Raw genomic sequence first — 230,686 nt, 5'->3', positions numbered from 1 at the left:
ACAGATCATTAAAGCTTTAATTGTTGATGACGAACGATACAGTCGAGATGAACTTAAGCATTTATTAAAAAGCTTTCCTTCTATTCAAATTGTAGGTGAGGCAGAATCTGGTGACGCCTCTATTATGAAGACTATTCAATTACAGCCTGATGTTGTTTTTCTTGATGTCGAAATGCCAGTAATGAATGGGATGGAAGCTGCAAAATCGTTAATGGAATTAAAGAAAAATCCATTAATCATTTTCACAACTGCTTATCCACAATTTGCTGCAGAGGCTTTTCGCTATGAAGCAATCGATTACTTGCTCAAGCCATATGATGAGGAACTGCTTCATAAAACGATTCATCGCATTGAAAAAAAATTACGTTCTCAAAGAAATATTAAAATTACTAAATCAACGGGAAAGCTTGCTGTGGAGGAGAATGGGGAAATCTTCTATATTGAACCAAAATATATCTTATATATGTATAGAGATGATAAAGTTACAAAAATAATTACAAAATCTGGAGAATTCGAAGCAAAGACTCCTTTAAAAGACCTTGAGAATCGACTTAATCCTTATTCCTTTTTTCGAATCCATAAAAGTTACCTTGTAAACCTTGACTATGTTACTCGACTTACCCCTTGGTTTAATGGCGCCTATCAGCTTGAAATAGAAGGAAGACATGAATTGCTATCCGTCAGCAGGAATTATGTTAAGTCTTTACGAGTTCGTCTAGAAATTTAATATGATCTTAGGCGTCGGCCTCCGCTGCTTTTTTTATATCGTTACATAATTTCCTAGTTAATCTAATTCTTAAATGCGTTTTAATCTTTTCTAGCTACATGTTAACCTGTTATTTCTACATCTTGATCACAAAATGTTCTTTATTACTGAAATTCTTTTATAATTTTTGTAAACGCATTCATTTTTTATTATAAGGAGGGAATCTTTTGATTACTTTTTTAGCCTGTATTGCCCTTTTAATTGTCGGATACTTTACTTACGGCAAGTTTGTTGAAAAAGTATTCGTGGTTAATGAAGGAAGACCAACGCCTGCTTTCACACATGAAGATGGTGTAGACTACCTGCCTATGAATACAAAGAAAAATTCCTTAATCCAGCTTTTAAATATCGCAGGTGTTGGACCGATTTTCGGACCGATTATGGGAGCTCTTTACGGACCTGTAGCGTTCCTATGGATCGTGCTTGGCTGTATTTTCGCTGGGGCTGTCCATGATTACTTAACAGGAATGATTTCTATTCGAAACCGTGGGGCTCATCTTCCTGAGCTAGCTGGTAAGTTTCTTGGAAAGGTGATGAAGCATGTCGTCAATGCCTTTGCCATTCTTCTTCTTTTATTAGTTGGTACAGTATTCGTAACAGCGCCAGCTGACTTACTTTATAATTTAATGAACGGTAAGGTTGGTTTAGGACTTATTATCGCTGCTATTTTTATTTACTACATTTTAGCAACACTTCTTCCTATCGATAAAATTATCGGAAGATTCTATCCATTCTTCGGTGCATTACTTTTAATAAGTGCTGTTGGTGTCGGTGGTGGCTTAGTGATTACCGGAGCACCAATTCCAGAACTTTCATTACAGAATTTCCATCCAGATAACGCACCCATTTTCCCATTATTATTCTTAACTATTTCTTGTGGAGCACTGTCAGGATTCCATGCTACACAAACACCGATCATCTCTCGAACAACGCAAAATGAAAAACAAGGACGTAAAATTTTCTACGGCATGATGATTGCTGAAGGAATTATTGCGATGATTTGGGCTGCTGCGGCTATGAGCCTTTTTAATGGTTATAGTGGGCTTAATGATATGCTTACAAATATTGGAACTGCAGGAATTGTTGGTGAAGCTTCAAAGTTGATGCTTGGCGCCATTGGCGGAACATTAGCCGTACTTGGAGTTATCATTCTGCCAATAACGTCCGGCGATACTGCGTTCAGAAGTGCACGTATGATTATTGCTGATTATATGAACTTTTCTCAAAAGAAAATCTCGAGCCGTCTATGGATTGCTCTTCCACTATTCGCTATTTCAATCGCTCTAACGAAGGTTGATTTCACGATCCTTTGGAGATATTTCTCTTGGGCTAACCAATCAACGGCTGTCATAGCATTATGGGTCGGTGCAATGTATCTTTTCATCGCAAAGAAAAATTATTGGATTGCCATGATACCTGGTATTTTCATGACAATGGCAACAATGACTTATATCTTAAATGCAAAAATAGGATTTGGTTTATCGTTAAACACGTCATACATTGGAGCAACCATCATCACAGCAGTCATTATCCTCCTATTCTATATCGCTGCTAAAAAGGCGAGAATGAATAATCTCACTCTCGAAGATGACGTCTCTGGATGGAAAAAGGTAGCGTAATGGGCTGCTGTAGTCCTAATTACCGAAAAATTGTTAATGAAGACGAGGATAAGGTGAATGAAAAAGGGAAAGAGTCAATCCCCCTTCTCGCTAAAATGATTTGTGCTGTCATCATAATCGGAGGTCTATTGATAGCATTCCTTATTTAGAATGGTGCACGTGAATCGTGCACTTTTTTAATGATTAGCTTCTTTCAACAAAACCCTTCCCAAAACGACAAAAAGCTTATGTTTATTTTCTCATTGTGGACATATATTTGTACAAAGCCCGATTTATCAAAATGATGTCTTTGTCAATGATTCGAAACAACGAGAACTTTCAGAGCGGGAGGGTTTTATTTGCGAAAAAAGAGAAGAAGGAGATGGAAATTCAAAAAGGGGCCTTTGCCATTCAAATATGTATTTCTAATTACATTAATGATCTTTTCAATATTAACCATTTTCAGTTTAATCATTATTAACAGGAACTTAGAGCCATACTTGATGGATATTGCCAAAACAAAAGCGACGCAATTTGCTGCCCAAGCAATCAATGATGCTATCGAAAAAAAGATCACCGAAAGTATTGATATTAATGAACTAATTGTAAAACATGAAAATGCCGGTGAACCAAGCTACAGTTTTAATCAAAAAATGGTCAATAAAGTCATTTCAGAGACAACAATAAGAGTGCAAAAATATTTAGATTTAGTTGAAGCTGGAGAAGTAGATAAATTAGATAATTTTAAAAATGATATTCATATTGACCCTGAAAAAACTAAGGATTCGAATGGGATTGTTTATTATATTCCTTTAGGAATGGCAACAAATATGACATTACTATCTAATTTAGGCCCAGAGATTCCTGTAAGATTACAAATACTTGGGGACGTTACATCCAATGTTGAAACAAAGGTTGTTCCATCAGGTATTAACAATACTTATCTAGAAGTATATATTAAGGTGAATGTTCAGATGAATGTCATTATCCCTCGAATGGAAGAGCCAATCGAAATTTCCAACCAAGTTAAAGTTGGAGATCTATTCCACCCTGGGAAAGTTCCACAATATTATAACGGTCCAGGTTCTGAAAACTCAAACCCTATTGTAGTGCCGCCTCCACAATAATTCACTTTCAAAAATCTTGTTCAATAGTAAAACCTGATTCTAAATATAGAATCAGGTTTTATTTTTCAGCTAACAGGAACGTTTAGGTTTATTAACGTACTAAAGTAAAGTGTGTTTTCAATTAAATGTCCGCTAAAAAGATCGCATAAGAAAAACTAAGGCATTCCCCAAAAAGGACTTGGAGAACGCCAAGTTTTTCTAAACTTATTTGTTACCTTGATTTGACTTGTAGTAGAATTTAGCAGTGATTGAACCATCGTTATTTTCAACAATATCTGTTACATGGATTCCAGAATCAGCAGGTTTTGAGTTTTGGCCCTTCCAGAAATAATAGGATCCTGTATGAACATTACTGGATACTGGTGTTAACTTGCTTCCAGTTTTGAAGAAATCTCCCGCATCTCCACGGTTCGCATTTTTCTCAAGATCATATTTTCCATCTGCTTGAATAACAGATAAGCCATAGTGCGTAACAACTGTTCCATCACTAGCAGTTTCGGACTGATTGTACTGGAACCTCTTGTTCATCCAGTTTTCCACATTGTTCGGACGGAAGCCGGCAGTTTGATAGAGATTAATAATATTTTCATCGACATGCCATGCCACTAATCCATGCGCATTTGCACCTTGGCGAATTAATCCTTTATTAAAACCGTCTTGTTGAACATTTTCAAATAAGAAGTATTCTGTTCCATTTGATCCTGGAACTTCCATTTTCACAATTCCGTTATCAGCTGATGCTTTATTAATGGAAGGTAAAGTAATTTCTTGAACCCCATCTTCTGGTTTTACTTCGATTGGATTTGCCCATCCTAAGAAAATCTTCGAGAATGGATCGAAGTGAGTTGGTGAATTGCCTGAATAGGCTGCACTATCTGGATAGCGCATCCACGATCCGCCTGCCATCATTGAATAGTTACCTACTCCTTCAGAGGAATAAGCTGTGTCATAGAAATCAGGCAAGCCTAAGGCATGACCGAATTCATGTGCATATACCCCAGTTTGGGCTGGATATGGGCCTGTCTTTTTCGCTTCATTGTATGCTCCTGTAGCTGTATCAAATCCGGAAACATTTCCGCCAATTGCTGGCTGAATATTATAGTTGTTTACGATAACGCCATCATAGGTCATATCTTCAGCAACTGTTTTATTTACCCACTCATCTTCGCTCATCCCGGCATGAACATCTGCAGTTTTCCCAGTTTCATAATACTTTCCAAAGTACATAGCACTTAATATATTCCATTTATGTGACCAGATTTGTGCTGGATCCCTACTGAACTCAGCACCTGTTCCTTCATGAACGATAAAAATATTCGGAACCTCTCCATCTTCAGCATATTGTGAGAAGTCAATTTGCCCGTCAACCGCCTTCAACAAATCACGAACGAATTCACCCATGTGAGCGTCTCCATTTTCATTTCCAATGACATATTTGCCACTTTCTGCATATTTGCCCTCTTGATCTAAATAGTATGATGCACCATGAGGCATTTCAACCCATGCGAAATCTGTGTTTTCTTTGCGAACGAGATTTACCTTTCCGTTACTAGATTCCTTATAAACATTTTGCATTGTACGATTCGTAGAGACTTTCTCCCCATTAAACTCTGCATACTGTTTAAACTGGTCAAGCTCATATGGATTATATTCCGATCCAAATATTAAATCCTCATAATAGTGAGCAGGAACCTGTCCCTCCATATCCCCTACTGGCTGATCACCATCTTTATATTTTGCTAGAATGACAAGAACAGGAATATCTCCTTCTGCCTTTCTATAGGCAACATGATTATTTCCTGCTTGCTGAAATTTCTTCCCTTGCTTAGCCGCTTTTTCAGCAGGATCGACTTTAGACAAATCAAGTCCTAATCTTTTTGCTTGTTCTGAAAGCTCTGGAGCAATGCCCACATGATGAGCTAAGTTCATACTATATGTACTCTTCTCTTTCGCGGTTATATCCGCATTGCTTCCCCCTGTAAAAATCGTACTTCCAGCTAATGCTATAGCTAAGGCTGAACTTGATAGAACCTTTAACAAATGCACCACTCCTTCAGAACTATTTTTGTTTCAAAATAAATAATACTAAATATTCTTTATTTTCTGAATAAGTAATAAGTACTCTTTTTTATAAAATTTACATGCCAAAAGACTTATGATGGAACTATTAAACACTACTATTCGTATTAAGGTTATTCTAACCCTATCATTTCGAATGTTTATACACTAAAAAAGGAGGCCAAAATTTTGATAGGACTTATTGCAACTATTATCATTATGATTCTAATTTTTGGTTTACTAGGTTGGGCTATTCGGTACAAGAAAGCATATTTTCTTATCTCTGGTTTTGAGTCTCGATCAGAAGAAGAAAAGCAAGAATTAATAGAGAATGGATTACCGCAGAAGACTGGAGGATTATTACTCCTAACCGCTGCTGTGATGCTACTCTTACTGCCGCTCCTTTGCACACCCTTTAAATATGCAATAGAATTTCAATTCGGAGGAATGCTGGTCTTCTTGATGGGTGGGGTGATTTATCTATCTAAATATGAAGTTCCAAGGAAAAGAAAGCGGAGCTATATGATTAGCATTTCTCTATTTATAGCTGTCGTTGGTTCAATAACTGCCCTTACCCTTTACAGTTATCAAGGCTATCAATTAATTGTTAAGGAAGAGCAATTTGAAATCACAGGAATGTATGGTGATGAATGGAGGATTAAAGATATTAAAAAGGTTGAATTAATGGAAACAATGCCTCAAGTTAAAGCAAAAACAAACGGCGTTGGCCTGCCAACGCTTTCAAAAGGTCATTTCAAGGTAAAGGATTATGGAAGCAGTCTTCTCTTTATCCAGAAAGAGGCTTCCCCTTATATTTATATTGAACTGGAAGATAGGAAGATTTTTATCAATGACAAGAATTCCAATAAAACTAGGGAATGGTTTCAGCAACTAAAGGAGAAGGCTGAAAATACAAAGTAGAGATTGGAAAGAAGGCCATCGTTTTTATTTACGATGACCTTCTCGCCTATCATTACTTAATAAGAATATTAGCTCCCGCTAAATCCTTTTGACCTAAGTATGTTGCATATGCATAAATATTGTAATAATACCCTGCTGGGAGCTTTGTTCCATCAGCAAGCTTTCCATCCCATTTGAAAGTTGTGTAACCTGCTTTTACATCTCTGTAGACAGTAATATCACCTAAGTATCCTATAGGTTGTGCATCTTTATTAGATAGATAGACAAATAGCTCAACTTCCTCCGCGCCTCCTGGGAAAAAGCCCTCAATCTCAAATTGTCCATCACCGAGTTGGTTGACCCCTAAATATTCAACACGAGGATAATCAGGTTCCTTTACAAAAAGAATCGTTGGTACATCAAGTGTTTCTGTACCATTACTCACCGTAATCGTACCTTCATAATAACCTGGTGAAAGCTTTCCAGCATCAACCTGTACATTGAAATTCACATCTTGTGATTGACCTGGATTCACTTTTAAATTATTGCTTGTCATGACTTTAATTGCATCAGAATGTTCGCCCATGTTTACTTCGAAACTATAAGTCTGGCATTCTGAAGATAGATTTTTAATAGTAAATTTCTGTTTTTCAACCTGCTTGCCGTTATCTTTATAGAATGTTCCAAAAGAATGGCTTCCTGGTGTAACAAGTGTTTTTGCCTTAATCGCATCCACTACCCTGATGCTTCCAGCACCTTGAGCATTATGCGGATATGCTTTTCCTGTAGAAGGATCTGATATGTTTTCTGCAGTATTCATTAATGCAGCCTTTACTTCTTCAACACCCCAATGAGGGTTCGCTTGTAAAATAAGCGCTGCTGCTCCAGCTACATGCGGAGATGCCATACTTGTTCCCTGCTTCGCCCCATATCCATGAGGATTCGCTGGATCACCAGTTGGAACTGTGCTTATAATATTCACACCAGGAGCAGATACATCCGGCTTCACCATCCATGTATAAATAACTGGACCTCGTGAAGAGAAATCCGCAACTATTTCACCAACACGGTGTGCAAAATCAATTTGGAAAGAAACTTTATTATTACCGTTTTCTAATTCTTTAAGCAGCTTTTCGCCATCCTCTAATGATACTTTAATAGAAGGTACGGCCATTCCAGCTACGTCAGGCTGCTCACCAGCACTATGATTAAAAATGATAGCGCCCACAGCTCCTGCATTTTTTGCATTTATTGCCTTGTCAACGAATGCAATATCTCCACGCTTCATTAATGCAATTTTACCTGTAAGATCTTTCCCTGCAAATTCCCCTGGAGTTCCTAATCCTACATTAACAAACTCGAGCTCTTTCCCGTTCAATGCTAAAATATCTGCATCGCTAGCGAAGCCCATTACTTTCGAAGAAGGGTAGCTAACCCCGCCTGAAGTAGCAATGGCAGCATTGTATACATTATAAGGCAGCTGAGTAGCACCAACGGAAATGGCATCACGAGCTGTTCCAGGTGATCCTACTGTCCAGTTTTTCGGACCGCTGTTGCCGTTTGATGTAACTGCGACAACACCTTCAGCCATTGCCCAATCTAATGCGATGCTTGTTGCATAATCTGGATCATTTATCGAATTTCCTAATGATAGATTCATAACATCAGCACCATCTTGAACAGCTTTTTCGATTCCAGCAATGACGTTTTCAGAAGTTCCACGACCTCCAGGACCTAATACACGGTAACCAAGTAATGTCGCATCAGGTGCCACACCTTTGATAAGGCCATTAGCCGCAACTGTCCCTGCAACATGTGAGCCATGAGTGGTTGCGTCACCTCTAGGGTCTCCTATTGGTGTTTCTTGTGGATCATTGTCATTATCCACGAAATCCCAGCCTTTATAGCTTCCAAATGCATTCTTTAAATCTGGGTGTGTATAATCGACTCCCGTATCAATAACGGCTACCTTAACGCCCTTCCCAGTATAGCCTGTTTCCCAGGCCTCTTTTGCTCCAATATAAGGTGCGCTATTTAGCATATTTGGACTGTATTCCTCTTGAGAGATTACTTCTCCCTCACCAAGACTAGTAGTTTGATATTCAACATCTGGATATACTGCTTTTACCCCTGGTACAGCTAAAAGTGATGGAATTTCATTTTCAGCTAGTTCAACTGCGAAACCTGAAAATACATAGTCATATTCACGACCAACATTTGAGCTTTTTGCAGCCTTCATAACTTCTGATTTAACTTGATTACGAATGTTTGATAGATTAGCCTTAGATTGACTTTTCCCTTTATGCTTTGCTTCGACAAGAGATGGCTCTGTTAACTCAACAATGATACTCGTTCGATTGGAAGAAGTGAGATTAAACTCTCCAACCAATTTTGCAAGCGGAGAAGCCGTTTGACTATCTTTTTTACCAGCAGCCCCTGCTCCTGTACCTAAGGAAGAGAATGTTAAAAGAAATACTAGTGTGATTAAAAAAGATTTAAAATGCCTTTTAGCCATAAATTGTTACATCTCCTCTTATTTATTTCTTTTGTCTCTTGCGCTATTCTGTCTTCACCTCCGTTGCCTGCGCTTTTTTTCAGAATATGTATAACATTGTTAATATTCAGCGTATATTGTCGTTTTCCCTTGAACCTTTATCCCTATTTTAAGGATAATTTTACTAGTATTTTTATCCTGTATTCATTTTCCTCAACCAAAATTTTCCTAAAAGAAGTAAAAACATTCAATGGTATACCTTACCCGCTTCTTGAATAGATTTTCATGTAGAGCATCATTGAATAACTTTCAAAGGGGCGGTAAAAGTATGCCGAGTTATACTCATCAAATCGAAGTTAACGCACCCATTCAAACTGTATGGGAATTTGTAAGTAATATTGATCATTGGGCTCCACTCGTACCTGGATATATTGAACACCAGATTTTAAACGAAAAGGAATCCACTTGGTGCTTTAAAAGCGATATTGGATTCATGAAGAAAAAAATTGAATTGAAAGTCGATATTATTAAATGGGAAGAGCCAACTAGAGTAACATTTCAATTAAAGGGGATAAACGAGAAATTCACCGGACACGGCTATTTCTTTGCTAAAGAGCGCGGCAGCAGCTACTGCTTGATGACTGGATACCTCAATATAACAGCGGAAGGGATGATGGCAAAGGTCGCTAATTCTATTCTAACTACCTCCCTTCCTGAAACAACTGCAGAACTAACGAAAGCTGTTGCTGCCAAAATTGAAGAACATACTCTCAATCATACGAACATACGATAATAAGCATATCCAAATTGGAAAGCGAGCTTACTTATACAATCTTTGAACAGCAAAGTTCTAATAAAAAACAAGAGCATTCTCACAAGGAGAAATGCTCTTGTCTTTATTTTTGTAATACCTCGTTTTTCTCTAGAAAGCTAATGATATTATCCATGAGACCTTTAGCTAAAGGCAATCCAGGGTTTGAATATGTTGTGATATTTCCTTCCCGATCCTCAGGTGCTTCCTTCAACACATGGTTCATTCCTTCGACAATGAATAGCTCAGAACCTTTTTTTGCCTTATGCAAAACCTCTGCATCCGTTACAGGTACTTGAATGTCCCGATCTCCATTCAAAATTAAAACAGGGATATTCAATTTTTGCAATTGTTCCTGAGGGTTGTATTGTAACCAAGAAATCATATATGGTTGCACAGATGGGCGGAATAAGCTTTGCAATTCGGTGCTAACTGATTTAACCTCTTCACCTTGCTTTAAATTATCCAAAATGTCCTTAGATTCCTGAAGAAGATTTTCTGGCATCTGTCCTTCCAGCTGTTCAAGCAGCACTTGATCAATCGGTCTGCCTACTCCGGCAATAGAAATAAACGCATCCGCATTTGTTTCACTAGCTGCAGTCATTCCGATTAAGGAGCCTTCACTATGACCAATAATTCCAACCTTTGAAAAGCGCTTATCCCCTTTTGCAAACTCTACCCATGACGAAGCATCTTTAATAAAGTGATCAAAGCGCATATCCTCTTCTTTTCCACCTAAGTTTACGTTCTGACCAATTCCTCTTTTATCATAACGGATACTTGCAGCTCCATGAGCTGCTAGATCTTTAGCTAACATTTTCAAACTATCATTCTTTCCTGGCACTACAGCTGAATTTCCATCCTTATCAGTTGGACCTGAGCCAGCAATAATGATCATAATCGGGAAAGGACCGTTACCTTGAGGGGTTGTTAATACTCCCTGCATCGTCCCGTCCTTTAAATCTATCTGTACTGCTTCTCCAACTTCTTCAGTTTTATCAGCAGAAGCTTTCGTCAACTCAAAAGGAAAGGATTGACCCTGCTGCTTAAATGTACCTTTAATCTTTTCACCTTCAACCTTTCCATTAAACGAAATGTGCTGCCCTTGGATATCCATAGCAAATGACAAGCTTGAATCAGTTAACTTCACATTTGACAATGGATATTGATACACCCCTTGCACTGGAATGCTAATCGTTCCGCCCTTGCTTGATAATTGAACAATAATTGGCAGCGGCTGATTCGGTATTTGTATAGATCCTTCCCATTTCCCCTCAATGCTTTTCAATGAACTCCCTCCCTTTTCATATGATTCTTCCTTTTTATTATTCTCCTTATTGCAGCCAGTTAATAATAATCCAATACTTAATACTGTTAAAAGGAAATATGATAATTTCTTCACAGTTTCCCCTCCGAGTTTATACTTAACCAAACACACTAATAAGCAAAATAATAACAATCGGTCCAAATATAATAAAATAGCCGATCGGATTGGCAAAATTCATGGTCCATCCAACACCGAACCGTTTTTCAACAAAAATCGAAGGATCGTTATTATTGTAATAAAATAGTCCACCCTTCCAATATTGATCTTCATCAAGATCTGATACCCCGCTTTCTGGTTGAAAACCTTCCTTTTCACCTGCGTTTCCAACTTTGACGGCAAAAATAACAGAACCAATCATGACGATGAGTAAAAATATAATCGGCAGAGCCATACCCACAACCCCATCAGATAAATCGGGATAAATCATTTGTAATTGTAAAAAGGAAAAAAGCATTGTTATCAAAACACTTATCAAAAACATAAACCAGCTCGAATATTTTCTTAATGTCAGCTGGCGAACTCGAGATGCAACAGGCCTAGTGGCGCTTAATTTTATTCCAGAACGTCTAGTCATTTCATTAATACCTAGAAACATCAATTGCATTGTAAACATAATAAGGGGCAACGCGATCACAGTAAATGGATTTTTTACTGTAAAAGCATCTGGCTTTCCGTCTGGTCCCCAATGGGTTGGGATTTGCTCAGGAAACATGTTATATTTCAAAAGCGTATAGCCTATTACCCCAAACGTAACGGCGATTGGCAACAAGTATATATACCAAGGGAGCATGGCATCCTGTGAACGTACTGTCAAATCTGTCATTTTCACTTGCTTTAAGTTATCTCCCCACCTCATTGCTTTTTTACGTTGTAAAGTTTTTGCATAAAAATAAAAATAAAGAGCTGTACTAATAAAAATGATGCCAAATTGAATAGCCGGTCCCAATAACACCTGAAACGCTTCTGTCGAATTTCCTTTTAACATCCAAAATAGGTATATGCTTACCGCGATCAAACCCAGTATGAATATCAACAGTGCATACATTTTTTTAAAGGATAATAGCTTTGAATCACGGACAAATTCATCTGGGATGAACACCCCAAATACGGTAGTTCTTTTTGCGAGAAATGGAATCGCCATTTCGATTGCTACTAAAAATACAATGATTATTAGAAAAAGCATGTAATCCATACCGTTTCCCCTCCTTTTCCACTTTCATTAAAAGAATTAAGGCTTTCCCTTTAAATCTTGAATTAGAGATGTTACGAGTTCCTGAATTTGCTCTTGATCCAAACCTAATACTAATGCTTCTGCAATCATCGGCTTAAATTCTTCCAAGAGCCGTTCTGAATTATTACTCATTTCTGCAGGAGAATTAATCACTGCCCCGGATTTAGGGATAATGCGAATAATGCCCTTTTTCTCTAATTCATGGTAGCTTTTATTAACTGTATGCATGTTCACTCCTAGATCTGCCGCAAATGCTCGTACAGATGGAAGTGAATCTCCTGAATGCATATATCCCCTAGCTATTCCTTCAATAATTTGATTGGTTAACTGAGTGTAGATAGGAACATCAGACTGGGGCTCAATTTGAATGATCAACCTTATACCCTCCTTTTTGTTCTATTTATAATATAACAGAATTGTTATAGTTTGTATAGAACAAAAAAATAAAAAACTCCATCTCTGGAGTTTTCTGTACAAATTATTTTTCACCTTATTCTAATGGACTCACTTTGTATATCGATTTGCGTAACTTGAAGCAACAAATGCATCAGGCTTTATTTTTGGCTCTACTCCCATTGATTCCATTCTAGAAACCATCTCTTTAACAAATTCGCGTGTTTTATTTCTTTTTCCAATACCAATATCAAGATGACCCTCCATCGTAAATGTTGCTCCATGGTAAATATATGGAAGGATTAGATCAATGATTTCGTTTTTCCTTTCAATCGTAAATAGTGAAACAACCTGTTCTGTTAATGAGGTTTCATATGAAATTCGCTCATGCAAATGAAGCATTTTCCTCGGAATAATATGTTTTCTAATACAGGCCCATGCCCCTTTTCCTTCATTTTGAATGACGATCCCTGTAATAAAAACAGTGCGATCGCAATGTACCTGTGAATCAGTACCGACCATTAAACGATAGTTTCCACACGGGCTTCTGCTAATGAACTTAAGAATTCTAAAGAAAACCATATCAAACGTCAAATTTCGTTCCTGTAAATTTTGAAACATGTAATTTCCATCATGATCAGACTTCACCTTTTATCACCACATTATTGTTTTGAATAAGTGAACGAAGTATATATTTAGTATATTGATGCAATGGAACCAAGTTTCCCTTTTTCTAAGTTTTTCCACAATCATTTCAAGTTAAACACAGCGTTTCTTGAACTATGAGCATCTTTGGAGGTTTTCGTAAATGAGTATGCTACTATAGGATAAAGTAATCTTAAATCAGTGAAAGGCTTACAGCCCGTTAATCTGAGAAAACATGAAATAGAGGTGATCATTTATGAAAATTGAAGTATGGTCAGATTTTGTTTGTCCGTTTTGTTATATTGGAAAAAGCAGATTAGAGCATGCTCTAAACCAATTTCCCCATAAAGATCAAGTTGAGGTTGAGTTTAAAAGCTTCGAGCTTGATCCAAATGCTCCCGATTATAATGGTAAGAGCATTTACGAAATTCTTGCAGGAAAATATGGAATGAGTATTGAGCAAGCCAAGCAATCATGCGAGGGTGTTGGGAAGCAAGCAGCTTCAGTAGGATTGAATTTCAATTTTGATGGAATGAAGACTGGTAATACCTTTGATGCACATCGATTGGCCAAATTTGCCAAAGAGCATGGAAAAGAAGCAGAAATCTCAGAAAAACTACTTCATGCATATTTTACTGATTCCAAGGATGTAGGTAACCATGAAACATTATTAAAAATTGCAGAAGCGGTTGGTCTTGATCGGAACGAAACAATCAATACACTGCAAGATAAAAATGCTTTTGCCAATGATGTACGGATTGACGAAGCCATTGCTCAGCAATATCGCGTAACAGGAGTACCATATTTTATCATTAATCAAAAATATGCGATATCAGGTGCGCAGCCTACGGAAACATTCGCAAATGCTCTTCAGAAGGTTTGGGAAGAAGAAGCTGCAACACCAACCTTTCAAGACCTATCCACAGAAAGTGCAGAAGATGCAAGCTGTGTAGATGGAAACTGTGCAATGCCGAACAAGGAGTAAATATAATCTAAGAAAGCAGTTCCCTTTTGAGGATCTGCTTTCTTTTATATATCCTGTTAAAGCTCCCACGTAAACCATCTTCCATGCCCATCTGTTTCTCCAATGACTCTGAGCTCCTCTTTCCCATCACAAAAGGAATCAAGATGTAATTTTCCATCCCAAATATTATTATAAAGATGGAAAATATCCCTTTTCCCTCCGATTTCTTTTATCTGGTCAAGCAGCTTTTCCTTCATTTCATTAGGCATTTGATTCGCAACATGAGTATGGAATACACATAGGGTCGATTCGGGTGGAACCTTAGAAGCAAATTGCTGAAGCAGTTCTACCCCATCTCCTTCAATAAGATTCATTTCGCTTTTATATTGCTTTATACAGCTGGTTGCCTTTTCAAATAGAACTCTTCTTTCCTTGTGTTCCGGCCAAATAAGCGCATTCAACCATAGAGCATCCTCATTATCTGTTACATCATTGATATGTAAATCTAAGCCAACTCTATGGGTAACAGGAGGGCTTTTCAGAAGGAAATCTGGTATGCCATCACCTTTAATTTCTGTCTCGATCAGCAGGTTTGAGTCATTATTTCCGTAGAAATCTTTCCCATTATAAGAATAGGCGTATTTATCCCATAGAAGCTGAAAACCTGCACTTGTCCCAATTTCTATTAATGCTAACGGTTTTTTCGTATTGTTATAGATATAAGAAAAAGTTGGATAAAGATAACCGCACCGGCGCACTTCATTAGTCTGGACTAGCTTATTTTTAAGAATGAAAATGATATCTTCCCTATTATCCTGGCAAAAATCCTTGAAATGAGGAAAAGTATCTTCAATGAACCTAGCATTCTCAACAATACTTGGATAAAAATCCTTTAAAGAATGGTCTGCTCCTTTTATTAAAAGATAATGAATCGCCCCTAAAAATAGGTTCGGAACAGGCTGCCCTTCTCTTGAATGGGAGCTAAGTTCCAGCATTTCTTCATCTTCTGAAATTTTCAAAGACAACCACTCATACAATGGACTGGAGTCATGGCATTCCCGTAAAGCAAACTGATAAAACCGTTTAGATAAAAGCTCTTTGTTCATAAGCATCCCCCTCCAGTAAATCTCTGGGAATTTTTTCTCCATTATAACACTCGGTTTCTTCATCTACTAATTTGTTTTAAGAATTATTAAAATCTTTAAGAAGAAAGAAGACTATTTTGATATTGTTTATTCCATATACGCATTCGGCTGGACCACTGACCTACCAACAACTTTAAAGTATATTTATTTCTATTTAAAAAAAGACGGAAGCTTTATTTTCAGCTGGGAACATCCTATTTACCCTCATGTTAAGGCAAGGAAATAAATAAATTTCATTGCAAAAAAGACGTTGATGCTGCGACCAACGTCTTTTTCCAGTTTACTAAGCTTATGCCTCCAAAGCCATTTCTTTCGGTTTATCGGCGTTTCTTAAATGTTCGACAAATGTCTTCCTTTTAATATGGTAGAGAATAAGCGAGATGATGCTAAGTCCGCAGATAGCGAGTAAAATCCAAACTGGCATTTTCTCAAGAAGAAAACCAAATAGGATATAGCCTATCGGTGCCATGGCACTTGCTCCAGTTTCAAGCAAGGACATCACTCTACCTCGATAATGATCCGGCGTGCTTTTTTGGAGCAGCACCATAATTGGCATATTTATTATCATAATAAAGATTGATAGAAGCAAGACCATAAAGATTAAATACGGAAAGAATATACCGTTCGTAACATTCATCATTCCTGGGAAGCTTGGAAGTCCAATGAAAATTAGAACACAGGACATAGCAATTAAGCCTCCAAGTATACTTAATTCTTTTCTTTTGATCTCCGGTCTTGTTGAAAGAAAAATCGACATGATTAACATCCCAACAGAAAATGATCCTTCGATAATACCAAGCTGGTACGATTCCATCTTTCGAACAGATAATACTAGATAAGGCAATGCAACTGGAAATACGGCAAACCAAAAATTAAGGAAGATACTTATCATAATGAGATTTTTAATGAAGGCCTGTTCCTTCACATAAGACAAACCTAATTTCAAGTCTGTAAAAACGGAATTGCCGCTCGTTTTTTCCTTTTTTTCTGCAAATAAATCATATTGGATGAAAACACTTGCCAGCCCCGAAATTGTAAAGGTGATTATGTTAATGATCATGAAGGTGGTTATATTAAATAGTCCGAAGAAAACTCCTCCGAGAACTGGACCTAAAATAGTGGACAATGAAGCTGCTGCCTGATTCAAAGACATCGCTTTCTGTAGATGATCTGGGCCAACCATGTTGTAAATCGCTGATGTGACCGCGTTGGAGTAAAATGTATTGAGGATGCTGAGGACAGCCGTTGCCAAATATAAAACCCAAATTTCCGGATACAAAAAGGTAAAAATAAAAAACACAATCATTAGCCAAATCGCACAAGCAAAATCAGAAGTAATAATGATGATCTTCCTATTCCAACGATCACTAATCGTGCCCGCAATTGGAGAAAGCAATATCCTTGGCAAAGCACTTAAAAGTAACGTAATGGCAAAGTTGAGGCTTGATCCTGTTTTGGCTAAAATATACAAGCCAATAGCAAAACCATAAATAGACGAACCAAGAACCGCTGTCATTTTTCCTAGAAGAAATAATATGAGATTCTTCTGTATTGCTCCTGCCATTTAATTGTCCTCCTCATCTAATAGCTTTTCAAACTGACAGAATACAGTATATGGGGTGCGTTCAATATCTTCTTTAAGCGTTTTCTTTAAATATTTCTCTAATAATTCATCAAAATCTGCTTCAAATTCCTTTAATTCCTTGGCTGAAAGGGTTAAGCTCATACCTCTGGAGCTGCGTTTTTTTTCATGTACTGGTTTATTTGCATCCACTAAATGAAAGTGAGTCGCACGAGCACGGTAATATTTCTCAATAATCCCTCTGTTCTCTCGCGTCTCTTCGATTTCTAAAATTCCTCCATTATAGAGCTGCTGAATATGATAATGAATACTCCCAGCCGTTTTACCTAATTCATCTGCTACCTGCTTTGCTGTCATCGGACGTTCGTCTAATAAGTAAATAATCTTTACTCTAAGCGGACTTGATATTAACTTTTGTTGTTCTAAATTAATGTCCATTGTTTTTTGTTCAAATTGCATATCAACCAACCTTTCTGAAAATTTATATCATTTTAATTTTATTATATGTTCTAATTATTTAGAACGCAACAGATAACTTTGATAATAAGGGGTACCGTCAGGAAAATTCGGATTTACAACGTTGAGGAAATTCCAAATTAAAAAGCCCAACTTCTCTGCGAATTAAAATAGAGAAAATGGGCTTTTCCGTTACTTCATTAAAGCGCTCGATTAGGAATCCTACAAATTATATGTTACAATGTGTTTACCATTTGATTTACTGTTTTCATGTTCCCTACTCATTTGTGAGTGGGGTTTTTTGTTTTTTAAGAAAAATAAAAAACAGACTCTAAAAAAGAGTCTGTCCATGTTTGGCATTATAATTAAGCCTTATGAACGTTAGCTGCTTGTGCTCCACGTTGACCTTGCTCAACATCAAAAGTCACTTCTTGACCTTCTTCTAATGTTTTGTACCCTTCGCCTTGGATAGCTGAGAAATGAACGAATACGTCTTCTCCACCTTCACGTTCGATGAATCCGAAGCCTTTTTCTCCATTAAACCATTTTACTTTACCTTTTTCCATGTTTGTTGCCTCCTAGTGTGTTAGTACACACAATGTATTACTATCCTTGCTCTCAGTGATCATCAAGACGAAAAGTTCTTACTAATACTATCCTTTACACCGAACAAAAATAATTCATATTTAGAATAGCATTTTTTGAAATTGTTTGCAAGGAACTCAAATATTTTTACAAAAGTACCCAAAAGTTGATTTGATTGCCATACTCCTCCTGAACCAGGTACAAAACCACAATTTTTGTGAAAGTTTGTGTTGCGTTTCTCATTGGAAACAGTTACATTTTCCAACCCAAAGTGTTGAGATTCTCGCAACAATTTTAAATTTCCTTTTTATTAACTTTTATAAAAAAAACTGTTAAGATAATAAAGATAATGAACATCAAAGGAATTGCAGGTGATTAACATATTAGAAATTAAGACATCTCCGTTAAGTGATGGAGAATTTAATCGAGGAGTATTTGCAACCGTTGATATAGTGAAAGGTGAGCTGATCCATGAAGCTCCAGTCCTTCCATATCCTAATAAGGAACATGTTTTCATTGAAAAAACTTTGCTTGCAGATTATGTGTTCGAGTATGGCAAAAATCATACCGCAATCTTGCTCGGATACGGTATGCTTTTTAATCATTCGTATGAGCCTAATGCCATTTATGAGATTAACTTTCAGAACCATACCTTTGACTTCTATGCCTACACAGATATAAAAGCAGGGGAAGAGATCCTTATCAACTACAATGGAGATGTTGATGATAAGGAACCGCTATGGTTCGATAAAGACCAAGTTTCAAGTAATGATTAAAAAGTTGGCAGGAAATTAGGTTTTTTAAAATGATATGTTACACTTTTACCAATTTAACTCCAATTTCCTGTTTTTGATACTCAGGCATGAACGATAATAGAGGCTGTCCCAAAAGCAAAGGTGTCAGGCACCACGAACAATATCTAGTATTAATAAGTGAGTGGTATTCTAGATATAGTGTATTATGTGGATGCCAGAGACCTTATGGGACAGCCCCTTCTTTTTCAGCAAACGCCCCCTATTGTTTAAGTAGTAGCCTTCACAATCTTTTATACACTTTAACATAATCCATTCCCTTAAATGTGATGGTTCAAGAATCTGGTCTATTAAGAAAAGAAGCCTTCTTATTAGAGAAAAGCTCCCTTTAATAGAACAACTGTTTTTTAATGATTTTAGGTAAACCATCTTGTCGTTTGACAAAGGCTAAATTTGCCATTATCATCAACTCAAACTTATTTACGGGGAGAGGTAAAGATGAAAATTTATGTTGATGCAGATGCTTGTCCGGTAAAAGATATCATTATCTCTGAAGGTACGAATGCTGATATTCCTGTTATTCTTGTTACTAGCTTTTCTCATTTTTCTAATGTGGAACAACCATCAGGAGTGGAAACCATTTATGTTGATTCTGGAGCAGATGCTGCGGATTATCGGATTATGAAGTTAGCACAAAAAGGAGATATAATCGTTACTCAAGATTATGGTCTTGCTTCGCTAGGTTTAGCAAAAGGGTGTGCGGTACTTCACCATAATGGGTCTAGCTATACAAATGAAAACATTGACCAATTATTACAAACACGTTATTTGAGTGCTATGGCTCGAAAAAGCGGAAAGCGTACAAAGGGGCCAAAACCATTTACATCAGAAGATAGGGAGAAATTTAAGGGGCTTTTTAAAAGAGCAATTTCACATTAAAAAAGAACCGTTCATTCTTAAGAAAAACCTAGAAAAATAAATTGTGTCAAAAATTAAACTATCCAGCCCTGTTAGCTGAAAAAGAAAAAAGCGAACTCCTTTAAAGGAGCTCGCACACTTTGTCATTAAATAATAGAATTTATTCAGCATTCGCTATATTTAGGATAAGTGACTTTAACTATTGCTCCTAGGGGCATTTTCAACATCCGTTTTTTTTGTACCTTTACTTATATAAGGTTTTGAACTCTTTTTTTTGTTTGCACTAGCTTGCCAACGATTCCAACCCTTCTTGCCTGTTCCTCTCCCTGTTCCACCTTTTCCTTTAGCTTTACTCATAAAATCACCCCATTATTATTCTAGGTTGAGTTACCTATCTGGTTAGTTTTAGTCATTTTACACGGTTATAACAGCGTTGTAAATCGCATTTTCAAGACGATTCCCCAATAAGCACAAAAAAAGAGCCTACATAGTGTAAGCCGAAGTTTAAAAAACAAAAAAAGCTTAGCCCTCAAATTGCGAACTAAGCTTAAATTATATTTATACTTGCGTTTTATAACCAGTATTCGCTTTTACCTTTACCTCTGCAAATCGCTTCGCATCTTGCTTATTCGAAAGCAATGTTCCTATAACTCCGCCAATGAATCCAATCGGAACAGAAAGAAGGGCAGGATTTGTTAGTGGAAAAATTGGATCTCCGGTAATTAATGCTGCACCTGCTACTGGTGACATAACGCTAGGACTAATGGCTACAAGAACCAATGCTGACACTAGTCCTGCTATCATTCCTGTCATTGCACCTGTCGTATTGAATCTCTTCCAATAAATCGTATAAACAATAACAGGCAGATTGGCGCTTGCGGCTACACAAAACGCTAAGGAAACGAGGAAAGCTACGTTCAGGTTTTGTGCAAATAATGCTAGTAAAATAGAAAATACGGAAACGCTAAGTGAAGCATATTTTGCAGCGAGCATTTGCTGCTTTTCTGTTGCTTTTCCCTTTTTAATAATTTGACCGTAAATATCATGAGCAAATGCTGAAGCTCCTGATAAAACAAGACCTGCCACAACCGCTAATATCGTTGCAAATGCTACAGCTGAAACAAAGGACATTAAAATATCTCCACCTAGAACTTGAGCAAGTAAAGGGGCCGCCATATTACCAGCAGCATTACTGCTCTTAATGACATCCGCTCCAACAAACGCTGCAGCTCCAAAGCCAAGGAAAATAGTCATAACATAGAAAATTCCTACAATCCATGTCGCCCATATGACTGAACTGCGTGCTGTTTTGGCATTTTTAACTGTGAAAAATCTCATTAAAATATGTGGCAGTCCTGCAGTTCCAAGAACAAGCGCAATCATAAGTGAAATTGTATCTAAAGGTACAGTGTACTTAACACCTGGATTTAAATAGGCTTCTCCAAGTGGAGTCGCTGTTTTCATCGTGGTAAACATTTCGAAAATATTGAAGTTAAATTTCGCAAGAACCATGAACGAGATAATGATTGTTCCAACCATAAGCAACACAGCTTTAATGATTTGTACCCAGCTTGTTGCCGTCATACCGCCAAACAAAACATAGATCGTCATCATGATACCAACGATTACTACAGCAACCCAATAAGGAATGCCAAATAGTAATTGTATTAACGCACCTGCCCCAACTAATTGGGCAATCATATAAAAAATAACAATTGTAATTGTATTTAGCGCTGCGGTTGCGCGAATTTTTTTAGCGTCAAAACGTGCATTAATCATATCCGCCAACGTATATCTCCCAAGATTACGAAGCGGCTCGGCAACAATAAATAACACAACTAAATAAGCAACTAAGTAGCCAATACTAAATAAGAACCCGTCAAAACCATTTAAAGCAATCGCACCAGCAATCCCTAAGAAGGAAGCAGCGGATAAATAATCACCAGCGATAGCAAGGCCATTTTGCCATCCTGTCAGCCCTCCGCCTGCCGTGTAAAATTCAGATGCTGTATTCGTTCTTTTGGCAGCATAATAAGTAATGGCAAGGGTCATCCCAACAATGATTAAAAACAGGATAATTACAGTAGCATTCATTGAGCTTCCCTCCTATCTAAATCATCTTCCTTCCAAATTTTCTCAGCCATATGATCAAATGCTGCTGCTTTTTTCATATAAATAGTAGCCATTACCCAAGTCATAATAAATAATAATAAAGCGTAGATCCAAGCCCATGATATTTCCCCTATTGCTGGTGCATCCATTAAGTTTGTGTAAGAAATCAAGATAGGAAACAATAAATAAAGCCCAAAAAATAGAATAATTGAAGGTACCAAAAATTTCCTTTTGGCAGCCATCAACTCCTGAAATTGACTGCTCTGTTCAATCTTTTCAAAATCCTCTCCCCTTTTTTTAAGATCACTTTTGTACACCTTCTTTGCCATATCTCCATCCCCCTTGTTTGTATATTCAAATAATTTTGAATATAAATAAAATTTAATAAAAAAGAGGACAACTGTCAATTTATATTTAATTTTTCATGCTTAAGTCACAAAATTTTTCAACGAGGCAAAAATCTTAATAAATTGATATATTTTCAAACAAAAAATACACCACTCCATATGAGTGGTGTATTCGAACGGTTTTCAAATCGTTCAAAAGCTGTTTACGCGCTAATGAATGTATCATGAACGAAACCCTCACAGCATTGTTATCATATTAGATTTCACTGCTTATCTAATGATGTACTGCAATTCGGCGGTAATTCATGTGTTTCTATATGTTCATACTTCATTAGTTTAACCTGACTAGGAATAGTTGGAGCTATTTCGAATGTGATCCGGTCTTTTCCTACAGAATTGTGTGCACCCACAACCGGTGTTACTTCTAGTGTAATCATAAAATGGAATGTACGAAATCCACCTAATCTTTCAACCTTTATCACATCGATTTGATACGGGTAAACAAGAGGATTTATAGTTAACAATTTCGAATAATATTCGTTTACGGCTTTTTCAATTGGTTCGCCGAGAAAAAGCATAAGAATGTCCTGAATCATTAACTCTTTGGAATCTTGTTGGATGTTTGCATTTGAAGCTATACTGTGAGAATGCCAAGGGAAAATCAATGAAAAAGTCAAAAATATTGTGAAAAGAAATCTCCTCATGATGTATCTCTCCTATTTGAATTTATTTATCTCTCATAGGATTCCTCAGATTGATCATTTATTAAAGAGGTATAATTTCACATTCTTTTCACGTATATCCCAATCTATATTTGCACGATTAATTTTAATTTATGCTATGTTATAATTCTTCTGATGATTTCCGCTGCAGGCACTCGCCTTCCGCTTCAATCAACAACAAATTAGCATTATCAACACTAAGCTTTAACACAGCCTAAATTTAAAAAATGGGTGGATCCTGAAAACTTTTCTTTTTTAGTAAATCCAAGTGAAGTATAGAACTTATCTGCTTGTTCTGTATTTGTACGGAGCACGATTACTTGAAAATGTTTTTCTGCATCGTAAATAATTCTATTCAACAAGAGTTTCCCTAATCCTTTTCTCCGATATTTTTTCGCAACATAAAATCTTCGCAAACGGCCAATGTTTTTACGCTTTGAAAATGGATCTATATTTAGTCCGCCAACAGCAACCAAAACTCCCGCTTTACTAAAAACACCATACAAAGATTCCCCGTTCTTATTAAATGTATTTGTACCGCTCTTGTACTCATTCATTAATCTTTCAAGAAAATTGAAGCCCTCTTCCTTACTTTCCTTTACTAAATTGATTAAATTGTTACATAGCAGATTATTTAATTGTTGTACTTGGAATTCTTGCATAGCTCCTCCTAAAATTTATCAGGGTATCATTTAGCGTGGCACTAATACACCAAATATGTTTTATCATTCGTTTCAAGGACTCTAATGAATATTTCTTCATTATTCTAGAGTCACTATATATTCTCCTGCTCTTATAACAAATAAGTATTAAATATAGAAGGCATAGAAAATGATCAAGAAATAGAATCAAAATCCGAAAAACGCCCTTGAAACTTTTTCAAGTAAAAATCCGTAATAAAATGTAAGCTATTCAAAGGAGAGATTTTATGGGCAACATTTTTCTATTTTCACTCATTGTGGGATTAGCATCTGCGCTTGTGCTAATACCTTTCTCAAAGAGTAATAAAACAAAGGAAAAAGAAGGAAAGCAGTCAAATGTGGGAGTACTTATCACCGTTATTGTTTTATTAATTATAGGAGTCTTTTCCTTCTATTATATTACAAATCTAGATCGGAACCTAACCTCTTTATGGATCTTTGCTAATATCGTAACCCTTGGTGGAACTTTATTCGCTACCGGTAAGGAAAGAATGTTCAAAGGGGTTTTGTTCCTAGGCACTCTCATTGTTGGGGGAATATTTCTAACTTCATTCCTTTTTAATGCCGATGAAAAGTTTGATATTGCTAAAATGAAAGAAAAAACAGAAATTGAGACGTTTGATGAGAAAGAAACGCCTGCAAGTGTTCCTCCTCAGTTTGCACGTAATAAAATGAAAAAGGCATTCGGGCAGGTTCCAAATACAAGCTATTATGAACTTGGAAATTTACAAATTCAAAAGGTAGACGGTCATTATGTATACATTGCCCCAGTTGAATTTTCTGGATTTTTCAAGTGGTTGAATGGTGATCAAACACCAGGATATTTCACGATAAGTGCAACCGATTCAACTGCAAATCCGAAATTTGTTCGAGCTGAAATGAACTATACCCCTTCCTCATATTTTAATAAAAACCTTGAACGCCATATTCGGATGCAATATCCAAAACATATTTTCTATGGCGATGTGCAATTAGAGGTTGATAATGACGGTAAGCCTTATTATATCCGTTCATTTGGTGAATTCGTATCTGGTCGAAATGGCTTTGATGTAAAAGGGATTGTGATGGTAGATCCCAAAAATGGAGACACAAAGGAATATAGTTTAGCGAATGTTCCAGACTTTATTGACGGGGCAGTTTCACCCGAGGTTGTCAGCTTACAAAATAGCTACTTCGGTAATTATGTGCACGGATTTTGGAATAGCAAATTTGGCAAAAAGGATGTAAAGCTTCCTTCTGATGAAGGCACAGAGGCGAATGTTAGTCCGATATTTGATGAAAATGGGGATATGTATTATTTCACTGATTTCACAAGTCCAAAAGAGGGCGTCGATTCGATGCTTGGATACTCTCTAACCAATTCAAGAACCGGCGAAGCAACGTACTATACAGGAAATCTTGAAGAATCATACATGGATTCCCAAGGTGCATTACAAATCATCGAAAAGAAATTTATTGAAAAGAAATGGGAAGGTGAAATGCCAGTTCTTTATAACTTTTACGGGGAAGCAAGCTGGCTAACACCTGTTCTTGATTCAAACGGCTTTTTGCAAAATTACTTTATCGTATCAGCTGCCAACCCAGAAATTTCTGTGTATGGCAATACACCAAATGAAGCTTTAAAGCTGTATAAAACTGCCTTGCAAAGAGGCGGTGGTACAGTAGATGGAAGCTCCAAGGCAGAGGAAAAACAGGTAAGCGGAACAGTTGTCCGCGTCTATAAAGAAAAATCTGGAGATTTCACGGTTGTAACCTTCCTATTAGACAATAAACAAAGCTATGTGATTTCTTCAGAAAACAGTCCTCTTGCTATTTACTTGAAAGAAGGCGATAAAGTAAAGGTTAACTACTTAAATACAGGTGAAGTCTTTATGCCTGCTAAGGAAATTGTTATTGATGGTTTAGATTAAACTTGAAAGCGACTTTCTATCGAAAGTCGCTTTTATATATTGTTCCATTCTTAAAAAGTCATTTTTCTACAACTGATGATAAAAAAGGGCTAAAAGAAGTATATCCATGTTCAGAGAAGGTATTAGGATGATGATCGAGCTAATTCATCCAATGGATTGAAAGTCGCGCTTTAAGGTTCTTCTCCCAGCCAATATACCCTCGTACAATTATATAGTCCTCATATGGAACTACATTATGGACTTCCATGCTAGCTAGACCTATGAATGGATTATTGTTTCCATCTAATTCTGCAATCGATACAAATACCCTAGTCCAGGGCATAACTCTAGGATTTGCACCCTTCATATTTAACTTCTTCTCGTACCCTTTAGCATCTGTGATAGTAAAATGGGTATAGTCGACAATACGCCCTTCGCGAGTTTGGATAATATCAGGATTCACAAGCTCAATTGCTGAAAGGTCCCGTTGTCCACTGGTACCGTTTTGATAATATGGATTGATATAATTTTGATAATATGGATGGTAATTATTCATAGGCTACATCCCTTCTTTTTTTGTCAAATAATAATATGTTAGATATAAGTTGTTTTAGTACCAGTATCCAGCACCAACATCATATTGGCCGCCGTATTTTTCTCGATAGGCAATCAGTTCTGAAAGATATAATTGCAACTGATTCTACTGCTTTTACTGTCCATTTATCAGAAGCATATTGAAAAAGGCCTTGCAGGTTAGTTAAGTCTTTTAGCGATTCAATCATTTCATTCTTCTGTTGATTTAATATAGAAACAATATCCCCTTTAGGAACTAAGTCCACATATGATAAATAATAAGCCGGATACTCACTTGCTTCTGGTCGCTTTATCATATATACCATTTAATAAAATTTAGTCTTTTGCCTAATATATTACAAGATATTAGCATGAATGAGATATACTTAGACTTTGAAGAATAATATTCATTAGATTATAATTAAATATGTTTTTTATTTTAGTTGATCTATTTTATACCTACTATAGGAGAAATAAATGTTTTTTAGAAAAAGCTTTTACAAAACTGAATGGACTTCATTGTTTCTAACTGCCGCTTTTACCGCCATTGCTAGTGAGATTAAAGTGATCCCCTTCAGCGGGGAGGATTTTCGTTTCGGATTAGGAAGCATTGCTTTTTTTCTGCTTATACTTATTCTTCCACCCGTTTCTTTAATTCGTACAGGCATCAGCACTGGAATTACTGTCATCTGTTTTCGAATCTTTGGTGATATACTTTTTAATCATGTTCCTTTTTGGATAAGTTTTAAGAGTCATTTGCCTGTTTTTCTTTATTATTTTCTATTTGCTCTAGGATTTAGTGTCATTAAAATAGAGAATTTTAAAACGTATCCTCTTCTTCTTGGAGCTTTCGCAGCCATTTTCGAATTTATCGGAAACACCGCTGAACATCTTATGCGCTATTGGCTATTAAATCACGCGAACTTAGGCCTACAAGAATGGGTATTACTCGGTGGCGTAGCCTTACTAAGAAGCTATTTTGTTGTTGGATTATACAGCTCCATCACTGTTTCCGAACAAAAGAAACAGATGCAAGAAATGCTTGGAGTTGGATCTGAATTATACGTGGAAACCCTATATTTACAGAAATCATTGGATAATATTGAGCAAATTACAGTTTCAAGCCATGATTTATATCGTAAATTAAAAAAGAAAAATCTTTCAGATTTAAGCAAGCAAGCATTGCTCATCACACAAGAAATACATGAAGTGAAAAAAGATTCACAGCGGATTCTTTCTGGACTTTCTAAAATTTCGACCCATAAGAAAATTGGTGTCGTTTTACTATCTGATGTCCTCGGAATCGTAGTTACAGCTAATGAAAAATATAGCGAGCTGCTAGGGAAAAAAATCACCTTTCATTTTGAGTTATCAACAGATTTTGAAACAGATCAGCAAATCCCTCTCCTTGCTATATTAAATAATCTTACTGCAAATGCTATCGAAGCCATTGAGGAAACTGGGACTATTCATATTGAAATCTTTGATGAGTCAGATTACACAGCATTCATTGTAAAAGATACCGGAAAAGGAATTTCAGAAGAGGATTTATCCTTTATTTTTGAACCAGGTTATACGACTAAATATAATGATCACGGTGTGGCAGCAACTGGGATTGGTTTGTCCCACGTACAAGACATAGTACATTCTCTAAAGGGACAAATAAAAATAGAATCCTCTGCTAAAGGAACAACTTTCAGATTACAAATACCAGCTAATAACTTAAAATGTACATTTATTTAACTTTATAAAATTTCATTTACTTTATAGAAAGCGAGTTGAATGAAATTGCGTTATTTTATCATTGATGATGATATGGCAAGCCGCAAAATGCTAGAAAAAATTATTGTTGAAGAAGAAATCGGCCATGTTATTGGTGTGGCAGAAAACGGACAGAAAGCCATTCAGTCTATCCTTTCAACTCGTCCTGATTTTGTCTTGATTGACTTTCTTATGCCAGAAATGGATGGAATAGAAACGATAGAACAGTTGAGAATGCAAGGCTTTAAAGGCAAGTTTATTATGATTTCTCAAATAGTAAATAAAGAAATGGTAGGAGAAGCATACGAAAAAGGGGTCGAATTCTTTATCCATAAACCAATTAATCGGATTGAAGTACATAGCATCCTTAAAAGGACAGCGGAACAATTTCATCTCAAGCATTCCCTATTAACGATTCGGGAATCATTAGCTCACATTGAATCACCCAATTTTTCTCAAAGACTGCGAAGCGTGAGAGAAATCGCTTTATCTATATTGAATGATATGGGGATTATCGGTGAAGTCGGAAGCAAAGATATGGTTTTAATGTTGGAAATCTTAATGAATCGAAATAATTCCAGTACTGTATTACCGCCTTTAAAAGAATTATACGAAGCAGTAGCCATTTCGAAAGGAGCTGACGGAGATAATATCAAAAAAGAAAGTAAATCGATTGAACAGCGAATTCGAAGGGCCATTATAGCAGCTCTAAATAGCTTAGCTTCATTAGGCACCATCGATTACACGAATCCAAAATTTGAATATTATGCACCTCGTTATTTTGATTTACAAGAAATTAGGGTACAAATGAAAAAAATTGAATCCGACAGTACCGAAACAATGAAAGCGAAAATTAATATAAAAAAGTTTCTCCAAGTATTGTATGTTGAAACAGTAGAGAAATTTCGACAGCAGTCATAAAGAGAAGCCCTTACTAAAAAAGCCCACCTCTAAAAAATTTTGGAGGCGGGCTCTTTTTATTCTATAAAAATTTTTAAAAAATTTTAAAAAAATTTGTCGGATTTTGTAGGATTTCATAATTTCGCCATATAATCATTTTATTCTTTATTTTTAGGTACTGTAAGCGTTTTCACATTTTATAAGGAGAGGTGACCTGATGAAAAAGTTTAAACTTAGTTTAGCTTATCAGATTCTTATTGGACTAATCTTAGGGATTACGGTCGGAGCTATTTTTTATGGCAATCCAGAAGTTGAAACTTATTTAAAACCAATTGGTGACATTTTCATTCGCATGATTAAAATGATTGTTGTTCCTATTGTTCTTTCTACATTAATTCTTGGTGTTGCTGGAACCGGAGATATTAAAAAATTAGGAAAGCTTGGGGGAAAAACACTTTTATACTTTGAAATTGTAACGACAATAGCCATCATCGTTGGATTGCTTGCTGCTAACATTGTTAAGCCAGGTGAAGGCGTCGATATGTCCAAGCTTGCAAAAGGCGACATTGAACAATATGTTAATACGACAGAAGAAGTAACAAGTCATAGCTTTGCCGATACTATTGTTAATATTGTTCCACAAAACATCGTTAAAGCATTAGCAGAAGGAGATATGCTTGCCATTATTTTCTTCGCGGTTATGTTTGGATTAGGAATTGCTGCCATTGGTGAAAGAGGAAAACCAGTCCTTGCTTTCTTCCAAGGGACGGCAGATGCTATGTTCTGGGTAACAAACCAAATTATGAAATTCGCACCATTTGGTGTTTTTGCTTTAATTGGAGTCACTGTTTCAAAATTTGGTGTCGAATCATTAATTCCGCTTGGAAAATTAATCGTATTAGTTTATGTCACAATGGCCCTATTTGTTCTTGTCATTCTTGGCAGCATTGCGAAGATGTGTGGGACAAGCGTTTTCCATCTTATTAAGATCTTAAAAGACGAGCTCATTTTAGCTTATTCAACATCAAGTTCAGAAACCGTTTTGCCAAAAATAATGGAGAAAATGGAGAAATACGGCTGCCCGAAAGACGTCGTTTCCTTTGTCATTCCAACAGGCTATTCCTTCAACCTAGATGGTTCTACTCTCTATCAAGCAATTGCGGCCATTTTTATTGCCCAAATGTATGGGATCGACTTAAGCATTACTGAACAAATTACATTAATGTTAGTTTTAATGGTAACTTCAAAAGGAATTGCCGGAGTACCAGGAGTTTCCTTTGTTGTTCTTTTAGCGACTTTAGGAACTGTAGGTATCCCTGTTGAAGGTCTTGCCTTTATTGCTGGGATCGACCGAATTCTAGATATGGCTCGAACTGTGGTAAATGTAATCGGTAACTCATTAGCTGCCGTTGTCATGTCCAAGTGGGAAGGCCGATTCGATTCCAAAAAAGGAAATGAATATCTCACTACTATTCAGAAATCAGCATAAAGTGAAACTTCCATCAGTGGGGGTTTTTGTTCATCCCCCACTGATGGTTAGTTGAACCAATCGGGCCTTTACGGGCAGTTGATCCCCCACTTACTCTTCTTTGCATACGCGAATCCTTGAAGTGGGGGTCTTACTGCCCGTTAATCTGCGATAAAGTGAAATTTTAATCAGTTAGGGTTTTTCAGCCCGTTAATCTGTGATAGATTGGCAAAAATAATAGAGCCTGTTTTGAATAAATGATTGTTCAAAACAGGCTCTTAATATTTTATTCGCTTAATCATTTTCTTCTCATTTTTGGAAATCACCTAGCATGTTGAAAAATTCATTCAGGAACTCGTGGAATAGCTTCGCGGTTGGGAGCATTTCACGATCGTTTGGAATGATGACCCCTACCGTCCTTGTAACTTGTGGTTCAACTGAGATTTTTACTGTATGGCGCGGCAAGCTGTCAATTAACGTTATTTCTGGAATTAGCGTTACACCAAGACCTGCTGAGACTAAGCCTTTTATCGCGTCAATATCCTCTCCTTCAAATGTCACATACGGTTGAAATCCTTGCTGGTGGCAGGCATTCATTGTAATTTCACGTAGAATATATCCTTTCGGAAACAATACAAATGAATCATCCCGCAATTGGCTTAGCTTTACCGATTTCCTATCAGCTAAAGGATGTCTTACTGGCAATAGAGCAACTATTTTTTCGGTAAATAAAATGTTTCCCAACACTTTTTTCTCATCTTTTGGCACAGGACCAAGAAGCGCCATATCGATTTCACCTTTTATTACCCCATCTATTAAACTTTGATAGGAGCCCTGACGTAATTGATATTTCACTTCTGGATGCTTTCTGCTAAATGCAGAAATGGCAGTTGGCAGTGTATAGGCAGCAAGACTGCTTGGGAAACCAATGCGAATCGTCCCCTTTTCTGGATCTAGATACTCATCCACCTCCCGTTTCGCATTTTCAATCACATTCATCGCTTCCTCCATGTGTCCAAGAAATATTTTTCCTATCGGAGTCAACCGAACATTTCTGCCCTCACGGATAAATAAATCCACCCCCAGCTCAGCTTCTAAATTAAAAATCTGCCTGCTAACCGCTGATTGTGCAACATGCAATGCAACGGCAGCCTCTGTTACATGTTCTCTCTTCGCAACCTCCATAAAGTATTGGATCTGCCTTAATTCCAAATGACTCACCTCGCCCATTAATCTCATGACGGCATGATTCTTATCTAATATTCATATTGTTTAGATTATTTTTTCATTATAAAATTTCCTTATGAGAAAATCCATTTATTTTAATAATTATTCATTATTAATATTATTTCACTTTGCTATTTACACATTTTATATAGAGGGGATTTGATAAATATGCAAACTTTAGAGGAAGTGAAACAGAACGAGTCCAGAGCTGCGATTGATTATGTAAATGAAATATTTGAAAAGGTGAAGATTAGAAATCCTTTTGAAACTGAGTTTCATCAAGCTGTTGAAGAAATTTTTGATTCACTCGTGCCTGTTTTTTCAAAGCATCCAAAATATATGAATCAAAATATCCTTGAAAGAATCGTTGAACCTGAGAGAGTCATCTCTTTCCGAGTTCCTTGGACAGATGATAAGGGAAAAGTACAGGTAAATAGAGGATTCCGAGTCCAGTACAGCAGTACGCTTGGTCCCTATAAAGGTGGCATCCGTTTCCACCCTACAGTCAATGCTAGCATCGTTAAATTCCTCGGCTTTGAACAAATTTTCAAAAACTCCCTAACAGGACAGCCAATCGGTGGAGCAAAAGGCGGCTCAGATTTCGATCCAAAGGAAAAATCAGATGGTGAAATCATGCGTTTCACACAAAGCTTTATGACTGAATTATTCAGGCATATTGGCCCTGATACCGATGTTCCAGCTGGAGATATCGGTGTCGGGGCAAGAGAAGTCGGCTATATGTATGGACAGTACAAAAGACTGCGCGGCGCCTATGAAGCAGGAGTTCTAACTGGAAAAGGGCTTGGATATGGAGGAAGCTTAGCACGTACGGAAGCAACAGGCTACGGTCTTGTTTACTTTGTCGAAGAAATGCTAGTTGACAAAGGACTTAGCTTTAGCGACAGCACTGTTGTCGTGTCTGGCTCGGGAAATGTTTCTATATACGCTATTGAAAAAGCGATGCAATTAGGTGCTAAGGTTGTTGCTTGCAGTGACTCGAATGGATATGTTTATGACAAAAACGGACTTAATCTGGAAACAGTCAAGCGCTTGAAGGAGGTTGAAGGTAAACGAATATATGAATACGTGAATGAACATCCTCATGCTCAATATGTGGAAGGCTGTTCTGGTATTTGGTCCATTCCTTGTGACATCGCTCTTCCGTGTGCGACTCAAAATGAAATAGATGAATGCTCTGCTAAAATACTGGTTGCGAATGGAGTCAAGGCACTTGGGGAAGGAGCCAATATGCCATCCACATTAGCTGCGATCGATGTATTTCTGAAAAATGATATTCTTTTTGCACCTGCCAAAGCAGCTAACGCTGGGGGAGTATCGGTTTCTGCCTTAGAAATGGCCCAAAACAGCGCAAGAATTGCATGGACATTTGATGAAGTGGATGAGAAACTTCACATGATCATGACGAATATTTATCGTCAAAGTGTCAAAGCTGCTGATGAATATGGCTATCCAGGGAATCTCGTTGTGGGCTCGAATATTGCCGGCTTTATTCGTGTAGCCGATGCCATGATTGTACAGGGTGTCGTTTAATATTTGTTCAAAATACAAATTAGGATGTAGACCGTATTCTATTTAACATACGGGCTGCATCCTAATTCATTTCATGTCAACTTCTTAATAATCGCCACTTTTAAGTAATTGCCTTCTTGAAATTCCTTTTTCGTCTTAAAATCCTCTGGGAGACTAAATTCCTCAAGAATTTTGTATTTTATTCCTCTTTTATTAAATGCCTTCTCAATGAAGCCTTTAAATTTACCCATGTTAAAAGTACTGCAATTTGTAGAAGCAACAATAATTCCATTTTTCTCTGTTATTTGAATTGCTTCCTCAAGAAGACCTGTATAATCCTTTCCAGCACTAAATGTATGTTTCTTTGAGCGTGCAAAGCTCGGAGGATCGAGAATGACCATTTCAAATTTCAGTTGCTTCCGAACTGCATATTTAAAATAATTGAACACATCTTCGACAATGATGTCATGCGCTTCATAGTCAATGCCATTTAGACTAAATTGCTGAATCGTCTTACTTTTGCTGCGGTTTGCAAGATCTACACTAGTTGTCTTTACTGCACCACCCAATGCCGCAGCTACTGAAAAGGCACCTGTATAAGAGAAGGTATTTAATACTGTTTTTCCTTTTGCGTATTTGTCCCGAATTGCCTTTCGAACATTCCTTTGATCTAGGAATACTCCCACCATTGCTCCGTCATTCAGATATACAGCAAAGTTGATCCCATTTTCTTTTACTATTAAAGGGAAAGCTGCACGTTCTCCAGTGACGAAATCATCATCTTCCAAATAGGTACCCTTCATTGCAAAACGTTTTTTTTCATAGATCCCTTTTACTTCTGCCACATTAAGCAGCGCTTCTATCACTTCATTTTTAAAATGATAAATTCCCTCGCTGTACCATGTAACTAAATAAAACCCTGCAAAGAAATCAATGGTCAGCCCGCCAATCCCGTCGCCTTCCCCATTAAAGATACGAAAGGCCGAAGTGTCTGGATCATCAAAAAATATTTTTCTGCAATCCATTGCTTGTTTTATTCTTCTCTCAAAAAAAACCTGGTCAATTTGCTCCTGCTGATCTCTGCTTAAGATCCACCCTATCCCCTTATTCTGCTTACCATAATAGCCTTTGGCTATAAATCGATTCTTCTCATCAAAAAAGCTAATGATTTGCCCTTCAGCAAGACCATTTGGAATATTGGCAATGCAATCCTCTGTGATGAGAGGATTGCCAGATTGTAAACCTTTAACAAATGTTGATTTCACTTTTAAGCACTCTTCTTTTTTCATTTGTTCACCCAATCATTTCTTATACTATCTTTCATTAATGATCTTAACACTTGAGAGGAATTCCACCAAATATATTCTGTTTTACAAAAATACTAGAAAATTTTATTATCCTGTTGCAATTTATTTATACATGTAATAAAATTATTACATATGAAAGATATACTATTTGGCGACGAGTTGTTAAAGACACTTGAAGCATTGTCTAATCCATATCGGATCAAAATTATCGGCATTCTCCAACAAGAAAGGCAATATGTTAGTCAATTAGCTCGGATGTTAAGCATTAGCAGACCCTTGCTTTATTTACATCTACAAAAGCTAGAGGATGCAGGGCTAATTAAAGGTCAGCATGAAATTTCTGATTCCGGGAAGGCAATGAAATATTACGAACTAATTTCTTTTAACATTCCGTTAAATGAGGAATTAATCGCTAAAGCTGCAGAAAGTATCACAATAAAAAATCGAAAGGATTAAATTATTTAAGGTAAAGAAGATTATTTAATTATGGAGGTTCTTATGGGGGATATACTTTTTCAATTATTTGCATTTGGATCATTACTCATCCCTTTGCTCATTACTATTCTAATCATCATTTTTGTTATTCGGATTGTACGAAGGATGGAATCAAGAGCTGATGAAAGACTAAAGTTAGACAAAGAGAACGCTGTATATCAGCAAGAACAAATGCAGGCAATTAAAGAACTAAATAACCGCTTAACTAATATTGAAAATATGCTTAAAGAAGTTGAGTGAGTGTATAATAAAAATAGTGCGATTCTTTAATGGAATCCACTATTTTTATGTTGTATATATTATTTTAGAAAAATTTTACATCGTTTTTTTTATTATTTAATGTTAGAATATTTATAGTTTTAATCCTATTTTTATAAATTCAAATTTCAAAAAATGGAGGGATGTAAATGTCAGATACAGGTCTTCAGCTCATTTCGATTTGCGTTTATATGGCGATGATGCTTTTTATCGGCTGGTACGCATATCGAAAAACGAGCAACCTTACAGATTACATGCTTGGGGGCCGTTCACTCGGGCCTGCAGTAACAGCCTTAAGTGCAGGAGCAGCAGATATGAGCGGCTGGTTGTTGATGGGTTTACCTGGAGGCATATATGTAAGCGGTTTAGCAGATGCTTGGATTGCTGTAGGTTTAACTGTTGGAGCCTATTTAAACTGGCTTCTTGTTGCACCTAGATTACGTACCTACACTCAGGTTGCAAATGATTCCATTACTATCCCAGGATATCTTGAAAATCGTTTTAAGGACTCAACAAAACTATTAAGAATTGTTTCTGGACTTGTTATTCTTGTTTTCTTTACTTTCTATATTTCATCCGGAATGGTTGCAGGAGCAGTATTTTTCCAAAGTTCCTTTGGTTCAACCTACCACACTGGACTCTTAATTGTTGGCGGTGTTACTGTTGCCTATACGTTATTTGGCGGCTTCCTAGCGGTAAGCTATACAGATTTTATTCAAGGGATAATGATGTTAGTTGCCTTACTTCTTGTTCCAATATTAGCGTTATCTCAAACAGGTGGTTTTAGTGGGACATTTGATACGATTCGTGAAATTGATCCGACTATGCTTGATTTCTTCAAAGGTACAACAACTTTAGGTATTATTTCTGCATTGGCATGGGGCTTAGGCTATTTTGGACAGCCTCATATTATTGTCCGCTTTATGGCTATTAGTTCTGTTAAAGAAACAAAAAGTGCTCGAAGAATTGGAATGGGCTGGATGATTTTCTCATTAATTGGAACAATTTTCACAGCTTTAATTGGACTAGCCTTTTTCCATCAGAACACCCAATATACATTAGACAATCCAGAAGCTGTCTTTTTAACATTAGGACAGATTCTCTTCCATCCTTTATTTGCTGGATTCTTATTAGCAGCCGTTATGGCAGCAATTATGAGTACGATTTCTTCACAATTGATTGTTACGTCAAGTGCATTAACTGAAGATTTGTATAAAATTTTGTTTAGAAAAAATGGAACCGATAAAGAGTATGTTTTCTTTGGCCGTATGGCTGTATTAACGATTTCACTAATAGCAGCAGTACTCGCCTTTGAACAAAATGATACAATTCTTGGCCTAGTTGCTTATGCATGGGCAGGCTTTGGTGCGGCATTTGGCCCGGTTATCCTTCTAAGCTTATTCTGGAAAAAGATGACCAATTGGGGTGCCATTGTTGGTATGATTGCTGGAGCTTTAACGGTTATCATTTGGAAGAATGTTGGCCTTGGGGACACATTATATGAAATCGTTCCAGGCTTTGCGATCAACTTAATCCTTTCATACGTTGTCAGCTTGATTACGTATCGTCATAATGAAGAAATTGAAAAAGAATTTGATGAAAGTGTACGCTTGTTGAAAAGCGAATCTTAATAGATAAATCCTCCTTTTTTCAAAAGGAGGATTTTTTTTGAAATATCAGCTCTATTTCTGAAGAATTTTTCTCATATAAATGGCTCTCGTAATAAAAAAGTATACAAACTGGAATACCAAATAAAAACCAATTGCAATTATCCCCGTATTAAAGACAGTTGGTGCGCCTAGTGCTACACGTGCGCTATTAAAGGCAAAAAAGGTGTGTACTGTCCCAACGACTACTGGTAAGAAAAATAGGATCCCCATTTGCACCGACACCGAACGCCTAACCTCTCCATCTGTCATGCCCAATTTCCTCATGATCGCAAATGCTTGCCGGTCCTCATCAATTTCTGTCATCAGCTTGAAGAAGATTAAGCTTCCAGACGCAAGGAAAAACAGCATCGAGATAAAAAGTCCGATAAATAAGAGAAGATTATTTCCCATTTTAATATCAAGATAGTTTGTAAAACCATCATAAATAGAAATTGTTGCGTCTTTCTTTTGATTCATTAAGTCAGTTAATAAATTGCTTGCATTTGTTAAATCGCCGAAATAATAATCATGCAGGACAAGCTGCTCCTGACGCGGAAAGACACCCGCCCATTTCTCAAAGATTTTATCATCGGCGACAAGAAGAAATGCATTTCCACCATCCTGACCCCGAATGAATGTTACTTCGTATATGGATGACTGGATCTCGATTGTATCCATTCCTCCAGCAATTGCAATCTTCATTTCCTTTTCTTCATACTTAGGCGGATGATAGTTTTTTCCTTCCGATGGATCAAACGGAGAGATAGACACAGCTTTTCCATCATTGATATTTAGCGGCTCAACATGTTTCATCTGTTTAGCTCGTTTATTATAATCACTTTCTGACATGATCCACATCGGGGAGACTTTTTCATCTCGAAGTGTAACCGTTGATGGCAAAACAACCGTTTTATCATAGTGCTTTATTTCTACCTCATGCTCCTTTGCAAGAGTAGACACTTCATCATACGAATCATTTTCTTTCTCATCCAACCCTTTTTGCAAAATAATCAAATCCTGTGGACCGCGGATGGCAACTCCAGAAAAATGATTAAACCAAATAAGAAGCCCCATACTTGAAGTTACGACTGCACTTAAAATGGTTGCTATGCTTAAAATTCTCGCATTATCCTTGATTTTAAAAACAAGCATGCTGATTGTTGTCATATTCGTTTTTTTCCAATAAAGTGAGGAGGAATCCCTCAATCTATACAATACAGCTGTCGATAATTGCCCAAATAATAGATACGTACCTAGAATGACTAGCACTAAAATGGGAATCATCGAGAAGAAAAGAATGACTAAGTTTGATACTGCCGCTAGTGCATACCCTCCTATTAATAGTAGAACGCCTAGTATAACAAGCACAAGTGAATATTTTGGTGGCTGCTTCGGTTTTTTAGAAGCCTTAATGAGTTCAATAATTTCACTATTTCTAATTTCCTTCAGTCCAATAAGGGTAATGAATTCAAATAAGGCAAAAAACACGATAATCGTTGTCATGATCGCTTTTAGTGGAACAATAAAAGCAAGTGGTATTTCTGGCTGTAAAATCGCATTAATCCCCATAAAAAACAGCTTCGAAAATAATACTCCAAACAAAATGCCAACCGTAATCGCACCAATTGAAATGATCGTAAACTCAAAAAATACAAGCTTCGCTATCTGTTTATTCTCAAGCCCTATTAGCTTCAAAAGTCCAAATTCCTTCTTCCTAGACTTCATGAAGGCAGAATTGGAATAAAGGACAAAGAAAACAGTAAAAAAGACAATAACAATCTCACACGAAATTATTAGTATCGTAATGATTTCGTGAATATTCTGCCCTTCCACACTTGGATGAAAGATAAAAGCAGAAAATAAATAGAAAATAAAAACCGTGAATGTGCTGCTTAAAAAATACGAGCTATATTTTTGGAAGTTTCCTTTAATATTACTTAGAATGAGCTGACGAAATGTCATCAAAGGAACCTCCCAGCATCGAAAGAACATCAAGGATTTTTTGGAAAAAGGCTTGTCTCTTTTCTCCTCTATAAATTTCCGTATACGGTTTCCCATCTCGAATAAATACAATTCGATTGCAATAGCTTGCTGCAAACGGGTCATGAGTTACCATTAAAATGGACCGTCCTTGCTCCTTATTTAACTTCTCCAATGCCTCCATTAAAGACTGGGCAGCCTTTGAATCCAGGTTTCCTGTCGGTTCATCTGCAAGAATCAGCTCAGGATTATGAATAAGAGCTCTTGCTGCCGCTGTTCTCTGTTGCTGGCCACCTGAAATTTCATAAGTCCTTTTAAGTAATATTTCACCAATTCCAAGAACTTCTGTAATGTCAGCAAGCCTTTTCTCCATTTCTTTTTTTGGCATACTTTCGAGCACGAGAGGCAGCAGAATATTTTCCTTTACCGACAAAGTATCTAGTAAATTAAAATCCTGAAATACAAATCCAAGCCTTTTCCTACGAAAAAGTGCCAGTTCTTTATCATTCAGCTGCCTTGTATTCACACCATCGATTTCTACCGTTCCTGCTGAAGGCTTGTCTATCATAGCTAATATATTTAATAGTGTTGATTTACCGCTTCCAGACGGACCCATTATCCCGATGAACTCACCTTTTTCAACTTGAAGATTGAATTGGTCAAGAGCGTGGTGAGAATAGCTCCCTTTTTTGGATGTATAAACTTTCGTAATATTGGTTGCTCGTAATAGCATGTTCCATCCCCCTTGTCATATCATTAAGTCTAATTTAAACAAAAAATAGTCTTGTCACTATCGATAAACATGACAAAGAAAGAGAGAAAGATGACAATCTTGTCATCTTAGGCTGTTGTCAAACGCTCGCTTTCTTCGTTACTCACCTTCCTGCGGTGCTCATTACCCATCCACGGTAACTCCGCTCCTCGTAAGGCTTCGTGCCTTGAAAGACAAGCGTTTTCAATCAGCCTGAAAAGGTAATATACTTTGTTTACCCTCTGAGATGATAATCTTGTCACCTTTCATCACGTGCAAACTCATAATAATCAAATGATTGTTGAAAATGAAGCTCAACCACTGTCCCTTCATTTTCAACTGAATGAAGCATAATCGGATGATGTAATTGATCACAAATCCGTTTCGCTAAATAAAGCCCCATTCCCGTTGACTCCTGCAGCCTTCGGCCATTTTCCCCTGTAAAAAAAGGATCAAATACTCTAGGGAGGTCCTCCCGTTTGATTCCGATGCCTTTGTCTGTGATTGTCAGCTTAATTTTATTTTCAGTTAACTCTATTGCTATTTTTATATACTTAGAGTCTTCGCTCTTATTCCCATGTGAATACTTTAATGCATTATGTAATAATTGTTCCAATACAAAGGTCAGCCATTTTTTATCAGACTCAATCATCATTTCCTCATAATCTGTTTCAAGCTTTGGAAAAATACGATAGCGTATAAAGGTTTTACGTTTATCATGCAAAATAGAGCGAATAAACGATAGCAGTTCAATTTTTTCAACAGAAAAATCAAGCTCGAATTTTTGCATGCGAATAGTTGAAAGCATCATTTGTAATCCATCTTGCAGCTTCAATGTTTCTTCATCAATTTGCTCTAATAGCTCTTCCTTTGTCCATTCCTCTTCTTCCTCAAGCATGAGACGAATAACTGACAAAGGTGTCTTCATTTGATGTGTCCACCGATTCGTAAAATAATAGTTTTGCTTTTGCTGTTCCTCATACACATACAACTTCTCAGCATAATCTTGATAAGCCTCTTCACAAAGCTGTTTAAACACTTGCTGTTCTCGCGTTACTGCTGTCATTTTTAAAAATGATTGAAGGTCGGCTTCTTTTGAAGCATTGTTTAGTCCAACATAAAAAGGTCTCTGTCTTAAGTAATCTATAAACAAATAAATCAAAAGCAAGACAATAGATAAAAGGCCGATATAAAAAAGATTACTAGTAGAAATAGATACTCCACTTTCGAACAATCCTAGCTTGACGACTAGCAGAACGAGAATGATAGTAATAAAGTAAACAATCACATAGGCGAACCTATCGAATAAAAATTGAAAAAAGCTCATTATGGCCGCCTCCAGCTTTTTTTCAACATATATCCTTGTCCGCGCATCGTTTGAATCGCATCGTGAATCCCTATTTCATCAAGCCTTTTACGAGCTCTTCTAATATTTACATTTAACGTATTGTCATCCACAAGATCGATTTCATCCCAAATAGCTTCCAAAAGCTTATCTCTTGAAACAATTTTATCAGCTTTCTTCGCTAAACAATCAAGCAGGCGAAACTCCTTTGGGCTGCACTCCGTTTTTTCTCCATTATATTCAATGATATTTTTATCTCGATATAAGAATAGTCCATCCATTTCAAAGACATTATGATCTGATGGAATCGCATAATCTCCATAAGTTCTGCGGATGACACCCTTCACTTTCGCGAGAAGAACCTCAAGATGAAATGGTTTCGTGATATAGTCATCTCCACCGTTTTCAATGGCAAATACTTGATCCATCTCTCCTGAGCGAGCTGATAAAAAGATGATAGGTATATTCGATAATCCACGGATTTGTCTGCACCAATAAAAGCCATCAAAGGAAGGCAGATTGATATCTAATATAACAAGATCAGGCCGATATTGAATAAACTCTTGCTTAACACAATCAAAATCCTCAGCATAATGTGCATCATAGCCATACTTCTTAAAATATTGACAAATAATCGAAGCCATTTTGCGATCATCTTCCACAACATAAATTTTATACATACTTTTTGATACTCCTTTCAGCCTGACTATTATTATTTTACAATACAAAAGATATAGAAGCTGAAAAAACTCGCCAAATTGGCGAGCTATACTCCAAGACTATAATTTTTTTAGAAAAGGTTGTGGTTTTAAATAGGTTATCATACGCCAAATCCATTCAAATGGTCCGAATGCAAAGCATTTAACCCAAAAATGGCTGATTACCATCTGAATGGCAAAAATTCCGATTGTTAGCAGAAACCCGTTAAATGGATTCACCTTTCCATATAAACCAAAACCATAGTTATAAAAAATCAAGGTTCCAATTATTGATTGCATAAGATAATTCGTAAAGGCTGTTTTTCCAACAGCTGAAAATGGGAGCAATAGTTTTTTCATCCGAGTTTTATTAAACAAATAGGTAATCGATGTTATATAAAAAAGCATCATGAATGGAGCACCAATTAAAATACAGATTTCCTGACCTTTTAAACCAAATAAAAGATTTGCAGGCACACCGATCATGAATCCTAATATCCATATTTGCTTTAAAACTTTACGTTTCTCTTCAGGCTTATGTAGAATTCTTGCTTTCGCCATGGCCGCTCCGACTAAGAACATACTAAAGTATGGCAGCGAAGAATAAAAATATAAAAGTGGACCTGAAAGCATGCCATTCATTGACATATACATCATGCGATCATGTATACGCTGCTCAGCAATGTCCATGAAGCTTCCATTCCCATACACCTCTAATGCTTGCTTTGCCTCCCCCTCCATTGATTGTTGCCACTCTTCCATCCCAGGCTGTGCAGCTGAACCGAAACTTGATAATACAAAAGGTAAAGCAAACAGTGTGTAAAAAAGAATAGCCCAAATCACTAATGTCCTTGCCTTAGCCTTCCTAAAAAGCAGCAGAACAAAGCCAAGTAAGGCATAATCCATTAAAATATCGCCATCCCAAATAAGAAAGGCATGTATCGCTCCGAATAGAAGCAAGGCCAGCAATCTACGAATATAGACGGGTACGAATCTTCTGTTTTTTTCTATGGCCCGTTCCATCATCACAACCATGCCGAAGCCAAATAATAAAGAAAACAGCAATATAAATTTCATTTGGATAAAAATATCCAAAAGCACACGAACAATATGATCAGCAGTATTCCATTGTTCGGTAAAAAAGTTTTCCTTTCCAACCATCGATAAATATACATCAGGATAACTAAAGTGTGCCATATTCACTAACAATATTCCTAAAATGGCAATCCCCCTCAGCACATCCACAATCTGAATGCGTTTATTCTGTTCCACCGGCTGCAATGTGTTCAATCTAATCACTCTCCTAAACTCGCATTTCTGTATCAAATCTTAATGAAGTTTGACATTTCGAGAAAGTGAATTAGATTACAAGGGTAGAGGAAAATCTTACAATATTGTCATAATACTAACTTATGATTTTCTTTTATCATAAACTGCAATTTTTTCGCCGCCTATTTGAATGATGATAGCAATTAAAGCGAGTACTATGATGTAGCAAACCATCCCTAATGTTGAAAAGCTTATGCTATTAAAACGCGAAGCCAACCAGATAATATAGAAGGTAAAGAAGGTAATGTTTCCTTTAAAATTTCAAAGAGCTTTGTAGGGGTAAGGAGAGTCACTTCAGATGGCTTATAAACAATTGTGTTTCCTGCAGCCAGTACAGGTGCAATTAGTCCAAACATATATTGAAAGTTATTAAAAAGAAAGGAGCTGTCCACTCGCCGGACAGCTTCTTTTCTATTCATCTATAGATCTATTGGCTTCATCGCTGAAACATTATCTCCAGAAATGAGACCAAACGAACCGCAGTCCGGCATTGAGCATGCTGTTAACCGCATCGCTCCATGAACTCCACCAGTTACTTCTCCCGCAGCAAACAATCCTTCAAACAACTCGCCAGTTTGACTATTAATCATTTGTGCTTCTTTCGTAATTCTTACTCCACCAGGTGTATACGTACATTTTGGTGTCAAGCGCATTGCATAGAAAGGAGCTTTCTTCAATGCTGCTCCATTCATTTGCGTAAAGTCCTTTCCAAACTCTTTGTCTACCCCGCTATCAATCGCAGCATTATAATCATCGACTGCCTTCTTCAATATTTTCGGTTCGTATTCAAAGAATTTCGCTACTTCTTCAAGCGTATCTAATTTATACATCGTTCCTTCATATCCATTTTTCGCTTCCATACTCAGTGTGAATCTCTGTTTATCATGGAAATTATCTGCACCTGTTTGGTCATATATTAATAATGGTGCTTTTCCATCAAATTTTTTCTTTTCTTTTAGAATCGTCATCCCAATCGTATTACGATTTCCAAACTCATTAACGAAGCGTTTGCCTTCTGGATTGATAAGCATTCCCCACATTAAATCCTCTGTTGGGATTGGGTACGCTAATCGGAATAAAGATAAGTTCACGGCTTGTGCACCATGCTTCATTAGCATTTTTAATGTTCCAGAACGAGCACCAGGATTCGCATCACTATTCGTCCCTGCAAGAATATCTGACTCAGCTCCTAATAGCTTTTTGTCGCGACAATAGCCTCCACTTGCGAAGACAATTCCTTTCCGGGCACCAATATATTTCACCTTACCCGTTTTATTCGTCTCATCATCATGCTCAGGATCATCAAAGTTGAAATAGTAATTTTCCCGTACTTTAAGCCCAATCGCACGTCCATCTTTAAATACAATGTCGTCTACCTTGCAGCGTTTACGCATCGTAAGCCTGTCTGAAAGATTTTTTTGAATATAATCATGCAAAGGTCTAATGACATATGCTCCGCCCCCTGCCCAAACAGCCCTAGCAACGGAATGTCCGCCAAGCTGTTTGAACTGCTTGAACACAATCCCTCTGTCCTTTAAAAAATGATAGAATCGTTCCGTCGTTCTTGCAACCGTAAGAGCCAATTCTGGATCACCATAATCATCTGATACTTTTCTCATATCTTCAGCCATCAGCTCTGGACTATCTTTTATACCTTGTGCCTTTTGTTCATCACTTCCGACACAAGAAAAATTCAACCCGCTAACAAGTGAAGTTCCACCAAAAATGTTCATCTTATCAACAACAAGCACTTTATTTCCATGTTCAGCAGCAGTGATCGCTGAAGTCGTTCCAGCGATACCACTTCCGACAACTATTACATCAAATACTTCATCAAACTTCACATCTGTGTTTTCCTCAGCATCGACTAAAGGTGCAAAACTAGAAACTGAGAGAGCAGTGGCTGTTGCAGACATAGCACTAGCTTTTAAAAAGGTACGACGATCCATCGTTATTCCTCCTTCTATTCCTCATTTGGGTAGGTGTCCATATCAATTAATTCATGGCGTAATTCCCCGTTATGACCTACATCTGTATGGCAGGATACGCACTCTATCTTTGTATCCGTTCCTTTTTTGCTTAAATAATAAGTGTGCATTTTCTTTGCCTTCTCATTATCTGTTTTTAAATTACCGCTTTCTATTTCTTGGTGGCAGGAGATACAGCCACTAGAATAGACAAATTCTTCTCTATTTTTACGATTTTCATAGTATTCTTTTTCAGAGTAATTTCCAGTGAGGTGCTTAACAACCTCTTTTGTACCTGAAACAACTTTTGCTGCCACATAATCAACTGATGAATCCTGTGGTAAGTGGCATGTAGTACAATCTGCCTTCACACCAACTGCGTTAGCTCCACCATGCGTATCACGTTCATATGTTTCAACAAACTTTCCCATTTCATGACAGCTGCTGCAAAATTTCACATCTCCTGTTGCATGAATGACCTCAGTAAACAGGAAAGCAAATAAAATGGTTGCAAATGAGGTAACGAGCATCGTTGTATAGAGACCCGCTTTTCCTTTAAAAAAACGCTTTATGTTTAATCCTTTTTTCTCATTCATTTTCTTTGACCACCTTTCCTTACGGAGTATCTTTCATCCAAACTTTTGTATCATGGCAGTTTGCACAATAGTTTGTCGATGGTTTATGTTCGCGATGGCAAGTAGCGCAATCTAAATCTTCCTTGTGGTGAAATCCATCATGTGGATTCACTTCATTTTCATCCAAAAACGATGTGCGTTCTGCCACTTTTTTAGAATCACCATGGCAAGTAAAACACTGTTCATTTTCCATAGGGGGAACTTCATTCGGATCTTTAAAATCACCATGGCAAGTGACACAATCAAACCCTAATTTTTCATGTTGCTCATTATTTGAAGGATAATCTGCTTTAAGATCCATAAGTTCAGCTGCTGATAAAATTGTTTCAGGCATTTTAACATCAGTTTTTTTGCTACTTTCATCTGTATTCATACCCTCTATTAAAAAGGCAATACCGGCAATCATTACGACGCCTAGTGCAATTAATAATTTTTTCATGTTTGTCCCTCCCTACTTAACCAAGATCGATTGCTTCCATTTTAGAAGCCTGTTCGCCTGCGATTATGCCATACACACCACAATCAAGCGTGTTAAGTCCCTCTAATATTTGCGCACCATGGATTCCACCTGTTACTTCCCCTGCAGCAAATAGGCCTTTAAATGGCGTTTCGTCAGCGATTCTAAGCACACGAGCTTTTTTATCAATTCTGAGACCACCCGTCGTATAATTAAGCTCAGGTTCGACTTTTATTGCATAAAATGGGGCTTTCTTTATGGCTGCACCGTTTAATTGGTCAAGCATTTTCATAAACTTCTCATCTTTTTTAGCATCAATTGTGCTATGATATTCAGAAATTGTTTTCTGCACTGTAGCTAACGGGAGCTTAAATTCATTGCTCAGCTGCTCAATTGAATCAAACTTTTTAATGGTTCCAGTCTGTGTCGCTGCGTCTCTTTTTTGCTTGTCAGATATTAAATCAAATCCTGTTTGATCAAATAGACATACTGGTGCTTTTCCTTCATTTTTATTTTTTGATTTATAAGCAATGCGTCCAAATTTACTTGGATTGCCCTCGTCCGCTAATCTTTCACCTGCTGCATCAACCATTAATCCATAATAAAAATCACGCTCATACAAAGGATAGGCGAAATGGTATAACGATGTATTAACAGGATGAGCTCCTTTTAAAATCATTGATTTCAACAAACCAGCTGTCGCTCCACGATGGGCGGAAATAGACATTTCTGATAACCCACCGAAATATTTTGCTTCTCCTGAAATAAATGTCTTATCAAAAGCAAAGCCACCATTTGCCAAAATAACGCCTTTTCTAGCTCCGTAAACTTTTTCTACCCCTGTTTTATTTAATAGATCATCATCATGCTCATTTGAACAAACATAATGTTCTCGAACCTTTACACCAACAGCGCGCCCATTATCATCAATTAAAACCTCATTAACCTTAATCTGTTTGCGAATGCTGCATTTACCATTTAAATATGAATGCAATTTTTCAATTACTTGTTTGCCTCCGTTACTTAGCCATAACGTCCGAGGTACAGAATGCCCTCTAACATCCTTTAGCAGTTCAAATTTAATACCGACCTTTTCCAACAAGGTATAAAAATCAATACTATTTTTGATCATCTTCATTACTAATTCAGGATTTCCATAGTTCTCGGCAATTTTTTGGATATCCTTATCCATAGTTTCATGACTGTCTTTTATGCCTTTTTGTTTTTGTTCCTTACTTTCTGGACAAGCAAGATTGAAATTTTGATTGATTGAACTTCCCCCTAGGAAATCCATTTTCTCGACCATTAATACCTTATTCCCTTTTTCCGCGGCAGTAATGGCGGCAACTGTACCAGACAACCCACTTCCTACAACGATGACGTCGAATAGTTCGTCATACTTAAAGCTAGTTGGTGAGGATTTTGCCGTTTTTTTTGTATCCTTCCCTAATACATTTATAGGTACTAGTCCTCCAGCAGCCAGTGCGACACAAACAACTGCTCCCTGCTTTAATAATTCAAGACGAGTCGTTTTTTCTTCCATCATTCTCGACACTCCTCTTTGTGAATTTTTTCACAATTTACTATATGTAAATATCATAATAAATTGCTCCTTACATCCTCATAACAACTCCTGTCAAAGAAATTACAAAAACATTACAGTCAATAAGCTGTCACAAACAGAAAAACGGAAGCCCCTTGGTCATCGACGTATGATCTGGACTGACCTCGACTGAGATGTAGGAAACACGACGAGTGATAACGAGTCAATGTTGACTTATCGTATGACTAGGCTCTAGGCGCTGAAGCTAGACAGTTCTCCAACTTCAAAGATACGAAAAAAAAAAGCACCTCCTTGTGGAGATGCCCTTACAAATGTCGAGTGAACGACTAATTATTTTCTAATCAATCATATATCCAACACCTGGATACGTCACAATATATTCTATTTTATTTTCCCCGTTCGACTTTCTTAATTTTTGCCTTAGCCTTGCAATCGTAACCCGTAAATAGTCAATATCGTTTCGATATTCTGGTCCCCATATTTGGGTTAACAATTCTTCATGAGTTATAACTTTTCCTTGATTACTAGATAGATAGGCGAATAGCTTGTATTCTGTATTAGAAACATCTGTCTCATTTCCATCAACAAAGATTCGCCTTTTTTGAAAATCGATTTCTAAGTTTTTTATTTTTTTTGAGGTGTTAATCACAGTCGGTTGAGACTGGTTTCCTGTTCTCCTTAGCACAGCACGAATACGAGCATAAAGCTCATCCAATGTAAATGGCTTCGTCATATAATCGTCAGATCCTAAATCCAATGCAGTGACTTTATCAGCAGCATCATGGCAAGCTGATAGCATAATAATTGGAACATTCGTAAAAGAACGTAAAGCTTCAAGTACTTCAAATCCGTCAATTTCCGGCATTAAAATATCAAGGAGGACTAAATCTGGCATGATGCAATCATAATCTTCTAACATTTCATATCCGTTTGTATAGGTGAGAACATCGTAATTTTGCGACCTCAAATTCGCAGACACAAGTCTTAAAATTTTTGGCTCATCATCCACAATCATTATTTTTTGCTTCATGATTTACTTCACCTGCTCATTTTTAGGTATTACAATCGTAAAGGTACTGCCCTTATTTAATTGACTTACTACTTTGATTTCCCATCCGTGGGCTTCTATAATCCCTTTGCAAATAGCTAAGCCTAGACCAGTACCGCCTGTTTTTCTTGTGCGTGAAGCATCTACATGGAAAAACCTATCGAATATTTTCGGAATATGTTCTTCTGCTATTCCGATTCCATTATCCTTGAAATCAATATAAATGGACTCTTTATCCTCATATACCCTAATAAAAATAGTCGGGTTCCCTTTGCTATAGCGGATTGCGTTCGTAATAATATTCCTAATAACTTGTTCAACCCTTTTTATATCAAAGGCCACTATATGCTCCGATGCTTCACATCGTTTAAAAACAATCTTCGCTTCGGTGTACGGAGGTTTTTTTAAACCTTGAATGACACCTTCAATAAAGGAGCCAATCCTCATCTGTTCATTAATAAGCACTAGAGCGTTAGAATCTATTTTGACAATATCAATCCAATCACTCGTTAGCTGCTCTAATCTTTGAATATCGTCTTTCATTCCAAGCAGAATTTCATCAATAAAATCCTCTTCCCACTCGATATCTTTCCTAAGTAACGTTTCTATGCTCCCACTTAATGTTGTTATTGGAGTCTTAAACTCATGAGAGGTAAATGAAATTAGTTGGTTTTTTAAACGATCAATTTCCTTTTCCTTCGTTATATCCTTTACTAAGCCTTCCGTTCGTTCCGCAATTCGTCTTTCTAAATCAAGGTTTAGCTTAATTAGCTCCTCTCGGTTGCGAAAAACATTCTTTCCCATTTCATAAAAGCGGTTCAAAAGTAAATTAAATTCTTTTGCCGCGTTCGTCATTTGGATTTTATCAAAATTCTCTAGAGAAAATGATTTACGTTCAATGGCTGCCGAGTATTCAATTAGAACATTAATTGGATCTAGCATTCTTTGAGCTAATAATTTTGCTAAGTTTTGTGTAAAAATAAGGGTTGCAACTAGCACAATCCCTAAGAGGATCATCGCATTACGAATACTTTCTGTTTTAAATGAAGTCGGCTGCGAAACATAAACAACCCAATTCAGTGACGGAATCTTTTCAAAGCTTAAATATTCATAGCGATGATTGACAGTTGAATAGAACTCCCCATCTCCGAGCAATCGATCTTCAAAATGATATTGCTGCATGAGATTTTTCAATTCATAGTTTTTACTAATTAGCGGCAGAACGGGATGATAAATGACTTTATGATCTTGGTCTTCCACAACTGGATAAGCCCCTATTCCATAATCATAGTCAATAATGATTTTTTTTAATGCTGTTAAATCCAACGTCCCAAGAACATAACCCTGAAATTGACTTTCTTGTAAAATAGGCGCTTCTATCATAATAAGCGGCTTTTTCGAATGCCTCCCTAAAAGAATGGGAGTAACAACTGTACGTTCTGTCGCTTTTATTTCTTTAAAATGATCTCGATTGCTAATATCTTCACCTAACAAAAACTCTCCCTCTTGGCTATTCCGTGGATATGAAGCAATAATCTTCCCGTCGCTATTTCCAACATATAATTCGATAAAACCAGGGAGTTTTATTTTTCCACCTTTTAAAAGCATCGTCATATAGTCGATACTCCAATTTTGCGATTGTGAGAGATTATAACTAATTGATTCAATATAGTTCACATGAAAATTCACATACGTTTCAACGGATTCAGCAAGGCGTTGAGTCGCATACTTTTGGTTTTTTGAGGATTGAGTAATAAAATCGGTCATTTCAATACTATGAAAAATTCCAAGGATACTAATCGGGAGAATAGTCACGATAATGAAAATAATTGTTAGCTGTTTTTTTATTGTCATATTGTTCATGTCCATTATCCTTTTTCATAGTCATTTAGCATTACTAAAGATAGTATAAATAAAAAAATGCATATGTACTCAAATATCATTGAACACATTATGAAACTTTGGTCAAATTCGTTGTATAAGGTTAAAAGTTTCATAAATTCGTTGGAAGCTTCATAATAATAATCTATTTTTACATTATATAATTTCCTTAAATTATGTATTCAACAACTTGAAACGATATACACTGCGAAAGGAATCTACTATTTGATGAGGATGAGAGACGAATGAAATACATTCTTAATCTGAATAAACACAGCAAGATAATCATAGCGGGACTCGGATTATCCATTATTGGCTTCGTCACTGTTTTTTTAGGGAACGATTCAGAAGGTGTTGTGACCTATGAAGAATATTTACAAGCAATTCAAGAACCTTATCAAAATTTATATAAAAATCTGCATTCTCTCCCGGAAAAACCAGCAAGTGAAGAGATTCATCAAATTTATGACAAATTCGAAAGAGATATTAGCAAAATAAAAATTTCTACCGATGCCGAAAAAAATGTACGCGCTAATTATCAGCAACTCACGAACTTACCAACAATATGTAGAGAAGACTACGAAAAGTCTCCATATAAATACTCAACCCTTGTTGGTCAAGCAAGCAATGTGAAGATGGTGTTAGATTATATTGAAAAAAATCAATCGTTTGATTGATAAATAGAAACTCAATTAATCTGCGAAAAATTTAATCAAAACATGTGACTATTAGCATATCCTTATCATCCATAGAGGTTTATTATATTAGTAATACAATAATTGTTTGATAAAATAGGCAAACAGTCTATTCAAACGATAAAAAGGAGAGACAATTATGCTATCTAACATTGGGATTCCCGGTTTAATTATTATTCTCGTTCTAGCACTAATTATTTTTGGACCTAAAAAACTTCCAGAATTAGGACGTGCAGTAGGACAAACATTAAGAGAATTTAAGAAATCAACTAAAGGCTTAATGGATGAGGAAGCAGAGGTTGTTAAGGAAATTAGTAAGACTACGACTGAAAGCATGAAAACAATTTAATAGAACGATAATGTAACATAGCTTATTCTAATATGGTGTTCAGAAGTTCCCCGTAACTTTTGGATGCCATTTTTTTAAATGAAGAGATTAAATTTTGCAAACTTAGGCATTTCATTATAATTGATTTTGGGAAGAGGCATGTTTATTTGACCAAATTAATAAACAACAAGGGTGAAAATGATGAAAAAGAAGCTTTTTCTATTACTGGCATTATCTTTATTACTTGCACTTACTGCATGTTCAAGCAAGGCTTCATATGAGAATATTGATAACGAAGCAGCAAAAAAATTAATTGAAGATAATAAAGTAGAAGTCATTGATGTTCGAACACTTGAGGAGTATGCGGAGGGACATATCCCCGAATCTTCACTTTTACCACTTCAAGAGCTTGAGACACGCATTTCCGAACTTAACAAAGAAAAATCGTATCTATTAGTATGTCGTAGTGGTAACCGCTCTGGCCAAGCTGCACAAATATTAATAGACAATGGTTTTACCAATATATACAACTTAAAAACAGGCATGAATGAATGGCCTTTTGATGTTGTAAAATAATACACACAGCTATCATGAGCATCTGCTCATTCACTCAATTCCTAAAATTAGGAACTGCGTCGAATCATCTTCTGCGCTGGCAATTTATACTTTCATAATGTGTAAAAAAACAGTCAGTGCATATATCGCACCGACTGTAAGCATAGATTGGTCCATACTAACTATTTTCATTCGATTGTTTTTCTCTCCGAATTTCTATTCTGCGAACAAGATAGATACTCATTTCATATAACAGAGCCATTGGCACAAGTACAATCAATTGGCTGATGAAATCGGGCGGCGTAATCAGCGCCGAAACAACAGCGATAACTAAGTATGACCATTTCCGAACTTTAATTAATGCAGCTGCTGACAGTACATCTATTGAGTTCAAAAACAATACAATAATTGGAAGCTCGAATAAAAAACCTAAAGGAACTGTTGTCATGATAAGAAAATGTACGTATTCAGAAGCAGACACCATAATATCAAAATTCATAGCTCCAAAATTAACAAGAAACTGATAGCTTAATGGATTGACGACATAATATCCGAAGGTTAAACCTAATATAAATAAAGTAAACATGGCTGGTGCATAAATGCCTAAAAACCTAACCTCTTTCGAATTCAAACCTGGTTTTACAAAAGTCCAAATGAAATGAATGAAGAAAGGCAAGGAAAGACCAAGTGATAAAGTGACACAAATTGATGTATAAAGCTTTATCACTTGGAATGGTCCAAGCACTACGAGATCATTTCCCCTCGTTACATAGGGGAGCCACCAATTAATAGTCGAAAATACAATGACCAAAAAGAAGATGAACACACTAGCACTTTTTATGAGTTGCTTTCGTAAATCAGCCAAATGATCTGTGAGTGATCCTTCTTTTATTGCTCCTTCTTTTATCTTTTTTTGAGATAATTCAGCAACTGCATTCGCTTTATGCTCTTGGTATGGATCCATACAATCACCTTATCGCACTACTCAGACTTTTTTTCAGGCATTGAAGTTGTATCCTCATCATCCAACACGCCCTTTGTCGATCTTTTAAATTCTGATAATGTCTTACCAAATGCTCCACCGATTTCAGGCAGTTTTTTTGGTCCGAATATGATTAATACAATTACAAGGATAATGATTAGACCCGGAATTCCTATTGATGATAATCCCATATTATGAGCCTCCTAATTTTAAACAAGACTTCCCCCACTTTTGCTATATTTAATAATCCCGTCTGCACAGCGGTATGCTAGAGCTCCAACTGTTCCAGTAGGATTATACCCACTGTTGTGATTAAAGTTTCCAGCTCCCACTACAAACAGATTATCGGCATCCCAATGCTGTAAATAAGTGTTCACTACACTCGTATCACGATCTACTCCCATGATGGTTCCGCCAGTATTATGTGTAGACTGATATGGAACAATATCATACTCTTCTATAACATTTTCAGGTACTACAGTCTTAGCTCCCATTTCTTTCATAATCTCTTCCGTTTTGTCATTTGAAAATTTAAAGAGATTTCGGTCTTGTTCTGTAAAATTATATGTAAGCCGCAAAAGCGGCAAGCCGTAAGCATCTTTGTATGTGTCATCTAACGACATATAGTTTTCTTTATGAGGCATCGTTGCACCTTGGCCGCCTACATAGAGAGTTCTTGTGAAATTATAGATGGAGGCTTTTTTAAATTCAGGTCCCCATGATGGAACGTCAGGTGTGACAGGATTCTTGGCAATTGGTCTGTTCCCAGATTGGGTAATCCAAATTCCGGAGCCATGAATAAAATTCACATCACTATGGTCAAAGTTATCGCCATTCCAATCATCTAATGTCATTCCTAATGCCCCAGCTCCCATAAACACATTCATTTGCTCGTCGAAAAAGCCAGTTGAACCAGCGTTTAACTGATAACAGTAGTTTTTCCCTAAGGTTCCCCTTCCTGTATCAGGATCGTATTGTTCCCCAATTTTTGAAACCATAAGCAGCTTTGCATTGTTTAAAACATAGCTTGTTAAGACGACTACGTCTGCTGGCTGGATGATTTCCTCTAATGATAATGTATCAATGTATTTAACACCTGTTACCTTATTTCCTTGTTTTAATATTTCAACTACATTTGCATTGAAGCGAAGATCATAATTTCCTGTTTTTAAAGCAGTAGGCACCACCGTAACCTCAGGGCTTGCCTTGGCCCCATACTCACAACCAAATCTTTCGCAATATCCGCAATATTGACATCCATTGATTTTGGAGCCATCCGGATTCGTATATGTTGTTGAAATTGTTGCTGCTGGCAGCATATATGGTTTCATTCCCATTTTTTGAGTTGCTTTTTCAAACCGTTCAAGAATTGGAGTCTTTACCATCGGCGGAGTTGGATATTCACTTGAACGCTTACCTCCATACGGGTTTTTATTTTCCCCAGAAATCCCTGCTGTTTTTTCAAACTTGTCATAATAAGGCTCTAAATCGTCATACGTTAATCCCCAATCCTGTAAAAGATAATCTTTTGGGACTTTATTTTTCCCGTATTTTTTTTCAGTAAGGGTTTTTATCTCGAAATCATATGGTAAAAATCGGTATGTCCAGCCATTCCAATGAGTTCCTGCTCCTCCAAGTCCTTCACCTAAAAGGAAAGAACCCATCTGCCTCATTGGAAGTGCTTTCATTTTGCGGGTATTTTGAAAAGTAACGGTTTCCTTTGCAACATTTTGCATTAATTCATAACGAATGGCATAGCGGTACTCATCATGAACATGTAAAAAATCAGCAGTTCCTCTTTCCTGCCCACGTTCTAGACCAACAACCTTAAGGCCTGCTTTTGTACATTCCGCAGCGACTATGCCGCCTGTCCAGCCTACACCAACTGTAACAACATCAACTTTTTCCAATGTTCTCGCCATAATGTACTCCTTTAATGCTTCATATTAGCTAAAGATTGAGGATCTATTTTCTGAAATTCTTTACTATCTATTACATTAAGATAGGACATTTGATTTCCTGGGAAGTTTTTCATTCTCCATCCATCCATATTATTATTTCCACTATAAATCGGATCAGCATATGCGCCTTGCAGTGTAGCAGCTCTTAGCATGCGAAAGAAAAAATCAGACGTAAGCCCGTTCATTTTTACTTCACCTTTTTCAAATGAAGTAAGGATTGCATCCATTTGCTCACCTTCGAGATCGACAAAACTCTTTTTATATCTCGATTGTGCCTCCTTTTCGAGCATCGAAACCCCTTGCGTATATGCATCTGCACGAGTTTGAGAGCTTTGATAGCCTTGTGTTGGTGCTCCTACGAAGAATGGTCCTTGCATGTATTCCCTAGCATTACTTCCATAATTTCCTGCAAGCTGATTATCGATAAAATATGGAACACCAAGCTCGATAGCTCCTGGGCCTGTGTCATCTTTTGGAAAAATTCGTTCGGTCGCTTGGGATAGAATATTAAAATCACGATCTTTTGTAAAAAACATTCTTCCTTTCGGGCTTGTTAAGTTATGATTCGTTTTCTCTGTTTTTTTGTCTGGAACTTTTGTTGTTTTAGGCATCCCATAACCAATGATGCCACCAATCAGGCCACCACCAATTAAAGTCCCAGTTGCAATCCCAGACGTTTTCAAAAAGTCACGTCTAGAAATGTTTTTTTCTTTCTCTGACATGTAATGACCTCCTTTTTTATACCTACATCTAACGTAGATTTAATACGAAAATGCATTTTGAAAATAAGGAATTCACCTCAATAAATTGAGTAGCTACAAGTATTGACATAGAATTTTTTTTTAATCATTTTGGAGTAATAGGTTAACTATTTTTTTAAAAAAAATTGGTATAAAAAAGGGATTCATCGAATGCTAAAATCCGAGCAAAAAAACCCCCTGCTTATCCAAGCAGAGGGCTTTTACCTTTTTAACCATTCTTCAACTCAAACTGCTGTTCAAACGCCGACCAATTAACCATTTTCTCTAATAGAATCGAAATGAACACACCCATGATCAATCCATTTGAAATAAATGGCTGTATCAGAACTGGTAAATCTTTGAAAAGAGAAGGATTAATATTCATTAGGCTTATTCCAACCAAAACAGGGGCAGCCAATCGAAAAATCGTATTCGAATTAAATACCTTTCCATTTAAACTGTTAAAAGCTGTTCCGAAAAGCTGCAAGTAGGCTACAAACAATACTGCATTCCCAACCGTCATCGGCATGGAAGCCAAAAATGACCCTAGTGCCGGAATAAGCCCGATCAATGTGATAAGCGCTCCTCCAATAAAAAAGGGCTTCTTATCTAGAATTCTCGTACTTTGCAAAAATCCAATTGTAGATGTATACGGTGTAAACGGTACAAGCCCGAAACCTGTCCCAATCACAGAAAAAATACTTGTAATAAAAATGGATTGTCGGTATCGCTTCTGTGATGTTTCCTTTTGAAAAAGCTTTTCACTTGCACTAATCGAAGCGATCGTATTGCTTAAATTCATAATCCCCGCAAAAAATGCAACAGTAATAATTCCGAATTCTAAATTAGGTTTCCCTAAAGGAAATAATGTAAAAGTAATTCCCGTCGCTTGAGCCGTTTGTTCAAGCTGATCCACAAATAATAAATCATAGAACAGCCATCCGACAATCAATCCTATTAATATGGAAAAGTTGCTTATCGTTGTACTTCCCTTTAACTTAAGCAAGCTGACAAATATGACTATCCCAATTGAAAATAAGCTGACTGGAATATCCAGTGTGCCCTGCTCTGTAATTTTCAGCATCCCTTTGAAAAAAATCAATACGAGCTGAAAGGTTAATAGAAATAAATAAACGGACATCACCATTGGATTAAAGATAGATTGTAATAACGAGATGCCATTAAAAGCAGCAAGAATAATCGTTACGAAGCATGCCAATAAAATGCCTGTCGCAATTCCCCCGCCAATCGCCGAGTAGCTCATTCCGAGCGATGACGCAGATAGCCCTAAATTTAAGATTAATCCCCACATTAGTCCGGAATGACCTTCCAATAAAGGATATCTATGTCCTTTCCATCCTTGAAAAATACAGGCTAGACCAGTAAATATCAGCGAAGTTTTAAGCATCATCGCCATCGTATCTGGAGGCAGATGAAATGCATTCGCTACAGATATTGGAACCATAACGGTATTTGCAAATATAAAAAATAACCATTGAACAGAAGATAACATCGTCATAGATGAAAACCATTTGTTCATGTATATCACCACTTTCTTTTAAGCCTTCACTCGATGTTTAAATTAAATAACTCCCTCGAACCGCTAACCCCTTTCACAAAGAAAAAAGCCAGCATTCATTTGGCCGACTTCTATTATTATAATATAATCATATACTTTTATTTAAACTTTTTCCTTCCATATAATGTGTTGAACTATATTTATTGTCCAAATATCAAATATATTGTCCGTTTTGGAGATTTATTGTCCGATCCAGAAATATATTGTCCAAATTTCAGTTTTATTGTCCGAGTTCACAACTTTATTGTCTAAGTTTACAAATTACCCTTAAATTTAAGAGGAATGTAGACAAGCATAGGAAAGTGAGTGAATAGATCTTATATATAAATCAAATACTACCTTGCTTGATAAAGCCTGCCCTTCTTTTCACCCGTTTTCTTCAAATCCATAGATTCAAGAAGTTTTGAAGCGGAGCTAATCGAGTGGATATGCAGAAAATGACGGAAATCTGCATTTGACATAGTATTTTTGATTAAATAGAAGTAATCCTGTGTAGCTTTAATATGTTCAACTTTAGAAATCGTTTGACACCTTGGACAATACCACTTTCTTCTATAATACTTCATCGGAAAAGTTTTACATTGAGGACACTGCACACCTGTAATAATATCTGATGAGGGAATTGAATATTTTTGGAGGAAAGATTGCGTTTCAAAAGGAGAATGATATTTTAAAATACTCTTACTCAATTTTCGCATTTCTTGTGGATTTAATATTTCCACAATATATTTCTTCTCAAGAGTAGCGATTTTCTCTAATAATCGGTCAATTTTACAAACATATTTGGATACATACTGATTACCCTTTAGTATTGCTGAAGAATTGCTATTTATGATTAGAATTTCAATAGGTAAATGAATTAGACGTTTCTTATCTAACCATTTTCTCAGTTGAAGCTGCTGTCGTTGGATTTGTAATAGTGGATTAGGAAATCCCTCTTCCTTCTCATCAATACTTCTAATTAATTGATTAAAATTTGGTTCAAATAGCAAAGTGCCTGTTATATTTTTCACTTCTACAATCAGAGCAAAGTCGGTAGAGAGGATAAGTGAATCGATTTGAAAATAGTATTCTCCGTTGCAAAGACGAAGATCGTGGAAAATAGAATATTTTTGTTCATCAAGAAAGCTTAGATAATAATTAAGAGCTTTTTCACCCTGATATCCTGCCTTATATTTGGACAAGTCTTCCTCAATGATCGTTCTCTTTGGATGATGTTCGTGCAGTCTTCGAAGTATAGCCTCAAGTACTAATATTTTTATAGGAATTTCTCGTTTTTTTACAATCAAATTCATCACTCCTTTTATTTTAGTAAAATATTCTTCATTCCTCGTTTATTTCCTCTCAAAATTCAATAATCTTTATTTGAATTTTTCACTTATTGTCCAAACATCAAATATATTGTCCGTTTTGGAGATATGTTGTCCGTTCCAAAAATATATTGTCCAAATTCCAGTTTTATTGTCCGAGTTCACAACTTTATTGTCCAAGTTCACAAATAAGTTAAAAATAGGAAATTAAACATCCAACGTTTGCATTAAACCCTATAAAAAACCGCCTCCATAAAGCGGAAACGGTTCATCATCTTATTCATTATACATGGACAGCGACTTTCGGCATGGCGACCCAATGCCCCTTAGATACTTCAACAAGCTCAGATTGACTTAAGTGATACTTGTCTTCATCTGTTTGCTCCTCCATTAATACTCTTTTCTTCATTGATTCTATCTTTGGATCAGGGATAGGAATGGCAGAGAGTAATTTTTTCGTATACTCATGCTGCGGATTCGAGTAGAGCTCTTCACTTTCAGCAAGCTCAACAATCTTCCCTGCATACATAACTGCAACCCGATCACTAATATGCTTCACCATGGATAGGTCATGGGCAATGAATAAATAAGTTAGACCGAGACGATGCTGCAGATCCTCCAATAGCTTAACGACCTGTGATTGAATGGATACATCAAGAGCAGACAGCGGTTCGTCACAGACGATGAATTTAGGTTCCACTGCAAGAGCGCGTGCAATCCCGATGCGTTGCCGCTGTCCACCAGAGAATTCATGTGGGTAGCGCAGTGCATGAGATGGCTCTAGTCCTACCATTTCAAGGAGCTCTTCCACTCTCCTTTTCCGTTCAGCCTTACTCCCGCTTAATTTATGTACATCTAAGGCTTGCCCAATAATATCAAGAACTTTAAACCTAGGATTTAGAGACGCATAAGGGTCTTGAAAAATCATTTGCATATGACGGCGCATAATCTTCATTTCACTTTGAGATAACCGATTAACTGCCATCCCTTGGTATAAAACATCTCCACCTGTCGGTTCATGTAGACGTAAAATCGCTCGCCCAGTTGTGGACTTTCCAGAACCTGACTCCCCGACAAGTCCAAGAGTTTCACCCGGTCGAATATGGAAGCTGATATTATCTACCGCTTTTAAAACATTCCCCTTCCCCATATCAAAATATTGCTTCAGTCCTCGAACTTTAAGCAATGGTTTGTCATAATCCGTACCCGGCAGAATCAGCGGTGCAGGCTTTGGCTTCTTGTTCTCATCGAGACGAGGCAGCGCATTTAAAAGTTTCAATGTATATGGATGCTTTGGATTTTCAAAAATCTCTTCAGTTGTTCCGGTTTCTACAATTTCTCCATCCTTCATCACGACAACTCTATCACACATACCAGCTACCACACCGAGGTCATGTGTAATTAAGATGATCGAGGTACCGAACCGTTCCTGCATATCCTTCATCAAATTCAATATTTGTGCCTGTATCGTCACATCAAGTGCTGTTGTCGGTTCGTCTGCAATTAAAAGTGTTGGCCGGCAAGCAAGAGCAATTGCGATCATAACCCTTTGCCTCATTCCGCCTGAAAACTCATGAGGGTATTGATTGTATCGCGTTTCACTGTTACGAATACCAACAAGTTTAAGCAAGTCAATTGCTTTTTCTTTGCCCTCTTTCTGCGATAATTTCTGATGCTTAATCAGGCTTTCCGCGATTTGCTTTCCTATTTTGATTGTCGGATTCAATGATGTCATTGGGTCTTGGAAAATCATTCCGATATCCCGACCACGAATGCTTTCCATCTCCTTCTCAGTTTTCGTGCTGAGGTTTTCACCTAAAAAGGTAATTTCTCCTTCCTTCATAAAAGAGGGTGGAGACGGGAGCAGTCGCATAATGGACCTGGCCGTTACACTTTTGCCGCTTCCAGATTCTCCAACGATCCCTAAAGTTTCCCCCTTCTTCACTTCAAAACTAACACCGCGAACAGCCTCAAATTCATCATCTCGAGACAGAAATGATACCCGTAAATTTTTCACTCTCAAAATCGGTTCCAAAACTCCCACCTACCAGTAATCGAATATATTCTAAATCTTTCAACAACTATTTATTGACTTTTTCATAATATGAATTAAAATATACTATACAGATCGGAATAATGCAATTTTATTTGAAGGGAGGTCCAATGATTTGGAGGTAGAAAAAGTAATAAAAACAAGTAAAATGAATCAAAAGTCTAAATTTTCCGAAATCATAAGACGTACATACACCAAGATGCAGCCACACCCTTCTTACAGATGGTTAGTCTTTATACTTGGCTTCCCGGTTCACCTAGTTGTGTTTCTTTTTTATCTGAAGCAAAGAAAAAAAGATACATATTCTACAATAGTAGAAGAAACAAAGAAAGCACTTCTAGCAACTGGATTTAAGGATGAATTAATCCTTGAACTTAAAGTGCAATTGGTAAGGAAGCAAAATTTCTTTGGCCAAAAGGTAAATCAAAAGGAAATAGAGCTGCAAGCCGAGAAATGGGCAGAAGAACAATTTCAAAAAACCGTACAAGAAAAGGTAGCCTCTCTACTTGAGGCAAAGGACGAGAAAAGGATTACATATGAAGCAACCTTTCAATCTTTAATCTCAAACCCTCTTTTTTTGCTCTTAACTTTCATTCCTGGTTTGCCTATGTATCTATTCATTCTACTATATAGCAATCCATATTTGAAATATATTTTTGAACGACTTATTATGAGTCTATTTGTTATTCTCGGTGTTGCTTTTTTTGTTTTTACCATTTTGTATTTGTCGCCATTTGATCCTGCTGCAAACATCCTCGGTGAAACGGCAACAAAAGAACAAATAGCGGCATTCAATCATCTTTATGGACTTGATCAGCCGTATTTAACTCAATTATGGAATGCGCTGAAAGGAATTTTCACATTTGATTTAGGATCATCCTTTTCAGGAAATGAAGAGGTTGCCTCAAGTATCGCAAGAAAATTCCCGATCACACTTTTATTAACAGTCATATCTCTAATAATGGCGATCATCATTGCCATACCAATAGGAATTATTTCAGCGACAAAGCCTAATTCTTTTTTTGATTATACCTTTATGTTTATTGCGCTGATAGGATTATCCATTCCGAACTTTTGGCAGGGGCTTATCTTTATCTTAAATTTTTCTATTAAATTACAATGGCTGCCGGCAACCTTTAATCCTCAAAATTGGCTTTCTATTATTATGCCTGCCGTCGTACTAGGAACTGGACTTACTGCATCGATTGCTCGTATGACAAGGTCATCGACGCTTGAGGTCATAAATGAAGATTATATTATTACTGCAAAAGCAAAGGGGCTTACTCAGCGGCAAGTTCTATGGAAACATGCTGTCGGGAATGCCATGATTCCAGTCATCACCGTAATTGGCTTGATGTTTGGAGGAATGCTTGGCGGTGCAGCAGTTACCGAAAAAGTATTTAATATTAGCGGAATTGGGAGTTATATCGTGGATAAGCAGTTTATTCCTGATATACCTAGCATTATGGGCGGGGTTGTCTATATCGCTATTACAATTTCATTAATCAATTTGTTCATCGACATTTTGTATGCATTCTTTGACCCACGAATCCGTTCAAAAATGAAACAATATTAAAGCAGGTGTAGGAATGGCAACTATCTTAAAGGAAAAGGAAAGTTATATAAAGAAGCACGCGCTGAAATTATCATCAGAGTATACACAGGCAAGCTTCACATGGATTACATCGCTTGCACTTACAATTATTTTTCTGGTAAGCAGCATAGATTTTTCAGGAAAAGCAATAAAGCCTTTTGTATTTAGTGTATTTGTTGCCTATGCCCTGTTTACATGTATTCAGATACTTATCACCTTTATGATCAAAAAGGATCTTCAAGGCATAGGCTATATACGTAATTCAACAAGGAAACTTGGGCTTATTCAGCTGTTGAGCATTTTGACAGGTAATATTTTTATCTTTACCTTTGCCATTCAATTAGTCAAAGCGGAAAAGTCACCTGAGTATACCTTTGCTGGATATATGCTGCTAACTCAAATCTGTATCATTGCTATATCAGCATTAAATTTATTTAAGCCTTATGTTGCGGATACGTTTCTACCAGCGATGGGTGCATTGCTAGTTATGGCCATTTTTCAACTTGTATCATTTTTTCTTATTGCGAAGGATGGAAAAGGTAAACAAAGGGCTCGGTGGAAAGTATTCTTTGCATTCCCTCTTTTGCTCACAGCAGTAACGGGCAATCTCTTTGCGCTCGTATTAGGCTGGAATATGCTTATGCATGAACGATTCATGAATAGTCCAAGTGTTGGGAAATGGCGTAAGGTTTGGGAGAAAATCGCATCTAATATGACAGCAATGCTTGGTTTATTCTTTATCGTCTTTGTATTTTCCATTTCCATTTGCAGCTACTTAACATTTGACTACGGGATGGCGGTTGAGAATAATTACAGCGCAATCCTTCAAGCACCAAGCTTAGCTTATCCACTTGGAACAGACAATTTTGGAAGAGATTTATTTTCACGAATAGTGTTTGGAGCAAGAATCTCACTTATCGTTGGATTTTTATCGACCGCTATTCCATTTATTATAGGCGGTTTTCTTGGAGCCATTTCCGGCTACTATGGACAGCGGACAGACAATATTATCATGCGATTACTTGATATTCTTTACGCAATTCCAGGTATTCTATTGGCTATTGTCATTATCGCTGCTTTTGGCTCTAACACAATGACACTTGTTCTTGCCTTAAGCGTAGGATCCATACCTACTTATGCAAGAACGATGCGGGCAAATGTAATGATGGTATCAAATTATGAATATGTTGACTCCGCACGTGCACTTGGTTCTAGTAATCTATCAATTATTTTTCAACATGTTGTTCCAAACTCGCTTGCTCCGATGATTGTGAAAGCGACTCTAACCATCGGGGGAGCCGTCATTGCAACAAGCAGTTTAAGCTATTTAGGACTTGGGGTCGAGCCTCATATTCCTGAATGGGGAAACATCTTAAAAATTGGAAGCACATATCTTGAATCACATTCTTATCTAGCCATATATCCAGGGCTAGCAATTATTGCACTCGTTCTATCCTTTAATTTCTTTGGAGACGGATTAAGGGATGCACTCGATCCAAAATTAGATTAATATTTTTCAAATTCAAAGGAGGAATACATTGTGAAAAAAACTCTATTACCACTGCTTCTTGCCTTCGTCTTAATGTTAGCAGGATGTGTTAAAACAAAATCTGATGTTGCAGAAAAACCGGCTTCAAATGAGAAATCAGGCGGAGAACAAAATGCGCAAGTTGATATTGAAATTCTAGGAATGAGCAGCAGCGAAGAAGATATGAATATTGTTCGCGATCAGCTTGTCAAGAATGGCTTTAATGTAAAGCTGAATATTCAGCCTGATTATGGCAGCTTTAAAGCTCAACAAGACGCAGGCAACTATGATGTTTCATTGTCAGGTTGGACAACAGTTACTGGGAACCCAGATTACGCCGTTCGTTCCCTATTCAAAAGCGGCGGCGATTACAGCATTTTGGCTGATCCTGAAATAGACAAATTAATTGACAAAGCAAGCACTCAAACACCTGAAGAATATGTTGAAACATATAAGGAATTAGAACAACGACTTGTATTTGATAAGGCATATATTGCACCGTTATACATTTCTTTAAAAACACAGGCTATTAACAAAGACGTGTTAAACCCTGATACAGTGAGACTTTCAAAATCTCGTTCCCTTGCTTGGGAGACAATTGATTTTAATGACCAAGCAAAGCGCGCATCAGAGCCGCTTGTCTTATCACAAGCCAATCCAACCTTAACATCACTTGACCCAATTAAGGGTAACGATGGTTCTATTAACATGATTAACACGAATATGTATGTTCGTTTAATTAACTTAACGGATGATGACAAAATTACAGCTGATGGATCACTATCACGTAACTATAGCATTGCAGATGGAAACGCAGAGTATTATTTCCTATTGAGAGACGATATTAATTTTGCCAAAATCACTGATAAAAAAGCTGTTGATACTGGCGAGCGTGTAGGAGCAGATGATGTTATCTTCTCTCTAAATCGTGCAAAAGATAAGGACTCAGTACCAGATCACCGCACATATAGCTTGCATGAGCATATTAAAACAGCGGAGGTTGTAACTGATTTAAGTGCACTTGAAAATGTTAAGCAATCAGGCAGTGATGAATCCATAAGAGAAGGTCTTGAAAAAGGCTTAGATACTAAAATTACTGAGCTTGTTGCTGATAAAACACAAGCAAATAACAAAGAGGGAAAATACCAAGTTGTTAAAGTAACAACAACAGAGCCATTTCCACAGGTACTTAATTATTTAGCACACCAATCTGCCGGTATTGTTTCTAAAAAGCAGGTTGAGAGCATCAACACTTATGATGTTGCTACTTTTGATGTAAACAAAGATATTCCTTATGGGGATCAAAATACAGTTACTGAAGGTGACAAATACAATAACACACTTTACACAAGCGGTCCTTACATTCTCTCTTACAAAAATGATTACGAAGCGATCTTCTACAAAAATCCTGGTTATATGAAAGGAACAGAAAACGAACCAAAAATCTCGAACATCAAGCTTCGATTCATTAAAGATTTGGATAGCTCACTTTCCGCATTACGTAATGGTGAAATTTATGTATTATATGGTGTACCAGAAAATAAACATGAAGTGGTTGAAGGCGACAGTAAGTTAAGACTTCAAAGTATGGAAAGCAACTCTGTATCCTACTTACTATTTAATACTGCTAATCGTGAAGTTGCTAAAAGCGAAGATTTAAGAAAAGCTGTTCTCTACTCAATCAATCAAGATGAAATCCTAAGCTATTACCAAGGCAAAAAAATCAAAGCCGTTTCAACAGTTAGTCCACTTGTGAAAACTGGAAACGAACTTAAAGCAGATCAAGCTAAGGTTACGGAATTCTTGAACAAGTATAACTCTAGTAAGTAATAGCAGCAACACAAACTCAATATGAATGACATAAAAGCCTGCCTCGGTACATAAATATTTTGACTGGAGCAGGCTTTTTTTATCTTACCTATACATATTGTCCAAATATCAAATATATTGGTGGTTCTGAGAAAATATTGTCCAAATTTCTATTTTATTGTCCGTGTTCACAACTTTATTGTCTAAGTTCACAAATTCTATAAAAAGGCCGTCTCCAAAATGGAAACGGCTAAATTAGTTATGGTAAATCAATTTCAAACGCCTCATACATAATTGGTTTTGGCTGATTAAAGGTTTTCAGCTTTAAACCTTTCATATTTTTTGTTGAAAATTCCTGTTTAAACCGATTTCCTTCTAATCTTTCTGCTAAAGGCTTATCCTTAGATATTAAATTCTCCCCGCTTGCATCCTCTAGCCAAATTGAATTACGGGAAGCATGATTGTCAATAATAGCATCACTTAGAACTTCAAAATAGACAATTACCCTATCATTCTTATGCTGAATATCCGTGACTTTTACTTTCTCCTCTTCATTTTGAACCATTGTGAAAGGGAGGCTTTGTCCATCTAATGAAACAGAGTATTCTTCATAGCCATCCTCCACCATTGGAATGATATAAGGAATAACCTTAACCTTTTTCGTTCCCTCTTTTAAAGGTGCATAAAGATAATCAAGATTTGCCTTTTCTATTCCGTTCTCTGTTTCACCATTTCCACTTGATCCAACGAAATCATACACATTTTCCTTTTCGTCTAAAATATAGAAATTTAACATATACGGATCAAAATCACTTTTTTCATCCACTGTAACATTGAACTTAAGATTTGTGCCTGCTGGACCAAGCTTTAAAGATGCCAGTTGTAGTTCTGCTCCATCAATCATTTTTACATCCATTGGTCTGATGACAGTTACTTCATTCGACTGCTTCACCGGGAAATCAAACGCCCACTTTCCTGGAATGAGACCGACAGCATCGATTCTCATTTTCATCTCAAACTCTTCTGGAAGCTCCTCAGTTGGTGTAATATCAATCGTTCCTTTATATTTTTTAGGGGTAATAAATTCTCCTGAATATCCTGAACTAAAGTTAATTTCCTTTCCGTTCACCTCAATTGTCGGCCGTTCGAGGTCTCCAATAGCGAAAAGTGATTCCTGCGTATACCCTAAGGTTAAACGCGTCCCATCGTAAAAGATCTCATTCATTGTCAATGTTATGCCGTTATCCTTTGATGATTGATCAATCACCTGTGTTAATCCCTTCTGCCCCGCTATACTTAACCCTTCATCTGCTGAGTCATTGAAAAAAGTTCCAACGAGCGGAATATGTGATGCAACCTTCGCCATTGCTGGGGATAGCATGGCTGAGCCAATAAATAATCCGAACCCTACCACAGCAGCACTAAATGAATAGAATGCAATTTTCTTTCTCGATCTCTTCACTCTGTTTTCCTTTATTGTATTTTCGATCATTTTATCAAGCTTCTCTACAGGCACCGATATCTTTTCCAATTCATTCTTAAACTCTGGGAATTGGCTATTCATTTACACAATCCTCCTTCATCTTTTCTCGCAATAGACTTATCCCTCGATGAATATTTGTTTTCACCGTTCCATCTGGACAATCTAGAAACTCAGCAATTTGCTTGACTGTATAATCCTTATAAAAACGAAGAATTAAAACTGTCTTATATTTTTCATCTAATTCTGTTATCGCCTGCATCAAATCAGAATGATCTTCACTAGGCAAATAAGGATTGATTTTACTCTCCAAAACTTCTCTTTCCATTGGAATGACTCTTTTTTTCTTGTTCAAAAGATCAAATGCCGTATTAATCAAAATTCGAGTTAGCCATGTAGAGAAATAACGTTCATCCTTCAAATCTTTAATAGAAATAAAGGCTTTATAAACGGTTTCTTGAAAAACCTCAAGCGTATCTGCCTCGTTTTTCATATAAACATAAGCCATTTTATAAAGTTTAATCTTTTCTTCCTCCATCAGCTCCTGAAAGGCTTTATGATTGCCTTTCTTAGCTCGTTGGACTTTCTTTATGTCTGCCAAAATGACTGCTCCTTCCTTCATCTTATCTAGCTTTTAGCATCTAATGATTATGGACATAAGCCCAATTTCCAAGGATTCCTTGTGATTATTACCAGTTTAAAAAGACGCCTTTCTAACTGTTAGACAAACGAGGTATGTAGAACGTTTCAATTTAATTGAGAATTTTAGACGAAAGCTCCTTAGTATCATGATAAGAATATATATTTAATTTTAAAAAACTCAATAGGAAAGCACCATATTAGCGATATGGTGCTACCCTAATAAATCTATCTACTTGATGAGGAGAATACTTTTCTGCAATAAATAGTTTTCTAGAAATTTTTATCACATTATGGTTGACTTCCGTTTTTGTTGTAACTATAATGATTACATCAAATGATGAGACATTTGAGAAGTAGTTGCAGCTATTCAATTTCTCAAAAGGAAATGAATATGAATGTACAGTTCTCTATATTGAGATGTACATATTTTTTTAACTAAGTTGTAACAAACTTAGTTACAACCGAACAAAAGATTAAGAGAAAGGTGAGATCCTAAATGACTGTAAAAATTAAAGCTTATTCCGATTTCATATGTCCATTTTGTTTTTTAGGAAAAGGTCCTCTAGATGAAATTGCAAAGGAGAAAGATGTAGAAGTAGAATGGATGCCATTTGAATTACGTCCGAATCCATATCCTAAAATTGATCCTTGGCAGGAACCTGAAAAATTAAGCTCCTGGGAGTCCTTTATTCAGCCTGCCGCAAAGAAATTAGGAATTGATATACGTTTACCGCGTGTTTCTCCTCATCCATATACACATCTTGCCTTTGAGGGATTTCAGTTTGCAAAAGAGCATGGGAAAGGAAATGATTTTCATCACAGAGTATTTAATGCGTTTTTCCAAGAAGAACAAAATATTGAAGATGTAGAAGTATTAACAGAATTGGCAGGTGAAGTTGGACTATCTAAGGATGATTTTAGAGAAGCTTTAGTATCACGAAAATATCGTGAGGTGCATCAAGAAGCTCTAAATCATGCTTACGAAGAAGCGCGAATTATGGCTGTTCCAACATTTATTATTGGCGATGAAGTGATTCAAGGATTGGCCAGCAAAGAACGATTAGCACAAGCTATTGATAAACAAATAGAAAAAAAAGAAACAAATGAAATTGATGGCATGCAATGTGATTTTACAGGTAATTGCTAATACTAGATTGTGAAACGGTAATTTTATTCTTTGAAAACCAAGAGACAGTAAAACAAATGCAAGAAAATGCACCATTATATAAAGAGCAATTCCCAAATTGGTCTCATCAAGGAAGTGCTATGTTACAGTACGCAACATGGCTGACTTTAACAGCTGAAGGCATTGGAGCATCTTTACAGCACTATAACCCAATTATTGATGAAGAAATTAAACTAACTTGGGATATTCCAGGGGAATGGAGTTTAATAGCACAAATGCCATTTGGTGAGCCAGATGAACAACCTGGAGAAAGAACATTTCTACCTTTCGAAGTGTTGTTACATTTCACTAATATTTATGTTTAGAACTTAAAAGCCACAAATAAGTATAAACCCTGGATATATGAAGGGTTTATACTTATTTATTTTGAAAATGTGCTTATTTTTTGATAGATACTCGTGGAGTTATATGCATGATGTAATACCCAATGATCAGAACCAAAATAACAAGGGAATAAAGCAAAGTATTCAGCGGATTATCGTGATCAACAATAATTAGTCTTACCATTGCTGTAATGCCAATGTATATAAAATATCGCAGTGGAAAATGATAATTCTCTTTAAAATACTTCACAATCATCGAGATAAATTCAAAATACAAAAAGAATATGAGAATATTAGCAAGGAAGAGTTTATAATCGTTGCTGTCACTTTCAATTAGCATCTGGAAAAAAACAATTAGCTCCTTTACTAATAAAACAGATAATATGCCTGCTAAAATAACAAGGGAAACATTCAAAACGATCTGAAGAATCATAGGAATAATATTTATTATATTTTCATAGTCTCTTTTCGTTTTATTCATCATGCATTCCTCCTCACCTATTTGTTACTTTATTTTTAGAGGATTAAAGGATTAAAAGATACTAAAGTCTGGTAAAATTTATGTAAAAATATCTTTATTGCGGTGATAATGATGAATGCTAGTGAAAAAGTGAACTTTATTCAGAAGGCTTTTCCTACTTTAAAAATACATGAAATAAAAGAAAATCATAGAGGCTGGGACAACGATATTATCATGATTAATCATTTGGACGTCTTCCGTTTTCCCAAAAACGAGAAAATAGCTTCTAAAATAACAATAGAAAAACAACTGTTAGATCTTTTAAGCGAAAAAAAGCCTTTCCTTAGCATCCCTGCCTACAAGCTTCTTTACGATGAAAACAAAAGACTTATTTGCACTCATCATCAATACATTGAAGGTCTGCCAATGATCCAATGTCATGATCTAACAAATGAAAATGAAACTGCCATTCTTTTAGGAGATTTTCTAACAAAATTACATAGCATTGATTATAAAAAGACAGAATTAACAACAATCCATACTAGCTCATATTGGAATAAGTTCTACTCATCTATTAAAGAAGATGTCTTCCCTTTTTTAAATCAAGCTGAAAAGGACAATATTAATCATCTATTTGATCGTTTTTTTAATACTTTTTCGAACATGGGAATAAACAAATGTGTGATCCACGGAGACCTTACAGGGGCTAATATGATTTATCACGCTGAACAAAATAAACTAGCAGGAATTATAGATTTTACAGATGCTCAAATCAGTGATCCAGCATTTGATTTTGCGGGGATATATTGGGATTTTGGTGCTGAATTTACTAAAAAGGTTCTTTCGCATTATGAGGGACAAGAAGATATAGATTCTATTTTTCATCGAGTTAGTAGTTTCTATGGATTACAGCCCATTTTTCACGAATTGCTATTCGCGATTAAAAATGGCGATAAGATTGATTTCCATGCTTCCCTTGCTAAATTGTTTAAGTTGCAGGAAGCTCCGGATAGCTGACTTTATAGATATACTACATTTGTTTATTTCACTCTGCAAAGCCCTAGTAATAATTAGTTCAATATGATTTTGTAATTGCCGACTCCATCCCCCCTTAATTTTCAAGGGGTATTTTTATAAAAATTAAAATATTTAAGACTTTTCTTTAACTTTCCATGTCTAACGAGTAGCAATAAATAAAGGAGGGTTCTTTTTTGGAAATAATAGAACTCATTAAAAATGCACAAAAAGGAGATGATCAGGCCTTTTACGAATTAATGCAGATTCACAAAATTCGCTTGTTAATAATAGCGATGTCTTATTTGAGAAATGAGGGAGAAGCATTAGAAGCCTTGCAAGAGGTAACTTTCAGAGCATATCGCTCCATTAAAAAAGTACAACAAGCTGAATATTTTTCTACCTGGTTAATTAGAATTATGCTCAATTACTGCCATGATCACATTCAAAAAAATAAGAGATATGGAGATAAAAGTTTAATAGAAAATAAAGGAGAAACGGTGGATTACAGTAGAAGCATAGAAATTGAGGAAGCCTTAGAAAAAATAGATTCACACTCTCGTGAGGTCATTATTCTTAAGTATTATCATGATTTAAAGATAAAGGATATTGCTGATATTTTAGATAAGCCTGAAAGCACAATTAAAACATGGCTTTATAAAGGATTGCAAGCACTTCGAGAGCAACTTGAAGAAAGGAGCGAGTTGAATGTTTGATTTTGAAAAAGAAGAAAAGGAATTAGAAAAATCGCGAAATACTCTTCAGGATCTATCCATTTCAGATGATATTGCAAATCAGGCCATTTTAGAAGGAATGAAGCGTGCAAAAGCTATGAAGATGAGAAAGAAAAAATTTCTCCCCATAAAAGTATTTCTAGCTGCAAGTTTATTCATTATTAGCCTTATTACATCTGTAAAAGTTTCCGATACAATGGCGGATTACATTTCAAATGTACCAGGCATAGAAAAAATAGTGGAGTTTATCCGTCAAGATAAAGGTTTATTAGCTGCTGCTGAAAATAACTACTTTCAAAAAATTGGAACAACCGTTGAAAATGGCGAGGTAAAAGTAACGATAGATTCAATTGTTCGAGATGAAAAAGAACTATTAATATTCTTCAATTATAGAGCTAAAGGTGTAGTTGACCAAATCTTCCCAGAAGAAATATCATTACTTGATGGCAATAGAAATATTCTTCCTTATAGAGCATACTACTCAAACCTTAATCCTAATGGAGAAAAAAAATACGTTAATAAAGCGACAGCTAGAGTTCCCTTAGCTGATGGGGACATCTTACCCGAAGAGCTTATTTTATCCTTTGCATTTAGTGTAAATGATAAAATGCTTAATCAAAATATTGATATACCTCTTACATTAGATGAAGATAAATTTGCAGCCAAAAAAGTTATAAACATGAACAAATCCATTAAAGTTGAAGGTCAAGAGATAACAATAAAAAAAGTAACGATTTACCCTACTCAAACAGCAATCGATATTATGCTTAATCCAGAAAACAGTAAAAAGATTTTTGGCTTTAATGATATACATCTAGAGGATGAAACAGGAGAAAAATGGGAGGAAATTGAACCTAATGATTTTATATCATATGAAAATGAAATGGTCATTTACTTACAAAGTAACTATTTCTCTGATCCAAAAGAACTTTACTTGGCTTTTAGCTCCATCCGTGCAGTCGATAAAGATGAGCTTTGGGTGGAAATTGACCCTCATAAGAAAAAAATTATTAAAGCACCGAAAGACGGCAAAATATCAAGTGTATATAAAAGGTGGGAAGAACTTGCCATTACATTAGAAACCAATCCGAATTTTTTTGATAAACAAATTTTTACGTATGCAGAAGATTTAAATGGAAATATCATAGGTAAGGGTAAATCATTTGGTGGGGGTGGTTCACCAAATAATAACTATGTGACCTATTATGTCCCGTATCCAACTAAAGAGGCTGTCGCTGGACCAATCAAGCTTAAATTATTAGATTACCCGGCCACTATCAATAAAAAAATCAAATTGAAAATAAAATAGCTATCATTACCTTTAAACTTCCAGAGAAGTCAATCAGCAGACCTTTTTAATCTCCAAAAAGGTCTGCTGATTTATACAATAATATCTGCTATTCAATTAAAATTCCACCAATCTCATACCCTTACAATCCTTTTTCCAACCTTCTCATTTCCTCTTCCAACAACTCTACATATTTTTCAATCATTTCATCTCTACTTAACCCTTGCTTGTCTTCCTGAAATAAAATTGGTTCCCCGAAAGCAACAATCGACTTTTCCTTAAAAATCTGCGAAAAGTTTGTTGGTCCTTTAAAGACTGCAGGCAATAATGGGGCGTTTGCCTTTATTGCAATCGTGACAGCACCTTTTTTTAATGGCACATCCTCACTTGTTCTTGTGCCACTTGGAAAAATACCTACGCATTTATTTTCCTTTAATAGTTTAAGAGGTATTTTCAAAGTGCTTGGACCGGGATTTTCCCGATTAACCGGAAATGCTTTAATCGATTGAAAAAATCGATTCTTCCATTTCCCTTCAAACAGCTCCTTCTTTGCCATATAGTGAACGGGGATAGGATATAATGCAATTGCCAGCATAATGACCTCCACCCACCCCTTATGAGTACAGGTTACTACATATCTTTGACCAGAAGGAATATTTTCTTTTCCCTTAACTTCCAATCTGTTAAAGAGCTTTATGATAAAAAACAGAATACTGCTAATCAATTTATATAACATGTGCACCCTCCAGTTGAATAACATATAATCCTAAATTTGGCATCTGGTACTAATACTAAGTGTTGATAGTACAAAAGTCTATATTTTATTCAAAAAAATATAGACTGTGAAAGTATTTCCCCCAATATCAAAGAAAAACAAGACCTTCAAAATAGTCTTGTCTTCTTATTCTCTATTCAAATAAAATATCCTGATTTTTCTCCCGCCTCTTTTTCCAAATAAGCAGGATAATAGGAGAAATAATGATCACGCAATACAAAACAGCAACTTTCAGCTGCGAACTGTTGATTAAAAAAGCCTCACTTAGCAGGGATTTATTAAAGATAAGCACGCATACGAGCACAAAGATGGGCAATTGAAAGCCGATGATGGCGATGTAGTTCTTGCAAATACTTGAAACATAAATCGCTACGAGAGATAAAGACAACGATAGCACATAGGTTAACCCAATCGTTACAATTATTAATTGCAAAAAAGTAAAGTCGTACCAATACACCGTGCCCATAAAAGAATTGATCCCACTAGCAAGAAACATCCCGATATCATTTGTAGCATACATGCTGTAATATACAACCAAAAGAATCGTTGTAATCAAGAAGGCCGAAAGTACCCCTGCAGCAACCTTTTTCTTAAATAAACTTCTTCCTGCCTTTGAGGTGTACTGTAAACCAATCATATTATTCTTATAGTCTCTAATAAAAATCGGTGAAATCATAAATAGAACACTTACTAGAATGGTGATTGTTATATTTTTACTAATTGAATGGAAGTTATCCTCCACAGGATAAGCAGGAAAAATAGAATTGACGGCACCAGTGTTGACTACTTCTTGAATCCTCCGCTCCTGGTCCTCTGTTGGTTGCTCAATATAACCATAGCCGTAGCGTTCTTTAATATATTCAAAATCCTCAATAATGTCTTCTCTTGCAGGAATCTCCCAAAAAAAATCAACACCTTTATCAAACACTATTTTTGAATGCAGCTGACTATAGGCAGGATTTTTATCCATATCAATATTCATTTCTCGACTTTCTTCATAAGTCGTAATGCCAAGCTCTGCAAATTCTTTATCTGACTGGATATATTCATCTGCTTTCTTTATTTCTTGCTGAAGTACCTCTTTAAAATCCTTTAATTCTATTTCATCTAATTCGTGACCATATTTTTCAACCATTTCAATTCCAATATGATAATGATCCGTCGCTGGTCTGCCATTTGGAAAAACAGATATGTCAAAATCTATGAAAATATAATACATGAGCATATTTATTAAAACTAAAATCAGCAGCATGACCGGATTAAAAATTTTCTTCATTTCCTGCCATATGATCCTCAAACTATCCACTCCTCTACTTTAGATCACATTTACGAAAACTTCTTGCACAAAAAAGAACGCCAAAAAGTAAAATCACAAACCAAACTACAACTGTAATCACCTCAAAATAGGCTGTAAACGTAACCGCTCTATGCATAAACCATACAAACGAATTTAGTACAAGATTAACTGGTGTGAAATATCCTAATAGGAAAGCTATACTACTACGTGGAATAATTCCTTGATTAGCAAAAATCACTCCAAAAAGACATAGGAAAATAAAGAATACTAGATAGCTATTCCGTACATATCGAGCTAAAATAGCCGTCATCATAGTAAATAAAATGATTAATAGATAAGCTAAAACAATACAAGCTGCTAAATACTCAAGGAATGAGAAATTCCACCAGGACATAAACCATTCTTTTCCTGCATTGAAGAAATTGCTGATTGGTACATGCCAAAATTCCTTATAGGAAAACACACTGAAATAAGCTATCATCCCTACAGCCAATATTATAGTGAATAGCAAAACATTGATGATTAGCGCAGCCCTTAGCTTATCTCCCCATAATCCTCTTCCTCTTTTTGAGCTATAAGCAATTAAATAAGTTCCTTTATCAAACTCAAAATTTATTATATAAGCCGTTACAAGGACTGTCAGAATTAGGCTTTCTATTAAGATGGCTTTAAACATCTTTTTAAATAGCAATAGATGTGTTTCAAACACTCTTTGCGATGGGAAAAGATGCTTATATTCCTTATTTTCAAGTACTTCCTGATAGCGTTCCGTAAATTTCCCATACTGACTTCTAATCAATTCGGCCGCCTGCCCACTAATTCCATACTGCTTTATCTCAAGTTCAGCGATTGCTATTGGATCAATGTTTTGAAAGCTTTCTTCTAAATGAAGACTAGTGAAATAGTAGTATTCAAGCAAAGCTATATCGTTAAAAAGCAAAAGCTCTTTTTCATTAAAATGATCAGCTGGATAAAAGGATTGATCAGAATAAAACTCGTCCATGCTTTCATAAGTTTTTGACAGAACTTCATTTGTTTTCTCATTTACCTTTTTCATCTGGGCTTCATAATCTTGCTTCATCTTGTCCAGCATTTCATCATTGATTTCCGTTCCATATTTATCAGCAAATTGATTTACCTTATGTAAATCATCCTTAATAAAGGAATTTTCATAGATTAAGAAAAAATTAAAGGCAATAAAAATACCTAAAAGCCCGAGGATAATCGGCGAATGGAATGCTTTACGAATTTCATACAGCAGGATCCTCATACCTTTTGCTCAGCCGCTTTATCCTGATATTGATAAAGGAAAACATCCTCTAGTGTAGGTCTCACACGCTTCCATTCTGGTCTCATATCTTCAGCTGCAATGAATCGAATATTCATCCTGCCATTGTCTTGCCTTTCAGAAAGTGATAAATAATTCTTCCGAAAGCCCTTTACCTGATCAAAATCCATTTCTATTTCATACACTTTGCCATCAAGCTGCTGACAAATTGACTGGATGCTGTCTTTATAAAGAACTTGCTTATCTTTTATCATAATAATTTCATTCGCAATGGACTCGACATCCGACACAATATGGGTGGATAAAATAACAATTCGATCTCGAGCTAAGTCAGATAAAAGATTTCGGAAACGAACACGTTCTTTTGGATCAAGACCTGCAGTCGGTTCATCTAGGATTAAGATTTTGGGATTATTCAGCATTGCCTGAGCAATTCCAACTCTTTGAATCATTCCTCCCGAAAACTTTCCCATCTTCTTTTTGATTGCATCCTCCAATGCAACAAGCTTAAGCAACTGAGGAATTTTTTCATTTGCAGATTGCTTAGAAATCCCTTTAAGAGCGGCTAAATATTGTAAATACTGATACGGATTGTAGTTCTTATAATAGCCAAAGTTTTGGGGAAGGTAACCAATTAAATCCCGATACCTCTCACCCATACTAAAAATATTTTGTCCCTCATATAGAATTTCTCCTTTTGTTGGAAACAGCAAGGTTGTCAGCATTTTTATTAAAGTTGTTTTCCCCGCTCCATTCGGGGCAAGCAAACCATATACTCCGTTCGAAAACTCAAGCTGGATATCCTGTAAAACTGGAAAATTCCCGAAATCCTTACTTACACTATTAACTGTTAACATAGCTGATTGCTCCTTCCCTTTGATTCTGAATGATGAACTCTTTTATCTTCTTCAAAAATAAATAGGCAGATAAACAAATGACAATTCCATATAAATACCATGGGACAGAAACAAGAAGTTGCTGGTAAACGACTGAATCAATAAAAACAAACAAAGCGTTTAGCCCTATCCAGCTCATGACTGCTGCCACCTTCGTAATCATCTTTTTTAAAACTGTAAACACATATAAAAACAATAAGGAGAAAATCAGCAAGGAAGTTGTCGAAATCATGAATGCCTGAACGAAATGCACAGTTGAAAATTTCATCGCCATAGCAAGTACCCATACCGTGTTTAATAGAAAACAAAACACGCTAAATATAAGCATTCGAAAAAAAGCTAGTTGATACAGGTTATATTTGCATGTCATTTCTACTTCAAATGTTCCGTTCATTTTACTGTGTAGAAATGGCAATAGAGAGAGCACACCATAAAGAATTGGTGAAACAAGCATGATGATACCGTAAAAACTAGAAGATGACTCATACCTCTCCTGACCACTCGTTAAAACTGCAAACATCAAGATCACTGCCATCGTCACAGCAGTTAAGATTTCCTTTCTATCCCGTATTAAAAAACGAACGCCAATTTGTCTGTACATACTGAGTAGTAGTCTAGGAAATGATTCTCTCTCAATCCTGCCTTTTTTAACAATCGCAGTTATTTCACGTTCAATAATTTTTTTATCAGGGTAAGAGAATTGCTTTTCATCATTCATCAGCATGAACCTCCTTCACTTCTTTCCGTACAAACCTCAAGCTTCGATAATACTTTGTTTTAACTGTCGATTCAGGGATTTGCAATGTTGCTGCAATTTCTTGAAAGGTATAATCCGCAAATAACTTAAGACGAAATATTTGCTGAAGAGAAGTTTCTAGTTCATTGACAGCCTCCATAACAGTCCCTATCTCATCCTTCTGCAGCAGCATTTCCGTAAAGTCTTCATCCCCGCTAATTGCTATATCGGCAAGATCCTCCGAGAGATTGCGTATTTTATAATGCTTCGAACGAAAATAATCGACTATTTTATAAGTAGAAATCTTGTATAGCCATGTTCGAAACGAAGCCCTTTGCCCTTCAAACTGATTGAGTCCTTGGAGCATATTAATAAAGATTTCCTGTGTTAAATCGAGCGATTGCTCTTGATCAAGAGTCTGTTTGTAAACATAATGATAAATTTCGCGGTAATAGATGGAAACAAGTTCATTCGCTGCCGCTTCACTTCCCTTTTTCTTTATTAATTTAATCAGCTTAAGCTCTTTGTCCATTTCTCACCACTCAATTTCTATAACATCATCTGTTTTATAAGCTTATACCTATATATTCGTAAAACAAGAATAAATAGTTTTGCCTTTTCGTACATTTTTTAAGAAAAGATCTTTTAATCCAAAAAACTTTATTACTTTTATTAAACGAATTTGCACAAACTAGCCATCAGGGAAACGGGCGAATTCCTTATGGTATAATCAGGATAGTCATTCAACAAGGAGGATTTACGTTTGATTACGGATTTATTTAAAGATGCAGAAGAATTTATTCGAAGCTGCTACTATGAGTTAAATAAAAGTGAACAAGAAATAGACAATCGTTTGAATGAAATTAAAGAACAAATAAATAGAGTCGGATATTATGAACACACTGCAGAAGAATTAGAGCATGGAGCTAAAATGGCTTGGCGAAATAGCAATCGGTGTATTGGAAGGTTATTTTGGGAAAGTCTAAAGGTGTTTGATAAGCGAGATTTAAATACCGAAGAATCCATTCGAGATGCTTTATTTGAGCATATCGAGTATGCTACGAACCAAGGTCGTATAAGGCCTACAATTACTATTTTCCCACAGAAAAAGAACAAGGAATCAGTCAGGATATGGAATCATCAATTGATCCGTTATGCCGGTTATAAAACAAAAGATGGCATTATAGGTGATCCTGATTCTATCGCTTTTACCGAAATATGTATTGGGCTAGGCTGGAAGGGGAATGGGACGCACTTCGATGTACTTCCTTTAGTCATTCAAATGAATGATAATCGCCCGCAAATGTTTGAAATACCAAATGAACTTACCCTAGAGGTTCTTATACGTCATCCTCACTATAAGTGGTTTGAAGATATGCAGCTTAAATGGTATGCTGTTCCGATTATTTCGAGCATGAGTCTTGAAATAGGAGGAATTCATTATTCTGCTGCTCCTTTTAATGGTTGGTATATGGGTACTGAAATCGGAGCAAGAAATCTAGCTGATGATTTTCGATATAATATGCTTCCGAAGATTGGTTCATTAATGGGATTAGATCAAAGCAGAAATAGTTCTCTCTGGAAGGACCGAGCATTAGTTGAGTTAAATGCTGCTGTCTTATATTCATACAAAGAGGATGGAGTCAGTATCGTTGATCATCATACTGCGGCACAGCAATTTAAACGATTTGAGGAAAAAGAATCAGAGTGCGGACGACCTGTAACAGGAGACTGGACATGGCTCATTCCCCCAGTTTCTCCTGCTGCAACACATATTTTTCATAAGCCATATAATGATGAAACAAAATCACCGAATTATTTTATTCAGCCTTTACCTTATTAATTTTTTTAGCAAGGAGAAAAAGCCGGCCTGCATTTATTTAAGCAGGAACGGCTTTTTGTTATTACTATTCTATACTGCTTTATTCTCTGAGATTTCACCAGATGCTGGCTTAAAAAACAGACTGCCAATATAAAAGAAAACAGCAGAGGAAACAATTCCAGAAAAAGCAACAGAAAATTCTGGTGCATTGTAGTTAACAATTAATGCGACAACGGAAGCCAAACCCCATGCAATGAATGCCTGCGGTCTCCATTTCATTGTTTCAGCAGACAGGTTTTTGGATTTTCTTTTTAGAACAATTTGGTCCATTATAATGATTGTCGCAATTGGCGGAACAATTAAGCCTAGAAGTTCTAGCCAAGTTTGAAATGCGTTCCAAATTCCAGAAACGGCAGCGATAATCCCGATTATTCCTAATACTATTGTTAACGTTCTCATTTTTCCGCCAGTCATATGTGACCAACCAACCGCACCATTGTATAAACAGTGTGTACAACCGACACCTAAATTAATAAATACAAATATAATAGCTAAGGCTGAAAGCACCGGGCCTTGTCCTGATAAGATGGTAATAAAATCTCCGCCGTTAACTTCAGGGTTCAGGACAACACCACTCGCTACAATAATAGCACCAATCACCTCAGCTAGGAATTTTGCGAATGGAAATGCAGTAAAAGCAGCTAAAAACCCTTCTTTTCCATTTTTTGCCCAGCGTGTAAAGTCCGCCGTCATTGTACCAGAATCAACAAATGTTGCAAATACCAAAGTAACGGCAGCACCGAAGGACATCACACCTACTCCAGGACTTGGCTGGTAATTTAAGATGTCTGTAGTACCAGATTTTAATGAGATTACTACTGAAATGATTCCTAGTAAAAGATACATCGGTGCAGCAATCCATCCTAATATGGTTAATGCTTTAATTCCGATAAAAGTTGCGGCCACATAAAGGATACCGCCTATGATAGTCATCAATAGCAAGTTAGCTCCGAATGAACGGAACATTGTGTCACCGGTAAGACCTACCATCAGTGCAAACCACCCAATTACAACTGTGGAAAGTAATCCTGATACTGCATAATAACCAAATCGCCCAAATGTTCTTTGAGCCGTTATGGAAAAATTCTCTCCTGTTTTCCCTGCAAGATAGCTTAGCGATCCAACTATGAGGCACAAGAGTAAGTTTCCGGCCAGGATTGCTGCGACACCAGCTTTGAATCCGAGCATGGCTGTAACCACTCCGCCTATCACCGCACTTGTTAAAACCATAGGAAAACTATACCAAACCGCTGCTACAGAAGAAAATTGTTTTCGGTATTCCTGAGGTACGGGAGTGTGTTCAAACTCCGGGTCTAATAGCTTTTGCTCAACGTTGTTGGCTGACATACATTTCCCCCCAATAGAACATATTTTTTCAAATTATTCTTCTCTGGTATTTATTACTGAATAAATACTATTCTTTAGGTCATATAGCTAAATGAATTACTGCTGATCCTCGCACACTAATTGCCTGTCGGAATGTAAAGGTGACCAGATTTTTCTTATACCAACTGTGTTATCTTTTTTCTCTGAAGATTTTCTAAATGTAAAAAAAACGAGTATTTATCATGTTTAAGTTGAAAGATTCCTCCTTTTTATCACTTTACACTTCATAATGAAAAGGCATATACGACCTATATAACGAGTATAGAACCCATTCCTTTAGTGGTCTTTGTAAAAGGTAACCAAAAATAATTAGGTATTGTTAGGCGATATAACCAATAATTGGAGTGGAAAATTCGATTTTTTGTCATTAAATAATTCCGCTAGAAATTTGTGAAGGACAAGGTTTTAATTGATTTCCAGTACTAATAAGCTATATTTAATATTTTGAAAGATGAATCATTGGGGAAGCTAGCACTTTTACAGAACCAGTTGGTGAAATTCTTACATGCCATAATATATTAAAAGACCGCGCTTGGATTTACAGTCCAAGCGCGGCCTTTTCCTGTTGAGACGATTAGAAAAACTTGGCGTTCGCCAAGTCTTTTTTGGCGAATGCCTTAGTTTTACTTATGCGATCTTATTAGCAGATATTTAATTGTAAACACACTTTACTTTAGTACGTTAATAAAGTGAAACTTCCATCAGTGGGGGTTTTTCGACGCACAGGACGTGCTAGTGCCAACGTTGCCACAGGACGTGGCGTTCTTAGTCGGCCTTCATCCCCCACTGATGGTTAGTTGCGGCCCACAGGAAGTGGGTCACGCAGACGTTGCCACACGATGTGGCGCTTTTAGTCTGTGTTCATTTTACGGGCATTTACGGGCAGTTGATCCCCCACTTACTCTTCTTTGCATACGCGAATCCTTGAAGTGGGGGTCTTACTGCCCGTTAATCTGCGATAAACTTAAAATTTCTTATTAGCCAAAAGTAGTCGATTTTTAATAAGACACTTGCTCCATTTTTATTTCGTTATCCGCTTGCTCCTTCTGTTTCTTTCGATAAATAATTTTTGACAAGTTAATACTTATCTCATACAAAATGACAAGAGGTACTGTCACTAATATATCTGATATAAAATCAGGCGGTGTAATCAAAACAGATGTGAGAACAATTAAAAAGTACGCGATCTTTCGTGCCTTCGAAAGAATCATAGGATTAATGATCCCGATAGAAGTTAGGAACATAACCACTAGAGGAATTTCAAACAAAAATCCAAATGGCAGTGTCATATTAATCATGAACTTGAAATACTTTTCAGATGTAAACAGTGTTTCAAATTGCCCTTCAGATAAGGACAATAAAAATTTAAGAACTGTTGGATATACAACGAAATAACCGAAGGACAAACCAGCGATAAAAAGGATAAACAATCCAGGAATGTATGAAATCGTTGTTTTTCGTTCTTTTTCAGAAAGCGCTGGTTTGACAAATCTCCATATTTGATAAGCGGCAATTGGAATGGTGAGAGCAATCGCGACTACACCTGAAAGCATAAAGTATACCCAAATAATTTCACTTGGCCCTAGTACAGCCAATTTATGGTTAAGATCACGAATAAGCCATGCATAAATATCCTTCACATAAATGAATGATCCGATGAAAAAAATGATTAAAGCAATCAAAGTATAGATAATCCGTTTCCTAAGTTCATCGAGGTGCTCTGTCAAATGCATCTTTTGAATAGGCATACAGTTTCTCCTTTCTGAAAAAATGACTATGTTAAACTTCCCCGTTGATTTCCGCTGCAGGCACTTAGCGATCGCGGGCGGTCCGGAAGCCTCCTCGTCGCTATCGCTCCTGCGGGGTCTTCCTTTGACTCGCTTCTCCCGCAGGACGTTGAATAATCTCCCTCGATTAAACACCGCACGAAGGAAATGCGAATGCATTTTCGAGGATCTCGCGCCTTCCGCTCCAATCAACAACAAAATAGCATTATCAACACTGAGCTTTAACACAGCCAAAAAATAAGAAGATGTAAGCTTACAACTTACATCTCCGCTTGATTTACTTAACTTGCTCCTTTTCTTCTTTTTCGTCTGACATTAAATCCTTAGCAGAGTGTTTAAATTCTCTTAGTGTGTTACCGAAAGCACGTCCAATTTCAGGCAACTTAGATGGGCCGAATACGATTAAAGCAATGATAAGAATTAATATTAATCCTGGTACGCCGATATTTTGAAACATGTTGTCTCCTCCTTATAATTGAATCTATTTTTATCAACAGCCAAATGTTTTAGGATCTTCATTCATTTCTAGTTTTCTTAACTGCCAACGGTGAATGTTGCTGATGCAACAGCATCATAACCGCTGCCATAGAAATAAACCAATTTATACGTTGAACCTTCCTTGTATCTTCCTGGATACATATTATTCTTTGGATTATAAGTAAACTTACACGTTCCATCTGTTACTTCAGTGTACATCCACCATATTGAAGCAATTGGTCCCGGTTCATCATTTATTTCATATAAACCTATCCAATCACTTTTCGGAATTCTAGCATTTTCAACCGTAACTTCTACCGTATCTTCTACTCCGTTTAAAACATTTTTAGATAAGCTAATGGTTACTTCTTTTACTACACCGTCCAGCGTTTTCCCTAATACTTTCAAAGAGCTATTACTTACATTTCCGTATGCATCAAGAGCATGCACTTCAATCTCATAGGTTGTGTTTGGCTTCAATTCGTCAATTGGCAATGTTAATGGATTTGGTACAGGATCTTTATAGAATTCTGAGAAAGCAAGAAATTCTTTCGCTACTTCTTTTGTATCAGCATTTCTTGCTACCACTTTATAGTCGTGTACAAGAAGATCGTCTTTCGCTTGAGTAAACATGATAGCTAAACTAGTAGCAGTCGTTTTTTCATTAACTATGGAAAGCATCGCATCGTTTGTAAAAAATGGTGCTTTTTGATCTCTATCTTCTGTGTATTTAAAATTATGCTTATTAGCAGGATAGCTGATTTCGAACGGTTCACCTGTCCAGTCATCGTTATGAATATCACGGCGTTTAATAATTAATTTATTGTTATAAACTTCTACAATCAACGCTTGATTTAGGAAACTTGCCCCCTCAGGCACTTCTCCTTGAATTCTTCCACCATCTAGCCACAAATAGGCACCTGTAGAAGTTCCGATAGTCGTAAAATCTTTTTGATGAATGATTCTAGGGTCATCTAATGGATAATGTGTGTGACCAGAAAACGTGACGACTTGCGGATATTCTTTCAACGTATCGTAAAAAAGGTCTCTATTCTGAGAGAAGCCCCATTCGCTTCCATAAATGGTGCCTTTGATAGGCTGGTGATGGAAGACAAAAATTGGTTTTTTCGGATCATCATTATTTGCTATCTTTAATTGTTCACCCATCCATTCAATTTGCTTCACTGAAAAGGTCCCAGATGTGTTGCCATCTTCCGTACCAAGAACAATGAAATGGTAACCTTTGATTACCTTATGATAGAAAATCGATTCCATCCCTGTTTTCTCACAGAACCGTTTATGAGAATTAGCTGCTGATAAACCATTCCAGTAGTCATGGTTACCAATAGCAAACATAGAAACTGCTTGAGGCTGTTTTCGTGGATTATATGCAGACATTAACTTATCATATTCTAATTCAGTTCCCAAATCCGTTAAATCTCCAACAACGACAAAAGCATCTTGCTTAGGAGCAACTTTATTTAACTGTTCTAATGTAGTAATAAACTTATTTAAAAAATCATCGCTCTGACGTTGAATATGGACATCGCTTATAACAGGAAAAACTAGATCTGGTATATTTCCATTTGAATGTATAACAGAAGTGCTAGATGCTGCACTCACAGATAAACTATTTAACGAGTTTACTAGAGAAAATCCTAATGCAACTCCAGCAACTTTAGTTGCTCCTCCTAAAAAGGTCCGTCTATCCAACTCCTTATTAAAAAGATCATCGTGTAACGTTTTTTCATCTTCATGGTTCAATTTATCGTTATTCATTATTATTACTCCTCTCAAATGATAGAATAGTTAATTTCAATTCCAAGGAAAAAGATCACTTAATTATGTAGTATCAGATTGTAACAAAGCACCATTTTCACCAAACAAAGACCTTTATTCCCATAAAATTAAATCTTCTTTCCCACATTGTCATGGGAATAAACGACAATTAAATTCCACCTCCAAATAACACAAAATGAAATATTTTCACACAAATTACCACTTACATGAAATAATAATACTCAAAAACTATTGATTTATTGTTAATCCCATGTGAATTATTGTTGTTTTTATTGTTAATAACACAAAATTAAACATTTACACACATTTACTCTTATGGTGAATTTTGAATGCTTGTCAAAAATAGAAACAATCTATTTTTAAAGCTTGAAATTTGAGGAGTGATGAAGAAATAAGGCAAACTATATTTATATAAATAACAAAAAAGAGGAAAAGTAGACGGTCACTTTTCCTCAACAATTAACTTATATTCACGATTTCAATACCTTCTTTTTTATATTTCTGTCGTATTTTTTCAGATAGCTTTGAATCAGAAATAATACGTTCGACCCTTTCGAGATGACAGACTTTCAATAAAGATGCAACATCGAATTTGCTGCTATCCGCTAACACCATGCAGCTTTGAGAATTCTCAAGCATTTTCTTTTTCACTTGGTATTCACCTAACCCATAATCCGTCAGCCCTTCCGTCAAGGAAATACCGCTAATGCTCATAAAAAACGTATCAATGTGAAATCCTTCAAAAAATTCTTCTGCCTTAGAACCTACTAGACATAATTTTTCATTATTAAGTACTCCACCGGGCAGCAAAATAGTGTAATGAGGCATTTCTGAAAGTTCATTGGCAATGATTAAGGAATTCGTTAAAATTGTTAGTCTTTGAAATCTGCTTTTTAATTCCTTCGCGAATTCGATATTGGTTGTGCTGGCATCTAAAGCAATGGATTGGCCTTCTGTCACATATTGTGCAGCAATTTTCGCTATTTCCTTTTTTTCCTCAATATTCTTGGTTTCCTGTAATGAGAAATTGATTTCTATACTGTTAACATTATCTAATACCGCGCCTCCACGTATCCTTCTTAAATATCCTTCTTTCTCGAGATATTCAAAATCTCTGCGTACTGTTTCAGTAGATACGCCAAACATTTTTGTAATCGAAGATACCTTTACTATTTTATTTTTACTCAAGCTTTCCATTATATTTTTATGACGCTCATGAGCTAACAATATTTCCACCCACTTTAGTAATTAAGTACTACTCATTTATACAAAAATAACACAAATTCGCATAATTTCACATCAAAACTCATATATTTTTGTTAAAATATTCAAACCAATCCCTTAAAAGCAGATTCAAACATTCTTCAGAAAGATTATTTTTTTATTAGAAAAACTTGGCGTTCGCCAAGTCCTTTTTGGCGAATGCCAAGTTTTTCTTATGCGATCTTATTAGCAGAAATTTAATAGAACACACACTTTACTTTAGTACGTTAATAAACTTAAACTTTCCGATTAGCTAAAAAAACTCCCTTAGAATATAGAAAGAGCGTGTTTTGATCAAGCTTTTTCAAAACACACTCTTTCTATTTGTTCATTTATTTAATATTTGGTTAAAGCTTCATTCTAAAGTAACATCTAAACAATATAAGTTATCTACATAATTATCTGTGGCTTATAATAAATGTCATGTAATCATAATTTCTTAGAAAAGAACATTTATGAAAAACGAAACTTGATCTTATCACTTAGGAATTACACCTATCACAAAGGCTTCTCTATCCAAACCATCCTCCCATTCCCCATTCATATAAGCACTTATTGTTACATTATCTGCAGGTGGTGATCCTGTCGCATTATTACCATAAACAAATATACGTACATTTTCATTATTAATTACCGGTGGATCAAACTGTAGATTTGTATCCAATACCTGCTTAATATTATTATTTTTCACATCAATTTCCACATCTGCTTGGAGCTTTATCGTGACCTTATCTCTTCGGAATTCTTTATATACTGTTTTCTGACTCTTTTCTCCAAATGACTCCCCGTATGTTACCAAGAGCTCATTCGTATCCCTATCTCTTATTGTCACAACGACAAAGCTATCCTTTACTTTACGGTCAATGACAACCGTTTCTTTTCGTTCTGGGATCCAAACATACAAATTATCTAACGCAACCTGATGCTCTTTTAAAATAGAATCATAATATTCTCCTTTTTCATTAATGGCTATGCTTTCAGGATCTTTACTGTCCTTAATGGCCTGTTGTGAGTTGGTAGAATTCCCCTCTATGCTAGATTTATCTTGAAAAGATTCTAATCCTATTAGGCTTAAAAAAATAATTGCTGCTGCCGTTATAAAACTAACTACTGTACGTTTCATCATCCTACACCACCATTTCTTACGCTTATAAGTGAATTCAAACTGCTGAATTTCATTAAGAATTAGTTCCTGCACATGATGCTGAAGAACTGGCTTTGGAAGGGATTTTAATTCATTCATAATTTCAATTTGCTTATCTTCTTGCATTATAGGAACCTCTCTTTCTCTTTTTGTAAAGCTTTAATCGCTCGATGGAATGTCAGTCGGACCTTCTCTTCACTCCAATTTAAAACATTCGCTGTTTCACTTATGGACAGCTCTTTTATACCACGCAATATAATCACATCTCGATAATTGCTCTTTAATGTTTGGATAACCCTATGTAATTCTTGATTTGTCTCATTCATATTGAATACTTTTTCAGGATTATTTAATGCTTCATCCTCATGAGGTCTCATCATCAGAATATCCTTCATTTTTCTTCTTTTCCTTTTTCGGATTTCATCAATGGCAACATGCCTCGCAATGCTAAATAACCAAGTTTTCGGGCTTGATTTACCTTCAAAATGATCCACACTTTTTATTGCCCTAATAAAAACCTCCTGTACTAAATCCTCTACATCGCTTGTGCCAAGATAATAGATAAGAAATTGATATATATCATTGCTATATTCATAAAACCATTCACTAATCTTGCTGTTAAACATTTTTATCCCCCGGTTCATTCACTTCAAACAATTAGTCGAGTATCTACAGTTCTTGTTTCACTTAATAGAAAAAGAAAAGGAAATATTATGTACTTTATAGAATCAACCTATCATCATATGAATTTATGATTGCTATACACTGCCAACTTCAAAAGTTGTTATTAGAAAAATCTATAAGGAGCCAATTTATGATCGATCGAGTTAATATTCAAGCATTCATTTATACAAAAGTTCCAAAAACAGCATTCTTACTTTTGCAAAGAGTTACATCTCGAGGTGGCTTTTGGCAGCCAGTAAGTGGAGGCATTCAAAATAATGAACAACCGATACATGCTATAAGAAGAGAAATTAATGAAGAGACTGGGATTACAGAAATATTGAAAATTATTGATTTAAATTACTCTGTAACATTCGGCACTAGTAAAAATAATATTCCGATGAAAATGAAAGATATTTGTTTTGGTGTTGAGGTTGTAGATATTCCTACAATAAGGTTATCCGAAGAACATGACATATACAAATGGTGTTCAATGGATGAGGTTTTAACACACTTAGACTGGGAACATAATCAAACTGCATTTAAAAAATTGTGTTCAATGATTGGGTTATCTATGTAAAAAGGTTGTTCAAGAATCAGTCATAACTTTATTACACATTTGTGAAATGTATCACATAGACATTATTTTAATAGTTTAAACATGGTAAATTTTAAGTGTAGAAATCATCTTAATTATTTTCAAAGGACGTGAAAGTTATGTTTAACAAATTATTACGCGAGAATAATATCGTAGCAGGTATTTTAACTGTCATTAGAATTTACTTAGGATTTGCTTGGATGAAAGCAGGTTGGGGAAAATTAACTGATGGTTTTGACGCGAGCGGCTTTTTAGCGCATTCTATCGAAAACCCTGTTGTGTTTGGTACTGAGCCTGTTTATGGGTGGTACGTTTCATTTCTAGAATCATTTGCTTTACCAAACGCTGAGTTGTTCAACATTCTTATCCCTCTAGGAGAATTCTTAGTAGGATTAGGACTAATTTTAGGATGTTTAACAACTGCCGCTGCATTCTTTGCAATGGTGATGAACTTCTCTTTCTTACTAGCTGGTACAATTTCTCATAATCCTACAGATATCATAATGGCGATCTTCATCGCAGCAGCTGGTGCTAATGCTGGTAAATTTGGTCTTGATCGTTATGTATTACCATTCTTACGTAAAGTATTTAATAAGGGTAAAGATAATAGCCTAACTATTTCAGCTTAAACTAAGCAAAAGAGCCATCACTTATTGATGGCTTTTTTGTTTATTATTATCAGCGTTTTGTATTTTTTTCTTGCGACTTTTTAAAGAGGGCAATTACGACCCGTAAATCCATGATTAATCTCATCCTAAATATTGATGCTGAAACATACACATTCTTATGGCATTATGATATTCGCCGTCCACAAAAAACTCATCGATCAATTCACCTTCAAAGTGGAATCCAAGCTTTTTATATATGTGAATGGCTTTTTCATTGTTTTTATCGACGATTAAATAGAGTTTATACAAATTTAATACAGAGAATGCATAATCCATCGCTAGCCGAGTTGCAGCCTTTGCATAGCCTTGGCCTTGATGATTCGGATCGATAATAATTTGGAATTCTGCCCTCCGGTGAATATAATCAATCTCAACTAATTCAACTAGCCCAGCCATTTCTCCGTTATTCTCCACTATAAATCGCCGCTCACCTTGATCGTGAATATGCTTATCATACAAATCCTGCAATTCTACAAATGCCTCATAAGGTTCTTCAAACCAATAAGACATGATATTCCCATTGATGTTTAGTTTGTGAACAAAACCTAAGTCAACTCTCTCTAGTGGTCTTAGCCTAACTTCATCACTCATGACATATTATCCTCCGAGTTAATTTCTTCTTATTATGACCAAAATACAGAGATTATTGTATTTTTATCAGGAAAAGCCAGACCTTTTATTAACAAGGTTGTTCAGCTAGAGCCACAAACATAAACCCATCTAAAGTAAATTATTTTGTTTCACGGTGCAGAGTATATTTTTTCAACCTTGGTGAGTATTTCATTAACTCAATCCGTTCTGGATTATTTCTTTTATTTTTTGTGCTAATGTAATTTCGATCTCCTGTTTCTGTACAAGCTAGCGTAATTTTAACTCTCATGATTGATTTCTCCTTCAAAATAATTTATAGGTAGCGTGTATATTCGAGATATTCACTATTATTCTGATGCCGTAAATGGAGGAAGCGGATCTTTCAATTTATTCCATTCCATTTGCATTTCTTCTTCTGTTAATAAGCATGCATCTAATGAAGACTCAATTTCCTCTCGCTTCATCTCAACCCCAATGAAAACAAGTTCTGTCATTCGATCTCCAAACTTTGCATCCCATCTTTCAAGGAGCTCTGGATCTTCCTTCAGAATCATTTCTCTTTCCTTTTCAGGATAAGCAGCAAGCCATTCACCTGCACCTTGCAGGATGATAGAAGGACCAGCTTGCGATAGTAGACCGGTCATATCATTCCGAGTTGCTAGCCAAAAGAAGCCTTTTGCACGAACAATATCGACTGGCCAATCTTCTAGCCAGTTCGTCCATCTCTCCGGATGAAAGGGTTTCCTCCTCCGATAGACAAAGGATGAAATGCCATACTCCTCCGTTTCGGGTGTATGCTCTTCATTTAATTCCTTCATCCATCCTGCTCCTTGACTTGCTTCTTCAAAATCAAATAAATGAGTATTCAAGATTTCATTACATTCAACTTTTCCATGGACACTTTCTATAATCTTTGCATCAGGATTTAGCCTTTGCAGAACCGATATAAGTTCCTTTACACTTTCGTTATCTACTAAATCAACCTTGTTCAAAATTATTACATTTGCAAATTCAATTTGATCTATTAGTAAGTCGACTACTTCACGAGTATCTAATTCATCCATTGCTTGTTTTCGATCCAGCAGGCTTTCACCTGATGCAAAATCGTGCCAAAATCGATTAGCGTCCACCACAGTTACCATTGTGTCAAGACGACAATACTCCGATAAATTTATTCCAAGACTATCATCTACATATGTAAATGTTTGGGCTACAGGAATTGGCTCTGAAATTCCGGTTGATTCAATCAAGATATAGTCAATATTCCCTGCTTGAACAAGTCTTTCCACTTCAATCATTAAGTCTTCTCTTAACGTACAGCATATACAGCCATTTTGAAGCTCAACTAATTTCTCATCTGTTCGTGAAAAGCCTCCTTGCTTGATCATCGAGGCGTCGATATTTACTTCACTCATATCATTCACAATTACAGCAATCTTTTTATTCTCACGATTCGATAATATATGGTTTAATAATGTCGTTTTCCCCGATCCTAAGTAGCCGCTTAGCACAGTAACTGGTATTTTCTTCACTATTCTTTCACCTCTTTGTTTTAATCAAAATCATTACGATTTAAAAGAGATAATTTGCTCTTCATTTTTAAGTTAATAAAAATATTTTCAACGTAAAACGTAATGATTTCGATTTAAATATTATAATATTGTTTTTATTAATGCAAGTTTTTTCGTTCGCTCAACGTGGAAAAATAAAAGGCATGAGTCTGGTTTTGCCACACTCATGCCCATGAACTGCTTAGTTTTCATGGCTACTCTTTTTGGTTTCTTGTTCTCCCATTTTTTACTTTTTGAAACGATAAGGTACAGTAGTGATAATTACTTTTCTTCGATAAAGCAAATAAGAATGAATCAGTAAACCAGATTGATTATGAAGAATATGGTGCCAGCCCTTCTTCGGAATAAATTGAGGGATAACGACCGTAACTTGGTAGTTTGCTTCACTTGCTTTATGCTCAACTGTATCAATAAATTTGGTGAGTGGACTAATAATACTTCTATAGTAGGAATGCAAAGTCACTAGTCTAATATCAGGCTGCCATTGCTTCCATTTTTCCTCAAACCTTTTTTCGTCTTCCCTTTCAAAAGACACGTAAACAGCGATAATATGGTCAGCGGAAAGTGACTTCGCATAGTTTAAAGAGTTTTCCACTACTTGAGTAATACCCGCAACAGGAACAATGATGATATTCCCTTCAATAGGTACGACTGGTTCATTCGGGTTAATCCTAAGCTGTTCTCCAACGGATTCATAATGCTTTCTAATTTGGTGAAACAAAATAATGATTATAGGCAAAAATATTAAGATTGGCCATACTTGTGGAAATTTAGTCAAAAAGAACACGATTGTTACGATAAAGCTTATGAAAGCTCCTATTGTATTCGTAATCAATTTTAGCATCCAGCCTTCAGGCTTCTCACGGATCCATTTAACCATCATGCCTGTCTGGGACAAAGTAAAAGGAAGAAACACCCCAACAGCATAAAGCGGAATAAGATGTTCGGTTTGTCCTTTAAATACAATAATTAGAATGATTGAAAAAGCAGCAAGAATGATAATACCATTTGAATATCCTAAACGGTCTCCTCTCACTGTAAACATTCTTGGAATAAACTTATCTTTAGCTAAATTAACCGCCAGCAGCGGGAAGGCAGAGTAACCAGTGTTTGCAGCCAGAATCAATATTAATGCTGTTGTTCCCTGGATAAAAAAATACATAAAGTTTCGTCCAAAGATTGATTCAGCAATTTGTGAGACAACCGTAACTTTTTCACTAGGAGAAATCCCGTAATAATAAGCTAAATAAATAATTCCACTAAAAAGCAAAGCAAGAAGTACACCCATCAGCAGCAGTGTTTTAGCCGCATTATTAGGAGCTGGGTCTTTAAAATTCGGTATTGCATTTGAAATCGCTTCAACCCCCGTTAGAGCAGAGCTTCCTGATGCAAAGGCTCTAAGGAGAATAAATAAACTAATTCCTGCAACTGGTGTACCGATCGGTGTATGCAAATCAGGCGACACTCCACCTATAACAATTTTATAAATACCTACCCCAATTAAAATAAATATCGCTAAAACAAATAAATACACAGGATAGGCTAGTATAGAAGCAGACTCCGTAACACCCCTCAAATTCAATACTGTAATAAATAAAACAAAGAATATAGCGATAGCCACATTATAAGAATGTAATGCAGGAAAGGCAGATGTAATCGCATCCGTACCTGCTGACACACTAACCGCTACGGTTAATATATAGTCGACTAACAGGGAACCACCAGCTATTAAACCTGCATTAATCCCCAGATTATTCTTTGATACCACATACGCTCCACCACCCTTTGGATAAGCAAAAATGATTTGTCGGTAAGAAAGAATAAGTGCTGTTAATAGTACCAATACTCCTATGGCGATCGGAATTGAATACCAATACGCTGCTGCACCTATTGTTGCGAGAACAATTAATATTTGCTCGGGTCCATATGCAACAGAGGACAAAGCGTCAGACGAAAGAATCGCCAATGCTTTTGTTTTTATAAGTTTCTGTTCCCCTAATTCATGTGATTTTAAAGGTTTTCCAATTATGACTTTTTTCAATTCTGATACCACTCAAAAGCACCACCAAATTGTTTTTTATTATAATTCCCCTTTAATTCGTTAAACATTTGTAAAAAATCCTAGTGCTTACTTTTCCTCTTGGCCATTTCGTCCCACTATTACCTAAATTAACCAATGAAAAAAGCCTACAAGTCATCAATAAATAGACCTGTAGGCATCAAAGATTTTGACCGTACAAGCTCCACCTTCCTTCTCATCAACGCTTACGAGGTTAGCTGTCGGATTCGGGCCTTGAGTAGCCCTACCTTATTAGGATTCACCCCTTGGATTAGTACCTATCCACAAGAACGGTTCCCCCGCACCATTTGGTTTCAGCGATTTAGAAATATGAAACTGTTGTATATAATACTCCCGTGTTTTGAGAAAGTAAATATTTTTTTGTAGGGTAAATTTGACAAAAAACTGCGTATTTTCATATACTTTTTTGGTCCCAATTAAAATTTAAAATCAGCTTCAAGAAAAATGGGGAAAGGTACCCTCCTAAAGGAAAATAAACATTTATAGAGGAAGTGATATGAGATGGCATGGGTTTTTTTAATGCTAGCGATTCTGCTTGAGGTAGCTGGTACTGTATCAATGAAATTATCTAATGGTTTTTCAAAGTTTTGGCCGTCAGTGTTAATGGTTGTTTTTTATTTATTAGCCTTTACTTGCTTAAATTTTTCATTAAAACAAGTACCTGTCAGTGTCGCATATGCTATTTGGTCAGGAATCGGTACGGCTGCTATCGCCATAATCGGGTATTACGTTTTTCAAGAGTCGATGAATCTTATTAAAACGGTTTCGATCCTATTAATCATATTAGGTGTAATTGGACTAAATATCGGTGATAGTGAAAAGAACACTGAGCAGTCTCTAGCAAAAAGCCAACAGATGGAGACAGGCACACAAGAATATAAATGAGTGTAAACAATAGAGCGAGCCATCTATGCATGTTCTAATATGGTTTTCCTTAATCATTGATATTTCTTTTATCGTATATTTCAGTTATACAACGCTTAAGCTTATTCCAATCGAAAGAAATCACCAACTTGGAAATCTACTTTCAAAACTGGGTAAAAATTAGTCACTCTATAAAAAATTGTTCAAACTCTACATAAAAATCTCCTTAATCATCTAGAATAAAAACACAAACCTTTTGAAATTATTTACATCACTTTTACTTCACCTTAATACCATGGTAAATTACAAAAATTAAATTGGGTTTGACTATTTATTAAGTAGGAGGAAAAAGATTGTTTAAAAAGGGGCTTAAAAAGAAAGTTTTACCTATTGCTGTCGTATCTTTATTTGTTATTGGTGGTTTAGTTGGGGCTCTTTCAACTGCAGAAGCGGAAATAAGAAATTCTAGTATTGGAAAGGTAAAAAATATCATATTTATGATTCCTGATGGCTTTTCCTCTTCTTATGTAACAAACTATCGTTGGTATAAAGGGAGAGAATCGCTTATGGATTCCATGTTAGTCGGGATGATTAAAACATATTCGGCTAGTTCAGAGGTAACTGATTCAGCAGCAGCTGGGACTGCGATGGCAACAGGCGAAAAAACAAATAACGGGATGATAAGCACTTCACCTGATGGAAAAGAGTTGAAAACGATTTTGGAAGCAGCTGAAATGGCAGGAAAAGCTACTGGATTAGTTGTGACTGCATCCCTCACTCATGCCACGCCTGCCGTGTTTGCTTCACATGTTGCCTCTCGTGCCAATGAAATGGATATCGCACCACAATTTATAAAAAATGATGTAGACGTATTACTCGGCGGCGGTAGAAAATATTTTACTGAACCTTTATTAAAAATCGCAAAAGCTAAAGGATATGAAATTGTTAATAATCGTGAACAATTGGAAATGGCAGGGAGTACAGACAAGCTAATCGGTTTATTTGCTACTGTAGGCTTAGCACCTGAGTTAGATCGGGATGAAACTAAGGAGCCTAGCTTAGCTGAAATGAGCCAAAAAGCGCTTGATGTACTTAAAAAAGATAAAAATGGCTTCTTCCTTATGATTGAAGGAAGCCAAATTGACTGGGCTGGACATGCTAATGATGCAGCATGGGCGATGAAAGATATTGAAGCCTTCGAAAATGCATTAAAAGAAGTCTTGGAATTTGCGAAAATGGATAAAAATACTTTAGTCGTTATTGCTGGAGATCATGACACGGGTGGGATGTCAGTTGGCGGGTATGGTCAGTATGATGCCAACCTAGAAATCCTCCGTAATGTAATTGCTACAGGTGATTTTATGGAAAGCAAATTGAATGCAGACCGCAGCAATATCAATGATATTGTAAAAGAGTATGCGAAAATTGATTTAACAGTTGAGGAAGTTCAAAAAATAAAAGCAGCCTCAAAGCCGGCAATTGCCATTAATAAAGTCATTTCAAAACGTGCACTTGTTGGATGGACAAGCTTAGTCCATACTGGCACTGATGTACCTATATATGCATTCGGACCTAGCTCTTATCTTTTTAGTGGGTTACACAATAACACTGATTTACCTAAATTAATGGCGCAAGCTATGAATATTAATTTTTAAATACAAAAGGTTGACTTAAATATAAGTCAACCTTTTGTATTGGTAATATACTGTCGTAAAGCTCCTGCTATTCGCTCTCCTCTTCACTGCCTTTTCCATCTAAATAGTTTTTAATCTCATATTCTTTATGTTTTTCATCTAACCAAGTGGAAAACTCTGAGGATATTTTTGAATCGAATATGGCAGCTTTTATTTTCTCTTTGGAGTCCTCATAATTTGCTTCCTTCGCTTCCTTTTTATCCGTTACTTTAATCACATGGTATCCATATTCTGTCTTCACTGGGTCACTAATTTTACCGACTGGAAGAGAAAACGCAGCATTTGAAAATTCCTCAACCATATCTCCGCGTCCAAAATAACCTAATTCTCCTCCGGATTCGCTATTTGATGCATCTGTTGAATATTCCTTTGCCAATTTAGCAAAATCTTCTCCAGCATTAATTTTCTTGATTACTTCTTTAGCAGTCTTTTCATCCTCGACTAGAATATGACTTGCTTGTACTTGCTCTTCTTGGGCAAAGCTTGCCTTATTTTCTTCAAAATAGGTCTTCATTTCATCATCTGTAATTTTGATTCTAGGCTCTAACAGCTTCTTTGTAGTCAAATATGTTTCCATACTCTTTTCAAATTCCGTTTTATCGACCCCGTTTGTTTTAAGAATTTCGTCAAAGGCCTTTTCGCCGCCGTATTGTTCAGCAAGGGTTTTCATTTCTTTATCAATCTCATCTTGGCTAATTTTTACTTTTTCCTTCTTCGCTTCTTGTTCAATTATTTCATCTGTAATTAGCTTATCTAACATTTCTGGACCACTTTGAGCGACAAGCTGATCGTAAAGATCATCCTTAGTAATTTCTTCTCCATTTACACTGGCTACGTTCTTATTTGGGAATACGATTAATGTAATGACCAAGGCAATCATGATCATTAAAGCTGATATCCAAACTACTCTTTCTTTATTCTTCATTTTTTCTCCTTATTAATATGACAGTTGTTTACTTGATAAAGTAACTTTTACTGACTTTAATTTTCCATCTCGGTAAAATTTAACTTCCACTTTATCTCCGATGGAATGATTATATAAATTTTTACGGAGGTCATTAGAATCGTTAATTTCTTTACCACCGATTGACACAATGACATCCTGTACTTGAAGGCCGGCTTTAGCACCAGCTGCATCTGGATCTACTGTTGTTACAACTGCTCCTTTTGTCACAGAGTTAGGGAGATCTGGAAAATAGAATCTTGGAATTTCATTTAGATCTGCTAAGCTTACACCAAGATAAGGACGAACAACTTGTCCATTATCCATGATTTCATTAATAATATTTTTCACTTCATTGCTCGGTATGGCAAATCCTAATCCTTCTACACCGTTTTCTGCAATTTTCATGCTATTAATACCAATCATTTGGCCTGAAGTATTAATTAGAGCTCCTCCACTATTCCCTGGATTAATGGCAGCATCTGTCTGAATAACCTCTACATCCCAATTTCCTGCTGATGTAGAGACCTCGACGGATCGATTAACCGCACTGACAATTCCTTGTGTTACCGTTCTTGATAAATCAAGTCCAAGTGGGTTCCCGATAGCTAATACTTGATCACCAGCGCGGACCTTCGAGGAATCGCCAAAATCTAGAACAGCTGCGTCTTTAGCATCTGAAATTTTTAATACCGCAATATCAGTTAAAGCATCTGTCCCAATTAATTCAGCTTTTGTTTTATCACCATTTTCTAAAGTAACTTCGATTTTATTTGCATTTTCAATAACGTGATTATTTGTCACGATGTATGCAGTATTGCCTGACTTTTTAAAAATGACTCCAGAACCTGATCCACTTTCAACTTCTCCACCTCCTTGATTTAAGAAGGGGTTGTTTTGCTGCTGAATATTGGTTATGCCGACAATTGCCTTTGATGCCTGCTCAATCATATCAGCTAAGGAATTAGTTGAAACATTGTTTACTTCTAGAGATCCAGAAGATGGATTTGCTGATGCAGCTTGAGAAACTTCCTCCTGAGGTGCATCATTATTAAAATTAGGAAGATACGTTACAGCTGTTAATGTTAAAACTGATCCTATTACACCAGCTGATACAGTCATTAAGAGGCTTTTATACTTAGAGTTTTTTACTTGCTTTGTTTCTAAACGACTCTGTTCAGTTTTCTGGAATTGTTCATTAATTGGGTTTTCTTCAATAACTGAGCTTTCTACATTCAGTGAACTTTCTTCATCAAATTGGTTCTGTTCATTAAATTTGCCTTCATCATTAGGCTGGTTTTGTTCATTAAGTGGGCCTTCATCATTAAGTGAGCTTTCTTCATTAAGAGGGCCTACATCATTAAGTGGTCTATCTTCTCTCATCTCAATCCCTGCTTTCCTAAATTAATATATATATTCGATTTGTTCTTTTAATAAGTACTGACTTGCTGCCTTACAAGTTATACTTTAAACGGTGAATGTGTCAGGAAGATGTCAAAGAATGATTTATTTAGGAAATAAAAAAGACTGTCCTATAGAAATAAGACAGTCCATTAAGAGTAACGGGTTCGGTTGATAGGGAGAAAAATGCTAAAAACATTGAAAATGACAACCTAATTAGCATGTATTTTAACAGTAAATTAGCAAATATAAATTGCAAGCTAAAACGCTCAGAAAAATGAACTGCACCCCAATTGTTAGACACAAAACTAACAATTGGAGGTGCAGTTTTTCTATGGCTAAATATACGGCTGAGGATAAACTAGCTGCAGTTCATCGTTATTTAGAAGGTAAAGAGAGTTATATTTCAATAGCGAAGTCACTTAATACATCTGACAGTGTAGTAAGAAACTGGGTAATGCAATACGAGACTCATGGTGTGGAAGTATTCCTGAAAAAATCCTATACAAGTTACTCAGCTCAGTTTAAACTAGACGTATTAAATTATATGAATGATTATGGGACGTCTCCGAATGAAACTGCTTTGATTTTTAACATTACTTCTCCTGCTTTAATCAGAAAATGGAGAGGACTATTCGAATCTCAAGGAATAGACGCCCTCGAATCAAAGAAAAAGGGGCGTCCATTCATGAAAAAGGAATCAAAGAAAAAACAACCAGCAGAAGGATCTCAGGAAGCATTGTTGGCTGAACTTGAATATTTACGAATGGAGAATGCTTACCTAAAAAAGTTGAATGCCTTAGTTCAAGAAGAGAGGAAATCTCAGAGCGTCAAAAAGCGAAAGTGATTTTTGAGCTAAGGTCCGAGTTTAAAGTAATTAATCTAATTAAAGTGGCAGGCATAAAACGCAGCACCTATTATTATTGGGTTAAACAGTTAAAACGTCCTGATAAATATACAGACATTAAAGAAGCTATTAAGGAGATTTTTAACGAACATAAAGGAAGGTATGGCTATCGTCGAATCACCCTAGAATTACGAAATCGTAACTATTGTATTAATCATAAAACAGTACGTCGACTTATGACCCAACTGGGTTTAAAATCTCTTGTGCGTATTAAGAAATATCGTTCTTATCGCGGAAAGGTAGGAAGTGTCGCTCCTAACATATTGGAACGAGATTTCAAAGCTTCTAAACCTAATGAAAAATGGGTAACAGACGTAACTGAATTTCATTTGTTTGGGGAAAAGCTTTATTTTTCACCAATTCTGGATTTGTTTAATGGCGAAATTATAGCCTACAATATTGAAAAGAGACCAGTATTTCCTCTCGTATCAAAGATGTTAAACCAAGCTTTTCTATGTTTAACTGAGGGGGATACACCTATCCTTCATTCTGATCAGGGTTGGCACTATCAAATGAAAAAATATCAACACTTATTGAAAGAAAATCATATGACACAAAGTATGTCTCGAAAGGGCAACTGTTTGGATAATGCAGTCATAGAAAATTTCTTTGGCTTATTAAAATCTGAACTCCTTTATCTACTAGAGTTTGAGAGTATTGAGCATTTTACATTGGAATTAGAAAATTATATTTATTACTACAATCACAATCGAATTAAAGCAAAATTAAAAGGACTGAGCCCTGTAGAATACAGAATCCAGCCCCTAAAAGCTGCTTAAAATATTTTGTCTAACAATTTGGGTTCACTTCAAAAACCTGAGCGTTTTTTGGTGTAATATATATCCAACCTAATTGATTAAAGTACCCAATTGTTAAAGAAGCCTTTGTAAGTGCTACCTACTTTACTTTGATAATGTCTAACCTTTTGGTAGTAGAAATCAAATCAATTGTATGATTTCCTTTTTTGTATAAAACGGAAGCTCCTTCTCTTTCACCTTTTTTCCAATCATTTACTTTAAGAGCAATTTCGTAATCAAACGGTATTCCATTTTCTTCGGAAGTCCTTGACCAATCATAACTTTTGGATTTGTCGCTTTCTTGAACAAATTCAGCCTTTTTAGGAATGGGGAATCCGTATAATTCGTCTGATGGCTCATAAAGTGATAATGCAATGAAATAGTAACCAATGCTAATGCCTATCACGAGTGTCATTAAAGCAGTTATCCAACCGATTATTTTCTTTATTGTAATCACCTCATTATTTCAAGTAAAATACTTCGTTTCAGAACATCATTTCGCAATCTATAAATTAATTTTAACACAATTTTTCCATTTTCCTTCAAAAAGCAAGTTTACATTTATTAAGCTCTATCTACTGTTCAAATTGGTCATACATTTGGATATCCAATTCGTAACTGTTTTAGCACAGGTTTCAACAACAACACATAAATCTATGTGGTGTTTCCAATTTGCATAGATGTTGATATGCTAATCAGTGTGTTAAATCCGTTAGAGTATTGATATAACAATAAAAAGGGGGACACTAATTCGTAGATGAATTGTGTCCCCAATTAGGTTGTTATTCAATGTTTTCACTCCAATAACCGAACCCGTTACATTAAGAGTAGTAAGTTATTTCTTTAATTCAATTACGATGTCTTCTAAAACAAATTCTTCTTGTCCTTTACCCGGTTTTTCAGGCAGTTTTACTTCCTTAGGACCATCTTTTGTCATTTCCATAGAGGTCTGATTTTCAGAGCTGTAGTTCGTTACATGAGGAGTGACGATTAGCTTCGTTGCATTTGGGTTTAATTTTTCAAAAGTTTTGCTCCAGCTCATATAATATCCATCTTTTCCTGATCCGCCATTTCCTTCACCAGAATATACATTTCCTAAGTCATCTTTTATTTCTAAATCTACATAAGTACCTTGCCACTTATTGCGAATTTCCTCGGAAACGACTTGATCGTAGTACATAACAAAGGATACTGGCGTCACGGATATTTTCTCTATATTTACTTGTACACCCTTTTCTTTTACGTTTTGGCCTACCAAGCTTGATTTACTTTCTGTTGCATCGATTGAAAAAGCAAAGTCCCAATCTCCTTTAATTTCCTTATCATTTTCTGGAATAGTTATACTGCCAATTTCCCAATTTACTTTGACATTGCCTAGATCAGCTTCACTAAATTCGCTGGCCGTCATTAAACCGACATACTTGTTATTTTCAACCTTTGTAATTTTGGAGATTCCAGACATTCTATTTGCGCCTTTAATGTCGAGATGATTGAAAATAATTGGATCGTCACCTAAATCTTGTTCACTTTCGACTGTAAAAGTTACAGACACAGTTTCTCCATCAAAGATGGCATCATTGATCGTTATTCTAATTCCATTACTTTCTTCCATCATGTCTAAATGAGTAGAATACTCTTTGTAATGATCATAAAAGCCTAACTTTTCACTGCCAATAAATTTAAAAATGTCCCCTATAATCGGAATATTGCTTGCGGAGGTAGGAAAAGCAAAGCCAACTGTCATGGTAGATAATCCTAGTACAAGTGCAGCTGCAGCGATATTTTTGTAACGGCGTCTCACTTTCTTTTTAACTTGAATGGATTCTTTTAACTTTTTTTTCACTCTAGCTTTCTCAACTTCATTAGTCTTCATTTCCTCAAATTCATGAACATCTATGTCAACATCATTTAATAATTCATAAATATCCTTCATACTAAACTTCCTCCCAGATTAAGCTTCGACGCTTTTTGATTAAGTTTCTTTTTCCCTCTATAAATCCGATTATCTATTGAAGCTTTCGTCAACCCAAGTTTTGTTGAAATATCCTCCGTTTTTAAACCAAGAAAAAACTTCATAATAAAAATATTTCGATCGATCGGCTCTAATTGATTAATTAATTGAATTATTTCATTCTTGTCCTCTATGGTAATGAATTCATCTTCTGCTGACTTTTCTGCATTTATATCCATATAATTTGAAGTGAAATCATTTGGTTTACTAGCCTTTCTGTAGTAATCGATAGATTTAAACTTTGCAATGGCACATATCCATTTTTTAAAATCTGTCGAATCTCCTTGAAATTTTCTCGAATTGTTCCATATTGAAAGAAAAATATCATTGATACATTCATCAATGACGCCATCATTTCCAAGCGGGGAAAGAACCTTATAAGTTACTCCCTTTATTAATGGCAAAAATCGATCAACAATATATTCTAATGCGTCTTCTTTTTGCTGCTGTAAACGGTGGATAAAATTTTCATCATTAGACTTCATACTGCATTCCCCTTCTTTTTTTGTAAAAGCTTTTACACTATATACAACGAACTGAAAAGATTTTTTTCTCACATTTCTAATAAAATATTTTATTTTTATAAAGTCTCGACGTATTACAAAAGGTATTTTTAAATAGAAAATAGAATATAAAATGGTATTTTTAAAAACAGGGGTTGAATCATTTTGAAGGATTTATTGACAATAGACTGCGGAGAAATTATCCTGCGAGAATACAGGATTGAAGATGTTGATGCATTATATGAACTTACCTCTCAACCAGAAGTCCATGAATTCATACCGGGCAGTAAAGCAACAAGAGAACAAAGATTAAACTGGATAACCAATTATGAAATACCATCAAACAAAGAATTTTTAGCAGCCGTACCTAATATTGAAGGGCAAAACTATCTAAACTTAGGAATTTTTATAAAAGAAACAGGTGAATTTATTGGTTTTTGCAATACAGGGATCAAAGAAGAATTACCTGCTCCTAATAGAGAAATCGGTTATGCTATTTCAAAGCATTATAGAAATAAAGGATATACCACAAAAGCAGCAAAAGGATTGATTAACTATTTGTTTGAGAATACGAATGTTGAGCTTTTGAATGCCGTTGCACGAATAGACAATGTAAGCTCAAATAAAGTTATTCAAAAGATAGGGTTCCATTTTATTGGTGATATTGAAATTGATGATCAAAAATTTTACCACTATACCATTCATAAAAAAGAGTGGGAAAAAGCAAAGGTGTCAGGCACCACGAACAATATCTAGTATCAATAAGCGATTCTAGATGTGTATTGAGTGGATGCCAGACACCTTATGGGACAGTCCCTTTATAAAGCGAATAACACAGTGAAAAATTTTACTTTGGCAGAATAATTCTAAATGTCGTTCCTTCTGAAGAGCTTGAAATTAGCAGGAGATCGCCTCCTAACGATTGGGCAATCATCTTGCTAAATGGCAAGCCCAATCCAAGCCCCCTTACTTTATACTTCTTCCCTTCTCCTCTAAAAAACCGTTCAAAGATAAGGTCTTGTTCCTCTACTGGTATTCCAGTACCCGTATCCTTTATATCAATTGTTATTTGATCCGATTGTTCAGCAACATTCACCATAATACTGCCATGACCTTCAATCGCATGTTTTGCATTATTAAGGAGATTTGTCATGATCTGCTGAAGCCGAATCGGATCTACATGTATCTCCCTGCTTTCATTAAGAAGAGTTACAGATAAATCAATTAGATCGTCATCCTGAACAATCTCCCACTGATGGATAGATTCAGCTAATAGTTCATTAATGTTACGTTTTTCTATTGTTACTGGAACAGCATTTGCTGCAAAGGTATTAAAAGCTAACAGGTCTTCCACCATTTTTTTCATTTTAGTTGTTTCGATTAAAGACAGCGCCAAAAATTCTTTTGCCTCTTCTCCTGTTACAACCTCATCATTCAATGCCTGCAGCAGCCCGCTGATCGAAGTGACCGGTGTTTTTAATTCATGTGTTACACCTGCTAATAATTCTGTTCGCAGTGTTTCAAGCTTTTGAAGACGTGTTGACATTTCCTTAAAAGAGTTAACGAGTTCATAGACTTCCTGCACTTTCATATCGTCAGGCAGATGTATATTATAATCACCTTCTTGAACCTGTTTGGCAGCTCTTGCGACTTCTTTTATTGGATTCGATAATCTTCTTGATAAGTAATAAACCGCTGCCCAGCCAAGAAGAGCAAGACCGATAATCATAATTGCTAATTGCCGATATTCTTGATTCACCCTAGTTAAATTATCTTCGGATTCAATAATGACAACCCAGCCTAAAAATATTGATTGTGTTTCAATTTCTTCTTTTACTACATAGAACTCCCGCTTTTCATCAAGCTTTAACTTTTGAACATTATCTTTATCTTCCAAAATAGCTTGAGGAAACTGCCGAAGCATTCGGTCTGATGGCCTGTTACTTGAGAGAATGGTTCCCATACTATCCACTATATATATTGAAGGGTCACTTTTATAATCCATAATCTGTCCTCGATCCAATAAGGATCCAGGAAGCTCATCTCTTGGAATTGGCCGGCCTTCACTAATATCAACGATGCGATTCGCCATTTCCTCTGCTAATAGTTTCGTCATGCTTAATCGATGCTGAAGCGTAGTATGCCTTATCCACATGGCAGAAATAATCGCTATGACAATAAGGCCTATACATAAGGTGAGTAAATAACGGCTCGTCCAAAATTTACTTAATGGTACTCTTTTATTATCTTTGGTATACACAAAATTGATACCCCAATCCCCTCAGTGTCTTTATTTCTCCTTCTGTCTCTGGCCATTTATGGAGTGACTTTCTTAATCTTTTTATCGCTAAATCAACCGCACGATCACTGCCTTCATATTCCCAACCCCATACATGCTCAATGAGTTGATCTCGAGTAAAGGTTTGATTTGGATGCTCCGATAGAAACATCAACAATGACAAATCACGTGGTGTAAGTTCAACTTCCACTCCACTAATCGTAACATGGTGAGCTTTAAGATCAATTTGCAATTGGCCAAAGCTTTTTTTCGGACCTTCGTTTATATCTGATCTTCTTAAAACAGCATTTACTCTTGCAACCACTTCATCAGCGATAAATGGTTTTGGTATATAATCATCTGCTCCGCCATTCAGGCCATTCAATCGATAATTCACATCACTGAGAGCAGTCAGCATAATAACAGGACATGTGCTCTTTTGACGAATCTCCTTTAATATAGCCCAGCCATCCTTCCCTGGCAGCATGACATCCAGCAATACCAAAGCAGGTTTAAACATATCGAATTTTTCAAGCGCTTCATTTCCATTAAAAGCCTGTACGATATCGAAATTCGCCTTTTGCAAATAAACTTTTAACACTTGGCTAATAGGAATCTCATCTTCAACAATTAATATCTTCTTCATCGCTTATCTCCCTGAAAAAGTAACTAATTTACCTTATTAAACACATCATACCTCTACACAATTAATCTTGTCTATTGCATTAACACTATCAGTACACTACTTCAGAAATGTGTAAAACATACCTAGCTTTCAAAAAACAAAAAAGAACATATATTATTCAAGACTAATAAATGTTCTTCATAATAATAGCTTTTCCTTAGTAGGATGCCTAAAACCTTTCTTTCTATGGATAACTCTGTAGAATGCTCAATTCAAAAATTCGAGTCCGCTTCCATGTAGTGATTTCTTTTTCCACGGTAAAAATCGATTGATTCGTCACTTACATCCCTGATCATCTTATTTAACTGAATCCCAAAATCTACATAGGCATGCCCTTGCGCAGTTAAGATACTTTTTTCTCTTACCAGCGGTTCATAACAATACTTTTCTTCATCAAAACAGCTTAAAAATTTCCTTTGTTCTTTAGATAAAGTCACAGTATATGGAATATCCTTTAAAACTCCTGCTTTGGCTAAAACATATACTCCACTGCATATTGCTCCAATCACTTTCCCTAAGTCCGCAAAGCTTCTAACCCATTCAAATAATTCATTTGCATACGCTATTGGTCGTAAGTCTCCCCCAGGAATGATGAGAACATCATATTCTGAATGAAGGGCTTCTTTTATTGTCAAATCAGGAATTGTATTCAATCCTGCTTCAGATTTACAAGGACTCTTCTCTAAAGCCATTGTATATAAATCATGTGTATCCCTTAACATAGAGATCGCTGTCGCTATTTCAAATTCACAATAACCTTCAAACAATAATAATAATGCTTTTTTTCTATTCATAATAGAGGCTCCTTTTTTATTCAAAGGACGATCCTTTTAACTTATTTTGATCGGTAAAGTAAGCTGCCAAGAAACGCCGAACTTATCGTTAATCCATCCAAATTTCTTACTAAAGCCATAGTTATCTAATGGCATTAGAACTCTACCGCCTTCAGATAGACTTCCATATAGTCGATCGATTTCCTCTTCATTATCACATGTGATAAACAAGGAAAACGAAGGTGTAAACGTAAATTCATGCTTAACATAACTATCAATGCACATAAATTCTTGTCCTTTTAATGAAAAGGTTGCATTCAAAACGCTTCCCTCTTTGCCTGCTTGATTAGGACCATAACGTATAATACTCGTTATAGATGAATCCTCTATTAAAGAAGTGTAATAATTCATCGCTTCTTCTGCATTTCCTTCGAACATCAAGAATGGCGTTATTTTTTCCATTGTGTATTACCTCCAAAATTTTTTCTTCTCTGTTTTTTCTATTATGTAGTTTCAATTCGATATTTTTGAAATATTTCCATTCAGCTACCACTTTTTCAATATAGCTTCTAAGGCATATTCCTATAAATATAATACCCTTAAATTAATACTAGTTTCCCATTTTTTAAAATAATCGTGGAAAAGTGGAAACAAAGCTTCGTTAGTTTCCAAATTTAAAGATATTCGTAAAAAAGGTGGAAACAAAAGACTAATAGTTTCCCATTTTTTTAAAATAATCGTGGAAAAGTGGAAACAAAACTTCATTAGTTTCCAAATTTAAAGATATTCGCAAAAAAGGTGGAAACATAGAGGTGAATTCCAACATTTGTTGAATACTAATTGTAATTACAGATTTTAGGAAAGAAGGGATTAGAATGGGACGAGTAATTGGATTCGAACTAAGCAGTCAAGAGCCTGAAAAAGCAGCGGAATTTTACTCAAAGGTTTTTGGTTGGGATGTTGCTGAGCCTCATTGGGATTATTGGGCAGTTACGACTGGGAAGGATGATAAACCCGGAATAAACGGCGGAATTGGAAAAGGGCCCAGTGATTTCCCTTTTGGCACGCGTATTCAAATTGAAGTTGATTCAATGGATGAAGCAATCTTGAAGGCAAAAGAGAATGGTGCGATGATCGTACGAGATAAGATGGAGTTTGATGACTTTTACCTTGCATTCTTGGTAGACCCTGTAGGACTTGGAATCGGTCTTATTGAAATGAAAAAATAAGCAAAAAGCCAAAAAGAGGCTGTCTTAAAACTCTGCCCGTTAATGCGGGATAAAGGTGATCCGCCTAAAAAAGGGGAACAAGGCGATTTGAAATCGAATCGAAAGTCAAATTTAAAAAAGCCGGGATTGGCAAATGGAAACATCCATCAACCAATCACCGGCTATATTTGTTTTAGAGTCCTCATTTCACCTTACCCATTTAGGATATAAATGAAAGGTGAATCTATGGTCTACTCTTCTATTTTATTCAAGCCATGATTTAGTTAGGTTTTACGTTGACATACACTTTACCGGCAGCTTTTTGACGAGATTCATTTCCGTAATCGTCTCTCATTACCACTTCAATCTCAGCACCGTTGACCTTTCCTTTTGGTGCCTTCCAGGTACCAACATAGTGACCTTCTCCTTGCTCTATTAACACTATTTCAGAAGTAGTGGCGGTTGCGGTTGCATAGGTTGAAGTTGCACGGACCGAGAAGAAACCACTAATTCCTGGCTCACTATCTAATTTGATGGTCAATGTGTCACCCTGTTTTATCACCACATTTTGAGCGGGTTGTAAGTTTTCAATCGCAGGTGGATTAAACTTGGCGTAAACAGTGACTTCCTTGCTAGTTTCATTTCCAGCGCGGTCCTTAGCAGTGACAGTAAATTTGTTTTCTCCATTATTGAGTAGTACATCTATGGAGTAGGAGCCATCTTCTGCAACATTCGCTTTTTGACCATTTGCGGTGACTGCTGCTAGATATGGATCAGTTGCTTTTCCTTCGATCGTAACCGATTTCTGATTGGTTTTGAAGCCTTCAGCAGGTTTGATGATAGTTAGTTCTGGTTTTTCTTGGTCAAGGATGATCTTCACTGGCTCGGACGGATACGTACTGCCTCGAACGGTAGAAGAGGTAGCAGTCAGTACGTTTTCTCCGTTTTGGAGAGTCACATCTACAGTGAAGGTGCCATCCTTTCTGGCTGGTGTGGTAGCCACTTCTTCGCCTTTATTGAACAGATTAACCTGGGTAGTAGGTGTAGCTTTTCCTTCTACCGTAATAGTAGATTGATTGGTGTAGGCTGCATCTTTAGGCGTTGTGATTACTGGAGTCATCGCTTCAAAGTCTACCCGTGCCCGAATCATCATATTTCCATCCTCTTTAGGGGATTGGGACCAACTTCCGTTATTCAGTTGCCAGCTATGACCTGCGCTTCGACTGCTTTTATCAGCAGCGAGTGCTGGTGTATACGGGTAAGCGTTTTGTTGGATATAAACCATATAGAAGTCGCCGTTTACCACGACTCCTTCGCTTTTCAGATCAACAACTGTCCATTGCCCGTTCTTTAGTGCAGTCGCATTAAATGGCCCCGCCACTTTTTTACCAGGAGCACCATTCGGTCCACTAGCATCATAGATGGCAACCTGAAAGGCTGTTCCACCTGGAACCGGCCATGTGTCATCCCAGAGACGGAAGAGACCAGCGGTGATTAAGGCTCTATTTTTGCCTTCAGGTAGAGACATTTTTACAGCCCAACCATTTCCAGTAGTATTCCAAGCGCGAGCGTCTTCTTCGGTACCATCATCATAGCCAATCTCACCAGGATAGCCGATAAATGGTTGTAACGGAATGTTTTGTTCGATATTTCCGTTTGCTGGGATGGTGATCGTGATATCTTGGCGCTGATAGAAAGGCGCCGATACATGTAAGGTATAGGTTCCTTCATAGGCAGTGATGGAGAAGCGTCCGTTTTCATCTGTTTGTATAGGTTGAATTAGCGCGTCTTCGATCAGAGAGAGTGTTGCGTTAGCGAGCGGCTGACCTGTTTGCTTGTTTGTGACCGTTCCTCTAACCGTTCCTTGCGGCATCGGGTTTAAGGTAAAGTTGGCTTCTACTGTACCATCGGCAGGAATATTCACTCGTTGATCTGTAGAGTAATATCCATATGTTTCAGCACGTAAGGTGAACTCACCAGCAGGATGAATCATACCATAGCTACCATCAGCTGGGCTGGTGATCACAGAACGTCCGGATTCGAGCACGCTCACTGTAGCTCCAAGCGGCAGGGACATGGGTTGGACTGCTGCCTGTGTGATCGTGGCGGTAGGTGCCATCACGTTTTGTATTTCTGTTGGTTTGATTGCTTCCGGGTTGACTGCTTTTTTATTGGTTTGTGGCTCATTTTCCAATTGTCTAGCTAGCAGCTTTTCTTGTTGTACATCTTCTAGTTCTATATTGGCTGTGGTAAGTGGTGTATTGCTTAAGGCGACATCATCGATATACCAACCTGCTTTCACGTTAGTAAAGTTTGTGCTGACGTTAAAGGCGATATAGATTCGTTGACCCGCATAGGCGGATAGATCGATTTGGCGCTCCGTCCATGTCTGAGAATCACCAGTAAAGCGGGACAGCTGTTCCCAGTTTTGTTGGTCTGTCGATACAAGCACATGACCATAGTCGTAGCTTTCAATTTGATACCAATCTTTAAATTGCAGATAGGCGTTACCTTCAGGCAGGACGATGGGAGGCATCATCAAGCTCATATTGGCAAAGTTGTCATAGTAACCTTTTAAATTGGTTCCGTACACTTTTTCACCAGAAGCAGCCTTTCCTGGTCCATAGGCAAAGGCAGGCACTCCCCACTCCCAAGTGTTTTTGGTACCGTAGGAGATCCAACCATTTGGTTGAGATTCAAAATCTTGATAGTAACCGGTGCTTATTCCAGGGCTGACTGGTACTACGTAATCGTCAGAAGTAACCACGTTTTGCCCATAGTCCTTGATGCGCCAATGATAGGTAAGGGTTGGGACCTGTACGGCATCAGCCGGAATCACGGCTTGGTACGTTCCGCTCTTATAGTCACCTGCGGTACGAGTTGCCGCTAATGTTTGCCATTCGGCAGTTTCGCTTGCACGGTATTGCAGCTCTACACTGATTACACTGACATTGTCTTGTACTTGAACAGTAAGAGGTAATGTCATATTCGAATATGTTTCCGTTAGAGCGGTATGCTGATAAGTTGGATTTTCAGTATCTTGACCTTCACGAACCACTTGTCCCTGAACTCGGCCTTTTCCGCTGACAATGGAGGAGACAGCGTCATAGGCGTTAACTAGACCATGACCATAACCAGTGTTTGGTGAAGTTGGATAGAGTGAGTCAGTTAATGGGATTGCCGTATCAAATAAAATTTGTTCAATTTGATCAACGGTAAGAGAGGCGTTCGCCTGTTTTATCAAGGCAACAATCCCAGAAACGTGTGGTGCAGCCATCGAAGTTCCGTCCTTGGTTCCATAGCTGCTACCTGGTAATGCAGAACGAATGTTTGCACCTGGGGCGGAAATATCTGGCTTCACTTCTCCGTATGGCGAAGGACCGCGTGCGGAGAAAGAAGCAAGCTGATTATTACTATTCGTTGCGCCAGTAGCGAACGATTCTGGATAGGTGCCTGGGATAGAGATGCTTCCATTAGTCGGACCGGCATTTCCAGCAGAGAACGAAGGGAAAATTTCAGCTGCACGCCAGTTTTGCACCATTGGGCGATACCAGTCATCTTTTCCTGCTCCACCACCCCAGGAGTTGTTCACTACGTCAGGTGCTTTTTCTGGATGCGGGTTGCCCTCAGCATCTTTTGGAGCTAAAATCCATTCTCCAGCTTCCAGCAGATCAACTTGGGTTCCACTAGTCGTGGTAAAGGCTTTTACAGCAATCCATTTTGCACCTGGAGCCACACCGATTTGGTTCGTGCCATTAGGCTCAGAGCCCACCATTGTTCCTGTGACGTGGGTACCATGGCCAACGTTATCATTAGGTGCAGCTTGTCCAGAAACAGCGTCAAACCAGTTGTAAGTGTTATCAGGTTGATCTGGATTGGCTGGATTGTAACCCCGATACTTTTCTTTTAAAGCAGGGTGATCCCACTGAACTCCTGTATCGATACTAGCGACTACAATTCCTGTACCATCAATACCTGTATTTTTCCAGACTTGTGGTGCCTCGATTCGTGCAATATTCCATTCGATTGAAGTTGTATCTGCTGAGGTATCAGCTGTTGGTTGGATGGATGTTTCACTGCTTTCATTTGAGCTCAGCTGTACCGTTTCGTTTGGCAGGATTTTTTCGACTTCAGGGAAAGCAGCAAGCTTGTCCATCACTTGTTTGTTTCCTGTTACTGCCATGCCATTGACGATATAGAAGGATTGAAACTCTTCGACATTTCCCTTCTTTTTTTCTTGATCCAGATAGGTTTTGATCGAGTATTGAGTTTCGCTAGCTTTAGCGCGAAGGGAAGAAACGACAGCAGAGCGTTTCATCAATTTAGTTTTGGCAGCAGTTTGTTTTTGATCCTTAGCTTTTTTAGCTGTTTCGGTAGCAACTTTGTTTGTATCCACTTGATCTTTTAATTTTAATAAAAATGTAACCGTTTCATTCTTATTAAACTGATCGTTCAGTTTTTTATCTATCTTTGTTTCCACATTGTTAGATACTGCCTCAGAACTTTCATGAAGAGAAATACTTGCATCGGAGTTGGAATTAGCCAAAGCGAACTGAGGTAAAAAAGTAGATAACAACAATAATGCACATAAAATAAAACTAAATGCGACCTGGCCATGTCTTTTCCTTTTTATCAATTTGAATCCTCCCTAAATTTGCTGGCATTAAAATTTGCGTTACAGAGCTGTATTTTTTTATTGAAGATGGCCACCAACTGTTGTAGATGGCCACCAACTTGCTTTATTTTATAAATGTTTTTTACATTGAAACTATCAATCAATCAATCAATCAATCAAAGATTTATTTAGGTTTTACGTTGACATACACTTTACCAGTGGCTATTTGACGAGATTCGTTTCCGTAATCGTCTCTCATCACCAATTCAATCTCAGCACCACTGAACTTTTCTTTTGGTGCCGTCCAGGTACCAACATAATGACCTTCTCCTTGCTCTATTAACACTATTTCAGCAGAAGAAGTGGCGGTGGCGGTTGCATAGGCTGAAGGTAAGCGGATCAAGAAGGAACCGCTAATTCCTGGCTCACTATCTAGTTCGACGGTTAACTTATCACCTGTTTTTATCACCACATTTTGAGCGGGTTTTAAGTTTTTGATCGCAGGTGGATTAAACTTGGCGTAAACAGTGACTTCCTTGCTAGTTTCATTTCCAGCGCGGTCCTTAGCAGTGACAGTAAATTTGTTTTCTCCATTATTAAGTAGTACATCTATGGAGTAGGAGCCATTTTCTGCAACATTCGCTTTTTGACCATTTGCGGTGACTTCTGCTAGATATGGATCAGTTGCTTTTCCTTCGATCGTAACCGCTTTCTGATTCATCTTGAAGCCTTCAGCAGGTTTGGTGATGGTTAGTTCTGGTTTTGCCTGGTCAAGGATGATCTTCACTGGCTCAGACGGATCCGTACTACCTCGATCGGTAGAAGAGGTAGCTGTCAGCACGTTTTCTCCGTTTTGGAGAGGCACATTTACAGAGAAGGTGCCATCCTCTCTGGTTTGTGCGGCAGCCATTTCTTCACCATTATTAAAGAGATGAACTAGGGCAGTAGGTGAAGCTTTTCCTTCTACTGTGAAAGTAGGTTGATTGGTGTAGGCTTCATCTTTAGGTGTTGTAATCACTGGAGTCATCGCTTCAAAGTCTACCCGCGCCCGAATCATAACGTTTCCGTATTTTTCAGGGGATTTGGACCAAACTCCGTTATACAGTTGCCAGCTATGACCTGCGTATGGACTGCTTGAATCAGAAGCAAGTGCTGGTACATATGGAGAGGACTTTGATTGGATATAGACCATATAGAAGTCGTCGTTTACTATGACTCCTTCGCTTTTCAGATCGACAACTGTCCATTCTCCACTCCTTAGTGCAGTCGCATTCAACGGACCTGCCAATTTTCTACCAGGTGCACCATTCGGTCCACTAGCATCATAGATGGCAACCTTAAAGGCTGGATATGAGTTATCCCCAAGGCGGAAGAGACCAGCGGTGATTAAGGCGCTATCTTTGCCTTCAGGTAGAGACATTTTTACACCCCAACCCCAACCATAATCATTTCCAACAGTCTGCCAAATGAGAGATTCTTCTTCGGTACCATCATCATAGCCGATCTCATTAGAATAGCCGACAAATGGTTGTAACGGAATGTTTTGTTCGATATTTCCGTTTGCTGGGATGGTGATCGTGATATCTTGGCCGTAATAGAGAGGCTTGAATACATGTAAGGTATACGTTCCTTCATAGGCAGTGATGGAGAAGCGTCCGTTTTCATCTGTTTGTACAGGTTGAATGAGCGCGTCTTCGATCAGAGAGAGTGTTGCGTTAGCGAGCGGCTGACCTGTTTGCTTGTTTATGACCGTTCCGTTAATAGTTCCTTTCGGGATCGGTTTTAAGGTAAAGTTAGCTTCTACTGTACCATCGGCAGGAATATTTACCCGTTGATCTGTAGAGTAATACCCATATGATGTTTCAGCACGTAAGGTGAATTCACCAGCAGGATGAATCATACCATAGCTGCCATCAACTGGGTTGGTGGTCACAGAACGTCCGGATTCGAGCACGCTCACTGTAGCTCCAAGTGGCATGGACATTGGTTGGACTGCTGCCTGTGTGATCGTGGCGGTAGGTGCCATCACGTTTTGTATTTCTGTTGGTTTGATTGCTTCCGGGTTGACTGCTTTTTTATTGGTTTGTAGCTCATTTTCCATGTGTCTAGCTAGCAGCTTTTGTTGTTGTACATCTTCTATTTCTACATTGGCTGTGGTAAGTGGTGTATTGCTTAAGGCTACATCATCGATATACCAACCTGCTTTTGTGCCAGTAGAATTTGTGGTGACGTTAAAGGCGATATAGATTCGTTGACCAGCATATGCTGATAAATCGATTCGGCGTTCAATCCATGTGTTAGAGCTAAGAGTGGTGCTGTACAGCTGTTGCCAGTTTTGTTTGTCTGTCGATACAAGCACCTGACCATAGTCGTAGTTTGCAATGGAATACCAGTCTTTAAATTGCAGATAGGCGTTACCTTCAGGCAGGACGATGGGAGGCATCATCAAGCTCATATTGGCATTGTTGTCATAGTAACCTTTTAAATTGGTTCCGTACACTTTTTCACCAGAAGCAGCTATTCCTGGTCCATAAGCAAAGCTAGGTACTCCCCACTCCCAAGTGTTTTGGGTACCGTAGGAGATCCAACCATTTGGTTGAGATTCAAAATCTTGATAGTAACCGGTGCTTATTCCAGTGCTGACTGGTACTACGTAATCGTCAGAAGTAACCGCGTTTTGTCCATAGTCCGTGATGCGCCAATGATAGGTAAGGGTTGGGACCTGTACGGCATCATCCGGAATCACGGCTTGGTACGTTCCGCTCTTATAGTCACCTGCGGTACGAGTTGCTGCTACTGTTTGCCATTCGGCAGTTTCGCTTGCACGGTATTGTAGCTCTACACTGTCTATCCTGAAATTGTCTTGTACTTGAACAGTAAGAGGTAATACCACATTCGAATATGTTTCCGTTGGAGCGGTATGCTGATATGTTGGATTCTCAGTATCTTGATCTTCGCTAACCACTTGTCCCTGAACTTGGCCTAGTCCGCTGATTATGGAGGAGACAGCGTTATAGGCGTTCACTAGACCATGACCATAACCATTGTTTGGTGAAGTTGGATAGAGTGAGTCAGTTAATGGGATTGCCGTATCCAATAAAATTTGTTCCATTTCATCAACGGTAAGAGAGGCATTCGCCTGCTTCATCAAAGCAACAACTCCTGCAACTTGTGGTGCAGCCATATAAGTTCCATTCTCATTGACTTTATAGCTGCTGCCTGGTACGGAAGAGCGGATGTTTGCACCTGGGGCGGAAATATCTGGCTTCACTTCTCCATATGTCGAAGGACCGCGTGAAGACCAAGAAACAACTCGATTATTACTATCCGTTGCGCCAATAGCGAAGGATTCCGGATAATTGGCTGGGTTGGAGATGCTTCCAGCTTTTGGACCGTAATTTCCAGCAGCGAACGCAGGGAAAATCTCAGCTGCAAGCCAGTTTTGCACCATTGGGCGGAACCATTCATCGGTTCCTGGTGGAAGACCCCAAGAGTTGACCACTACGTCAGGTGCTTTTTCTGGATGTGGATTGCCCTCAGCATCTTTTGGAGCTAAAATCCATTCTCCAGCTTCCAGTAGATCAACTTGGGTTCCACTAGTCGGGGTAAAGGCTTTTACAGCAATCCATTTTGCACCTGGAGCCACACCGATTTGGTTCGTGCCATTAGGCTCAGAACCCACCATTGTTCCTATGACGTGGGTACCACGGCCACCGCTATCATTAGGTGCAGCTTGTCCAGAAACAGCGTCAAACCAGTTGTAAGTGTTATCAGGTTGATCTGGATTGGCTGGGTTGTAACCCCGATACTTTTCTTTTAAAGCAGGGTGATTCCACTGGACTCCTGAATCGATACTAGCGACTACAGTTCCCGTACCATCAATGCCCATATTCCATGCTTGTGGTGCGTCGATTTTTGCAATATTCCATTCGATTGAAGTGGTGTCCGCTTGGGTATCAGCTGTTGGTTGGATGGATGTTTCACTGCTTTCATTTGAGCTCAGCTGTACCGTTTCGTTTGGCAGGATTTTTTCGACTTCAGGGAAGGTAGCAAGCTTCTCCATCACTTCTTTGGTTCCTGTTACCGCCATGCCATTGACGATATAGAAGGATTGAAACTCTTCGACATTTCCCTTCTTTTTTTCTTGATCCAGATAGGTTTTGATCGAGTATTGAGTTTCGCTAGCTTTAGCGCGAAGGGAAGAAACGACAGCAGAGCGTTTCATCAATTCGGTTTTGGCAGCAGTTTGTTTTTGATCTTTAGCTTTTTTAGCTGTTTCGGTGGCTACATTTTTTGTATCCACTTGATCTTTTAATTTTAATAAAAATGTAACCGTTTCCTTCTTACTAAACTGATCATTCAGTTTTTTATCTACCTTTGCTTTCACGTTTTTAGATGCTACATCAGAATTTTCAAGCAGAGAAATACTTGCTTTGGAGTTGGAATTAGCAAAGGTGAGTTGAGGTAAAAAAGTAGAGACGAGTAACAACATGCATAAAATTAAGTTAACTGCAACAAGACCATGTCTGTTCCTTTTCATCAATTCGACTCCTTTTTTGAAATTTTCTTACATTGAGACTTGAGATTCAGTGTTATATTTTTTATTTTTGCAGATGAACACCAACCTTCTATTTATGGATAGATTTAATCTTTCTTTGACCTTTTCTCTCTTTTCCCCCTTGTATGATAATGAATACAACTCGAAGTGTACATTCCCCTTAAAAAATAGTAAATTGGGGGATTTCACTATGAAACAATTAATATTTTTTTAATACTTTTATACTAAAAAATGTCATTTTAGCCATATTTTTTAAAAAATTTCGACTATTCGTTAGAAGGAATGTTGAAATTTTTGTCTAAATTTTTCAGTTTTTCATTAAAAAGATTGTCATTTAAACAAAGTTAAAATAGAATTTCAAGTTATTATCAGGAAAAATATTTTTTTATGGTTTTGTCGAAATCAATATTTTTAGTGGCGTATTTTCTCTTAAAATGGGGGAAATATATACAATTAATAGAATTTTACGAAAACAAGAAAAAACAATTGATTAAAATGTGTATATAGAACTAAAAACGATATGGTATATTCGACATTTATTCATTATGTAGAAATATAATATTACGATTTGGTATAGTACTTTTGTTTTATGCAGGCATAGAACCAATAACAACAAGAGTTACATCCTATGTTTAATTTTCAGAAGAAGAGAAATGTGGGATGATAGGGATAATTAGGGTATGTTTCTGAATATTGAATAAATATTGAATAAAATTATTAATGTATAACTGCTGGCTTGGCTAGAATTTTATTGTTATCGATATTAAATAGGGGGACTTTGGTTATGTATGAGGGGAAAATCATTAAGTTTTATCGAGAAAAAAAAAACTCACCCAAGAACAATTAGGAAAAGATATATGTTCAACATCTCATATTAGTAAAATAGAGTGTGCCCAAACAACTTACGCTACAGAAATTACCAATTTATTATGTAAACGACTTGAGATTAATATGGAAGAAGAGTTAACTAAACTTACGAATATCAAACAAAAATTACTGTATTGGCAAGAAACGATTATTATGCAGCTTTATAATGAAATGGATCAAATTAATAGTGAGCTAGAGTATGAGGAATTATTAGAAATTTCGAAATATGTATACATGTATCAATTACTCCGAGCTAGGTATTTGCTTATGTATCATAAGTCAAATGAGGCATTTAAAATCCTCAAAAATATTCAAAGAAAATTAAATAGACTCTCACCTTATGAAACCAATTTATTAATGCATACATTTGGTATTTATTATTTAGAAAAACAAGATTATATAAGTGCAATACAATCGTTTAAATCAATTCAAATTACTGTTTATAATAACCCGGAATATTATTATCATCTTGCAGTTGCCTATCACACGACACAATCACCTATGCTAGCCTATTATTATGCCGAAAAGGCACATCAATATTTTAAGAACATAAATAACTATCTTAGAGTCATTGATGCAGAGATGCTAATGCTTATTCAAGTAAAAAATGACTTCAGTACAGATGATGAAATTATTAAACGATTAAAAAATTTAATTAAGAGTTGTGAATTATGTAGTGCCCTTGATCGGAAAGCAAGAGTATTGCATAATCTTGCATTTGAATATTTACGAAGGTCTAACTATGAGCTAGCAAGTATTTATTATAAGGAATCGATGGCAATAACAGATCCAGTATCGAATTCCTATTTACTTTCTTTAGAGGGGTATATTCGAAGTTCATTAGAAGGAGGGCTTTTACCAAAAAATGAACTTATTCTACTTGCTGAAAATGGGTTTACGATTGCAAAAAAGATGAATTCATTATTATATATTCATCTTTTTAAACTCCTTATCTATTTATTAAAATGTAAAGAGAAAGAATATCATCAATATTTAGTCGATAAAGCATTACCAATGTTCAGCAAAAATGGATTTTATTATTTAATTGAACGCTCGAATAAAGAATTATTTAATTATTATTCCACGATGAGATTAAATGATCAGGCAATGGAAATTGCGAAATTACTCATAAAAAAGTTAATATAAAGAACACTCGTCGACTGGCTAGCATTTTAAGGCCAAGATTTAAGGCATAGTTGCACTTATACTTAATAGACCACTTCTCCTTAGAAATCAAACGAAAAGTGGTCTCATAGATACCTTTGAGACCACTCCTTAAACAAATTAATGGGCTGTATAAACCCATTAATTACACTTTATTTGAAATAATATATTTTAAACCGTAACTGGTACAGCTTTTAACATCGTCCCATTCTTAGCAAAATCCGTATGCCATGAAAGAGCTTTTTCCAAAACATGAGGAGTTTGTCCACCTCTTGTTAATGCTTCTTGATAATATTCACGAAGCTGGTCACGGTACATTGGATGAGCACAATTTTCAATAATTAGTTCTACGCGCTGTCTTGGTGCTAGTCCTCGCAGGTCTGCGTAGCCCTGCTCCGTAACAATCACGTCCACATCATGTTCAGTATGATCCACATGTGATACAAATGGGACTATGCTTGAGATTTTACCGTCTTTAGCAATTGATTTCGTGACAAAAATCGCAAGACGTGCGTTCCTTGCAAAATCACCCGAGCCACCGATGCCATTCATCATTTTCGTACCTAATACATGTGTAGAGTTCACATTTCCATAAATATCAAGCTCTAATGCCGTATTGATAGAAATCAAACCAAGACGACGAATGATCTCAGGATGATTCGAAATTTCCTGAGGTCTCATCAATAAACGATCACGATATTGATTAAAGTTTGAGAATACTTTCTTCATTTTATCATCGGATAAAGTGATAGAGCAGCATGAGGCAAAGCTAACTTTCCCTGCATCCATTAAGTCAAACACCGCATCCTGCAACACTTCAGAATAAACCTCTAAATCTTCAAACTCTGAATCTAGCATACCATGAAGAACAGCATTGGCTACTGATCCAATTCCTGACTGCAGTGGAGCAAGCTTTTCCGTCAATCTTCCCGCTTCAATCTCTTTTCGCAAAAAGGACAATAAGTGCTGAGCCATAATCTTTGTTTCTTCATCAGGAGGTACAATCGTAGATGGCGAATCCTCTTGATTCGTAAAAACAATTCCTTTTATTTTTTCTACATCTACTATTATTCCCTTCGTACCGATTCGATCGGCCACTTTCGTTAGAGGAATAGGATCCCTTTCTCCTTGCTTATCAGGATCATACAAATCATGTAAGCCTTCTAGCTCTGTAGATTGTGCAAGATTAATTTCAACAATAATGGCTTTTGCATGCTGCGCAAAGGTTAATGAATTCCCAATTGAAGTGGTCGGGATGATCATGCCATCCTCGGTTATAGAAACCGCTTCCAAAATTGCGAAATCAATTGGTTCCATCACATTGGCACGCACTAGCTCAGCCGTATGAGATAAATGCTGGTCGACAAATAAGAAGTCCCCTTGGTTAATCCCTCTTCTCATCGTCGGATCTGCTTGGAAAGGCAGCCTTTTATTAATAATCCCCACTTCAGCAAATAATTTATCAACGTCTGAACCTAAAGAAGCACCTGTGTAGACATTCACTTTAAAGGATTCTGTCTTTGCCCTTTCAACTAACGCAAATGGTACCGCTTTCACGTCCCCCGCACGTGTAAAGCCGCTTAACCCCAAGGTCATTCCGTCTTGAATCCATGAACCAGCTTCTTCAGGTGTGACAACTCGATCAAGCAAGCGCTGGTCTCTAATCCGTTCAAACCCCTTTTTCATTCCCCATCCCACTCCCATTCATGAAATTATTATCATTTTACCTATGAAAAAATAGGAAATAGGAGTTTTAGGATTAAATTATAGGAAATTCCGATAAGCTACCACATTTTCTATATAAAACAGAATATTTCTAAAATCCTAATAGTTTTCGAAAATAACTTGAATAAGATTGGCTAACTGCTAACTGAGCACCATTATCCATAACAAGTAAAAAAGTTGAATGAGTATCAGGATATATCTCCTTTATATGGTTGACATTCACGATAAAAGATCGGTGGCAACGAATAAAAGAATCCTTTGGCAGCAAATACTCAAATTCCTGAAGCGAGAATTTATGTGTACCTGAGTACCCCTCCGTATGGACAAAGGTTTTCTTATCCTTTGCCTCTAAATACACAACATTCGAAAAGGGAATCGGCCTCCAGCCATCATGGCTTCTCACGGTAACGACCGACTTTCCATCTGTTAATGCAGGATAAATTGCAGTGACACATCCTTCTAAAAAACCATTATTATGAAAAGGTACAGCCATGCCATGATAAGGAACCCCAAATACATCACGATCGATAAACTCAGATACCTTTTGTCCAGTGGCGATCGCCTTATACGCAATCGTTCCTTCCTTTAAAGGATCACCAGCCTTAATTTTTAAATCGACACGTTTACTTGGGCGATAATAAACGTATTCCTTCTTATTAGAAACCGCAATAGAAATTTCATCTGAAAATAATTCACCGACAACATCTAAAATTGATATTACTGAAATACTTTCCATTTTCTAACTCCATTCAGATGTAGAAGATTATAATATTATTTTAATATTATAACATTTATTAATAGGGAATCTATTTTATTAAGCTGTAATTGCAAAGCAACTAAAAAAAGCCCTTATAGGCTCCTAGAATGATCTTTCAATATTATTTAGACTCTAAATGTTTTACATAGATTGCTTGAGTTGTATTAATTGTTTTGCAGCCTTCTAAATCTTCATCCTTTAAAAGTCCAAGACTCAATGCGGATTTTATTTTTGCTTCGTCTGGTTTCTTCTGAATAAGGTCCGTCAAATTCAATTCCTCTAATCTATGGACAGTAGCTTCCTGTTCATATTTTTCAGTGGTTCTCACTTGCCTTTGCAGCTTGTAATCACTTATGATCATTTCACCTTTAGTATTTTTTCCAATGGTAATGTCGAAATATTGATTGAAAACCTTCTTCAACTCATCTAATTGGGATTCAATCTCTTTTTTCTTAAAATTTAACTCATTGTAATGAACCAGCATTTCTCTTGTAATCAGTGAATTGCTCAATCCTTATCCTCTCCATTCCTCCCTTTCTACTAAATCATATTATGAAATGCCAGCAGTTATTCCCTTCTTTTCAAGTCTAATCACTATTACTCACAACTTCTTGATTATATATTTCATGTAACACTAAAAGTCCTATTCGATCCCATTTGTCTCCACTTATATTTGACTCGCTAGATACTTGCTCCCCGCTATTCTTTTCATTTTCTGATTGAATATGTTGAGGAGCCACTTCATTTTTCACCTTCTGGAATAACCTTGGTTTCTTTCCCCGCATATTCATCTCCCTATAGGTTCATATAAAGTATCCTATTTTCATAGGAGGAAAAAGATTGGACATTTCCAACCCCCCTCGCGCTAGTGCCCACCTCTACCTATTCGCTTTCCAATTTTGAAAAGCAAAATGTAGTTCCAACCACCCTTTCTCGCTATGAAGAGAATAGGGGGATTTGGGAAGGGACCCAAATAATAAGGCAGAATCGGAACCGAAACGGACAAGCTATAACGCTGTTATCAACGTTTTAACAGTTCTGACCGGCTGATATTGTTCAGTATCGTACTAAAAACCTCTTAATACATGGTGCAGAAAGGCGGACGTGAGAACTATCCAAAGCCTTTCTACAATTGAATTAGACAAGTACTGAAACAAAGACACGAAGGTTCCTGTACAGAAGAACGGGCTGAGGAACGTTCTAGGTAGTCATTCCATTTATGGTTGGTGATCAGGTAACGAATCATAACAAAAGGAAAGCAACCAGCAGCCATAAAAGTAAGAATCATGGCAATGAGATTCCCTTTGTTACGATTGATTTTTCAAAACCACTCATTGCTGGTTTAAAGGGAAAGCTGCTGGATTTATTATACTTATATCAGTGCCTGTCACCCGACCCTCAGAAGAGATATAACTTTCCGTCTGTAAAATATAAAAAAAGTTATAACGTTTATTAGTGTTCTTTAATTATAAAATATAACTTCTGTTATAATTTCCCCCAATCCAAGTGCACAGTCAGCTAAATTTCAACACGAAATTAAGTCATATTAATATTTTTTTCTTTTTTATTTTACCAAATACAATCAAAAAACTTATTTTCTAGTACCTTTATGTATAAAAATGTAAGTGGAATTACTTGGATATTCCCCCCATTTACTAAAGTTCTTAGCCTAATCTATAATTTCAATTGAGTGAATTTTCAGATTGCTAAATATCATATACAACGAATCCAAATTCATACTAGATTAGTTGAAAAGTAGCCGAAGAAAGATCGATGGATAAATGTGAAGTTGAGTTAGAAATCCTTCACATTTTTCATAATATTTTAATTTACTATTTTTAGCTAAAAAAGGAGAGGTTTGATGAAGAAAAGTAGAAACAAAAAAATGATTAATGCCATGACAGTAGGGGTGTTGGCTACCGGAGTACTTTTGGGGACAAGTACAACAAATTCATTTGCTATTAATGAAACTGGTGCCAACGATTTAGAAGCTACACAAAATGGAATTCAAGAAAGTATTAAGACCTCGAGAAGTCTTTATGTTGATGAAAACACCGAGCAAACGGAAACAATTAATAAGGGAATACATGATGATGAGAATTCTAACAACATCATGGGTGTTCAATATGCTCCAGATGAAAAGGTAAGGGTCATTATTGAACTAAAGGATGCCCCAGCTAAGGATGCAAAGGAAAACAAAGTAAAAATGAATAAATTAAAAAGTGGGCATAAAAAAGTAAAAGATAATATTACAAACAAAGGTATTAAAGGTGAATTTAGGCATGATTACACTCTAGGTGTAAACGGTTTTAGTATGGAAACTGAATATAAAAACATCAAGGAAATAAAGGATCTTCCAGAAGTGTCCAGGGTAACGATCGCAAGAACACATAGTTATGATATGGTATCAAGTAAAAACATGGTTAATGCACCAACGGTTTGGAAGAAGCTTGGACTTGAAGGTGATGGTATGGTCGTCGCTGTTGTTGATTCCGGTGTAGATTATCGTCATCAGGATATGAAGCTTACTGAAAATGGGAAAAAACAGGCTCGTTTAACTGAGGAAAATTTAAGAGAAAAATTAGATGGAACTGATGTAAATGATGTCTATTATACAGATAAAGTGCCAACAGGATATGACTGGGCAGATAATGATAACAATGTTATACCAAAAGGTGCCCATGGTACACACGTTGCAGGTATTATTGGAGCAAATGGAGATGAAAGCACTGATGGAGTAGTAGGAATAGCTCCTGGTGTTCAAATCATAGCTGAAAAAGTATTCTCCGATACAGCGGCTGGAGCTTGGGATGATGATATTATCGCAGGAGTACAGCATGCAGTGGAAATGGGGGCAGATGTTATCAATCTAAGTCTAGGTTCCCCTACTGGAACAGTTGATGAAGAGTATGATCCTTTACAAAAGGCGATCAGAAATGCAGTTGAGCAGGGTACAATGGTTGTTGCAGCTGGTGGTAATGATTATTATAGTACTTTAAACGGTGTTTCATTACCACAGGCAAAAGCTCCATTTGCAGAAAATCCAGACATCGGAATGGTAGGAGCACCAGGTGTTAGCCCTTTTGCACTTCAAGTTGCATCCTATGAAAATGATAAACAAAAGGTATTTAAAGCGAGACTATCTTCTGGACACGAAATGGGTTATCAAAAAACATATACGAACGCTGATATTGTTACCAGATTAGGTGAGAACAAGGAATATGATTTAATATATGCCAAGGCAGGAAAGTATGAGGATTTTAAGGATATTGGAGATTGTACAGGTAAGATCGTAGTGGTGGGAACAGATGAAAGTTATAATAGTTATTTCCCTATTCAACAACTTGCCCAAAACAAAGGTGCAGTTGCCGTTATTATGAGGGCACCAACTAGTTATAGTGACTATCCGAGAGTACCTGTTGCGTCATCATATTTACCATTAGTAACAACAAGTATTGCAGATGGTAATAATCTTATAGAAAAACTTAAAAATGGTGAAAGTTTAAAAATGTCTTTCTCCAATAATCCGTTATGGGTAAATCATGATAGAGCAGAGACAATGTCTGGTTTTTCTTCATGGGGAACACCAGAAAACTTAGACTTTAAACCAGAAATATCAGCTCCAGGAGGAAGAATATATTCAACAACATTAAACAATGAGTATGATGTATTTAGTGGAACATCAATGGCAGCGCCACATGTTGCAGGAGGGGCAGCACTGGTTCTTGAAGCATTAAAGGCCAAAGGGGAAGACAAGAATATGGAAACCGCTCTTAAGGCTAAAATTATGCTGATGAACACTTCAAAGATTTTAATTGATAAAACAAGCAGAGAGCAAACCCCATATTCACCTAGAAAACAAGGTTCAGGACTAATGCAGATTGATAAGGCCATTGAAACACCTGCATTGGTTTATGATCGAGAAGCAAGTTTAGAAAAAGCTGGAGCAGTTGCATTAAAAGAGATTAAGGGCAACAAGGCAAGATTTAATTTAACTGTTCAAGCTTTAGATGGAAAATCAATACCTAAAGATTTAAATTATGACGTATATATAGATGTATTAACAGATGAAACAGCGGTCAAAAACTATGATAATGACTTAGATGGAACGATAGATAAAACAGCCAATACCTTGACGATGAAGAGCATTAGGGTTGATGGTGCAGATGTAAAGGTAAATGGAAAAAGAATTTCAAATGAAGATTCAAGTTTAATTCATATAAAAAAGGGTAAAAAAGAAGAGTTAAACTTTGAAATTGATTTTTCAAATGCTACTAATTTAAAGGATAATATGTTTGTTGAAGGATTTGTTAGACTCGTACCTCATGATAATAATCAAATACCTGAACTAACCGTTCCTTATATGGGCTTCTATGGAGATTGGAATGCTGTAAAGAATATCGATGCACCTGCATATGACTCGGATAATTACTTTATTAATTACACTTATTTACTTGATCAAAGAGATGCTGAGGGTCCTCTTGGATATGATCCATTAACCAAGAAAATAGACCCTGAAAGACATGCAACATCACCAAAATCAATGTTAGATGGTCCGTTTCCTCAGTATACCTTGTTAAGAAATGTAAAGGAATTAGTTCTACTTGTAGAAGATAAAAACGGTAATGTTATAAAACATATAACTGATTTTGATTTTTACAATTCAGGTAATATAAAAATTAAAAAAACTTTAATGCCATTTAACAAGTATGCATATGCAGATCCAGGTCTATATTGGGATATGACAGATGATAGTGGAAATATAGTACCTGACGATAAATATTACATTGTCTTAAAATCAACCTTAGACTGGGAAAATGCAAAACCACAAATGCTTAAATTTCCTATTAAGGTGGATTCAGTAGCACCTGAGGCTAAAAATATACAAGTAACAGAAGAAAATGGGAAGTATAGAATCTCATGGGATGTGGATGAAGAAGGTGGAAGTGGTTACGAAGGAGCCATTCTTTTCGTAAATGGAAAATACGTCATCCAAAAAGATGGAATGACCTCCTATGTTGTGAATACAAAACCAGAGGGTATAGTTGTTTTGGCATATGATTATGCTTATAACGTACGCCACACTGTTTATGGTACACCTATGATCGATTATAAAATGCTCATCTCATACTTCAGTGTATATGGACCAAGCGTAAACTACAAAACTCCAGCAGTGTTTTCTGCATACGCAAATAAGAAAATTGACTGGACCGTAACAATTAAGGATCCTAGTGGAAATGTAGCAGAAACTCTTTCCTATAAAAATGTATGGAATATGGAGTCAACCAAATGGTATCCAAAACAGGGGCAGCCAAATGGAATTTATACCATAACATTTGATGGTGTTGATGAGTTCGGATTTAAAGTTACAACACCGCCAAAAACAATAACTGTAGTGAATAATCAATAATTATTAAACTTAAATAAAAGGAAGTAAATTCTCCTTGTTGGGAAATTTACTTCTTTTTTATTCTTATAAACTTCACCAACACCCCATGTGTTGCCACATACACTCAGGAATTACCTACTTCAATGATCAAAGATACAGCAAAATTCTCTTTAATCGTTTTAATATCAGACCGTGCTTTTATTTCAAAAAGGAAATATGGATTTTTTCTTACACTATACTTTGTCCACGCCATTTCAACAGGACAGCGTATGATATTAGTGCAAGCTAGAGAGGAGTGATACCATCGGAACATCAAACTTTTGGAAGGCATATAGTGGTTGACGCCTGGGGAATAGAATTTGACAAAATAAACAATCTAGATTTTTTAAAACACCATATGGAGCATGCTGCAACTGTGATCGGAGCAACCATATTATCAGTTTCCGGATGGTCATTTAATCCATATGGAGCTACAGTTATGGTTGTATTATCGGAAAGCCATTTGTCCATTCATACGTATCCTGAAAAAGAGTTTGCTGCCATTGATGGATATACGTGCGGGGAAGAAATTGATCCTAAAATGGCGATGGACTACCTGCTAAACATTTTTCAACCCAAACATGTATTTACGAAAAAGATCATTCGCGGATCTGGTGATCTCGTCATTGTCCCCATGGAATAATCATTGAAATGACTCTATAACAATTTTAGAAGGAGAAGCACTTAAAGCCGGGCACTTCACTGATGTTCCCGGCTTAGAGTACTATGAGAATAACATTTAGCTTAGTTTTTTTCTTTATTTGACTTAAATAGGAAAAATGAAATGACTCCTGAAAAAATAGCTGCCCCAACTGAAATCAACACTCTCGTACCATATTCAATTTCCGAATAATCTCTCTTAAGCATCCACATCGCAAGAGCTCCTACAAAGAGCATAATTGGAATAATCAAAGTTAACTTCCGCATCTTCTAACTTCCTTTCTGCATAAAGTGAAACTTCCATCAGTGGGGGGTTTTTTTCATCCCCCACTGATGGTTAGTTGAACCAATCGGGCTTTTACGGGCAGTTGTCCACCACCTATCTTCCTCGCTTCTCTCTCAATCTTGAGGTGGGGTTCTTACTGCCCGTTAATGCGGGATAAACCATATAAGGAAAAACCCTATTTTAATAGGATAGCATATTTAATCTAAAGATATGAATACCCCATATCCAATATAAAGTGAAACTTCCATCAGTGGGGGTTTTCCGACGTACAGGACGTGCTAGTGCCGACGTTGCCACAGGACGTGGCGTTCTTAGTCGGCTTTCATCCCCCACTGATGGTTAGTTGCGGCCCACAGGAAGTGGGTCACGCAGACGTTGCCACACGATGTGGCGCTTTTAGTCTGTGTTCATTTTACGGGCCTTTATGGGCAGTTGATCCCCCACTTAGGTTTCTTTCATTCTCTCGCAACCTTGAAGTGGGGGTCTTACTGCCCGTTAATCTGCGATAAATGGCCATCCCGTATTGCGTCCAATACACTCTCATGATAACTTGTTCTTATGAAATTATGGGTTGGGGGGAGCAGTTTGAACGCTAAGGCATTTTTATTAGCCTCATTTACAGTCATTATTTGGGGATCTACATTTGCTGCCATTCGAGCAAGTTTACACGGAGGCTATTCATCCGGCCATTTAATCCTTGTCCGTTTTCTTATTGCTTCGGGTATCTTTGTCTTGTATGCACTTTGGCCAGGCGTTAAATTTCGGTTGCCAAAAAAGGAAGATCTTCTTAGAATTTCAATACTAGCCTTCATTGGCATTAGTATTTATCACATTGGAGTAACTTTCGGTGAGCAAACAGTATCTGCTGGTACTGCTGGTATGCTTATCGGTTCAACTCCTATCTTCTCAGCGGTCCTAGCTGTAATTGTATTAAAAGAACGGCTAGGTATACTCGGCTGGGTTGGTCTAGGTATTGGTTTTATAGGGATTGTGATCATCACTTTTGGATCTGCAGAATCACTGCAAATATCTCAAGGAGCCCTTTTAATACTGATGTCCGCAATTGCCACATCGGTATTTTTTGTTTTTCAAAAACCACTCTTCGATCGTTATCACCCGATAGAATTAACGGCTTATTTTACATGGATTGGAACATTGCCTTTTCTTATATTTTCTCCAGGACTTGTTCAAGAATTACAGCATGCAACAATGGAAGCACACCTATCTGCTATTTTTGTTGGTGTATTTCCTGCGGCTATTGGCTATGTTACTTGGGCGCTTGCCCTTTCAATGGGAAAAGCTAGTTCTGTAACAAGCCTGCTGTATTTGGAACCAATCATTGCAATTATCGTTGCGTGGCTTTGGCTTGATGAGTGGCCAAGTACCATTTCCATCATGGGAGGCATCATTGCAATCTCTGGTGTCCTTTTCGTCAACCTATTAGGGAAAAAGCGTCAATCAGTATCAGAAGAAGCAGCATAAGGAGATCCATCAGTGGGAGTTTTATTCGTACCCACTGATGGTTAATTGAAGTACTCAAACTTAGTACGCCACTCCTCTGTATGATAGGGATATCCCCTTCTCTCTAGCTTTTTACCCATGCGTTTGTATCGTACCCTCGAACTTCCCAATAACCTAAATGTTCCTCATCAATTAACTCAATCCCCTGTAACCATTTTACTGATTTGTAAGCGTACATTTTAGGAACAACAAGCCTTACAGGTCCTCCTAATTTTTGTGGAATTGGTTTTCCATCCATTAATACAGCGACCAGCACATCATCCATCCTTGCTTGCTCTAGAGAAAGAGTATCCGTGTATACTCCGTCTCCAGAGATGAATAAAACATTTTTGGCTTTGCTGCTTACTCCTGCTTGATCTAAAAAATCAGAGAGCGGAATGCCTTCCCATGTTACACTGTAAACGGACCAGCCAGTGACACAATGAAAATCGCTAACTTGAACTCGTCGCTTTATTTTTAAAAATTCTTCCCAAGTAAACAATCTTGGCTTATCTACTAATCCGCCAATAGCGAATTTCCATGAATCCGATGAAAAAGACGGAATCTCTGTTACCGTATATATTCTAAATTCCCCTTTTGCTCCTCCGCCAATTAGCTGCTGTGACTCAGTTAAAGGAGTGGGATTTGGGATCATCTTATTTCCATCAAGCTTTGAAACTTCTTCTATCGAAGTTCCTCCATTATCAAAGATCCTTTTTAACCAACGAAAAATATATGGACCAAGAGCAAAAATAAAGACCAGCCCAAACACACTGCGAAGAAAAGTCTTTCGGGAAAAAGGCAAGTTCTTCAACTTTGACTTAATAAATTGATCTGCAGTTAATTGTTCGTTTTCATTTTGATGAATAATCCTTGTTGGTGCCTTTTGGCTTTTAACTTTTCTTTTTATCCAGCGGCTTCGTGATATGGAATGATAACTTACATAAGGAATCCCGATCCATGTTAACCAATCATGCCATAACAAAGCAATAGCACTCCATCCTTTTGGCAGATTTCGTTCCTGCCATATGATGATACCCGATATCATCCACCCTGCTAATAGAAAAAGTACAAACCCAAGATTAAACTGCTGGTTTTTCTTCTCCAAAATTTGTTTCACATGTCGGCTGATTAAGGGGAAATAGAGTAAAAGAATGATTACAGAAACAATTCCTGCTATTATATGAACCTCTTTTAATCCTACCCTCATGAATGCAAGGGGGCCGCGCAAGGAAGGAATATATAGAATTATTCCTGTGACTGCTAAAAAAACCACCACCCAAGCATTCCAAAAATGAAGCTTTTTTAGCTTCTTTCCGTACGGTTTCCTATACCACTTTATCATTTGCCACTCTCCCTCATTTTTCATTATTTCTATTATTTATAACGATGAATGGTTTGTTTCGGTTTGATTCTATTAGTGAATTCCATAGATTTTCAGAAGAATCCTACTAAAAAAAATATTTTTTCAATATCAAACCGTTCAAGCAAACGATCCGTTTACTTTAGTGTAGGCAATAAAAAATATATGTTAGGAGAGTGTATGTATGAAACGAATTTCTTTTGCTATTGTGATGATTTTAATGACCTTTTCGCTGCTGGCTACTTCCGTATTTGCCGCAGTTCCAGATTTTCAAACGCTCGGCTTCCCAAATGTAGTCGCTGAGAAAATCATTGATCCCGGAAAAGCTGATTCGATTACATATGGCGATGTGAAAATCGATATCCCTGAAGGTACATTCAAAAACAAAGTGAAATTTCAAGTGTTAGAAGGTCCTTTAGCCGACTTCCAAAAGAATACACCTGATGGAGAAACTTCACTTATGAACTTTGCTTTCAAAGTGACAGACCTATCTACAAATGAATTAGTTGGCATGTTTGAAAAAGCTGTCATGTTTAGCTATACAAACGACAAAGTTAATGCAAACAGCAAATACTATGACACTTTAGAGGATGGCACATTTTCTTTAAATAAAGTGCCTGCTAAGATCGAAGGAACTACGCTATCTCATCCGATTAAAGGCGCTCCTGTTGGTTGGGCTGTGACTTCTCCTACAGAGGTGAAAAACCCGCCTTCAACAGTGCCAGATTTTCAAAAGCTTGGTTTCCCTAATGTAGTCGCTGAGAAGACAATCGAGCCTAACAAAGCTACTTCCATTGAGTATGGCGATGTAAAAATCGATATCCCTGAAGGTACATTCAAAAACACAGTGAAATTTCAAGTGTTAGAAGGTCCTTTAGCCGACTTCCAAAAGAATACACCTGATGGAGAAACTTCACTTATGAATTTCGCTTTCAAAGTGACAGATCTTTCCACAAATGAATTAGTCGGCAAATTCGAAAAAGCTGTCATGTTTAACTATACGAACGACAAAGTTAATGCAAACAGCAAATACTATGACACCACAGTGGATGGTACATTTTCTTTAAATAAAGTGCCTGCAAAGATCGAAGGAACGACGCTGTCTCATCCAATTAAGGGCGCTCCTGTTGGTTGGGCTGTAACTTCTCCTGCAGAGGTGAAAAATCCGCCTGCAACAGTGCCAGATTTTCAAAAGCTTGGTTTCCCAAATGTAGTCGCTGAAAAGACAATCGAACCTAACAAAGCTACTTCTATTGAGTATGGCAATGTGAAAATCGATATCCCTGAAGGTACATTCAAAAACACTGTGAAATTTCAAGTGTTAGAAGGTCCTTTAGCGGACTTCCAAAAGAATGCACCTAATGGAGAAACTGCACTTATGAATTTTGCTTTCAAAGTGACAGACCTTACAACAAATGAATTAGTCGGCAAATTTGAAAAAGCTGTCATGTTTAGCTATACGGACGACAAAATTAATGCAAACAGCAAATACTATGACACTTTAGTAGATGGCACATTCTCTTTAAATAAAGTGCCTGCAAAGATCGAAGGAACGACACTGTCTCATCCAATTAAAGGCGCTCCTGTTGGTTGGGCTGTGACTTCTCTTAATACACCAGTGAAGAACGCAACTTCTCCTGTTACAGGAATGAATGTGATTCCATGGGTTTTGGGAGGAACTGCTCTTCTTCTTGCAGGGATTTCACTGCCATTACTAGCACGCCGCCGTATGAATTAATCGATGACTCGAAAAACTCTTAAGAAGGTATCTGGAGGATTGATTGTACTGGGATTATTAGTCCTCCTTTTCCCTTTTTTCCTATTTGGCTATTCCAAAGCTATGTCCAATGCCTTACGGGAAGAAGCAGAGTCCAGTTACAATGTGGAAAATTCTCCTGAAAATCCAGTACAAGAATTAACTGCATATATAATCTCAGAAAAGGATAAAAGCTCCGATACGGGTGAGACCATCCCAGCACATGAGGAATATCAAACTGGACTGTATCCTGAACCGGCTCCAGAGTTAATCGTTCAGCCGAAAAATGGAGAGGTCATCGGTATGCTTACCATTCCTAATCTCGGGATTAATGAAGCTATTTTAGAAGGAACTGGACAGAAGGAGTTGGCCAAAGCACCAGGCCATCTGCCAGATAGTGTATTTCCAGGACAAATTGGAACAAGCATCATTGCAGCGCACAACTCATCAACCTTTCGTCAATTAGATCAGTTGGAAGAAGGAATGGAATTTTCCGTAACAACTGAACAAGGTGTGTTTACTTTTTCAGTGACTGGACAGCAAATTTTGAATGTAAACGATACACTGCCGAATATGGCTTACCCGGCTATTGCACTCGAGACATGCTACCCATTAGACGCCTTATATTTAACGGATAAACGATTGTTTGTCGAAGCATCATTAATAAAAAGCGAATTAAAACCTAAACAAAAAGAAAGCCTAAATTGATGGCTTTCTTTTTGTTTGGATATATTGAACTTCCCTGTTGATTTCCGCTGCAGGCACTTAGCGATCGCGGGCGGTCCGGAAGCCTCCTCGTCGCTATCGCTCCTGCGGGGTCTCCCTTTGACTCGCTCTCCCGCAGGACTTTGAATAATCTTCCCCGAATAAACACCGCACGAAGGAAATGCGAATGCATTTTCGAGGATCTCGCGCCTTCCGCTCCAATCAACAACAAAATAGCGTAATTAACTATGAGCTTTAACACAGCCTTTTGTTTATAAAAAAACCTAATTGAAAAATGAATACCGCTCCTAAAAGGGTCAGTTGATTTAATTATTCTTGGGATGACAATACTTGCGTTCTTTTTTTAGACATCGAAAGGACAGCTGTTCCTAGAGCAAAAATGATAAATACACCACCTATTGTCGGGTTTAGCTCCACAGATGTCTGCTCAATCACAACGCCTCCAATCAATGAACCCAAGGCGATCCCAATATGAACCGCCGAATTATTTAGCGTTTGCTGTATGTCCGAAGCCTCATGCGATAATTCGATTAAATAGCTTTGCACGGCTGGCGTAATAGCCCAGCTTAGCATACTATAGATGACCAACAAGCATAAGAATATTGGTAAAGAAGCAGTCGTGAAAGGGATTAAAAACATTGACAGCCCAAAGAGAATAGTGACTGATAAAATTGTAGACTTCGTACCGAAACGGTCAGCAAGTATGCCTCCAATTCCCCCGCCGACAACTGCTGCAATCCCGAAAACGAAATAAACGATACTCACCCACGTTCCATCTAATCCCATTTCTAATTTTAAAAACGGTGTCAAATATCCATAAAATGTTAAATGCCCAGCTAAAAAAATCAAGGATGTTAATTGGACAAGTAATATTTTTCGATTTTTCAATGTGCGAAGTTGATTGCCAATGGAAATAGCAGGCTTAGGCGGTATGTTTCCTAAAAAGAAATGCACACCTGCCATTGAAACAAGTGTTAGGAATGAAATCATGACAAAAGGAGCTCGCCATCCAAATGCATTTCCAAGCATTAATCCAAACGGAATCCCCAACACAAGCGATGCACTGATACCCATAAATACGATTGCGATGGCCCGTGCACGATATTTTTCTTCTACAATACTTGGAACCATCGTTAAACATAAAGCAATTAGCAATGAGCCGCTTGAAGCTGAAATGATACGGCCAACTAGCAATATACTATAATATGGACTGAATACAGCGACTACATTCCCTACAAAGAAGACGAATAGCGAAATCAAAGTCAGCCGCTTGCGTTCCACCTTTTGTGTTACCGTTAATAAAATAGGCGCAGCGATCGCAAATGCAATTGAAAATGCTGTCATTAAAAAGCCTGCTTGACCTAGACTTACATTTAAGTCTTCTGCAACCAAATCTAATAAACCACCTATGATTAACTCAACCATCCCGACAACAAACGAGACAATTGCTAATAAATAAACACGTTTATTCATTGTTAAAGACCTCCTAAAGTACCTTAACCATGTTACCGATTTATGTAAAATAATACAAGAGGTAAGCCCTTCACATTTTCAGCAGGGATGTGTACCAAATATTTTTACTTAAATATACTTTTTATACTTGATATATTTTTTATATTAATTATACTTTTTATTAGGATGGTGATTCTTATTAATATTTGCCCTTTCTTAGAATACTCTATGGAAATATTAGGTAAAAAGTGGAATGGATTACTCATCCATTACCTATCGCTTTGCCCAGATGGAATAGCTCGATTTTCTGATATTAAAAGGGACCTTTCAGACATTACACCTAGAGCACTCTCATTAAAACTTTCTGAATTATCCGAGTACGGACTAATAGAAAAAAAAGTGATTTCTGAACCTACTGTAACTATTTTTTATGAACTTACTGAAAAGGGTCGCTCACTAACTGCTGCACTCGAACCTATTCAAAAATGGGCACACCAATATAAATATCTATAAGAAAAGAGGAGACAAAGATGAGTATCGATAAAATGATCTGCGATTTAGAAACAGGTATTTGTGGAGAAGCTAGTGAAGATTCAATTGAAATGATTGACTTAAACCAGCCTTCAAAAAAAATTACGTTATATTATGTGACTGATCCAATCTGTTCTCATTGCTGGGCATTAGAGCCAGTTCTTCGACGATTTGAAGAGCAGTATGGCCATTATTTCAGCATTCATACTGTGATGGGAGGATTACTAGCAAGCTGGGACGGCTTTGCAGATGTGAGTAATGGCATTAAGAGTCCAGCAGATGTAGCGGGTCACTGGAGAGAAGTCGGTGAGCATTCCCGCATGCCGATTGACGGTTCCTTATGGCTTAATGATCCAATCCAATCTTCCTATCCTCCCTCACGTGTTTATAAAATCATACAGCAAAAAGATGAAAAACTAGCTAAAGTTTTTTTACGCAGGGCAAGAGAAGCTGTTTTCGTCTTTAATCAAAATATTGGAGATAACAAAGTGTTAACGAATATTGTCAATCAAATAGGGCTCGACGGGGAAACAATAGTGAAGGAAGCAGGACTTACTGCGGGACAGCAGCTTTTAGAGCAAGACTTTGCACTTGCAAAAAGCCTTGGTGTACGCGGTTTCCCTACGATCATCATCGTAAACGAAGAGAATAAAGGGGTTAAAATTGTTGGTGCTAGGCCGCTGGAGTATTATGTAAAAGGATTAACACAAGCACTGTCCATAGAAAAGCTTCAATCCCAATCAATTCCCACATTAAAAAACATGCTCGAAAAAGAGGCACTTCTGTTCTCAAAAGAAATTGAAGCATTATATGATCTTGAACAAAATGAGGTTAACACATTTATACAAAAAGAACTTTCACCAGTAGATTATCAGCTTAAAGAGATTTTAGGGGAAATTTATATAGAAAAAGACTGTGTTAAAGCTCAGTATTGATAATGATATTTTGTTGTTGATAGGAGCGGAAGGCGCGAGATCCTCGAAAATGCTAACGCATTTCCTTCGTGCGGTGATCATTCTAGGAAGCTTATTCAATGTCCTGCGGGAGAAGCGAGTCAAAGGGAGACCCCGCAGGAGCGATAGCGACGAGGAGGCTTCCGGACCGCCCACGATCGCTAAGTGCCTGCAGCGGAAATCAACAGGCAAGTTTATCATACGAAAAGCCTCGATAAATTTTACTTTATCGAGGCTTTTACTCTAAAATGTTTCTGGTATTAATTTAAAGCCTTCAATCATGGTATCCTCATCAACCTCGATTAATATACAACGCTTGCCGTTGTAGTTGACCTGTTTGACATATTTTAAATCTTGAGGGCTAATAGAAATATTCGCTACTTTCGTCTGGATTTTAATTGATTTCGTATTAAAATTTGGGACAATGCTGCTTGCTTTCAGCTCATACTTTTCGTCATCGATGACTCTTTGGAATGCCGTTTCGACCTTATCTGAATCAACATCTTCCACTCCACTCACCGTTAATACACGTTCCACATCTTTGTAATCCAATTTAGGTGTGTCTTCCCCTTCATCTTCTACCATCATGCGGTGGACTTCTTCATATACATTGGCAAGTGTAGAAGCATCAACCTGATCTCCAGCTACAGCTTTAACAATTTCTTCGAAGACCGCTTTATCATCTTGTGCGGTCATAATCTCATCGCCATTCAATACTTCCTCGATGAAATGAAAATCAGGCTGATTCGGTTTGCCAGCTGAGTAAAGTACGCGATTTACATCAGCCGAATTTTCAGTGAAGCTAGGAAATAAAAAGCCCGCTACTGGAGATGTAAGATTAATAATGGAGTCGACCACAACACTTGACTTAAATTCCTTTTCAATGTAATCAAACAACAAAGTTCTTTTAGGCTGTTCCGTTTGATTTATGCTGCAAAGAATAAAAGGATGTGAATACACCTCATTCCGTCCGCTCTCTTCAGCTTCCTCATTACTTCTTTTCGTCGGTTTAAAATATTCCCCACGAATAAAGGTTACGACCATGTCCACCTCGTATTGAACGTCTTTAAACATTTTTTCAACCATTAGAAGCATTTGTTCTTTCCATTCTTCTACATCGCTGGATTGCAGACCGTTAAGAAGAATTTGCTGACTGTGATCCTCTGCTTCACGTTTAAACTTTACTTCAAATAACTTCACATCCAATTGACCTGTTAGTACCTTTTTGAAGTTACTGAGGAATAATTCTTGCTGTTCGTGGTCTAACATTGGAAACGGATGACTTTGTTCATGATAAATATCGCTGCTTTCCTTCCTTATATAGACATTAAAAATGTCGGTGATTTTCATTAAATCATTATTAAGCTTGAATTGTTTACGAATGTTAGCTACGTCTTTTTTGTTCACCAAAGTCCAACTCCTAAGCTGTTTGGGTCTGTTAATAAATTATAAGCAATCTGTTTCTATTAGGGAATAGGAAAAAGAGAAGTGCTGCTAACACTTCTCTTTTCTAAAATGTTTTATGAAAGAATTTGGTACTTCCCTTTCTAGCAATCTTTCAGAAACTTTTATTTATTGTTCGCTGGAACTTTCTTTCGAACAACATCGAATAGTCCAGATCCAATGATGTCAAGAGCAGACTGCATTCTTTCAACTGAGATATTGTCTTCAATCGTGTCTTGTGGTGTATGGTAAACCTTTTCAATATGGTAGACAAGCGGGTCCCAGCTGTCAATTCCCATCCAGATGAATAGGGCTGCTGGAATTCCTGCTCGATGGAAATACACATGATCACTAGAACCGAAAGTTCCCGGCAAAATATCGGAGTTACCTAAACGAGCACCTGCAGCTACAGTTGAATCGGTTACAATATTCGTGCTTCCATCGACGGTCATCGCATAAAGATTTTTCGCTTTGTCATAATTGGTTGCAACCATGTCAGGTACAAAGACTGCTTCGATTTGGTCCCTTTGTTCCTGGCTTAATTGCTCAACATAATATTTAGAACCAAGCAAACCTCTTTCCTCTGAACCAAATGCAATAAATTTCAATGTCTTATCGGTATTATACCCTTTATACACACGGGCTAGTTCAAGCATCAAGCCTACACCAGAAGCATTATCATTGGCTCCTGGTGCTCCGACAACACTGTCATGGTGAGCGCCAAGAATCACTTCTTTAACATCTTTATCCTTCGATTTTGCTTCCTTAGTCGCAATGACGTTCACTGATTGAAGGTCTGAATAATGCTTAGACGTTAAATTGACTTCAACAGCTCCTTCTTCCATTTGCTCCTTCAGCCACTCCCCCTGGATATAAGCTGCACCAAAGACTGGCACATCATACTTCTTTGTTAAACTAGGGTTAAATGACTGACCATAATTTCCGCGGCTTCCTACTAAACTTTGAAGAATAACGCCAGCAGCACCAGCTTGTACGGCGTTATCTACCTGTGCACGATAATCAGTTGTTGATGATTCTCTTGCCATGAGAACAACTTTTCCGTTAACATCGTTAAAATCGTTAACATTGGTACCCCCTTCAACATAGACAACCTCTGCTTTTACTGCTGCATCACTAATTTTCCCATTAGGGGCAGCACCCATTTCCCATACCGTGCCGTTGGAAAAAGCAACATCTGCTATGTATTGGTCAGCAACTGGAAAGTATTGATATTCTACATCATATCCATAGCTTTTTAACGTTTTAGCAATGTAGTCTGCTGATTTTTTCTCCGCTTCCAAACCTCCTGGTCTTGTTCCAATTTCTTTCGATAAATATTTAATATGTTCGATTGCGCGTTCAGCATCCACTCTTGCTACGATTTTTTGATCCTGGGAATAAGGGGATTTCCCATTTTCCCCTGCGAGTGGTGCAGCATACCCGACAGACCCGAATGCAAGTGAAGCAGCTAAAACCGTTGCTAATACTTTCGGCATTTTACGATTCTTCTTCATATTTACCTCCCGAATATATTAATAGTTTGCTAATAATAGTATAAGTATAGACGGAAAAAAATCTGAAAATAAGTGTATTAATTCCTAATATTCAGATAATATAATCTATATTTTTGGTTAATTTAGGGAAAAAGTATCACTACTTAATCCCTTCTCTTAACGGGGTCTATTAATCTACGATAAAAAAATATATTAATGCAGCGATACTTAAAGAAACTCCCCCAGCAATACCAGCATAAAATGCTATTTTGGTTCTAAAGTTTCTATGATTGACTGATTCAGAATGAAAATTTGCTCTTTGCTGCTGTCCATCTGTCCACGCTCCTATAAAAAGACCTGAAATGATTATGCACACTACACCCGTTATAAGAAAAAACTGCAGCATTCATACCATCCTCTCTCCAATATAAAAATTTCACCATTCTTATTACCATAAAAATGACTAATACCATCCTATTAATTTATTGAAACAGAATTCTATTTAGAAAAATAGCGATTGCCAGATTGAACAATCGCTACATTAGTTTAATAATGGAATTATATTAATGATCGGTTCTTCATATGGATGAACACTTTTAATAATGTTTACTACCTCATCAATATTCTTATATGAACATCTAAATTCCATTTTACATTCAGTGCCAAAAGATATTTCTCCTACAGTACCATTGAAGGGTTTTGAATCGTCTAATGGTCTCCAATATCCATGAACGATTGAGTAGGAAATTACATTATCGTATTTACCTACTGTTAAAACACCAATGTCGTTTAACTTATTTCTTAATTCTTCAATATACTCTTCTGGTAATAAAACTTCGACCTTAACGTGGTTAATATTCAATTAATTACCTCCTCAATTCTCTTTCTAAGTTTCATTATATTAAATTTTCCGAAAACAACCTCGATACGTATGAATTTGAATGATTTACGAAAATAGAACCGTAACAAGAAACGCAATAAACAACATGATAGAAGAAAGCAAAAATAGGAACTTTAAAGAAACTTTTAAAAACCTAAATAAAAATACAAGAAATACAGCTCCTGCCATAAAAACATATACGACCCATTTGTATGTTTCTAGAAAAAACCATGTTCCAATCCAAATAAAAGAAAGAGCAAAAAGCATCTCGCAGAGGAAGTTTTTCATTTCCAATAGATTTTTTTTATTTTGCTCAGGTGAATTCATTTATTCATTCTCCTCAAATGAAACAAATTTTATTTTAAGAGAATTAGAATATCCCTTTTTAGCTACCAGCCCATTAATATAAAATCATCTATAATCATTAGTTAAAGAAACTAGTAAATTTACTTTATCTCCAATGCCTTACTTACTCCTTTATTTATATCTCTTCGTCGAATTTTTTTAGGATTTCTTTAGAACCATCATCTTTAACTACTGTTACATCAACATCTTTAAAATCACTGATGGCATACCAAAACCTTTTATCTCCTTCAATTTTGATGATTTTCGCTAATTCATTACCAGCGTATACCTTTGAAATAGAGGTATCATTAATCGCTCCTGAATATATGAAAGGAACTTGGTTCATTGCAGACCATTTAACAGGAGAATTCCATGCTGCTCCTCTTGTTTGTCTCCATTCCCATTTATCATTTTCTTTTTCAAGATAAGCGATAAAGATTATTTCTTTTTCTGTACGACGTTCTTTAAATACTGCAATTGCATCATCTTTATGTACAATATTCATTTGCTTATGAATAAGAGTATAAGAATAATCCTTTTCTCCTAGGTGCATTTCATCCATCTTTTTGTGAAAGAATTCTTCAAATGTTTGTTCTTTTGAACAACCAATTAAAAATACCAAACAAGTTAACAGCGAAAATAACCAATTTCTTTTCAATTTTCTCTCCCCCTTGCGGTCGTTCTCTACTTACTATATTTACACCAATTCTTAATACCCATTTTCAACAAAACAGCATCGTTAGCTCCTAATAGAAGATCTCCATTGCAGCCTTACCTTGAAAAATTTAAAGCTAAATCTTTTACTCTTACATTTTTTAAATAGCATTAATGATTTTTCATCTAAATCTTCACCATATGCTTTCATTGATAACTTGCTTCCTCCTCTTATTAAATTCTTATTTTCACTACATTGCTCACCTTAGTTTAATAAGAATAATGCTATCAGAACGGCTACACTTATTGAACAGCGACTGAGTTATCGTATGATTGTTTCATCTCCGACACTCACTTCACCGCCACGTTCAACCTTCGCCCAAACACCAAACATTGCATCATGATTATGGGCTAAATTTCGGAGTATCCGAGCATCCTGTGGTAGTTCTTCTTGAGAATTATTCACCATTACACATCTTGGGAGAGTGGCAACCACTCTCAAGAATACTGTTGGCCCAACTTGGATTAGTCGGTCCACCCAATCATCTTCAATGTATCCAGTTAATTCTGTATCAATTAATAAGTTTGCTCGAAAGCGACGAGGGTCTACTGTCTCTCCTAATTGCTGACTTAACTTGCGTAACGCTGAGGTCGTAATGATACTTACTGGACCCTCATCAAAATGAGAGATGGACTCTTCTCGAGCCAAGGTTACTTGAAATCCGAGCCGCTCACTTAACACCTCATTTACAGCATTATCGTCAGCCCGATAATCCAATCCATCAGGCATAGTTACAATTGGAGTAGCTCCTTCATATCTCGCTCTATAATTAAATAGCCCGTCCATCTGTTGGAATCGGCGTGTAGTCTTACCACTGCCAAACTTTCCGCTCAAGTTTCTTATTGCCCACAAACGATCTCCAATGAGACCTCGATTATTAATTGACACAGATGACAAAGATTCCCCTAAAATGGTTTTGACAGGAAACCGCCGGATTTCCTTGACTTGTCCTATAAGTTGTTCATCCTTATGTTTCATCGTTTCACCCCTGTTTTTTGAACTATCCTAAACAATTCCCTTATATGTGAATGTTGGTAAACCATTATTTCTACTTGATTAGAAAAAAGGCCTTACTCCTATTTGAAGTAAAGCAACAAAAAATAGATATTAACACTTATTCTACTGTGACATTCATCAGAGGTAAGCTCCGGTTAGGAAAGACTGTTGATGGAGTTTCACCAATTCTTTTCGCACCCATTTTTAAATAATAGCCTTCTGCATTTGGATCACTATCAATATTAAACTCTTTCATGTTTAAATGTTTTGCTTTGTTTATTAAATCCTCCCATAATACTTTACCGATTCCCTTACCTATATGGTCCGGATCTATGAACAATGCATCCAAACGATTAGGATTTGTAGAAAGACTATAAAATGCAAGTATTGTGTTATCTTTCTCCAATACGTAAACATGATTTTCTCTCATGTATTGTACTGTTACTGTCAGATCATCTTTACATTTTTCAATAAATTCTTTTGAATATCCCCAATAGGCTTTAGATTTGTAAGCTAATTCACTAAGGACTTCACTGTCTTGATTCTCTGCTTTTCTTATTATCAATGAAGACTCCTCCCGATTGTGTTCTTTCCTTTTAGTTTGGAACGTTTAATATGACGTCCCCGTAAAATTTCCCATCAAACTCAACTTCAATTCTCCATAATCCACCAATAGGGAGTTCGAAAAAAGTTGTAAATCGATTTAAGCTAGGATAACCAGAACTTGGCTCTGTTATCTTTTCCGGAGGTACTGCCGTTATGCGCTCTCCAGTTTCTTTATGATAAGCATACATCGCTAATTTTTTTCCTTTGTAAGTTTCAAATGGTTCTGCAAAACTAAACATATACCCGTAAGATTTTCCTGCGACAAGGTTTGGGTCTGGAAAAATGCTAAACAACACTTTGTCATTTTCAGCATATTCATTTCGGGGTTTCCAATCTATTGTTTTACTTAATAATTCACTTTTTAAAATATGAGCATTGTCTTTATCTAATGATCCAAAGCCTTCATCTTTATTATTACTAATAATTGTTGCAGTGCCGTTATTTTCACCAAACCAAATATCGTATTCATTCAATCTTTCAGGCATGTCTTTATTATATTCAAAAAATAAAGTGGCTTTTACGTCTGCTTTTCTGGCCATTTCTGCTTCTTTATCTTTATTTGGTTCCCATTTTATATTTTCAATTACAGTGGTTATTCTTTCTATTGTTTCACTGTCTGTTATCATGAAAACATCTTCATAATTGCCATCAGGGTTCATTTTCTGAACATCAACTCTTGTCAATTGCCCCTTTTCTTCCTTCATACAACCGGCCATTAATACGATAAATACAAAAAGAAAAGTAACATTTTTTATTTTTTTCATCCCACACCTCCTCCATTGATATAGACTTTCCAAATAACAATAATGTTACAATTTTCCAAACTAAATATTTTCATTATTTAAATAAGTCACTTTCACTATTTACTTTTTTTAGTAATCACCTTATCCAATAAATCATACACAATAAAATCTGTATTCCCTTTCATCCCATTATTTTTGAATTTTTCTTTGTGACCGAATTGATGGGGATTTCTTTTTTACGGGCGCATTCAGCTCTTATTCGTGACCGTTTTGGTGGGGAGTTTCTTTTTTCGGGCACATTGAACTCTTCTTTATCAATAAATTTATCTCCCCATTGTTATACGACGTTTATTGAAAGCCTTTTGTACAAAGAATTAATAAGGTTCTCACATATTCACTTTTAAGAGAAAAATCTTATTCGTAAACTCTGAATACCATTGTTATTGATGTACCCGATACACCAATTTCTTTGAACCCAAGTTTATTATAAATATGGACAGCATTTTCATTATCTAAGTCAACACTTAAGGAAAGAGATTTAAAACCATCTTCCAGTGCTTTCTGAATGATCTTATTCATAAGCAGTGTTCCTACCCCCATTCCTCTAGCATTCTTTGAAACTGCTATTCCTAATTCAGGGGTGTCATGATCAACGTATCCATATCCTTTATTCAATTCATCAAATAATCTGTACCATACCGCTCCCATTTTTTGGTTATTATTATTTATAGCGATTAATGCATTATCACCATTTCGTCCCCAACCTTCATAATATTTTTTTATTTGAGGAAGGTTTAATAAATTCTCTTTAGATGGTTTATTGTTTGGAATATGTATGGACTCATAAAGCATATCCTTAAAAAATTCAAACTCGCTTTCTTCAAGATTTCTTATGTAAAACAATATAGATTTCACCTCATTTTTATTAAAAAATCACACGGTTTTAGGTTGATCCAGAAGCGGTTCATACATCATAATTGCATGGTTTTCCGTAACGAATTCATCATCTATTTGAACTTTTTCTTTGTTAAAAATTTTACGATGAATTCTATTATGTCTGACGTAGCCGCCCCAATACTCCTGTGTAATCAAATGGGCCTGTTCATAAACTTCATAAGCCCGAATGGGAGGAGTATCTGATCTCCATTCTCCTACTAAATGGGTATCAGATAAATATACAATTAATTGGTATGAGTGATTTGTTTCATTTTTTATCTGTAAATCAAGATAGTTGTAAGCACACGTTGCTCCACTGCCAAAAGGCTGACTTCTATTGGAATCTGGAAATACATCATAACTATGACGGTATCTTTCTGTAACAGTTAAAGGAGAATGCAATGTCATCCAATAAATTAAATTCGATAATTGACATAATCCCCCACCAACACCTGTTGTAACCTTACCATAATGTAAAACCATACCATCTACATAACCTTTTCTCCTTGTTGTCTTACCAAGCAATCGCCAATAAGAAAATGTTTCTCCAGGATTGACAATGATTTTATTTAGTTTTTTAGTTGCGACCTTGAGATTCTTCACTTTATTTTGCTGCAACCACATATCTACATCTTTTAATTCTCGGAGTAGTAATGTTTGATGGGTGAAAATCACATGCGGTAATAAAGTGTTGCTCTTTTTTATTGAAAACTTCTTTTTTCCTATGAACCAATTAATATATCTCTTTAAGCGGTAATACTTCTTCCCAAGGTATATTCTAATAGCACTCCTTTTTACAGGTTTAAGAGATTCCATGTATTTTCCCCTACTTCAAAATTATTTTTAAATTAGGATTCCTACTTTTATTTTAACAGAATATTACAACATTCATGGGTAAAGTTCTTTTTATTTGCTAACCCGCCCAATAATAGCTGCAAATCTATTTCCCTCATATTTATCTTCCATAAAGCTGATTTTTATCAAGTAATGCCCTCGTTAATTGAATTAAAAAGGTTCCTATACTCTTTCTCCTACAAACAAAATCAGAAAAGTAACCAGTATCATAAAAGAACCTAAAAATTTATGATAGTAGGATTTTTCAGTTCGGTTTATTAGTAGTTCCTCAATCCCTTGATTTACATTCTGGAGGAAAAACATCCCAAACATTGGGCTTGTTCTGATAACGGGTGAATAAGTATGAAAAGTCGAACCACTATTTAGGTTCAAAAAAATAATAATGAATAAAATAAGAATTAAAAAATCAATAATTTTTGCATAGGTCTTTCTATTCACAGAGAATAACCATTCATATTTGCTTTTGATACCAAGATGTCTTTTCAAATACACTTGATCTACAAGTATATAAATTGTAAAGACAATCACGATGCCTACAACTGAAAATGTATTCACTCTAATCCCCCCTTACCTCAATAAATATACCATAATTAACCAATTTATAATAATAACAAAAAGAAAAGCCCTACAGAGATTTTTCTCTCCACAGAACTTTTCATTAATGACAAAATGTTAACTATTCTTTCTATATTTTCCGGGTGTGTACGCGCTTTCCGTGATCAGACTCAATTTAACGGTAAACTTAATAAAGTGAAACTTCCATCAGTGGGGGTTTTTCTTCATCCCCCACTGATGGTTAGTTGAACCAATCGGGCATTTACGGGCAGTTGATCCCCCACTTACTCTTCTTTGCATACGCGAATCCTTGAAGTGGGGGTCTTACTGCCCGTTAATCTGCGATAAATTCGTATCATTTATTTCACATGAAATATGATTCTAAATTTTAAATCTATTAATTGCTGTTTGTAGATTTAAAGCCATATTACTTAAAGCTGCCGCTGAAGATGATATTTCTTCCATTGAGGCATTTTGTTCTTCTGCTGATGCGGCTACGTTTTGTGTATTTCCTGCAGATTTTTCAGCAATAATGGCTACACCTTCCACCATTTCTACCACATTCTGAGAGCTTGAATTTACCTGTTCTACAATTGCTGACACTTCTTGAGTTTCGTCAGTTATCTGTTCAATGGACTTTACAATATCACTGAATGCATTTCCAGATTGATAAACTAATTTAATGCCCGCATCTACTACAGTTGCTCCATGATTCATAGATTGCACAGCTTTATCTGCTTCTATTTGGATCTCTTGAATAAGTTCGCGTATTTGACTTGCTGCCTCACCAGACTGTTCCGCTAACTTCCTTACTTCATCAGCGACTACTGAAAACCCTTTTCCATGTTCTCCTGCCCTTGCAGCTTCGATTGCAGCATTTAAAGCTAAAAGGTTTGTCTGATCTGCAATTTGGGTAATCAACTCAACGATTTGGCCAATTTCAACTGATTTATCACCAAGGATATTTACTACTTCTTCAGTTTCATTAACAGTTTTTTGAACAAGATTTATTTGTTCAACTGTTTGAGTAACCACTTCATTTCCGGCGACTGCCTTATCATTCGCTGTAGCCGTTAAATCTACAACGGATCGAATGGAAGCTGCAGCCTGATTCATTCCCCTTGAGATTTCTACGACTGATTGATTAACATCTGTAGCATGCGATAGTTGTTTTTCTGACCCTAATGCCACTTCTTGAATTGCGATTGTAATTTGTTCTGTTGTACCACTCGTCTGTTCAGCATTGGCAGTCAGCTCTTCCGAAGTTGCAGTTACTTGTTCAGCATCCAGGCTCACTTCACGAACCAAGAGGCGAAGATTCTCCTTCATTTGGTTAAATGATCTAGCCAGATTTCTAAATTCGTCCCGATTCTTTACATGAACATCCTCTTGAGTAAGATCACATTCCGCGATGGCAGATGCCGCTTTTTCTATTGATAAAATAGGTTTAGTAAGCATTCGAGTAATAACCACGCCAATAATAACCGCTAATACAATAGCAATTATACTTAGGATAAGAACAGTTGATGCAACATTATTAGACAATTCAGAACTAGCGATACTTCCTTCATCCATAAGTTTTTTTTGCTCTTTTGCGAGTCCATCTGCTATATCACGAATTTCTCTCGATAATGGAATAACTTCTTCAATTGCATATATATTTGCTTTTTCCGGATCTTTCTCCATCAAATTTATGACTTCATTTGACATCTGCATAAAGTCATTATTCATTGATTCAAGCTGTTTTAATTTATCTTTATGATCTTGTTGATAAGCTATATCACTTGTAGCTTTTATGCTCTCATTTAGATTATCGATAGATTGTATCAATAAATCCGATGCATCCTTTTCTCTTATTAATACTCCTCTCAAATTACCGCCTTCTCTAGATGCACTGATTTGCATATTCATTGAATTAATTAATATATCTGCCCGCCGATCAACCAAATCTGAGTAAGATTCGTCTACTTTCTTAATGTTGACATATGATATTGAACTAATAATGCCAAGTAAAATGACAACACTCAAAAATCCCGCTAACAACTTTTTCCCAATTGTAAATGTCATATAATATCATCTCTTCTTCAATTATTATTTTGCTTTTTTAATTTTATCTATCTTCAATAGTATGAATCACTTTCCACAATATCTTGCCCCAACAGTACTCTTCGAAAATATAAATTTAGTTCAACTCATTCACTCGCTGTTTATTTCCTTATCATAAACCACCGACTATTTTTTATTTTCACAAAAAAAAACAGCTGTCCATTAAAAATAGAGCAGCAATCACTTTAATATAGGCAACCTGGAGATCATAGTTCAATAGCTAATATAAACGACAGAACCATTATTTTGCTTCCTTATCTTTCAATAAGTCTGCCTACACCAGACTTTGTACCTATGTAAAATCACTCATTACTTTTTCACTTTAACAGTCTAATTAACAAAAATGGAATAGTCAATGAAAGTTAAACATTATTTTACAATAATATACATACTTCGACATTTTTCTGTCATATCTTCTGGATAAAACCTATACAGGCTTTAGTTTAAACATCACTTATTTCGCTCTTTATGCACCCAAGAAGCTACTACAGCGATACTCCAATATCCTTTTTTACTATACATTGATAAATATTCATCAAAAAAAGCATTGAAATTAATGCAGGATTTCTAGAACAGTAAGCGAATTACCAATTCATAATTCTCATTTATTTTTATGAAAGGATTGGAGGAATAACATGATTGATGTTCTAAAAATCAAGCCAGAAATGACCTACAGTCTTAGACATAGTGTTTTACGTCCTCACCAGACAGTTGAGGACTGCAAATATGATACAGATCATGAAGCTGGTGCATTTCATGTTGGAGCATTTTATCAAGGAGAGCTAATTAGTATTGCTTCCTTTTGCGTTGAAAAGAATCCTGATTTTAAAATTGAAAAGCAATATCGTTTAAGAGGAATGGCAACTCTTGAAGAGTTTAGAAAGTTAGGAGCTGGTAGATCACTTGTTACCTTCTCCGAAAGTTTGATAAAAGAGCAGGGGTTTGACCTACTATGGTGTAAAGCAAGAACCACAGTACAAGAATACTATAATAAATTAGGCTTTAAAGTACATGGTGAAATATTTGATTATCCTCCTATTGGTCCACATATTGTGATGTATAAAAAATTAACATAAAAAAACAAAAGGTCAATCTCCTACATAGATTGACCTTTTCGATAACATATCCGATTTTTTCTCTATCATACTCTTAAATATCAAACCCTCATGATTTTGATACACTTATCGCGTTGCCAAATCTAATAATAGAAAATCCTAAGGTTGAAGAAATAACCATATCTCGAATCGGAGAGAGATCCGGAGTAAATCTTAATTCTATGCTTTCACTCAAGAGCTTTTCTAATAACTCTCCAACAGGCTCAACCTTAATCGGAGAAACTTCTTGATCGGATACATAATATCCAGCGTTCTCATCGAACATTTCAAATGAGTCTGCACAAAATGTATAGACATATAGTTTTGTTTGACGAATCCGCTCTAGCCAACGGCTTTCAACCGTGATAATCTGGTCTGCACTTGACCCGAAAAAGAATTGATTTTTATCATTTTCGTTCGTATAATCTGCCTTCCAATAAATAACTCTTGGACAATCTCGCGGAAAATAGTAATGAATGGAATGCTCTTGATCAATCGCCCAAACAACTGGTTTCGCAGATGTTTTGGATGGTCTTGGAGAAAAGGTTTTTATATGCGGGTTTTCGCTAAAATGGTATAACAATAGAAATCCTCCAATCTTTTAAATACTTACTGACTGGCATTTAATTTGAGATAAAGAATTTCTCTTTAAAAATCGGACTTAATTCGCTCCAAACATCAAATTTATTTCCGTCGAGATCAGAAAAAACAAAGTTCCGTCCAGAATGGCCCCTATTTTCAATTTCTCCAACACTGATACCTTGGTTAACAAAATCCTTATGAATTTCTTCTAAAGCAGCCATTCCATTCACTTCAAACGTCACTGAGAAGCGCTCATTGCCTTTATCATCAATAAAATTTGAACTTTGATCTTCTTTCGATTTAACTAAGAAAAAGCTCTGGTTAGCGAAATTCAGAATAGCCTTTTCCTGATCTTTATAGCTTAGCTCAGCCCCTAGCTTATCCGTATACCATTGAACAGAACTGTCTACATCCACTACAGGAATATAAATCGTTCCTACCCTAATTAATTTTTCAAGCATGATTTCATCTCCTATTAGTTAGTTATATAGTATTTCTTCCAATAAATAGTTTTTCCTTCTAATCATTTATATTGAATTACTACACTTTAGCAGTAGATTTGGAAAATTAACCAAATCTCAGCAAGATAATGCTATGATAAAAAAAATAGTAGTTATCTCTCTTATTTAACAGGTTTATCATTAAGGAGTGTTTTTTTGAAATCACCTTTTTACTTATTATTAATAAGTCAGTCTTCTACAAAACTAGCTTATTCTTTATATACAATGACAATCATTACATTTATCTATCAAGAAACGAATTCAGCCACTTTTGCATCAGCTGTCACCATTATTAGTATGATTTCGCAAATTATAAGTGGATCTACAGTACCATTAATGATGGAAAAATATACTTTGAAAAGGATTCTATTAATTTCACAGATATTCCAGCTGATTTTTTATGCTTTTATTGTAATCTCGATATTACTTATCCCTAGTCCAATCAATTATATTTTGCTATTTTTTTTATTAGCATTTATTTCATTTTTCAATGGCTGGTCTAATCCTTCGAGGAGCGCTCTAATCCCAGAGGTAGTTTCAAAAGAGAAATTAGTGAATGCGAATAGCCTTTTGTCTACTACCGATCAAATATTGCTGCTTCTTGGCTGGTCCATCGGCGGTATTCTAATCGTTTATCTTGGTCATTTTAAAGTCATTATCATAACCATTATATTATTGTTGATTTCTATCCTTTCTTTATTGATGTTAAAAACGAATTCTACGGTTCATAACAAGAAGAAAAAGAATCCAATTGCATCTCTAAAGGAAGGCTGGGTAATTGTCTTTAAACACCCTATATTAAGCACGATTACAAAAATGGATATCATTGAATTATTTGGTGGAAGCATTTGGATTGGGGCTGTCACCTTAATCTTCGTTCAAGAAGCATTAGGTCAAGATGAAAAATGGTGGGGATATATTAACTCAGCTTATTATGCAGGAACAATTATTGGTGGCATTTTAGTATGGAAATGTTCAAAATATATTAATCAGTCTCTTGTACTTTTCATTGTTATTGGATCAGTTGGTGTTTCAATTCTTACCATCATCTATTCTTTTGTTAGTATTCCTATTATCGCTTTGTTATTAGTTATTTTAATGGGCCCATTATATCAAGTTAGAGATATTGCTCAAAGCACATTTATTCAGAACTCCATCAATAAAGAACTTTTAGGAAAATACTTAGCTTCAAAGGCAACCATTAATCAAGCAGTCTTTAGTTTATCTGTTTTTATCATTGGTTTGCTTGTTGATTTAGTAAGTGCTAGATTTGTATATTTGTTTTCCGGAATATTATTACTTAGCTCTGGGATCTACGGCTATCAAAAATTATTCAAAAATCATCAATCCCAGGTAGATCAAACTCAAAAATACGATTAGATATCTAGTTAAAGTTTTTTGTATAGGCTCGATGGTTGCTGCGGCAGCCTTTTTCTTTTTCTATGTTAAACTTCCCTGTTGATCTCCGCTGCAGGCACTTAGCGATCGCAGGCGGTCCGGAAGCCTCCTCATCGCTATCGCTCCTGCGGGGTCTCCCTTTGACTCGCTTCTCCCGCAGGAGTCTCGCGCCTTCCGCTCCAATCAACAACAAAATAGCATGATCAACACTAAGCTTTAACACAAACTTTCTTTAATAATTTTTTATTTAGATGAAATTATTTAGAGATTAAACTCGTTATTATAGATGAAATCCAAAAGCGAGACATGCGCATGATCGTTTTAGTTAGGAGGTCAAAATGGAAGAAGAACTGCTTTGGATCCAAGATGTGCTATCCGGCAACAAGCATGCCTACGCACACATTATTAATAAATATAAAAATCCGTTATATGCCACGATTTTACGAATGACAAGAAATCCACAGGATGCTCAGGATTTAGTACAGGAGGCTTTTATTAAAGTCTATCATCAGCTCGGTAAATTTGATGGAAATGGATCGTTTTCCAGCTGGATCTATCGGGTGGCGATTAATCACTGTATGGATGAATTCCGAAAGAAACGCTATCAAATGAAACAGGTGGAAATAAACGAAGAAAAAATGGTGAACTCGAACCATCCTGAAGTGATTTTCTTAAAGAAAGAAAAAAATAGGCAGCTCGAGCGTTTGATTGCCACGCTGCCAGAAGATGAACGAATGATCATCCTCTTAAGATATGCAAATGAATTAAGCTATAACGAAATCAGTGAGATTGTCGAACTCCCTCTTTCAGATGTCCGCAATAAGCTTCATCGGGCTAAGAAAAAAATGAGAGATATAGTAAAACGCGAAGGAGGCTATTTTCATGAAATGTCCAACGGCGGATAAACTTTCACAGTTTGTTGATAACCTGTTAGTAGAACAGGAGCAATCTGATATAAATACTCACTTAAAAAGCTGTAACGAATGCATGAGAATCGTAGAAGCTTTTAAAGATGAACAACAATTTTTAAGAGAAACTTTACAAATACCAACATTACCTGATCACTTTGATTCCTTAGTTCTTGATCAGCTTGAGCCTTATAAACAGAAGGCTGTACGCAGAAAAAGAACTCCTTGGAAAAGGATTATGCTTTCTGCAGCGGTAGTGGTAGTAGCTATTGGCTTAAGCGCAGCTCTGAATCCTAGCTTTGCCCAGTGGATTGGTGGCTTGTTCTCAACCGAACAAGTTGATGAGGGATTAAGAATGGCAAAGGATGCAGGACTCGTGCAACGAGTAAATCAAGAAGTAACGAATAATGGAATTACATTTAAAGTGGAAGATGTCATAACTGATTCTTCTCGGGTCGCCTTGTCCTATCAAATAATCAATGCTGATGGAGATTTTCAAGATACAGAAATAGACCTTGATGTTTCGCAAGACAACATCACGGCCTTCGATCAAAATGGAAAACGAATTGAAAGCATGGGCATGGGTTGGTCTGAAGGAAGTGATTACGGGTTAATTGAATTTTCATTACGGGAACAACCAACAGTAGAAGCAATGACCGTAAAGTTTAATTTTGATGAGCTAAATGGAGTAAAGGGCAACTGGAAACTAGAAATCCCTATTAATCTTAAGGAAGCTCGTCAATTTACAACCACTCTTCCATTAAATGATAAAAATAGTAGCAGGCATGGTGTCAACATTAATATGACTGAAATGCGCTTTTCTCCTTCCTCTAGTGAATTTCTATATGAAACAGCCTTTACAGAAGAAGAGCATGCAAAAGTAAAAGATGAAGTTCAAAAGCTTGAAGCTAAGTTTGGTGAGGAAAAAGTAACTGGTGCAGAATCTTTAACCAACTATGGAACTGCCATTGCCTATCATATCGAGAATGAGGAAGGGAAAGCGATATATCGTAACTATGCAGCGCATACTCAGAGCTCAGGAACATTACAAAGTTCAGGCTCTGACATGGAACAGCTCGGTCAAATCGCTTGGAATGATTCGTTTATTCCACAAAAGGATAAGCAAAAGCTGACCTTTGTGTTAGATGGCGTATATAAAACGGTACCTTCTGATTTTTCTATTAAAATTAAACCGAAAGAGCTAAAGAAAAATCCTGTGTCCTTTGAGTATGAAGGAAACTTTATCACAATAAAAGAAGCGAAAAAAGATAATGAGTATTCGCTGAAAAAATCGCTAATGCCTATTGAAAAAGAAACGTCTGTTGTAATTGAAATGGAGGGTGGAAGAGAAGCTACTGCTTCAGAACTTGGCGATTGGGTTTTAGTCGATGATAAAGGAAAAACATATTCTACTTATGGTGGGGGATCTATTCTCAATGAAAAAGATAAGAATGGCCGCTACAAGACATCAATCAACCTCAAATCGTATGACTTGGAAGAAATTCCTGAGGAATTGACGCTGCATTTACTTTCCGTCACTCGCTATGATGAGGTCAAGGATAAGTGGAAAGTTCCACTATACTAATCAAAGCATTTCTAGTTCATGATTTCCATTATGGCAAATTTGAGTATTATTAGAATATTATGTTATAATACTATTCTAAAGAAAATTTTACTTAAAAGGGGAATTTATGGATAACAACACTGTTCAACTAGTAGAATTAAACAAAGAGAATTGGTATGACTGCTGTACTTTAGAAGTATCTGAGAATCAAGTAAATCATATTGAGCCTAATGCTGTTTCGATTGCTCAATCAAAATTCGAACCATCATTAAAGCCATATGCTATCCAATATGAAGATAAGTTCGTAGGTTTTCTAATGTTCAATACGACCCTGGAAGAACTTGATGGTTATTGGATATATCGAATTATGGTAGATAAAAACTATCAACAAAAAGGGATAGGTAAGAAGGCAACTAAATTAATGATTGATGAAATGTCTAAATTGCCAAATTGTAAAAAAATCGTGGTTGGCTATCATCCTGAAAACATTGGAGCACATCAATTATATGCGAGCTTAGGCTTTATTGATAATGGCGATAGATTTGGGAAGGAAATGGCTGTTGTATTAAACATTTAAGTCATAGTTTTTTAGGATTATGAATTTCATAGAAAATGCCTTAGCTTGTTAAGCTAAGGCATTTTTATATTGGGTTAACTAATTTTAAGGAGAATATTTTTTTCTGCCCAATTTTTCATAATAGAGAGCATTTCAGGGCTTAACGGTTTTGAAAAGCCTTTTTTATAAATGGATTTAAGTTTTAACATCGAGACAGGCTCCTCTTGTTCCCGGAGGAGATGATTCATCGTTCTTACATTATACGCTTCTGCTGGCCCATTTACTTTTTCCTTAAATAAATGGACATGCTTTGGATCTACCTGGACATCCTTCTCTCCTGTAATAGCAAGTATAGGACATGTAACACCTGCAAGATCCTCGTCATTCTGATATTGAAAATGTTCACGCATCCATTTAGCATTGATTTTTGCAATACCTTTTTTGACTACGGTTTCATTAGATGCCATTAATTCATCAAATAGTTTTGCTTGCTTTAACGCAGAGGTTTTATGCACCTTTAACCCTCGAAGCAGTAGTCCTAGGAAGCCCTTCATGTTCGTAACTTCCTCCTCAAGCAACCGCGTCTGCATTTCAGAGGCATTTCTTACATTGTCCGCCTGTCCTGCAAGCAAAATCAATCCAGCAGCCTTCACCTGTTTATGAATAGCTGGAGATAATGTACATCCTTCACTATGACCAAGCAGAAAAATTCTTTCAGGATCAATTTGTGGAAGTTGTCGTGCTGCCTGAACCGCAGCAACACCATCATTCACTAAATCCCACATTCCAGTTTCATAGAAATTTCCTCCGCTCTCTCCCGCTCCACGTTTATCATATCGAAGTGCCGCTACACCAATGGATGCAAAAAATTCAGCGAGCATTTTGTATGCATTCATAGGCATATTCTTTACACTACCATCACGGTCAACAGGTCCAGAACCATGAATAATCACGACAAGAGGTAATTTCTCACCTGAATCATTAGGAAAACTGACCGTTCCTTTTATGTTCACATCAGTATCAAATTGAATATGGAGTTCTCTCATGGCTTTCCCCCCACTAATTAATTTCTAATTATATGACGGCTAACAATGAAAAAACGTTCATTTTATTTTAAAGAAAAAGATCTGAAAAATAATTTTGCTGATTTATGATTACATCATAAAGTAACAAGATTCCTAATTACAGCCTAAATAAAAAAGCAGACCTTTTTTCATCCAAAAGGTCTGCTTCCATTTATTCACCTAAGTCTACATTATGATACACTTGTTGAACATCATCTAAATCTTCTAGTGCATCAATCATTTTTTCAAACTTTTCTTGGCCATCATCAGGCAATGTAATTTCATTTTGAGCAAGCATCGTGATTTCCGCAACTGTAAATTCTGTTATACCAGCAGTCTTCAATGCTTCTTGCACTGAATGGAATTGATCGGGTTCGGCATAAATAATAACCGATTCCTCTTCTTCTAAAATGTCGCGTGCATCAACATCTGCTTCCATTAAGATTTCAAGCACTTCGTCTGCTGATTTCCCTTCAAGACCAATAACAGCAGTTGCATCAAACATGTAGGCAACAGAACCACTTACACCCATGTTTCCACCGTTTTTCCCAAATGCAGCACGAACATCTGATGCCGTACGATTAACGTTATTTGTCAATGCATCCACGATTACCATTGAGCCATTTGGTCCGAAGCCTTCATAACGAAGCTCAGAATAGTTTTCATCTGACCCGCCTTTTGCTTTATCAATGGCACGATCAATAATATGTTTTGGTACATTGTAAGTTTTAGCTCTTTCTAAAACAAATTTTAAAGCTTGATTGGCTTCTGGATCAGGTTCACCTTGCTTAGCTGCTACATAAATCTCGACTCCGAACTTAGCATATATACGACTTGTATTAGCATCTTTTGACGCTTTCTTATCCTTAATATTGTTCCACTTACGGCCCATAATGAACACTCTCTTTCCACTTTGAATCTACACAAAAATATTAATACTAAATAAGCTCTTGTTCAATACTTTTTCAAAATAACTTTAAAAGACGAATAAATTCTTCTAACCGAATTATATTACTAACTATATTCTTTTCCCAAATAATATTATATCTAAACTCCTTATTTGTTTCGAAGTTTAGCAAAAATAAAATGAAAATCTATTTTTCTAACTCTATATATTCTCTTAGCAATTTCCACTCATTTTCTTCTCTTCTCCAAACAAACATGCATTTTGCAGGATAGGCTTTACCGTCAATCACTGCTGTTTCAGTCCCAATTACAACAAACTCTTCTCCATCCTTACGCATAGAAATGGAAACTGGCTCAAAACTTTTTTCAGCATTGTCGTATTGCTTCAACACTGCCTCTATATCATAGGTATTATCATACTGATCAGGAAGTTCGAGATTCGAATTTGCCCAATATCCTACGAAGCTTTTAGACATATAATTTCTAAGTTTATCTCCATTCTTACTTAAGAAAGCCTCATTCCAACATTGGAAATAATCATCTAACACCTTATCTAAATGTTCCATTTGCCCCCTCCTCTTTTTTCAATATTTTCTACAAATGTATTTCTTTTTCCTTTTAATTCCTTCTTTATTTTTTAGAGGATTCTTTACTTCTATGAAGAATTCTATTTTGACCCTAAACTTTTTAAGGAGAAATAATGATGAAAATTAGATATACTGACGAAATTGCTAATCCCGATCAACTATTTACACTTTATCAAAATGATGGCTGGAATGAATTTCTGAAGTTGCCGAAAGAAGCTCTACATAAAGCAATGCTTCAAAGCTGGCATGTTCTATGTGTATATGATGAAGACCAATTAATCGGAACTGGACGAATCATATCAGATGGTGTTATTAACGGCTATATATGTGGAATAATTGTTCACCCAAGCTATCGGAATAAAGGAATTGGAAAAGAAATAGTTCGAAGATTGGTGAGAGAAGGGAATGAAGCTAAATTACATATTCAACTGTTCTGCGAAGACGATAAAGCCTCTTATTATAGGGAACTTGGTTTTGAGATATTTACAGTCGGCATGAAGTACGAAGGAAAATAATCATGATTCAATTCAAAGTATTAACTATACATGAATTATCCCCTACTCTATTAACAACATTTAATCGGTATCAAGAAACGAATTACGTATGTTTTAAAGCAAACGATCAATTCATCATTAAAGCTGACTACTTTGTTGAGCATTGGGATGATGAAAAAAAGTATCAAGTCATTCTAGAATTGCAAAATTGCGTCCAGGCGAATGGAACTGTAACCGGAGCCTTTTCAGATAGAAAGTTAATCGGTTTCGCAAATGTGGAAGGCGAATTATTCGGGAATAATAAAGAATACCTTGAACTTCCTTATATCCATGTCTCTAATGAATATAGAAATAGCGGAATTGGAAAAAAGCTGTTTCAAATATGTTGTGAAAAAGCAAAACAAATGGGTGCCAAGAAGCTATACATTGCAGCCCATCCTTCAGTAGAAACACAGCATTTTTATAAAGCTGTCGGGTGTACACATGCTTTAGAAATAAACCAAAAGATCCTTAACAAAGAGCCTTTAGATATACAATTAGAAAAAGTTTTATAAAAAATCGGCAATAAATTTAAGCCAGCTCCTAAGTGTATACATGTTCGCACTTAGGAGCTGGCTTCGTTTTTACTGGCTTAATATTCTATTTCGTCAAAATCCTTAGGCTGAGGGACCGGCTGCTTATTGTCTGGATTAGAGAATTCTCTTATAAGTTTCTGTTCGTCTAGACTATCCATATTCATCTTTTCCTTAGGCTTTTCTTGTTTCTTCATAGCGAGCAACCCTTTCAAGCTTTTATTTCATAGGGTTCACTAATTATGAAGGAATCATACGCAAAGGGTTTTCCTTATTAAACTCTTCGTGATTTTTCGAAAAAGTGGGATTATGAACATGCTTTGAGACCACTCTCCACGGATTTTTTTCGAAAAAGTGGTCTCATAAACACTCTTTGTGACCACTCTTCACGGATTTTCTCGGAAAAGCGGTCTCATGAACACTCTTCGAGACCACTCTCCACGGATTTTTTCGAAAAAGCGGTCTCATAAACACTCTTTGTGACCACTCTTCACGGTTTTTCTCGGAAAAGTGGTCTCATAAACACTCTTTGTGACCACTCTTCACGGTTTTTCTCGAAAAAGTGGTCTCATAAACGCTCTTTGAGACTACTCTTCACGGTTTTTCTCGAAATAGTGGTCTCATGAACACTCTTTGAGACCAATCTCCACGGTTTTTCTCGGAAAAGTGGTCTCATAAACACTCTTTGTGACCACTCTTCACGGTTTTTCTCGAAATAGTGGTCTCATAAACACTCTTTGTGACCACTCTTCACGGTTTTTCTCGGAAAAGTGGTCTCATAAACACTCTTTGTGACCAATCTCCACGGATTTTTCCGGAAAAGTGGTCTCATAAACACTCTTTGAGACCACTCTCCACGGATTTTTCCGAAAAAGTGGTCTCATGAACACTCTTTGTGACCACTCTCCACGGAATTTTCCGAAAAAGTGGTCTCATAAACGCTCTTTGAGACTACTCTTCACGGTTTTTCTCGAAATAGTGGTCTCATGAACACTCATTGAGACCACTCTCCACGGATTTTTCCGAAATAGTGGTCTCATAAACATGCTTTTTTGCGGGTAAAATGCTTAAATCATATAACCCTGATTAACTCACTTTATCTTCAACAGTTACTTCATTATCCTTCTTTGGAGAGAAAAACCATCCAACTACCCCGATAAGGATGAGCACAACATAGAATGTAATTTTCCATTCAGTCGAATGAGAAAATGATTCTGGCAGCACCGCTAATGCCGGGTGTGAAAGTGTGGTCACTGCAAGTTTTACTCCGACCCAACCTACAATAAGAAATGCGGCAACTTCTAGGCCTGGCTTTGTATGCAATAATTTAACAAAGAAATTAGCTGCAAAACGCATAATGATTAATCCAATAAATCCGCCTGCGAATATAACGAGAAATTGCCCGCCATCCATACCTCCAATTTTCGGTAAGCCTGAAGCAGGAAGTGCTACTGCTAGAGCTACTGCAGCTAAAATAGAGTCAATAGCGAATGCAATATCAGCTAATTCCACTTTAAAAACAGTTCCCCAAAAACCTGCTTTTTTCTTCTCTTTTGTATTAACTTCTTTATCCTTATCCTTTTTTATTAATACCTTTCTAAAGATATGGTTAAAGGAAATAAATAATAGATAAAGTGCACCAATTGCTTGAACCTGCCAAATATCAACAAGAAATGATATCGCAAATAAAGAAGCGAAACGGAATACAAATGCTCCGGCAAGGCCGTAAAATAAAGCTTTTTTTCTTTCCTCTTCCGGAAGATGTTTAACCATTATGGCTAAAACCAATGCATTATCAGCTGCTAAAAGACCTTCTAAAACTATTAATACTAATAAAACCGATCCATATTCTAAAAGTATCGAAAAATCCATATTGTTTGACCCCCATTTTTAAATTAAATTATGTGCAAATCGAGCTGAATAAAGGACATTTTCCTTTTCTTCGTTCTTTCTTGCCCTCCTTTTTTCTTATGCGTTCACATTCCTTGAAAATGCTAAGAAAACATGGTGTTCATCTATTTTTTTCAAGCCAACAAAAAACCTTTACCAAAATGCGGTAAAGGTCAGAAACAAAAAATAAAGACCTCTACCCTATTTAGGTAAAGGTCTTGCTAACAACGGAATGTTGCCGACAAAGCCGGGAGCTATGAACTCCGAAGTGACGACCTTATCGTTAAAGCTACTCCCCTTTAGGAGAAACTATACAATTTATATATTTATCATAAGCGAATCCTTACAAATCTGTCAATTATTTTTATAGTTTTTATTTGTCTCAGATTAACGGGCAGTAGACCCCCACTTCAAGTTTGCGAGAGAATCAAAGAATCCTAAGCGGGGGATCAACTGCCCGTAAAGGCCCATAAAATGAACACAGACTAAAAGCGCCACATCGTGTGGCAACGTCTGCGTGACCCACTTCCTGTGGGCCGCAACTAACCATCAGTGGGAGATGAAAGCCCCCCCACTGATGGAAGTTTCACTTTATCCACTAATCCTACCTGTATTCAAACTCTTTGTACGACTTTTTTAGACGTTGTATGTTTATCATCTATGCGCTTTTCAATTACTTCAAGCTGTCCTCGATCTCTCATAAGCTCCTCTTTATTTTTTCTAATTAAACTTGATAAAGTGACTTTTTTTCTAGTCATTTTAAATTCTCCCTCTCTCAATAATTTACGATATAAAACTGAATCCCCATTATGGCTATTTGCTATTCGAATACGATTGTCTTATTCCCATGAACAAGGACTCGGTCTTCAACATGCCATGCAACTGCATCAGCGAGGACCTTTCTTTCTACATGTCTTCCGGCAATTTTTAATTCATCAGCCGAATAGCGATGATTGACACGCATAACATCTTGTTGAATAATCGGCCCCTCATCCAGATCATTCGTAACATAATGAGCTGTTGCACCTATTAGCTTCACTCCCCTATTAAATGCCCTTACGTAAGGGTTTGCACCGACAAAAGCAGGCAAAAAGGAATGATGAATATTAATGATTTGATTAGGATATTTCGCTATAAAATTTGGGGAAAGAATTTGCATATACCTTGCTAAAACAATAAAGTCTACTTTCCCTTCCATTAATTCCATTGCTTTTTGTTCGGCCTCTTCCTTCGTTTCATGCGTTAATGGGATATGATAAAAAGGAATCCCGTAGCTTTCCACTTCGTCTGCTAATTTAGCGTGATTGCTAATGACTAGTGGAATATCAACTGGCAGTTCCTTTGACTTCCACCGCCAAATAAGTTCAAGAAGGCAATGATCCATTTTCGAAACAAATATTGCCATTTTCTTTCTATTTTTTGTGCTGCATAACTGCCATTCCATCGAATGCTCTGCTGCTATCCCATATAAATCTTGTTCAAGCTTTTCAAAAGCTGTTTCAAAATCTTTCAAATCGAATTCTATTCGCATAAAAAACCTTCCAGCATGTGGATCTGTTGTATGCTGATCAAAGTGGACAATATTTGCATGATGTTCTAATAGAAAATTAGAAACAATTGATATTATTCCCGGCTTTTCCGGACACGAAATTAATAGTACTACCCGGCTATCCTTTTCTTTTGTTGCCATCTGCCACACCTCTATTCCTAATAATTAATCATGTATCGCTTTCCCATCTATTACTAAGCAGTTTCATCTAACATCAATAGTTTGTCCATACATTCCCTTTTGAATAATATCGACATCATTCCCTTAAATCTACATAAGAAAACTTAGCGAATGCCTTAGTTTTTCTTAGCGATCTAATTAGAAGATATTTAATTGAACTCACACTTTCACTTTAGTACGTTAATAAACTTAAACTTTCATAATAGCCAAAAAAGGACAGAGAAAGGGTAACTTACTTTACCCTTTCTCTGTCCTTTTACCTGAGAGTTTAAACCCAAATAGGGTCCCCTTTGGTGTCGTACGAATAGCACGAGCTCTCCAGAGACGCGTCCCGTTGTGGTTCCTCTACCTGAGAGATTTGTTCCAAGGGTGTTTAATGGAACTTGCTCCTTCGGTGGCTAGTCATCATGCACTCTCCCACAACCGTCATCCGCCCATATTGAATTTTCTTTAAATTTAGAATAAAACTTATGCATATTTATGTCAACCTTTGAACATTGGTTTAATCTTTATTTTTAGTTCTTGTTCACATATTGTGCATAATTGACGAAAGCCTCAAAATATATTAATATATATGCTTTGGGCAAAGAGCTCACGTGGTTCGTAACCATCCCACGATAAAAAACTAAGGAGAGAATTGAATATGAAAGTAAGGACACTTGTCGGAAATGGCATATTAGCGGCTTTATATATTGCTGTTTCCATGCTTATCCAGCCATTTGGATTTACGGCTGTCCAATTCCGTGTATCCGAAATGTTTAATCACCTAGTCGTGTTCAATAAGAAGTATATATATGGCATGGTTTTAGGTGTGTTTTTAACGAATCTATTATTTTCACCAATGAAAGCATATGATCTTATTTTTGGTGTTGGTCATACGCTGATTTCTTTATTAATCACGATTGTTTGCTGCCGATATATTAAGAACATCTGGGTTCGTATGATCGTGAACTCACTCATTTTCACGTTCATGATGTGGATTATCGCCTTTGAGCTTAAACTAGCATTTGACTTGCCATTCATGCTTACATGGCTCACAACGGCAATCGGTGAGTTTGTTGTATTAATAGTAGGAATGCCAATCATGTATGCTCTTAATAAACGTATTAATTTTGAAAAAACAATATAGAAAAAGAGTTGACGCAGGAGTGCGTCAACTCTTTTTACTATTATTACACTGCTACTGCCGCAAAAAACTCTTCATAAAGTGCCTGAACCGCTCGTTTTTCATCTATTTCCTTAACACCGAACATCATGCTGACCTCAGATGAACCTTGATTGATCATTTCGATGTTAACGTTAGCTTTTGCCAATGCCTTAGAGGCTCTTGCCGTTGTACCGATATTATGACGCATCCCCTCTCCAACAACCATAATGAGAGCTAAGCTATGTTCAATAACCACTTCGTCTGAATCAAGCTCAGTTTTTATGCGATCAACGATTTCCTCTTCCATGCCAGGAGTAAACTGATTTTCTCTTAAAATGATTGAAATATCATCAATTCCAGAAGGAGTATGCTCATAGGAAAGACCATAGCTTTCTAGTATAGCTAAAAGCCTCCGTCCAAAGCCGATTTCTCTATTCATTAAGTATTTACTGACATAAATGCTGCAAAAGCCTTTGTCACTAGCAATACCAATGACAGGACCGTTCGTATTATCTCTTTCATAAACGATTTTCGTACCTGGTGCATTTGGATTATTTGTGTTCTTAATATGTACCGGAATTCCTGCACGGAACGCAGGAACTAGTGCTTCATCATGAAGGACAGTAAAACCTGCATAGGAAAGCTCACGCATTTCCCGATACGTTAATTCCTTAATTTCCTTCGGGCTGTTGATGATAAATGGATTTACAGAATAGACAGCATCAACATCTGTAAAATTTTCATATAATTCGGCTTTAAGTCCATTCGCCAGGATCGAACCAGTAATATCTGAACCACTACGTGAAAAAGTGAATACCTCACCTTCTTTGCTGTATCCAAAAAATCCAGGAAAAATAATAATCCCAGAACGTTCCCGTAACGAGAATAACTTGTCATATGATTCCGGTAAAACCTGAGCATTACCTGGTTCATCACTTACAAAAAGTCCTGCTTCTTTAGGATTTACATAATGGGCTTCCACCCCTTGCTGCCGGAAAAAAGCAGCAACTAATTTGGCGTTATTGTCCTCCCCACTTGCTTTTACTAAATCCATGAATTTGTCAGGATTGCGTTTGTCTGCAGTCAATCTTGTTTGTAGATCCTGTAGAATGTCATTAATAATTTCCTCTGATAGATTCAATTCTTGCGCAATAGCGGCATATCTTTCTATAACTGTGTTTAACTTTTCCTGCGGATTTTTATTTTGCAGGCAAAGCCTTGCACACTCAATTAACAAATCTGTCACCTTTTCATCTTCTGGCGATCTTTTTCCAGGAGCGGAAACAACGACAATTTTTCTCTTTGGATCAGAAACAACAATCTGGAAGACCTTTTCGACCTGCTTTCCAGATGCTAATGAAGATCCGCCAAACTTAACGACTTTCATCCTGACATCTCCTAATCTGTAAAAAATATATCCTAATTTTACTCCTATTCAGAAAATAATCAAGTGTTTTTCCTTCCGATAAATACATTTGTTCTTTCGAAAAGGACAATATAGTTCTGAATACCTATTTTCGCATAGCATAATTGTTTCATTTGTTAAAGCACAGCTCTCAAAAGAAAAAACGGAGAATAAAATCGTATGAGATTATTTTCTCCGTTTTTATGAAATCAACTTAATACTCTTCAAGAAATTCCTTCAAATCATCTTGTACAGTTTCCTTTGTGAGTTCAACCTTTGATCGATAGGCAGCTCGATTTAATAGATGAGATACAACTGGAGAGGTTAAAAATACGAAGAAAATACCAAGAATTAATCGAATACTGAAATATCCTTCTGCTAACAAAAAGAAAAGAAAAGTTCCAAATAAAATACAGAGTACTCCTAGGCTTGCACTTTTTGAAACGGCATGGGAGCGAGAATACACATCTGGCAGTCGAATTAATCCAATTGCACTCAGAAAGCTTAATACGGTTCCAATAAAAAGAAAAATAGCTACGATTATGTCAATGTATACGTTTTCGTTCAATAACAACACCTCTTTCAATAAATCTTGCAAAGGCAATGGTGCCTACAAAAGAGAGGATTCCGATTAATAAAATAATGTCAAAAAATGCATGTGTCCTCATAAGGATAGAAAGGCAGGCAACTCCTGCAATAATGTTGACACCGATGTTATCCAGTGCCATAACTCGATCAGGTGTTGAAGGCCCTTTTATGACACGATAAAGTGCTGCTAGTATAGAAAGGGTCAGGAAAAATAAACAAACTAATAAAAATAGATTAAACATTATCGGGTTACCTCCTTAATCGCTTTCTCATATTTGATCTGCGACTGTAAAACAGCTTGCTTTGAATCCGGCATATTTAACGCATGAAGATAAAATACTTTATTATTTGGTGAAACCTCCATTACAACAGAGCCTGGGGTTAAGGTTAAGAGCAAGGCAAGTAACGTAATTTCCAAATCACCCTCTAATTCAGTCTCCATTTTAAAGATACCAGGAGCTACATCGATTTTAGGCCTTATTACTTCTTTAATAATTGCTATACTTGATATGAACGATTCCTGGACAAACAATATAAATAATTTCATAATGGCGATAAACCGTTTTAAATAGAAAGATGTAGGGAAAAAGCGCCTTAAAGAAAATAACACAATCACACCAACGAGATAGCCTGCAAAGAAGGCTAAAATACTCCATTCATCCTGAAGAAACATCCATAAAAAGGCGATAAAAAGATTAATTAACACCTGAATAGGCAATGATCTCCCTCCTTATTAGAAAAGCGGAAGCTCCTTAGCGTCACTGACTCCCGCCCATAACCGCTTCAATATACAGCTTTGGATTTAACAAGCTTTCAGTAGCTAATCGAACATACTCATGAATACCCTCTGCCCCTAATCCAAGTGAGATGGTAAGAACCGTGAGACAGCCCATAGGGAACATCAATCCCTTTGTTGTCCCTTTTTCCATCTCTTTACTCAAATGCGTTTCTCCCCAAAACACATTCATAAAGACTTTCATAATGGAATACAAGACCATTAGACTTGTTAATAAGCCAATTCCACCTAACCAGTAATACTCCGATTCAAAGGTCCCTCTAGTAATAAAAACTTTCCCTAGGAATCCACTTAATGGCGGAATGCCTGCTAGTGATAAGGCTGCAATGAAGAACATCCACCCTAAGTAAGGATGATTGCGAATAAGTCCGCTTATTTCTTTTAGCTTACTCGTACCAGTTAAAGAAATAATGGTTCCGCCTAAGAGAAAAATGAGTGCTTTTATCAAAATGTCATGAATGAGATAGTACATGGACCCCATTATTCCATTTGAAGTAAATGAGGCTAGCCCAGCCATGATAAACCCTACCCCAACAATGACATTGTAGGTTAAGATTTTTTTTATATCCCAATAGGCGACCGCCCCAATTGCTCCAAGAATCATCGTTAATGCGCCAAGGATCCCAATGATCAAATGAGTGATTTGTGGCTCATGATAAAATACGAGTGTAAACATCCTGAAAATCGCATAAATCCCCACTTTTGTTAATAGAGCTGCAAAAATAGCTGCAACGGCAATCGGTGGTGCGCTATAGGCTTCTGGCAGCCAAAAGAATAAGAAAAGTGCAGCCTTCATGCCAAAAACCATTAAAAATAACAGAGCAACTGTAGTCAGCAATCCATCTTGACCTGCTTCAGCCACTCGCAAGGATAAATGGGCAAAATTCAATGTCCCTAACATGGCATAAAGATAGGCCACACCAAGAAGAAATAGTGAAGAAGATAAAACATTGATTAGAATATACTTAATGGACTCCCGCAGCTGTATCTTCGTTCCCCCTAGGGAGATCAGCACATATGATGAAATGAGCATGACCTCAAAGCAGACAAATAAATTAAAGAGGTCACCTGTCAAAAACGAACCGTTCACACCTGTTATCAAAAATAAATAAAATGGATAAAAATAATGACTCTCTCTCTCTTTTCCAATCGATTTAAATGCGAAAATCAAACAAAAAAGTGCAACAATACTTGTACTTAAAAGCAATAGTGCCGAAAACATATCTGCGACGATGGTAATTCCAAAAGGAGGATCCCATCCCCCAGCCTGAAGGGTCTGTATTCCCTTCCCTTTAATTTGCCCCATTAAAATGACGGCCACAAAGCCTGACGCCATAATGGCTAAAATACTAAGAAATCGTTGAAAACGAATGTTTTGCCGAAATAAGATCATGATCAGCCCCGCAATAAGCGGAATGATGATCGGCATTATAACTACATTATTCATCCTTCATTCCCCTTAATTGATCCATATCATCAGTCCCTAATGTTTTATATGTGCGGTAGCTAAGCACCAAGAATAGAGCAGTTACTGCGAAATTAATCACAATTGCCGTTAGAATAAGTGCTTGAGGCAATGAATCAGTAAATGTTGTGTTGATCCCTCCTAAAAGTGGAGGACCGCCTTTCTTTAATCCGCCCATTGTTAGTATAAGCAGATTAACGCCATGACTGATAATCGATGTTCCTAAAATGATTCGTATTAAGCTTTTACTCAAAACTAAATAAGTACCAATTGAAAAAAACAATCCTACTAGAATAGACATTAATGTTTCCATTTCTATCCATCCTCACTTATACTTAGAATAATCGTGACAGCAGTCCCAATGACCGCTAATGCAACACCAATATCAAAAAGAACAGCAGTAGCAAGCTCTGTCTTTCCGAAAATAGGGAGATTAAAATAACCAAATGTTTGATTTAAAAACGGCTTATCGAAAAATAAAGAGCTTACTCCTGTAAGAACAGCAATCAGCACACCAAGGCCCGCCAGTTTTTTAAAATCAACTGGAATATTTTTGCGGACTGTTTCAATATCAAATGCAAGGTAGAGAAGAACTAACCCCGCTGCAACACTCAGTCCCCCAATAAATCCACCACCTGGATTATGATGCCCCCCTAAGAAAAGATAAATGGAAAAGGTTAGAATAACCACGATTGCTACTTTTGTCACTGAACGTAAAATCACATCGTTCGGGTTCATTCCTTCTCCCTCCCTGCTAATTGAAGTTTTATTAACGTGTAGACACCTAGACCTGCAATACATAAAACGAGAATTTCCAGCATCGTATCCAATCCACGAAAATCAACAAGAATAGCATTCACGATGTTTTTTGCACCTGCAAGGGTATAGGAATCCTCAAAGAAATGAGATATCGATGCAAAAAGCCTATGATTATTTGAGGCTAAAGCAAGAAGTGTGACGATTACACCCACTCCTATAGAAATAACCAAATTCGTAGCCTTGAACTTCACCCGGCTGATTTCCTTTCGTAACTCCGGTAAATGATAGAAGCAAAGCAAGAAAAGTGCAGCAGTCACTGTTTCAACTACAAGCTGAGTAAGAGCTAAATCAGGTGCCCGGAATATGACAAAGAATAGTGAAACAAGATAGCCTAATGCACCAAGGGCAATAATGGCTGTTAGTCTTGATTTCGACAAGAGGACAGTAAGGGCTGAGATTACCATTGCCACTATTATTCCTCCCTCATACACAGTGACGTCTGCATCATTTGAAATCGTAAAGGAAAACTCCTTAGACAGCCAAAGAGCACTGCCGAGAAGAAGAGTCATAAAGCCGAAAATATAGACTAAGTAATCACGGACATGCCCTGTCATATAACGATTTGTCACTTTTAATGAAATATTCTCTGTTCCCTCAATAGATTGGTTATATAAATGATTCAGCGATAATGCTTTAGGGAAGAAATTATAAAGAAACGACCAACGCTTCAGATACAGATACATAATGACACCGAAGCCTGCCACTCCTATTGTCATAAATAATTCTGTATTCCAGCCATGCCAAGGCTTGATTGTGACATCAAGCCCGCCTGTTTCAGCGAATCCAGGCAATATTGCTATTAATGCTGGCTGTAGAAAGTTCTTTGAAACGCCATTTGGGAAAAAGAAAATAATAATGACAAGTAAAGCTAAAATTATCGGAGGAATCAACATTCCGATCGGAGCTTCGTGAACCACTTTATCTAACTTCTCAGGACGATGCTTGCCTGTAAATGTTTTAAAAACAAGAATTAAACAATAAATAAAAGTAAAAACACTTGCAATCCAAGCAATCACTGGAATAAGCAGCCCAAACGTCTTCATCCCAAATACCGGATGCTCAGCTGCGGTTAATACACTTGTAAAAAACATCTCTTTACTCAAAAATCCATTAAATGGAGGAAGACCTGCCATCGCAAAGCTTCCAATAATAGTAAGCGTAAATGAAACTGGCATTAGGCTCATTAAGCCACCTAATTTTCGTATATCACGTGTCCCTGTTTCATGGTCAATGATTCCTACAACCATAAATAAGCTTCCCTTAAAGGTTGAGTGATTGATTAAATGGAACATAGCGGCTAATACAGCATAGGCATATACAGTTGACTCATCCCCATGTCCAAAATACATAGAAGCAGAACCTAATCCAAGAAGGCACATGATCAAGCCTAATTGACTAATGGTCGAATAAGCTAGCAATGCCTTTAAATCCTTCTGATTGACAGCGTTAATGGAGCCATATATTAATGTGATGATGCCCACACCTGAGACAATCCAAAACCATTCACTGCTGCCTCCAAAAATAGGTGTAAACCTAGCAACCAAATATATTCCAGCCTTTACCATTGTTGCTGAATGTAAATAGGCACTAATCGGAGTAGGTGCTTCCATCGCATAAGGAAGCCAAATACTAAACGGGAATTGGGCTGATTTTGTAAAAGCGCCAATCAGCAGTAAAATCATTGCAGGAAGAAATAATGAGTCCGCGGTAACTAAATCAACCTTGCTTAACATTTCACGAATACTATATGTATCCGTTATCATAGATAGCATAATGAGGCCTGCTAGCATTGCAAGTCCGCCAAATATCGTAATCAGCATTGATTTTTGCGCACCATAACGAGAATTTTTCCGTTGGTACCAATAGGCAATTAATAAAAATGAGGATATGCTTGTTAATTCCCAAAATACATATAAAACCAAAATATTATCAGAAAAAACAAGGCCGAGCATAGCGCCCATGAATAAAAGCATATATACATAAAAATTATGAAGTGCTTCACGATGCTTTGACATGTAGTAAATCGAATAGAGGACAACGAGTGTACCAACTCCGGTTATTAAAAGCCCAAATATAAGTGCTAACCCATCAATATTCGTTGTGATATTAATATTTAATGAAGGCATCCAAGGAACCGTTTGATAAATCGTACTACCATTTGCAATCGTGGGAATATACTGCAGCAGATATAGAAATACTGTTAGCGGGACAAGGATTACAAACCAGCCCGTATGTATTCGCGGTGAAACCAGTTTGTATATAAAAGGTGTAAAAACCGCAAATATAAAAGGTAAAAAGATCATGATATGAAATAAAGACACAATCATATCCCCTCCTTAACTTCACCCTTGTAATTATCTGAAATGGATTGACTGATGCAGAGGCATGATATATATTCAAACATAGTTTAATTGAATCTCCTTTCTTTTAAACGCCATCTAATTCGAGGTGAAATAAAAATGAAAAAAGTAAAAGGACGTATGGACGAAAGCATCCTCGTCTGTGTATACTATGGGCCAAATGGAGAACGCCTTATTCAGCGTGGCTGTAAAATTGCGAGCATGCTTGACTGCCCACTATATATATTGACCATTGATCCTTTGCCTTTTGATGAACTGGATGCAGAAAAATCGGATTATATTACTAGATGGAAGCAAATAGCCGAACATCATAGTATTGAGGAGTTTATTCTAAAAGATAATGAAAAGCGACCGGTCTCGAAAGTAATTGCAGAGGTTGCTCGTGAAAAACATATAACTCAAATCATATTAGGCCAGACTGCGCAGAGCCGGTGGGAACAAATAGCTAAGGGCTCCGTTATTAACTCCTTATTACGTGAAATTCCTTTTGTCGACTTGCATATCATTTCCGTTTCCCGTTCACTTAGAGATCAGGAGGGCCTTTTTGAAAAAGGTGTTCGTGCATACTTAATTAAAGATGGGGATTATTATCAGCTTAGCTTCAACCACACAAAAGAAGCTGAATTTGAGGGTATTTTCTTCAAAGAACATGGTACTGATTTTAATAATGGCGTATTCAAATTTATGAAAGACAAGGAAACGCTTCAAGTTGCCGTTACGGAAGACATTGTTAAGGATTTAAGAAATGTAAGAATGACGGAGCCAATTGATATAGATAATGAATCATAATAATAAATAATTATGTGACACTTCCAGCTGCAGCTTTTGTGACTGGAAGTGTTTTTTTATAAATTAACATCTACTTTTATTAATTGTTTATCATTTTTCTCGATCCCTATATAGTGCAACGTCTCCGCTTGCGTGTGATGATTATAAATGGACATCAAGATTGAAATCGCAATCCCTTTTGTATATGCGTGGTAACCAAAGGTTTTTCTTAGAGTGTGCATACCTATCTTTCCTGTAATCCCTACATCTTTTGCTGCCTGATTTATAATTCGGTAAGCCTGCTGTCGCGTAATCGGCAAATCATCCTTTCTTGACTTGAAAAGGTAATCATTATCTTTGTATTCGACACTTGCCAAATAATTTTCCAATGCAAATTTCACCTGGTCATTAATATAATGTGCTCTTTTCTCTTCATTATTAGCAGTCGAAAAATATAGGAAATCCTCTGCCTTTGTTCCATCCCAAATATCCTTTACCTTAAGACAAAGTAAATCATGAACCCTTATTCCCGTATTAATTCCAATTACAAATAACAGATAATCCCTTAATGATCGCTTCTGTAAGTTCTCTTTCATGGCCATTATTTTTTCAATGTCCTTAATGGGATCTACGAACTCCAAGGTATTTCCTCCTATAATCTAATGTTACATAAATATAAATTATCAAAAATTAAGTAACATTACAATCAAAAAGGCTTCACAAATTGGGCAAAAAAATACAACTTCTATTTAATAGAAGCTGCATTCTTACTATTATCTATATTGATAAGCACCTTCTCCTGCACTTGTCATCCACTCAATTTGGAGCAGTTTAAGCTGGAAAAGGGTTATTGGATCACGGTATGTTTCTGGGTTTGTTCTCATTTCCTTTAAGGATTCTTTATGATCTTCAATTTCCTTTAATGATTCGTCCATTGCCGCTTTTAACTCAGCTAATGGATGGCTAAAGAACATACTAACATCCCTGTCTAATGCCTTTTCGAATAATTCAAAGCCATGAAAAAATTGATTTGAAATCGAGTCTGCCACTTCACGATAATCTTCATTCTCGACAAATTGCTTATATTTGTTATGAAGCATTGCATTGTTTTGCTGAAGGGCACCTAATAGCTTTCCGGCACTTTTTAATAAAAACTGTGATGGTGAAAAGCGATTAAGAATATTTACTTTTTCTAGTTGAACACTTCCTCTTGTCATCCTGTCAGCATCACGACGCCAATCATCCAGCACTCTAAAATCACAAGCGAGAACTAATTTATCTTCTTCATATAAATCATTAAATCCTGTACTCATTTCATTCAGAAAACCCTGCCCTTGCTCAAATTCATTATTCGCTTCCACAATCCAATGATTGATGGCACGTTGAAATCTCGGCATGACTGCTTCTTCTATATGTTTAGAAATGCGATGATTCATTTCATCGTTGAGTTTAATATGAATCTTGGCAAAATCACTATCTTCCGTAATCAATTCTGAGCAGCTTCCCAAAATCCTCGGTATATCCTCCAAAAGCTCTTGCTTAATATCATCTTTGATTTTAGTAAAGGATCTTTTGATGATACGTGTCTTTTCTTCCTCTAGGTCGCTTAATTGGTGGGTTGCACCATTTATTTTTGTGACTAAATTTTCATTCCACTTAATCGATTCAATATATCCATTTTCGATCTCGACTCGTCTTTCTAATAGGTACTTTATTGTCTTACGTACATAATGCTGCACCTTTGCAATACGTTCCTCTTCAAGCTCCCGACTGTTATTCATTGCTTTTAAGAAACTTGCCAATGCATATTGATCATCACGCCCGGAGAAAGCAAAAACCTTGGACTTCGGAAAATAAGTGTTCACTCTAGAAACTGTATTATCAATTATTTCCTGTGTAAAATCGTTTGAATCCATACCATTTAATAAGAAATGGATAGGCAGATCGCTTGCCTGATCACGAATCTTAACAACAATTTCAAGCTCTTCCTCCGTAAAAGATGAATCAGGATTAAGAACAAATAATAGGCTGTCAGCAAGCTGCAAATATTGGAATGCATCATTCTTAAACCGGTTAAGACCTGTTATAGGAGGTGTATCAATAAAGGCTATTTCATTCTCACCCAAAAATGAAATTGGCTTTTTAGAGAGGATCATCGTCTGCGTAATGTTTTCAGCATCTGCGACGTCAGAAATGACTCTGATCCCCTCATCAGTAATTTCCTTCATTTCTATAAAATCATCATCCTTGAACATAACAGTGGATGAAATAGATTCGTTTACTACTTTTTCCTCAAGCACGGCGTTAATAAAGTTTGACTTACTGTTGCCGGCTACCCCTGTAATTAATACATGTGAAGCACGGAGATCAAGTAGTTCATGTACCATCCATTCGAACCTTTTCCCAATCTCAATTCCATTCAATTTCGCCCAAGAAAGAACAGACTCGAACAGTTTGAACCCATCATCTAACCCACCATGATAACGAGTGGATCTGTTAACCATGTTCTCAACCGTATTAAGCGTTGATGGATCAATGCTGTTAGTAAAAATTTCACTCCAAGCTAGCGTTGAAGCTGCAGTAATGAGTGCATGCTTTGAATCCGTGATTTTCACCCAGTTCGTTAAATGATTCGGAATAAGGTGAGCCAGCTCCCTAATCAAATACTTCCCATTAATGAAGTCAAAATATGAATCATAATAAAGGGCAGATAGATCCCGCCAAGTATGATCGTTTCCGCTCTCTAGATGCAATAGAATATGATTAAACTCCTTGATCCAGGAAATATATAAGTCTCCATTTCTATAATTGTTCCAAAATGCTCCGGACAGACGTTCGAACCTAGCCAAGTCTAGCTTGAATAATTCAACTAGAGCTTCATTAAAATAATTCGGTTCTGTCTTTTTCGTTCTTTCCTGCTCAACATATGACAGTAGAGTGTCAAACCATGCTATGTCACCTGTTCGTACAGATTCGTTCACCGCAAGCTCAATGGCGTTCTTCCAATCTTGATGCTCTTCAAAGAACTCCTTAGCAATCTCTGTCACATTACGATAGTCCGGATTGAAATAAACAGCTTCCTTAATCCTTTCTACAGCTAAGTCCAGCTTTCCTCGTGCAACATAAATTCTAAACAATTGGAGCAGAACTTCTGTTTTCAGCACGTCTGAGTCTGTTTGAATTGATTTATAAATATCTTCCGCCGTTGAAAGCTGTGCCAGCTCAAAATAGGCATCGGCCATATTCTTCTTTGCCCAAGGTTCTAATTCATTGGTTATATTCTCCCACTTGAATATAGCCGCTTCATAATCTCTATTATGAAAGTATACCTCACCTTGAGCAAAGCGGATAAAGCTCAGCTCTGATACCTCTTCCTGCTGCTCATCCATATACATATTTCCAAGAATCTGAATCGGATGCACATGATCGATTCCCTCTATCAATGTTTCATAATACCTTTTACTAATAAATTTTTTATCTATTGTCATCTTGCTACCCCCCGCTAAAAAAATCCATTCAAATAAGACGGTTAGAAATTTAGTCTTTCGAACAACCCTATCCTTGGCTAATCGGTAAGTCTAAGTTTGGTGAATCCCACGTCTTTCTAATACTTTAAGAAAGTATAAATTGCCAGCGCAGAAGATGATCCGACGCAGTTGTTGATTTTAGTAATTAAGTACGACGGACATGATGTCCTAATAAGGAAAGCTTCGTCAGAGATACATCGCACGACCAAAAGAGAAGCTTTTGGGAGGACGTGGCATATATGAGCGCGATGTGCAACTACGCCTCTGTCTTCGCCCTTCCAAGGCTCGCTAATCGGCGAGTTTACTTTATATTTTAACAAAATATGATTTGCAATAAATTTCATTTTTGATACATTATTGTATTCCTGCGTAATATTTTTAATAATAGGCTACAGTCCTTGATCCTATTCTACTTAATTTCCCATCCTTTACACAATGAAACTACCTCATAGTAAATATTACGTCTGCTCTCCGATATTTTTGTCAGCTAATTGGAGTGTTTAATTCTTAAGCAAAAGATCGCGTAAATAATACGAAGGAATTGGCTGTAAGATCCTGGGGAACGCCAAGTTTTTCTAACAGAAAAGCAATTCATTTGATAAATTGATTTATCTGGGTAATATCAGTAAAATAAGAAATAACTACTTATTATAAGAAAGGCTGATACCGGTTTGGAACACAACTCATCAAATTTTATTAAAAATATTATGATCGCCGATTTGGATTCTGGTAAGCACAAAAATATTATTACACGCTTCCCTCCCGAACCGAACGGGTATCTTCATATCGGTCATGCTAAATCAATCATCACGAATTTTGGGCTTGCTGATGAATTTAACGGAAAAACAAATTTACGATTCGATGATACGAACCCATTGAAGGAAGATCAGGAATTTGTTGATTCCATTATGGAAGATGTAAAGTGGCTCGGCTATGAATGGGAAGAGCTCCGGTTCGCATCTAACTATTTCGAGGAAATGTACGAACGCGCTGTGCTATTAATTAAAAAAGGAAAAGCGTATGTCGATGAATTAACACCTGATGAAATTAGAGAATATCGCGGTACATTGACAGAGCCAGGTAAGGAGAGCCCTTATCGCAATCGTTCTGTTGAAGAAAATTTAAATTTATTCGAACAGATGCGCAATGGTGAATTCGAAAATGGCAGTAAAGTGCTTCGTGCCAAAATCGATATGTCCTCACCAAACTTAAATATGCGCGATCCTGTTATTTATCGCATTTCCCATGCGAGCCATCATAACACAGGAGATAAATGGTGCATTTATCCAATGTACGCCTTCGCTCATCCGCTTGAAGATGCAATTGAAGACGTAACACATTCGATTTGTACGACTGAATTCGAGGATCAGCGCCCATTATATAACTGGGTCATTGAAGAATGTGAAATGGAAAGCAAGCCTCAGCAAATTGAATTTGGCCGCCTTAACATTACGAATACGGTTATGAGTAAACGTAAATTAAAGCAGTTAGTTGAAGAAGGCTTTGTCGATGGCTGGGATGACCCGCGCATGCCAACCATTTCTGGTTTAAGAAGGAAAGGCTTTACACCAGGTGCTATACGTGAATTCGTGATAGCAACAGGGATTTCAAAGGGATACGGTGCGGTTGATGAGGCAATGCTTGATCACTTTGTAAGAGAAGATTTAAAGCTTACTGCTCCAAGGACTATGGGGATACTAAATCCGCTTAAAGTGGTCATTACCAATTATCCAGAAGATCAAGTGGAAATGCTTGATGCGGAAATCAATCCTGAAAATCCAGAAATGGGGATGCGCCAAATTCCGTTCTCGCGTGAAATTTACATTGAGCAGGACGACTTTATGGAAGACCCGCCGAAGAAGTATTTCCGACTCTTCCCTGGTAACGAAGTGCGTTTAAAGCATGCTTATTTCATAAAATGCAATGAGGTCATTAAAGATGAAAACGGCCAGGTTATCGAGATTCATTGCACATATGATCCAGAAACAAAGAGCGGAACAGGATTTACTGGCCGTAAAGTAAAGGGAACTCTTCACTGGGTTGATGCGAAAAATGCCATACCTGCTGAGTTTCGTTTGTATGAGCCTTTAATCCTTGATTCAGAATTAGAAGCTGAAAATGAAGATGAAGGTTCTGAAAACAAAACCTTCCTTGATTATGTAAATCCAAACTCACTTGAAATTGTTCATGGCTTTATTGAGCCTAATATGAAGGGTAGCAAGCCTCAGGACAAATTCCAATTTTTCCGTCACGGCTATTTTAATATTGATCCAAAGCACTCTACAGATGAAAAACTAGTTTTTAATCGTATTGTGTCGCTAAAAAGTTCATTCAAGCTGTAATATAATTCCAATTACTATAAGGAGGAATACAAAATGTCTAATCAGCATGATAATCATTCTCTACCACCAAAAACCTGTACGATCGAACGTCTCGTAACCGTCCCTGCAGATGTTGAAAAAGTACTTTCAGGACAAAAAACAGCTACCCGCCGGAACGGTCGCTATGCCGACATTGGTGAAATCATGGATCTTCAAGGCCATAAATTTGTCGTTGAAAAGGTTTATTCACAGTCACTGGGTGAATTAACGGATGAACATGCAAAGCAGGAAGGCTTTGAAACGGTTGAAGAGTATAAAGAGTCTATTTTATCCTATCACCCAGGTATGCCGTGGCTGCCGCAAATGAGAGTATGGGTGCATGAGTTCCGTCCAGTATCGGACTAAATTAGCTTTTCATGGACTTTTACCGCTTGATTCTGTACATCCATGTAGGAAGTGCTATTTTATCGATTGGTCCGTTTGTTGTATTAATCCCAATTGCAAAAAAATTGCATGAAGCTGAACACGAGGTTCAGCAGGCCTATCTGAATATTTTCCGATCTTCTGTCCGGCTTGTTAAACATGCCGGACATGTCCTTGTTGTAAGCGGTGCCTTACTCATTGCCATGGGGCATTGGACGTGGAAAACATCTTGGATTATCGCTACCTTAGCCGTTATGTTTGGTTCAGTATTCTTTCTAGCACGAGCGTTTACTCCAACCATTCGAAAGTTTCATGAGCCAGGACAAGATCAGACACAACTCATAAAAAAGCTCTCATGGTCAACCTGGCTCTATCTTATTCTTCTAATGGTTATGCTCTGGTTCATGGTTGTCAAACCCGTTCTCTGGTAAAGCAATCTATTTAAATGACATAGCATTCTAACTCTCAGAATGCACAACATAGCTATACTTATACAGATAGTCAGTCTCACAAGGAGTCTGGCTATTTTTAATAGGTTATTATTTTCCTTTTGATTCCATTGTGCTTTATAATAGATATGGAAATAAGAGAAGAAAAAAATTTTAGTCAGATTATTTTTTATAAAATTTATAATACTCTAAAATCTTTTATATCGAATGGAGTGAATATTTGTGGGTGTAACTTTACGTAAAGGTCAAAAAGTGGATTTAACTAAGTCTCATCCAGGTTTAGAGGTTGTGGTCGCTGGGTTGGGATGGGATGTTAGCCAAAGCCATTCTCAATATGATCTCGATGCCTCTGCCTTTTTAATTGGCCCCTCAGGCAAAGTACAAAGTGATTTGGACTTTGTATTCTACAATAATCCTTCTGGCGGGAACGGATCGATTATTTATACCGGGGATAATCGAACAGGGGCTGGGGCTAGAGATGATGAGCAAATTAGAATCGATTTGAATAAAGTTCCTCCTTCTATTCATCGAATCGCTTTTACGATTACCATCCATGATGCGCATTTAAAACAGCAAAATTTCGGACAAGTTTCTAATGCCTATGTAAGAATTTTTAACGCACTTACGAATGAGGAATTAATTCGCTTTGACCTTGGGCGCGATTTCACTGTGGAAACTGCCATTGTGGCTGCTGAGCTGTACCGGCATAATGGTGAATGGAAATTCAATGCAATAGCGAGCGGCTTCCAAGGAGGTTTAGGAGCTCTGTGCAGAAATTTCGGCGTACATATTGATGATGAACCTGCACCTTCACAATCAGCATTCCAATCGAACACGAACTTCGGAGGCTCACAGTCTTCACAATCTAATAGTTCATACTTAGGACAACAGAATTCATCCTATAATCAACCAAGTTTTGGTCATTCTCAACAACCGAATAACCAATATGGATATGGACAATCACAGCAGCATCAATCAAGCTTCAATCAAAGTGGATTCGGACACAGTAGTCAACCAAATACATCCTATAATCAGCCCAGCTTCGGTCAGCAAGTAAGTCACTCTGGCTATAACCAGCCTTCCTATGGCCAGCCCAACTCCTCCTCTCAATCATATGGAGGAGACAATATTCTTTGCACTCGCTGCGGTTCTTCTAATGTACGGACAGGTCAAAAAGGCTTTGGACTTGGAAAAGCAGCGATTGGCGGGCTTATTCTTGGACCTGTTGGCTTACTGGGTGGTTTTATTGGTAAAAACCAGCTCAAATTTAATTGTAACAACTGCCAAAATACATGGTCCCCAAACCAAACAGATTATGCACAATGGGCAAATCAACAAAAAAGAAAAGCACAGGAAATATTTGCCCGCTATAAAAGTCAAGATGTGATGGATGCAGTAGTTGCCGCTTGTGCACTCGTTTCACTAGCAGATGGAAGACTTGACCAAACGGAACGTCAAAAAATGATGGAGTTTGTCAATCAAAGTGAGGAATTACGCGTTTTTGATTCGAACAAAGTCATCCAGCAATTTAACTACTTTGTCCAAAAAATCGAACGTGATGCAATCATCGGACGTGCAGAGGCGTTTAAAGCGTTAGGTCGAGTTCGATCAAAACCAGAAATCGCTCGCTTAGTTGCACGCTATTGTATCGCACTTGGCTATGCAGACGGGCAATTTGATCCTAGTGAAAAAGAAATAGTAGCACAAATTTGTTTAGAATTAGGCTTGAATCCGAATGAATTTTTATCATAAGATTAAACATCCAAAGTTTAAAGTGGAAGTTCCTTATTGGATCTTCCCTTTTTTGCTATGATATTGAAAAGGGGGAATCTTAGTGGATAAAAGAAAGCTAGTCGTTACCCAAAATCTTGATCAAAATCTTATTGCATCAATAAAAGAAATTGCCCCAGATTGGGAGCTTATAATTGGAAAAGATAAAACAGTTTGGCAAGATCACTTAAAAGAAGCTGAAATCATTGCTGGCTGGAAGAAGGATTTAGGAGAATATGTGTTAAACAATGAATCAAAGCTGCGCTGGGTCCAAACATGGTCTGCCGGAATAAATAGCATGCCTTTAGAAAAATTGAATTCACGCCATGTACAATTAACATCAGCAAATGGTGTTCATTCATTCCCTATATCGGAAACGATCTTTGCACTTATGCTTGGACTTACAAGAAAAATAAATACATATGTTAAAAATCAACAATCTAGAAAATGGCATCATTCTGGATTAAGGCTTGAACTTCATGGAAAAACAATGGGGCTTTTTGGCGTAGGTGCTATTGGTAAGGAAACAGCAAAAATTGCAAAGGCTTTTGGAATGAATGTTTTAGGCTTCCGTCGTTCTGGCCAGCCTGAAGAAAATGTTGACACGATGTATAAGCTTGATCAGATGAACGATGTATTGCCTGTATGTGACTATGTTGTCGTAACCCTTCCACTTACGAAGGAAACCAAACTTTTATTTGGCAAAGAACAATTTAATTTAATGAAACCATCTTCCTTCTTCATTAACATCGCCCGCGGCGACATTATTGTGGAAGCTGACCTTATCGAGGCACTGAAGGAAGAAAAAATCGCTGGCGCAGGCTTGGATGTATTTGAAAAGGAACCGCTTGGGGAAAACAGCCCATTATGGGAGCTTGAAAATGTGATTATCACGCCTCATACAGCCGGGTCAACTGAACATTATAATAATCGTGTCATTGAAGATATTTTTATTCCAAATTTAAAGAGCTATCTTAAAGGAGAGAAGCTTCCGATTAATTTAGTTGATTATGTTAAAGGCTATTAACTAAATAATCCCCTTTCTATTAAGGCACAGAAAAAGCTAGTCCCCTTCCTGTTCAGGGGACTAGCTTAAAAAATTCTCTTTATCTTACATCCTTTTCATGGTATTGATCAATATCCGCTTTTACCTTTGGTGCTTTCTTTGGTTTTGGACCCATATTGTCAAAGCGTGCTAGGTCATAGACTGCTGCTCCGACAATCTCAGCTACATCCTGAAGCTTTTCTTTGCTGATTTTATCAATCGAATCCTCTGGAGTGTGATACCAAGGCTCTGTAGGGCTGTGGATAAATAATGCAGCAGGGATTCCTGCTTCTGCAAATGGAACATGGTCACTGCGTCCACCTTGACCGTACGGTGTTGCTGACCCATTTAATCTTGTACTAGATGCTTGTGAAAGCTCTGTAACAAGATTTGGTTTTCCATCAAGTGTTAACAATACGAGATCTCCCGCATCCTTGCTTCCGACCATATCTAAATTGAAATTAGCAATTGTGCGCTCTTTTTCGTCCTCTGATATATTTTTAACATAATAGTTGGACCCAAGTAATCCTAGCTCTTCAGCACCAAATGTTATAAATCGGATTTCTGTATCAGTTGGCACATCCTTAAAGACACGTGCAAGCTCGAGCGTCGTTGCTGTTCCAGATGCATCATCATTTGCCCCTGGTGCTCCTGCAACAGAATCATGGTGAGAGCCCACTACGATAATCTTATTCGTGTCTTTCTGTTTATTTGTAGGTTTTTTTGTTGCAATGACATTATGAGAGGTGCTTTCTCCTGCTCGAGCTCCCTCAATTTTTAAGGAGGCCTGTAATGTTTTGCCACCGTTTAGTTGAGCCAAAAGGGCGTCACCCTCTGATTTCGTCAATGCAACAGCAGGAACATATTTATCATTCGCTTCTCCAAGTGTCCCATTTACGGCTCCACTTGTATTATTAAAGATAATGACCCCTACTGCACCTTTTTCAGCGGCATTTAAAACTTTCTCTCCAAAACTAATATCTCCACGTTTAATCATTGCAATTTTTCCAGTGAGATTTTGATTGGCGAGCTCTTCTTTTTTGCCTAAGCCAGCATAAACAAGCTCACCTGATACGTTTCCACTAACGGAATATGTAAAGGAGCTTGGCTTTAGTTCACCGTTATATCCTGCAACGTCCAAATCAATTGTATGTGGAGGAGTATATCCATAAAACGTAAATGGCTGAATATCTACTTCATAGCCATAGGATTCAAATTGATCTTTAATATACTTTACAGCTAGATTCTCTGCTTCTGTCCCAGCTACACGCGGTGTTTTCGATAGATAATCAATATTATTGAAAATGTTTTCTGCATTAATCTTCTTAATTACCTTATGATCGAATACTTTTACTGGCTGATTTTGCATAACTTCTACTGGCTTTGCTAATGCAGCATGAGTGCCGATTGCTCCAAATGCTAAAGTAGATGCAAGTGCGATTGATAAAATTGGTTTTTTCATAGAAATCCTCCTACCATAGGTTTATATTACTAATGATAGATTATTGCAAATATTCAGATAAGTGTATTTACTACTAGATAACGGTAGGACTTAATTTCTATTTTTTTCTACTAATGAATAAATTAGGATAAAGAGCATAGGTAATAAAACATAAGCCTTTGTTTTTCTTATGCGATCCTATTAGCAGATATTTAATTGAAAACACACTTCACTTTAGCACGTTAATAAACTTAAACTTTCCTATTAGCCACGAAAAAGCCACCCTCTACCATTTTTAAATAAGAGGATGGCTCATTCTGTTTATTTTACTTTATCGCAGATTAACGGGCAGTAAGACCCCCACTTCAAGATTGCGAGAGAATCAAAGAAACCTAAGTGGGGGATCAACTGCCCGTAAAGGCCCATAAAATGAACACAGACTAAAAGCGCCACATCGTGTGGCAACGTCTGCGTGACCCACTTCCTGTGGGCCGCAACTAACCATCAGTGGGGGATGAAAGCCGACTAAGAACGCCACGTCCTATGGCAACGTCGGCTCTAGCACGTCCTGTGCGTCGAAAAACCCCCACTAATGGAAGTTTCACTTTATCATATCATGGTCAACGTAGCGCTCACCATTTAGCTCGCTTATCACATTAATGGCAACCTTTGCTCCGTCCCCTGCTGTGATGATCGTGTGCATACTAACTCCTGCAACGGTACCTGCTGCCCATATTCCATCAATATTTGTTTTACCGTTTGCATCGACATCTAAAATTGTTTTAATACGCGGCTCAGTTCCTGGCTTTGTATGTAAACCTACTTTTTCAGCGAGGTCTGTTAACATTCCTGTTGCCACAATGATGTGCTTTGTTTCAAAGTTCTGATCAGCTGTTTGGATAGTAAAACCCGTTTCCGCCTTTTCAATATTTTCAACTGTCGCTTCTACAAGCTCAGCACCAAATTTAGCAGCTTGTTTTTTTCCTATCTCTACTAATTCCGGACCAGAAATCTCCATTACTCCGTAGTGATTTTCTAACCATGCACGCTTCGTTACACTTTTATCATTATCAATGACTAATACCTTTTTACCAGCTTTAGCAGCAAATAAAGCCGCACTTCCCCCTGCTGGACCTATTCCGATAATCGTAATATCATACATTTACAATTCCTCCTTTTTTCTCTTAATATTTTAAGATTAGCTGAAAAAAAGCTGACTGTAAAATTTTGTGATTTTACTAGTCTTCATCTTTAATGTCTCTATCCTCTGGAATTGGCTCATTCGCCATTTCCTCCACTAATTTTTTATATTTCTCAAGCTGTTCAAAATGTGTTTTGAACTGATCTTTGGAAATCAAAACGACACCATCACCATCATGCAAAACTCGAATTTTTCCTTGTAAAATTAAATTTTCCACATATGCTACAGACACAGATAAATAATCGGCTGTTTCTTCTACTGTTAAATACACTATTTACTTCACTCCTACCAATATCTTTATACTTTATATAGCCTATTTTAGCTTATTTTAGCAGGAGTTTCTTTATTTCTTCTTTTCTAGTTTATGTCCTATTGTCATATTCACCCCTCTACTAAAAAAATATTACAGTTGTTCCAGTATGCAACTTTAGCTGAACAAGCACATGCTCATTTCTAAGGTAAATGAAAAAATAATTACTCTTAAATTTATTTTGATATCTAGAAACTAAAAAGCACCCCGAAGGATGCTAACATTTAAGAAAGACAAAAACTGTACTTGATACATAAAAAGGGAGCTTGTTTTGATTAATCTTTTTTCAGAACATGCTCTTTCTATTACATAATATTAAGATTATTAGTGTTAATTAGATAAACTTTATACCAAAGCTACATCCAACCCACTAAAGATTAAAAGCTTGATTCAGTTACAGCTGCTGGCTCTTTCTGTCCTTTTCCTTTCATAACCATGGCATCAATCTCTTCGATTGATCTTTTATTTGTTTCATGTCCAAATAAAAACAGGATTCCACCTATAATGACTAGTGATCCTAAAAAAATGAATGCCGGTACAACCGCATCAATCGTAGCTTTAGGTGAGACCACATTCGTAGCGCCTGCAATGAGTGCAAGACCCAACGGACCAATAATCTTCCCCAGTCCTCCAAATCCATAGGCTGAACCCATCCCAGTCGCCCTGATATGGGAAGGCCAAACCTCAGAGCTGTATGGACCGACGATCGTGAATGCCCCATCGATAAAGAAATAAGTAGCAATCAGAAGTAACCACATGACTGATGTACCTCCGATAAATGAGCTATGAAATATCCCAGCCAAAATCGTTAATATTCCTCCTGCAACACAAGTGATAAAACCCGTAGCCTTTCGTCCCAGCCATTCAGAGATAAATGAAAAGAACCATCTGCCTACAAATCCGCCCAAAGAGACAAAAATATACATTTTGGCGGCTTCAGTCGGACTCAATTTAAGAACCAACGCCAGTATAGCCGGACCCCATAATCCGATGCCATAGTAAGCGGTTTGGCTTCCAAGGTTGACTCCCCATGAGACGATTAAACTTCTCGGGTATTTAAACACATCCAAAAAGCGTGTTTTGGATTTTGTTTTTAAACTTATCGGTTTTGAATTATGGAGTGTTTTTTTGTCCTGTTCGTCCAGATAGGTAAATCTGCTGACCGTTTTTATGGCTTCATCATATTTTCCCCTAGATAGGAGCCATCTCGGTGATTCCGGTACCCAGGAAATCCGGATAAATATCACGAGAAGTGCCGGAAGCAAAGTGAGTAAAAAAAGTCCCCGCCAGCCCACGATGTCGGATAAATATCCAGCCGATAAGCTTCCCATCAATGAACCGATGGGAATAAAAGCGGTTACAATGCCACTGATTCTACCCCGATAACGAGAAGGTACAACCTCTTGAATAAGTGTTAAACTTACCGAATAAAGCCCACCAACACCAAAGCCCACAATAAAGCGAAACAGTGTAAGGTATCCCCACCAGCCTTCCGGTGTAAAGTACATGGCACCACTAGCCAAAGAGAAGGTTAAAATCGTTATGATCATAATATTTCGCCTTCCGAACCGGTCTGCCAGCATCCCAAAGACAAAGGATCCAAGCATTGCCCCAATCCCTGCTGAAAGGAGAATAATCGAGCTTTCCAGGTAATTCAATTTCCAAGGGACAATGATAAAGGCCAGTACAAAGCCCATAATAAAGTAATCAAAAAATTCAAGCATATCACCTAGAACGGCTGCAAAAATCATCTTAAAGTGATTTCGGTTTAATCTTGCCTGATCTAACTTTGCTAAAATAGATGAATACATGGCTTTCCTCCTCGCAAAAGTGGTCACTCCAAATTCACTTCCGAAGAAAAAGTGAGCATAAGAGGGGATGAATCATCCTTATGAGGCTTTTTTATTCATCCCCTTTACCTAAGGATCACTGATTAATCGGTAAATGCTCTCCTTGATAGGTCTTATAAATGCGTTTTGCCTTATGCTCAAAGCGCGGGAGGCTATTCTCCGCCACTAGCTCAACATTGGCGCGGAATTGAAGCATATCTCCAATTCGGTTCTGGACTTTTTTATTTAAGATTTCAAGATCCCCTTTATAGTCTGCGGCAAATTCGGCCACTAACTGAATGAAATCCTGCTGTACACCTTCTTTTTCCAGTTTAATTGCAAAGTGACCCGTCATCTCTTCTATGTCGCGGAGAACATCTTCAATCGCGCTTGGATAGACGTTTACGCCTTTAACAATTAACATGTCGTCACTTCGACCTACCACTTTAAAACGGTAGCCTGTACGGCCGCATTCGCATTCAGTTCCTAAAACTTCAATAATATCATGAGATTTAAAACGTAATACAGAATTGGCATAGCGTTCTAAATGGGTATAAACCACTTCCCCTACTGCACCTGCTTTAATTTCCAGATGTTCACCTGTCTCGACATCGAATAGTTCTGGATAGACTAAGTCGCCGACCAAGAAATGCATACCTTGCTGATGTTCACATTCGGCGCCGATAATCGGATGAATATCCACCATCCCATAGAGCTCACAGCATTTTGCATTCCATGTTTCTTCGATTAACTTTCTCGTAGCAGGAATGGCTCCACCGGGTTCCCCACCCGTAATGATTTTTTTCAGCGTCGTTTCAGCGGGATCAATGCCCAATTCCTTCTTAATTGCGTCTGCTAAATACATGATATAGGATGGGGTGGCATTGATAGCGGTAATTCCTAAATCTTGAATCATTCTGGCTAGCCTTCCAGAATTTCCAATACCGATCGGAACCATGGTAGCTCCAGTATGTTCACACCCCATGTGGTCTGCAAGACCGCCGACAAACATGCTATAGTTCCAGCAATGAGCTACTACATCATCTGGACGGATTCCGTTTGTCCAAAAAGCTCTGGCGCAGCTTTCATCCCATAGCAAAGTATCTGTTTTCGTAAGGCCAACGTAAGTCGGTCTGCCTGTGCTACCGCTGGAAGCATGAAGTCTCACAATTTTTTCGGAGGTAGCTGTCTGATTTTCGCCTAGTATTGGAGGCTGTTGAAGCAGCGCGTCTCGCAGCTCCTGTTTGGTTGTCATGGGTATCTTCTTGATGTCATCCAAGGAACGGATGTCTTCTAGTTCAATTCCAGCCTCCTTGAACTTTCTTTGATAGAAAGTTGAGTTTTTATAAGAATACTCTACCTGCTTTAAGAATTTTTCTTCCTGTAAGGCACGCATTTTTTCCGTAGGCATGGTCTCAATTTCCTGATTAAAAACATTTCGATATAATGCCTTGGTTTCTTTCGTATGAAGTCCCTGATTCGACATTTTCCCTACCTCCATTAATCAACTTAGTATTACTCCTCTACAACCGCTACAGCACGAATGGGTGATCCTGTTCCTCCTCGGATTTTTAACGGTAACCCGATATATTGGAAACGCTTTCCTACAACTGGGGTTAAATCGGCTAAATTCTCAGTATTAAGTACTTTGTATTCCCTGCATGCATTATGGGATGGGTACGTGCGATCCATCGGATTATCAATACTTGGTGCATCAATTCCAATATTTACCACACCTTTTTTGGCAAGCCACTCCGTAGCTTCGAAATCAAGTCCAGCGTAGCCTTCCAACCACCTGGAAGTCCCATAATTTCTCGTGTAATGGCCAGTATACAGAAGCACTGTATCCCCACTTTGAATGCACAAATTTGCTTTGCTGCATGCATCCTCTAAATCTTGTATTCTAATAAAACCGCTTGATGGAATATAGGATACATCCAACGCCACCGCTGAGGTATAAAATTTCTCCAACGGCAATTCATTAATCGCTTCTGAATTAGGATCTGGATCGATATGATTGATCGCATCCACATGGGTAGGTCCATGATCGCTGAACATAAGCCCACGTGTCGCGTAGGAAAACTCATGGTTGAATACTTTTGCGGTTTCTTCGTGGGAATGGTGATCCCAAATCACCGTCTTCACATGCCCAGGATATACCGGCATTCCTTGAAAAATTTCTTGGGTAAGATCAATAATTTTAGTCATTTTTATCCCCCTCGTTTAATTTATGGTCTTTGGCATATTGACTCGGTTCAAAAGCAGGGGAAACGGCAGATAACACTTTTAGTACTTGGTCTGTATTATTGATGATTTGATGCAAGCTTTTCGGAGGAACATACACGCAAGTTCCCGGTTTCAACTCATTTTTCTCCTCGCCGACAATCACCTCACCGCTTCCGCTGATACAGTAGAACACCTCTTCCTGAATATCATGGGAGTGCATGTTGCTTGTGCAATGAGGTTCATAATTAATCACCCCTACCCAAACATTTTGGGAGCCTAACGTCCATGGAGCACTTAGATGCTTGATTTCCCGGCTAAATTCTCCAGTATACTGATCACCTTTTACATCCTGTTCATGGATAATGTTCAACGAGATCCCTCCTTACATCGATTTAATCTTCTTTTTCAATAATGACTGCACAGCCCTGTCCGCCTCCGATGCATAAAGTCGCTAATCCATATCGTAAATCTCTTTCCTGCATTTCATGGATTAGTTTAACCGTCAGAATATTTCCGGTTGCTCCGACAGGATGTCCCAACGCGATAGCACCACCGTTTACATTGACAATTTCTTTTGAAAATTCCAGTTCTCTAGATACGGCTAAACATTGTGCTGCAAAAGCTTCATTCGATTCGATGATGCCAATATCCCCCAATGACAGATTAGCAAGCATCAGCGCTTTTTTTACTGCAGGGACAGGACCTATTCCCATGATCGAAGGATCAACCCCAGAAAAAGCAAATGATTTCAAGGATGCCAAAGGTTTTATTCCTCGTCTTATTGCCTCACTTTCCGCCATAAGAACAACCGCCGAAGCACCATCATTGATTCCAGATGAATTGCCAGCGGTAACCGAACCTTCTTTTTTAAATACAGTCCGCAGTGAAGATAACTTTTCCAATGTAGTGTCACGTTTTGGATACTCATCTGTATCAAATATGACAGTCTGTCCTTTGCCCCGTGGTACCTCAACTGGTACGATCTGTTTTTGGAATACACCCTTTTCGATGGCAGCAATAGCCTTTTGTTGGCTCTCCAGGGCAAATTGATCTTGGTCTTCACGAGAAATCTGATACTTCTCAGCTACGTTTTCTGCTGTTATGCCCATGCCATATTTTTCAAAAGGATCCGATAGTATCTCTGTCAATGCATCTTTAACCAAGACATCTCCCATTTTAGATCCCCATCTTCTTTGGAAATCTAAAAAAGGAAGGCGGCTCATATTTTCGGCCCCACCAGCTACAGCAACGCTGATCATACCTGTTTGGATAGATTGAGCAGCACTGATAATGGATTGCAATCCAGAAGAACAAAGACGATTGACGGATAAAGCGGTTGCTTCAATGGGTACTCCGGCTTTTATGGCCGATTTCCTAGCCAGATAGGCATCTTCACCAATTTGACCCACACATCCAAACACTACCTCTTCGATATCTTCAGGTGAAAGTCCAGCTCTGCTGATAGCTTCCTTAGTTACCAATGCACCTAAGTCGGACACAGGTACATTTTTCAGCCCTCCTCCAAAAGAACCTATCGGTGTCCTGACACCGCTGACAATAACTACTTTTTCCAACCTAATACACTCCTTTAATTCTGAAATTTCAGAAAATAAATTATATACGCCAGTCATTGACGACAATACCTTACCCGTAAGACGAAAGAAATCCATACCACTTACATTTGAAGGGCTAGCAGAAGATTGACTCCAATCCTCAAATGCACAATTATGGGGGCAATCCCCCCCATAAGGACAATACAAATTTGGTTATCATCGTTAACTCCTTTGCATGTTTTGAATGACATTAGTTGTATTGCGGATTACTAATTCAGGCTCCATGATCACCTGTATAGGTGACCTTTCCTCCTTTTCCATTTCAATAAGAGAGATAAGTGCTTTCAGTGCTGAGCTGGCCATTTCTTTTTTCTGAATGGATACGGATGTCAACCCAATATAAGGATGAGAGGAGATTTCAATATCACCAAAACCAATGACTGAAATATCTTGTGGAATCCGAAACCCTAATCGACTTACTGCATCCATGACCAACATGGCTTGCTGATCGGTTGTAGTGATAAAACCAGTTGGCCGATCATATCTCGATAAGCTGTCTGATACGAATTGATTGATTTGTTCATGGGATAATCCCCTATCATATATAAGGGTTGGATCACTTCTTAAAGCAAATGTCTCGAGTGCCGATTTATACCCATGAAATCTTTCTAGAAAACTAGGAAAAAGAGGTGGGTAGGTTAAAAATGCAATATCCTTATGTCCCAGTTGAACTAAATGCTGTACTGCTAAAAAAACCCCTTTTTTATTGTCAACACTAATATAATGATTGTCTTCTTTTTCTGCTTTACGATTGAAATATACAACCGGTATGTCTAGTTCATTTACCAATGAGTTTTTGGGATGAATATTTGCAATGATTATTCCGTCTACACACTTTTCTACAAGTGTTTTTAAAGTTTTTTCAAAATCATTATAGCGGTAATTAGTATCTGTAATAATGACGTCGTAACCCAACTCACCAGCTTTTGCGATAATTACCTTTGCAGCCTCCGCATAAAAAGGATTAGAAATATCCCCAACACTTAATCCTATCGTCTTTGTCCTCTTAACTACCATGCTCCGTGCAACTTGATTTGGGGAAAATTCCAGTTCTTTAATGGCTAGCAAGACTTTCTTTCTCGTTTCTTCACGGATTTGTGGGTGATTATTCAAAACTCTAGACACAGTGGTTTGCGAGACTCCTGCCTTTTGAGCTACATCAATTACGGTTACCCTATTTTTCAAATGCATCACTTCCATTTATGAATACGTTTTCTGAATACGTTTTCATAATTTTATAATTAAATTTTATACTTGTAAATAATTTATTTGAAAATTCACTCATTTTCTTTCGACAAATAAATATTTAAGCTCCGACAACCATTTTACAATGGGAAAAAGTTAAGAAGTACGAGGTTCAGAGGCCCTTTACTCAAAGGAATGGAGATGTAAATCGATGAAAGAAAAATCTACTCTTGAAGGCTCACAAGAAAGCACGGATAGTTGAAATTGAACGTTTAAAAATATGTTTGGGCTTTACTTCCAATTTGATTCCTCCAATAACATATTGTGGGTCTTTAACTGCCTATCAAACTAAGATAAAATGTTTATTGAATATTTTATTATTACTATACTATTACGAACATAGCTAAATGGAAGCATCATTTACTTACCATTATGATAGGGACAGGAGTTACAAAAAACAAATGAACAAGAAGAAACTCTTTATACTTTACGTTATTATAAGTATTATTTGGATTTATGGCTCCAACTATCTCCTTAGTCAATTTCATCCTACTCCTCTTATAAAAATGCTTGAAAGAATAAAAGAACTAATTTATATCCTAACAACAGGCTGGCTATTTTATTATTTTATAAAAAAGACAGAAAAATTAAACAGCATCAAGGACGAGGAAAAACGTTTATCCACTCTCATTAACTCAATGGTTGACTTTGTGAACTTTAAAGATGGAGAAGGACGCTGGATTCAAGCCAATGAATTTGGTTTAAAATTATTTAAGCTTGAGAATGTTGATTATAAAGGAAAAAAAGATTCGGAACTGGCAGAATATACCGATTTCTATAGGGATGCTTTACGCTACTGTGAAATTTCTGATGAAGAGGCATGGAATAATAGAAGCGTCACCCATATAGAAGAAGTTGTTCCTCTGCCAAATGGATTGCAAAAAACATTTGATACAATTAAAGTTCCTCTTTATCATGAAGATGGCAGTCGAAAAGGGCTTGTTATTATTGGGAGAGATATAACAGAAAGAAAAATAGCCGAAAATCTGCTAATGAGAAGTAGAGAGAAGTATAAATCCCTATTTGATTATAATCCTGATATTGTATATATCATAAATTTAAACGGCGTCATAACCAATTTAAATCCGCGGTTCGAAGAAATTACTGGCTATGATAAATGCCATGTCATTGGGAAAAATGTTTTGGACGCGTTATCTAAAGTGAATCAAAAAGTTGTGCTGCAATCTATTTCCAATATAATAAATGGACAAAGCGTTCAAAAATACGAACTTAATATCCCCCATCAAAATGGCGATATCATAACCTTACAATGCACAAACCTTCCAATCATCGTAAATGGGAAAGTTGATGGGATTATTGGATACGGGAAGGATGTCACGCTTCTTAGACAAACGGAAGAAAGACTTAGAAGAACAGAAAAGCTTTCCGTTGTTGGTGAATTGGCTGCAAGCGTAGCACATGAAATCCGAAATCCACTTACCTCACTTATAGGATTTGTCCAGCTCCTTCAAAAAGAGAATGAAAAAGATCATTTATATCACAAAATCATGCTAGATGAATTAAATAGAATTAATTATATTGCGGGAGAACTACTCCTTTTGGCAAAACCCCAACAGCTTCAATTTACAAGGGAAGATATCCATGTAATTTTATTTGATGTCATATCATTACTTCAATCTGATGCCAATTTATATCATGTACTGATTGATTTAATATCAGATCATCAGGAATATATAATGGACTGCGAACCAAATCAATTAAAACAACTGTTTATTAATATAATAAAAAATGCAATTGAAGCGTCTCCATGCCAAGGTAGGGTTATCGTGTATTTAAAATCTGAGGAAAATGATGAAATTTCCGTAACAGTACAGGATTATGGATGCGGCATTTCCGAAAAAAGATTAAAAAAAATCGGAGAGCCCTTTTATTCTTCCAAAGAAAAAGGAACAGGATTAGGCCTAACTATTAGCCATAAAATCGTCCAATCTCATAATGGCACCATCGTTTTTAACAGTAAAGTGAACAAAGGGACAGAAGTGCTTATCAAATTCCCGAAATCGGTTAATAAGTAAATTTAGAAGAAAGCCATTCAAGGCATGTAAAACAAAGGGCTGCCCTAAAAAGGTCTTATTTTATGACCTTTTTAGGGCAGCCTCTTCCTATTTAAAGTTATTCTCCCTTAATCTCTAACAGCTTTTGTCTTAAATCATTCTCCATGGTAGCTAACTCCTGCTCAGCCATGCGGCGTTTATGACGCCCTTCCTCTTGAATCTTTAGTGTTTCTTCTAAAGTTGAAATTAAATTTTCTTGTGTTTTCTTTAATGTTTCAATATCAACGAGTCCGCGCTCATTTTCCCTTGCTGTTTCAATCGTATTTGTCTTTAACATTTCAGCATTTTTTAACAGTAATTCATTTGTTGTTTTTGATACTTGCTTTTGAGCCTCTACTGCATGCCTCTGCCTAATTAACGTTAAAGCAATCGCCACTTGATTCTTCCAGAGCGGGATAGCAGTCATGATGGAGGATTGGATTTTTTCCACAAGTGCCTGGTTTGTGTTTTGAATAAGTCGAATTTGCGGAGCGCTCTGAATCGTAATTTCACGACTTAATTTCAAATCGTAAAGACGTTTATCTAATCGATCTGCAAACTGAATCATATCATTTACTTCTTGGAATTTCATCTGATCATTGGATTCCTCAGCAGCTTTTTTAAGCTCAGGAATGATTTTCTCATTTAATTCTTCTAGTTTAATTTCCCCAGCTGCAATATAGACATTTAATGCATGAAAATATTCTTTATTATTTTCGTAGAGCTTTTCAAGCATGACAACATCTGATAAAAGCACGTTCTTGCTTCGCTCTAGCTTTACACTGATTCTGTCAATTTGTGCACCTGTTTTTTGATATTTAGATAAAGTTTCTTGAATCGAACTAGAGATTCTCCCAAACATACGAGAAAGAAAAGATGATTTCTCCGACTTTAAATCATCTGGATTGACTTCATTAAACTTCATCATTAATTCACTAATAATCTCTCCAATTTCACCAATGTCCTTTTTCTGGACATGCTCAAGCATAGTATTAGAGAAGGACAATAATTTCGACTGAGCTGGTGTGCCATAGGAAATCATCGCCTGGTGGTTTTTCGGATCAATTTGCTCTGCAAGCTGATAGGCTTTTATTCTATTTTCTTCGGGAATGACATCTACAAGCTTTACTCGTTTCTCCTTTATCGGCTCATTTTCGCTCGAAATTTCTTTTGTATCCCCAAATGGATTAGCTAGCAAGTCATCCATTAAATCTGTATTTTTTAACAGGGATGGATTTTGTTCACTCATTTTAATCGCCTGCTTTCATCAATAATTCGTGAATCCTTGTTCGTCTTTATCGTATGTTTTGCTACATCAATTTCGAAGTTAAGCTGATCAATATCATCAGAAATAACCTTGTACAAGTCTTCCTCCACTAAAGCCGTCAGCTGCTCTAGTGTACGACGAGTTTCATATAGTGATTGGTCAATCTCACTTGTCTTTTTTGATTGTACGGATAGGAAAACATACTTTTCCGAAAGTTCAACCGCAGAGTCTAGATGGGAAAAATAAAATGGTTCTGCTTTATAAAATCGTTTTGGCTCATTTTTCGTTAAACGGTATATTTTCTTAGATGTCCGTATTAATTCCACCCTTTGTTTTAAAGATGGAATATGGCGAATCGAAAAAAGCGCCTTATGCAAACGTGCAATTTTACGCTTTGCATCATCTATATTTTTCTTGATATACTGATACTCTTTTCTCGTAAGTTGATGGTTTTTTAAGAATCTATGCTTTTGTATTGATTTCGTTAACCAATAAGCAAGGGCTCCTCCCCCAAGTCCAATTGCTCCTGAAAGTAAAAAGGTTTGGTCAAAAACGAGGAAGCTAAGCAGCCATACAAGAGAGCTTGTAGGAACGGCAATTAACATTCGTAGTAAATAGGCTAAAAATTGATTCATCATCAATCGACTCCTGACTTAAATCCTTAATATTTATACGTATGAATGAACTGATAGTTTCAGCTCAAAAAAATTTTCCTTTTCTAATTATAAAGATACACGAAAAGCAAAAGCCATTCCATAGACCTCAACCTTAAATTACTCTAAGGCTTAAGACGTAGACAGAAAAGCGGAAGCGCCTTCGGAACAATCAAAGGACAATTGTTCCTGCGATGGCTATTCGCAGAAGCATTCCTTTGTGCTCACCCCCGACAAGCACAAGACGAGCCTCCCGGAAAGGTGTTCTTTACCTTTTTGGGAGGCTCGTCTTGTGACCTCGAGGTCGACAAAAACGCGACGTCCTGTCGCATTGTCGACACTAGTACGTCCTGTACGTCGGGGGTAGGCGCTGGAGCTAGACAGTTCTCTAACTCTAGAAAGCTATTCTTATTCTTATGAACGAAAACGCGTCATTCAGTTGAGTATGAATGACGCGCGTTTCTCTAGTAATTTAGCTCAAGCCTATTTTATATTAGGTTCGCTATTCTTCATTTTTTTGTGTTCTTATGACAAGTACATCACAATTTGCAGAACGTGTAATGTTCTCGGAAACACTTCCGATCAAAAGACGTTCGACTGCATATAACCCTGTAGCACCACAAATAATTAAATCTGCTTCAATTTTTGGGGCTACCTTTTTCGTAATTGTTACTTTCGGCGAACCAAATTCGACAATTGTATCTACTTTCTGAAGTCCTTGTTCAAGTGCCATTTTCTTAAAGCGATCTAATAGTTCTATTCCACGCTTTTCTGCTCTTTGTTTAATGGAAGCAGCATCTGACGGATAGGTTCTTATTTCAAGAATGTGAACAAGATGCAATTCGGCATCATTTCTCTTTGTAATTTCCACTGCTTTTTTAAATGCCCATTCGGCCTCTTCTGATCCATCAATCGCAACGATAATATTTTTGTATGTTAAGTTCATTTTTTCTCCTCCTTTTCCACGATTTTAGCATGGCTAAGACTATTTTAAATACTAAAAATGTTGAATATTATTAAGAAAGTATGAATTTTTTTTCTGTGACGAAATTTTTATATTTTGAACTTTTTAATAAGCATCTGTAATTCTTCAGCCATATTAGCTAAAGCACCCGCTGATGAGGAAACCTCCTCAATTGAAGCCAATTGTTCTTCTGTTGATCCCGATACGTATTTAGTTTGTACAGCAACCTCTTCTTCTATTTTAGAGACAAACTCCATTGAACGAACTACACGTTCCGCTCCTGAAGCCATTTGCTGTACAGCAGATGATACTTCCTGAATCTGAATGGATACCTCTTCAATAGAATTTTGTATGATTCCAAGAGATTCTCCTGCCTTATTCACTTTTCCAATTCCTTCAACCACTTCAGTTGTAGCAGAACCCATTGATTGAATAGCATGATTTGTTTCATTTTGAATCATGACAATTAACTGTGATATTTCCTGTGCCGATTGAGCAGATAATTCTGCTAGCTTACGAACCTCATCCGCTACTACAGCAAATCCTCGACCCTGGTCCCCAGCCCTAGCAGCCTCAATTGCTGCATTCAATGCCAATAGATTCGTCTGTTCGGCAATTTCCGTGATTACATCTGTAATTTGCCCAATTTCCTTCGAGCGCTCTCCTAATCCTTTCACAACTTCTGCTAAACCATTCACAGTTAAATGAATTGAATTCATCTGTTGAACAGCAGTTTCTATCGTTTCCCCACCTTCTTGAGCTTTTTCAGAAGCAACAATAGCAGTAGATGAAACATTTTGAGCATTATTTGCGATTTGATGTACACTGTTAGACATTTCTTCTATCGTCAGTGAAGTTTCTTCTACACTTTGAACCTGGCTTTCTACGCTGACAGTCATTTCGTTCATTATCTTGGTAATTTGCTTAGTTGCTAAAATCGTTTGTTCCGCACTTGCATTCAATTCCTCCGAGGAAGCTGCCACTTGATCAGAACTTGAACTGACATGATGAATGAGTTCCCTCAGGTTCTGTGCCATTAAGTTTAGTGTGCTCGTTAAATCGCCAATTTCATCCCTATTTTTTACTTTCAGATTTTCAGCTGATAAATCCCCGGCAGAGATTTTTTTCGCATAATTAATAATTGCAGTGATTGGTTTCGTTCTTCTTCTAATCATCCAAATGGTGATTAGACTTGCTAATAACATTGGAAAAAGCCCAAGAATAAAGCTATCTTTTACAGAATCCCATGTCCTTTCACTAACAATTTTCGCATCAAAATCAATTGCATTAATAGCAATAATTTCTTTATTTGGATCATGATCCTTGAAGATCGGTGCGTAGCCTGTTAATCGTTTCATCCCCCCATATTCATAAATTTCCGAATAATAAGGATGCTTTGTTTCCTTAATTTTCTGAATTGCTTCTTCATCAATATAGAACTGATCGCCAGCCTTGAAGCCTTGCTTCTCCAAATTAGAATCCGCTGCTAAAATCGTTCCATCGAGCAGAAGCATATATTGACTTTCAAATATTTGCTTATGTTCAGTTGTCCAATCTAATGTTTGTTGAATTTCCTTTAACTTTTCTTTATTCCCTTTCATTACCATCTCAATATCACTCGGAGCAATTAAGCCAGTTGTAATATTAGCACAGCCAAAGGCTTCAATACCGGCAGCTTCATAGGTTTTTTTATACGTAACCCAGTAATTAGAAATTGAAGTAATAATCATTGAAGCAAAAATAACACAAATGATAATAACCCCAAGCTGCCATGTCATACTTTTTCTCATGAATACTTGCCCCCAAATCCCTTTATCCCATATTTTCATAAACTGTATAATCATACAGATTACTAAGCACATTATACCAAAATATAGTTTTAATTCATCATCTTTCTAATATTAACAAGGACTATTTTCATAGATAAAAAAAATAGCACCAGTATCAAACTGGAGCTAACACTTTCACTTTATTTCTTTTTTACAGTTATTGTCCAAGCTGCGTCACTAAGTTGTTCAAAATTCGTCACTGTGTGTCCAGATTCTGCTGCCCAGCGAGGAATGCTTTCAGTTGCTTGAGTACAATCAAATTGAATGACCAATTCATCTCCTGATTTTAAATCTTCAATCACCTTCTTTGCTTCTATAAGCGGGAAAGGACAAACCTGACCCATCACTTCTAATGTTTGTTGCATGCTTCCTTCCTCCTAAACTGTTGTAATGGATGTTCCTGAATTCAAAGATTTCTTTTTCACATTTGTCCGTACAAAAACAAAATATGATGCTGTCCACGTTCCTAAAATAATAAATAATAGGGACACCCAGCCTTGCCAAGTCATCATTGCTGTCATGACTAATCCATTACCAATGGAACATCCTCCAGCAAGACTAGCACCAAAGCCCATTAAATTCCCGCCTATGAAGCTAGAAATTCCTGTTTTGGTATCAGGCATTCTAAAGCGAAATTCACGGCTTCCTTTAGCTGCTATAAAAGAACCGAGTAAAATTCCAAGAACAAGGAAAACTCCCCAATTCAAAATCTTTTGATCACCAGTTACTAAATATTGAAGAATATTTGCTGATGGTGTTGTGATTCCAAGACCAGACATTCTTCCTGTTGCCTCACTTAGAGGCCAAGCTAGAATAGCAATCAACCCCACTATCATTGCGGTAAAAAATGGGTGCCAACGTTTTTCAAATAATAAATGAGCAAGTCCTCTTCTCTTTGGCTTCATCGTCGGAATAACCACTTTTGGCTTTCTTAGCTCTCTAATAAAAATCCAAAGGACAATGGCTGCAAATATAGAAATAAACACCCATACAGATAAACCCGTTGATTCCGCAATTGAATTTTTAGGGAGCTGAACAGATTGCAATGATTGATTCAGAGGTGTTAATGGACCTGATTTCATAATCGCACTCATAGCCATATAGCCAAAAAGGGCAATCCAACTCCCAATAAGACCTTCCCCAGCACGATACCATGTTCCAGTTGCACATCCTCCAGCAAACACAATTCCAATTCCAAAAATAAATGAACCAACAATTGTTGCCACCCAAGGGAAAGCTCCTGTTGAAAACTCAATCAAGCCAAGTTGAATTAATGAATATACCCCAATACTTTGCACAGCAATTGCAATCAAGAGGGCATAAAACATTCGATTATCTTTTGCAATATACATATCTCTAAATCCGCCTGTTAGGCAGAAGCGCCCTCTTTGCATAACAAATCCAAGCAATGCTCCACATAATAAACCTGTTAGGATCATTTGTACCATTTCTTTATCTCCTTTCTTATAACCAAGTAATAAGATTGGAATAATGGTAATATCTTTTTCGGTTTTTGTCAACGTATTTTAAGTTTTCAAAATTCTACATTTTTTTTATTATTTACCGAAAAAAAAATCCACCCAATGCCAATATCTAATTAGCTTGGATGGAAAATACGCCACCTAGATGGGGCATTATTGGATTATTGATTTTTCTATCGCATGTTCAAAAGTAAGAATAATATCTTCTGGGTGTTCAATTCCTACTGAGATTCTGACTACTTCTCTTGTAATGCCTAAAGCCTCATTAGCCTCAGGAGGCAATGCTCGGTGGGAAGTGGTCAACGGATGAGAAACGGTTGTTTCCACCCCTGCAAGTGTAGGAACAATTTTAATCCATAATAGTAATTTAAAAAATTGATTTATATCAATATTTTTTGAGAGTTCAATTGTAACCATTGCTCCGTATCCAGCTTCTACTTCATGAAATGGATAGTATATCTTTGAAATATTAGGATTTCCCTTTAGAGCTTCAGCTAATCTTCTAGCATTATAGGATTGGGTTTTCATGCGAAGGGCCAATGTTTTGATGCCCCGACATGTAAGCCAGGCTTCAAATGGGCTAACATTTGTACCAAGATTCACTACTTTTGCTCTTGCCTTTTCTATTAAATCATTTCTTCCCACTACAACACCTGCAGTCACATCACTATGGCCACCAATATATTTAGTTGCACTATGAACGACTAAATCCACCCCTAAAGTAAAAGGAGTGCAATGATAAGGTGTTGCAAAGGTATTATCCACTAGGGTCGATAATCCGTATTTTTTAGCCAGTTCAACAACGGCTGCTAGATCCTCCACCCTTAAAAGCGGATTTGTAATGGATTCAGTATATAGAAGCTTTGTATTTGGCAATATGACCTGCTCAACCTTCTGTATATCTGAAAAGGATACGAATGTGGTTTCAATTCCAAGCTGCTTCAACTCTTCTTTTAAAAGATGGAAGCTACCTCCGTATACATCGTCTGCAGCAACAATATGATCCCCGCTACTTACTACGGAAAGCACCCCTGCTAGAATAGCGGACAACCCAGATGAGGTTGCAACGCCTGCTGGAGCACCTTCAATCGCTGCCACCATTTGACCTAGCTCATCCGTATTCGGATTTCCAACGCGTGAGTATAAATAATTGCCTTCTCCGTTATAATACCCTTCCAAATCATCAAGATCATCGAAGGTAAATGCAGATGTTTGATAAATAGGAGTAACCTTGCTTTTTATCGGTTTTTTATTCTTTTCAGCACTGTGCAAAACCATTGTTTCAAACTTTTTATCCAATATAGTCACCTTCTTCATTAAATTTTCCCTGTTGATTTCCGCTGCAGGCACTAAGCGATCGCGGGCGGTCCGGAAGCCTCCTCGTCGCTATCGCTCCTGCGGGGTCTTCCTTTGACTCGCTTCTCCCGCAGGACATTGAATAATCTTCCCCGAATAAACACCGCACGAAGGAAATGCGAATGCATTTTCGAGGATCTCGCGCCTTCCTCTCCAATCAACAACAAAATAGCATTATCAATACTAAGCTTTAACACAGCCAATTAAAATAATATGGGATTGTACGCATCGTTTGATTAGACAATTTCCCAATACTTTATTCCCATTTTATCCTTTTGATTGAACACCCTCTGATCATATTAATTGATAGATTAAAAACCTCTCAAAAGAGTTATGTTTATAACCTGGAAGCAAAATTTCTTCTTTCAATTCAAAGGTCGTTTGGTTTTCTAAAAAGTAGATATAATCTTCAGAGCCATAATATAATATAAGCTCCACATTACGTTCATATTTCTCCACAGAAAGTAAAATCTTCTTTACGATTTTCATAAATATTTGTATAGAAAACGGATTAAAAAAATAAAAGCGATTGTCTAAAGAACTAATCTCGTACTCTTCTGCCAAGCAGCATTGGAAATCAATTTTTTCTTTTCTATTTTTATATTTCTTTAGATAACGATAGCGATTTTCAATTGCATCCTGATAGAACTCCTTGTTCATCTCAACTCCTACAACCGAAGCATTGAACAAATAATTCGTATAAAAGGATAATCGCCCTTTGCCACAGCCAAAATCCACCATCCGATCACTGTTTTTTAAATTATAGCTTTGAAACAATCTTTCCAATGCAAGATACGGAGTAGGCTCGTAACGGTGATAATGGAAAGACGAATTGAATCCCATTTGGTCGCCTGCTGTTTTTATATTTAGCAATTCCTCGAAAAATTGTTCTTTCATTTATTTGCTCCTATTTAAACTATTATTCCTATCATATAGCTTTTTTTAGAATTTAAACAATAGCTGTTATCAATTTTATTCTGTATCCTTTTTAAATAAGGCAATGTTAAACTTCCCTGTTGATTTCCGCTGCAGGCGCTCGCTTTCCGCTCCAATCAACAACAAAATAGAATTTTCAATACTGAGTTTTAACTCAGCCTTAAATAAAACTTTCATGAACTTTTGCTCTCAAGCCAATTTTCAAATGTCGGTCGACCTAATTTCACTACACTAGTTATACTCCGTAATTGGGACAAGTGTTTCGTATTCCGACCGACAAACATAGAAAAAAGTGAAGCCGAATTTGATTAGGAATTCGACTTCACTTTTTTCGTTAACCTAGCATTCTATTAAATTATTTTCTAATCAAGCTATAAACAGACGCTCCAACTAAATCGCCTGCCTCCTTCAAACGTTCAGCACTGATATATTCGATTTTATCGAGCGGGGTGTGATAATAAGGCTCTAAATTCGCTGTACCTGGTTCACGGCGAATAAAGTTTACAGCAGGAATTCCTCCTTCATGGAAAGAAACATGATCGGAAGCACCGCGTTTATATAATACTAATTCAGATGGTGTCCCAATTCTTTCTGCTGTTGCAAGCGCAGTATCCGTTACAATATTTGCATTTCCATCAACTGTATTCATATAGATAGCTGTAGCATTTTCCCATGAAGTTCCGACCATATCCATATTGAAATTCGCCAAGCTTCTCTGAATCTCATCCTGACTTAACTGATTCACATAATAATTTGAACCTACGAGTCCAATCTCCTCTGCACCAACAAAAACAAATCTTAATTCTTTTTCAATTGGATAGCTTTTTAATACTCTTGCCAATTCTAATGCAACGGCCGTACCTGAAGCATTGTCACTTGCACCTGGCGCAAATGGAACACTATCAAAATGGGCCGAAACGTGTACAATGTCGCGATTCTCATCTTTTTTAGGCGTTCTAGTTGCAATAATGTTTTGTGATTTTGCATTTTCGATTCGTTTCGCATTCAATGTCACTGTTTTATTCTGTGCTGCTACATCTTTGAGCAATGCCTCACCGCTCACTTTTGAAATCCCGCCTACTGGAATTGTCACATCCCCACCGATAGAAGGGTTAAGCGGTCCTGGTGAATCCACATTATTATAAATCAGAACCCCAATGGCTCCTGCAGCAGCTGCATGATCCACCTTCTCTTTAAATGAAATTTCCCCTCTGGAGATAAGGGCAATTTTCCCTGCTGCTTCAGTGGTAAAATCAGTGCTCTTACCAAGTCCAGCATGATAAAGCTCAGCAGTTATTCCCCCTTCTTGTGTATTGGCAGAGCCTGCTGGGATACTGACCATCACTTCGTTTTTATCACTTGTCATTAAATGCCCAATCATCTTATCTGGAACACTGAATTCTTGTGTTTTTACTTCATAACCGTAGGATAGAAGACGTTCTTTAATGAACTCTGCTGCTCTTTGCTCGCCCTCAGTCCCCGTTACCCTTGGTCCAATTGTTTCAGATAAAAAACGGACATCTTCATACATGCGTTCAGCACTCACTCTAGCAATTACCTTTTGGTCAAAAGCATTTTCGCTTGGGTGAATAACATGATTTCCTGCTGCCTCTGCGGTATTAGTAAGATTCATAGGTGCGAAATACAAGCCTGATGTTACTAGAAGTGTTGAAAACAAAATAGAAGAACTTTTTCTTCCTTTCTTCAAAACGAAAACCTCCTCAAGTAATAATTTATCAAGATGTATTCGCTTTCATTTTTCTTAAACCTTCCAAAAATATAAAAACGATTCTCTTAACCTAGCAAATTTTCCAATTTTGAAAAAACGCGTGACTTAGTATTCAATAAAAAAGACTAAAAAATAGGCAACTAAGACTATCGTTTAATTCCTATTGTTACAAAAATGTAAGTTTCATATAAAAATCGTAAGGATAAGTTATGGTTACCCATTCTTTAGTCAATTATAGTAAAGTTATCCAATGGATAATAAGGTGGAGGGCTTACTCCCTTCATCAGCGATAAAGGAGTCGAGAAAGATGGTTGTGCTAGAAGCAGCTGGAGTGAAAAAGGTATATGGCGAAAGAGGTAATGTACACTTAGCCTTAAAAAATATCGATTTGCAAATATCAACCGGAGAATTTGTTGGCATCATGGGGCCTTCAGGTGCAGGGAAATCTACGTTATTAAATGTTCTATCAACGATTGATTTTCCAACAGGAGGCTATATAAAAATCAATGATAAGAATATCATGAACTTGTCTGAAAATGAATTGGCTCGTTTCCGAAGAGAGCAGTTAGGGTTTATTTTTCAAGATTTTAACTTACTGGATACTTTAACAGCAAAAGAAAATATTGCTCTTCCTCTGGCTCTTTCTAGTATCCCAGCTAAAGAAATTGAAAGTAGAATTGAGCGAATCTCAGAGTTACTCGGAATCGAAAAGATACTCGACCAATATCCATATGAATTATCAGGTGGGCAGCAGCAGCGTACGGCAGCAGCACGGGCAATCATTACAAATCCAAGCTTAATTTTTGCCGATGAGCCGACAGGTGCGCTTGATTCAAAGTCTGCATACAACTTGCTGCAAACATTATCTGTTTTAAATGAAAAAGAGAATGCAACCATCTTAATGGTCACACACGATGCGTATGCGGCAAGCTTTTGCAAACGTGTCCTTGTTATTAAGGATGGAGTAATCTTTACAGAAATTTATAAAGGCGAGCAATCTCGAAAGCAATTTTTCCAATCTATCATTGATATTCTTGCAACGCTCGGGGGCGGTGGTCACCATGACATTATATAGTTTAGCCATGAGGAATATTCGCAGAAATGCGAAAACCTATTTGCTCTATCTCTACCCTATGGTATTTAGCATTGTTATTTATTTCACGTTTGTATCTTTGCAATACAACAAGCAAATTAGTGATTCCATGACCGTTTATGGAAAAATCGAACCCGCTTTTCAAGCAGCATCGATTCTTTTATTTTTCTTTGCTGCTGCCTTCATTTCGTTTTCGAATGCTTTTTTTACTAGGAGCAGGAAAAAGGAGGTTGCTCTCTATTCCCTTTTTGGTATTGAAAAAAAGCAAATAGGCAAGCTTCTGTTCTATGAAAATATAATTCTCGGAATTGCTTCACTATGTATTGGCCTATTGTTAGGAATATTGCTTTCTAAGCTTTTTGCCATGATTTTAATCAAATTAATGGGGACAACGATCATCGCGAAACTATCACTGTCCATTAAAGCCATTTTACAGACCATTATTGGTTTTATGATTATCATCGTGTTCACATCCATACATAACTATCGCCTTATTTACCGGTATTCTTTATTTCAGCTAATGAAGGCAGAAAAGAAAGCTGATAAAAGGCCTAAAAAAGTCTCTTGGCTAGCTGCACTTATGGCCATTTTCTTTATCGGTGCTGGCTATACAATTATTCTACAGCCGAGTGATGCTTCTTTTTGGGATGACTATGGTTTCCAAGCAATTATTGGATCATTTGTCTTGATGCTAATTGGAACTTATTTATTTGTTCAAGCATTTATTATGTTTATTCTTCAAAAATTAACGCAAATGAAAGGATTCTATTTTAAAGGCATCAATTTAATTAGTATTACCCATTTATTCTACCGAATTAAAGGAAATGTACTGATCTTATCCGTTATTGCCATGTTAAGCACATTTACCTTATTCGCATTAGGAACAACATTCAGTCTTTATTCGGATATGAATAATATCTCAAAGAAAAACTTTCCATATAGCATCATGTATACAGTCCCAGATGCAGAAAAAGAAGAAGCAATAGAAAAATTAATGATAGAAAATGGTCAGGAACAAATTAGTTCTGAAGAAAGGATAGATTACCTCGAAATTAATGGAGATCTATCAGAAATTAGAAGAGTACCAAATGATTTTCCTATTATTCTTTTATCAGAATCCACTTATCAGCTCCTTGCCGAAAAAAGAGGTCTAAAGACCACTCAATTTAGTGAAAACGAGGCCATTACCTTTTATGATGGTAATTTAGATCAAAGTTCCGACCCTTTTACTGGAAAAAAGGTGTCTCTTGCAGGCAACAAAACGGTAAAGATTGCAGCTTACGAAGATTATACACTATTAAATCTTGATATTTACGTCTTTCCAATGGTAGTAAAGGACGCGCTTTATCAGCAATTAGAAAAAGACGGTTTAGCAAAAGAGCTGCAAATATATAGCTTAAAAAATGAGAAATCAGCAAAAGAGCTAGATCAGAAGCTTAGTGAGCTTTTCTATATTGATCCTTATGCAGATTTTGCAGCGAAAGGAGAAAATATCTTTTCTAGTTTTTATCATAATTACCATAAATTCTTCCAAGTATATGGGCTGCTTATTTTCATTAGTGCCTTTCTAGGATTTGTCTTCCTGCTTGCGACGGGAAGTATGCTGCATTACAAGCTATTAACAGAAGCAACAGCGGATCAGCCACGTTACCAAATACTTAAAAAAATTGGCATGAGCAAATCAAAGCTTAGAAAATCGATCGCCAATCAATTGATTTTTATATATCTTATCCCTTTTATAATCGCTATCTCTCATAGCACGATCATCATTATAGCTTTATCCTCATTTCTAGGAATGAGCATGATGAATTCACTTATGATGACAATAGGCGCCTATCTTGCAATGTATTTGATTTATTACTTTGTTACTCTATCAAAATATACAGAAATTGTGAGCAAAGGATAAGGAGGCGAACATTTTGAAAAATTCCCAAAACAAATCGGAAGCATCTGGCAGGATTAGTTCATCTTTTACCGAATTGTAAGTGAGCATACCGTATTGGAGGAGATTAGTTGGAATATAAAGGATCATCTGCATACGATCAGGATCGTTTCTTTGAACAATATATAGCGAGAAGATATCGAGAGGAAAGTCCGAATGAAAGAATAGAAAAGCCTGTACTATTCGAACTGCTTGATGATGTTACAGATTATGAGATTTTAGATTTAGGCTGTGGAGATGCTTCTCTTGGATTAGAATTATTAAAGAGGCAATGCCGCTCCTATACTGGAGTAGATGGATCTAAAAATATGTGTGAACGAGCATCAGAGCACTTAAAGGATCGTAGAAGAAGAATTGTTCATTCGACAATGGAAGAATACAGCTTTCCGCTACTCACTTACGACCTTGTCGTTTCTCAGCTAGCCATTCATTATATTGAAGACTTCTCTACGCTTACAAATAAAATATACGAAACCTTAAAAGTAAATGACCAATTTGCTTTTAGTGTTCAGCACCCGCTGCTCACCTCATCTTTTGAAAGTCTAACAGCATCGGGAAAGCGTAATAATTGGATTGTCGATAATTACTTTCATAGTGGAAAAAGAGTAGAACCGTGGATAGGCGAGAATGTCGTCAAATACCATCGTACAATAGAAGAGTATTTCTCCATTTTGAAAAGGAACGGCTTTATCATTGACGACTTACGAGAGGCTGCACCTCAAAAGGATCATTTTAAGGATATTGAAGAATACGAAAGACGAATGAGAATCCCATTATTTTTATTATTTTCTTGCAGAAAGCCCTGTTAACCCGTTTCAATAAACAATAGCATCGGGATTTCCCGATGCTATTGTTCCATAATATATAACCGATCCTCTGTATTTGGAAAAGAAATAATAGCTTCTGTAAATTTATCTTTTTCCGAAGAGAGAGTCAGTGTATGACCTAGCTTTTCAGCTGTCTTTTTTGCTAAGTAAAGCCCCATTCCTGTTGAGGAGACATGCTGCCGGCCATTTTTACCGGTGAAGCCCTTCTCAAAAACCCGAGGAAGATCCTCTTGTGCAATGCCAATCCCACTATCTCTTATCCGAAGAGTCCTCTTTTGGCAATCAATATGAATAGAGATTGAACCTTTACACTCCGTATACTTAAGAGAATTGGATAACAATTGATTTAAAATAAAGAGAATCCCTTTTTTATCTGTAAGCACTTCAAATTTTTGCATATCAAGATTGATGCTGATCCTTTTCGCTATAAATGTTTTTGTATGCATTTTCACTGCTTCTTTAACGATGCGCTCGAGGTCGATTTCTTGAATAAAATAGTCTTTATGAAAATCGCTTATTCTTGAAAAATAAAGGGCTTGTTCAATAAAATGCTCAACCTTGTCCATTTCCTCTGCTAAGCTTTCCAAACTGCCACCCGTTTCATAGATCATGCGGCTGACAGCAATTGGCGTCTTAACTTCATGAAACCAGGATGTCATGTACTCCTGCCATTCTTTGCGCTCCAACTCCATTCGTTCTAGCTTCTTTATATGCTTTTCCTGCTGGATTTTCATTAGTTGAACATACATGTTCTCACTATCAATCATTGAATCAGAAAAAGGAATATACTCATCTATCTCACTTATCCTTTTCAACTTATTGAAGAAAGATTTTTTTCGATAATAATCAAAGCCACAGTATAAAGCAAAAATAATAACAGCTACTCCTTCAATATATAATAAGCTAGAAATATGTATTTGCATGATGGGATCTATTAATGTAACGAGTGTGAAAAAGGACATAAGCACAACAAACATAAGGATTAACCATTTTTGCGACTGTAAGTAACCTAAAATTGTCATTGTAATAAATACCCTTGCCTTTTCTTCGTGACAATTACATCAGCCAGACCTATTGTTTCTAGCTTTTTCCGCAGGCGATTTATATTAACCGTCAACGTATTATCATCAATAAATTGTTCATCCTCCCAAAGAGCTCTCATGATTTCATCCCTTGAAATAATTTGACCGCTCTTTCTCATAAGCAAATAAAGGATATGATATTCATTTTTCGTTAAAGCAACCTCTTTTTCTTGATAAGTGGCTATCCCATTACTAAGATTTAAAACGAGCTCCCCAGCTGTTATGATATCTTTATCACTTTGATGATTTTGATTTGTTCTTCGATATACCGCATTCATTTTGGCAACAAGGACATCTAAAGAAAACGGCTTTTGAATAAAATCATCACCGCCCATATTCATCGCCATCACGATATCCATATTCTCCGTACGTGATGAAATGAAAATGATTGGAACGTCTGAGACACGTCTAATCTTTCCACACCAATAAAAACCGTCAAAGCTTGGAAGATTAATATCCAATAAAACTATATCTGGAGTATTCTCTATTACATTCTCATCAATTTTTTCAAAGTCACTGATCATTATCGGTTCGAAATTCCACTTCCCTAAATGCTCAGCAATCATGGTCCTTAGCTTGAAATCATCTTCAATAATCATTACTTTAATCATTTGGATCGCACCTTGTATTGTCTATGATTTATAAAAAAATTAAACAGAATATGTAAACTATAGTTCTATCATAATTATTTTAATAGGATGAAGTCAAAATAAAGACAGTACATGTAGCAAATGAATGCTCGGTTCTACTGTCTCTAGAAAATATATTGAATTTAGCAGAATCGCCATAGCCAGTAGACAACCTGGTGAAGTTTTTCGAGGATTGGCAATGTGGTGTTATGATTGAAGATGAATCTTTAATTTCGCTATTTCGCGTTCATTTCTAACTGTTTTTTCCCAAGTATGATCTTGATCAGCTTGAATCACGATTAATTTCTCCATAATTTCTCTTCTCATGCTTTTCTGATCTGCTTGCAATTTGTCGTTTCTTTCGTCCGTCTGATCGAATCTTTCATCGATCTTATCAAATTTTTTGCTGAAGCTTTTTTCCATATAGTATAGTTTCTCATTCGTCTTGGATTGCTCAGTTATTAAGTTTTCTAGTCTATTGTTCATATTCCCAACCATTGTAATTAAAGTTGCCAGCATATCTTCCATTTTCTCAAGACGACTTTCTTCCATTTCTTTCACCTCCTTTTCTTTTCTATTATACACGATTAAAGAGTTTTTCTAACGAATATATTTTGGGAATTGATTAGCTAATATTAGCTAATCTTCTTTGTCTTCTTACAATTCATAACACACGCTAAGAAATATGACGCTTTCTAGACGATTAACATAGAAAACAATCATCTACTCTCTTCTCTAAATGTAAAATGTCGTCGGTTTCATTTTCACACAAAAAAGGGTCAGAATTCCCTTGAAGATTCTGACCTACTAACAAATCTATTCTTTCTGTTCCCTACTAACAGCCCGATCTTTCGGACCTATCCAAAACGCTACGAAAATTGAGCCAATCAGAACGATAAAAGGTGCATATAAGCCTAAAAATTTCTCCATCTTGAAACCTCCATATTATTGCAGCTCAGCTCTTCCCTCGCACATAATTCTTATTGAACAAAAATAGTTTTAGCAGCAGCCACAGTGATGGTATAAGTAAACACAAGCCCGCTATAAAAGCAATGATAAGCGCGATGGCCATGGCTTCGTTTGTAAAGCTATCATACAAGGTTAAATATGGATATAAAAGATACGGATAATGCGAAATCCCATAAGCAAAAAAGGCGAATGCAAATTGACCGATAAGAAACCAAACGGCAAGACCATAATTCCGTCGTTTCCAAACGAACCAAACCGTACCAATAAACAATAGAAACGACAATCCAAACATCCACCACAAGTCAAAAATCCTCTCATAATGTTCAGGATTATGCGCTTTCAATTCAAAAATTATTCCTGCAGCCGTAATAATAAGAGGGCCTGCCCAGATAAGTGCATATTTCCTTAATAATCCTGTTGCATCCTTATCCTGTGCTTTATCAGCATACCAGGTTAAAAATACTGCTGAAATATAAAGGACTGCTGTAAAGCTAAGTAAAACAATACTCCAAGTCAGAGGATTAGAAAACAATGCCCAATAATCAAGAACTGGCTTAGAATCATTCATAAATACAAATCCGCCCTCTGAAATGGTAAGGACGATTGACAGCGAGGCTGGGATAAATAATCCTGATAATCCATACATAAATGTATATCCTTTATGCCCTCTCGATCCGTATGTCTCAAAAGCATAATAGGAGCCGCGAATCGCTAACAAAATAGTTGCAATGCTTGCTGGAATAAGCAATGTCGTACCATAATAAAATGCACTCTTCGGAAAAAATCCAACCATTCCAACAAAGAAAAAAACAAGAAAGACATTCGTAATTTCCCAAACGGGTGATAAATACCGTTGAATAATATCCGTTAAAATATGCTCCCGGTTTGTCAAGGTACTATATGCATTGAAAACCCCTGCGCCAAAATCAATGGACGCAACGATCACATATCCAAATAAAAATAGCCACAAGACTGATATTCCGATAATTTCTAGTGTCAATGATATTCACCATCCATTTCCGCCTGCCGATCTTCCATCTCTTTTTCAACTGGATTTCGTTTAAACATTCTTCTTAATACAACAATAACCCCTATACCTAAAATCAGATATAATCCACTGAATAATATAAGCATAAGATCAACTTGACCACTTGAAGTTGCTGCATTCTCTGTTTTCATTAATCCACGTAAAATCCAAGGCTGGCGTCCGACTTCTGTCAGCCACCATCCAGCTTCAATAGCAAGCATTGCGAGCGGACCTCCAGCAACGATCAGACCGAGAAACCTTTTCGATTTTACAAACCCCCAGCCCTTCCATATGCTGATAACATATACAGCAGAAATCGCAACTAACCACATACCGATAAACACCATCAGATCAAATAAATAGTGAATGTATAGTGGTGGAATTTCATCTTTCGGAAATTGATCTAAGCCAATTACTTCTGCCGTTGGATCATTATGCGCTAACATACTTAAAGCAAATGGAATCTTAATCTCATACTTTATTTCTCCATCCTCTAAAACACCTAATAAAATCAGCGGTGCACTACTTTCTGTTTCAAAATGCCACTCAGCAGCAGCTAATTTTTCCGGTTGGTACTCGGCTAAAAATTTCCCAGAAAAATCACCGATAATCGCAGACGCGATCGAGAAAATCAACCCTAATTTCATTGTTAAATAAAGGGCTTTTTTATGATAAATATGATTAGACCCTTTTAGCAATCGAAAAGCAGCAATGGCTGCGAGTACAAAAGCTGATGTCATATAAGCAGTTACTACGACATGAGTGACTTTCGTTGGCATTGCAGGGTTAAACATCGCGATCAGTGGATTGATATTAATTAATTGGCCTTCTACAAGCTCAAATCCTTGCGGTGTATTCATGAAAGCATTCACAATTGAAATAAATACAGCCGAAAAAGATGCGCCTGCTGCGACCGGTATTAATAACAGCAAATGTTTCTTCTGATTTTCAAAACGGTCCCATGTATATAGGTAAATCCCTAGAAAAATTGCTTCAAAGAAAAACGCAAATGTTTCCATAAATAAAGGCAACGCAATAACGTTTCCTGCTAGTTCCATGAATTTTGGCCACAGTAGCGAGAGCTGTAAGCCGATGGCAGTCCCTGTTACAACACCAACTGCCACTGTGATGACATAGCCACGCGCCCATCTTCGTGCAAGTAATATATAATGTTCATCATTCTTCTTAATTCCGACCCACTGTGCAATCATAATCATCAATGGAATCCCTACACCAATCGTAGCGAAAATAATATGAAACGATAATGTCAGTTCTGTGAGCACGCGACTAAAAAACACTGCCTCCTCATTTCCCATACCCTAATGCCTCCTTAACTTCCGAAAACTCTTCCTATTATGGATAGCAGGATGATACCAGCAACTGTAAACGTAACCAAGATTAGCATTTTCTCTTGCTTTTTATACATAATCACACACTCCTTAAGTAGAATTCCATTTTTTATCAGATACTAATAAAGTTCCCTCTTTAAGAGAAAAAAACCATTGGATAAAAAAACATTTCAAAAAAAAGGCCAGTCCGCCAACATTTGATTGGGGACTGACCTTTGATATATTAAGCTTCTTTCTTTTTTAAATACTAAACTTCTCTTTTTTAAGACTTAGCATGACAACAAAGGATAGGCAGTATAAGACTGCTAGATAAGCCATTGCAACCGTCATATCATAGTTTTGTAGAATGTAGCCCACGAGGATTGGCGATAATCCACCTACTGCTCGTCCAAAGTTAAAAATCGTATTCGTAGCAGTACTTCGAACTTGTACTGGATAATAGCTGCTGATCAATGCTCCATATCCTGCAAACATCCCATTCGAAAAGAACCCAACAATGGCCCCGCCAATCAAGACTGCTGCACCACCTTGTGCATATGAGTATAAAAATACCGCAGATGCAGAGGCTAATAGAAAGACTCCAAAAGAACGCTTTGCTCCAAATCGATCCATAAATTGTCCAAAAGTAAGCATACCTATAATCATTCCAACAGCTGTACTGATTGTCCATAGTGCTGAACTAGATACAGATAATCCTTGTGATTTTTGAAGCATAGAGGGCAGCCAGATCATTAATCCATTGTAACCTGCGATTTGAACAGTTGCCATAATCGCTAATGAAATCGTTGTTATCGCTGTTCTAGGTGTTTCAAATAACTGATGCAGCTTACCTTTCTCTTGTTTATTTGCAGCCTTTTGGTCCTTCCTGGCAGCGAGCCACTCTGGGGATTCATCTAAGTTTTTGCGTACAATAAAGGCGAAAATAACCGGTAACACTCCTACAAAAAACAATGCTCTCCACCCTAAAGTAGGCAGGATGATTGCACTTAGCAAAGCAGCGAGAATAACACCATATTGAGCTCCTACACTTACATACGAAGAGGCTCTTCCCTGTTTATTTTTCGGCCATGCTTCTGCAACAAGCGCCATTCCTATTCCATATTCTCCACCAGCACCAAGCCCAGCAATAAATCTGAATATATAAATCTGTTCAATACTTGTAGCTAATCCTGTTAAGGCAGTACCAATTGCAAACAATATAATTGTATAGGTGAAAATTTTCACCCTGCCAAACTTATCTGCTAAGATCCCGAAAATAACTCCTCCGGCAAGCATTCCCATATTTGTTATAGATGAAATTAATCCCCCTGTTGCTAAGTCTAAATGAAAATGTGCAACGATCATGGACATGGCAAAGGAGATAAACATGATGTCCATACCTTCTAATGTTAAACCTGCCACTGATGCTATGACTGTCTTTTTACGATAATCCATTTTGCTCCACCCTCTCAATATGTTTCTTGCAGTTATTAGATTCCTCTTGTATTGAAGGAATGGAACAAATTTCTCTTCCATTCTCTTTTCAAGTCTCACAGGACTTATTTAAAAGAGGCCTGATTTTAACCAAAAAAATAATGCCCTTCTGTCACAGAGGACAAAAGGGCATGAAAATATAAGATGACAAAAATTAAGTGTCAGTCTATCAACCCTTTTCGGCCTCTCTGGACCAAATTAAAGGAATTATATTTAGTTTGGTAAGGGTCAGAACCCATTGTATAAAACGTTAAAAGAATATAATATCTAATTTCATTTTAGATGATTATTTTCCTTTTTTCTTCTTAGTTATTCTTCCTAGTAGAAACGCACCTGCTGCTACACCAAGCACTGTGTTTGTTTTTTTGTTAAATACTTGTTTAACCACAAGGTTTAAGTTTTGCGGTCTTTCTGCTAAACGACGCATGAAGTATCCGTACCAGTCTTTTCCAAATGGCACATACGTACAGAAGTTATAGCCTTCACTTGCTAGCTTTAATTGAAGATCTTTTCTGAATCCGTAAAGCATTTGGAATTCAAACTTATCATTCGGAATATTATTCTTTTTAACAAATTGTTTTACATGGTTAATAATATTATGATCATGAGTTGCGATTGATGTAAATTTACCATTTAAAAGATGGTATTCGATTAACTTAATAAAGTTTGCATCAATATCCTGTTTATCTTGGTATGCATAATGCTCTGGTTCTTTATAAGCACCTTTAACGATACGTAAACGATAATTTTTATATTTTTCGATATCATCTTCTGCACGGAAGAAATAAGCTTGAATAACAGTTCCAACATTATCATGCTCTTTTGAAAGCTCATCTAATAGATCAAAGGAAGGCTGTAGATGACCGTAATCTTCCATATCAAAATTGACGAAAATATCATATTTGCTTGCTAAATCGACAATTTCTCTTAAGTTGCTTAAGCAGAAGTAATAATCAATATCTAGACCTAATTGTGTCGGCTTTAAAGAGATATGGGCAGCAACTTTATTTTCATGAATCGCTTCAATAACTTTTAAGATTTGTTCTTTCGCTTCTAGTGCTTCTTCTTCTTTAAATACGAACTCACCTAAGTTATCTACAGTACAAGAGATTCCGTGAGCATTTAGCTCTTTAATACTCTTGATCGTTTCTTCAATATTCGTTCCCGCTACGACATTTTGCGCCCCCATTTTTAACCCGTACTTTTTAGCTGCACTGTTTAGTAATTGGTTTTGGGAAAGGCCCATAAAAATATCTTTTAACATAGCGAATGCTCCTTACTGTTATTTTTTTAAAATAATTATATCATATCTTAACAATAATTTTATTCAGAATTTAATATAGAAAAATATATTCTTTACATTTTTTCTAACCCATTTTTACTAATCATTCACTAATTTGTTTTATTCCTAGGTACTTCCCTATTATTGTTATTCCCTTTTCTTAACTTTTCTTTCATTGATATTCAAGTGTTTTGACACTTAAATTCTTAAGGAACATTATAATAGACATTTTTAATGAAAGAATATAAAATTTGAAATTAATCTTAATCATTTTGCAGAAAAGGTGGATTGTATGGAATATTCAGAGCGCTTAAAAAAATTACCCGTTCAATTTTTTGCATCTTTAGTTGAAAAAGTGGGCAAAGCCATAGCTGAAGGTCGAGAAGTAATTAATTTGGGACAAGGAAATCCTGATCAGCCTACACCTCCCCATATTGTCAAAGCATTACAAGCCGCTGCAGAGGACCCGATAACTCATAAGTACTCTCCTTTTCGCGGGATTCAAGAGTTAAAAAATGCAGCTGCTGTATTTTATAAAAAACAATACGGTCTTGACATTGACCCAGCAACTGAAGTGGCAGTTCTTTTTGGGACGAAAGCTGGACTTGTCGAGCTCCCAATGTGCTTGCTAAACGAGGGCGACCTCATGCTATTACCTGACCCTGGATATCCTGATTATTTATCAGGTGCTGTCTTAGCAAACGTCAAATATCAAACTTTTCCGTTAAAAGTAGAAAATCATTTTTTACCAGACTACAATGCCATTCCTGTTAACCAAAGAGAAGAAGCGAAACTCATGTATCTTAACTATCCGAACAATCCTACCGGCGCAACGGCTGATCGAGCTTTTTTTGAAGAAACCGTTGCCTTTGCAAAAAAGCATCATATTACGATTTTGCATGATTTTGCCTACGGTGCCATTGGATTTGACGGTAAAAAGCCAATCAGTTTTCTCGAAGTGGAGGGTGCTAAAGATATTGGCGTCGAAATGTATACGCTATCGAAAACGTATAATATGGCAGGATGGCGTGTTGGCTTTGCCGTTGGAAATCCGACCATTATCGAAGCGCTTAATCTCATACAAGATCATTTATACTGCAGCCTCTTTCCAGCCGTACAAAAAGCAGCTGCTGTTGCGCTAACAGATGATCAACAATGTGTCGATAAACTGGTTGCTCGCTATGAAAGCAGAAGAAATGTACTTATGAACGAATGCCGTAAAATTGGGTGGGATGTCCAAGCTCCAAGAGGATCATTTTTCGCTTGGCTCCCTGTTCCAAGCGGATTTACGAGCGAAGCTTTCGCAGATTATTTACTAGAGAAAGTGGATGTAGCGGTTGCTGCTGGTAATGGATTTGGAGAATATGGCGAAGGGTACATCCGCGTCGGATTATTGGTGGATGAAGAGTTATTAGTAGAGGCCGTAGATCGGATTGGGAAACTTAATCTTTTTTCAAAATAGGAAGTTTCTTGTGATATTAAGGTAAACAAAAATGCACATTTCCTCTTTTTTTGGAAATAGTGCATTTTTATCTTAAATTATTGAATCTCCTGCAAAGCCTGCTGTAGGTCAGACTTCGTTTTTAGCTCATTGTCAATTTCGATTCCGAGTTCTATCATTGTGTCTGCAATATCAGGACTGATTCCTGTTAAAATAGTTGAACAGCCTAATAATTTAATGCCTTTTACAATTTTAAATAAGTGGTTAACAACGGATGTATCGATAAAAGGTACACCTGAAATATCAATTATTAATCGCTCAGCTTTTAGCTCTTTTACCTTGAAGAGCGTCTTTTCGCGGATTTTTTTTGCCCGAAATGTGTCCACATTGCCCACTATCGGAAGAATACAAACTTTTTCAGCGATCGGAATAATAGGAACAGACAATTCATCTACGGTTTCACGATGGCTCTTTAACAATTCATCTTTATAATTAACATAATAAGCAGTATGAGAATCTATATATAAATCGATGATGTCGTTTACATAGCGTTCTAATGCAAAAAATTCCTCCATACTAAGAGAGTGTTTGGATTCAAGGTAAAATATTTTGATTGCATTCCAAATAATTCCACGGGCTGATTGAAAAAGTTCCAAGGATAAATGTATCGGAAAGTCCGTTTTTACCCATTTACTGCCTCCCTCTTTCGCCCAATCCATAATTTCTTCCGTTTTAAGCTCTAAAATATTCTCAGTCACAACTTTAATGATCGGATTTCCTTCTTCTTCGTATTCTTCCAGAAGACCGTTTTCTCTTATTAAAGATATTAGATAGCTTTTATTTTTATGTAAATATTGAATCCACTCTTTTGTATAAAAATCTATATTGTCCTTCAAAAACTGAGATAATTCTTCCTTTGAATTGACTGTTTGTATCATCGAATGACCTCCCAAATAAGAGTTAGAGTGTTGAAGTGTTTTAGTGAAGGAAAGGAAAAAAGTCGTTCCTTGTCCTGATTCACTTGAGACGCGTATTTTGCCATTGCTGCTTTGTATTGCATTAAAAACTTGTGCGAGACCCATCCCTTTTCCATCCTGTTTTAATGTAAAGAAAGGAGTACCAAGCAAACGCAACTTGTCTTTTGGGATGCCAATACCGGAGTCAGAAATGCTGAGGTGAATTTCATGAGCATCATCATATTGCTCAATGATCAAAGTACCACCTTCAGTCATCGCCTCGATCGCATTCTTAATTAAATTGAACAATGCTTTTTTTATTTGATCCTTCCTACCGGTAATCAATGCATTTTCATGTTCAAACTTCTTTATTAAATTTATATGATAAAGCTGGTTTTGAAATAAAAGTAAAATCGATTCGATTTCTGAACATAAATTGAATGTAGTATGTTTTTCTTGAAAAAATTCTGGCTTTGATACACTCATTAAATCATTTAAAGTTTGTATAGCCCGGTCCAATTCACTTTTTGCAATTTGAATATATTCTTGATTATGATTTTGTTCCATTAATTGGAGAAACCCTTTCACGGCAGTCAAGGGATTTCTTACCTCATGAGCAATGCCAGCAGCCATTTCTCCAATTGAGGATAATAAATGATTATTCCAGTTATTATACTCATGAGAATTTTGTATATGAATGACATTAAATATGTATATATGAATATTAACTAACCTTTGATCTTTAAATGTTCGATGAAATAAAAATAAGTGCGGTTGTGTATCAATGGTAGCAATAAACTCATTGGATTTCCCCATAAAGCATTCGTGAAGCTTTGTCTTAATTTCGTTGTTTTTTACTCGGTGAAAAAGATTGTCGGAATCACTTTCCTCCGAAATTAATAGTCGATTTCCTTCTGTGTTTATTTTTTGAATCGTTCCATTAGGATTAAGTTCAATTATTCCGTATGAGACTTTATTAGAGGTAGGTAGTTTAATCAAATGAAGTTACCCCCATTATTGAGCCACTTTACGGCTCGAACTTTTGTACCTAGGCCAATGTTACTTGTAATTTCAAATTCATCCATTAATCGTTTCACCCCAGATAACCCCAATCCTAAACCAGTTTTGGAGGTAAATGATTGATTAAAAATTTGATCCAGATTCGAAATCCCAGGACCTTTGTCAATTGCAATGATTTCTATGCTATGGGGAGGAGATGGATTAATTTGAAGCTCACCCTTACCAGCATAAAAGACAATGTTTCGGGTTAACTCCATGATGGAAACAACCAATTTGGTTTGTTGGCTTCTATTTAAGCCACAATCTACAGCAACTCTCTTCCCTATTGAACTTGCCATGTACACATCATCTTCTCGTTCAATAAAAATCTTATACAAATTTTTCTCAAATCCTTTATCTCAAATAAAGTGAAACTTCCGTCAGTGGGGGTTTTACTGCCCGTTAATCCGCGATAAACGTTTGAATATTAAGAGTATTTTAGCATATTTGGATAAATTTAAAACTGAATTTTTTTAAGTTATTGAAAATTTTTCTATAATTTTGAAATAATAATTTGAAATCAAATAAGAAAAAGCTTATTGTCATTCATTGACAAATAAGCTTTTTCATTTTAAGATCTTTAGTTTTCTGCTAATTTTGCTTCCACTTTTTCACTAGTGGTTTTTTCATCTAATGAATCTTCCACTGGTGTTGCACGCTTCATAAAGAAGGCAAGAATAAGGGCAATGGCAACAAATACTGTAGCCACTAGGAATGCAAAATTTAATCCTTCCAGCATGGATTTCATCAAAATTTGCTGCTTCATCTCTAGGATTGCTGCTTCTGTTGATTGTCCAGTCCCCATATTCTCCATCGCTTCTTTGGCTAAACTTGCGGCATGTGATTCAGTACGATTGGACATAATCGTGACTAATAACGCTACCCCAATAGCACCAGATACTTGATTAAGTGTATTATTCATCGCCGTTCCATGTGGATAGAGCCGTCTTGGCAACTGATTGAGTCCATTTGTTGAAACAGGCATCATACACATCGATATGCCAACCGATCTCACAGAGTAAAGAATCATTAAGTGAGTGTAGCTAGTATCCAGCGTTAACTTACTGAAATAAAAAGTTGTAACAACTGTTATGGTTATGCCAATAATCGCTAATATACGCCCTCCAAATTTATCAAATAATCTCCCTGTTAAAGGAGACATAAGAGCCATCAAAATAGCTCCTGGCAATAATAATAGCCCTGCATCCATTGGGGATATTCCACGGACTGTTTGAACATAAATGGGCAATAATATCATCCCAGAAAACAAAGCCATATTTACGGTCATTGAAATCGCTGATGATAACGCAAACATCGGATATTTATAAACCTTGAAATTAAGCATTGGCCGTTCTTGCCTTGTTTGCCGTAAAATAAACCAAATTAAGGAAATAACCCCCAAAATGATGGTTCCATAAACTTCTGGATTATCCCAGCCTTTACTGCCTGCCGAGCTAAAACCATATAGAATGCCACCAAAGCCCAAGCATGATAATATAAGCGAAATAATATCAAGTCGGATATTCACTTTTTCCTTTTTATCTTTAAGCAAGAAAAAGCCAATCAAGAAAACAACTACTGCAATTGGTGTGATGAAATGGAAAAGCATTCTCCAGTCATAATGCTCAATAATCCATCCAGATAAAGTAGGACCGATTGCTGGAGCAGACATTAAGATTAGACCAAAAATCCCCATTACTGTCCCACGTTTTTCAATAGGAAAACTAACAAGCATGACATTCATTAACAGCGGCATTAAGATAGCTGACCCCGAAGCTTGTAGCATACGTCCAGATAATAATACCGGAAAAGCATGAGCAGTACCTGCAATGACCGTTCCTATTGTAAATAATCCCATTGCAAATAAAAAAAGCCTTCGAACTGAATATTTTTCAATTAAAAAAGCCGTAGCTGGAATCAAAACACCATTTACTAGCATAAAGCCCGTTGAAAGCCACTGTACGGTCGTTTCTTTAATCTGCAAATCTGTCATAATCGACGGTAGTGCAATATTTAATAACGTATTATTTAAATATGCAATAAATGCTCCGATCATTAAGACAGCAATAATCCCGTACGGTGGACGACTGGACTTATTTATGGAATGATCCATTATCTCTCCCCCTATACATATAGTGCATTATTTTGTACTCTCGTTTCATTTAGAATAATATCATATACCAAGAGTTCAAATATTGCAATCATAAAAAAACTGTTTTTCTAAAGGTTTGTGTAAAAGTTTCAAATGGTATACTATGATTTTTATACAGGAAGTCCAATTAAAAGTGTAAGCACCTTTGGAACAATCAAAGTTCAGATTGTTCCTGCGATGATTATTCTAAGGTCCTTTCCTTAGTGGTCACCCCCGACAAGCGCAAGACGAGCCTAACGGAAAGGTGTTCTTTACCTTTCTGGGAGGATTGGCTTGTGACCTCGAGGTCGACAAAAACGCGACGTCCTTGTCGCATTGTCGACACTAGTACGTCCTGTACTTCGGGGGTAGGTGCTGGAGCTAGACATTTCTCTAACTCCAAAAAGGATATACTTTATTTTAAAAATTAAAGGTGATTGAATGAATACTCGTAAGCAGCATGTTATCGACATAGCTCATCAGTTATTTATTGAAAAAGGTTTTCAAGCTACATCTATTCAAGATATTTTAGACTATAGCGGGATATCTAAAGGTACATTCTATAACTATTTTTCATCGAAGAATGAATTATTAATCGCTCTTTTTACAACACTTTTTAAGAAGATAGAAAAAGGACAAGAAGATTTACTTATTGGCCAGGATCCTAAAAATATTGAAATCTTTATTAAACAGATTCAATACCAATACGAGACAAATCGAGCAAATAAGCTACTTTCCCTTTTTGATGAAGTATTCTATTCAAATGATGAGGAACTAAAACAATTTTTAAAACGATGTCATATGAAATCAATTCGTTGGTTATATGAAAGATTCATTGACATCTTCGGCGAGAGTAAGAAGCCCTATCTGTTAGATTGTGCCATCATGTTTAGAGGCATATTACAGAATAACCAAAAATACAATTCCGCGGCGAATAACTCGAATGTGAGCATTCATGACATCGTTCGTTATAGTGTAAATCGAACCATTAAAATGGTAGAAGAAGTTGCAGAGACAGGAGAACAATTGCTGCCACCTGAACTTTTAGATAGCTGGATGCCTAACTGCAAAAAAACGAACAAAGATTTTCAACAGAAGCTTTATCATTCTATTTCAACATTAAAAAAATCTCTGATCCACAATGAAGATCAGGCAAAATATATCGAATTGCTTGATTTTATTCTAGAAGAACTTTTACATTCAAAAGATTCCCGAAAGTTTCTCATCGAGATGGCGATTCAATCATTGAAATCAGAGGAAGGATCTTTCGAGAAAAAAGAACTTCAACAGCTCGAACAGCTGGTCGCTAATTATTTTAAACAAATAGAGGAAGCCGACTAGAATTTGTAATGTCATTCTCCCACACATAAAAGAAGCAGAAACCTATATGGCTTCTGCTTCAAACTGGTAAAAATGATCCTATCTAATATATACAAAATCCGCTTCTCGGCATCCCAAAACTTTATTCGTTGCCTTTTCTAGTATGACCACTATTTTCCTTTACCCATTTAAGAATAGCTTTAATGGTTTCTTCTAATCCTCTTCCAGTCTGTGTTAACTCGTATTCTACTTTTCTTGGAGAAGTTTTAGAAACCTTTTTTACAATAAAACCTTGCGCTTCCAATTCGCGTAATCGTTCGGTCAATAATCGATCAGATATGCCATGAATTTCAGCTAATAACTCATGATAACGCTTTGGTCCACTTAATAAATGGTAGATAATAATCCCCATCCATCGCTTACCAATAAACTCAATGGTTGTATGAAAACTATCACAGTTTGAAACACCTTTTTCATTTATTGAAGATTGAATTAGACTCTCTTTTTTCTCCATAAAAAAACTCCATTTGTTTGATACTTTCATTTTAGCATATATAGTTATTGACAAACAAACTTACTAATAGTAACCTTGAATCCGTACTTACTTTAAGTAAGTTAATGAATATGCTAGAAGGAGAATACTACCATGTCCGAAAAATATGATATCTTGTCTGAAGTCATTCACGAACGAAAATCCGTAAGGAAATTCGATTCATCATATAATATTTCAAAAGAAGAAATCGCTTCTATGCTAACTGAAGCAATAGAAGCTCCATCATCAAGTAACTTGCAGCCTTGGAGATTCATAATCATCCAAGATCAAGAAACGAAGAAAAAGGTCAAACAAATTGCCTATAATCAAGAGCAAACTGAAACATGCTCAGCCATCATTGCCGTAATTGGTGATACTGAGATGTATCATAATATTGATAAAATTTACCAGTCTAACTTCGAAGCAGGCAATATCGATGAAACAAATATGGAACGCCTAATTCAAAATGCAAAAGGATTATATCCGTCTGCACCTGCTGACGTAAGATTGAATATAACGACTTTTGATGCTGGTTTAATTTCCATGCAATTGATGTTAATCGCAAAAGCGAAAGGATATGATACTGTATGCATGGGCGGATTTAATAAAAAGCAATTCGCGGAAGCATTTGATTTGTCCGATCGATATGTACCCATTGTACTGATCGCTTTAGGAAAAGCAGCCGTTCCTGCACACGACACTACTCGGATGCCACTGGAAGAAATAGCAACTTTTATATAAAAAAAACTCGCCGATTGGCGAGCCTTGGAAAGGCGAAGACAGAGGCGTAGTTGCACTAATCGCGCTCATATATGCCACGTCCTGTGGCATTCGCCCGACTAGGACATCCGTCCGTTGCACTTAATTCCTAAAATTGGCAACCGCGTCAATCATCTTCTGCACGGGTAATTTATACTTTCTTAACGTGTAGAAAAATGGTGTCAGTCCTCCACCTCTTTAACTTAGTGGAGGACTGACACCAAACCTCATTTCGTTCTTAAATAATGACGTTTGTTTATTTTTCATTCCTTAGAAATCGATCAATAATTTCGTTAAATTTCTCTGGATACTCCCAAAACATCAAATGTCCACCAAGCACTTCAAATGTGGATTTAGGTGAAATTTTTTGCGTGAATCCCTTCGCAATTTCTGCCCAATGCTCCGCTACTATAGTCAAAGTCGGGACAGAGTTACTTGCAAGTTTCGCTTCATGGCGATAATCAGAAAACATGCCAGCGGAAAATAAATTTGCCGCAATATAATATGGTGTTTTTAACGATTGCTCAACTAGCCAATTTAATTCATCCTCCGACAGTTCTCGTTGAACCATCACTTGAGTGGTATAACTCGTAACAAACTCCCTATGTCCTTTTGGATTTCGCAAATATGCTGTGTAAGCTGTTCCGATATCATCAAGAGGTCCCTCCACCCAGTCTTGCTCATGATTAGTCGATAAGGGCTTCGGTGACATATCGACAAATATTAAAGATTTCATGTTTTCCATTCCGTATTGTCTTATGTACTCCCATATCGTTAGGCAGCCGAAAGACCACCCTACAAGTGTTGCATTTTTTACATTCAGCACTTGTAAGACCTTTGCTAAATCTGAACCGTGAGTTATATAATCATTTCCATGCAGTGAAATGGTTGAACGGCCATGACTTCTCGGATCGATGACAATGACTCGATTGGTTTTTGAGAAATGCGCTACCTGCTCTGAAAACACTTCAGTCGTAAATGTCCAGCCTGGTATAAAAACAATAGGCTCTCCACTTCCAACATCTTGAACAAACAATTCTACACCGGATTCAACTTCAATATACCTTCCAGCTGCAACCGACATAATCTTCATCTCCTTTATTGTTCATTATTACAATCATCTAAAAAGGAATGTACTTAAACTCAATTATGTTAGTACTCTTGTTAAATCATATTCTTTAATGAAACTTGAAATTCCTTACCTGCAAAGAATTACGCTTTATAGGTCCAAATAATTTAATAGCAATTAACGAAAAAGGTCAGTCCCATACCGTATTATCTAAGGTGGACTGACCCAATCTATATAATAATCAAACTTTAGTGGTCTTATTATCACTCTTATGGACCACTTCTCTTCGAAAATCTAACATTAGTGGTCCGATTATCACTCTTACGGACCACTTCTCTTCGAAAATCTAACATTAGTGGTCCGATTATCACTCTTATAGACCACTTCTCTTTGAAAATCTAACTATAGTGGTCCGATTATCATTCTTAAGGACCACTTCTCTTCGAAAATTTAACATTAGTGGTCCGATTATCACTCTTATGGACCACTTCTCTTTGAAAATTTACCATTTGCGGTCTTATAAACTTACTTTGAAACATGTACTGTAAAATCAGCTAGTAATCTAACACCAAATCCTGTTGCTGATTTTGCATAATAGCCGGTTTCGTCACTTTCCATTACTCCAGCCATGTCTACATGAAGCCATTGGCATGATTTCGGAACAAAGCGGCGAAGGAATAATCCTGCAGTAATCGAGCCTGCTTCTCCCTTTGAACTAATATTACTAAAATCAGCATAATCGCTGTTTAAGTAACTCTCATATTCCTCGACCAATGGCATTGGCCAAATAAAATCACCATTTTCACGACCGATTTCCTTCATTTCAAATGAAAGACGTTCATCCCCGAATACACCAGCTATTTTTGATCCTAGTGCATTAGCAATGGCTCCTGTTAATGTGGCAATATTAACGACGTATTTTGCTCCCCACTCTCCTGCGCGAATGAGACCGTCAGCTAGGATGAGACGCCCTTCCGCATCTGTGTTCGCAACCTGCACGGTATGGCCATTTTTGTATCGGATGATCTCACTTGGAAGTACTGACGTATTGTCAATTGTGTTTTCAACCATTGGAATCAGCGCAATAACATTTACCTTTGCTCTCAATGCAGATAACAGCTTCACTGCTCCAGCAACAGCAGCGGCACCGCCCATATCCATGCGCATATTACTTATATCTCTTCCAATCTTCAAGCTAATGCCGCCTGTATCAAAAGTTACCCCTTTCCCAACGAGAGCGATAAGTGGCTTAGATTCGTCACTGCAATAGATAAGTTCAACAAAGGAAGGTTTATATTTACTCCCACGGCAAACCGTTAAGACGCCATTCATTTCTAATTCTTCCAGCTTTTCTTTATTAAATACATTCACTTGTACATCTGAATGAGCAAACTCTTCTCGTAAGATCGTTGGGAATGTTTCAGGATTTAGTACATTCGGAATTTCATTCATTAAATTACGAGAAAAGTTGGTCGCCTCTGCACGGATTTTTCCTATTTCAATGAACAACTGCAATTCTGCTCTGCCTTCCACTCGTAGCTCCGTCTTAAAGGAATTTCCCTTTGACTTATACATAACAAACTTATATGCACCTAAGTGCCAGCCTTCCACAAAAGCAGTTATCATCCCATCTACATGTAATTTCGGCAATGCTTTTTGCAGTGCTTCCTCATATATAATCGCATTTACTACTTTACGCTTACTCAGCTCTCGCGAGACAGCACCGGCGATCATACGGATTTGATCATATGTCTGCTTTTTTTCCTTCAAAGCTTTTATAACCACTACTAACTTTTCACCAAGAAAAAGTGCAGTAAAAGACTCAGAGCCATTTTCAACAAATTGTTTTACTTGTTCATTGTTTTGCATATATAAATCATTTGAAAATAAAATGATGGCTTGACCTGACATTCGAAATTCCCTCCCTTAATAATGATTACGCCACTACTTATTTTGGTATACGAAAGGAATTTCACTATCTTTTAAAAAATCTAGTAGTATGTTTTTGCGTATTAAAGAAATATTCAGAAATTTATCCTTATCACTGATTAACCCGAAGTTCAATTCCACTATTGTAAAATTTAGATTTATAAAAAAAAGTATACTTTCTGAAAATCAGTTTTATGAAAATGATTTCGCTTCTTCCTTAATGACGTTAGTTTCTCTATATTCCGGATGTGCTTTTCTTACAACGGAAGGCCTTGCCAGGATAAGGACAACCCCGATGAGTACAGCAGAAGACAAGAACAGTACCCATTGAGCCGGTATTACATCATATAGGACTCCGTATAGTACCATCCCTAATGGCATAAGCGCCATCGCCATCGTTTCCAGGATAGAGAAAACACGTCCTTTAAAATCATCATCAATTTGTTTTTGCATGAACACTTGCAATGGGGTATTTACGATAATAATCATTACACCGAAAGCGAACATTAGGATTGCATAATAGGAAAAAATAATGGTATATGGCATTGTAACTAATAATGGTATAGCAACACCACCCATGAGCATTCCCATACACATAATTCCTCTTTTTGAAACGAGAAACGGGAATCTCACTTCTTTTCTGACAGAGAAATATATGGACATCAATAACATTCCAACTGCTAAAGCCCCTTGTGTAAAACCGAAATGATTAGAAGCAATCTTCAACTTCTCAATCAGGATAAATGAATAGCCAACTTCAAAAGCACCAAATAAAAAATTAACGAGTAAGGCGATCCAAATCATTGCCATAATAAGTGGCTGTAATTTCAAATAGCTAAACCCTGCTTTCATACTTTGCCACATGGATTCTTTTCTTTCGCCTTCAACTTTCTTTTTACGATTAGCGAAGAGATTGAAATTCATTGTGGATTCAAGAATAACAGCAATGCTAGAAGCAATCATATAGATGATAAGGAATACTGGCATTGAAACGGCTCCGTATAATAAACCGCCCACTGCAGGACTTCCAATCGAAGCGAAAGAAATGGACATCTGATTCATTGACATCGCTTTTTGAATTCTTGCTCCATCAACAAGTCCGCTAATGGACGAAGTGAAGGTCACCCCTGAAAAAGTAGAAGTAAGTGATAAAATAATCGTTGTCACATAAATAGCAGCAAGCGAAAGACCAGATGTTAAGCTAACGACAAGTAACCCGCCAATTGCAATCGTCGTACCAATTTGCGCAATAATGACGATCATCTTTCTTGAATATTTATCCGCAGCATACCCTGCAAACGGGGAAACGAGTGTACGAGGCAAAACATTGCAAATAAGGTTCGTGGCAAAGCTCGTGGCAGATCCTGTCATTTGTAAAATATAAAAACTAATGGCAAATGTATACACTTGAGATCCAAATGAGGAAATTAGCTTGCTAATCGTAAATGTCCATAAATGATATGTTGCTTTTTTTAACTTATTAGCCTCTTCCATAAAAACCTCCACATAAAAAGTTTAATTTAATTAAACAAATCGTATCATATCCTCCTCTTCCATTTCAAGCAAAAGTTTAATATAATTAAACTAACCATAATGATTACTTGCCGCTAGCTTTTTTTCGGAGAACGCATTAGTTTTTCTTATAAAATATTTGAGCCTTTAATAACATGGAAATCACTTTAGTATATTAGAAATATAAAATTTCATGTTAGCTATTAACTAGGAGCGTGCCTTTTCAACATGTTAGGAGAACGAATTCGAAAGCTAAGAAAACAGAAAAAAATGACACTCGAAGAACTTGCAGGGAAGAGCCTTACGAAAGGGATGCTCAGTCTTATTGAAAATAATAAGGCAAATCCTTCAATAGAAAGCTTACATTATATTGCTGAACGCCTTGGAGTAGAGGTGTCTGATTTATTAGAGGAAATTAGTTTACAGGAATTAAGAAAAACCCTTGAAAAAGCCGAGGAATTATACAATTTTGAAAACTTATGCGAAACAGAAAACCAACTAATAAAGACGGAGCAAGATAAGGAAATTATTGATCTCATTAAGCCTTACATTGCAAATCTAACTCAAGGCTATGAGTCAGCACGATTATTAGATATTTATAGCCGCTGTCTTTACAACGAAAAAATTGAAGGCTGGCAGAAATTTTCCGGACAAGCTGCAGAAATATACGATCAAATGAACCTTACTTCAAAGCGTGCATCAATCAGCGTATTCCTCGCAACGGAAAAATTCATCGAACATCACTACGAAGAAGCCTTAACGATATTTTTAAATGATCGTGCCAAAATCGAAGCAAAACACGTCTATATTGACCCAAAGACTCGGCTTGATCTTGATTATTATGAAGCGATTTTATACTTTGCCGTGGGTGATTCGGAGTCGGCAACACAAGTGATGGATAGTGCCATTGCCTTTTCCAAAGAGAATAGAATTTTTTATCTAATTGATGATTTATATCGACTTGCAGCTGCCCAAGCAATGATGGGAAAAAATAAGGAAAAAAAGATCCATTACTTACTGAAGTTAAAGCAATACGGAGAGTTTGCTGATGATACAAATTCCATCCTGTTTTATCATTTTATGATGATAGAATCTCTTATCTCTGAAAAACATGAATACACAGAAGCAATAGAAAAGATTGATCAGTGTTTAACAGATCCGAGCATGACGGAGACTTTTAAACATTATTTTAACCTTGAAAAAGGCAAAGCCTTGTATCGCCTTGCTCGTTATAAAGAAGCACTCCATTGCCTCGAAAAAATAGAGATTCCACCTTTTATACATCATCCGTTTGATTTGTCTCACTTTTTTATTATGGACACGTACAAAGCACTTTGTCACTTAGAACTAGAAAAAGTAGATGAAGCATTTCAATTTGCAGAAATAGCTTACAACCATTTTTATCAGCTACCATCTACACCATTTAAAGATTTTGCTATTGAAACGTTTGAGGCCATAAAAAAAACAAGACTGGCTGAGGAGTGAGTACCTCTGCCAGTCTTGTTTTACTCAGTAAAGACTTTTTAATTCTAATTTAGTCTTCACTGCGACCGTTTCAACTAGCAATCCTAAGTTGGTGACATCCAATAGCTTACTCTTTAATCTTAAAATGCATAACTGCTTTTTGAAGCTCATGGCCAAGCTCTGTTAATCTTGTTGCATCTTTTGCTACAGTTTGAATTGCCTTCTCTTGTTCTTCCGGCACTTTTTATGATAACCTCTCTCGGCCCTCGTCAACAAAGCCTTTTGTTTTCTCCACACTGACTAGAGCTGGGGTAATTTTTTTAGAATAATCATTTAGCAGGCTAAGAGCTAATAAAATTAACTAATGCATTAGTAGGACACTTTTTTAAAATGTTATTTTTATACAGTATAGTTTTACTACGTAAAATTTTGGAAAATTCGGTATTTTTACACATACTATTTCAAACGATAACCCTATATACTGATAATACACCAAGAATCAAACTAAGGTCGCTTTACCAAAAATCTCGACTTTAGGAGTGTGAAGTACAAATGTTAATGAACATTATCTTCGCTGTTTTGATTGGTGGACTAGTCGGTGTAGCAGGACATATTAGAAATGAGGGCAAGCTAGTAATGCCCCGAAAAACAAAAAAGTTTATCTATCTAGGATTTTGGGAAGAAGTCATCTTAGGGGCTATCGGTGCAGTTTTCTTAGTTGTCTATACAGATCCTGATTCAACACTAAAGGTTATCTTCCTTTCCATCATTGCTGGGTTTGGTGGTGATGTGCTGTTGAAATTTCTCGAGCTGTTAAAGATTCGACAAAAAGATAATAGCTAATGGCATCCTATTCAATGAATCTCAAAAACCTAACACATTTTTATATACTCGCTAACTGGCGAACAGGATCTATCACTGTTTGCCATATTTTACGGCCATTTTTGAATTATAACCCCTTTAACATGGACTCCAATTCCTTCTGATTTTCCTACAGCCATTGCATTTCCTCTAAAAACCGCTGTGAAGGCCCACTTTGTAAATCCAGTTCGGCATGAATCCACCATGTACTTTCCATATACCACAACCATTTTAACGATTCGAGTAAGCATCCTATTATCCTCTTTTTTCCTCTAACCATAACTATCTGTAAAAATAAATCGATTTTTCAACTGCAATCATGTATATAAAAAGATCAGTCCTCAAGAGACTGATCTTCTTCTATCATGAAACTTATTCAACTAAAGCAATAATCCCTTCATGATCATCGAGGACTAATTCAATTCTTGCTGCAAATGGATCAACACCCATTTCTGTATCTACCCATAATCGGATTGCCTCGATGATATTTGCGGTAATAAAAATTTGTTTTCTCCCTAATACATGGGATTCAGCTGAGAATCCATATTCATCATCAAACATTAACTCCATTTCGACTTCGGAAGGAGAAACTTTCTTTTTTTCAGCAGTATACACACAGAGTGCATTAATGATATCTTGCTCGCTCATTTTTATCTTTCCCATGTTTGATTGTCCCTTCTTTTCCTTTTTAAAGATGTAAATACCTTACGAATTATCAATACTAAAGCCATAATCGCCATGATATTGATAAACAATCCTAGAATAGAGCCTAAAACACCAAGGTTACCAAGAAGACCTCCAAAAAGTAATCCTGCTAATCCACCAAAAGCTAATCCTTTTAAAAATCCACTTTTACTTGACTTTGTAGTCTTTGATTTTTTGGTGAAATTTGTAGTTGTTTTTTGCTTATTTACTTGCTGATTAGTATCTTTTTTATAGAACGACGAATTGTTGTGAGTGCCTGAATTGTACGATTTCTTACCAGATTTATATGATTTAGCACTTACTACATGCGGATTATGATTAACAATAGATGTCACAGGTGCTAAACATAAACTTAATACCATTAGGGATGCGATTATTTTTTTAAACATATGAATTCCTCCAGTTTTTTTATATTAATTATTTGATAGAACTTGTTGCTGTTTTTTTAATGTATCTTCATGTTTTTTATCTAATTTCTTTTCAATCCTTTCTAATACATACTCATCTTTTAAAATTTCTTCTCTATTCTCTTCCATTAATCGATTAAAGCTTAGTTTCTTCCTCTTCATGCTATACCTCCAAAATCATGTATTTTCCTTAATGAAAAAGGGCCTATACCGTTAACTGGTATAGGCCCAAAAAACAAAAAAGACCTCTACCAACTGGTAAGGTCTTGCTAACAACGTCATAGTTGCCAACAAAGCCGAGAGTTATTCACTCTGTCCTGACGACTTTGCTGTAAAAGCTACTCCCCTTAAAAGGAATATTGAATTTATATTAATATAATAATAGATCATTGGGTGTTTGTCAAGGACTTGCTCTAATTC

The 230,686-nt window shown here is 36.8% G+C and carries 211 protein-coding genes, 3 pseudogenes and 5 riboswitches (1 of these 219 running past the window's edge); of the genes and pseudogenes, 68 read left to right on the top strand and 146 right to left on the bottom strand.

Annotation, left to right across the window (positions count from 1 at the left end; genetic code table 11):
* The 4 genes from FSZ17_RS05100 to yunB all read left to right on the top strand — a co-directional run.
* Positions 1–727, top strand: the 3' portion of a protein-coding gene (locus FSZ17_RS05100; protein WP_057775970.1) for a LytR/AlgR family response regulator transcription factor. Its footprint begins 5 nt before the window's first position; only the last 727 of its 732 coding nucleotides appear in the window; its start codon lies beyond the left edge, outside the window; the stop codon is at positions 725–727.
* A 206-nt stretch (positions 728–933) separates the two neighbouring features.
* Positions 934–2,385, top strand: coding sequence for a carbon starvation CstA family protein (locus FSZ17_RS05095; RefSeq protein WP_057775971.1), 1,452 nt, complete (start codon positions 934–936; stop codon positions 2,383–2,385).
* Positions 2,367–2,534 carry a hypothetical protein gene (locus FSZ17_RS23285; protein WP_156416274.1) on the top strand — a complete coding sequence of 56 codons (168 nt, stop codon included), beginning with the start codon at positions 2,367–2,369 and terminating at the stop codon, positions 2,532–2,534. The genes FSZ17_RS05095 and FSZ17_RS23285 overlap by 19 nt, the downstream gene beginning before the upstream one ends.
* Positions 2,535–2,723: 189 nt before the next feature.
* Positions 2,724–3,491: a sporulation protein YunB gene (gene yunB, locus FSZ17_RS05090; RefSeq protein ID WP_057775972.1), complete on the top strand. Its 768-nt coding sequence runs from the start codon at positions 2,724–2,726 to the stop codon at positions 3,489–3,491.
* 204 nt (positions 3,492–3,695) lie between these two features.
* On the opposite strand, the gene FSZ17_RS05085 is transcribed toward yunB, so the two are convergent.
* On the bottom strand, positions 3,696–5,537 hold the full coding sequence (locus FSZ17_RS05085) for a M6 family metalloprotease domain-containing protein (protein ID WP_322107600.1): 1,842 nt from the start codon (positions 5,535–5,537) through the stop codon (positions 3,696–3,698).
* 201 nt (positions 5,538–5,738) lie between these two features.
* Between FSZ17_RS05085 and FSZ17_RS05080 the strand changes: the two genes are divergently transcribed.
* Complete coding sequence (locus FSZ17_RS05080) at positions 5,739–6,470, top strand: DUF3784 domain-containing protein (protein ID WP_057775974.1); 732 nt, start codon at positions 5,739–5,741, stop codon at positions 6,468–6,470.
* A 52-nt stretch (positions 6,471–6,522) separates the two neighbouring features.
* Here the strand turns inward: FSZ17_RS05080 and FSZ17_RS05075 are convergent, their stop codons facing one another.
* On the bottom strand, positions 6,523–8,964 hold the full coding sequence (locus FSZ17_RS05075; RefSeq protein ID WP_057775975.1) for a S8 family serine peptidase: 2,442 nt from the start codon (positions 8,962–8,964) through the stop codon (positions 6,523–6,525).
* Positions 8,965–9,271: 307 nt separating this feature from the next.
* On the opposite strand from FSZ17_RS05075, the gene FSZ17_RS05070 reads away from it, so the two are divergent.
* The gene (locus FSZ17_RS05070; RefSeq protein WP_057775976.1) at positions 9,272–9,736 is read left to right on the top strand and encodes an SRPBCC family protein; all 465 of its coding nucleotides are present in this window, start codon (positions 9,272–9,274) and stop codon (positions 9,734–9,736) included.
* Between the two features lie 103 nt (positions 9,737–9,839).
* On the opposite strand, the gene FSZ17_RS05065 is transcribed toward FSZ17_RS05070, so the two are convergent.
* The 4 genes from FSZ17_RS05065 to FSZ17_RS05050 form a co-directional block, all read right to left on the bottom strand.
* Positions 9,840–11,156 carry an alpha/beta hydrolase family protein gene (locus FSZ17_RS05065; protein WP_082625389.1) on the bottom strand — a complete coding sequence of 439 codons (1,317 nt, stop codon included), beginning with the start codon at positions 11,154–11,156 and terminating at the stop codon, positions 9,840–9,842.
* 22 nt (positions 11,157–11,178) lie between these two features.
* Positions 11,179–12,273: a DUF1648 domain-containing protein gene (locus FSZ17_RS05060; protein WP_057775977.1), complete on the bottom strand. Its 1,095-nt coding sequence runs from the start codon at positions 12,271–12,273 to the stop codon at positions 11,179–11,181.
* 36 nt (positions 12,274–12,309) lie between these two features.
* Complete coding sequence (locus tag FSZ17_RS05055; protein ID WP_057775978.1) at positions 12,310–12,687, bottom strand: GntR family transcriptional regulator; 378 nt, start codon at positions 12,685–12,687, stop codon at positions 12,310–12,312.
* Positions 12,688–12,816: 129 nt separating this feature from the next.
* Positions 12,817–13,326 (bottom strand): ribonuclease H-like YkuK family protein, encoded by a 510-nt coding sequence (locus FSZ17_RS05050; RefSeq protein ID WP_057776057.1) that lies wholly within the window; start codon positions 13,324–13,326, stop codon positions 12,817–12,819.
* Between the two features lie 280 nt (positions 13,327–13,606).
* Between FSZ17_RS05050 and FSZ17_RS05045 the strand changes: the two genes are divergently transcribed.
* Positions 13,607–14,335, top strand: a complete 729-nt coding sequence (locus FSZ17_RS05045; protein WP_057775979.1) for a DsbA family oxidoreductase — start codon at positions 13,607–13,609, stop codon at positions 14,333–14,335.
* 56 nt (positions 14,336–14,391) lie between these two features.
* Here the strand turns inward: FSZ17_RS05045 and FSZ17_RS05040 are convergent, their stop codons facing one another.
* Positions 14,392–15,426 carry a DUF2332 domain-containing protein gene (locus tag FSZ17_RS05040; RefSeq protein ID WP_057775980.1) on the bottom strand — a complete coding sequence of 345 codons (1,035 nt, stop codon included), beginning with the start codon at positions 15,424–15,426 and terminating at the stop codon, positions 14,392–14,394.
* Between the two features lie 106 nt (positions 15,427–15,532).
* Between FSZ17_RS05040 and FSZ17_RS23630 the strand changes: the two are divergent.
* A pseudogene (locus tag FSZ17_RS23630) lies at positions 15,533–15,673 on the top strand (class I SAM-dependent methyltransferase); the annotation flags it as partial.
* A 75-nt stretch (positions 15,674–15,748) separates the two neighbouring features.
* Here the strand turns inward: FSZ17_RS23630 and FSZ17_RS05030 are convergent.
* The 3 genes from FSZ17_RS05030 to FSZ17_RS05020 form a co-directional block, all read right to left on the bottom strand.
* Positions 15,749–17,023, bottom strand: coding sequence for an MFS transporter (locus FSZ17_RS05030; RefSeq protein WP_057775981.1), 1,275 nt, complete (start codon positions 17,021–17,023; stop codon positions 15,749–15,751).
* Positions 17,024–17,500: an ArsR/SmtB family transcription factor gene (locus tag FSZ17_RS05025; RefSeq protein ID WP_228460282.1), complete on the bottom strand. Its 477-nt coding sequence runs from the start codon at positions 17,498–17,500 to the stop codon at positions 17,024–17,026.
* 362 nt (positions 17,501–17,862) lie between these two features.
* Positions 17,863–18,063: a cold-shock protein gene (locus FSZ17_RS05020; RefSeq protein WP_057775982.1), complete on the bottom strand. Its 201-nt coding sequence runs from the start codon at positions 18,061–18,063 to the stop codon at positions 17,863–17,865.
* Positions 18,064–18,462: 399 nt separating this feature from the next.
* Here FSZ17_RS05020 and FSZ17_RS05015 point away from each other — a divergent pair, with 399 nt between their 5' ends.
* Both FSZ17_RS05015 and FSZ17_RS05010 read left to right on the top strand, forming a co-directional pair.
* Positions 18,463–18,858: an SET domain-containing protein gene (locus FSZ17_RS05015; protein WP_057776059.1), complete on the top strand. Its 396-nt coding sequence runs from the start codon at positions 18,463–18,465 to the stop codon at positions 18,856–18,858.
* 474 nt (positions 18,859–19,332) lie between these two features.
* Entirely contained in the window at positions 19,333–19,773 is a 441-nt protein-coding gene (locus tag FSZ17_RS05010; protein WP_057775984.1) for a YaiI/YqxD family protein, read from the top strand.
* 174 nt (positions 19,774–19,947) lie between these two features.
* On the opposite strand, the gene FSZ17_RS05005 is transcribed toward FSZ17_RS05010, so the two are convergent.
* From FSZ17_RS05005 to FSZ17_RS04985, 5 genes are all read right to left on the bottom strand, one after another.
* On the bottom strand, positions 19,948–20,109 hold the full coding sequence (locus FSZ17_RS05005; protein WP_082625391.1) for a DUF3934 family protein: 162 nt from the start codon (positions 20,107–20,109) through the stop codon (positions 19,948–19,950).
* 201 nt (positions 20,110–20,310) lie between these two features.
* A complete protein-coding gene (locus tag FSZ17_RS05000; RefSeq protein ID WP_057775985.1) occupies positions 20,311–21,846 on the bottom strand; it encodes a solute symporter family protein in 1,536 nt (511 codons plus the stop codon).
* Complete coding sequence (locus tag FSZ17_RS04995) at positions 21,843–22,193, bottom strand: DUF485 domain-containing protein (protein ID WP_057775986.1); 351 nt, start codon at positions 22,191–22,193, stop codon at positions 21,843–21,845. Before FSZ17_RS04995 ends, FSZ17_RS05000 begins: the two co-directional genes overlap by 4 nt.
* 281 nt (positions 22,194–22,474) lie before the next feature.
* On the bottom strand, positions 22,475–22,915 hold the full coding sequence (locus FSZ17_RS04990) for a DUF3888 domain-containing protein (protein ID WP_057775987.1): 441 nt from the start codon (positions 22,913–22,915) through the stop codon (positions 22,475–22,477).
* A 215-nt stretch (positions 22,916–23,130) separates the two neighbouring features.
* The gene (locus FSZ17_RS04985; protein WP_057775988.1) at positions 23,131–23,595 is read right to left on the bottom strand and encodes a GNAT family N-acetyltransferase; all 465 of its coding nucleotides are present in this window, start codon (positions 23,593–23,595) and stop codon (positions 23,131–23,133) included.
* 266 nt (positions 23,596–23,861) lie between these two features.
* Between FSZ17_RS04985 and FSZ17_RS04980 the strand changes: the two genes are divergently transcribed.
* Entirely contained in the window at positions 23,862–25,544 is a 1,683-nt protein-coding gene (locus FSZ17_RS04980) for a hypothetical protein (protein WP_057775989.1), read from the top strand.
* 139 nt (positions 25,545–25,683) lie between these two features.
* Here the strand turns inward: FSZ17_RS04980 and FSZ17_RS04975 are convergent, their stop codons facing one another.
* Entirely contained in the window at positions 25,684–26,079 is a 396-nt protein-coding gene (locus tag FSZ17_RS04975) for a hypothetical protein (protein ID WP_057775990.1), read from the bottom strand.
* Positions 26,080–26,158: 79 nt separating this feature from the next.
* Positions 26,159–26,413: a hypothetical protein gene (locus tag FSZ17_RS04970; protein ID WP_057775991.1), complete on the bottom strand. Its 255-nt coding sequence runs from the start codon at positions 26,411–26,413 to the stop codon at positions 26,159–26,161.
* A 160-nt stretch (positions 26,414–26,573) separates the two neighbouring features.
* Between FSZ17_RS04970 and FSZ17_RS04965 the strand changes: the two genes are divergently transcribed.
* The 3 genes from FSZ17_RS04965 to FSZ17_RS04955 all read left to right on the top strand — a co-directional run bounded on the left by FSZ17_RS04965 (position 26,574) and on the right by FSZ17_RS04955 (position 30,246).
* Positions 26,574–27,839, top strand: a complete 1,266-nt coding sequence (locus tag FSZ17_RS04965) for a sensor histidine kinase (protein WP_057775992.1) — start codon at positions 26,574–26,576, stop codon at positions 27,837–27,839.
* Between the two features lie 45 nt (positions 27,840–27,884).
* Complete coding sequence (locus FSZ17_RS04960) at positions 27,885–28,778, top strand: response regulator (RefSeq protein WP_057776060.1); 894 nt, start codon at positions 27,885–27,887, stop codon at positions 28,776–28,778.
* Between the two features lie 196 nt (positions 28,779–28,974).
* A complete protein-coding gene (locus FSZ17_RS04955) occupies positions 28,975–30,246 on the top strand; it encodes a cation:dicarboxylate symporter family transporter (protein WP_057775993.1) in 1,272 nt (423 codons plus the stop codon).
* A gap of 288 nt (positions 30,247–30,534) precedes the next feature.
* Here the strand turns inward: FSZ17_RS04955 and FSZ17_RS04950 are convergent, their stop codons facing one another.
* On the bottom strand, positions 30,535–31,437 hold the full coding sequence (locus tag FSZ17_RS04950; RefSeq protein ID WP_057775994.1) for a glutamate biosynthesis transcriptional regulator GltC: 903 nt from the start codon (positions 31,435–31,437) through the stop codon (positions 30,535–30,537).
* A gap of 183 nt (positions 31,438–31,620) precedes the next feature.
* Here FSZ17_RS04950 and gdhA point away from each other — a divergent pair, with 183 nt between their 5' ends.
* On the top strand, positions 31,621–33,003 hold the full coding sequence (gene gdhA / locus FSZ17_RS04945; protein WP_057775995.1) for an NADP-specific glutamate dehydrogenase: 1,383 nt from the start codon (positions 31,621–31,623) through the stop codon (positions 33,001–33,003).
* 71 nt (positions 33,004–33,074) lie between these two features.
* Here gdhA and FSZ17_RS04940 read toward each other — a convergent pair whose 3' ends face one another.
* Positions 33,075–34,271, bottom strand: a complete 1,197-nt coding sequence (locus FSZ17_RS04940; protein WP_057775996.1) for a class I SAM-dependent rRNA methyltransferase — start codon at positions 34,269–34,271, stop codon at positions 33,075–33,077.
* Positions 34,272–34,421: 150 nt separating this feature from the next.
* On the opposite strand from FSZ17_RS04940, the gene FSZ17_RS04935 reads away from it, so the two are divergent.
* From FSZ17_RS04935 to putP, 3 genes are all read left to right on the top strand, one after another.
* Complete coding sequence (locus FSZ17_RS04935; RefSeq protein ID WP_057775997.1) at positions 34,422–34,745, top strand: ArsR/SmtB family transcription factor; 324 nt, start codon at positions 34,422–34,424, stop codon at positions 34,743–34,745.
* A gap of 42 nt (positions 34,746–34,787) precedes the next feature.
* Positions 34,788–35,024: a hypothetical protein gene (locus FSZ17_RS04930; protein WP_057775998.1), complete on the top strand. Its 237-nt coding sequence runs from the start codon at positions 34,788–34,790 to the stop codon at positions 35,022–35,024.
* A 167-nt stretch (positions 35,025–35,191) separates the two neighbouring features.
* The gene (gene putP, locus FSZ17_RS04925) at positions 35,192–36,673 is read left to right on the top strand and encodes a sodium/proline symporter PutP (RefSeq protein ID WP_057775999.1); all 1,482 of its coding nucleotides are present in this window, start codon (positions 35,192–35,194) and stop codon (positions 36,671–36,673) included.
* Positions 36,674–36,724: 51 nt separating this feature from the next.
* Here the strand turns inward: putP and FSZ17_RS04920 are convergent, their stop codons facing one another.
* The 12 genes and pseudogenes from FSZ17_RS04920 to FSZ17_RS04865 all read right to left on the bottom strand — a co-directional run bounded on the left by FSZ17_RS04920 (position 36,725) and on the right by FSZ17_RS04865 (position 50,328).
* Positions 36,725–38,653: an ABC transporter permease gene (locus FSZ17_RS04920; protein WP_057776000.1), complete on the bottom strand. Its 1,929-nt coding sequence runs from the start codon at positions 38,651–38,653 to the stop codon at positions 36,725–36,727.
* Positions 38,625–39,404, bottom strand: a complete 780-nt coding sequence (locus FSZ17_RS04915; RefSeq protein WP_057776001.1) for an ABC transporter ATP-binding protein — start codon at positions 39,402–39,404, stop codon at positions 38,625–38,627. Before FSZ17_RS04915 ends, FSZ17_RS04920 begins: the two co-directional genes overlap by 29 nt.
* Before the next feature lie 277 nt (positions 39,405–39,681).
* Positions 39,682–40,749 (bottom strand): sensor histidine kinase, encoded by a 1,068-nt coding sequence (locus FSZ17_RS04910; RefSeq protein WP_057776002.1) that lies wholly within the window; start codon positions 40,747–40,749, stop codon positions 39,682–39,684.
* The gene (locus FSZ17_RS04905) at positions 40,749–41,447 is read right to left on the bottom strand and encodes a response regulator transcription factor (RefSeq protein ID WP_057776003.1); all 699 of its coding nucleotides are present in this window, start codon (positions 41,445–41,447) and stop codon (positions 40,749–40,751) included. The genes FSZ17_RS04910 and FSZ17_RS04905 overlap by 1 nt, the downstream gene beginning before the upstream one ends.
* A gap of 99 nt (positions 41,448–41,546) precedes the next feature.
* On the bottom strand, positions 41,547–42,755 hold the full coding sequence (locus FSZ17_RS04900; RefSeq protein ID WP_057776004.1) for a DUF418 domain-containing protein: 1,209 nt from the start codon (positions 42,753–42,755) through the stop codon (positions 41,547–41,549).
* Positions 42,756–43,042: 287 nt separating this feature from the next.
* Positions 43,043–43,138, bottom strand: a pseudogene (locus FSZ17_RS04895) (aldehyde dehydrogenase family protein); the annotation flags it as partial.
* Positions 43,139–43,213: 75 nt separating this feature from the next.
* On the bottom strand, positions 43,214–44,743 hold the full coding sequence (locus FSZ17_RS04890) for a flavocytochrome c (protein WP_057776006.1): 1,530 nt from the start codon (positions 44,741–44,743) through the stop codon (positions 43,214–43,216).
* 14 nt (positions 44,744–44,757) lie between these two features.
* Positions 44,758–45,357 (bottom strand): cytochrome c3 family protein, encoded by a 600-nt coding sequence (locus FSZ17_RS04885; RefSeq protein ID WP_057776007.1) that lies wholly within the window; start codon positions 45,355–45,357, stop codon positions 44,758–44,760.
* 19 nt (positions 45,358–45,376) lie between these two features.
* A complete protein-coding gene (locus tag FSZ17_RS04880) occupies positions 45,377–45,835 on the bottom strand; it encodes a cytochrome c3 family protein (RefSeq protein WP_057776008.1) in 459 nt (152 codons plus the stop codon).
* Between the two features lie 16 nt (positions 45,836–45,851).
* Positions 45,852–47,399, bottom strand: coding sequence for an FAD-binding protein (locus FSZ17_RS04875; protein ID WP_057776009.1), 1,548 nt, complete (start codon positions 47,397–47,399; stop codon positions 45,852–45,854).
* A 355-nt stretch (positions 47,400–47,754) separates the two neighbouring features.
* Positions 47,755–48,447, bottom strand: a complete 693-nt coding sequence (locus FSZ17_RS04870) for a response regulator transcription factor (RefSeq protein WP_057776010.1) — start codon at positions 48,445–48,447, stop codon at positions 47,755–47,757.
* A 3-nt stretch (positions 48,448–48,450) separates the two neighbouring features.
* Positions 48,451–50,328, bottom strand: a complete 1,878-nt coding sequence (locus FSZ17_RS04865; RefSeq protein ID WP_057776011.1) for a sensor histidine kinase — start codon at positions 50,326–50,328, stop codon at positions 48,451–48,453.
* A gap of 263 nt (positions 50,329–50,591) precedes the next feature.
* On the opposite strand from FSZ17_RS04865, the gene FSZ17_RS04860 reads away from it, so the two are divergent.
* From FSZ17_RS04860 to FSZ17_RS04850, 3 genes are all read left to right on the top strand, one after another.
* On the top strand, positions 50,592–51,023 hold the full coding sequence (locus tag FSZ17_RS04860) for a hypothetical protein (protein ID WP_057776012.1): 432 nt from the start codon (positions 50,592–50,594) through the stop codon (positions 51,021–51,023).
* 157 nt (positions 51,024–51,180) lie between these two features.
* The gene (gene tatA / locus FSZ17_RS04855) at positions 51,181–51,390 is read left to right on the top strand and encodes a twin-arginine translocase TatA/TatE family subunit (protein ID WP_057776013.1); all 210 of its coding nucleotides are present in this window, start codon (positions 51,181–51,183) and stop codon (positions 51,388–51,390) included.
* Positions 51,391–51,570: 180 nt separating this feature from the next.
* Positions 51,571–51,945: a rhodanese-like domain-containing protein gene (locus FSZ17_RS04850; protein ID WP_057776014.1), complete on the top strand. Its 375-nt coding sequence runs from the start codon at positions 51,571–51,573 to the stop codon at positions 51,943–51,945.
* A 157-nt stretch (positions 51,946–52,102) separates the two neighbouring features.
* Here the strand turns inward: FSZ17_RS04850 and tatC (FSZ17_RS04845) are convergent, their stop codons facing one another.
* From tatC (FSZ17_RS04845) to FSZ17_RS23990, 7 genes are all read right to left on the bottom strand, one after another.
* Complete coding sequence (gene tatC, locus FSZ17_RS04845) at positions 52,103–52,888, bottom strand: twin-arginine translocase subunit TatC (RefSeq protein ID WP_057776015.1); 786 nt, start codon at positions 52,886–52,888, stop codon at positions 52,103–52,105.
* 17 nt (positions 52,889–52,905) lie between these two features.
* Positions 52,906–53,097, bottom strand: coding sequence for a twin-arginine translocase TatA/TatE family subunit (gene tatA, locus FSZ17_RS04840; RefSeq protein WP_057776016.1), 192 nt, complete (start codon positions 53,095–53,097; stop codon positions 52,906–52,908).
* An 18-nt stretch (positions 53,098–53,115) separates the two neighbouring features.
* Positions 53,116–54,828 carry a GMC family oxidoreductase gene (locus tag FSZ17_RS04835; protein WP_057776017.1) on the bottom strand — a complete coding sequence of 571 codons (1,713 nt, stop codon included), beginning with the start codon at positions 54,826–54,828 and terminating at the stop codon, positions 53,116–53,118.
* Between the two features lie 11 nt (positions 54,829–54,839).
* On the bottom strand, positions 54,840–55,589 hold the full coding sequence (locus FSZ17_RS04830) for a gluconate 2-dehydrogenase subunit 3 family protein (protein WP_057776018.1): 750 nt from the start codon (positions 55,587–55,589) through the stop codon (positions 54,840–54,842).
* Positions 55,590–55,836: 247 nt separating this feature from the next.
* On the bottom strand, positions 55,837–57,147 hold the full coding sequence (locus FSZ17_RS04825) for a uracil/xanthine transporter (RefSeq protein WP_057776019.1): 1,311 nt from the start codon (positions 57,145–57,147) through the stop codon (positions 55,837–55,839).
* 374 nt (positions 57,148–57,521) lie between these two features.
* Positions 57,522–58,475 (bottom strand): nuclease-related domain-containing protein, encoded by a 954-nt coding sequence (locus FSZ17_RS04820; RefSeq protein WP_057776020.1) that lies wholly within the window; start codon positions 58,473–58,475, stop codon positions 57,522–57,524.
* A 304-nt stretch (positions 58,476–58,779) separates the two neighbouring features.
* On the bottom strand, positions 58,780–60,531 hold the full coding sequence (locus FSZ17_RS23990; protein WP_057776021.1) for an ABC transporter ATP-binding protein: 1,752 nt from the start codon (positions 60,529–60,531) through the stop codon (positions 58,780–58,782).
* A 166-nt stretch (positions 60,532–60,697) separates the two neighbouring features.
* Here FSZ17_RS23990 and FSZ17_RS04810 point away from each other — a divergent pair, with 166 nt between their 5' ends.
* From FSZ17_RS04810 to FSZ17_RS04800, 3 genes are all read left to right on the top strand, one after another.
* On the top strand, positions 60,698–62,125 hold the full coding sequence (locus tag FSZ17_RS04810) for an ABC transporter permease (protein ID WP_057776061.1): 1,428 nt from the start codon (positions 60,698–60,700) through the stop codon (positions 62,123–62,125).
* Positions 62,126–62,138: 13 nt separating this feature from the next.
* Positions 62,139–63,653, top strand: a complete 1,515-nt coding sequence (locus FSZ17_RS04805) for an ABC transporter permease (RefSeq protein ID WP_057776022.1) — start codon at positions 62,139–62,141, stop codon at positions 63,651–63,653.
* Positions 63,654–63,725: 72 nt separating this feature from the next.
* Entirely contained in the window at positions 63,726–65,501 is a 1,776-nt protein-coding gene (locus tag FSZ17_RS04800) for an ABC transporter substrate-binding protein (protein WP_407643441.1), read from the top strand.
* A gap of 238 nt (positions 65,502–65,739) precedes the next feature.
* Here the strand turns inward: FSZ17_RS04800 and FSZ17_RS04795 are convergent, their stop codons facing one another.
* Complete coding sequence (locus FSZ17_RS04795; RefSeq protein ID WP_057776024.1) at positions 65,740–67,044, bottom strand: DUF4179 domain-containing protein; 1,305 nt, start codon at positions 67,042–67,044, stop codon at positions 65,740–65,742.
* Complete coding sequence (locus FSZ17_RS04790) at positions 67,037–67,582, bottom strand: sigma-70 family RNA polymerase sigma factor (RefSeq protein ID WP_057776025.1); 546 nt, start codon at positions 67,580–67,582, stop codon at positions 67,037–67,039. Before FSZ17_RS04790 ends, FSZ17_RS04795 begins: the two co-directional genes overlap by 8 nt.
* Before the next feature lie 516 nt (positions 67,583–68,098).
* On the opposite strand from FSZ17_RS04790, the gene FSZ17_RS04785 reads away from it, so the two are divergent.
* Together FSZ17_RS04785 and FSZ17_RS04780 are read left to right on the top strand one after the other, a co-directional pair.
* Positions 68,099–68,749, top strand: coding sequence for a DsbA family oxidoreductase (locus FSZ17_RS04785; RefSeq protein ID WP_057776026.1), 651 nt, complete (start codon positions 68,099–68,101; stop codon positions 68,747–68,749).
* Between the two features lie 20 nt (positions 68,750–68,769).
* A pseudogene (locus tag FSZ17_RS04780) lies at positions 68,770–69,093 on the top strand (nitroreductase family protein); the annotation flags it as partial.
* 73 nt (positions 69,094–69,166) lie between these two features.
* On the opposite strand, the gene psiE reads toward FSZ17_RS04780, so the two are convergent.
* Entirely contained in the window at positions 69,167–69,592 is a 426-nt protein-coding gene (psiE, locus tag FSZ17_RS04775) for a phosphate-starvation-inducible protein PsiE (RefSeq protein WP_057776027.1), read from the bottom strand.
* 108 nt (positions 69,593–69,700) lie between these two features.
* Between psiE and FSZ17_RS04770 the strand changes: the two genes are divergently transcribed.
* The 3 genes from FSZ17_RS04770 (at position 69,701) to FSZ17_RS04760 (ending at position 72,628) form a co-directional block, all read left to right on the top strand.
* Positions 69,701–70,588, top strand: coding sequence for an aminoglycoside phosphotransferase family protein (locus FSZ17_RS04770; RefSeq protein ID WP_082625394.1), 888 nt, complete (start codon positions 69,701–69,703; stop codon positions 70,586–70,588).
* A 194-nt stretch (positions 70,589–70,782) separates the two neighbouring features.
* Positions 70,783–71,301 carry a sigma-70 family RNA polymerase sigma factor gene (locus tag FSZ17_RS04765; RefSeq protein WP_057776029.1) on the top strand — a complete coding sequence of 173 codons (519 nt, stop codon included), beginning with the start codon at positions 70,783–70,785 and terminating at the stop codon, positions 71,299–71,301.
* The gene (locus FSZ17_RS04760) at positions 71,294–72,628 is read left to right on the top strand and encodes a DUF4179 domain-containing protein (protein ID WP_057776030.1); all 1,335 of its coding nucleotides are present in this window, start codon (positions 71,294–71,296) and stop codon (positions 72,626–72,628) included. Before FSZ17_RS04765 ends, FSZ17_RS04760 begins: the two co-directional genes overlap by 8 nt.
* Before the next feature lie 121 nt (positions 72,629–72,749).
* Here the strand turns inward: FSZ17_RS04760 and FSZ17_RS04755 are convergent, their stop codons facing one another.
* The 6 genes from FSZ17_RS04755 to FSZ17_RS04730 all read right to left on the bottom strand — a co-directional run bounded on the left by FSZ17_RS04755 (position 72,750) and on the right by FSZ17_RS04730 (position 78,131).
* On the bottom strand, positions 72,750–73,343 hold the full coding sequence (locus FSZ17_RS04755) for a lysophospholipid acyltransferase family protein (RefSeq protein WP_057776031.1): 594 nt from the start codon (positions 73,341–73,343) through the stop codon (positions 72,750–72,752).
* 172 nt (positions 73,344–73,515) lie between these two features.
* A complete protein-coding gene (locus FSZ17_RS04750; protein WP_057776032.1) occupies positions 73,516–74,679 on the bottom strand; it encodes an ABC transporter permease in 1,164 nt (387 codons plus the stop codon).
* A gap of 13 nt (positions 74,680–74,692) precedes the next feature.
* Entirely contained in the window at positions 74,693–75,949 is a 1,257-nt protein-coding gene (locus FSZ17_RS04745; RefSeq protein ID WP_057776033.1) for a hypothetical protein, read from the bottom strand.
* Positions 75,946–76,824, bottom strand: coding sequence for an ABC transporter ATP-binding protein (locus FSZ17_RS04740; RefSeq protein ID WP_057776034.1), 879 nt, complete (start codon positions 76,822–76,824; stop codon positions 75,946–75,948). Before FSZ17_RS04740 ends, FSZ17_RS04745 begins: the two co-directional genes overlap by 4 nt.
* The gene (locus FSZ17_RS04735; protein ID WP_057776035.1) at positions 76,811–77,581 is read right to left on the bottom strand and encodes a hypothetical protein; all 771 of its coding nucleotides are present in this window, start codon (positions 77,579–77,581) and stop codon (positions 76,811–76,813) included. The genes FSZ17_RS04740 and FSZ17_RS04735 overlap by 14 nt, the downstream gene beginning before the upstream one ends.
* A complete protein-coding gene (locus FSZ17_RS04730) occupies positions 77,574–78,131 on the bottom strand; it encodes an RNA polymerase sigma factor (RefSeq protein WP_057776036.1) in 558 nt (185 codons plus the stop codon). Before FSZ17_RS04730 ends, FSZ17_RS04735 begins: the two co-directional genes overlap by 8 nt.
* A 231-nt stretch (positions 78,132–78,362) precedes the next feature.
* Here FSZ17_RS04730 and FSZ17_RS04725 point away from each other — a divergent pair, with 231 nt between their 5' ends.
* A complete protein-coding gene (locus tag FSZ17_RS04725) occupies positions 78,363–79,442 on the top strand; it encodes a nitric oxide synthase oxygenase (RefSeq protein WP_057776037.1) in 1,080 nt (359 codons plus the stop codon).
* A gap of 69 nt (positions 79,443–79,511) precedes the next feature.
* On the opposite strand, the gene FSZ17_RS04720 is transcribed toward FSZ17_RS04725, so the two are convergent.
* The 7 genes from FSZ17_RS04720 to FSZ17_RS04690 all read right to left on the bottom strand — a co-directional run bounded on the left by FSZ17_RS04720 (position 79,512) and on the right by FSZ17_RS04690 (position 87,964).
* Positions 79,512–80,828 carry a cytosine permease gene (locus tag FSZ17_RS04720; protein WP_057776038.1) on the bottom strand — a complete coding sequence of 439 codons (1,317 nt, stop codon included), beginning with the start codon at positions 80,826–80,828 and terminating at the stop codon, positions 79,512–79,514.
* Between the two features lie 1,037 nt (positions 80,829–81,865).
* Positions 81,866–82,615: a twin-arginine translocase subunit TatC gene (gene tatC / locus FSZ17_RS04715; protein WP_057776039.1), complete on the bottom strand. Its 750-nt coding sequence runs from the start codon at positions 82,613–82,615 to the stop codon at positions 81,866–81,868.
* A gap of 316 nt (positions 82,616–82,931) precedes the next feature.
* Entirely contained in the window at positions 82,932–83,111 is a 180-nt protein-coding gene (locus FSZ17_RS04710) for a twin-arginine translocase TatA/TatE family subunit (protein ID WP_057776040.1), read from the bottom strand.
* A 77-nt stretch (positions 83,112–83,188) separates the two neighbouring features.
* Positions 83,189–84,910, bottom strand: coding sequence for a metallophosphoesterase (locus FSZ17_RS04705; protein WP_057776041.1), 1,722 nt, complete (start codon positions 84,908–84,910; stop codon positions 83,189–83,191).
* 480 nt (positions 84,911–85,390) lie between these two features.
* Positions 85,391–86,158: a DeoR/GlpR family DNA-binding transcription regulator gene (locus FSZ17_RS04700; RefSeq protein WP_057776042.1), complete on the bottom strand. Its 768-nt coding sequence runs from the start codon at positions 86,156–86,158 to the stop codon at positions 85,391–85,393.
* Positions 86,159–86,672: 514 nt separating this feature from the next.
* Positions 86,673–87,464, bottom strand: a complete 792-nt coding sequence (locus FSZ17_RS04695; protein WP_057776043.1) for a hypothetical protein — start codon at positions 87,462–87,464, stop codon at positions 86,673–86,675.
* A complete protein-coding gene (locus FSZ17_RS04690) occupies positions 87,464–87,964 on the bottom strand; it encodes an RNA polymerase sigma factor (protein WP_057776044.1) in 501 nt (166 codons plus the stop codon). Before FSZ17_RS04690 ends, FSZ17_RS04695 begins: the two co-directional genes overlap by 1 nt.
* 188 nt (positions 87,965–88,152) lie before the next feature.
* Here FSZ17_RS04690 and FSZ17_RS04685 point away from each other — a divergent pair, with 188 nt between their 5' ends.
* Both FSZ17_RS04685 and FSZ17_RS04680 read left to right on the top strand, forming a co-directional pair.
* Complete coding sequence (locus FSZ17_RS04685) at positions 88,153–88,581, top strand: NUDIX hydrolase (RefSeq protein ID WP_057776045.1); 429 nt, start codon at positions 88,153–88,155, stop codon at positions 88,579–88,581.
* 137 nt (positions 88,582–88,718) lie between these two features.
* Entirely contained in the window at positions 88,719–89,228 is a 510-nt protein-coding gene (locus FSZ17_RS04680; protein ID WP_057776046.1) for a DoxX family protein, read from the top strand.
* 120 nt (positions 89,229–89,348) lie between these two features.
* Here FSZ17_RS04680 and speG read toward each other — a convergent pair whose 3' ends face one another.
* The 4 genes from speG to FSZ17_RS04660 form a co-directional block, all read right to left on the bottom strand.
* Entirely contained in the window at positions 89,349–89,858 is a 510-nt protein-coding gene (gene speG, locus FSZ17_RS04675; protein WP_057776047.1) for a spermidine N1-acetyltransferase, read from the bottom strand.
* A gap of 139 nt (positions 89,859–89,997) precedes the next feature.
* Positions 89,998–90,147: a 50S ribosomal protein L33 gene (rpmG, locus tag FSZ17_RS04670; protein WP_057776048.1), complete on the bottom strand. Its 150-nt coding sequence runs from the start codon at positions 90,145–90,147 to the stop codon at positions 89,998–90,000.
* 58 nt (positions 90,148–90,205) lie between these two features.
* On the bottom strand, positions 90,206–91,393 hold the full coding sequence (locus FSZ17_RS04665) for a GTP-binding protein (RefSeq protein ID WP_057776049.1): 1,188 nt from the start codon (positions 91,391–91,393) through the stop codon (positions 90,206–90,208).
* A 262-nt stretch (positions 91,394–91,655) separates the two neighbouring features.
* Positions 91,656–93,482, bottom strand: a complete 1,827-nt coding sequence (locus FSZ17_RS04660) for an APC family permease (protein ID WP_057776050.1) — start codon at positions 93,480–93,482, stop codon at positions 91,656–91,658.
* A gap of 194 nt (positions 93,483–93,676) precedes the next feature.
* Positions 93,677–93,818, bottom strand: a riboswitch (cyclic di-AMP (ydaO/yuaA leader).
* Positions 93,819–94,010: 192 nt separating this feature from the next.
* Between FSZ17_RS04660 and FSZ17_RS04655 the strand changes: the two genes are divergently transcribed.
* Both FSZ17_RS04655 and FSZ17_RS04650 read left to right on the top strand, forming a co-directional pair.
* Positions 94,011–94,394, top strand: coding sequence for a DMT family transporter (locus FSZ17_RS04655; protein ID WP_057776051.1), 384 nt, complete (start codon positions 94,011–94,013; stop codon positions 94,392–94,394).
* Between the two features lie 332 nt (positions 94,395–94,726).
* A complete protein-coding gene (locus FSZ17_RS04650) occupies positions 94,727–96,028 on the top strand; it encodes an alkaline phosphatase (protein WP_228460280.1) in 1,302 nt (433 codons plus the stop codon).
* 67 nt (positions 96,029–96,095) lie between these two features.
* Here the strand turns inward: FSZ17_RS04650 and FSZ17_RS04645 are convergent, their stop codons facing one another.
* Positions 96,096–96,992 (bottom strand): peptidylprolyl isomerase, encoded by an 897-nt coding sequence (locus tag FSZ17_RS04645; RefSeq protein ID WP_057776052.1) that lies wholly within the window; start codon positions 96,990–96,992, stop codon positions 96,096–96,098.
* A 12-nt stretch (positions 96,993–97,004) separates the two neighbouring features.
* Positions 97,005–98,393, bottom strand: a complete 1,389-nt coding sequence (locus FSZ17_RS04640) for a S1C family serine protease (RefSeq protein WP_082625396.1) — start codon at positions 98,391–98,393, stop codon at positions 97,005–97,007.
* A 352-nt stretch (positions 98,394–98,745) separates the two neighbouring features.
* Here FSZ17_RS04640 and FSZ17_RS04635 point away from each other — a divergent pair.
* Positions 98,746–100,097, top strand: a protein-coding gene (locus tag FSZ17_RS04635) for an IS3 family transposase (RefSeq protein WP_146846384.1) whose coding sequence is annotated in 2 segments (ribosomal slippage) — positions 98,746–99,193 and positions 99,193–100,097 — 1,353 coding nt in all. Because the reading frame shifts where the segments join, the coding sequence is not laid out codon by codon here.
* 118 nt (positions 100,098–100,215) lie between these two features.
* On the opposite strand, the gene FSZ17_RS04630 is transcribed toward FSZ17_RS04635, so the two are convergent.
* From FSZ17_RS04630 to FSZ17_RS04620, 3 genes are all read right to left on the bottom strand, one after another.
* Positions 100,216–100,530: a hypothetical protein gene (locus tag FSZ17_RS04630; RefSeq protein ID WP_228460279.1), complete on the bottom strand. Its 315-nt coding sequence runs from the start codon at positions 100,528–100,530 to the stop codon at positions 100,216–100,218.
* A 420-nt stretch (positions 100,531–100,950) separates the two neighbouring features.
* Positions 100,951–102,048 (bottom strand): DUF4179 domain-containing protein, encoded by a 1,098-nt coding sequence (locus FSZ17_RS04625; protein ID WP_057775895.1) that lies wholly within the window; start codon positions 102,046–102,048, stop codon positions 100,951–100,953.
* Positions 102,045–102,611, bottom strand: a complete 567-nt coding sequence (locus FSZ17_RS04620; protein ID WP_057775894.1) for a sigma-70 family RNA polymerase sigma factor — start codon at positions 102,609–102,611, stop codon at positions 102,045–102,047. The genes FSZ17_RS04625 and FSZ17_RS04620 overlap by 4 nt, the downstream gene beginning before the upstream one ends.
* Before the next feature lie 183 nt (positions 102,612–102,794).
* Here FSZ17_RS04620 and FSZ17_RS04615 point away from each other — a divergent pair, with 183 nt between their 5' ends.
* A complete protein-coding gene (locus tag FSZ17_RS04615) occupies positions 102,795–103,385 on the top strand; it encodes a GNAT family N-acetyltransferase (protein ID WP_057775893.1) in 591 nt (196 codons plus the stop codon).
* A 91-nt stretch (positions 103,386–103,476) separates the two neighbouring features.
* Here the strand turns inward: FSZ17_RS04615 and FSZ17_RS04610 are convergent, their stop codons facing one another.
* From FSZ17_RS04610 to FSZ17_RS04595, 4 genes are all read right to left on the bottom strand, one after another.
* Positions 103,477–104,889 carry a HAMP domain-containing sensor histidine kinase gene (locus FSZ17_RS04610; RefSeq protein ID WP_057775892.1) on the bottom strand — a complete coding sequence of 471 codons (1,413 nt, stop codon included), beginning with the start codon at positions 104,887–104,889 and terminating at the stop codon, positions 103,477–103,479.
* Positions 104,873–105,553, bottom strand: a complete 681-nt coding sequence (locus FSZ17_RS04605) for a response regulator transcription factor (RefSeq protein WP_057775891.1) — start codon at positions 105,551–105,553, stop codon at positions 104,873–104,875. The genes FSZ17_RS04610 and FSZ17_RS04605 overlap by 17 nt, the downstream gene beginning before the upstream one ends.
* A gap of 251 nt (positions 105,554–105,804) precedes the next feature.
* Complete coding sequence (locus FSZ17_RS04600) at positions 105,805–106,386, bottom strand: DJ-1/PfpI family protein (RefSeq protein ID WP_057775890.1); 582 nt, start codon at positions 106,384–106,386, stop codon at positions 105,805–105,807.
* A 36-nt stretch (positions 106,387–106,422) separates the two neighbouring features.
* Positions 106,423–106,827: a VOC family protein gene (locus tag FSZ17_RS04595; RefSeq protein ID WP_057775889.1), complete on the bottom strand. Its 405-nt coding sequence runs from the start codon at positions 106,825–106,827 to the stop codon at positions 106,423–106,425.
* 413 nt (positions 106,828–107,240) lie between these two features.
* Here FSZ17_RS04595 and FSZ17_RS04590 point away from each other — a divergent pair, with 413 nt between their 5' ends.
* Entirely contained in the window at positions 107,241–107,594 is a 354-nt protein-coding gene (locus tag FSZ17_RS04590) for a VOC family protein (RefSeq protein WP_057775888.1), read from the top strand.
* Positions 107,595–107,853: 259 nt separating this feature from the next.
* Here the strand turns inward: FSZ17_RS04590 and FSZ17_RS04585 are convergent, their stop codons facing one another.
* Both FSZ17_RS04585 and FSZ17_RS04580 read right to left on the bottom strand, forming a co-directional pair.
* Complete coding sequence (locus FSZ17_RS04585) at positions 107,854–112,206, bottom strand: S8 family peptidase (protein ID WP_146846602.1); 4,353 nt, start codon at positions 112,204–112,206, stop codon at positions 107,854–107,856.
* 166 nt (positions 112,207–112,372) lie between these two features.
* On the bottom strand, positions 112,373–116,728 hold the full coding sequence (locus FSZ17_RS04580; RefSeq protein WP_146846382.1) for a S8 family peptidase: 4,356 nt from the start codon (positions 116,726–116,728) through the stop codon (positions 112,373–112,375).
* Positions 116,729–117,697: 969 nt separating this feature from the next.
* Here FSZ17_RS04580 and FSZ17_RS04575 point away from each other — a divergent pair.
* Positions 117,698–118,759, top strand: a complete 1,062-nt coding sequence (locus tag FSZ17_RS04575; protein WP_082625385.1) for a hypothetical protein — start codon at positions 117,698–117,700, stop codon at positions 118,757–118,759.
* A gap of 189 nt (positions 118,760–118,948) precedes the next feature.
* Here FSZ17_RS04575 and FSZ17_RS04570 read toward each other — a convergent pair whose 3' ends face one another.
* From FSZ17_RS04570 to FSZ17_RS04555, 4 genes are all read right to left on the bottom strand, one after another.
* Entirely contained in the window at positions 118,949–120,463 is a 1,515-nt protein-coding gene (locus tag FSZ17_RS04570) for a succinyl-CoA:acetate CoA-transferase ScpC (protein ID WP_057775887.1), read from the bottom strand.
* 130 nt (positions 120,464–120,593) lie between these two features.
* The gene (locus FSZ17_RS04565; RefSeq protein ID WP_057775886.1) at positions 120,594–121,238 is read right to left on the bottom strand and encodes a LytTR family DNA-binding domain-containing protein; all 645 of its coding nucleotides are present in this window, start codon (positions 121,236–121,238) and stop codon (positions 120,594–120,596) included.
* A 142-nt stretch (positions 121,239–121,380) separates the two neighbouring features.
* Entirely contained in the window at positions 121,381–121,770 is a 390-nt protein-coding gene (locus tag FSZ17_RS04560; RefSeq protein ID WP_228460277.1) for a hypothetical protein, read from the bottom strand.
* Positions 121,771–121,846: 76 nt separating this feature from the next.
* Entirely contained in the window at positions 121,847–122,044 is a 198-nt protein-coding gene (locus FSZ17_RS04555) for a hypothetical protein (protein ID WP_057775885.1), read from the bottom strand.
* Positions 122,045–123,120: 1,076 nt separating this feature from the next.
* Between FSZ17_RS04555 and FSZ17_RS04550 the strand changes: the two genes are divergently transcribed.
* Both FSZ17_RS04550 and speD read left to right on the top strand, forming a co-directional pair.
* Positions 123,121–126,669, top strand: a complete 3,549-nt coding sequence (locus FSZ17_RS04550) for a S8 family serine peptidase (RefSeq protein ID WP_057775883.1) — start codon at positions 123,121–123,123, stop codon at positions 126,667–126,669.
* A 277-nt stretch (positions 126,670–126,946) separates the two neighbouring features.
* A complete protein-coding gene (speD, locus tag FSZ17_RS04545; RefSeq protein ID WP_057775902.1) occupies positions 126,947–127,330 on the top strand; it encodes an adenosylmethionine decarboxylase in 384 nt (127 codons plus the stop codon).
* 101 nt (positions 127,331–127,431) lie between these two features.
* Here speD and FSZ17_RS04540 read toward each other — a convergent pair whose 3' ends face one another.
* Positions 127,432–127,614: a hypothetical protein gene (locus FSZ17_RS04540; protein ID WP_057775882.1), complete on the bottom strand. Its 183-nt coding sequence runs from the start codon at positions 127,612–127,614 to the stop codon at positions 127,432–127,434.
* 604 nt (positions 127,615–128,218) lie between these two features.
* Here FSZ17_RS04540 and FSZ17_RS04535 point away from each other — a divergent pair.
* Positions 128,219–129,115, top strand: a complete 897-nt coding sequence (locus tag FSZ17_RS04535) for a DMT family transporter (protein WP_057775881.1) — start codon at positions 128,219–128,221, stop codon at positions 129,113–129,115.
* 103 nt (positions 129,116–129,218) lie between these two features.
* Here FSZ17_RS04535 and FSZ17_RS04530 read toward each other — a convergent pair whose 3' ends face one another.
* On the bottom strand, positions 129,219–130,478 hold the full coding sequence (locus FSZ17_RS04530) for a molybdopterin-dependent oxidoreductase (protein WP_057775880.1): 1,260 nt from the start codon (positions 130,476–130,478) through the stop codon (positions 129,219–129,221).
* Positions 130,479–130,680: 202 nt separating this feature from the next.
* On the opposite strand from FSZ17_RS04530, the gene FSZ17_RS04525 reads away from it, so the two are divergent.
* Positions 130,681–132,234 carry a hypothetical protein gene (locus FSZ17_RS04525; protein WP_146846378.1) on the top strand — a complete coding sequence of 518 codons (1,554 nt, stop codon included), beginning with the start codon at positions 130,681–130,683 and terminating at the stop codon, positions 132,232–132,234.
* A 3-nt stretch (positions 132,235–132,237) separates the two neighbouring features.
* Positions 132,238–132,960, top strand: a complete 723-nt coding sequence (locus FSZ17_RS04520; protein WP_082625384.1) for a class D sortase — start codon at positions 132,238–132,240, stop codon at positions 132,958–132,960.
* A 327-nt stretch (positions 132,961–133,287) separates the two neighbouring features.
* Here FSZ17_RS04520 and FSZ17_RS04515 read toward each other — a convergent pair whose 3' ends face one another.
* Positions 133,288–134,451: an MFS transporter gene (locus FSZ17_RS04515; protein WP_057775877.1), complete on the bottom strand. Its 1,164-nt coding sequence runs from the start codon at positions 134,449–134,451 to the stop codon at positions 133,288–133,290.
* 177 nt (positions 134,452–134,628) lie between these two features.
* On the opposite strand from FSZ17_RS04515, the gene FSZ17_RS04510 reads away from it, so the two are divergent.
* Together FSZ17_RS04510 and FSZ17_RS04505 are read left to right on the top strand one after the other, a co-directional pair.
* On the top strand, positions 134,629–134,943 hold the full coding sequence (locus FSZ17_RS04510) for a winged helix-turn-helix transcriptional regulator (RefSeq protein WP_057775901.1): 315 nt from the start codon (positions 134,629–134,631) through the stop codon (positions 134,941–134,943).
* A gap of 17 nt (positions 134,944–134,960) precedes the next feature.
* Complete coding sequence (locus tag FSZ17_RS04505) at positions 134,961–135,896, top strand: DsbA family oxidoreductase (protein WP_057775876.1); 936 nt, start codon at positions 134,961–134,963, stop codon at positions 135,894–135,896.
* 261 nt (positions 135,897–136,157) lie between these two features.
* Here FSZ17_RS04505 and FSZ17_RS04495 read toward each other — a convergent pair whose 3' ends face one another.
* From FSZ17_RS04495 to FSZ17_RS04435, 13 genes are all read right to left on the bottom strand, one after another.
* Complete coding sequence (locus FSZ17_RS04495) at positions 136,158–137,321, bottom strand: DUF4317 domain-containing protein (RefSeq protein WP_057775900.1); 1,164 nt, start codon at positions 137,319–137,321, stop codon at positions 136,158–136,160.
* A 161-nt stretch (positions 137,322–137,482) separates the two neighbouring features.
* Positions 137,483–138,871 carry a M28 family metallopeptidase gene (locus tag FSZ17_RS04490; protein ID WP_057775875.1) on the bottom strand — a complete coding sequence of 463 codons (1,389 nt, stop codon included), beginning with the start codon at positions 138,869–138,871 and terminating at the stop codon, positions 137,483–137,485.
* Positions 138,872–139,040: 169 nt separating this feature from the next.
* On the bottom strand, positions 139,041–139,256 hold the full coding sequence (locus FSZ17_RS04485; protein WP_057775874.1) for a DUF5316 family protein: 216 nt from the start codon (positions 139,254–139,256) through the stop codon (positions 139,041–139,043).
* 135 nt (positions 139,257–139,391) lie between these two features.
* Positions 139,392–139,712 (bottom strand): YqfO family protein, encoded by a 321-nt coding sequence (locus tag FSZ17_RS04480; RefSeq protein WP_057775873.1) that lies wholly within the window; start codon positions 139,710–139,712, stop codon positions 139,392–139,394.
* 84 nt (positions 139,713–139,796) lie between these two features.
* Entirely contained in the window at positions 139,797–140,057 is a 261-nt protein-coding gene (locus tag FSZ17_RS04475; RefSeq protein ID WP_057775872.1) for a hypothetical protein, read from the bottom strand.
* A 154-nt stretch (positions 140,058–140,211) separates the two neighbouring features.
* Positions 140,212–140,733, bottom strand: a complete 522-nt coding sequence (locus FSZ17_RS04470) for a hypothetical protein (protein WP_057775871.1) — start codon at positions 140,731–140,733, stop codon at positions 140,212–140,214.
* 318 nt (positions 140,734–141,051) lie between these two features.
* The gene (locus FSZ17_RS04465; RefSeq protein ID WP_057775870.1) at positions 141,052–141,768 is read right to left on the bottom strand and encodes an MOSC domain-containing protein; all 717 of its coding nucleotides are present in this window, start codon (positions 141,766–141,768) and stop codon (positions 141,052–141,054) included.
* Between the two features lie 136 nt (positions 141,769–141,904).
* Positions 141,905–142,351: a GNAT family N-acetyltransferase gene (locus tag FSZ17_RS04460; protein ID WP_057775869.1), complete on the bottom strand. Its 447-nt coding sequence runs from the start codon at positions 142,349–142,351 to the stop codon at positions 141,905–141,907.
* Between the two features lie 31 nt (positions 142,352–142,382).
* Positions 142,383–143,156 carry a hypothetical protein gene (locus FSZ17_RS04455; RefSeq protein WP_057775868.1) on the bottom strand — a complete coding sequence of 258 codons (774 nt, stop codon included), beginning with the start codon at positions 143,154–143,156 and terminating at the stop codon, positions 142,383–142,385.
* Positions 143,157–143,549: 393 nt separating this feature from the next.
* A complete protein-coding gene (locus tag FSZ17_RS04450; protein ID WP_057775867.1) occupies positions 143,550–144,038 on the bottom strand; it encodes a GNAT family N-acetyltransferase in 489 nt (162 codons plus the stop codon).
* 30 nt (positions 144,039–144,068) lie between these two features.
* Entirely contained in the window at positions 144,069–144,887 is an 819-nt protein-coding gene (locus FSZ17_RS04445) for a VanW family protein (RefSeq protein WP_057775866.1), read from the bottom strand.
* Between the two features lie 201 nt (positions 144,888–145,088).
* On the bottom strand, positions 145,089–145,481 hold the full coding sequence (locus FSZ17_RS04440; protein WP_057775865.1) for a DUF4181 domain-containing protein: 393 nt from the start codon (positions 145,479–145,481) through the stop codon (positions 145,089–145,091).
* Between the two features lie 381 nt (positions 145,482–145,862).
* Positions 145,863–147,548, bottom strand: coding sequence for a methyl-accepting chemotaxis protein (locus FSZ17_RS04435; protein ID WP_057775864.1), 1,686 nt, complete (start codon positions 147,546–147,548; stop codon positions 145,863–145,865).
* Positions 147,549–147,777: 229 nt separating this feature from the next.
* Positions 147,778–147,872: riboswitch (cyclic di-GMP riboswitch) on the bottom strand.
* Between the two features lie 350 nt (positions 147,873–148,222).
* On the opposite strand from FSZ17_RS04435, the gene FSZ17_RS04430 reads away from it, so the two are divergent.
* On the top strand, positions 148,223–148,663 hold the full coding sequence (locus FSZ17_RS04430) for a GNAT family N-acetyltransferase (RefSeq protein WP_057775863.1): 441 nt from the start codon (positions 148,223–148,225) through the stop codon (positions 148,661–148,663).
* A gap of 88 nt (positions 148,664–148,751) precedes the next feature.
* On the opposite strand, the gene FSZ17_RS04425 is transcribed toward FSZ17_RS04430, so the two are convergent.
* Together FSZ17_RS04425 and FSZ17_RS04420 are read right to left on the bottom strand one after the other, a co-directional pair.
* Positions 148,752–149,264, bottom strand: coding sequence for a DUF6886 family protein (locus FSZ17_RS04425; protein WP_057775862.1), 513 nt, complete (start codon positions 149,262–149,264; stop codon positions 148,752–148,754).
* 40 nt (positions 149,265–149,304) lie between these two features.
* Entirely contained in the window at positions 149,305–149,724 is a 420-nt protein-coding gene (locus FSZ17_RS04420) for a VOC family protein (RefSeq protein ID WP_057775861.1), read from the bottom strand.
* 195 nt (positions 149,725–149,919) lie between these two features.
* On the opposite strand from FSZ17_RS04420, the gene FSZ17_RS04415 reads away from it, so the two are divergent.
* The 4 genes from FSZ17_RS04415 (at position 149,920) to FSZ17_RS04395 (ending at position 154,210) form a co-directional block, all read left to right on the top strand.
* Complete coding sequence (locus FSZ17_RS04415; protein WP_057775860.1) at positions 149,920–151,143, top strand: MFS transporter; 1,224 nt, start codon at positions 149,920–149,922, stop codon at positions 151,141–151,143.
* Positions 151,144–151,499: 356 nt separating this feature from the next.
* On the top strand, positions 151,500–152,066 hold the full coding sequence (locus FSZ17_RS04405) for an RNA polymerase sigma factor (protein ID WP_057775859.1): 567 nt from the start codon (positions 151,500–151,502) through the stop codon (positions 152,064–152,066).
* Positions 152,044–153,654, top strand: coding sequence for a DUF4179 domain-containing protein (locus tag FSZ17_RS04400; RefSeq protein WP_057775858.1), 1,611 nt, complete (start codon positions 152,044–152,046; stop codon positions 153,652–153,654). Before FSZ17_RS04405 ends, FSZ17_RS04400 begins: the two co-directional genes overlap by 23 nt.
* A gap of 106 nt (positions 153,655–153,760) precedes the next feature.
* Complete coding sequence (locus tag FSZ17_RS04395; protein WP_057775857.1) at positions 153,761–154,210, top strand: GNAT family N-acetyltransferase; 450 nt, start codon at positions 153,761–153,763, stop codon at positions 154,208–154,210.
* Between the two features lie 74 nt (positions 154,211–154,284).
* Here the strand turns inward: FSZ17_RS04395 and FSZ17_RS04390 are convergent, their stop codons facing one another.
* The 3 genes from FSZ17_RS04390 to FSZ17_RS04380 form a co-directional block, all read right to left on the bottom strand.
* The gene (locus FSZ17_RS04390) at positions 154,285–155,235 is read right to left on the bottom strand and encodes an alpha/beta hydrolase family protein (RefSeq protein WP_057775856.1); all 951 of its coding nucleotides are present in this window, start codon (positions 155,233–155,235) and stop codon (positions 154,285–154,287) included.
* Between the two features lie 190 nt (positions 155,236–155,425).
* Positions 155,426–156,145, bottom strand: coding sequence for a YebC/PmpR family DNA-binding transcriptional regulator (locus FSZ17_RS04385; protein ID WP_057775855.1), 720 nt, complete (start codon positions 156,143–156,145; stop codon positions 155,426–155,428).
* Positions 156,146–156,347: 202 nt separating this feature from the next.
* On the bottom strand, positions 156,348–156,725 hold the full coding sequence (locus tag FSZ17_RS04380) for a nuclear transport factor 2 family protein (RefSeq protein ID WP_057775854.1): 378 nt from the start codon (positions 156,723–156,725) through the stop codon (positions 156,348–156,350).
* A 137-nt stretch (positions 156,726–156,862) separates the two neighbouring features.
* Between FSZ17_RS04380 and FSZ17_RS04375 the strand changes: the two genes are divergently transcribed.
* Positions 156,863–157,261: a GNAT family N-acetyltransferase gene (locus tag FSZ17_RS04375; protein WP_057775853.1), complete on the top strand. Its 399-nt coding sequence runs from the start codon at positions 156,863–156,865 to the stop codon at positions 157,259–157,261.
* A gap of 2 nt (positions 157,262–157,263) precedes the next feature.
* Complete coding sequence (locus tag FSZ17_RS04370) at positions 157,264–157,794, top strand: GNAT family N-acetyltransferase (RefSeq protein WP_057775852.1); 531 nt, start codon at positions 157,264–157,266, stop codon at positions 157,792–157,794.
* 77 nt (positions 157,795–157,871) lie between these two features.
* Here FSZ17_RS04370 and FSZ17_RS23280 read toward each other — a convergent pair whose 3' ends face one another.
* The 4 genes from FSZ17_RS23280 to purU all read right to left on the bottom strand — a co-directional run bounded on the left by FSZ17_RS23280 (position 157,872) and on the right by purU (position 161,392).
* Positions 157,872–158,009, bottom strand: a complete 138-nt coding sequence (locus tag FSZ17_RS23280; protein WP_185150666.1) for a hypothetical protein — start codon at positions 158,007–158,009, stop codon at positions 157,872–157,874.
* An 889-nt stretch (positions 158,010–158,898) separates the two neighbouring features.
* The gene (locus FSZ17_RS04365; protein ID WP_057775851.1) at positions 158,899–159,684 is read right to left on the bottom strand and encodes a TerC family protein; all 786 of its coding nucleotides are present in this window, start codon (positions 159,682–159,684) and stop codon (positions 158,899–158,901) included.
* Positions 159,685–160,316: 632 nt separating this feature from the next.
* Entirely contained in the window at positions 160,317–160,460 is a 144-nt protein-coding gene (locus tag FSZ17_RS04360) for an FbpB family small basic protein (protein WP_082625381.1), read from the bottom strand.
* Between the two features lie 62 nt (positions 160,461–160,522).
* Complete coding sequence (purU, locus tag FSZ17_RS04355) at positions 160,523–161,392, bottom strand: formyltetrahydrofolate deformylase (RefSeq protein WP_057775850.1); 870 nt, start codon at positions 161,390–161,392, stop codon at positions 160,523–160,525.
* 284 nt (positions 161,393–161,676) lie between these two features.
* A riboswitch (glycine riboswitch) is annotated at positions 161,677–161,756 on the bottom strand.
* Between the two features lie 2 nt (positions 161,757–161,758).
* Positions 161,759–161,861: riboswitch (glycine riboswitch) on the bottom strand.
* 160 nt (positions 161,862–162,021) lie between these two features.
* Positions 162,022–162,066: riboswitch (PreQ1 riboswitch) on the top strand.
* Positions 162,067–162,074: 8 nt separating this feature from the next.
* Between purU and FSZ17_RS04350 the strand changes: the two genes are divergently transcribed.
* The gene (locus FSZ17_RS04350; protein WP_057775849.1) at positions 162,075–162,560 is read left to right on the top strand and encodes a QueT transporter family protein; all 486 of its coding nucleotides are present in this window, start codon (positions 162,075–162,077) and stop codon (positions 162,558–162,560) included.
* A gap of 43 nt (positions 162,561–162,603) precedes the next feature.
* Here the strand turns inward: FSZ17_RS04350 and FSZ17_RS04345 are convergent, their stop codons facing one another.
* The 8 genes from FSZ17_RS04345 to FSZ17_RS04310 form a co-directional block, all read right to left on the bottom strand.
* The gene (locus FSZ17_RS04345) at positions 162,604–163,965 is read right to left on the bottom strand and encodes an aspartate kinase (RefSeq protein ID WP_057775848.1); all 1,362 of its coding nucleotides are present in this window, start codon (positions 163,963–163,965) and stop codon (positions 162,604–162,606) included.
* A 232-nt stretch (positions 163,966–164,197) separates the two neighbouring features.
* On the bottom strand, positions 164,198–164,551 hold the full coding sequence (mnhG, locus tag FSZ17_RS04340) for a monovalent cation/H(+) antiporter subunit G (RefSeq protein WP_057775847.1): 354 nt from the start codon (positions 164,549–164,551) through the stop codon (positions 164,198–164,200).
* Positions 164,529–164,813, bottom strand: coding sequence for a Na(+)/H(+) antiporter subunit F1 (locus FSZ17_RS04335; RefSeq protein WP_057775846.1), 285 nt, complete (start codon positions 164,811–164,813; stop codon positions 164,529–164,531). The genes mnhG and FSZ17_RS04335 overlap by 23 nt, the downstream gene beginning before the upstream one ends.
* A complete protein-coding gene (locus tag FSZ17_RS04330; RefSeq protein ID WP_057775845.1) occupies positions 164,813–165,289 on the bottom strand; it encodes a Na+/H+ antiporter subunit E in 477 nt (158 codons plus the stop codon). The genes FSZ17_RS04335 and FSZ17_RS04330 overlap by 1 nt, the downstream gene beginning before the upstream one ends.
* 40 nt (positions 165,290–165,329) lie before the next feature.
* Positions 165,330–166,814, bottom strand: a complete 1,485-nt coding sequence (locus FSZ17_RS04325; RefSeq protein ID WP_057775844.1) for a Na+/H+ antiporter subunit D — start codon at positions 166,812–166,814, stop codon at positions 165,330–165,332.
* On the bottom strand, positions 166,807–167,145 hold the full coding sequence (locus FSZ17_RS04320) for a Na(+)/H(+) antiporter subunit C (protein WP_057775843.1): 339 nt from the start codon (positions 167,143–167,145) through the stop codon (positions 166,807–166,809). The genes FSZ17_RS04325 and FSZ17_RS04320 overlap by 8 nt, the downstream gene beginning before the upstream one ends.
* A 2-nt stretch (positions 167,146–167,147) precedes the next feature.
* On the bottom strand, positions 167,148–167,570 hold the full coding sequence (locus FSZ17_RS04315) for a Na(+)/H(+) antiporter subunit B (protein WP_057775842.1): 423 nt from the start codon (positions 167,568–167,570) through the stop codon (positions 167,148–167,150).
* The gene (locus FSZ17_RS04310; RefSeq protein ID WP_146846372.1) at positions 167,567–169,972 is read right to left on the bottom strand and encodes a Na+/H+ antiporter subunit A; all 2,406 of its coding nucleotides are present in this window, start codon (positions 169,970–169,972) and stop codon (positions 167,567–167,569) included. Before FSZ17_RS04310 ends, FSZ17_RS04315 begins: the two co-directional genes overlap by 4 nt.
* A gap of 138 nt (positions 169,973–170,110) precedes the next feature.
* On the opposite strand from FSZ17_RS04310, the gene FSZ17_RS04305 reads away from it, so the two are divergent.
* Positions 170,111–170,800: a universal stress protein gene (locus FSZ17_RS04305; protein WP_057775840.1), complete on the top strand. Its 690-nt coding sequence runs from the start codon at positions 170,111–170,113 to the stop codon at positions 170,798–170,800.
* A 56-nt stretch (positions 170,801–170,856) separates the two neighbouring features.
* Here FSZ17_RS04305 and FSZ17_RS04300 read toward each other — a convergent pair whose 3' ends face one another.
* Together FSZ17_RS04300 and FSZ17_RS04295 are read right to left on the bottom strand one after the other, a co-directional pair.
* A complete protein-coding gene (locus FSZ17_RS04300) occupies positions 170,857–171,420 on the bottom strand; it encodes a tyrosine-type recombinase/integrase (protein ID WP_057775839.1) in 564 nt (187 codons plus the stop codon).
* Between the two features lie 132 nt (positions 171,421–171,552).
* Positions 171,553–174,267: a P-loop NTPase family protein gene (locus FSZ17_RS04295; RefSeq protein ID WP_057775838.1), complete on the bottom strand. Its 2,715-nt coding sequence runs from the start codon at positions 174,265–174,267 to the stop codon at positions 171,553–171,555.
* A 710-nt stretch (positions 174,268–174,977) separates the two neighbouring features.
* Here FSZ17_RS04295 and FSZ17_RS04290 point away from each other — a divergent pair.
* The 5 genes from FSZ17_RS04290 to FSZ17_RS04270 all read left to right on the top strand — a co-directional run bounded on the left by FSZ17_RS04290 (position 174,978) and on the right by FSZ17_RS04270 (position 180,296).
* On the top strand, positions 174,978–176,648 hold the full coding sequence (locus FSZ17_RS04290; protein WP_057775837.1) for a glutamine--tRNA ligase/YqeY domain fusion protein: 1,671 nt from the start codon (positions 174,978–174,980) through the stop codon (positions 176,646–176,648).
* A 33-nt stretch (positions 176,649–176,681) separates the two neighbouring features.
* On the top strand, positions 176,682–177,032 hold the full coding sequence (locus FSZ17_RS04285) for an ASCH domain-containing protein (protein WP_057775836.1): 351 nt from the start codon (positions 176,682–176,684) through the stop codon (positions 177,030–177,032).
* Between the two features lie 11 nt (positions 177,033–177,043).
* Positions 177,044–177,481, top strand: coding sequence for a DUF2269 family protein (locus FSZ17_RS04280; protein ID WP_057775835.1), 438 nt, complete (start codon positions 177,044–177,046; stop codon positions 177,479–177,481).
* A 240-nt stretch (positions 177,482–177,721) separates the two neighbouring features.
* The gene (locus FSZ17_RS04275; protein WP_057775834.1) at positions 177,722–179,251 is read left to right on the top strand and encodes a TerD family protein; all 1,530 of its coding nucleotides are present in this window, start codon (positions 177,722–177,724) and stop codon (positions 179,249–179,251) included.
* 82 nt (positions 179,252–179,333) lie between these two features.
* Positions 179,334–180,296 (top strand): D-2-hydroxyacid dehydrogenase, encoded by a 963-nt coding sequence (locus FSZ17_RS04270; protein ID WP_057775833.1) that lies wholly within the window; start codon positions 179,334–179,336, stop codon positions 180,294–180,296.
* Between the two features lie 79 nt (positions 180,297–180,375).
* Here FSZ17_RS04270 and FSZ17_RS04265 read toward each other — a convergent pair whose 3' ends face one another.
* From FSZ17_RS04265 to FSZ17_RS04225, 9 genes are all read right to left on the bottom strand, one after another.
* Positions 180,376–181,776 (bottom strand): M28 family peptidase, encoded by a 1,401-nt coding sequence (locus FSZ17_RS04265; RefSeq protein ID WP_057775832.1) that lies wholly within the window; start codon positions 181,774–181,776, stop codon positions 180,376–180,378.
* A 580-nt stretch (positions 181,777–182,356) separates the two neighbouring features.
* A complete protein-coding gene (locus FSZ17_RS04260; protein ID WP_057775831.1) occupies positions 182,357–182,917 on the bottom strand; it encodes an NAD(P)/FAD-dependent oxidoreductase in 561 nt (186 codons plus the stop codon).
* A gap of 76 nt (positions 182,918–182,993) precedes the next feature.
* Positions 182,994–183,227 carry an excisionase family DNA-binding protein gene (locus FSZ17_RS04255; RefSeq protein WP_057775830.1) on the bottom strand — a complete coding sequence of 78 codons (234 nt, stop codon included), beginning with the start codon at positions 183,225–183,227 and terminating at the stop codon, positions 182,994–182,996.
* 416 nt (positions 183,228–183,643) lie between these two features.
* Positions 183,644–185,077, bottom strand: coding sequence for an MFS transporter (locus FSZ17_RS04250; protein ID WP_057775829.1), 1,434 nt, complete (start codon positions 185,075–185,077; stop codon positions 183,644–183,646).
* A gap of 115 nt (positions 185,078–185,192) precedes the next feature.
* A complete protein-coding gene (locus tag FSZ17_RS04245; RefSeq protein ID WP_057775828.1) occupies positions 185,193–186,581 on the bottom strand; it encodes a phenylacetate--CoA ligase family protein in 1,389 nt (462 codons plus the stop codon).
* Positions 186,582–186,610: 29 nt separating this feature from the next.
* The gene (locus tag FSZ17_RS04240; RefSeq protein ID WP_057775827.1) at positions 186,611–187,303 is read right to left on the bottom strand and encodes a cyclase family protein; all 693 of its coding nucleotides are present in this window, start codon (positions 187,301–187,303) and stop codon (positions 186,611–186,613) included.
* Entirely contained in the window at positions 187,296–187,691 is a 396-nt protein-coding gene (locus tag FSZ17_RS04235) for a cupin domain-containing protein (RefSeq protein WP_057775826.1), read from the bottom strand. Before FSZ17_RS04235 ends, FSZ17_RS04240 begins: the two co-directional genes overlap by 8 nt.
* 22 nt (positions 187,692–187,713) lie before the next feature.
* The gene (locus FSZ17_RS04230; protein WP_057775825.1) at positions 187,714–188,895 is read right to left on the bottom strand and encodes a thiolase family protein; all 1,182 of its coding nucleotides are present in this window, start codon (positions 188,893–188,895) and stop codon (positions 187,714–187,716) included.
* Between the two features lie 201 nt (positions 188,896–189,096).
* Complete coding sequence (locus FSZ17_RS04225; protein ID WP_057775824.1) at positions 189,097–190,119, bottom strand: LacI family DNA-binding transcriptional regulator; 1,023 nt, start codon at positions 190,117–190,119, stop codon at positions 189,097–189,099.
* 461 nt (positions 190,120–190,580) lie between these two features.
* On the opposite strand from FSZ17_RS04225, the gene FSZ17_RS04220 reads away from it, so the two are divergent.
* On the top strand, positions 190,581–192,215 hold the full coding sequence (locus tag FSZ17_RS04220) for a PAS domain-containing sensor histidine kinase (protein WP_057775823.1): 1,635 nt from the start codon (positions 190,581–190,583) through the stop codon (positions 192,213–192,215).
* A 97-nt stretch (positions 192,216–192,312) separates the two neighbouring features.
* Here FSZ17_RS04220 and FSZ17_RS04215 read toward each other — a convergent pair whose 3' ends face one another.
* The 10 genes from FSZ17_RS04215 to FSZ17_RS04175 all read right to left on the bottom strand — a co-directional run bounded on the left by FSZ17_RS04215 (position 192,313) and on the right by FSZ17_RS04175 (position 202,427).
* Positions 192,313–193,482, bottom strand: coding sequence for a toxic anion resistance protein (locus FSZ17_RS04215; protein ID WP_057775822.1), 1,170 nt, complete (start codon positions 193,480–193,482; stop codon positions 192,313–192,315).
* Complete coding sequence (locus FSZ17_RS04210) at positions 193,479–194,138, bottom strand: 5-bromo-4-chloroindolyl phosphate hydrolysis family protein (protein WP_322107599.1); 660 nt, start codon at positions 194,136–194,138, stop codon at positions 193,479–193,481. Before FSZ17_RS04210 ends, FSZ17_RS04215 begins: the two co-directional genes overlap by 4 nt.
* A 517-nt stretch (positions 194,139–194,655) precedes the next feature.
* Positions 194,656–195,099: a universal stress protein gene (locus tag FSZ17_RS04205; protein WP_057775821.1), complete on the bottom strand. Its 444-nt coding sequence runs from the start codon at positions 195,097–195,099 to the stop codon at positions 194,656–194,658.
* Positions 195,100–195,206: 107 nt separating this feature from the next.
* Positions 195,207–196,907 carry a methyl-accepting chemotaxis protein gene (locus FSZ17_RS04200; RefSeq protein WP_057775820.1) on the bottom strand — a complete coding sequence of 567 codons (1,701 nt, stop codon included), beginning with the start codon at positions 196,905–196,907 and terminating at the stop codon, positions 195,207–195,209.
* Positions 196,908–197,086: 179 nt separating this feature from the next.
* Positions 197,087–197,311 carry a sulfurtransferase TusA family protein gene (locus tag FSZ17_RS04195; protein WP_057775819.1) on the bottom strand — a complete coding sequence of 75 codons (225 nt, stop codon included), beginning with the start codon at positions 197,309–197,311 and terminating at the stop codon, positions 197,087–197,089.
* 12 nt (positions 197,312–197,323) lie between these two features.
* On the bottom strand, positions 197,324–198,394 hold the full coding sequence (locus FSZ17_RS04190; protein ID WP_185150665.1) for a YeeE/YedE family protein: 1,071 nt from the start codon (positions 198,392–198,394) through the stop codon (positions 197,324–197,326).
* A 186-nt stretch (positions 198,395–198,580) separates the two neighbouring features.
* The gene (locus FSZ17_RS04185; protein ID WP_057775897.1) at positions 198,581–199,744 is read right to left on the bottom strand and encodes a trans-sulfuration enzyme family protein; all 1,164 of its coding nucleotides are present in this window, start codon (positions 199,742–199,744) and stop codon (positions 198,581–198,583) included.
* 333 nt (positions 199,745–200,077) lie between these two features.
* On the bottom strand, positions 200,078–200,680 hold the full coding sequence (locus tag FSZ17_RS04180) for a methyltransferase (RefSeq protein ID WP_057775818.1): 603 nt from the start codon (positions 200,678–200,680) through the stop codon (positions 200,078–200,080).
* A 75-nt stretch (positions 200,681–200,755) separates the two neighbouring features.
* Positions 200,756–200,896, bottom strand: a complete 141-nt coding sequence (locus FSZ17_RS23275; protein ID WP_156416269.1) for a hypothetical protein — start codon at positions 200,894–200,896, stop codon at positions 200,756–200,758.
* A 178-nt stretch (positions 200,897–201,074) separates the two neighbouring features.
* Positions 201,075–202,427, bottom strand: a complete 1,353-nt coding sequence (locus FSZ17_RS04175; protein ID WP_057775817.1) for a M20/M25/M40 family metallo-hydrolase — start codon at positions 202,425–202,427, stop codon at positions 201,075–201,077.
* A gap of 328 nt (positions 202,428–202,755) precedes the next feature.
* Between FSZ17_RS04175 and FSZ17_RS04170 the strand changes: the two genes are divergently transcribed.
* The 3 genes from FSZ17_RS04170 to FSZ17_RS04160 all read left to right on the top strand — a co-directional run bounded on the left by FSZ17_RS04170 (position 202,756) and on the right by FSZ17_RS04160 (position 206,292).
* Positions 202,756–203,523, top strand: coding sequence for an ABC transporter ATP-binding protein (locus FSZ17_RS04170; protein ID WP_057775816.1), 768 nt, complete (start codon positions 202,756–202,758; stop codon positions 203,521–203,523).
* Complete coding sequence (locus FSZ17_RS04165; RefSeq protein WP_057775815.1) at positions 203,510–205,447, top strand: FtsX-like permease family protein; 1,938 nt, start codon at positions 203,510–203,512, stop codon at positions 205,445–205,447. The genes FSZ17_RS04170 and FSZ17_RS04165 overlap by 14 nt, the downstream gene beginning before the upstream one ends.
* 107 nt (positions 205,448–205,554) lie before the next feature.
* Positions 205,555–206,292 (top strand): class I SAM-dependent methyltransferase, encoded by a 738-nt coding sequence (locus FSZ17_RS04160; protein ID WP_057775814.1) that lies wholly within the window; start codon positions 205,555–205,557, stop codon positions 206,290–206,292.
* Between the two features lie 38 nt (positions 206,293–206,330).
* Here the strand turns inward: FSZ17_RS04160 and FSZ17_RS04155 are convergent, their stop codons facing one another.
* From FSZ17_RS04155 to FSZ17_RS04125, 8 genes are all read right to left on the bottom strand, one after another.
* Positions 206,331–207,332, bottom strand: coding sequence for a sensor histidine kinase (locus FSZ17_RS04155; RefSeq protein WP_057775813.1), 1,002 nt, complete (start codon positions 207,330–207,332; stop codon positions 206,331–206,333).
* Positions 207,329–208,000 (bottom strand): response regulator transcription factor, encoded by a 672-nt coding sequence (locus tag FSZ17_RS04150; RefSeq protein WP_322107606.1) that lies wholly within the window; start codon positions 207,998–208,000, stop codon positions 207,329–207,331. The genes FSZ17_RS04155 and FSZ17_RS04150 overlap by 4 nt, the downstream gene beginning before the upstream one ends.
* A 228-nt stretch (positions 208,001–208,228) precedes the next feature.
* Positions 208,229–208,573, bottom strand: a complete 345-nt coding sequence (locus FSZ17_RS04145) for a hypothetical protein (protein ID WP_057775811.1) — start codon at positions 208,571–208,573, stop codon at positions 208,229–208,231.
* Between the two features lie 264 nt (positions 208,574–208,837).
* Positions 208,838–208,951 (bottom strand): cytochrome bd oxidase small subunit CydS family protein, encoded by a 114-nt coding sequence (gene cydS, locus FSZ17_RS24080; RefSeq protein ID WP_407643423.1) that lies wholly within the window; start codon positions 208,949–208,951, stop codon positions 208,838–208,840.
* 25 nt (positions 208,952–208,976) lie between these two features.
* Complete coding sequence (locus FSZ17_RS04140) at positions 208,977–209,990, bottom strand: cytochrome d ubiquinol oxidase subunit II (protein WP_057775810.1); 1,014 nt, start codon at positions 209,988–209,990, stop codon at positions 208,977–208,979.
* On the bottom strand, positions 209,987–211,333 hold the full coding sequence (locus tag FSZ17_RS04135; protein WP_057775809.1) for a cytochrome ubiquinol oxidase subunit I: 1,347 nt from the start codon (positions 211,331–211,333) through the stop codon (positions 209,987–209,989). The genes FSZ17_RS04140 and FSZ17_RS04135 overlap by 4 nt, the downstream gene beginning before the upstream one ends.
* Before the next feature lie 273 nt (positions 211,334–211,606).
* Positions 211,607–212,800, bottom strand: coding sequence for an MFS transporter (locus tag FSZ17_RS04130; protein ID WP_057775808.1), 1,194 nt, complete (start codon positions 212,798–212,800; stop codon positions 211,607–211,609).
* A gap of 325 nt (positions 212,801–213,125) precedes the next feature.
* Positions 213,126–214,103, bottom strand: a complete 978-nt coding sequence (locus tag FSZ17_RS04125; RefSeq protein ID WP_057775807.1) for a proline dehydrogenase family protein — start codon at positions 214,101–214,103, stop codon at positions 213,126–213,128.
* A gap of 310 nt (positions 214,104–214,413) precedes the next feature.
* On the opposite strand from FSZ17_RS04125, the gene FSZ17_RS04120 reads away from it, so the two are divergent.
* Positions 214,414–215,583, top strand: coding sequence for a pyridoxal phosphate-dependent aminotransferase (locus tag FSZ17_RS04120; RefSeq protein WP_057775806.1), 1,170 nt, complete (start codon positions 214,414–214,416; stop codon positions 215,581–215,583).
* A 77-nt stretch (positions 215,584–215,660) separates the two neighbouring features.
* Here FSZ17_RS04120 and FSZ17_RS04115 read toward each other — a convergent pair whose 3' ends face one another.
* From FSZ17_RS04115 to FSZ17_RS04105, 3 genes are all read right to left on the bottom strand, one after another.
* The gene (locus FSZ17_RS04115) at positions 215,661–217,517 is read right to left on the bottom strand and encodes an ATP-binding protein (RefSeq protein ID WP_057775805.1); all 1,857 of its coding nucleotides are present in this window, start codon (positions 217,515–217,517) and stop codon (positions 215,661–215,663) included.
* A complete protein-coding gene (locus FSZ17_RS04110) occupies positions 217,514–217,915 on the bottom strand; it encodes an anti-sigma regulatory factor (protein WP_057775804.1) in 402 nt (133 codons plus the stop codon). Before FSZ17_RS04110 ends, FSZ17_RS04115 begins: the two co-directional genes overlap by 4 nt.
* Positions 217,916–218,157: 242 nt before the next feature.
* Complete coding sequence (locus FSZ17_RS04105) at positions 218,158–219,690, bottom strand: DHA2 family efflux MFS transporter permease subunit (protein WP_057775803.1); 1,533 nt, start codon at positions 219,688–219,690, stop codon at positions 218,158–218,160.
* A gap of 459 nt (positions 219,691–220,149) precedes the next feature.
* Here FSZ17_RS04105 and FSZ17_RS04100 point away from each other — a divergent pair, with 459 nt between their 5' ends.
* The gene (locus FSZ17_RS04100) at positions 220,150–221,049 is read left to right on the top strand and encodes a TetR/AcrR family transcriptional regulator (RefSeq protein ID WP_057775802.1); all 900 of its coding nucleotides are present in this window, start codon (positions 220,150–220,152) and stop codon (positions 221,047–221,049) included.
* Positions 221,050–221,170: 121 nt separating this feature from the next.
* Here FSZ17_RS04100 and FSZ17_RS04095 read toward each other — a convergent pair whose 3' ends face one another.
* Positions 221,171–221,542 (bottom strand): winged helix-turn-helix transcriptional regulator, encoded by a 372-nt coding sequence (locus FSZ17_RS04095; protein WP_057775801.1) that lies wholly within the window; start codon positions 221,540–221,542, stop codon positions 221,171–221,173.
* Positions 221,543–221,674: 132 nt separating this feature from the next.
* On the opposite strand from FSZ17_RS04095, the gene FSZ17_RS04090 reads away from it, so the two are divergent.
* Positions 221,675–222,301 carry a nitroreductase family protein gene (locus tag FSZ17_RS04090; RefSeq protein ID WP_057775800.1) on the top strand — a complete coding sequence of 209 codons (627 nt, stop codon included), beginning with the start codon at positions 221,675–221,677 and terminating at the stop codon, positions 222,299–222,301.
* 274 nt (positions 222,302–222,575) lie between these two features.
* On the opposite strand, the gene FSZ17_RS04085 is transcribed toward FSZ17_RS04090, so the two are convergent.
* From FSZ17_RS04085 to FSZ17_RS04075, 3 genes are all read right to left on the bottom strand, one after another.
* Positions 222,576–223,403, bottom strand: coding sequence for an alpha/beta fold hydrolase (locus FSZ17_RS04085; RefSeq protein WP_057775799.1), 828 nt, complete (start codon positions 223,401–223,403; stop codon positions 222,576–222,578).
* Positions 223,404–223,913: 510 nt separating this feature from the next.
* Complete coding sequence (locus tag FSZ17_RS04080) at positions 223,914–225,299, bottom strand: M17 family metallopeptidase (RefSeq protein WP_057775798.1); 1,386 nt, start codon at positions 225,297–225,299, stop codon at positions 223,914–223,916.
* A gap of 210 nt (positions 225,300–225,509) precedes the next feature.
* Complete coding sequence (locus FSZ17_RS04075; protein WP_057775797.1) at positions 225,510–226,811, bottom strand: MFS transporter; 1,302 nt, start codon at positions 226,809–226,811, stop codon at positions 225,510–225,512.
* Positions 226,812–227,057: 246 nt separating this feature from the next.
* Between FSZ17_RS04075 and FSZ17_RS04070 the strand changes: the two genes are divergently transcribed.
* Positions 227,058–228,314 (top strand): helix-turn-helix domain-containing protein, encoded by a 1,257-nt coding sequence (locus FSZ17_RS04070; protein ID WP_057775796.1) that lies wholly within the window; start codon positions 227,058–227,060, stop codon positions 228,312–228,314.
* A 531-nt stretch (positions 228,315–228,845) separates the two neighbouring features.
* Positions 228,846–229,136, top strand: coding sequence for a DUF4257 domain-containing protein (locus FSZ17_RS04065; protein ID WP_057775795.1), 291 nt, complete (start codon positions 228,846–228,848; stop codon positions 229,134–229,136).
* Positions 229,137–229,225: 89 nt separating this feature from the next.
* On the opposite strand, the gene FSZ17_RS04060 is transcribed toward FSZ17_RS04065, so the two are convergent.
* The 4 genes from FSZ17_RS04060 to FSZ17_RS04045 all read right to left on the bottom strand — a co-directional run bounded on the left by FSZ17_RS04060 (position 229,226) and on the right by FSZ17_RS04045 (position 230,428).
* Entirely contained in the window at positions 229,226–229,405 is a 180-nt protein-coding gene (locus FSZ17_RS04060; protein ID WP_057775794.1) for a hypothetical protein, read from the bottom strand.
* A 121-nt stretch (positions 229,406–229,526) separates the two neighbouring features.
* The gene (locus tag FSZ17_RS04055) at positions 229,527–229,817 is read right to left on the bottom strand and encodes a YxcD family protein (RefSeq protein ID WP_057775793.1); all 291 of its coding nucleotides are present in this window, start codon (positions 229,815–229,817) and stop codon (positions 229,527–229,529) included.
* Complete coding sequence (locus FSZ17_RS04050; RefSeq protein ID WP_057775792.1) at positions 229,805–230,248, bottom strand: hypothetical protein; 444 nt, start codon at positions 230,246–230,248, stop codon at positions 229,805–229,807. The genes FSZ17_RS04055 and FSZ17_RS04050 overlap by 13 nt, the downstream gene beginning before the upstream one ends.
* Positions 230,249–230,272: 24 nt before the next feature.
* On the bottom strand, positions 230,273–230,428 hold the full coding sequence (locus tag FSZ17_RS04045) for an FbpB family small basic protein (protein WP_082625377.1): 156 nt from the start codon (positions 230,426–230,428) through the stop codon (positions 230,273–230,275).
* Positions 230,429–230,686 lie beyond the last annotated feature (258 nt).

The sequence above is a fragment of the Cytobacillus dafuensis genome (assembly GCF_007995155.1).
Classification (GTDB): Bacteria; Bacillota; Bacilli; order Bacillales; family Cytobacillaceae; genus Cytobacillus; species Cytobacillus dafuensis.
Note: the sequence above shows the minus strand (reverse complement) of the source record. Positions and strands in the feature narration are given on the sequence as shown.

Excerpts from the sequence above, each read along its gene's own strand:
- FSZ17_RS23285 (WP_156416274.1), top strand. The coding sequence starts at position 2,367 with ATGGAAAAAGGTAGCGTAATGGGCTGCTGTAGTCCTAATTACCGAAAA.
- FSZ17_RS05075 (WP_057775975.1), bottom strand. The coding sequence starts at position 8,964 with ATGGCTAAAAGGCATTTTAAATCTTTTTTAATCACACTAGTATTTCTT.
- FSZ17_RS05070 (WP_057775976.1), top strand. The coding sequence starts at position 9,272 with ATGCCGAGTTATACTCATCAAATCGAAGTTAACGCACCCATTCAAACT.
- FSZ17_RS05060 (WP_057775977.1), bottom strand. The coding sequence starts at position 12,273 with ATGGATTACATGCTTTTTCTAATAATCATTGTATTTTTAGTAGCAATC.
- FSZ17_RS05050 (WP_057776057.1), bottom strand. The coding sequence starts at position 13,326 with ATGTTTCAAAATTTACAGGAACGAAATTTGACGTTTGATATGGTTTTC.
- FSZ17_RS05045 (WP_057775979.1), top strand. The coding sequence starts at position 13,607 with ATGAAAATTGAAGTATGGTCAGATTTTGTTTGTCCGTTTTGTTATATT.
- FSZ17_RS05040 (WP_057775980.1), bottom strand. The coding sequence starts at position 15,426 with ATGCTTATGAACAAAGAGCTTTTATCTAAACGGTTTTATCAGTTTGCT.
- FSZ17_RS05030 (WP_057775981.1), bottom strand. The coding sequence starts at position 17,023 with ATGGCAGGAGCAATACAGAAGAATCTCATATTATTTCTTCTAGGAAAA.
- FSZ17_RS05025 (WP_228460282.1), bottom strand. The coding sequence starts at position 17,500 with ATGCAATTTGAACAAAAAACAATGGACATTAATTTAGAACAACAAAAG.
- FSZ17_RS05020 (WP_057775982.1), bottom strand. The coding sequence starts at position 18,063 with ATGGAAAAAGGTAAAGTAAAATGGTTTAATGGAGAAAAAGGCTTCGGA.
- FSZ17_RS05010 (WP_057775984.1), top strand. The coding sequence starts at position 19,333 with ATGAAAATTTATGTTGATGCAGATGCTTGTCCGGTAAAAGATATCATT.
- FSZ17_RS05005 (WP_082625391.1), bottom strand. The coding sequence starts at position 20,109 with ATGAGTAAAGCTAAAGGAAAAGGTGGAACAGGGAGAGGAACAGGCAAG.
- FSZ17_RS05000 (WP_057775985.1), bottom strand. The coding sequence starts at position 21,846 with ATGAATGCTACTGTAATTATCCTGTTTTTAATCATTGTTGGGATGACC.
- FSZ17_RS04995 (WP_057775986.1), bottom strand. The coding sequence starts at position 22,193 with ATGGCAAAGAAGGTGTACAAAAGTGATCTTAAAAAAAGGGGAGAGGAT.
- FSZ17_RS04990 (WP_057775987.1), bottom strand. The coding sequence starts at position 22,915 with ATGAGGAGATTTCTTTTCACAATATTTTTGACTTTTTCATTGATTTTC.
- FSZ17_RS04985 (WP_057775988.1), bottom strand. The coding sequence starts at position 23,595 with ATGCAAGAATTCCAAGTACAACAATTAAATAATCTGCTATGTAACAAT.
- FSZ17_RS04980 (WP_057775989.1), top strand. The coding sequence starts at position 23,862 with ATGGGCAACATTTTTCTATTTTCACTCATTGTGGGATTAGCATCTGCG.
- FSZ17_RS04975 (WP_057775990.1), bottom strand. The coding sequence starts at position 26,079 with ATGAATAATTACCATCCATATTATCAAAATTATATCAATCCATATTAT.
- FSZ17_RS04970 (WP_057775991.1), bottom strand. The coding sequence starts at position 26,413 with ATGATAAAGCGACCAGAAGCAAGTGAGTATCCGGCTTATTATTTATCA.
- FSZ17_RS04965 (WP_057775992.1), top strand. The coding sequence starts at position 26,574 with ATGTTTTTTAGAAAAAGCTTTTACAAAACTGAATGGACTTCATTGTTT.
- FSZ17_RS04955 (WP_057775993.1), top strand. The coding sequence starts at position 28,975 with ATGAAAAAGTTTAAACTTAGTTTAGCTTATCAGATTCTTATTGGACTA.
- gdhA (WP_057775995.1), top strand. The coding sequence starts at position 31,621 with ATGCAAACTTTAGAGGAAGTGAAACAGAACGAGTCCAGAGCTGCGATT.
- FSZ17_RS04940 (WP_057775996.1), bottom strand. The coding sequence starts at position 34,271 with ATGAAAAAAGAAGAGTGCTTAAAAGTGAAATCAACATTTGTTAAAGGT.
- FSZ17_RS04935 (WP_057775997.1), top strand. The coding sequence starts at position 34,422 with ATGAAAGATATACTATTTGGCGACGAGTTGTTAAAGACACTTGAAGCA.
- FSZ17_RS04930 (WP_057775998.1), top strand. The coding sequence starts at position 34,788 with ATGGGGGATATACTTTTTCAATTATTTGCATTTGGATCATTACTCATC.
- putP (WP_057775999.1), top strand. The coding sequence starts at position 35,192 with ATGTCAGATACAGGTCTTCAGCTCATTTCGATTTGCGTTTATATGGCG.
- FSZ17_RS04920 (WP_057776000.1), bottom strand. The coding sequence starts at position 38,653 with ATGACATTTCGTCAGCTCATTCTAAGTAATATTAAAGGAAACTTCCAA.
- FSZ17_RS04915 (WP_057776001.1), bottom strand. The coding sequence starts at position 39,404 with ATGCTATTACGAGCAACCAATATTACGAAAGTTTATACATCCAAAAAA.
- FSZ17_RS04910 (WP_057776002.1), bottom strand. The coding sequence starts at position 40,749 with ATGAGCTTTTTTCAATTTTTATTCGATAGGTTCGCCTATGTGATTGTT.
- FSZ17_RS04905 (WP_057776003.1), bottom strand. The coding sequence starts at position 41,447 with ATGTATAAAATTTATGTTGTGGAAGATGATCGCAAAATGGCTTCGATT.
- FSZ17_RS04890 (WP_057776006.1), bottom strand. The coding sequence starts at position 44,743 with ATGGATCGTCGTACCTTTTTAAAAGCTAGTGCTATGTCTGCAACAGCC.
- FSZ17_RS04885 (WP_057776007.1), bottom strand. The coding sequence starts at position 45,357 with ATGAATGAGAAAAAAGGATTAAACATAAAGCGTTTTTTTAAAGGAAAA.
- FSZ17_RS04880 (WP_057776008.1), bottom strand. The coding sequence starts at position 45,835 with ATGAAAAAATTATTAATTGCACTAGGCGTCGTAATGATTGCCGGTATT.
- FSZ17_RS04875 (WP_057776009.1), bottom strand. The coding sequence starts at position 47,399 with ATGATGGAAGAAAAAACGACTCGTCTTGAATTATTAAAGCAGGGAGCA.
- FSZ17_RS04870 (WP_057776010.1), bottom strand. The coding sequence starts at position 48,447 with ATGAAGCAAAAAATAATGATTGTGGATGATGAGCCAAAAATTTTAAGA.
- FSZ17_RS04865 (WP_057776011.1), bottom strand. The coding sequence starts at position 50,328 with ATGAACAATATGACAATAAAAAAACAGCTAACAATTATTTTCATTATC.
- FSZ17_RS04860 (WP_057776012.1), top strand. The coding sequence starts at position 50,592 with ATGAAATACATTCTTAATCTGAATAAACACAGCAAGATAATCATAGCG.
- tatA (WP_057776013.1), top strand. The coding sequence starts at position 51,181 with ATGCTATCTAACATTGGGATTCCCGGTTTAATTATTATTCTCGTTCTA.
- FSZ17_RS04850 (WP_057776014.1), top strand. The coding sequence starts at position 51,571 with ATGAAAAAGAAGCTTTTTCTATTACTGGCATTATCTTTATTACTTGCA.
- tatC (WP_057776015.1), bottom strand. The coding sequence starts at position 52,888 with ATGGATCCATACCAAGAGCATAAAGCGAATGCAGTTGCTGAATTATCT.
- tatA (WP_057776016.1), bottom strand. The coding sequence starts at position 53,097 with ATGGGATTATCATCAATAGGAATTCCGGGTCTAATCATTATCCTTGTA.
- FSZ17_RS04835 (WP_057776017.1), bottom strand. The coding sequence starts at position 54,828 with ATGGCGAGAACATTGGAAAAAGTTGATGTTGTTACAGTTGGTGTAGGC.
- FSZ17_RS04830 (WP_057776018.1), bottom strand. The coding sequence starts at position 55,589 with ATGTCAGAGAAAGAAAAAAACATTTCTAGACGTGACTTTTTGAAAACG.
- FSZ17_RS04825 (WP_057776019.1), bottom strand. The coding sequence starts at position 57,147 with ATGAACAAATGGTTTTCATCTATGACGATGTTATCTTCTGTTCAATGG.
- FSZ17_RS04810 (WP_057776061.1), top strand. The coding sequence starts at position 60,698 with ATGAATCAAAAGTCTAAATTTTCCGAAATCATAAGACGTACATACACC.
- FSZ17_RS04805 (WP_057776022.1), top strand. The coding sequence starts at position 62,139 with ATGGCAACTATCTTAAAGGAAAAGGAAAGTTATATAAAGAAGCACGCG.
- FSZ17_RS04800 (WP_407643441.1), top strand. The coding sequence starts at position 63,726 with ATGTTAGCAGGATGTGTTAAAACAAAATCTGATGTTGCAGAAAAACCG.
- FSZ17_RS04795 (WP_057776024.1), bottom strand. The coding sequence starts at position 67,044 with ATGAATAGCCAATTCCCAGAGTTTAAGAATGAATTGGAAAAGATATCG.
- FSZ17_RS04790 (WP_057776025.1), bottom strand. The coding sequence starts at position 67,582 with ATGAAGGAAGGAGCAGTCATTTTGGCAGACATAAAGAAAGTCCAACGA.
- FSZ17_RS04785 (WP_057776026.1), top strand. The coding sequence starts at position 68,099 with ATGACTGTAAAAATTAAAGCTTATTCCGATTTCATATGTCCATTTTGT.
- psiE (WP_057776027.1), bottom strand. The coding sequence starts at position 69,592 with ATGAATAAAACGAAAAGAGACTATGAAAATATAATAAATATTATTCCT.
- FSZ17_RS04770 (WP_082625394.1), top strand. The coding sequence starts at position 69,701 with ATGATGAATGCTAGTGAAAAAGTGAACTTTATTCAGAAGGCTTTTCCT.
- FSZ17_RS04760 (WP_057776030.1), top strand. The coding sequence starts at position 71,294 with ATGTTTGATTTTGAAAAAGAAGAAAAGGAATTAGAAAAATCGCGAAAT.
- FSZ17_RS04755 (WP_057776031.1), bottom strand. The coding sequence starts at position 73,343 with ATGTTATATAAATTGATTAGCAGTATTCTGTTTTTTATCATAAAGCTC.
- FSZ17_RS04745 (WP_057776033.1), bottom strand. The coding sequence starts at position 75,949 with ATGAGGATCCTGCTGTATGAAATTCGTAAAGCATTCCATTCGCCGATT.
- FSZ17_RS04740 (WP_057776034.1), bottom strand. The coding sequence starts at position 76,824 with ATGTTAACAGTTAATAGTGTAAGTAAGGATTTCGGGAATTTTCCAGTT.
- FSZ17_RS04735 (WP_057776035.1), bottom strand. The coding sequence starts at position 77,581 with ATGAATGATGAAAAGCAATTCTCTTACCCTGATAAAAAAATTATTGAA.
- FSZ17_RS04730 (WP_057776036.1), bottom strand. The coding sequence starts at position 78,131 with ATGGACAAAGAGCTTAAGCTGATTAAATTAATAAAGAAAAAGGGAAGT.
- FSZ17_RS04720 (WP_057776038.1), bottom strand. The coding sequence starts at position 80,828 with ATGTCAGCCAACAACGTTGAGCAAAAGCTATTAGACCCGGAGTTTGAA.
- tatC (WP_057776039.1), bottom strand. The coding sequence starts at position 82,615 with ATGCCTATTCAAAAGATGCATTTGACAGAGCACCTCGATGAACTTAGG.
- FSZ17_RS04710 (WP_057776040.1), bottom strand. The coding sequence starts at position 83,111 with ATGTTTCAAAATATCGGCGTACCAGGATTAATATTAATTCTTATCATT.
- FSZ17_RS04705 (WP_057776041.1), bottom strand. The coding sequence starts at position 84,910 with ATGAATAACGATAAATTGAACCATGAAGATGAAAAAACGTTACACGAT.
- FSZ17_RS04695 (WP_057776043.1), bottom strand. The coding sequence starts at position 87,464 with ATGCAAGAAGATAAGCAAATTGAAATTATGAATGAATTAAAATCCCTT.
- FSZ17_RS04690 (WP_057776044.1), bottom strand. The coding sequence starts at position 87,964 with ATGTTTAACAGCAAGATTAGTGAATGGTTTTATGAATATAGCAATGAT.
- FSZ17_RS04685 (WP_057776045.1), top strand. The coding sequence starts at position 88,153 with ATGATCGATCGAGTTAATATTCAAGCATTCATTTATACAAAAGTTCCA.
- FSZ17_RS04680 (WP_057776046.1), top strand. The coding sequence starts at position 88,719 with ATGTTTAACAAATTATTACGCGAGAATAATATCGTAGCAGGTATTTTA.
- speG (WP_057776047.1), bottom strand. The coding sequence starts at position 89,858 with ATGAGTGATGAAGTTAGGCTAAGACCACTAGAGAGAGTTGACTTAGGT.
- rpmG (WP_057776048.1), bottom strand. The coding sequence starts at position 90,147 with ATGAGAGTTAAAATTACGCTAGCTTGTACAGAAACAGGAGATCGAAAT.
- FSZ17_RS04655 (WP_057776051.1), top strand. The coding sequence starts at position 94,011 with ATGGCATGGGTTTTTTTAATGCTAGCGATTCTGCTTGAGGTAGCTGGT.
- FSZ17_RS04645 (WP_057776052.1), bottom strand. The coding sequence starts at position 96,992 with ATGAAGAATAAAGAAAGAGTAGTTTGGATATCAGCTTTAATGATCATG.
- FSZ17_RS04640 (WP_082625396.1), bottom strand. The coding sequence starts at position 98,393 with ATGAGAGAAGATAGACCACTTAATGATGTAGGCCCTCTTAATGAAGAA.
- FSZ17_RS04630 (WP_228460279.1), bottom strand. The coding sequence starts at position 100,530 with ATGACACTCGTGATAGGCATTAGCATTGGTTACTATTTCATTGCATTA.
- FSZ17_RS04625 (WP_057775895.1), bottom strand. The coding sequence starts at position 102,048 with ATGAAGGATATTTATGAATTATTAAATGATGTTGACATAGATGTTCAT.
- FSZ17_RS04620 (WP_057775894.1), bottom strand. The coding sequence starts at position 102,611 with ATGAAGTCTAATGATGAAAATTTTATCCACCGTTTACAGCAGCAAAAA.
- FSZ17_RS04605 (WP_057775891.1), bottom strand. The coding sequence starts at position 105,553 with ATGAAGAAGATATTAATTGTTGAAGATGAGATTCCTATTAGCCAAGTG.
- FSZ17_RS04600 (WP_057775890.1), bottom strand. The coding sequence starts at position 106,386 with ATGAATAGAAAAAAAGCATTATTATTATTGTTTGAAGGTTATTGTGAA.
- FSZ17_RS04595 (WP_057775889.1), bottom strand. The coding sequence starts at position 106,827 with ATGGAAAAAATAACGCCATTCTTGATGTTCGAAGGAAATGCAGAAGAA.
- FSZ17_RS04590 (WP_057775888.1), top strand. The coding sequence starts at position 107,241 with ATGGGACGAGTAATTGGATTCGAACTAAGCAGTCAAGAGCCTGAAAAA.
- FSZ17_RS04580 (WP_146846382.1), bottom strand. The coding sequence starts at position 116,728 with ATGAAAAGGAACAGACATGGTCTTGTTGCAGTTAACTTAATTTTATGC.
- FSZ17_RS04575 (WP_082625385.1), top strand. The coding sequence starts at position 117,698 with ATGGAAGAAGAGTTAACTAAACTTACGAATATCAAACAAAAATTACTG.
- FSZ17_RS04570 (WP_057775887.1), bottom strand. The coding sequence starts at position 120,463 with ATGAAAAAGGGGTTTGAACGGATTAGAGACCAGCGCTTGCTTGATCGA.
- FSZ17_RS04565 (WP_057775886.1), bottom strand. The coding sequence starts at position 121,238 with ATGGAAAGTATTTCAGTAATATCAATTTTAGATGTTGTCGGTGAATTA.
- FSZ17_RS04555 (WP_057775885.1), bottom strand. The coding sequence starts at position 122,044 with ATGCGGGGAAAGAAACCAAGGTTATTCCAGAAGGTGAAAAATGAAGTG.
- FSZ17_RS04550 (WP_057775883.1), top strand. The coding sequence starts at position 123,121 with ATGAAGAAAAGTAGAAACAAAAAAATGATTAATGCCATGACAGTAGGG.
- FSZ17_RS04540 (WP_057775882.1), bottom strand. The coding sequence starts at position 127,614 with ATGCGGAAGTTAACTTTGATTATTCCAATTATGCTCTTTGTAGGAGCT.
- FSZ17_RS04530 (WP_057775880.1), bottom strand. The coding sequence starts at position 130,478 with ATGATAAAGTGGTATAGGAAACCGTACGGAAAGAAGCTAAAAAAGCTT.
- FSZ17_RS04525 (WP_146846378.1), top strand. The coding sequence starts at position 130,681 with ATGAAACGAATTTCTTTTGCTATTGTGATGATTTTAATGACCTTTTCG.
- FSZ17_RS04520 (WP_082625384.1), top strand. The coding sequence starts at position 132,238 with ATGACTCGAAAAACTCTTAAGAAGGTATCTGGAGGATTGATTGTACTG.
- FSZ17_RS04515 (WP_057775877.1), bottom strand. The coding sequence starts at position 134,451 with ATGAATAAACGTGTTTATTTATTAGCAATTGTCTCGTTTGTTGTCGGG.
- FSZ17_RS04505 (WP_057775876.1), top strand. The coding sequence starts at position 134,961 with ATGAGTATCGATAAAATGATCTGCGATTTAGAAACAGGTATTTGTGGA.
- FSZ17_RS04490 (WP_057775875.1), bottom strand. The coding sequence starts at position 138,871 with ATGAAGAAGAATCGTAAAATGCCGAAAGTATTAGCAACGGTTTTAGCT.
- FSZ17_RS04485 (WP_057775874.1), bottom strand. The coding sequence starts at position 139,256 with ATGCTGCAGTTTTTTCTTATAACGGGTGTAGTGTGCATAATCATTTCA.
- FSZ17_RS04475 (WP_057775872.1), bottom strand. The coding sequence starts at position 140,057 with ATGAATTCACCTGAGCAAAATAAAAAAAATCTATTGGAAATGAAAAAC.
- FSZ17_RS04465 (WP_057775870.1), bottom strand. The coding sequence starts at position 141,768 with ATGAAACATAAGGATGAACAACTTATAGGACAAGTCAAGGAAATCCGG.
- FSZ17_RS04455 (WP_057775868.1), bottom strand. The coding sequence starts at position 143,156 with ATGAAAAAAATAAAAAATGTTACTTTTCTTTTTGTATTTATCGTATTA.
- FSZ17_RS04445 (WP_057775866.1), bottom strand. The coding sequence starts at position 144,887 with ATGGAATCTCTTAAACCTGTAAAAAGGAGTGCTATTAGAATATACCTT.
- FSZ17_RS04435 (WP_057775864.1), bottom strand. The coding sequence starts at position 147,548 with ATGACATTTACAATTGGGAAAAAGTTGTTAGCGGGATTTTTGAGTGTT.
- FSZ17_RS04430 (WP_057775863.1), top strand. The coding sequence starts at position 148,223 with ATGATTGATGTTCTAAAAATCAAGCCAGAAATGACCTACAGTCTTAGA.
- FSZ17_RS04420 (WP_057775861.1), bottom strand. The coding sequence starts at position 149,724 with ATGCTTGAAAAATTAATTAGGGTAGGAACGATTTATATTCCTGTAGTG.
- FSZ17_RS04405 (WP_057775859.1), top strand. The coding sequence starts at position 151,500 with ATGGAAGAAGAACTGCTTTGGATCCAAGATGTGCTATCCGGCAACAAG.
- FSZ17_RS04400 (WP_057775858.1), top strand. The coding sequence starts at position 152,044 with ATGAAATGTCCAACGGCGGATAAACTTTCACAGTTTGTTGATAACCTG.
- FSZ17_RS04395 (WP_057775857.1), top strand. The coding sequence starts at position 153,761 with ATGGATAACAACACTGTTCAACTAGTAGAATTAAACAAAGAGAATTGG.
- FSZ17_RS04390 (WP_057775856.1), bottom strand. The coding sequence starts at position 155,235 with ATGAGAGAACTCCATATTCAATTTGATACTGATGTGAACATAAAAGGA.
- FSZ17_RS04385 (WP_057775855.1), bottom strand. The coding sequence starts at position 156,145 with ATGGGCCGTAAGTGGAACAATATTAAGGATAAGAAAGCGTCAAAAGAT.
- FSZ17_RS04380 (WP_057775854.1), bottom strand. The coding sequence starts at position 156,725 with ATGGAACATTTAGATAAGGTGTTAGATGATTATTTCCAATGTTGGAAT.
- FSZ17_RS04375 (WP_057775853.1), top strand. The coding sequence starts at position 156,863 with ATGAAAATTAGATATACTGACGAAATTGCTAATCCCGATCAACTATTT.
- FSZ17_RS04370 (WP_057775852.1), top strand. The coding sequence starts at position 157,264 with ATGATTCAATTCAAAGTATTAACTATACATGAATTATCCCCTACTCTA.
- FSZ17_RS23280 (WP_185150666.1), bottom strand. The coding sequence starts at position 158,009 with ATGAAGAAACAAGAAAAGCCTAAGGAAAAGATGAATATGGATAGTCTA.
- FSZ17_RS04365 (WP_057775851.1), bottom strand. The coding sequence starts at position 159,684 with ATGGATTTTTCGATACTTTTAGAATATGGATCGGTTTTATTAGTATTA.
- FSZ17_RS04360 (WP_082625381.1), bottom strand. The coding sequence starts at position 160,460 with ATGACTAGAAAAAAAGTCACTTTATCAAGTTTAATTAGAAAAAATAAA.
- purU (WP_057775850.1), bottom strand. The coding sequence starts at position 161,392 with ATGGCAACAAAAGAAAAGGATAGCCGGGTAGTACTATTAATTTCGTGT.
- FSZ17_RS04350 (WP_057775849.1), top strand. The coding sequence starts at position 162,075 with ATGAAAGTAAGGACACTTGTCGGAAATGGCATATTAGCGGCTTTATAT.
- FSZ17_RS04345 (WP_057775848.1), bottom strand. The coding sequence starts at position 163,965 with ATGAAAGTCGTTAAGTTTGGCGGATCTTCATTAGCATCTGGAAAGCAG.
- FSZ17_RS04335 (WP_057775846.1), bottom strand. The coding sequence starts at position 164,813 with ATGTTTAATCTATTTTTATTAGTTTGTTTATTTTTCCTGACCCTTTCT.
- FSZ17_RS04325 (WP_057775844.1), bottom strand. The coding sequence starts at position 166,814 with ATGAATAATGTAGTTATAATGCCGATCATCATTCCGCTTATTGCGGGG.
- FSZ17_RS04320 (WP_057775843.1), bottom strand. The coding sequence starts at position 167,145 with ATGGAAACATTAATGTCTATTCTAGTAGGATTGTTTTTTTCAATTGGT.
- FSZ17_RS04315 (WP_057775842.1), bottom strand. The coding sequence starts at position 167,570 with ATGAACCCGAACGATGTGATTTTACGTTCAGTGACAAAAGTAGCAATC.
- FSZ17_RS04305 (WP_057775840.1), top strand. The coding sequence starts at position 170,111 with ATGAAAAAAGTAAAAGGACGTATGGACGAAAGCATCCTCGTCTGTGTA.
- FSZ17_RS04295 (WP_057775838.1), bottom strand. The coding sequence starts at position 174,267 with ATGACAATAGATAAAAAATTTATTAGTAAAAGGTATTATGAAACATTG.
- FSZ17_RS04285 (WP_057775836.1), top strand. The coding sequence starts at position 176,682 with ATGTCTAATCAGCATGATAATCATTCTCTACCACCAAAAACCTGTACG.
- FSZ17_RS04280 (WP_057775835.1), top strand. The coding sequence starts at position 177,044 with ATGGACTTTTACCGCTTGATTCTGTACATCCATGTAGGAAGTGCTATT.
- FSZ17_RS04265 (WP_057775832.1), bottom strand. The coding sequence starts at position 181,776 with ATGAAAAAACCAATTTTATCAATCGCACTTGCATCTACTTTAGCATTT.
- FSZ17_RS04260 (WP_057775831.1), bottom strand. The coding sequence starts at position 182,917 with ATGTATGATATTACGATTATCGGAATAGGTCCAGCAGGGGGAAGTGCG.
- FSZ17_RS04250 (WP_057775829.1), bottom strand. The coding sequence starts at position 185,077 with ATGTATTCATCTATTTTAGCAAAGTTAGATCAGGCAAGATTAAACCGA.
- FSZ17_RS04245 (WP_057775828.1), bottom strand. The coding sequence starts at position 186,581 with ATGTCGAATCAGGGACTTCATACGAAAGAAACCAAGGCATTATATCGA.
- FSZ17_RS04240 (WP_057775827.1), bottom strand. The coding sequence starts at position 187,303 with ATGACTAAAATTATTGATCTTACCCAAGAAATTTTTCAAGGAATGCCG.
- FSZ17_RS04220 (WP_057775823.1), top strand. The coding sequence starts at position 190,581 with ATGAACAAGAAGAAACTCTTTATACTTTACGTTATTATAAGTATTATT.
- FSZ17_RS04215 (WP_057775822.1), bottom strand. The coding sequence starts at position 193,482 with ATGAGTGAACAAAATCCATCCCTGTTAAAAAATACAGATTTAATGGAT.
- FSZ17_RS04210 (WP_322107599.1), bottom strand. The coding sequence starts at position 194,138 with ATGATGAATCAATTTTTAGCCTATTTACTACGAATGTTAATTGCCGTT.
- FSZ17_RS04205 (WP_057775821.1), bottom strand. The coding sequence starts at position 195,099 with ATGAACTTAACATACAAAAATATTATCGTTGCGATTGATGGATCAGAA.
- FSZ17_RS04200 (WP_057775820.1), bottom strand. The coding sequence starts at position 196,907 with ATGAGAAAAAGTATGACATGGCAGCTTGGGGTTATTATCATTTGTGTT.
- FSZ17_RS04195 (WP_057775819.1), bottom strand. The coding sequence starts at position 197,311 with ATGCAACAAACATTAGAAGTGATGGGTCAGGTTTGTCCTTTCCCGCTT.
- FSZ17_RS04190 (WP_185150665.1), bottom strand. The coding sequence starts at position 198,394 with ATGGTACAAATGATCCTAACAGGTTTATTATGTGGAGCATTGCTTGGA.
- FSZ17_RS04185 (WP_057775897.1), bottom strand. The coding sequence starts at position 199,744 with ATGAAGAAGGTGACTATATTGGATAAAAAGTTTGAAACAATGGTTTTG.
- FSZ17_RS04180 (WP_057775818.1), bottom strand. The coding sequence starts at position 200,680 with ATGAAAGAACAATTTTTCGAGGAATTGCTAAATATAAAAACAGCAGGC.
- FSZ17_RS23275 (WP_156416269.1), bottom strand. The coding sequence starts at position 200,896 with ATGAAAGTTTTATTTAAGGCTGAGTTAAAACTCAGTATTGAAAATTCT.
- FSZ17_RS04170 (WP_057775816.1), top strand. The coding sequence starts at position 202,756 with ATGGTTGTGCTAGAAGCAGCTGGAGTGAAAAAGGTATATGGCGAAAGA.
- FSZ17_RS04165 (WP_057775815.1), top strand. The coding sequence starts at position 203,510 with ATGACATTATATAGTTTAGCCATGAGGAATATTCGCAGAAATGCGAAA.
- FSZ17_RS04155 (WP_057775813.1), bottom strand. The coding sequence starts at position 207,332 with ATGACAATTTTAGGTTACTTACAGTCGCAAAAATGGTTAATCCTTATG.
- FSZ17_RS04145 (WP_057775811.1), bottom strand. The coding sequence starts at position 208,573 with ATGGAAGAAAGTCGTCTTGAGAAAATGGAAGATATGCTGGCAACTTTA.
- cydS (WP_407643423.1), bottom strand. The coding sequence starts at position 208,951 with ATGGAGAAATTTTTAGGCTTATATGCACCTTTTATCGTTCTGATTGGC.
- FSZ17_RS04135 (WP_057775809.1), bottom strand. The coding sequence starts at position 211,333 with ATGGGAAATGAGGAGGCAGTGTTTTTTAGTCGCGTGCTCACAGAACTG.
- FSZ17_RS04130 (WP_057775808.1), bottom strand. The coding sequence starts at position 212,800 with ATGGATTATCGTAAAAAGACAGTCATAGCATCAGTGGCAGGTTTAACA.
- FSZ17_RS04125 (WP_057775807.1), bottom strand. The coding sequence starts at position 214,103 with ATGTTAAAAGATATTTTTATGGGCCTTTCCCAAAACCAATTACTAAAC.
- FSZ17_RS04120 (WP_057775806.1), top strand. The coding sequence starts at position 214,414 with ATGGAATATTCAGAGCGCTTAAAAAAATTACCCGTTCAATTTTTTGCA.
- FSZ17_RS04105 (WP_057775803.1), bottom strand. The coding sequence starts at position 219,690 with ATGGATCATTCCATAAATAAGTCCAGTCGTCCACCGTACGGGATTATT.
- FSZ17_RS04100 (WP_057775802.1), top strand. The coding sequence starts at position 220,150 with ATGAATACTCGTAAGCAGCATGTTATCGACATAGCTCATCAGTTATTT.
- FSZ17_RS04095 (WP_057775801.1), bottom strand. The coding sequence starts at position 221,542 with ATGGAGAAAAAAGAGAGTCTAATTCAATCTTCAATAAATGAAAAAGGT.
- FSZ17_RS04090 (WP_057775800.1), top strand. The coding sequence starts at position 221,675 with ATGTCCGAAAAATATGATATCTTGTCTGAAGTCATTCACGAACGAAAA.
- FSZ17_RS04085 (WP_057775799.1), bottom strand. The coding sequence starts at position 223,403 with ATGTCGGTTGCAGCTGGAAGGTATATTGAAGTTGAATCCGGTGTAGAA.
- FSZ17_RS04080 (WP_057775798.1), bottom strand. The coding sequence starts at position 225,299 with ATGTCAGGTCAAGCCATCATTTTATTTTCAAATGATTTATATATGCAA.
- FSZ17_RS04075 (WP_057775797.1), bottom strand. The coding sequence starts at position 226,811 with ATGGAAGAGGCTAATAAGTTAAAAAAAGCAACATATCATTTATGGACA.
- FSZ17_RS04070 (WP_057775796.1), top strand. The coding sequence starts at position 227,058 with ATGTTAGGAGAACGAATTCGAAAGCTAAGAAAACAGAAAAAAATGACA.
- FSZ17_RS04065 (WP_057775795.1), top strand. The coding sequence starts at position 228,846 with ATGTTAATGAACATTATCTTCGCTGTTTTGATTGGTGGACTAGTCGGT.
- FSZ17_RS04060 (WP_057775794.1), bottom strand. The coding sequence starts at position 229,405 with ATGCTTACTCGAATCGTTAAAATGGTTGTGGTATATGGAAAGTACATG.
- FSZ17_RS04055 (WP_057775793.1), bottom strand. The coding sequence starts at position 229,817 with ATGGGAAAGATAAAAATGAGCGAGCAAGATATCATTAATGCACTCTGT.
- FSZ17_RS04050 (WP_057775792.1), bottom strand. The coding sequence starts at position 230,248 with ATGTTTAAAAAAATAATCGCATCCCTAATGGTATTAAGTTTATGTTTA.
- FSZ17_RS04045 (WP_082625377.1), bottom strand. The coding sequence starts at position 230,428 with ATGAAGAGGAAGAAACTAAGCTTTAATCGATTAATGGAAGAGAATAGA.